Origin of the sequence: Micromonospora sp. NPDC005237 (genome assembly GCF_040607775.1) — a bacterium.
Lineage (GTDB): Bacteria > Actinomycetota > Actinomycetes > Mycobacteriales > Micromonosporaceae > Micromonospora.
In genome coordinates, this window is the sequence record NZ_JBEXHJ010000002.1 from 111,587 (window position 1) to 341,732 (window position 230,146).

The following is a 230,146-nucleotide window of genomic DNA, read 5'->3' on the forward strand; positions in this document are numbered from 1 at the left end:
CCGTCGCCTACGCCGCATGGCTCGCCATCGGTGAGTTCGGGCGACCGTACAACTTCTTCGACATGAAGATCTACCACGGTGCGGTGGTGTGGTGGGCGAGCGGTCATGAGCTCTACGAGTTCATCGCGCCCGGCACCACGCTCGGCTTCACCTACCCGCCGTTCGCCGGGCTCGTCATGCTGCCCATGGCGCAGCTGCCGATCGACGCGGCGGGGATGGTCAACGCCCTCGCCAGCATCGCGACGCTGACACTGGTGCTGGCCGGCCTGCTTCGCCCCATCGTGGACCGGTTGGCCTGGCCACTGTGGTTCACCGTGGCCCTGGCGGTGCCGCTCGCGCTCGCCATCGAGCCCAGCCGGGAGACGCTGGGCTACGGCCAGGTCAACCTCCTGCTGTTCGCACTGATCATGGCGGATCTGATCGGGCTGCGGTGGCGCTCGCGCCGAGGCACCCACTACGCCGCGACCGACGGCCCGTTGCTGCGCTTCCTCTACGGTGGCGCCTGGGCGGGTGCCGGCATCGGCCTGGCCACGGCGGTGAAGCTCACCCCGGCCTTGTTCATCGCCTACCTGCTGATCACCCGCCAGTGGCGGGTGGCGGCCACCGCGATCGGCACCACGATCGGCGTGACGATCGGGACCTTCGCGATCGTCGGCGACGAGTCGCGGACGTACTTCGGCAGCGTGCTCTGGCAGACCGAGCGGGTCGGCGCGGCCGACATGACGCCGAACCAGTCGCTCGCCGGCCTGCTGGCCCGGCTGTACGACTCGATCGAGACTCCCGGGCTGCTCTGGCTCGCCTTCTCGGTGCTGATCCTGGCGGTGGGTCTGTCCCGGGCGGCCAGCTCGCGCGCCGACGGTGACGAGCTGACCGCGTTCACGCTGGTCGGCCTGACCGCCAACGTGATCAGCCCGATCTCCTGGACGCACCACCTCATCTGGGTGATCCCGGCGATCATCGTGCTGGCCGACGCCGCCGTCCGTCGACGGGAGGCGAGCAGGGGTCTGGGGCAGCGCACCGGCCAGGGCGCCGCATTCGGTGGCCTGAGCGGGCTCAACGGTCTTCGCCCGCCGATCTGGTATCCCACGCTGACCGGGTTCCGGCACGGCGTCGCCGCCCTCGGCCTCTACCTGCTCTTCCTGATCTCGCCCATCTGGCCGTACGAGCACCAACTGCCGGAGGTGTCGCACTACCAGGACGGTCTGTTCGGGGCGCTGATGGAGAACTCGCTGGCCCTCGCGCTGATCGTGCTGGTCGCGGCACTGCCCTGGCGGCCCGGCGCCGAGCCGGCGTTCTACGGCGAACGGCTCGCCCGGGCCGTGCTGGTCAACGGCCGCCGCTGAGCGGTCAGGGACAGTTGACCCATTCCTCGGTGCCGTCGGCGAAGACCTGCCGTTTCCAGATCGGCAACCGGGCCTTGGCCTCGTCGACCAGCCGGGCGCAGGCCGCGAAGGCCGCGGCGCGGTGCGCGGTGCTCACCGCGGCGACCAGCGCCACGTCACCGATGGCCAGCGGCCCGACCCGGTGCGAGACGGCCACCGCGTAGACGTCGGGATCGGCGGCGATCTCGGCGGCCACCTCGCGCAGCACCTGCGCGGCGCTCGGGTGCCCCTCGTACTCCAGGCTGACCACCGGACGCCCGTGGTCGTGGTCGCGTACGACGCCCTGGAAGGAGACGACCGCGCCGGCCCGGCGGTCGGCCACCGCCGCCTCGTGCGCGGCGAGGTCGAGGGGCTGGTCGGTGACCTCGACGACGGTGATCGCCGGCGCGGTCACGACGCCCGCTCCCCGGGCAGCAGCGGCAACGGCACGATCGGCACCCGATCACCCTGCGCACCGTTGGTGCCCGGTCGGATGACGGCGAACCCGTCAGCGCCCGCGAGCCCGCGCAGCATCGCCGACCCGACGTGCCGCACCGGGTACGCCGTGCCGGCGGCCCGGTCCAGGCGAACCAGCGCGAGATGGGTGTGATCGCCGCGCCCGGGCACCGCCTCGGCCAGCGTGGCCTGGGGCAACACCGGCATCGAGCGACCCTGGAGCCCGGCGAGCAGCGGCGCGACCAGTGACACCAGCGCGACGATGGCGGACTGCGGGTTGCCCGGCAGGCCGGCGACGAACCGGACCCGCCCGTCGTGATCGGCCAGCCGGGCCAGCAGCATCGGGAAGCCGGGCCGGACCGCCACCGTGTTGACCACGTAGTCGGCGCCCAGCGCCTCCAGGGTCGGATGCAGGTGGTCGACCGGGCCGTGCATCGTGCCACCGGTGGTGCAGACCAGGTCGGCGCTGGTCAGCGCTGCGCGCACCGCCGCCACGTGCGCGGGCAGCGTGTCGGCGACCGGGCCCACCACGTCCGACGGGCGGACGTGGCAGCCGTACCGACGTAGCCACGCGGGCACCGCCGGGCCCAGCGCGTCGCGCACCCGGCCCGCCCCCGGCGGACCGGACGTGAGCAACTCGTCACCGAAGACCAGCAGCGCGGCGCGCGGCGCCCGCCGGACCCGCAGCGTGTCGTGCCCGCAGGAGGCGGCCAGGCCGATCACCGCCGGGTCGACCGGCGTGCCGACCGGCAGAAGCTCCTCATCGGCGTACGCCTCCTCGCCCGGCTGCCGCCACTCCGGCGTCGGCCGGGGCGTGCCGCTGACCAGGCCGCCCGTGACGGTGGACTCCTCGATGCGCAGCACGGCGGTGGCGCCCTCGGGCACCATGGCCCCGGTCGCGATCTCGACGGTCGTGCCGTCCTCGGCGAGTGGCGTGGGGGTGTTGCCGGCCAGCACCCGCCCGACGACGCGCCACGGCCCGGTGCCGCGCACCGCCCAGCCGTCCACGCTGGAGGTGGGGAACGCGGGCAGGTCGGTGCGGGTGGTCAGCGGCTCAGCCAGGGTCAGCCCGTCGGTGTCGACCAACGGCCGGGCGACGGCAGGCAGCGCGGCGGCCAGACCCACCGCGTACACCCGGGACCGCGCCTCCTCCCACCCTGCTGGCGGGGGCGCGGCGACCCGGCCCGCGGTTGGTGCGGTTTCCGTGCTCACCGACCGAGCCTATCGGGGCGGACCGACGCCCGCCGGGCCTGGGCGCGGACCGGCCGGTGGTCGCCGGCGCGGACCGATCAGTGGTCGCCGCCGCGAAGCTGGTCGACGGCGTGGCCGAGGATCGGCCCGAGCACGGCCAACCCGTCCCGGGCGCCGCCGGTCGAGCCGGGCAGGTTGACCACCAGCATCCGGCCGGCCACCCCGGCCAGGCCCCGGGACAGGACCGAGGTGGGCACCCGCTCGCGACTGTGCGACCGGATCGCCTCGGCGATGCCGGGGATCTCGTAGTCCAACAGAGCCCGGGTCACGTCCGGCGTCCGGTCGGACGGGGTGATCCCGGTGCCGCCGCTGGTCAGCACCACGTCGACACCGTCGCCGAGGGCGTCCCGCAGGGCGGCGCCGACCGGCTCGCCGTCGGGCACCACCACCGGCTCGTCGACCTGACAGCCCAACTCGCGTAGGCCGGCGACGAGCAGCGGGCCGCTGGTGTCGGCGTAGACGCCGGCCGCGGCCCGGTTGGACGCCACGATCACCCGGGCCTGGATCACGGCCGATCCTCCGGCCGGACCCACTCGCCGGTCTTGCCGCCCTCCTTGCGCAGCACCCGGACCGCCTCCACCGAGGCCGCCGGATCAACCGCCTTGACCATGTCGATCAGCGCCAGGCCGGCGACCGCGACCGCGGTGAGCGCCTCCATCTCGACTCCCGTCCGGTCCGCCGTGCGAGCGGTGGCGGTGATCTCCACGGTGTCCGCGGTCAGCCGCAGGTCGACGGTGACACCGTGCAGGGCGATCGGGTGGCAGAGCGGGATCAACTCCGGAGTGCGCTTGGCCCCCATGATGCCGGCGAGCCGACCGACCGCCAGCGCGTCACCCTTGGGCAACCCGTCGCGGTGCAGCAGGTCGACGACCTCGGGCGTGGTGCGCAAACGGCCCGCCGCGACGGCCACCCGGCCGGTCACCGGCTTGGCAGAGACATCGACCATGCGGGCCGCGCCGGCACGGTCGACGTGGCTGAGCTGCGCGGGTTCGGTCACGGCCGTGAGCCTATCGTCGCGGTACGACGCACCGGGGCTCGGAAGGGGCGGCGGCCCGGTATTCGCCGGGTGCGACAGCGCTCACCGGGCCGCGCCCCTCCCTCGCTGGACCCGCCGCCGAGGTCGCTGGGGGGACCTGGCGGCGGGCGCGTGTCGACGACCCGGTTCTGCCCACGGGCAGAACCTCCCCCGTTCGCCGATACGCTCCAGAAGCTACCGGGCCCGGCGATAAGAAATCGATAAGCGACGTTCGCGCAGGTCAGCACCCCGCATCGACGACACTGGCAGCCAGTTCGGCGAGGCGGCGCTCGACATCGAGGCGTTCCGGTACGCCCATCCGACGGAAGATCGCCAACGCCCGCTCCCAGTGCCGCCGGGCCTCGGCCGGGTCGACGGCCTTGAAATGCTCCGCGAGGCCCGCCAGTGCACGCCCCTGCTCGTGCGGGTGTGCGATCCGCGTCGCCAACCGCAGGGCCTCGCGGTGCATCTCGGCTGCCGCACGGTCCCGCCCGCGTGCCCGCAGCGTGCGGCCCAGTTCGTTCAACGCCGCGGCCTCGACATGCCGCTCGCCCGAACCGACCGCGAGGGTCCGAGCCAACTCATGCTCCTGCTTGGCCTCCGCCAAGCGACCAAGACCGCGGTAGGCGATGCCGAGGTCGAGGCGTACCTCTGCCTCGCCGTAGCGGTGGCCGGTGCGGTCGCGAAGCGCCAGCGAGGCCCTGAGGATCCTGATCGCCTGATGGAAATCTCCCATTCGGGTGCGTACCGATCCGATATGGCTGAGAGCGTTGAGCACGTGGAACTCGTTCGAGTTGGTTCGGGCCCAGGCCAGGTGACGCCGGTGAATCCATAACGCCTCTTCGTAACGGCCCAGTGACGTGAGGGCGATACCAACGTTCGGTAACGCGTTCGGCGCTCCTGCGTTGCCGTAGCCCCGGTAGTCACGCAGATGTTCCATACCGAGTGCCACCGCCTCGGTCAGATTGCCGCTCCAGTAGTGGACCGGGGCAAGATTGGCCTGGTAGCGAGCCGTGTTCAGCACGTCCCGGGATTCCTTGGAAAGCTCGACCGCGCGGGTCAGATGTTTCAGGGCTTCCCGGTTGTCGCCGGTCCGGACGTAAGCGGAGGCCAGGTAGTTCTGCATCAGCGCCGTCGACTCGGCGTTGCCCGTCGCCTCTGCCGCTGCCAGCCCCTGCTGGTGGGTCACGATGATGTCCTCGAAGTATCCGCGGATGTAGCAGAATCGCCACAGGGCACGAGCCAGCCGCCAGGCGTGCTCGTGGAAGCCCGCCTCATGTGCCGACGCCACCATCGTCACCAGGTCCGCCCGTTCGGCTTCCAACCACTCGGCGCTCGGCTCGCCAAGAGCCTCCAGCAATTCAGGCCGACCGAACGGGAGATGACTGACCTGGCTTTCGATGACAACGGGCTCGATAATCTCAGCAATCCGCAGTGCCGCTGCCAGGGTGAAGTCGAGCAGTTGGGCCAGGGCTGACCGGCGGTCCTGCGCCGAATCGACGTACAGGCATAGCTCGACGGAGTACTGGCGCATGAGGTCGTGCAATCCGTATTGCCTGGAGTTCAGATCCTCCACCAGGTGCCTGTCGGTGAGGTCGTCGAGAGCCGCGTGAGCTTCCGCCACCGCCAGCCCGGTCAGTGCCGCGACCGCCGTTGGGCTGAACCGGCTACCGGGGTACAGACCCAGAAAGCGAAAGACCCGCTTGGTCGACTCGGGGAGAGGTTCGTAGGAGGCGGCGAACGCACCGGTGACTGTGCTGTTCTCCCCGGCCAGATGAGGGAGAACCGACGCCGCGCCGGCCATCTGTGCCGCGAGATCCGCCAAGCGCCAACCACGTCGGTGCGCCAGCCGGGCGCCGGCCAGCCGAATCGCCAGAGGGAGATGGCCGCACCGCCGGACCACCTCGACCGCTGCTTCCGGCTCGGCGTCGACCCGTTCCCGCCCCACACTCGCAGCCAACAGGTCGACGCCCTCTCCAGACGACATGACCGGCAGGGACTGCGACGCGCCGAGGTCCGGGTGGGTGAGTCGGCGTCGAGACGTCACCAGCACGACGGCGGTGGGCTCGATCGGCAGAAGCGGCAGGATCTGGTCGCTGCTGGCGGCGTTGTCCAGAATGATCACCGACCTCCAGCGGGCCAGTTCGCGTCGCCAGAGTTCCGTCCTGTCGTCGAGGTCAACCGGCACCCGCTCAGGCGGCACCCCAAGCTGGCGAAGCAGGACGACAAGAGCCGACGCCGGTCCAATCAGGTCCTTCTCGCCATGCCCCCGCAGGTCGACGTACAAACGGGCATCCGGGTACCGATCGCTCAGCCGGCGGGCCAGGTGCACGGCAAGTGTTGTCTTGCCGCTGCCGGCCATTCCGTCGATGACGTGCACGGCCGGTACGCGATCCTCGACACGCCGCGTCTCCGCCAACAGCCTGGCCACGACGGCCTCCCGACCAACGAAGTCGGTGACCGAACGAGGCAGATGATCCACCGCTGCGACTGTGGGCATCTGCTTCGTCGTCGGGTCACCCGCCGGTCCTGGTGGGGACCCAGCAAGGCGCCCAGCCGTGCCTTTGCTCAGGCCGGTGACGACGGGTTCCCGGCTCGGCGCCTCGGTGAGGATCCTGCGCCGCAACTTTTCGAGGTTGGCCCCCGGGCGCACCCCCAGCTCCGTCATCAGATGCCTGCGAATCTCGTCATACGCGACAAGCGCCTCCGCGTTGTCACCGCGCTCGTGCAGGGCCCGCATGAGAAGGAGGTATGTCGGCTCTCGGAGCGGATGAAGGGCAGTCACCGCGCGCAGTGACGGAATTGCGAGATCATCCCGCCCGGATCGCAGATGAACCTCGGCGAGGAGTTCCACGGCCAGAAGACGCTCCTCCTCCGCAGCGACGGTTCGAGCCGTCAGGACGGGCCCAAGCGGGATGCCGGCGAGCATGGGACCCTGCCACCGCACCAAAGCGCGGCCCAGCAGTTCCGACGCACGCGACAGGTCGCCAGCGCCCAGAGCATCCCGGCCAGCGTAAAGCTCGTCCTGGAAGCGGAAGACGTCGATCACATCCGGCCGCAAGGCGAGGCGATAGCCGTTCCCCTGCCGCACGAGAGTCGCGTCCGCGAGCGCTAACGTCTCGAACTCCCGGCGAAGATTGGCCGCATAGGTCCGCACATTCGCCACAGCGGAACGCGGAGGACGGTCGGCCCACAGCTCGTCTATGAGGCCGGACAACGTCACCAACTGGCCTGGCTGGACCGCGAGCATCGCGAAGATTACCCGTTGTTTGGGCGTACCCAGGTGCAACTTGTGGTCGGCAAGCAGCACCTCCAGGCCACCCAGCAGGTTGATCTCCACCGGCCCTCCGAATTCGCGTCTATCGGTGTCTAGCTGATCACACTGGGGAAGGTTAACGGTGGTCAGAATGCACGCCAACCCCCCAACGAGACACCCCAACTCCACACCGACCAGGCGACGGAGAGCAGATTCTGTCCGACCGGATTGACCCTGAGCCCAAACTGACGGATGAGGCCAGGCGCACATCCTGGCCACACTAGGGAGGAGGCGACAACGCCGATAGCCTCTCAGCAGCGCGCAAGCTGCGGATCGCCAGTGCAGCACGACCGCGCTCCGCTCAGGTGGCATGGACAGACCGTCACAAAGGCCGCTGGCTTGGCTAATGTTGCGTATACCGACATTTATCGCTACTAAAACTGCCTAACTCCTCTTAGGCTCCCATCACGAGAACGGATCCGGAATACGGAAACGGCCGGACGAGTGGAGGGAGCATGCAATGCGCGGCAGCGACTGGTTCTGACATCGAAGTAGCACTGAGCGGTAAGCTCCTGTCGTCAACAGGTAACTGTGGGCGACGACAGGAGCTTCATGAGCCAGGTGTCACCGCAGAGTCCCCGGGCAGATCGGTCGCTTCTGCTGCTCGTCGGTCTCATCGTGGTCATGGCAATCGTTCCCACAGTCATCGCTGGGGCCAACGTGTTGACCCGTCGCCCCGTCTCGGTAGGCGACGGTGCGACATTCGTAGCGCTGACCTTCATGACTGCGCTTGGCACGATCGTCATGGCACCTATCCGAATTCGCTCGACCACACACGGCATCACCTGGGTCGAGACGGCGATCGTGATAGGGCTTGCCGTGGCACCACCCGCCTGGGTGGTACTGGCGACCGGGGCTGGCGTCGGTATCGCATCAGCCATCATGAAGCTGCCGATGATCAAGGCGGCCTTCGGAGTCAGCAAGAACATTTTGGTGGCTGGTGGAGCAGGCATCACCACTTTGGCCATCCCCTGGCAGTGGCCGCCGGCCGGCGTGGTCGAGCTGGCCACCTTGCTCGGGGCGATCTACCTGGTGGCGGCACTCCTCGACGACCTGCTGGCCATCCCGGTGATCGCGCTGGCCACCGGGACACCGGTCTCCCGTCAGTTCTTGAACAACCTTGACCTGCGGATCGCCGGCTTCGGCGTGCGATTCATCGTGGCTGTCTGCACGCTACTCATCCTCCGCGAGGACCCCCGACTGCTGCTTGCCGTCCCCCCACTGATGTTGAGCCTGCACCTGGCCTACTCCGCGCGCATCCGAGGTCGCACCGAGCAGCAGGCGTGGCAGCGGCTCGCCCGTACCACCGACGCGCTCAACGTGGTCGACCTGGACAACGTGCTCACCACAGCCGTCACCCAGGCCGCCGAGTTGTTCTCCGCCGACGAGGTCGAGATCGAGCTGCGCGACGGCGGCCGCACCGTTCGGGGCGGCACCGGCGGCATCACCTTCGACGGACCGACCGGCACGCCCACCGACGTGGACGGCACCGTCGTGCCCACCCCGCTGGAAGGCCACGACCGCTCCGTCGACGTCGGCGTCCTGCGCCTGCGCTTCCGTGGGCCGGTCCAGCTCTCCGAGCGGGAGCAGTACACCCTGCGTACCTTCGCCTCGGCGCTCTGCACGGCGGTCCGCAACGCCCAGGCGTACGCCGAGCTGGCCCGCGTCGCCGACGAGCACGCGTACGCCGCCACCCACGACGCGCTCACCGACCTCGCAAACCGGCGGCACCTCCTCGACCGGGGCACCGAGCATCTCAGTGCCCGGCACGCCGACGGGGTGACCGCACTGGTGTTGATCGACCTCAACCACTTCAAGGAGGTCAACGACACCCTCGGCCACGCCGCCGGTGACCAGGTGCTGGTCCAGGTCGCCGATCGGCTGCGCGGGGCCGCCCAGTCCAGCGATCTGGTGGCCCGCCTCGGCGGTGACGAGTTCGCCGTACTCCTGCGCGGGCTGCCGGCCCCCGCGGTGGCCGCGCACCGGGCCGAGACGCTGCTCGCCGCCCTGCACGAGCCGTTCGAGCTGGACGGCATGCGGATCAGCGTCGAGGCCAGCGGCGGGATCTCCGTCGCCCCGGCCAGCGGCGGCATGGCCGAGCTGCTGCGCCGCGCGGACGTCGCGATGTACCAGGCGAAACGGGCCGGGCAGCGGATCTCCACGTACGCCCCGACCCGGGACACCGCCGACCTGAGCCGCCTCACCCTCGGCGGCGACCTGCCCCGTGCCGTGGCCGACCACGAGTTCATCGTCAACTTCCAGCCGATCGTCGACCTGGGCACCGGCGAGGTGACCAGCGCGGAGGCCCTGGCCCGCTGGCACCACCCCACGCACGGGCTGATCGATCCGCTGCGCTTCCTGGAGGCGGTGGAGCGTTCGGGAATGCTGCCGGCCTTCGCCGAGGCGATCCTCGACCAGGCCCTGATCGCTGCGGCCAACTGGCGCGACGCCGGCTTCGACGTACCGGTCGCGGTCAACGTGTCGCCGCGCAGCCTGCTCGACGCACGCTTCCCGGGCTCGGTGCTGGCCCGGCTGCGTGCCCACGACCTTCCGCCCGATCGGCTGGTGCTGGAGCTGACCGAGACGTTGACCCTCAGCCAGCTCGACGTGGTCGACCGGGTGCTCAGCCGGCTACGCGACGAGGGCGTGCGGTTGGCGCTGGACGACTTCGGCACCGGCTACTCCTCGCTCTCTCTGCTGTCCCGGATCCCGGTGCACGAGCTGAAGATCGACCGCAGCTTCGTGACGACCATGGAGAGCTCGGCCGAGGCCGCCGCCGTCATCCGCTCCACCCTCGACCTGGGCCGCAGCCTCGACCTGGCGGTGGTCGCCGAGGGCGTGGAGAGCGAGCCGCAGCGACGCGCCCTCTGGGAGTTGGGCTGCGTGGCCGGCCAGGGCCACCTCTTCGCCCGGCCGATGCCCGCCGGCACCCTGCTCGCCGCGTTGCAGCGCGGGTCGGGTGGCCAACCCGGCACTCTGGCGCCACCGCTGCACGACACCGGCGCGGTGATCCGGCTGAGCCAGACCCGCCGCCAGGCCGGGCGCTCCCGCCCCGACCGCCTTCCCCACCTCCCCGCCTGAGCGGGGCACGAGCACGACACGGCGAGCAGAGGCGCCGCCGCCGGTGTGACCGAGGCCGGCCCGAGCCCCGCGGACAATCGGGTGAGCAGCGAGGTCTGCCAGACTGGCGCTCGTGATCGCCGACGCCCCGACCGCCCGCCGCCACCGCTGGCGGACGCTCGACACCGCCGCCGGTGGGCTCGCCCTCGACCTGGGCCTCTACGCCGTGTCGGCCGTCTTCGCGGCGATCACCGCGGTCACGTCGACCCTGCTGCCGCACCGGGCCTGGGGTGCGGTCGCCGCCGTCGGCTACCTGGTCGCGACGGTGGCGGTGATCGTTCAACTCCTCCTGCGCCGGCGCAACCCGGCGACCCGACCGGCCGGCCTTCCGGCCCGCTGGGCGGTGACCGGTTTCGCGTGGGCGAGCACCGCGCTGCTACCCGTGCTCTGGCAGAGCGTCGAGCGGGCCACCGGACGCACCGACCGCGCGCAGGAGGAGGTGCTGGTCGTCGAGCAGGCCGGCATCCGCCTGCTCGAGCACGGCACGCCGTACCTCGGCCGAGACGCCATCGCCGCCCTGCCGGCCGGTGAACAACTGCTCGGGTACACGCCGTACCAACCGGGCATGGCGTTGTTCGGCCTGCCCCGGGCACTCGCCGACACCTGGTGGACCGATGCCCGGGTGTGGTTCGCGGTGGGCACCGCGCTGGCGCTCGCCCTGGCCGTGGCCACCCTGCGCGCCGCGCGCGGCACCGTCGGCGGCCCTCTCGTCGGGGCGCACCGGTCCGATGCCGCGCTGCTGCGGGGCGTGCAGGCCGCCACCGTCCTGCCGATCTGCGCGCTCACCCTCGCCACCGGCGGTGACGACATGCCCGTACTCGCGCTCTGCCTGCTGGCCCTCGCACTCGCCGCCGCCGGTCGGCCCGGCCGGGCCGGCCTCGCGGTCGGGTTGGCGGGCGCGCTGAAGCTGTTCGCCTGGCCGATCGCCCTGGTCCTGATCGTCTGGGGTCTGAACCGGCGAGCCGGCGCCCGGGTCGCGGCCGGCGCGATCGGGTTACCCGTCGCCGCCCTGCTCCCGGCTCTGCTGGTCGACCGCGACGCGCTGACCGAGAACGTGCTGCGGTTCCCGCTCGGGCACGGCCTGGTCACCAGCCCGGCGCAGTCTCCGTTCCCCGGTCAGCTGATCGCCGCCACACTCCCCGGTGGCCGGCTGATCGCCGCCGCCCTGCTGGTCGCGGCAGGCGTGGCCATCGCCGTCCGACTCACGCGCCGCCCGCCGGGCACGGCCGCCGCCACCGCGCTGATCTGCGGGTACGGACTCCTCGCCGCGATCGCGCTGATGCCCTCCACCCGATTCGGGTACCTGCTGTACCCGCTGGCCCTGCTCACCTGGGCACCCGCCCTGCACAGCCCGGACGCCGCACCGACCACCCCGACGCCCGACCGCCTGCCCGGTCGGACCACATCGGTCTAACCGGCGGGCGAAACGCCGCCGCACGGCGTACACCTGAAGGCATGACCACGTACCGCGACCGCGCCGAGGCGGGCCGGGTGCTCGCCGAGCGGCTCACCGCCCTCGTCGGCGAACCGGACACGGTCGTCCTCGGCCTCGTCCGCGGCGGCGTACCGGTGGCCCGGGTCGTCGCCGAACGGCTCGGCGCCCCCCTCGACGTGCTGGTCGTCCGCAAGCTCGGCATGCCGTGGGCCAGGGAGGTCGCCTTCGGCGCGCTCGGCCCGGGCGGGGTGCAGGTGCTCAACGACGCGATCGCCAGCCGCCTCAGCAGCGATGACATCGCCGAGGTCAGCCAGCGCGAACAGGTCGAGTTGGAGCGCCGCGAGCGGCTCTACCGGGGTGGTCGCCCACCGCTGGACCTCACCGGGCGCGTCGCCGTGATCGTCGACGACGGTCTGGCCACCGGCGCCACCGCCCGCGCCGCCGTCGAGGTCGTCCGCCGACTCGGCGCGCGCCGGGTGGTGGTGGCCGTGCCGGTCGGCGCGCAGGAGGCGTACGAACTCCTGGCGGCCGAGGCCGACCAGGTCGTCTGCGCGCAGCGCCCGTCGGATTTCGGCGCGGTGAGCGTCTACTACGACGACTTCCACGAGGTCTCCGACGACGAGGTCACCGACGCGCTCACAGCAACCGCTTAGCTCGACCAGGTACCGTCGGGTGATGAATAGCCTCACCTGTCCCAAGTGTCACGGCGAAATGCGTCAATACGAGCGCAGTGGTGTCGTCATCGACCAGTGCGGGGAGTGCCGAGGCATCTTCCTCGACCGCGGCGAGTTGGAGAAGCTGTTCGAGGCAGAGGCCAACTGGAGCCGCCAGCAGGCCGGCGGCCCGCCGCCGCAGCCCGTCCAGCAGCCGGGCGGCTACCCGCCGCCGCACGCCCCGGCGCAGCACCAGCCCGGCTACGGCGCGGTCCCCCCGCCGCCGCCCCCGCCGCCCGTCCACGGCTACCCGCCGGCACCTGCCTACGGTCAGCAGCACCAGGGCTACCACGGGCACTACCGGCACAAGAAGCGCAAGGGCTTCCTCGACGAGATGTTCGGCTGAGCCCGACCGCGGAGTCATCCCAGGTGACATGCCTCTGAGTCGCGGCTGTGACTCAGAGGCACGTCACTCGTGGCCCAGCCACCCACGCCGTCGATGGTTGGCGGCCGAGGTGCGTCATGCGAGGCTGCATCGCATGACCGAGATCCGGCCGGACGAGGCTCTCGCCCAGGCGTACGACGGCATCACGGCGGTGGTCGACGGCCTGGACGACGCAGACCTGCAACGAGCAACCCGCTGCCAGGGCTGGCTCGTCGCGGACCTGCTGCTGCACGTCCTCGGAGACGCCCAGCGGGCACTCGTGGCCCTGGCCAGACCCGTCGACGGTCCCGCCGACGTGGACGACGTGTCCTACTGGCGCGGCTTCCCGGGCGGCGATGACCAGGCCGCCCGGCACGCCTGGTGGGTCCGCCGGTCAGCGTCCGCCTTCGACCGCCCGACCGGCATCGTCCGGCTGTGGGAAGAGACCGCCCCGGCGGCGGTCCGCGCCGCCGCGTCGGCAGACCCCGAGGGGTACGTGACCACACAGGGCCACGTGCTGCGCGTTCCGGATTTCCTCGCCACCCTGACCACCGAGGCCGTCGTGCACCACCTCGACCTGACGGCGGAGTTGCCGGACGCGCCACCACCCGGCCCACTTGCGGTACGCGTCGCGGTGGCGACGATGGATGGTCTGCTGAGCGACGACGCCGTCCGCCCCGCCGGGTGGGACGACCACGAGTTCCTGCTGAAGGCCACCGGCCGAGTCCCCCTGACCGACCGGGACCGGATGGAGCTGGGTGAGTCGGCGGGCTGGTTCCCCCTGCTCGGGTGACCCGATCCGGTACCGCTCAGCCGATGGCCATGTCGACGAAGCGGGACAGGTGCAGCTGGGCCGCGACCGTCACCGTGTCGGTCGGCCCATTCCGATGCTTAGCCACAATAAAATCCGCCTCCCCCGCCCGCGGCGACTCCTTGTCGTAGTAGTCGTCGCGATGCAGAAGGATGACAACGTCGGCATCCTGCTCAATTGAGCCAGATTCGCGCAAATCAGACAATTGGGGGCGCTTGTCGGTGCGCTGCTCGGGGCCACGGTTCAGCTGACTCACCGCGATGACCGGGCACTCGACCTCCTTGGCCAGCAGCTTCAGGCCACGGGAGAGGTCGGCGACCTCCTGCTGCCGGCTCTCGGTGCGCTTCGGCGAGGTCATCAGCTGGAGATAGTCGACGACGATCATCTTGAGGTCGTGTCGCTGCTTGAGCCGGCGGGCCTTCGCCCGGATCTCCATCAGGTTCATGCTCGGCGTGTCGTCGACGAAGAGCGGCGCCTCGCTGATCTCGCCCATGCACCGGGCCAGCTTGGTCCAGTCGTCGTCGGAAAGTTGCCCGCTGCGCAGCACGTGCAGCGGCACCCGCGCCTCGGCCGAGAGCAGTCGCATGACGATCTCGACCTTGCTCATTTCGAGCGAGAAGATGGCGGCCGCCTGGTTCGCACGAATAGCAGCATTTCGGGCAAAGTCCATACTTGCCGTAGATTTACCCAAACCAGGCCGGCCGGCAACGATGATCAACTGCCCGGCGTGCAGGCCGTTGAGTAGCCGGTCCAGGTCGGTGAAGCCGGTCGGCACACCGGTCATCATCCCGCCCTGCGCACCCACCGCCTCGATCTCGTCGAGCGTCGGCTGGAGCATGTCGGCCAGGACCGCGAAGTCCTCGCTGACCCGGCGTTCGGTGACGTCGTAGACGGCCTGCTGCGCGAGGTCCACGACGTCGTCGACGTCGCGGCTGCCGCCGCTGGCGGTGCCGTAGCCCAGTTGCACGATCTTGGTGCCGGCCTCGACCAACCGGCGCAGCACCGCCCGCTCGCTGACGATCCGCGCGTAGTAGGCGGCGTTGGCGGCGGTGGGCACGCTGGCGATGAGGGTGTGCAGGTAGGGCGCCCCGCCAACGCGGACGAGGTCGCCGGAGTCGGCGAGTGCCGCCGCAACGGTGATCGAGTCTGCCGGCTCACCCCGGCCGTAGATGTCCAGGATGATGTCGAAGATGGTGGCGTGCACCGGCCGGTAGAAGTCGTTGGTCTTGAGGATCTCGACGACGTCGGCGATGGCGTCCTTGGAGAGCAGCATGCCGCCGAGGACGCACTGCTCGGCCGCGACGTCCTGGGGCGGGGTCTTGTCGAACTGGCCGTCCCGCTGCACGGGCGGCTGGCCGCCGCCGGGCCGTGACTCCGCCCGCCTGTCGTCGGTGACCGACACGGGTCCCCCCTCCACTGCGTCGGATCCGGTCCCAGCTCTACCGCCGGGGTACGACAGTTCTCCTCCGACCAGGCCGGTCGATCGGGGGCCATCGCGCCGGCGGTCGAGGGCCAACCATACGGACCCCGAGGTCAGCGACTCAACAAGCCCGGTGGACGGGCCTCGGGACAACCTGTGGACACCGGTGCACAAGCATGTGCGCAGGGTGTGCACAGGCTGTGGACAACGGTTGGGGAATTCTCGGCCACAAGCCACTGAGCTGCTGAAACGCGGTCCCCAGCCTGTGGAGGAGAATATTTCGGTCGGTTCTGTGACACGATCTTCCCGTACTATCTCCAGCGAACGGCTACACCTGGACAGCGGATTACGCTTTCGGTTCAGAAGGGTCACACTCCGGCCGTGAGTTACCGGGACTGGGGACGCGGGGAGGGCAGCCCGCGCGAGCGCCCGCCGACCGCCTCGTGGGGTGGCCCCATGCTGCCCGCTCCGGTCGAGCCGTACGACGAGGACGCGCGCTATCGCACCTCCAGTCGGCGGCGCGCGCTCGACCGTGGGCAGGACGAACCGGTCGACGCCTACCTGCCGCGATGGGCGCTGGAGTCGGGAGTTCGGCACGCCGACGGCGGCGGCCGGCACGCCGCGCCCGACGAGGACGAGGACGCGCCCGAGGACGAGCCCGAGGTCGAGGTCGAGGTCGAGGTCGAGCGTCCGAGTTCCGGGGGCGGCTGGCGAAGCACCGAGACGACGGGTGCCCGACGGCGTGCCGTCGAGACGGGTTGGCGTGAGCGGCCGGCGATCGGCGCGGGCCCCGATTCGGACCACACCCGGGAGTGGACGCTCGACCGACCGCAGGATGGGGGGTACGCCGGCCGTCGGCGTGCCAACGCGGCAGAGGAGGAGCCGGTCTCCGGCGCGGTCCCGGACCGTCGTCCCCGCCGTGCGCCCGTCGGCCGGCCCCAGGTGATCTGGTCCGGTGGGGACCTGGAGTCCGACCCGGCCGACGGGACGTCTCGTCCGGAGCCGAGCCGGCCGACGCGGCGCAGCCGACGGGCGGCGGAGGAGTCCTGGACGCGTCCGGCGGTGGATCCGTGGGAACGCGGATCGGAGCGGGCGGCGGAGCCGGACCCGTCGTACGCGCCCGCGGTGGACCCGTGGGACGCGTCGGGTGTGCACGCCTGGCCGCCGGCCGGCCCGGACGGCGCCGACCTGAGCGAGCAGTGGTCGCAGGCGGAGAACATCGGTGGCTGGGAGCGGTCGGACCGCACCGGCCAGTGGGAACGCTCGGCGGTCGAGGACGACCAGTGGGACCGGACACTCCCACCCCGTTCCGACCGGTTCACGGCGGCCGAGGGATGGCCAAGCCGGGACAGCGGTTTCTGGTCCGGCACGCGGTTGTCCGGCGACGATCCGCGCTGGATGGATACGACGACGTCGGCACCCCGGTCGCCGGTGGTGGGTTACACGGCTCCGCGACCGCGCAGTGCTCCCGTACCCCCTGATGGCGCCCGGCGTCGGTCGGACCGGCCGCCGGTCGGCGCGGCGTCGGTCCGACGGCGGGTGGAGTCGGTGGCGACGGGCGGTTGGGCGCGTCGTCTGGAGGACGACCTGCTCGACCCGGATCCCGGTGGGTCCGTCCGGCCGCTGCTCTACACCGCCGCCTGCTACCTGGTGCCGGCAGTGCTGATCTTCCTGTGGTTGCTGACGCTGGACGGGCAGGCGCCGGCCGGGTGTGTCACCGACATCAGCGGGGGTGGCTGCGACTCCGCCCGGTCACGCGCGTTGGAGTCGCTGCTGGCCGGCTCGCCGCGTTTCGGGTTGGCGCTGGTGAGCAGTCTGGTGGTGGCGGCCCTGCTGCGGCGGGTCGGCACGACGTGGCGGTCGGCCACCATCGCGCTGGCCGCCGCGGTGGTCGGCGGTGGCCTCTCCACGGTGCTGATCAGCGCGGTGACCGGTCAACCGATCGGCTGACGGCGAGCCGGGCACGCCAGGGCATGCGCGAGGGCCCGCACCGATCGCTCGGTGCGGGCCCTCGTCGTGGTGCAGCTGGTCGTCAGCCCTGAACGACGTTCAGGTTGAACGACGCGGTGACCTCGGGGTGCAGCTTGATCTTCACCGGGTAGGTGCCGGTCGACTTGATGTGACCGGGCACCTCCAGCCGGCGGCGGTCGAGGACCGGGCCGCCGGCGCCCTTGACGGCGTCGACGATCTCGGCCGAGGTGACCGAGCCGAAGAGCCGACCGCCGTCGCCGGCGCGGGCCTTCAGGTTGACCTTGAGACCCTCGAGCTGACCCTTGACCTCGTTCGCGTGGTCGAGGTCGCGGATCTCGCGGGCCGAACGGGCCCGCTTGATGACCGTGACCTGCTTTTCCGCGCCCTTGGTCCAGGCGATCGCGAAGCCCTGCGGCAGCAGGTAGTTACGGCCGAAGCCGTCCTTGACCTCGACGATGTCGCCCGGGGCACCGAGGCCGGACACTTCCTGAGTCAGGATGATCTTCATATCGGTGCCTCCTCTCAGCGGGCCGTTGCGGTGTACGGCAGGAGCGCCATCTCGCGGGCGTTCTTGACCGCGCGGGCGATCTGCCGCTGCTGCTGCGAGGTCACGCCGGTGACCCGCCGAGCGCGGATCTTGCCGCGGTCGGAGATGAACTTGCGCAGCAGCGCCGTGTCCTTGTAATCGATATAGGTGATCCCGTCCTTGTCGAGCGGGTTCACCTTCTTCTTCGGCTTGCGAAGTGCCGCAGCCTTGGCCATTGACCTTGCTCCTGGTTTGCGATCGCGGGCGCTCGGCGCCATTAGAACGGAGGCTCCTCGTCGAAGTTGCCGCCCGAACCGGCACGCGCGGGAGAGGGTGCGGCCGAAGCCCAGGGGTCGTCGAAGTTGCCTCCGCCGCCACCCTGGCCACCACCGCCGCCACCACCGAAGCCGCCGCCACCGCCACCGGAGCGGGACATCTTCTGCACCTTCGCCGTGGCGTAGCGCAGCGACGGGCCGATCTCGTCGACCTCAAGCTCGATGACGGTGCGCTTCTCGCCCTCGCGGGTCTCGTAGGACCGCTGACGCAGCCGGCCCGAGACGATCACGCGGGCGCCCCGCTGCAGCGACTCGGCGACGTGCTCCGCCGCCTGACGCCACACGGTGCAAGCCAGGAAGAGCGGCTCGCCGTCCTTCCACTCATTGGTGGTCTTGTCCATGAAACGGGGCGTCGAAGCGACCCGGAACTTGGCGACCGCCGCACCGGACGGGGTGAACCGCAACTCGGGGTCATCGGTCAGGTTGCCGATGACCGTGATGGTGGTGTCTCCTGCCATGACCATCTCCTCGCGCACTCAGCGTCTCGTCGTACAGGCTCTCAGAGCCGTACGACAGAGTCGCGGAGGCTGATCCGGGCGAACCGGGTTGAATGCCGGACTGAATGCTTAGCGCATCTCCGGCCGGATGACCTTGGTGCGCAGCACGGACTCGTTCAGCCGGAGCTGACGGTCCAGCTCGGCCACGGCAGCAGGCGTAGCCTGCAGGTCGACGACGGCGTAGATGCCCTCGGCCTTTTTGTTGATCTCGAACGCGAGGCGCCTGCGGCCCCACACGTCCGTCTTCTCAACCGAGCCACCCGCGGTCCGAATCACGTTCAGGTACGTGTCGAGCGACGGGGCGACGGTGCGTTCCTCGAGGCTGGGGTCGAGGATCACCATGATCTCGTAATGACGCAAGACGTGCTCACCTCCTGTGGGCTAAGCGGCCACGGTCCTTCCGTGGCAGGAGGTCGTGCGTCGCTGCCCGCACGTGCCGGGGGAACCCGGCCGGACGCGGACAACCTGACCAGGATACCCGGTCCGGACGATCATGCCCGGGGTGGTCGGGCCAGTGCCCCGGGCGTGCTGACGGGGGCCCACCACCCGACCGTCACTGGTCGGTGGCGAGCCCCCGTCAACGAGGCCGCGGAGCGTCCCGTCCGCATTCCTTGGGTGGGACCTGGGGAGGAACGACCACACCGATGAGGTTGGACCGAAGACGCCCCGCGGAGCTTTATCGTGTTGTTATCTGACGATACAACGGCTCTCGTCCCTTGTCGGGGCAAAAGGCAGAATTTTCCGAGATTCTGCAACGGCGGAGATCTGGTACGTCGAGGGGTCGCCCCCGCGGTGCCGGGCCGCGCCGCGGGGATGACCTCGCTCTCGGGCCGACGAGCGACGACTGCCATGCGCGGCGGACCCGCCACGCGCAGCCCCGGGCCGTGCTCGCCGGGTTCCATCCCATCAACGATCGTCGAGCAGCCGGGGTGACGCGACGAGCGACGACACCGCGCCGGCCGTCGCCGCAGCCGTCGGGGTCGCGACGTAGGCTCGCTGCCATGCGTATCGGAGCCCACGTCGATTCGACCGACCCGCTGGCGGAGGCGGCCGCCCGGTCCGCCGACACCGTGCAGTTCTTCCTCTCCGACCCGCAGGGATGGAAGGCCCCCAAGCCGCGGGAGGACGCCGAGCGGCTGCGCGCGGCCGAGGTCGACCTCTACGTGCACGCGCCCTACGTCATCAACGTGGCGACCCTCAACAACCGCATCCGGATCCCCAGCCGCAAGCTGCTGCTCGGGCACGCGACCGCGGCGGCCGCGATCGGCGCCAAGGGCCTGATCGTCCACGGCGGGCACGTCAACGCCGGGGACGACCTGTCGGTCGGCTTCGACAACTGGCGCAAGACCTTCGCGTACGCGGCGGACTCTGGCGGCTTCGGCGTCCCGGTCCTCATCGAGAACACCGCCGGCGGCGACAACGCCTGCGCCCGCCGGCTGGACGCGCTGGCCCGGCTCTGGGACGCCATCGGCGACCACGAGGTTGGCTTCTGCCTCGACACGTGCCACGCGTACGCCGGTGGCGAGGAGTTGCTCGGCCTGGTCGACCGGGTGAAGGCGATCACCGGTCGGATCGATCTGGTGCACGCCAACAACTCCAAGGGCGCGTTCAACTCCGGCCAGGACCGGCACGACAACCTGGATGGCGGGACGATCGACCCGGAGCTGGTGGTGGCCGTGATCCGGGCCGCCGGGGCGCCGGTGGTCGTCGAGACCCCGGGCGGCGTGTCCGGTCAGGCGGCCGACATCGACTTCCTCCGCCAGCAGCTCGGGACGGAGCGCCCGGCCGCATGACCACCGGACAGCCCGGGAACCCCCGGCCCACTCCGACCGACGACGCCCCGAGCCGACCGGCGCCGACGCGCGCCGGGGACCCTCCCGCCCCGCCGGCTTCCGCCACCGCCACGTCCTCCACCGACGCGACCGCCAACACCGACGCGGACCGCCCGCCCCGCGCCGATGACACGCCATCCGGCACCGCTGGGGCCGAGGGCGCCACCGCCCCGAACGGCCGACCAGAGCGCGACGCCACGAAGAACTACATCGCCAAGGTCGGCGGCAGGAAACCCGCCGCGAAGCGCGGCAGCACGAAGGGCGCCGCGCTCAAGGACGTCGCAGTCAAGGACGCCGCGGTCAAGGACGTCGCAGTCAAGGACGCCGACGAGGCCGAGGGTACGAAGGCGGATGACGCCGACGGTCCGCGAAAGGCCGACGGCGACGCGAAGCCGGGCGACGCGAGGCCGGTCGAGGCCGAACGCTGGGAGGCGTTCGCCTCGGCGCCGGAGCCGCGGCCCAGCCGACTCAGCCGAGCCGCCCGCGCCGTCGGACGGTTCCTGATCCACGAGTGGACCCTGGCCACCCTCGGCGCGCTGGCGCTGGCCGTGCTGATGACCTGGCCGACGCTGCGCTACCCGCGCTACACGCTTCCGCAGGACCACTGGGACCCGAGCCTGCAAGCCTGGCAGATGGCGTGGTCCGGGCACATCCTGCTGGCCGACCCGGCGCGACTGTGGCAGTCCAACACGTTCTTCCCGGAGCTGTGGAGCTTCGCGTTCTCCGACACGCTGCTCGGCTACGCCCCGGCCGGGATGCTCGGCAGCGGCCCCGAGGACGCGGTGCTGCGCTACAACATCGTGTTCGTGCTGGCGCACGCGCTCGCCACGCTCGGGGCGTACGCCCTGGCCCGGCAGCTCGGTGCTGGTCGGATCGGCGCCGCCGTGGCCGGGGTCGGCTACACCTACGCGCCGTGGCTGCTGGCCCAGGCCGGGCACCTGCACGTGCTCTCCAACGGTGGCATCCCGCTGGCGCTCGCGATGCTCGCGCGGGGGCACGGCTGGTCGCTACGGCACGGCTACCGGCCGGAGCGGCGGCACGACGGCTGGGTGTACGCCGGCTGGCTGGTGGCGGCCTGGCAGGTCAGCCTCGGCTTCGGCATCGGCCTGCCGTTCGCGTACTTCCTGGCCGGCGCGGTGCTCGTCGTCGCGGTGCTGTTCGGAGTTCGCCGGCTGAAGTCCGGCCGGGCGCTGCCGTTCGGCCGCCGCCTCCTCGTGGCCGATGTGGTCGGTGGGGTGTTCTTCGCCGGGGTGGGCCTGCTGATGGCGTTCCCGTACTTCAAGGTGACCGAACTGCACCCGTACGCCGAGCGGACGATCCGCGACATCAGCATCTTCTCGCCGCCGGCGTCCGGCTTCGTGACCGCACCGGCCGAATCGCGGATCTGGGGTGGGTTGCACGAGGGCGCCCGCGCGGCGCTGCCGTGGCATCCGGAGATGACGCTGCTGCCGGGCTTCGTGCTCTACGCGCTGGCCGCCGGTGGGCTGTTCTTCTCGGTCTGGCGGCTACGGCACCGGTTGCTGCTGCTCGTCGGGGTGCTGGTGACGATGGCCTTCGCGATGGGCACCCGCTTCTTCGACGGCACGTTCACCTACGTGCCGCTCTTCGAGCACGCGCCGGGCTGGAACGCGCTGCGTACTCCCGGCCGGTTGATGCTGTGGACCACGTTGCTGCTCGCGTTGCTCGCGGCGGGCGCGGTCACCGCCCTCACCGACCGGGTCCGTGAGCTGGCGGCGCAGCGGATCCCGTCCTGGCCCGGGCCGTGGCTGCGGATGGCCACCCTGCTGCCGCTGCTGCTGGTCACACTCGAGGGCCTGAACGCCACCCCGCATCCGGTGGTGCCGGCCCAGCCGGCGGCGATGCGCGCGGCAGAGGGACCGCTGCTGGTGCTGCCCAGCAACCAGAGCATCGACCAGCACGTGATGCTCTGGTCGACCGACGGGTTCCCGGACGTGGTGAACGGCGGCAGCGGTTTCACGCCTCGGCAGCTCGACGACGTCCGTCGGGTGAGCCAGTCGTTCCCCGACCAGACGAGCGTCGACTACCTGCGGACGTTCGGCGTCCGCACGGTGGTGCTGCTCCGCAGCCAGGTGCCCGGTACGCCGTGGGAGATCACCATCGACGCGCCGGTCGAGTCGCTCGGCATCACCCGCCAGGACGTCGGCGACGCCGTCGTCTACCGACTCTGACGCCTCTCGCTACCTGCGGTTTGCCTGGCAGCACGTCCGCCCGCCGGACCAGTGCCATGGCGTGGTCACCCAGCGGCCTGCCGATGGCGTCAGTATCACGGCGGCGATCCATCGTTGGCAGCCAATGGGGTCGACGCACCCCGGGCCGCGCACCCGGATCGGTCGCAGCCACGCTCAGCGACGGCGCGTGACGGTCGGCCGATGTGACGGCGATGAGATAGCAATGACCACACATCCCACCCTGAGGGCTCCCTGATCCCCCGGTGCTATCCGCGCGTACTTCAGCCACCACGGCGCTTACGTTCCGGCCTCTCGCACGGCATCTGAAGACGAATGCGGCCTGCATCGAGTCCGAGAGGAGTCTGATGGCTCGTCGACGTTCCCGATCTCCGGCACTACTCATCGCCGCGGTGGCTTGTGCGGTGCTGCTTCCTCAGTCGGTGCACGGCGTGGCATTCGCAGCAGCCGCGCCGCTTGCTCCGGCACCTACGGCGGATACCCCGTCGTTTACGGTCGATCCGCAGCGTCGGGCTGATCTCCTGACCGAAGGCTATAAGGAGTCGCAGGACGTCGCGTGGACGACGTCGGGAGACGGCGACGGCTTCCATGTGCTCGCCGCGACCGCCAGCAGCGGTTACACGTGGCGGACCGTGGCCACTCTTGCAGAGCCGGGCTTCGATGCGGACCAGTGGATCGGCAACGCCTGCCTGACCGGTTCCGGTCGGCGGCTCGTTGTCGTCTACGCGCCGCGCACCTTCACCAACAAAGCTGATCTTTTCGATCGCGGCGGCTTCACGGCAACTGTCGACCTGGTGACCGGCTCGGTGCGCAAGCTGCCGGTGCAGTCATCGCTGGCCTACTTCAACCCGGGCTGCGGCGCGGACGAGACGGCGGTCCTCACGCAGCTGGGCGGCCAGCTACCGAACGACCAGGTCGACGGGCCCGCTCGTACGCGACTGTTCCGGCTCGATGCCGGCAAAGGCGAGCTCTCGCGACCGATCTTCGTCAACGCCGAGGTCACCTCTGCCCTACCGGTGGGGCGCACCATCGTGGCAGCCGGGGGTTCGCGCCTGGTGCAGGTGGGAGGCGGCGGCACACTGACGCCCGTCGCCGCCACCTCGGGAACCCCATTCCAGCTCAAGGCGGACGGCGGCGGCGGTGTCGTGTTCATGGACCGCACGGGTGACCGGGTACGGGTCCGGCGTGCCGTTCCTCAGTCGAAGAACGAACCGCGAACGCTCGCGGAAGGGCAACTGTCCAAGCTGAGCGTCACGCCTGGCGCTGGTGGCCGGGCCTTCATCACCGGTCAGGCGGACCGGACGCACGCACTACCGAAGAACGTGTCGAAGGTCGAGGTGGCAGCCGGATCCCAGCTGTCTTCGCACGGGCAGTTGGCGTTGACCGAGGTCCGCTGGGCCGGTCAGGCCGACCCACGGGTTGCGGTCCCGGACCCGACGTCGCCGCGGCAGGTGAAGATTCAGGCCACCGTGTTGACCAACGGCAAGAAGGTCGATTTCCAGGTGCGACCCGGCGACGCTTCGGACGCCCAAGCCGCCGAGGGCAGGCGCATTCATCCAAAACTCTCGTCGGCCGGCGGGGGTAGCCGGGCCTCGGCAGCCGCCGCAGGCTCCCCGACCAACCCCGTGGAGGCGGAAGCCTACTGCTCGGTCCCGCGCAACGATCCGCGCAACCAGGCATTGCAGCCCAAGCCGCGCCAGGTCGAGTGGGCAGTCGACCAGGCAATTACCAATTCGCTCTACGTGCAGCGGGAGGCCAACTGGAAGAACCTCGGCATGTCTGCGTACCGACCTCAGGATCTGTTCCCGCCGATCCCGTTGGTCGGCGGTGGCCGCGTTCCGGCCCAGGTCATGCTGGGCATCGCAGCGCAGGAGTCGAATCTCTGGCAGGCGTCCTTCCACGCTGTCCCGGGCGTCACCGCCAGTCCGTTGATCGGCAACTACTACGGCCGCGATATCTACAACGGCAAGGAGGAGGACGACTGGGACATCAGATGGGAAGAGTCAGACTGCGGGTACGGCGTCACACAGGTCACTGACGGTATGCGGTTGGCGGGCCGGGAGAAGGAAGGTGAGGTCGCCCTGCCCGCGTACAAGCAGCGTGCCATCGCTCTGGATTTCGCCGCGAACGTCGCCGCCGGGCTGCAGATTCTGCAGTCGAAGTGGAACGAGACCCGGACCGCCGGGTTGATCGTCAACAGCGGGGATCCCGGAGGGCTCGAGCACTGGTTCTTCGCTCTCTGGGCCTACAACAGTGGCTTCCACCCGGACCGGGGCGACGGATCCCCGTGGGGCGTCGGTTGGGCAAACAACCCGATCAACCCGAGATACCGGGCCGACCGCGCGCCCTTCCTGGAGTACACGTACGCCGACGCGGCGAATCCGCAGTTCTGGCCGTACCAGGAGAAGGTGCTCGGTTTCGCCGGACACCCGCCGGAGTTGCTGGAGGGCCCGGACCAGTTGGTCTCGGGTTTCCGGGCCGCGTGGTGGAACGACACTCGGCAGCGGATCACCGTCAAGCCGCCGATCGATCTGTTCTGCGACGACTCGAACTACTGCCACCCAGGGGAGTTGAACGTTCCGGATGACCCGGATGTGGTGGGCGAGGAAGCCGGCCCCTGCGCCCACAAGAACGCCGCCGGCCGCTTCGATCTCGTGTGTTGGTACAACCGGCCGGTGAAGTGGAAGGAGGGCTTCGAGGCCGGCAACGAGGTGCTCCGATTCGATCCCGGGTACGCCTACCAGGAGGATGCCACGAGCTACGCACCAAACTGCAGCCTGTCGGGCTTGCCGAGCGGTGCTCTTGTCATCGACAACGTCGTCGACGGCACACCGTCCGTCCGGCCGGGCTGCGGACGGCCCTGGACGAACGCCGGCACCTTCAATCTGGACTTCGCCGCAGACAGCACTGGTCACTACCCGTCCAAGGTCGATTTCCACCAGATCGGCGGGGGATTCGGAGGCCACTTCTGGTTCGCGCACACCCGGCGGCCCAGTGACCAGGGAGGCAAGTTTCGGGTGTCCGGAACGTGGTCGCTGAGCCAGCAGCTCCAGGGCTGGGCCCGGGTGATGGTGCACATGCCCGACCAGGGCGCGCACACCCGTCAGGCCGAGTACCAGGTAGACCTCGGCCAGGGCTTCGACAAGGGCAAGAAGCGAGTCCTACTGCAACGCACCCAGGAGCACCGCTGGGTGTCCCTGGGTGTCTTCAAGTTCGCCGGCACTCCCCGCGTCCGGCTGTCGACCGACACCCAGGACGGCACCGGGGTGGAGGACGTGGCGTGGGACGCGATCGCGGTGCAGAAGCTGAACGCGAAGCCGCGTCATCAGGTCGTGGCCCTCGGGGACTCGTACTCCTCCGGCGAGGGAGCGTCGGAGAACCGTGGTGCCGACTACTACCGCGAGACCGACTTCAAGCAACTCAACGGCGATGAGGTGCTGTTCCAGAATGACTGCCACCGCTCCAAGTACTCCTGGTCACGGCAGGCGGTGCTGTCGGACAACTCGGCATCGATCGGCAGCCGGGCCGACTCCTGGGATCCGCAGCTGGATTACCAGTTCCATGCCTGCTCGGGAGCCCGGACTCACAACCTCCTGCCCTTCAGTACCGTTCCGACCGGGCAGTCACCGCCGGCGAACGCGTTCAACAAGACGGGCAGCGGCTCGTACGGCGAGGTGTCCCAACTGGACAAGGGCTTCCTCGACGAGAACACCACTCTGGTCACCCTGTCCGTCGGGGGTAATGACTCCGAGTTCAGCAAGGTGATCCAGGAATGCATCTACGGGTCCGGCCTCCAACTCTGCCAGGACAGTACGTTGAAGGGCGATACCGAGCCGGCGAGCACGGCCACCAAAAAGCGCATCGAAGGGCCGGTCAAGGAATCAATCAAGATCGTGCTCAGAGAGATCCAAAAGAAGGCACCAGCAGCCAAAATCCTGCTGATGGGCTATCCCAAGCTGGTCGAAGGGTACTGCGTCCTCGGTATCGGCGCGGGCGAACTGCCCTGGCTCAACTCCACAGCCGAACTCCTCGCGACGAAGATGGAGGAGGCGGTCAACGAGGTCAAGGCCGAGGGGGTCCAGGTGTGGTTCGGCAATCCGATCCAGCGCTTCTCGGGCAAGGCAATCTGCGGTTCACCGGAGACGGTGAACGGTGTCATCAAGGACCTCACCGCAGGTGAAGAGGGACCGCTCAAGAGCCCGATACCGGACTCGTGGAACGTCTATGGGGCGTCGCAGCAGTCGTTCCACCCGAAGATCAGTGGCGCCGGTATCTACGCTGAGGTGATGAACGACGTCACGCGGGGAAAGATGGGGCTTTGACCAGACCTTCATCATCCGTGCCCGCGGGAAGGCTCTTCGGCTTTCTCGCGGGCACGGCCTTGGCCGCGTCGAGCCTCGGCTGCGGCGCCCCTGACCAGGAGCAGGAGGCCACGGATAAGGCCACGGCTGTGGTCCGCGAGAAGGCGGAACGGTCCCGGCAGGCGATGTCGAACGCGCTGGCTGACCCCTCCGCCCCGCGCCAGGAGGCGCTGCTCGGTGCGGTCGCCGAGTTGGTGGAGAGCGGGGAGCGCAATGGGTTCGTCTTCGGTCGCCGGTCTGAACCGGGTGATCGGATCTGGCTGGACGTAGCCTTTGACGGCACCGGCTACGCCGGAGGGCTCGCGCCCGCCGAGGTGACGGTGCGGCTCTGTGTACGGTTCAGCGGCGCCCGGAGTGCAAAGCCCGAGGTGACGATGTCAGACACCGATTGTGACACCGGCCTCGACCGGACACTCGGCCAGGCGGACACGACGGTCGGCCTACGGAAGTGATCGCTCCTCCGGTACGGCTCCGGTCAGGCGAGCAGGTGCTCACCGTCGGAATCGACGCCGTGCCATTCGCTCCCGGCGGCGGCACGTAACGGAGGTGCCGCATCCCAGCGCGGTACGGCACGCACAAGCCACAGCGTCAGACCCGCACGTCCCCCTCGGTGACCGTCGTCGGGGTGCTGGAGCGTAGGCGGAAGCGGTCGATCCAGCCGACGTCGGGTGCGCCGTCGAGCACGCCGCCGTCCGGGTCGTCGGCATAGGTGGCCCGTACCGCGTCCTGCTCGGGGTGCAGGATCTCCCGGATGACCAGGACGCAGAGGGTCACCACGGTCGCCAGTCGCAGCGTCGAGGCCAGCACGAACACGCCCTCCGGGAAGACCGGCCGGCTGGTCGCCGCGCCGAGCAGCTCACCGTAGAAGGCGACGAAGTAGCAGACCTCGGCGAGCTGCCAGGCCAGGAAGGCACCCCACTTCGGGCGGGCCAGCACCACCAGCGGCAGCATCCAGAGCACGAACTGCTGGGACCAGACCTTGCTGAAGATGAGGAACGCGGCGACCACCAGGAAGGCGAGCTGGGCGAGCCGCGGCCGGCGCGGCGCCCGCAGCGCCAGCACGGCCACGCCGAGGCAGGCCAGCCCGAACAGGGCGTACGAGATGGTGTTGAGCGCGGGGATGTTGGCGTTCAACCATTCGAACGGGCCCTGCTGGCCGGGGTCGTTGCCGACCTTGCCGTCGAGGTAGCGCCCGATGTACCAGAGCGTCCCCCAGTCGATCGGCCGGGTGGTGTTCAGCTCGAAGAACCGACCCCAGTTGTCGGGGTTGGCCCGGTAGGCGGGCAGGTTCACCAACACCACGGCCACCACCGCCGCGCCGAGCGCGGTGAGCGCGGCGCGGAGCCGGTTGGCCCGCAGCGCCAGGACGAGGATCGGCCCCAGCACGAACAGCGGCCAGAGTTTCGCCGCGCCGGCCAACCCGAGCAGCACGCCGGCGACCGCCGGTTGTCGCCGGGCCCAGGCCAACAGACCGAACGCCGCCAGTCCGATGGCGAGCAGGTCCCAGTTGACGGTGGCGGTGAGCACCAGCGCCGGGGCGAGCGCGAACAACGCGGCGTCCCAGGGTCGTCGGCGGCGCAACGCCAGGATCACCGCCACGGTGGCCACGGCGAGCGCACCGAGCACGAGCGCGTTGAGGTTGTAGAACCACTGACCCTGGTTGATGCTCGGGTCGCCGTCGCCGATGGCGTGCACCGGCAGACCCAGCGCCCCCATGAAGTAGCCGGTCAGCACCGGGTACTCCACCGGGTGGTCCCGGTAGGGCACCTTGCCCTCGTTGAGGCCCTCCGCGTAGTAGAGGGCGAGCACGTCCGTGTAGCAGAACCGGGTGTATTGGACGTTGTTCTGCCAGGCGCCGTCCTGGCACGGGGATTTCTGCACCCAGTGCAGCGCGAGCGTGAGGCAGGCAAGCGCCAGGACGATCCGGACGGCGGTCCAGAACCGGCGTTCCTGCCCGGCCGGCCGATCCAGGGCCGTCGCGTGGTCGCCCAGCGGACCGCCGATCGCGCCGGAGAGGCCGCGGACGAACCCATCGGAGCGGGACGGGTGGTCGGTGGTTCCGGCGTCGTCGATGCCGGGCGTCGACTGGGTGCTCATAGAGAGGCATCCTGCCGTACTCGCAGTAGTACGTCATGTGTCCCGAGCCGTCCATTCAGGTGGCAACCCAGCGCGATCAGGGCCCGAGACCCGCCGGCCGCCGCCCGCACCCTGACCTGCTCCCCGCGCTCGGACTGTCCGAGCTGTGATCGATTGATGAGACAGCCGGACAGACTTCGCGCCAATCGGGCCACAGCATCGACTCGTTTGAGCCCTGCGAGCCCGTCATCACGGTGAGGGGATCGGATTGAAGGGTTCGGTAAGAACCATGGGGTGGCTGGTCACCGCCGGCGTGGCCAGTGCAGCACTCGCCGTACTGCCAGTGTCAGCGGAGGCAGCGGGAAGTACCGACAAGCCGGGCAGGGCGTCACGGACGTCTGCGGCCGCGGACAAGCTGTTCTCGGCTGACACCCAGGGCGCGACGCCGGCACAACGCGCGCGGATGGCCGCCGAGGCGCCGCTGGCCGCAGCGGCGGTACGTATCCGCACTGCTGCCGAGGCGAGGCAATCAGGCTTCGCGGGAGTGGCGCTTCGGCAAGGAACAGTGACTGTCTATTGGAGGGGCAAAGTCCCGGCGGACGTGCGCCGCGTGCTTGATCAGGAGGGTGCGCGCGTTCCGGTGAAGGTAGAGCCCGCCCGCTACGCGGCCCACGAACTCGCTCGAGCTGCCGAGAAGATCAGGGCCAGCGGCAACCGGTCGATACGGTCTGTCGCCTACACCGTGCGGGGCGACGGTATTACGGCCACCCTGTCGAGCGGTGCCAAATCTTCTCTCCAGCTGCCGGACGTCGGCGTGCCGGTCACGGTGCGGCGCGAGCCGGATCTGCCCGCGCTCGGCGGGAGGACCGGAACATCAGATGGCCGCAGCACCTCTGCTGGAGTTGCTGCCGCCGCAGTCACCTGGCCCAGTCCGAGCCGCCAGGATGACACGACGCCGGCATGGGGAGGCGCACACATCATCAACTCGAGCACTAACCGCGGCAATGGCGGTTGGAGTGTTCGACTTGATTCCGGCGAGGTTGTCGATGCCGACACGAAATGGCACTGCACCTCAGGCGTCCCGATTCTGGACGACGCCACGAACACCGAACTGATGGTCGGCCCGGCGAGTTGTGGTACTCCCGGTCAGACCTACGTTGACCCCAGCGGGGACGTGGTGAACGAGACGGCGGGCGTCAACGCAGCCTGGCATAAGCCAATCCGCGGCGTCACCTTGACCAAGCCGAAGGGTGGTGCCGATCCGGCTGTTTATGACGGCACTGGCTGGACGCAGGACGGTTGGCAGATCGATGCCTGGGAGTCGCCGATCGCCGGCCAACAGGTTTGTGTTTCGGGCGCCGAAACCGGCACCTTCTGCGGGGTGGAGATGACCGAGTTCGTCGGCAGCAACACCGTATGGATTGAGAGTTACCAGGGAGACCTGGAGGAGACAAGGGGAGTGTCGGTAATCAAGGCCGACATCAACGAGCCCGGCACCCTGTGGCCTGATCGCCGCACGTACATCCTGAAAGATGGAAGCCCATGTAATGGTTTCCCGTTCTACAAGGATTTCGACTCGATCGGGTGCAGCTCCATCGCGTTCGGCGATGGAGACATGGGTGGAGCGGTCTACACCATACCCAGGGAAGGACCCGAGTCCGGAATTCTGATCAAGGGGATCATTGTGCGGATTCACAGTGGGCGTGACGAGAACCCATTCAACTACGACATGGTGGGTGTCGACAAGATTGCGGCTGCGTACCCCAACATGACCGAACTGACCGTCCGCAACGACCGACGATGAAGGAGACTGGCATGACAGTTGACCCCATCAGGAGGGGGACCTTCCTGCGGTTGGCGCTGATGACTGCGGGTGCGGTGGGCCTCACTCTGGTGCAGGTTCCGGCGGCACAGGCCCGACCGGAGACAGAACCGAAGGCCGGAGCCGGTGTGCCGGCCGAAGCGGTTTCCAGCGCCGATCGGGACAAGTTGCTGGGCGCATCGTGGCGCACTTCAACGGACCGGGCATGGACCACGGCGGGCGACGCCGAGGGCCTTCATGTGCTGGTGGCGGATGCCGCCGACGGCTATGCGTGGCGTACCGTTGCGACGCTGCGTGAGGGCGGCTTCGACACCGACCGGTGGATCGGCAATGCCTGCGTCACGTCGTCTGGGCGCCGCGCGGTCGTCGTCTATGCCCCACGCAGCTTCACCAACAAGACCGAGTTGAGCGGGCGGGGCGGTTTCACAGCTGTCGTCGATCTGCAGACCGGAAAAGTCACCAAACTTCCGGTCACGACAAGCCTCGCGTATTTCAATCCGGGCTGCGGTGCGGGTGAGTCGGCTGCACTGACGCAAGAGGGCGACGAAGGGTTGCCCGGCACCCAACTGCTGCGGCTTGACGCCGAACGCGGCACGCTGGGGTCTAAGGTCAAGATCAACGGCCAGTTCACCTCGGCGGTGTCGACGCGGGACGGCTTCGTCGGCGGACTGAGCGACAGGCTCGCCGCAGTCGACACTGCGGGCCGGGTGCGGATGGTGACGAAGAGCCGAGGCGTGCCGTTCGCGATCCGAGCAGACAAAGACGGCGGGCTCAACTTCCTGGAGGCGGATGGAACCGCCATGCGAGCACGTCGGCAGATCGACAGCAGGGTCACCACTCTCGCCGAGGGGCCGATCGGCACATTCGGCCTGGAGCGCGGCGACAGCGGTCGGGTATTCCTGACGGGCACTCCGAAGACGGTGAAACCGCTACCAGCGGCGGTGCGCCGACTGAGCGTGCCAGTTCAGGCAGAGATCTCCACAAACGGTGACCTGGCCTTCGAGCGGACGATGACGGCGGAGGAGAGCCTGCCCGGGTCGACAGTGTCAGTCGGCACCCGGGCACCTCTCCGGCTGGGTGCCCGCGTCATGAAGTCCGGCCGTGAGGTCGCCTTTCAGGTGAACCCTGTGGAGACGGCCCCCACGTCGGACAGTCCGGCCATCGGCGCGTCCCGACCGTCGTCGAGTGGCAGATCGATGGGGCCCAGCGCGGCCGATGACGTGCTGGAGCCGTACACGCCACAGGACCCGGACCCGTGGTGTTCGGTGCCGCGCAACGACATCGCCACACTCGCCTACCATCCGCGCCCTCGTCAGATCGAGTGGGCCGTCGACTACGGCATCTTCGGGGCGTTGACCCAGAGCCGTCCCGCCAACTACCGGGGCTTCGGCCTGCCGGCCTACTCGCCCCAGGGGATGTTCCCGCCCCGGGCGCTTGCCGGCGGCGGCCATGTTGCTGCCCAGGTCATGCTCGGCATCCTGGCTCAGGAATCCAACCTGTGGCAGGCGTCCCAGACGGAGTCCGGCGAGTATGGCAACCCGCTGATCGGCAACTACTACGGCCGCCGCTACTACGACTCCGACACCAGCGATGACTGGCGGATCCACTGGGACGAGGCCGACTGCGGCTACGGCGTCAGCCAGGTGACCGACGGTATGCGCAAGGCCGGAAAGGAGAAGCCGGGCGAGACCGCCAGACCGGCCACCCACCAGCGGGCAATTGCACTCGACTACGCGGCGAACATTTCCGCGGGCTTGCAGATCCTGCAGGACAAGTGGAACCAGACGTACAACGCAGGACTGAGGATCAACAACGCCGACCCGACCCGGATCGAGAACTGGTTCTTCGCTACCTGGGCGTACAACAGTGGTTTCTACCCGGACAAGGGTGATGGCTCACCCTGGGGAGTGGGTTGGGGGAACAACCCCATCAACCCGCGGTACGACCCGACGCGACACCCGTTCCTGGACGTGCGGAACCCGCTCGACCCAGATGACAACGTGCCGGTGTTCAGCGACGCGGCACATCCACAGGACTGGCCCTACCAGGAGAAGGTCATCGGGTGGGCTGCTCAGTCGATCGATACCGGCGACGACGGGGTTGGTTTTCGCACGGCGTACTGGAACGGCGAACCGATCGAGGCGCGGCTGCGGCGCTCTCAGGCTAAGCCACAGATCTGGATGTTCTGCGATTCCACCAACAATTGTGACCAGCTCCAGCGGGTGCAACCGAACGAGCCGGGTTTGGAGGGCGAGAAGCCGGGGCCCTGCCTACACAAGAACAGCGCTGGCCAGTATGACCTGAAGTGCTGGTACCACAAACCCGTGACCTGGAAGAGCGATTGCGAGGAGACTTGCGGTTACGAGGGCATTCGCTACGACGTACCGGACAACTACTCCGAGCCGGCAGATGGCACGCACAATCCGCCACGGTGCACGGCCAGTCAGCTGCCGTCTGGCGCGATCGTGGTCGACTACGTTCTGTCCGGAACCAGCATGCCGCGTTGCGGCGGCGTCGGACCACGCAATGACGGGTCGGTGAAATTCGAGTTCGGGAGTGGATGGCCGAACGAGTACACGGCGAAGATCGACCTTCACCAGGTGGACAACGGCTTTGGGGGTCATCACTGGTTCACCAGGGCACGCGGGTCGGTCAAGTTCCAGGTCATCGGAACGTGGCGACCGCCGGCGTCGTACTCCGGTTGGACCGGAATCTATGCCTACATCCCCATGACCGGGGCTCGCGTGAATGACGCGATCTACGAAGTCCAGACGGGCGACGGCCGGACCCGTCAGGTACGGGTGGACCAGGACTACCACAAGGGCGGCTGGGTGTGGCTCGGCAACTTCAGCCTCCGCTCCGGTGCCAGCGTGAGGCTCGACTCTTTCAAGTCAGCACCCACCGAGAAGACCATCGGGTTCGACGCCGTGGCGTTCGTTCCCGGCGGCGGCTCATAAGGTAAGTGCCGCATCGGGCTGCTGCGAAAGTGCAGCCCGATGCGGCACCCCGCACGGCGATGGAACGGCAGAATCAGTACTTGGACGTCCACCAGGTGGTGGGGCCCGCAGAGGCTTCCGCTCTCGCGAGAAGCCCGGCGTCGTTCACCATCTGGGTGTAGTAGGCGTCAGCGAAACCGCTGTACGACGTACGGACGCGACCGTCGGAGTAGTAGCTGCGGACGGTCGGGTAGTAGAAGTCCGACCCGACCCGAGCCCAGGCGGTGCGGCAGCGGGGACTGTAGCGCAGCTCGAGGTTGATGCCGCTGGTGTTCGACGCGACAGTCGTCGCATCGTCCGCGCAGTAGTGGTAGCACGACGTACATCCACTGTAGTAGATCTTGTAGGTGGCCGGGTTCTTCCCGTCGCACGTCGATCCGCAGCCGGCACTGGCCAGCTCCGCGGCCGGGATCATCGTGGCGGTGCTGGGGTCCAGATCCTGCGCCCTGACCGTGGTGGACGAGCTGTCAGTCGCCGACGGTGCCGACATCGCGGCTTGCGGGGCGACGACGGCACCCCCCAGGCAGATCAGCAGCGTGGCGCCCAGTCGGACGAGATTCCTCTTCAGCACGGCAGTACCTCCAATGTCGATGGAATGAGTGGAGGATCCAACCGTGGGCCATCAAGCCGTCACCAGCTCTCCACGGTTCGGCCGGATGGCTGTACGCAGGCAATCCATCCCCTCGGTACGGGGCTGTGGACCGCGCCGAGCCATTCGGGCATGAGGCCCATATCAGGCGTTCAGCTTCCACTCAGAAGATCTTGAGGGACGCTTGACGGACATCCAGGACCGACTATGCTGAGTCACAGCTTGCTACGGCAAAAGCACCGAACGCAACACGGGGGCTCAATTGGAAATCTCGTTTTTAGGGCCATTAACCGTTAAATCGGGCTTAATGGTTCTACCTCTAGGTGGGGACCGGAATCGCAGACTTCTCGCCGCTCTTCTGATCGATGCCAATCGACCGGTACCGATCGACCGGCTCATCGATGTCTTATGGGGCGAGCAGCCACCTAGCACCGCACGCCAGCAGGTTCAGAATCGGCTCGGCAAGCTTCGGCGCCTCTTCGGGCAGACGCATGACCCACAAATCAACCGGGTCGGGCGGGGCTATTCCCTTGAAGTGAGCGAGCATCAGGTCGACGGCCTCACGTTCCGCAAGCTCTGCGCCGAAGCCGAGTACGCTCAGCGACTCGGGCAATTCGATCGCGCGGCCAGCCACCTCAACGCGGCCCTCGGCCTCTGGCGGGGCTCCGCCTTGGAGGGCATCGATTCGCCCGCCTTGAGCGCAGACGCTCTCCGTTGGGAGGAATCCAGACTCAGGGCCATCGAGACGTTGGTGGAGCTGGAGTTCAGCTGCGGCCGACACAGCGCCGTCACCGCCGATCTGCGCACCTGGGTCCAGCGCTACCCCTACCACGAGGGTCTGCACTGCCGGCTCGCCGAGGCTCTGCATCTAAGGTCTCGCACGGGTGAAGCGCTGATGCTGCTACACCAGTTGAAGATGCGGCTCGCCACCGAGCTGGGCATCAATCCGGGCGCCTCGGTGCAGGAGATGCACCTTCGCCTGGTCGGCGCATCGCCGGATCCCGAGACGCCTCAGTCCAACCGAGCAGTTGAAGCGCTCCGCCGGGCATTGACTGAAACGACACAGTCTCTGAAGGTGCTCACCAACGCCTTGGAGTTCCTCAACAACTGAGTTGTACGCACATCCGCACTTGGAGGGGAGCGCACCGGTCGGCGCGTTCCCCTCCAAGTGGACATCTGCTCGACTCACCACCAACTGGTGCAGGTCCAGCCTTCACCCGGGCCGGTCGGGTCGAAACAGGCCTGCGCCTCCAGCCCTGCGTCATTGACCATGTTCGTGTATTCGGACGGGTAGAAGGCGCTCATCGACGTCCGCTGCGTGCCATTGGTGTAGCGGCTGACCACCTTGAAGATCACGTCGCTCGCGGCGGTCTTCGCCCAAGCCGTACGACAACGAGGGCTGTAGCGCAGGCTGACGCTGCCGGAGGAGTTCGAGACGCTGTACTGGGTGATCGCGTCGTCAGCGCACTTGTAGTAGCTCGAGCCGTTGTAGTAGATCTTGAAGTAGGGATCCTTCCCGTCGCACGACGATCCGCAGCCGCTCGTGGCGAGCGTCGCCGCGTCGATCCGGGTGCCCTGCCCCGCCGCGATCACCGCCTCGACGTCGGATACGGACGCGGGCTGGGCCGGCGCGGCCTGGGCCGGGGTGGGACCGGCGAGGAAGCTCAGGGCGAGAGCCGAGGCGAGGCCAGGGAGGAACAACAGTCGCTTCATGATTCTCCTGATCAGGTGAAGGGGACAACGGCAGCCTGGCATCCGCCATCATCGCGGCCCCATCGACCACTCATCAGTTCTGGATAGTCATCATCAACGTCCTACTCAGGACGGTGAGCAAAGCAAAACGCCGCCGCCGGCCGGACGAGTCGTCCGGCCGGCGGCGGCGTCATGCGTGGTGCGGGTCAGTCCCGTGTGGTCGGTGGCAGGCCGGGCAGCAGACCACCGCCGTTTCCGCCGTTCCCGGGGCCGCCAGGGCCGCCGGGGCCGTTGCCGCCGGGGTTGCCATCGGTACGTGGGCAGAACGGGTTGGTCAGCGGGTCACAGGGTGCCCCCGGCCCACCGGGCTGGCCGCCGGGCTGACCCGGAACGGTCGGCGGCGGCGGTGGCGGCGCCTCCTTGCCGTTGCCCTTCGTGACGTCGCCCTCGCCGGTGACGGTGGGCAGGGGAATCTCCTCTTGGCCCTTGAGCGCCGTGTTCATGTACTTCTCCCATATAGGACCGGGCAGCGTCGAGCCACCGATGTCCTTGCCATTGGCGAGACGGATCTGCGGCTTCTTCGGGTCCCGGCTACCCACCCAGACGGCTGTGGCAATCTGCGGGGTGTACCCGACCGTCCACGCGTGGGCGTTGTCCTTGTCGTCGTACTCCCAGGTGCCCGTCTTGGCGGCGGCCTGACGGCCGTCTTCGAGCGAGAGATGGTTGGGGGCGGGAATCTGCTTGAGGACGCCGGTCACCTCATCGGTGATTTTCTTGTCGATCCGCTGCTCCGGCTTGATGCGCTCGCTGCCGACGACCTTCCACTTACCGGTGTCCTTGTCCTGCTGCTCCACCTTGATGACGAAGTGCGCCTTGATGTACTTGCCGTCGTTGGCGAACGTCGCCATCGCGTTCGCGTGGTCGAACACGGTGAGCGGGTACTTGCCGAAACCGGTGTAGTTGTCGAACGGGTTCTTCTCCTTCTTCGACAGGTCGTAGGCCCGCGGTGGGTTGACGTCCCACATGGTGGTCACGCCGGCCTTCCGGGCCATGTCGACGACCTTGTCGGCGCCGATGGTGTCGGCGACCCAGTAGAAGGGCACGTTGTACGACTGGACCGTCGACTCTTCGAGGGTGCAGTACTTGCCGCACTTGAGGTTGGTCCGGCCGGCGTTACCGATCGGGTCCTTGGAACCCTCGGGCTTGTACGGCGTGGGGTCCCAGTGCGACTTGACGGAGATGCCGGCCTCGATCGCGGCGGCGAGGGTGTAGACCTTCATCGAGGAGCCCGGCGGGTGACCACCAGTCAGGTCGCCATTCTTGTCGGTGTTCATGCCGGCGTAGTCGAAGTCGGCACCGCTGTCACCGCCGTAGTAGGCGAGCACGCGGCCCTTCTTGGGGTCGATCGATACCACCGCCGCCATCAGGTTCTTGGGCTGGTCGTTGAGCTCCGAGCCCTTCTTCGACTGCATGGCGACGTTCTCGGCGGCCGTCTGGAGCTTCGGGTCGATGGTCGTGGTGATCCGGTAGCCGTCGTCCCGCAGCGCGTCGACACAGCTCGTCTTGCCCTCCGCGCCGCTGTCGGAGCAGAGGCCCATCGCGTCCATCTCCTGACGGACGTAGTTGATCACGTTGCCTCGGGGGGTGTCGACGCCGAAGCCGTTGCCGCCCTTCTTCGGTGGCAGCACCTTCGGGTATTCGATCGGGGTGGCGGGGTCTAGCCAGCCCTCCTTCTTCATCCCGTCGATCACGTAGTCCCACCGCGTCTTGGCGTCGGTCGGATTGACCGCCGGGTCGTAACCCCTGTGGGTGTCGGTCGCGACCGGCTGCTTGATCAGCGCGGCCAGGACCGCGCCCTCGGCGGGGGTCAGCTTGATCGCCGACTTGCCGAAGTACGTCTGTGCCGCCGCCTCGATGCCGTACGCGCCGCGTCCGAAGTAGATGACGTTCAGGTAGTGCTGCATGATCGTCGGCTTGTCGTACTTGTCGTTCAGCTTGGAGGCGAGGATGGCCTCCTTCACCTTCCGGCCGTACGTGTCGTCCTTGAGGTTCTCGAACGCGTTGCGGGCGTACTGCTGCGTGATCGTCGAGGCGCCCTGCTTGTCACCGTTGGAGACGTTGTTCCACGCGGCCCGGACGATGCCCTTGTAGTCGACGCCCGAGTGCCGGTAGAAGTTCCGGTCCTCGGCTGCCGCCACCGCGTGCTGCACGTGCTCCGGGATCTGGTTGATGGTGACGAAGGTGCGGTTCTCGCTGCCCAGCTTGGCGAGCGTGGTCCTGCCGTCCTTGGCGTACACGGTGGTGGACAGTGGCAGCGGCATCTCGTTGGGCATGACGACGTTCGTCGAGTAGTAGGTGAACCCGACCACGCCGACACCGGCGAGCATGATGAAGACGGCGAACCCGGCGATCAGCAGGTTCATCCGCTTGCGCTTCTTGGCCCGAGCCGCCCCGGCCGGGTCACCCGCGCCGCGACCGCCCCGGCCACCGCGACCCGGACCGTTCGGTCCGCCGGGGCCTCCGGGGCCGCCCGACCCGCCGGAGACCGGCGAGACACTCGCCCGGGCGACCGCCGCGCGGCCGCCCACCGACGCGGAGCCGACGCTGGCCCGGCCCGCCGAGGCGGCGCCGACGGCGGCGGCGCCGACCCGCGCCCGACCTGCGGGCGCGCCCGGCGCCGGGGACACCGGAACAGAGGCCCGGCCCGCGCCGGCACGGCCCGCGGCCACACCCGGCGCCGGCGACACGGGCACCGAGGCACGGCCGCTCCGGCCCGGCGTGGCCGAGCCCACCGATGCGGACCCGGCCGCGGCACCGCCGCGCGGCGGCACGGCAGCCGAACCGCCCACCAACGCGCGACCGCCCGCTGCCGGCGGTGTCACCGAGGCACGGCCGGGGGGCGCCGCAGGCTCCGAGGCGGACCAGCCGCCCGCGCGGGAGTCACCGCCGGGTCGGCGGTACGCGTCGTCCGCGCCCGGTCCGGGGTCGCCGTTCGGGCCCGGGTACTGGGCCCGCCCACGCGCAGAACTGGGATCGCCGTACGAGTTCATTCTTCACACCCTGCCGGTCGCGGTGGAGCGCGACTGCGCCGCCACCGGGTTGCCGTGAGTTGCTTCACCCGGGACGCCGGCACGGGGGTGCCGGCTCGCCAAGGTCATTGCTGTATCAATCGGGCCAATCGGACCAACGATTGGTCGGCCGTCCCGGGTCATGTCCACAGCCCCGGGGCCGGTCGAACCAACTGAGATCACCGTTGCGCCTCTCGCCTCCGCCGACCCGCGCCTTCGGCGCCCGCCGCGTTCTGTTCGCCAGCGCCAGCACCGTCGCCGTCACCCGTGAGACCGTCCCGGCCGAGCAGGTACTGCTCGACGAGATGGTTCCAGTCACAGCCGAGGCACACCTCCACCACGAAGACCTGGAACTCACGTAGCGTCATCGCCAGCACGGGCAACTCGGCCAGTGTGCGGGCCTGTCCGGCGGACTGCTTGAGTTCGTCCCCGTAAATGTAGTGGACGAGGGTCAGGTTCTCGCTGCGACAGATGGGGCAGCGGCGGTCGGTCGGTTCACCGTGAAACCGGGCAGCGTTCTTCAGGTACGGCGAGGCGTCGCAGACGTCGTACGTGCCGACCCGGCCGGCCAGGAGCTCACGCAGCACCGCTCGCTTCTGTAGCGAGTAGTCGACGACCTGGCGCTGCGTACGCATGCGGAGAAGGGTACGCGGTCCGGCCCGACGAGGCGACCACGGTCACGATCCGTGACGGCGGGACCCCGGAACCGGGTTTGCCCTGGCCCACGCGACCCGCTAACGTGCGATGTATCGGTCCGATACATCGCGGCGGTTACCGCTCCGCGCCGGAGGGTAAAGAGAGGGTGGCTCGTGCTCGAATTCGCCATCCTCGGCCTCCTGCAGGAGTCTCCGATGCACGGCTATGAGCTGCGCAAGGAGCTGACCGCCAAACTCGGCGCGATCCGGGCGGCGATCAGCTACGGCTCGCTCTACCCGACCCTGCGCAGGTTGCAGGCGGCGGGATGGATCACCGAAGCTGCCGAGACGCCCGCCACCGCCGAGGAGGTTCCCGCGCTGACCAGCCGACGAGGTCGGGTGGTCTACAAAATCACCGCGGAGGGCAAGGAACGCTTCGCCCAGCTGATCGCACAGGCTGGGCCCGAGACCTACGACGACACGGGTTTCGGTGTGCACTTCGCGTTCTTCGCCCGGACCGACCAGGCGACCCGCCTCCGCATTCTGGAGGGTCGCCGCCGCAAGATCGAGGAACGTCGCGAAGGGCTTCGCGACGTGCTGGGCCGGGCGGCCGAGCGCCTCGACGCTTACACCCTGGAACTGCAGCGCCACGGCCTGGACGCCTGTGAGCGTGAGGTCCGCTGGCTGGAGGAGCTCATCGCCAACGAGCGCTCCGGCCGAGCCCCGACAGTCCCGCACGGGACGGCCGGTGGCCGACGAGAAGACAACAGCCCGCCTCCACCTGGAGAGACCAGGAAAGAGCGGCCGTGACAGAAAAGAAGGAGGCAGACGCTATGGGCTCCGTCCGCGTCGCCATCGTCGGTGTGGGTAACTGCGCCTCGTCCCTGGTTCAGGGCGTCGAGTACTACCGGAACGCCGACCCGAACGACCGCGTCCCGGGTCTCATGCATGTCGCCTTCGGCGACTACCACGTCAACGCCGTGGAGTTCGTCGCGGCATTCGACGTGGACGCCAAGAAGGTGGGCATGGACCTCGCGGAGGCGATCGTCGCCAGCGAGAACAACACCATCAAGCTCTGCGACGTGCCGCCGACCGGCGTGTCCGTGCAGCGCGGTCCGACCTTCGACGGTCTGGGCCAGTACTACCGCGAGATCATCGAGGAGTCCGACGCCGCCCCCGTCGACGTGACGCAGGCGCTGCGCGACGCGCAGGTCGACGTCGTCGTCTGCTACCTCCCGGTCGGCTCCGAGCAGGCCGCCAAGTTCTACGCCCAGGCCGCGATCGACGCCGGCTGCGCGTTCGTCAACGCCCTGCCGGTCTTCATCGCCTCCGACCCGGAGTGGGCCCAGAAGTTCACCGACGCGGGCCTGCCGATCGTCGGTGACGACATCAAGAGCCAGGTCGGCGCCACCATCGTGCACCGCGCCCTCGCGAAGCTCTTCGAGGACCGCGGCGTCGAGCTGCTGCGCACGTACCAGCTCAACTTCGGCGGCAACATGGACTTCATGAACATGCTGGAGCGCACCCGCCTGGTCTCGAAGAAGATCTCGAAGACCCAGTCGGTCACCTCGCAGATCCCGCACGAGATGAGCAAGAGCGACGTGCACATCGGCCCGTCGGACCACGTGCCGTGGCTGGACGACCGCAAGTGGGCGTACATCCGCCTGGAGGGCCGCTCGTTCGGCGACACCCCGCTCAACGCGGAGCTCAAGCTCGAGGTGTGGGATTCTCCGAACTCGGCAGGCGTCATCATCGACGCGGTCCGCGCCGCGAAGATCGCCCTGGACCGGAAGATCGGCGGCCCGATCCTGTCGGCCTCGTCGTACTTCATGAAGTCCCCGCCGGTGCAGTACGCCGACCACGACGCCCACCAGGCCGTGGAGGAGTTCATCGCCGGCGAGGTCGAGCGCTGACCCGCTGAACCACGCACGAAAGAGGCCGGATCCAGATGGATCCGGCCTCTTTCCGTCGGTCGCTCAGTGGGTTCCGTGGTGCCCGGTCATCGCCGCCTCCGCTGCGGCACCGGAGGGCGCGGGCGCCGACCGACCAGCATTCGAATTACGGTCGTCGGCCCGTGGCCGCGTCTGCGTGGCCCCCGACGAGCCCCCCGCCCGGCCCCGGAGTAGATCCCGGGCGTACGCGCTGACGGCATCGCCGAGGCGAGCCTTCAACTGCACCTGGTGCTCCTGCAACGACAGGTCGTACTCGGCCCGCCGCATCCGGGCACGACGGTCGATATCGTCTTGTTCGGCGGCGTACTCCTCGACGGCCCGCCGTTCCTCGGTGCTCACCCGTTCCGCGAAGATCCGCTGGGACGCGGCGGACCGGATCTTGAACAGTTCGTCGTAACCGCTGGTGCCCCCGAAGAATTTCACCACTACCGGCAGACAGTCGACGGCTACGAAGAACAGCCGTATCGCCCATGTGGCGACGCCGAGCGCGAAGCTCTGGCCGGACAGCGTATGCAGCGCGTCAAGCCGTTCCAGGAAGCCGATCGGTCCCTGGTGGCTCCGCTCCTCCTCAACGCGGCCATCGATCTGCGCGTCCCGATCCTTCTCGAAGTCGCTGACCGCCGACCCGAGCCGGCCCTCGAGCACGGTGATCCTCTGACGTAGCGCTGCCAGCTCGGTGGTGTTCTGCGCGATGGGATGCGTACGGGCGAACTCCTCGGCGTCGGCGGTCCGTTGCCGGCACAGCGGGCCCTGACCCGGGCGCCCGGTGAAACCCACCCCACGGCCGCCGGCGCACTCCTTCACCGCGTTGTTCCGTAGCCGGTTGAGGTCGGCAGTGTCCTTGGTGACGACCTCCTGCAACTCCGTCGCCTCGGCGCGGAGCCCGCTCAATTCCCGTCGAACCGAGGCCGGGGTGGTCGCGAAAGTGAGTGTGTAGTCCGCACACTCCGGACTGACCGCGCCCTGTCCCTCGGCGATCGCCCGCTCCTCGCTGTTGCACTCCACGAGATTGGCGCGGAGCGCCGCGAGCTGATCACCACGCTCGTCCTTGATGTGCTGCACGATCGCGGTCTCGAAGATTCGCATGATGAGCGGCTCGGCGATGATGAACCCGAACGTCAAGGCAACGGTGAGCCGCATCACCAGAGAACCGACCCGACGAGCACCGCCCACCATGCTGGTGACCAGCAGGCGGTCCAGATTCAGCACGAACACCGCCCAGAGCAGGGCCGGAACAAGATGCACCGCAGAGACCACGCCCAGCGACTGGTTGATCGCGATCCACATCGAGAAGCCTGCGATCAGCGCGGTGCCGAGCACGACTCCGCCGAGCGCGGTGTGGCGGGCGCGCTCGTGCCAGATCTGTCGGAGCAGCGCCTCGTCCACACCGGCGAGGGCCCGCAACAGCCGGCCCGGGTCGACACGTCCACCCCGGCTCGCCGTACCGGCTGTCAATTCAGGCGGTGGGTTCGAGTTCTCAGGCAATGTCTTCCTCACTGGGAATTGGGTCCGGCTCTGTCGGGTCATCGGCGGCCACCGCCCGGCGGTGGCCGTCCCGCCCCGCGCCGAGTGGGATCGTCGGTCCGCCGTCGACCGCCCGAGGGATCTCGCTCCCACCCATACGGCGGCCGGCGACCTCGTCGAGCAGGCGCATCGGATCGACAGGCATCCGATCGAAGTAGCCGCGTTCGACCATCATCTGAAGCGTCTCGCCGAGCTGCCGACGGCGTTCGCGGTCGTCCTCGCGCATCCGTTCGGCCACTTGGCCGACGTTGACCTCGTTGCGGACGACGCCAAGCGCCTCGGCGTGGGCAGGCCCGGCAGCAAGGAGGTCCGCGTACCGGTTGACCTCGCTGTTCTCCCAGGCCACGTCGATGCGCCCGACTTCGTGTTCCCACTCCTTGTCGCGGACGCGCCGACGCTGGTTCCGCAGATCCGCCGAGGGATGCACGAGCACCGAGGAGAGTTCGATAGCCATTCCCCGGACTGTCGGCGGCACCAACATGCAGTACGCGGTGACCTGGGCGTCCACTAGGCGCCGCACCTCGTTGATGTCGTCGATCCGGTGGCCCTGCCCCAGGCTCTTGAGGTCCCGGTCCTGGGCCAGGTGGTTCGCGAGCACTGCGGAGAGGTCCATCAGGCCCGACTCAGCCACCACTTCGGGTGCCAGAACCTGACAGCGGAAAGTCACCGCGATGGTGAAGTCGTCCGCAGCGCTAACCGAGGGGATGGAGAACTCACATTTGATCATGGAGGCACGCCGCTGCACGATGCTGACCGCGACCGCGTCGACGACCACGTCGTCGCCGAGGTCGACGTGACGGTCGCCGTACAGCCGTTGACGGCCGTTAACCTTGAAGACATAGACCCCTCCGGGCGGCACCGGCGGAAGGTCGCCCGCGTTCCGCTTGGCCGGCAGGAACAAGCGCCGGGGCACCGGCGGTAGCGACTTCTCGGTCAATACGGGGTAAAACATGTCTGATGCGCCTTCCTGGGATGTCGTGAAGAGCGGTTCAGTGTGAGAGGGCACGCGCAGGGGTACCGGCGAGCGCGGCAAGCAGGGCGGTAACCACCGGCCGATGGGTGCCCGCATCGTCGAACGGGTGCCGAAGTGCCCACGCCAGATCACGCCGCAGCAGAACGCACTCCTCCGGAGTCAGCTCGTCGCGTATCGCGTCGCCCAGCCGACCCACGGCACCGCTCACCGCGGGCTCGTTCGCCGCAGCGTCCAACGTCGCGCGTAACGCGTCTATCCCCGCGCCCCGGTGCGGCAGGCTTCGCAGCACCTCGGCCCAGAGCGCGCCGACCGTCGACGTGACCTGAGGTCGTTCCCGGAGGAGGTACGCGACCATCGGCTCGTCCCGGTCCAGATGTCGAACCGTGAGAACCTCCAGCACCGACTCGATCGCATGTCCGCGCAGCCGAAGCTCCACAGCGCCGTGAAGGGTGTGCCGCAACCGGACGAGCAGGCGCTTCAGCAGCGCCTCGGCACCCTGAAGGTCGCCCTCCGTGGCGCAGAGGAGTAGACCGAGCGAACGTGCGGCAACCACACGCACCGGCTTGCCGCGCGTGGACAGGTGCCACAGCCAGCGCACCGCTTCGGTGGGGTAACGGATCCCGAGCGGACCACCGAGCGCCATGGCTGCGGTGACGGCGCAGTTCTGCCCCTTACCCTCGGACCAATCGAGGACGGTCCGAAGCGCCACCGGAGCGAGCACATCGTCACCGGCCATGAACGAGACGGTGGCGACGGCGGTGAAGCGCTCCGCAGCCCTACCCGCCGCCCATATCCGCAGCAGATCGCGTGCTTCACCGGCGGCGCTGCGATTGCGGGCAAGCAGGGTAACCCCCAGTGCGAGTTGCAGCCGGGTGTCGAGGTCTGGCACGGCTGCCAGTTCGTGCATCCAGACCCGCAGCGGCCGCCAGAGCCGGTAGTCACACTCGTACAGCTCCCGCAGGACGTGCTCGCGCATCGATGCGGCGACGAAGACGAGCCTGCGCTCGTCACCAAGGCCTATGTCGAGCGTCGTGCCCTCCCGCCGGGTGATGAGACCTCCGTCCCGATGCAGCCCGCGACGCCCTTGGAACCCGGATGGCGACGGAGCCTGCGCGGCAACGGCCGTCTCCGGCTGGAGTCCCTCCTCCCGGTCGACCTGCCGCAGCCTGGCGTGCAACTCCTCGAAGGTGCGTTCCGGCAACTCGTAGGCGAAAGCGAGAGCCGCCACGGTCAGCAGCTCCGCCCAGCTCGTCGTCTCGCCGAACCATTCCTCCACACGGCGCTGCGCGGTGCGCTCCGCCTCGTCGAGGGCGGCCTCCACACCGCGGGACAGCCGTTCCAGCAGCCGTACGACCTCGGCGGGGCGTCCGAGTTCGGTGACCCGCTGTCGGATCCGTTCCGCGTCCTCGGGTGATAGCGGCGAGACCGCTTCCTTGCCGAGATAGGCGTCGACGATGGCAGTTGGATCTGGGCTCTGCCACGTCACCACGTGGCCGGGCAGTTCCCGGCGGAGGGTAGGGCGCGGCTCCGAGGTGACCACGAGGAAAGCGCCAGCCTTCTTCAGGCGATGGCTCAGCCGTCCGACGTCGAACGCCTGGACCGCACCGTCCCGGCGTTCACCCAGCCAGTCGAGCACGACATAGCCCCGATCCGGCACATAGTCGTAGTCAGCGAGCTGGGCCAGCGTCATCGCCGGAGACAGACCCGTCATCTGCCCGGTAGTCATCGCCTGCAGCAGAGCAAACGCCGAGGCACGCCGGCCACTGCCCTCCTCGCCGGCCAGCACCAACAAATGGGAGGCGCTCAGTGTGTCCTGGGCGGTGTCGTACCCCGCCGGCGGCACGTAGTAGCGCAAGGCCTGGTCGACGTCGGCCGAGCGCAGTCGACCCACCAGGGCGGGAGTGGCCATCGTGCCGCCGGACACTCCAAAGGTCGCCTGGGCGGCATGGACCTGACCGTAGAACTTGTTGATGACTCGTGCGCCGTACCGCTGATCGCCAGCGTCGGACTCGTCGTCAGCGGGCAGCGGGGGCTCGGTAGGCGAGGTCCGTGCCGGTTCCGCTTCTCCAGTGGCGCCATGCTGCGCGGTGTCGTTCCCGGCCGGCACCGATCCATCGAGATCGGGACTGGAGGGGACCGCCGTCCTATCAGCCATGGACCCCGCCAGAAATGCCGAAGGTGCCGTGGGCGGCGTTAACCTCGCGGTTGAAGACGTTCGTCACCAGAGAAGCCGGTCCGCTCCGGGGTTCGGCGTCCTGTGGCGGAGTGCTGGAATGCGGCGTTGCGGAGGGCTGCTCCGAGGTGGCCGACGTCGTGGAGTTCGCGAGATCGAGGCGGTGCACGTCGACCCCGGGCACGCGGAGCCAGCCGACCCCCTGGTACTCCTTCTCGGCGATGTCCACCTGGCGGAAATCGTTTGCGCCGAGTGTCGTGTGGCCCTGCCGGATCACATCCGTGAAGACGACCTCCGACACCATCCAGGCAAGATTGGCAGAGGTCGCGAGCTTGAGCGCCCGCCGGAGCGGCGTCGCGTTCAACAACCGGCTGACCGCCACGACACCCTGGCCGGCGTAGCCGTTGTCCGCCGGGTAGGCCACGCCCACGTGCAATGCCATCCGCAGACGCAGGCGGTCCTCTTTGCGAGAACAATTGAAACGTGCCAGTTCGGCGTCGAGCTGGCGCGGGAACTCGTCGATCAGCCGGGGCTCGTCCGGGCCCAACGGAATGAGGGAGAGTTCCTCGTCCCCCACTCCCTGCCGGCGCCAGGTCGTCCGATCCAGGCCCGCCCTTGCCGCTGCGGTGTCCAGGATCTGGACGAGGGTCCGCTGCATGTCATATTGCGCGCGGTCGTCGCGCTGGCCGTAACCCTCGGCGTCCACCGATACGCAGAGTCGACGACCGAAATCCTCGTGATGCTGCAAGGTGCCAACCTCTCCCGTGAAGCGAGCGCATGAAATCTGCTCGCCCACTGTGGAGGAATTCAGCTGGCCGGATGCCTCACTAATGTGGTGTCCGGCTGTCGGCTCGGCGACATGACGATCCGGTGGAGACCGCGCCGGGTCGATCGAACGAAGCAAAATAGTAGTAGAGCCGATACTGCGTGCGACGCAACTGTGCCGGTCAACTCCAGAGCCGGCCGAATGCCACGCCCGCCTCCAACTCCAGCAGCGTTACCTTGCGCGGCAGGCCGCCGCCGAAGCCGACCAGCTTGCCGCCCGCGCCGACGATTCGGTGACACGGCACGATCACGGGGATCGGGTTGCGGTTGCAGGCCACCCCCACCGCCCGCGCCGCCCCGGGATCGCCGACCAGCCGCGCCACCTCGCCGTACGTCAGCGTCTCCCCGTACGGAATGCGGGTCATCTCGCGCCACACCGCCCGCTCGAACTCGGAGCCGCGCGGAGCCGAGACGGGGACCGTGAACGCCGTCAGCTCACCGGCGAAGTACGCCCGTAGCTCGGCCACGGCCTGCCGGGACAGCGGATCGCCCGGCTCCTCGGCGGCGCCCTCGACGCGACCGAAGTGCGCCCCGCACACACTTTCGTCGTCGGTGGCCACGGAGAATTCCCCGATCGGCGAGTCGAGCACAGTCCAGCTCATCCCGCCATTGTCCCCGACGCGAGGCCTCCTGGACCTTGCGCGGCGTCGATACCGTGCGGGTCGTGGCCACGGGGACGCTCATCTTTCTGATCATCGGTGGGGCGGGTGTCGGGGTGCTGGCGCTCGCTCTGCTCGGCAGCGAGCTGCTGCACTTCGGGCACGCCGACGTGGACGGGCCGATCTCCACCGAGACGGTCGCCGGGTTCGCCGGCGCGTTCGGGTTCGGCGGGGCGATCGTCAACGAGCTGCTCGGCGCGCGTACCCCCGCGCTGATCGCGGGTGCGGCGGCCGGCGGCCTGCTCGCGGCCGTGCCCACGGCGTGGTTGGCGTCGCGGCTCAGTCGGGCGGCGCGCAACATGCGCACCGACCCCACCCCCACCCGCGACGACCTGGTCGGCGCGCTCGGCCTGGTGGTGACCCCGGTGCCGGTGAACGGGTACGGCGAGGTGCGGGTACGCGTGGCCGGTCAGCCGGTCAAGCTCAACGCCCGCGCCGACCAGCCGATCCCGGTCGGCGCTCAGATCTTCGTCGTACAGGCGCTCAGCGAGACCAGCGTGCACGTCGAAACCTACTGATTTCCTCCTCGCAGACGGGACTTCCCCTCCATGCCCCTGTTGATAGCTGTCGGCGGCGCGGTTCTCCTCGCGCTCGTCCTGGTGTTCTTCGTTCTGTCCCGGATCAAGGTGGCCGGGCCGAACGAGGCGTTCATCGTCACCGGCCGCAAGGGCCGCACCACGCAGACCGCCGACGGTGCCCGGTCGACCGACAATTCCGGGCAGAAGGTGGTGCTGGGCGCCTCGGTCTTCGTGCTCCCGGTGGTGCAGAAGCTCCAGTCGCTCGACCTGTCCAGCCGGCGGATCGACGTCGGCATCCGGGGCGCGGTCAGCAAGCAGGGCATCCGCGCCGACCTGCACGGCGTGGCGATCGTCAAGGTCGGCGGCACCGAGGACGCGATCCGCGCGGCCGCCCAGCGGTTCCTGCACCAGCAGGACGAGATCGACAACTTCACCCGGGAGGTGCTGGCCGGCGCGCTGCGCTCGATCGTCGGCCGGCTCACCGTCGAGGAGGTCATCCGGGACCGGGCGGCGTTCGCCAGCGCGGTGGCCGAGGAGGCCGAGCACTCGATGACCAACCAGGGTCTGGTGCTCGACACCTTCCAACTCCAGGACATCCTCGCCGAGGGCTCGTACCTGCAGGATCTGGGGCGACCCGAGGCGGCCCGGGTGCTCAAGGACGCGGCGATCGCCGAGGCGCGGGCCCGGCAGCAGGCCGAGCAGGAGCGACTGCTCGCCGAGGAGGCCATCGCCGAGGCGAACCGGAACCTGGCCCTCAAGCAGGCCGGCATCCAGGCGGAGATCGACGCGGCGAAGGCCAAGTCGGCCGCGGCCGGGCCGCTCGCCCAGGCGGAGCGGGACCAGGCGATCCTCTCCGAGCAGCAGAAGGTGGCGGAGCGCAACGCCGAGCTCAAGCAGCGTCAGCTGGACACCGAGGTGCGCAAGCCGGCCGACGCCGCCCGGTACAAGGTGGAGCAGGAGGCCGAGGCGGCCCGCAACGCTGCGGTGCTGAGCGCCGACGCGCAGCGACAGGCGGTCATCGCCGCCGCGCAGGCCTCCGCCGAGCAGGCACGGCTCACCGGTGAGGGCGAGCGGGCCCGGCGGGCCGCGCTGGCCGAGGCGAACGCGATCGAGGGCGCCAAGGAGGGTGAGGCCGAGCAGCGGCGGCGCTCCGCGATCGCCGAGGCGGTCGAGCGGGAGGGCACGGCCGAGGCGGCGGCCATCCTGGCCCGAGGACAGGCCGAGGCCGACGCGATGGCCCGCAAGGCCGAGGCGTTCGCGGCGTACGGCGAGGCCGCGGTGCTGGACCTCCTGGTCAAGGTGCTGCCGCAGGTGGTCGAGGCGGCGAGCGCTCCGATCGGGGCGATCGACAAGATGACCGTCATCTCCACCGACGGCGCGTCGTCGCTGACGAAGTCGGTGGCCGGCAACGTCGCCCAGGGACTGCAGCTCGGCAGCGACCTGACCGGCATCGACCTGGCCGGCCTGCTGGCGCGGCTGGGCTCGGCGTCCACGCCCAGCGGCAACGGCACCCCCGCGGGCAAGAGCCCGTCCGTGGACGGAACGGCCGTCGAGACGCGCTAGTAGGTAACGCCGATCGGGGCGTCGCTCTCACTCCGGGAGCGACGCCCCGGCCGCGCCAGCCAACGTCAGGGGATCAGGCCTTCGGCGCGGGCCCAGCGCAGCAGCTCGGCCTCGGCGGCGTCGCGGTCCAGCGGGCCGTGCTCCAGGCGCTGTTCCTTGAGGTGCTTCCAGGCCCGCCCCACGACCGGCCCCGGCGGTACGCCGAGCAGCTCCATGATCGCGTTGCCGTCCAGGTCGGGGCGGACCCGGGCCAGGTCCTCCTCGGCGGCGATCCGGGCGATCCGGTCTTCCAACGCGTCGTAGTCGGCGGCGAGCTGGGCGGCCTTGCGCCGGTTGCGGGTGGTGCAGTCGGAGCGGGTCAGCTTCTGCAGCCGGGGCAGCAGGTCACCGGCGTCGGCGACGTAGCGGCGCACCGCCGAGTCGGTCCACTCGCCCCGCCCGTACCCGTAGAAACGCAGGTGCAGCGCGACAAGCGCGGTCACCTTCGCGGTGATCTCCTTGGGATAGCGCAGGGCCTTCATCCGGGCCTTGGTCAGCCGCGCGCCCACCACCTCGTGGTGGTGGAAGCTGACCCGGCCGTCGGGCCCGACGGACTTGGTCGCCGGCTTGCCCACGTCGTGCATGAGGGCGGCCATCCGCAGGATGAAGTCGCAGCCCTCCTCCTCGAAGGAGACCGCGTTCTCGACGACCGTCAGCGTGTGCTCGTAGACGTCCTTGTGCTGGGCGTGCTCGTCGATCTCCAGCTTCAGGCCGGTCAGCTCCGGCAGGAACCGCTCGGCCAGCCCGGTGTCGACCAGCAGCCGCAGCCCGGTGATCGGGTCGGCGCCGCAGAGCAGCTTGGTGAACTCGTCCCGCACCCGCTCGGCCGTGATCCGGTCCAGGTCGGCGGCCATCTCGGTCATCGCCGCGTGCACGTCCGGGTGCACGGCGAAGCGCAGTTGGGCGGCGAACCGGGCCGCCCGCAGCATCCGCAGGGGGTCGTCGCCGAACGACTCACGCGGGGTGCTCGGTGTACGGATGACCTTGGCTGAGAGATCGTCCAGCCCACCGTGCGGGTCGGTGAAGCGGTGCTCCGGGAGGCTGACGGCCATCGCGTTGATGGTGAAGTCACGCCGCTTCAGGTCCTCGTCGAGGCTGGTGCCGTACACCACCACCGGGTTGCGGCTGACCTGGTCGTACGACTCGGCGCGGAAGGTGGTGATCTCCAGTCGGAGGCCGTCGCGCTGAGCGCCGATGGTGCCGAACTCCCGGCCGGTCTCCCAGATCGACTCGGCCCAGCCCTTGATGATCCGCAGCGTCTCGTCGGGGTGGGCGTCGGTGCAGAAATCCAGGTCGTCGCCGAGCCGGCCGAGCAGGGCGTCCCGCACCGAACCGCCCACCAGGTGCAGCTCGTGACCAGCGCGGACGAAGCGGCGGCCCAACTCGTCGGCGACCGGAGAGACCCGGAGTAGTTCGGCGACGGCGTTGCGCTGCGCGGCGGTGAGTTCGCGGCGGTCGGCGGCGTGAGGAGCGGAGGCTTCGGACATGGGATCGCCAGCTTATCGGGCCGGGGTGTGATCCGATCCGCCGGGCGCGGGTATCGGGCAGGGGTTGACTATGGTCTGTGACGTGCGGGTCGGCGCCCGGCTCGACGTACCCCTGGGAGGCTGGAGATGAGCGGCGGGCTCTACCGCAGCGCGAACGCCGCGCAGGACGGCGGTGCGGGAGCCAACGTCCGCCCCTCCGACGGCGCCACGTTCATTTCGGCCGAGCCACTGAACCAGCCGGCCATGGAGTCGACCGCCCCACCGCAGGAGCAGGTGGGCGAGGCGAGCGCCGCGACCAACAGCGCGGTGATGGCGGTCGGCAGCCTGGTCAGCCGGGGTACGGGCTTCCTGCGCAACCTGGTCATCGCGGCGGCGCTCGGCGGCGCGCTGGTCGGTGACGCGTACACCACCGCGCAGATCCTGCCCGGGATGGTCTACGAGTTCCTGCTCGGCGGCGTGCTCACCAGCGTGTTGATTCCGGTGCTGGTGCGTCGCCGCAAGGTCGACGTCGACGGCGGCCAGGCGTACGCCCAACGGCTGCTCACCCTGGCGGTGCTCGCCCTCGGCGTCGCGGCGCTGCTCGCGGTCGCCTTCGCCTCGACGCTGACGTGGCTCTACGGCAGCGGCCCGGCGAGTGGCGATTATTCGCAGCTGGTCACGGGGCTGGCCCGTCTCATGCTGCCGATGATCTTCTTCTCCGGACTGAGCGCGCTGATCAGCGCGGTGCTCAACACCCGGGGGCACTTCGCCGCGCCGATGTGGGCGCCGATCCTGAACAACCTCGTGGTGATCGGGACGGCGGGTCTCTACATCGCCGTGTTCGGCGCGGAGATCGTCCGCCCGGAGGAGATGACCACCGGGCGGATCCTGCTGATCGGCGGCGGCACCCTTCTCGGCGTCGCGGTCCAGGCGGCGGGTCTGCTGCCGGCGCTGCGCAAGGTCGGCTTCCGCTGGAAGCTGCGCTTCGACTTCCGCGCGCTCGGCCTACGCGACCTGGGCCGACTCGGGGCGTGGATGATCTGCTACGTCGCCGTGAGCCAGGTCGGCCTCATCGTGCTGTTCAACCTGCTGAACCGGGCCGGCAAGGAGAACGCCGCCGGCCCGCTGATCTACAACAACGTCTTCCTGCTGCTGATGACCGCACACGGGATCATCGCCGTCTCGATCATCACCGCGCTGATGCCCCGGATGAGCGCCGCCGCCGCCGACGGCCGGTACGCCGACGTCGCCGCCGACCTGTCGCGCGGCACCCGCACGGTCACGGCGGTGCTCGCCCCGATCGCGGTCTGCTACGCCGTCCTCGCCACTCCGATCGCGTTCACGCTGTTCCGGTTCGGCGCGTTCAACGAAAACAACGCCACCGCCACCTCCGTCGTGCTGCTCGCCGCCGCGCTGGCGCTGGTTCCGTTCGCGGTGAGCCAGCTCTTCACCTTCGCCTTCTACGCCCTGCCGGACACCCGCACCCCCGCGCTGATCAACATTCCGGTGGTGGCGCTGCGGATCGGCGTGCAGATCGTGCTCTTCGTGGCGTTCTCCGCCAGCTTCGCCGGCGCCGGGATGATGATCGGCAACGCGGTCTCCTACCTGGCGGCGGCGGTCGGCTCCGCCTGGCTGCTGCGCCCCCGGGTCGGGCGCATCGGCCTCGGGGAGATCATGCGTACCGGCGGTCGGGTCCTGGTCGCGTCACTCGGCGCGGGGCTGGTCGGCCTGCTCGTGGTCAAGCTGTTGCCTGGCGACGACACGCCGACCCGTCTGGAGGCCATCGTCCAGCTCGTGATCGGTGGCGCGGTGATCGGTGGGACGTACCTCGGTCTCGCCATGGTGCTGCGGATCGGGGAGATCACCGAGGTGGTCGGCATGGTCCGCCGCCGCCTCGGTCGCTGACCGCAAGGATCCGGGCACCGAAAGTCGTAGCCACACGGAACGTGACCACGGATCACCAGGCTGGGGATGCACCTGTGGATAACTCCGCGATTCGCCGGTCAACAACCGGATCGACCTGTGGATAACCAACCGTACGGCTGAGCGTGGTCGCCCGATCGGCGGGAACAGGCGGTTGGCGAGGTCACCACGCCAGGCCCGGCCCCGGCGTCGGTCACTTGCGGTGAAGCCGTAGATTGGCTAGTACATGTGCCAGCAACGTGGCTGACAACGGTCGTAACCGGACGACTTCCCCGACTCCCGGCACCCCGCCGGGTACGGCAAGAAGATGACATGTCGGGGAGACGGGCAACCCGGGTAAGGTCGCTCTCGACGGGTACGGCAGGCGCCGACGCTGCGCGTCGACACCGGTTGGCCGGTTCCTTCGACGGCAGAGCGGGAAGCCACATGCCCAGCAGTGCGGGTCCATCGATCGACACGATCACCGAGGGAGGACGGGTGACCCAGGTCGGCGAGGGTCAGGAGGCGGACGAGAGCGCTCCTCCGGTCATGACCTTCGGTGCTCCCACGGCCGGTGAAATCCTCGCCGAACGTTACGAGCTGGTCGAGCACATCAACAACGACAGCGCGGGTCGGCTGGTATGGCGGGGAGTCGACGTCATCCTGCGCCGCCCCGTCGCGGTGGTGCTGCGCTACCCGGGTGGCAACTCCGCCACCGAGATGCTCCAGGCCGCTGTCGCGGCCAGCCGCGTCATCCACCCCAACCTGGTCGGCGTCTACGACGCGATCGACGAGGCCGAGCGGGCGTACGTGGTCCGTGAGTGGGTGGACGGGCAGTCGTTGCGCGACCTGGCCGCCGATGGTCCGCTGGACCCGGCGCGGGCCACCGCGATCGGCAACGCCGTCGCCAGCGCGCTCGCCGCGGTGCACGCCACCGGGATGGTGCACGGCAACGTCCACCCCGGCACCGTGATGATCAGCGACGAGGGTCGCGTGGTCCTGGCCGACGCACGCACCGACGGTGACGACAGCCAGGAGAGTGACATCCGGGCGGTCGGCGGCGTCCTCTACTTCGCACTGACCGGTCACTGGCCGCACGCCGAGGCGCCGCTGCGCGGCGCCACCGCCGGCCATGGTCGGGCCGCCATCCCGGACGCGGTCCGGGACGCCGGGGGCGCCCTCGCGGCGCCCCGCCAGGTTCGGGCCGGGGTGCCCGCGTACCTGGACGACCTGACCATGGATCTGCTCGACGCCGAGATCGCTCCGCCGTCGTCCGACGTGCTGGCGGCCGAGTTGGCCCGGCTGGACGTGCCCGCCGAGGAGGAGCACTACCTCGACAACGGCGGGCCGCTGCGGTTCGCCGCCGACACCGAGGACGAGCCGTCGCCGCTGGCCGCGGCCGGTGGTCGCAAGGTCGCCATCGGCATCGCCGGCCTGCTGGCGGTCGCCCTGGTCGGTCTGCTCATCGGCATCAGCGCGCTGGGCGGCGACGACAAGGACCCGCAGAACAGCGCCGGGGCCACGCCCACCGCCAGCGCTCCGGCCGGCGAGGCCACCCCGGCCGCCGCCACGGTCCGCAACCTCGGCGTGCAGGGCATCCGGATCATCGACCCGGACAGCAGCAAGCGCGACGAACTCGGCGGCGCCGACAAGATCATCGACGGCGACAACGACAAGGGTTGGGAGACCGACCGCTATCCGAACGCCACGTACGGGAACCTCAAGGCCGGCATGGGTGTCTGGCTGGACCTGGGCTCGCCGCACACGGTGAAGTCGGTGCAGGCCGTGCTCTCCGGTCGAGGCGCCACCGCGAAGCTGCTCGCCGGCACGTCCGGCTACCCGTCGACCTCCAACGGCGACAAGCAGATGGTGGCGAACTACAAGACCGAGATCGGTGTCCTGAAGGAGCACGACGGCACCACGATGACCTTCAACGGCTTCAACGCCGACGAGAAGTACCGCTACCTGCTGCTCTGGTTCACCGAGCTGCCGGCCATCGGCGACGAGGACGGCTTCCGGCTCGGCGTGCAGGAGATTACGGTCCAGGGTTCGTGATCCGGCCAGCACGACCCGGGCACCGCATCCGCTGGACGTGGTGATGGACGGGCGCGACGCGGCAACGGACCTCGAGCTGCTGCGCGCCCACGTCGCCGGTGACCGGGACGCCTTCGCGGTGCTTTTCCACCGGCACCGCGACCGGCTCTGGGCGGTGGCCCTGCGGACGCTCGGTGATCGCGAGGAGGCCGCCGACGCCCTCCAGGACGCCCTGCTGTCGGCACACCGGGCGGCCGGCCGATTCCGTGGCGACTCCGCCGTCACCACGTGGCTGCACCGCATCGTGGTGAACGCGTGCCTGGACCGGATCCGACGCCGGCAGGCACACCCCACCGTTCCACTGCCCGACGGCAACCGGTCCGGCGACGGATCGGGCACCGGCGGGGTCGAGCCGGCCGCGCCGGCACAGGACCATGACACGGCGCTGGTCGTCCGCGCCGCGCTCGCCGCGCTGCCGATCGAGCAGCGGGCCGCCCTGGTGCTGGTGGACGTGCAGGGCTACCCGGTGGCCGAGGTGGCCCGCATCCTCGGTGTCGCCGAGGGGACGGTGAAGAGCCGCTGTGCCCGGGGTCGGGCACGGTTGGCGGTGCTGCTCGGGCATCTGCGGCCGGCGACGCCATCGCAGCCGGTCCCGGCCGGCCGGAACGCGGACGTGCCCGGCGTCACGCCGGGGAACCCGCGCCCGGCCGAGGGCGTCGGATCGGGGTCGGTTCGGTACCGGCAGGGCACCAGCCAGGAGGACGCGTGACGAACGAGGGGTTCAGGGAGGTCGACACCGACCTGCTCGCTGACTACCTCGGCGGCGCGTTGGACGGCACACCACAGCAGGCCCAGATCGCCCGGCTGGTCGACGCGGACCCGGCCTGGGCCGAGGCGTACGCGCTGCTGGCTCCCGCGGTGACGCAGGTCCGCGCCGAGCTGGCCCGCTGGGCCGAGCCCTCCCCGGAGCTGCCCCCGGCCGTCGCCGAACGGATCGCCGCCGCGCTGGCCGCGGCCGACACCCCGACGGACGACGCCTCGGCCACCCTCACCGGCGCCACCGGGTCGCCCGAGCCGGGTGCTCCCGCGATGCCGGTCAGTGTCCCGGCACAGGGCGGGCGTCGCCCCGGCGGCCCGTCGCCGACCGAGTCGGGTCGCGGCAGAGCCACCGGCCCGGGTCGCCGGCAGCGCCGCTGGGCTCGGACCGCCGCTCCGGTGGCCGCCGCGGCGGTCGCCGTCGTCGCGGTCGGTCTGGGCCTGCACCAACTCTCGACGAACACCACGGACAGCGGTGCCATGGACCGTCCGGCCAGCGCACCCGATGTTGCGGCAGCGGCCGGGGCAGCCCGCACCTCCGGGCCGGCGTTGCACAGCGGAACCGACTACACCCCGCAGACCCTCGGCCAGACAGCGACCACACGGCCGTCGCCGCTGCTGGGGGAGAGCAGCGGCGGCCCCCGCGAGCAGCACGGGGTGGACGCCGAAGGGGGTCGACGGCCCGCCCCCGACGGGTCGGACCAGCTGGCTCGGCTGAGCGGCGAGGCGGCGTTGACCGACTGCCTGTCGGCAGTGGCGGCGGAGCACGGCTCGGCCCCGCTGGTCGTCGAAGTGATCGACTACGCGCGGTTCCAGGGCGAGCAGGCGCTGGTGATCCGGTTCACCGACGCGACCGGGGCCCGCTGGGCCTGGGTGAGCGGCCCCGAGTGTGGCGTACCCGGGTCCGGCTCGGACAGCCGGTATTCGGCGCGGGTAGGGTGAATCCGCGGTCGTCGGTGCGATGAACGTCCACGTGACCTGACCCACGCCGATACCCGGCTCGGGAATCCCCGCTTCGTACGATGACGTTCTGGAAGTCAGCTGCCGGCACCCCCCAGGCGTCGGCACTCGGATCAGCATCGGTGCGCGCGCCGACGCCGAACACACACAACTCGGGAGACGGCAGTGGACGAGGTCCGCAACCTGATCATCATCGGCTCCGGCCCGGCCGGTTACACGGCTGCGGTCTATGCGGCGCGCGCCAACCTGAAGCCGCTGATCATTGAGGGCGTGCAGTCCGGTGGCGCGCTGATGACCACGACCGAGGTGGAAAACTTCCCCGGCTTCGCCGACGGCATCCTCGGCCCCGAGCTGATGGACAACATGCGCAAGCAGGCCGAGCGGTTCGGCGCCGAGTTCCTCACCGACGACGTGACCCGGGTCGAGCTGGTCGACACCGGCGACTCCGGCGCCGGCGCGGTGAGCACCGTGTGGGTCGGCGAGACGGCCTACCGGGCCCGCTCGGTCATCCTCTCCACCGGTTCGGCCTGGCGTCCGCTGGGTGTGCCGGGTGAGCAGGAATACCTCGGTCACGGTGTCTCCTCGTGTGCCACCTGTGACGGCTTCTTCTTCCGCAACCAGCACATCGTCGTCGTCGGCGGTGGTGACTCGGCGATGGAGGAGGCCAGCTTCCTCACCCGCTTCGCCGACTCGGTGACCATCATCCACCGGCGCGACTCGTTCCGGGCCAGCAAGATCATGGCCGACCGGGCGCTGAGCAACGAGAAGATCAAGGTCGAGTGGAACAGCACCGTCGAAGAGGTCCTGGGCGCCGACGGCAAGGTCACCGGCGTACGGGTCCGCAACGTGCACACCGGCGAGACCAAGGTGCTGGACGTGACCGGTGTGTTCGTGGCCATCGGTCACGACCCGCGCAGTGAGCTCTTCCAGGGCCAGGTCGAGCTGGACGACGAGGGTTACGTGAAGGTCCAGGCCCCCAGCACCCGGACGAGCGTGCCCGGCGTCTTCGCCGCCGGTGACGTGGTCGACCACACCTACCGCCAGGCGATCACCGCGGCCGGCACCGGCTGCGCCGCCGCGCTCGACGCCGAGCGGTTCATCGCGACGCTCAGCTGAAACAGGAAACACATCCCGGAGGAGGGCAATAGTGGGAAATACCAAGGCGGTCACGGACGCGAGCTTCGTCGCTGACGTGCTGCAGGCCGACAAGCCGGTGCTGGTGGACTTCTGGGCCGAGTGGTGCGGGCCGTGCCGCAAGGTGTCGCCGCTGCTCGAGGAGATCGCGGGCGAGATGGGCGACCAGGTCACCATCGTCAAGCTCAACATCGACGAGAACCCGGAGACCGCCCGCGCCTACCGGGTCATGTCGGTACCGACCCTCACCGTCTTCAAGAACGGCCAGCCCGTGCAGTCGATCGCCGGCGCCAAGCCGAAGGGCGAGCTGGTCCGGCTCATCGAGTCAGCCCTCTGATCCGCAGAGACACCACCGAACCCCGTACCCGCCCGTCGGGTGCGGGGTTCGCTGTCTCCCGGCCGGCACGAACGGCGTTTTTCCAGGCCGAGCCACCTGGTCGCCCCGGAACGCATAACCTCAAGCCGGGGCCGCCCGGCCAGCCAGATTCGTGCAGAGGGGGTCGTGCGTGCGTCCGATCCGAGCCGGAGACCGGGGACCCGCGGTCACGGAGATCCGTACCATCCTCACCGGCCTCGACCTGCTCGCCGCCGCCGGTCCGCACACCGACGAGTTCGACCTGGACACGGAACGCGCGGTCCGGGCGTTCCAGCAGTCCCGTGGGCTCAGCGTGGACGGCCGGGTCGGCTCGGAGACCTGGGGGGCGTTGGACGCCGCCCGCTGGCGGCTCGGCGCCCGCACCCTCTATCACGCGATCCCCGAGCCGCTCACCGGCGAGGACGTCCGGTCGCTGCAGGAACGACTGCTGGAGATGGGGTACGACGTCGGCCGCGCCGACGCCATCTACGGCATCCGGACCTCCCGTGCGGTGGCGCAGTTCCAGCGCGAGGTCGGGCTCACCCCCGACGGCTCCTGCGGGCCGCACACCATGGACGCGCTGCGCCGGATCGGTCGCAAGGTCGTCGGCGGCCGCCCCCAGTGGCTTCGCGAGTCCGACGCGATCCGCCAGTCCGGGCCGGCGCTGGTCGGCAAGACGGTGGTCATCGACCCCGGCCACGGTGGCACCGACCCGGGCATGGTGGTGCCGGACGGGCCGCTGCGCTGGACGGAGGCGGATCTCGTACACGACCTGGCGAGCAGGCTGGAGGGGCGGCTCGCCGCGTCCGGGGTGCGGGTTCAGCTCACCCGCGGTCCCGCGCCCGACACGTGCCTGCCGGACACCGACCGGGCGCTGCTGGCGAATTCGCTCGGCGCCGACGTCTTCATCTCGCTGCACCTGGACGGGCACGCCAATCCGGACGCGGACGGGGTGGCGACGTACCACTACGGCACCGACAACGGGGTGACGTCGGCGACCGGTGAGCGGCTGGCCGGGTTGGTGCAGCGGGAGATCGTGGCGCGGACCGGGCTGCGGGACTGCCGTACGCACGCCAAGGCGTGGGACCTGCTGCGGCTGACGCGGATGCCTGCGGTCCGGGTCGAGGTCGGCTACCTCACCTCACCCGTGGACCGCGCCCGGCTCGTCGACCCCCGGTTTCGGGACCGGGTGGTGGAGGCGATCGTGGCCGCGGTGCAGCGGATGTACTACCCGATCGAACGGGACGTGCCGACCGGCTCCCTCGACGTCAGCGAGCTGCGGGCGGTGGTGACCGCCGGCACGGTGGTCGACTGACGGCGAGCGCGTCAGCCGCTGGTGGAGCGGGTGGCCGGGGCGGGCCGGACCGGCCGGAGCAGGGTCTCCGGGCTCATCGACCCGAGCAGCTTCTCCAGGGCGTACTCGACGTCGGACTTCCAGCTCAGCGCCGTGCGCAGCTCGAGGCGCAGCCGGGGAAACCGGGGATGCGGACGTACCGTCTTGAAGCCGACGGAGAGGAAGAAGTCGGCCGGTGCCACGCACCCGCCGGCCGGATCGTCCGCGTCACCGAACTTGGCGTCGCCGAACGCCTCGATCGCCTTGATCCCCCGCTTCGTCAGGTCCCGGGCGACGCCCTGCACCAACATGCGGCCCAACCCGCCGCCGGCGAACGCGGCGACCACGTTGGCGGTCATCAACAGGGCGGCGTCGGCGGAGACCGGCGACGTCGGGAAGGCCATCGAGCGGGGCACGTAGGCGGGCGGGGCGTACATCACGAAGCCCGCCGGCATGCCGTCGACGTACGCGAGCTTGCCGCAGGAGCCCCACTCCAGCAGGGTCTGGGAGACCCACGCCTCCTTCTCCAGGCCCGGGTCACCGGCGGCGCAGGCCCGGTCGGCCGAGACCGGATCCAGCTCCCAGTAGACGCACTGGCGGCAGGGGCGCGGAAGGTCCTCCAGCGTGTCGAGGGTCAGGCTGACCAGACGTCGCGACATATGGCGCATCCCCACAATAGGCTCGGTGGTGAGGCCGGCATGGAACGACAGCGCCGCCTTCCTGCCCCCGACGAGCGATCGTACGCCGCCGATCGACCGGACGGGAGGGGACGCGCAAATGCCCACCCCACCGGGGGACGGTCCGCCATGTGGTCGATCCGTCCCGGCGCGGAGGCAGGCTGGCCTGGGCGGACTAGGATCGACATTCGGTGTCCCGTCCGCCATGGTCAGGAGCGTGCGGGGTACCCGGGGCGGGAGCCACCCGAGCTGCGATCGAGGTGAGGTCATGACCGGCACGACACTCGACGACTACACCGACCGGTACGCCCGGCGGGTACGCGGGATGACCGCCTCCGAAATCCGAGCACTCTTCGCGGTGGCCAGTCGACCCGAGGTCGTCTCCCTCGCCGGTGGCGCCCCGTACATCGCCGCGCTGCCGCTCGACGCGGTCGGCGAGATGCTGGGTCGGCTCGGCTCCGAGCACGGTGTGACCACCCTGCAGTACGGCATCGGGCAGGGCACCCTGGAGCTGCGCGAGCGGATCTGCGAGGTGATGTCCCTCTCCGGGATCGACGCCGCGTGCGGCGCCTCGCCCGAGGACGTGGTGGTCACGGTGGGCGGGCAGCAGGCGCTCGACCTGGTGGCCCGGCTCTTCCTCGACCCCGGTGACGTGGTGCTCGCGGAGGGCCCGACGTACGTCGGCGCGCTCGGGGTGTTCCAGGCCGCCCAGGCGCAGGTGGTGCACGTGCCGATGGACGCCGACGGGCTGATCCCCGAGGCGTTGGAGACGGCCATCGCCGACCTCGCCCGTGCCGGTCGGCGGGTCAAGTTCCTCTACACCATCCCCACCTACCAGAACCCGACCGGCGTGACGCTCAGCGAGGAGCGCCGGGAACGCGTGCTCGACATCTGCGAGCGCGCCGGCCTGCTCGTGATTGAGGACGACCCGTACGGCCAGCTGGGTTTCGAGGGTGAGGCCCCGGCACCGCTGCGGGCCCGGCGGCGCGACGGTGTCTTCTACCTCAGCACCTTCTCCAAGACGTTCGCGCCCGGCCTGCGGGTCGGTTGGATCCTCGCGCCCCACGCGGTCCGCGACAAGCTGGTCATCGCGAGCGAGGCGCAGATCCTCTGCCCCAGCGGCTACGCGCAGGCCGCCGTGGCGACCTACCTCGGCACCATGCCGTGGCGGCAACAGCTCAAGGTCTACCGCGAGGTCTACCGCGAACGCCGCGACGCACTGCTCGACGCGCTGGCCGATCTGATGCCCGAGGGCACCAGCTGGACGACCCCGGCCGGTGGCCTCTTCGTCTGGGCCACCCTGCCGGACGGGCTCGATTCGAAGGCCATGATGCCGCGCGCCATCGCCGCCCGGGTCGCCTACGTGCCCGGCACCGGCTTCTACGCCGACGGCACGGGCACCGGCGCCATGCGACTGAACTTCAGCTTCCCGCCCCCGGAGCGGATCCGCGAAGGCGTCCGCCGACTGGCCGGCGTCATGGAGCAGGAGATCGCGACGCGCCGCGTCTTCGGCGCCGTGGGCGGTGCCGCCGGCCGGCGGGGCCGGCCCGGCTCCGACGTGCCGGGTCCCGACTTGGCATGATGCCGGCATGGGTACGACCGCTGCCGAGCGCTTCTCCGTGACCGATTCCGCCGTCGCGGCCGACCTGCGTGTGCTGGTGCTCGCCGGCGGGCTCTCCTACGAACGGGACGTGTCGTTGCGCTCCGGTCGTCGGGTGCTCGACGCTCTGCGTGCCGTGGGCGTCGAGGCCGAGCTGCGGGATGCCGACGTGGCACTCCTGCCCGCCCTCGCGGCCGACCCGCCGGACGCGGTCGTGATCGCCCTGCACGGCGCCACCGGGGAGGACGGCTCGCTGCGGGGAGTGCTGGACCTGTGCGGCATCCCGTACGTCGGCTGCGACGCCCGGGCCTCCCGGCTCGCCTGGGACAAGCCCTCCGCGAAGGCGGTCCTGCGCGAGGCGGGCATCCCCACGCCGGACTGGGTGGCCCTGCCGCACGACCGCTTCTCCGAACTGGGCGCGGTTGCCGTGCTGGACCGGATCGCCGACCGGCTCGGTCTTCCGCTCATGGTCAAGCCGACGCAGGGCGGCTCGGGTCTGGGCGCCGCGGTGGTCCGGGACGCCGCGTCACTTCCGGCCGCGATGGTCGGTTGCTTCGCGTACGACTCGACGGCACTGGTGGAGCGGTACGTGCCCGGCATGGACGTGGCGGTCTCCGTGATCGACCTCGGGGACGGCCCGCAGGCGCTGCCGCCGGTGGAGATCGTGCCGCGTAACGGCGTGTACGACTACGCCGCCCGCTATACCGCCGGTCGGACCACGTGGCACGCTCCGGCCCGGCTGGAGCCGGAGGTGGCCGCCTCGGTGGCCGAGGTCGCTCTCGCCGCGCACACCGCGCTCGGTCTGCGGGACCTGTCCCGGGTCGACGTGATCGTGGACGCCGCCGGCCAGCCGCACGTGTTGGAGGTCAACGTCTCGCCCGGCATGACGGAGACGTCGCTGCTGCCGCTGGCCGTCCAGGCCGCCGGCCTGGACTTCGGCCGCCTCCTCGGCTCGCTGGTGACCCGGGCCGCCGCCCGCCGCACGGCCTGACCCTGACCTCGACCCATCGCACTCCCGCCGGCCGTGCGGTCGGCGGGTGCCGCATCCGCGGACCTCTCGCCAACCCACGGCCGAACCGGCGGTCAGCGTGGCGCGCGTACGTCGGGTGGGATGCGCCCGTCGTCGGTGACGATGGTGGGGGCGCTGCGGGGGGACGGAATGACCGGGCCGCGTTGATCGCCTGTCGACTCGGGGGCGTCTTCGGGCGCCTTCGCGGATTCGGCCACGGCTTCGGGAGTCGAGCTGTCGGAGTGCGTCGACGCGGCAGCGTCCGCTGCCGTGGCGCCGGTTACCGTGGCGCCGGGGGACGCGGCCCCCGGGCTGGTGTCCAGGGCCGGGGTCTTCGGGCCGCCGTCCCCGTCAGCGCCAGGGTCGGGGGCGTCGGCGTCGCTCTCGACTGCTGGCTCCGGGATCTCCTCGGCCGCCTCGATGACCGACACGACCTCCTCCTGGGCGGCTGCGGCATGGGCAGCCGCCGCAGCGGACTGGGCCAGCAGGCTCGACGGCGCCTGCCACTGGATGCGGGGCGGCTCGGCGAGCGGCCGGCCACCGAACTCGGCGAGCCAGGCAGCGACGAGCGCCAGATTTTCCCGCCACTGCGCCTCGGAGATCGGCGGCAGGATCGAATCCCACAGGGACAGGAAGGTCCCTCGCAACTGAAGCCGGCCGTACGGTCGAGCCAGGAACCACATGTGCAGGTGGGCGGAGCCGTCGCCCCACCGGTTGACGTGCACCCGCGCCACGCCGTCCAGAGACCGGATGGCCCGCTCCAGACGTACGGTCATCACGCCCAGCTCGGCGGCGAGCAGATTCGGCAGGTCACCCAGGTCGAGGTGGGTCCGCGATTCCAGGATGAGCACCATCGGCAGGCCGGTCGGCCGGTCCATGGCGCGGACCCGCCACCGCTCTCCCACCCAGATGTAGGCGTCGTCCGGAGCGTTGCAGGCGGTGCATTCCCGGAGGCCCTCGCCCTTGCGTGGCGGTTCGACCGGGACCGGGTCGTCGAGCTGCTTCACGCGGAGGTCACCCTCGAAGGGAAACGAGGGCCACTGGGTGAAGTCCGGGACTGAGGGAGGGGTGTCGTGCACGACGCTGACCCTAACCGAGTCTGGCACCGCTGTCCCCTACCTGTTCGACCGGTCCCGACCCTCCCGATCAGCGTTCATCGTCGATCGCTGTTCCCGTCAGCGCTGACCGCCGGAGCGATATCCACAGGCTGCCGAGAACGCAAACACAGGCCGTCATCCACAGGCTGGCACCCGCTTTCACGCGGGGTTTCACGTGAAACGAGGGGTGCCTGTGGACAACGGGTGTGGATAACTTTTCGGCCCCTCAGTCGTTGCCGGCGTACCCCGTCGTCGCCGTGTTGGTACCGGGCGGCACCGAGGTCGCCTCGCCCGGAGGGTTGGGGCCTTGGCGGTGTGCCATGTGCCGGCGGGGCCGGTGCTTGCGTGGTCGCCGTTTCACGTGAAACGGGTGGCCCTGGCCGAATCCCGCGACGGAACGCCCTTCAGGGCAGACGAGTAGGTGCCCCGTGCGGCCCCTCAGTGAGCCGCTGCCGTCCCGAGGACGGAGAGGGGTGCCTCGGGTCGACCCGGCGCCCTGCGAGCGCCCTCGTCGCTCGTGTAGGTCATCCGCCGTCCGGTCCGCCCTCGCGGGTCTCGCGCGCCGTGGGCTGGTCGGTTCCGTGCTCTGCTCCAACTGACTCGGCGCTGTCCTCGCTGACTCTGCACGGGTCGACCCGCGCTGACTCTGCACGGCTGAAGCCGCACGGACATCGCGCGACCGTCGGCGCTCACTCCGCGCCACGCTCGCCAGCTTCGCGAGCGTGAGCCCACACTGACTTCGCGGTCGACCCACGCTGCGCTTCGCGCAGCCGGCGCTCGGCCTCTCGGGCCCGTCGACTCCCCAGGATCCGACAGCGCCCCGTCGAGGGACCGGCCGTCCCGGCCCAGATCTGGCACCGCGCCACCGAGGGCCGACCGTCCCGCCGCAGTTCTGGCGCCGCGCCGCCCAGGGGTCGACCATCTCGGTCTAGGTCTGGGCGCCGCGCCACCGAGGGCCGACCGTCCCGGCCTGGATCTGGCACCGCGCCGCCGAGGGGCCGACTATCGCGGCCCAGTCCTGGCACCGCGCCGCTGAGGCGTCGACCATCCCAGCCTAGGTACGGGCAGCGCGTCGCCGAGGGGTCGACCACTTCGACTTACCGAACTCTCGTGTGCCGCACCGAGATGGCACCGGTTCATGCGCTCGCCGCCAGGCACCTGCGGCCGAGCCGGCACCCGGGGCCGGGGGCTGGCCAGCCGAGAGCGAACAGGTTCTGACCGCTGAGCGCGTGGTGCCGTTTCACGTGAAACGAGGACGGATGCGGAACGGCCGCGCACCCCGAGGGGACGCGCGGCCGTAATGGGAGACGGGACGCTCAGTCCTCCGTCTCCTCCTCCTGCGGCACGCCGATGATGCCGACGATCCGCTCCAGGTCGTCCACCGTGGCGAACTCGATCGTGATCTTGCCCTTGCTCCGGCCGATGTCCACCTTCACCCGGGTGTCGAAGCGGTCCGACAGTCGATCGGCGAGATCCGACAGGGCGGGCGCGTGCGGCTTCGGTCGCCGCTTGGCGGCCTGGCCCTTCGCGGGGCCGTCGTTCAGGGTGAGAGCCACGATCTCCTCGGTCGCCCGCACCGACAGCCCTTCGGCCACGATGCGCAACGCCAACTGCTCCTGGGCCTCCGAGTCGTCGAGGCTCAACAGCGCGCGGGCGTGGCCGGCAGACAGGATGCCCGCGGCAACCCGGCGCTGCACCTGGGCCGGCAGGTTCAAGAGCCGGATCGTGTTGGAGATCTGCGGCCGGCTGCGGCCGATCCGGCGGGCCAACTCCTCGTGGGTGGCACCGAACTCCTCCAGCAACTGCTGGTACGCGGCGGCCTCTTCCAACGGGTTCAGGTTGGCCCGATGGATGTTCTCCAGCAGCGCGTCGCGGAGCATGGCGTCGTCGCGGGTGTCCCGGACGATCGCCGGGATGTTCTCCCGGCCCACCGCCTGGGCAGCCCGCCAACGGCGCTCGCCCATCACCAGCTCGTACTTCTCGTCGTCGAGCTGACGCACGACGATCGGCTGGAGGAAACCGACCTCCTGGATCGAGGTCTTCAGTTCCTCCAGCGCCTCCTCGTCGAAGACCTGGCGGGGCTGCTTCGGGTTCGGCACGATCGCGTCGACCGGGATCTCCGCGAACCGGGCACCCGGCACGGGACTGAGCGTGGGCTCGGGCTGGTGGACTGTCGACACGACGGGAGCCGTCGACTGGGTCCCGGCGGTCGCACCGTCGTCGACGTCAACGTGCCCGTTCTCCGGCTCGGCCGTCACGGTGCCGGCGGCACCCGGCACCGGCCCGGTCGGGATGAGCGCCCCCAGGCCCCGTCCCAGACCGCCCCGAGGACGGTTCTTCATGCCACGCCTCCCAGCGACTTGTCCCCACTACGCATTCCGACCCACCGGCTCCTTGACGCCCCGCTCGGCGATCTCCTGGGCGGCCTCGAAGTAACTCGTGGCGCCCCGCGAACCGGGATCGTAGGTCATCACCGACTGGCCGTAGCTGGGTGCCTCGGAGACCCGCACGTTGCGGGGGATGACCGCTTGGAGGACCTTGTCGCCGAAGTGGTTCCGGACGTCCTGCTCGACCGCGTCCGCGAGGCGGGTACGCCGGTCGTACATGGTGAGCAGGATGGTGGACACGTCGAGCTTCGGGTTGAGGTGTTGCCGCACCAGGTTGATGTTGTTGATCAGCTGGTTGAGCCCCTCCAGGGCGTAGTACTCGCACTGGATCGGGATCAGCACCTCCTGCGCGGCGACCAGAGCGTTGACCGTGAGCAGGCCGAGCGAGGGCGGGCAGTCGATGAAGACGTAGTCGAACTGGCCCGGGTAGGCGGCGATCGCACGGTCGAGGCGCGACTCCCGCGCCACCACCGACACCAGCTCGATCTCCGCGCCGGCGAGGTCGATCGTGGCCGGTACGCACCACAGGTTGGGGATGCCCTCAACCGCCTGCGCCACCTCGGAGAGCGGCACGCTGTTGATCAGACAGTCGTAGACGTCGGGGATGCCGGTGTGGTGCGGCACGTTGAGGCCGGTCGAGGCGTTGCCCTGCGGGTCGAGATCGACCACGAGCACCCGGTTGCCATGCAGGGCGAGTGCCACCGCGAGGTTGACCGTGGTCGTGGTCTTACCCACGCCGCCCTTCTGGTTGGCGACGCACATGACCCGGGTCCGGTCCGGTCGAGGCATGGTCACCTCGCCACTGGGATTCAGGATCTGCACGGCGCGCATCGCCTCCATAGCCAACGGTGGGTCATCCTCTTCGCGCGTCGGGGTTTCACGTGAAACGTACGTGGGATCGGCCGCGACCGCGGCCAGCGACTCGGTCGACGTGACCGGTACGTCCGGGACCACCGGCGCCGCATCGCGTGCCGCCGCTGCGGTCGGCTGGTGCGGCACTGCCGGCTCGAAGCGAACCGCCGCGGCCGTGTTCCGCCGGCCGAGCGGCTGTCGCACCTCGGCGGCGTTGACCGGTCGACTGGGTCCGTCGGATGCTCGACGACCAGCCGTCGGCTCGGGAGTCTCCAACCCGGCGAGGTGAACCGCCGGGTCGTCCCGCGATACCAGCGGATCGCTGTCCGCCGGAGGGGTGGACGCCCCGGTGGCACCGGGCGACCAGCTGGGGTAGTCGGTTTCACGTGAAACAGGGTCGCTGGTTGACCCGGTCACGCGTGGATCGTCGTACCTGCCGTCGTCATGCACCTGTCATCCCTGCCCGCTTCGGATGGTCGGTCCGCGCCCCGGTCAACTTGGCCACACCCGCGCTCGCACCCCGGAGCGTACGGCCCCTCGGGAGCGGTCGGAGTCCGCGACGTCCGTCGGCCGCTCCACATTATCGACGCGCGGTCAGCCTACGGCGGACGGGCGCGGCCGGTCCACGTCGGGTTCTCATTCGCTCGTCCATCCGTACCGGTACAACGAGGCAACCCTCCGACCGGACGCCCGATGGCGCGATGGTCAGCGGCGGCGAGCTCGCCCGCCGCGGGAGCGCTTACTGGCAGCCGGCCGGGCCGGACCGACCATCCGCTCACGGACGATCTCCACCACGGTCGTGGGCGGGTCGATCACCCCGACACCACAGAGGTGTACGGCGGCTTCCCCGCCACCGAGTCGCGCCACGACGTCGGCGTGCTCCTCGATCTCCGCAGCGGCGGACGATCCCTTGAGCGCCAGCAGCCGCCCACCCCGCGCGGCCAGTGGGAGGCACCAGGTCGCCAACCGGTCCAGCGGTGCGACCGCGCGGGCCGTCACCACGTCGCCGCTGATCGGTTCCCGGCCACTCGATCCGCTGGCGGCTTCGTCGGCGCGGCCGCGGAACACCCGTACCGACCTGGTCAGGCCGAGCCGCTCAACGACCTCGATCAGGAACGACGTCCGCCGAGCCAGCGGTTCGATCAGGGTGACCGTCAGGTCGGGGCGCGCGATGGCCAGCACCAGACCGGGCAGACCGGCGCCGGAGCCCACGTCGAGCACGCTCGCCCCGGTCGGAATGCGTTCGACCACCGCGGCGCAGTTGAGGAGATGACGGTCCCAGATCCGCGGCGCCTCGCGCGGGCCGATCAGACCGCGGACCACACCGTCGGTGGCCAGGATTTCGGCGTACGCGGCGGCCAGGTCGAGCCGGTCACCGAAGAGGGTCAGTGCGGCCGGGGCCAGCTCGGGCGGCAGCGCGACGTCCGACGGCGACGGTGTGCCGTCGGCCGAGGCGGCCGGTGGCGCCGAACCGTCGGCCGAGAGAGCCGAGGACGGGCCGGCGGCAGCCTCGTCGTACCCCGTCGGGTCGGTGTCGGCAGTGGCACGCCGGACAGCGGACGGCCCGGACGGCGTGCCGCCCGGGCCGGTCACGGCGTCAGCCGTGGTGTCGTCGTGGGTCACCCGGTCAGTCCGCCGGTCGCACGACGATGCGCCGGTTGGGCTCTACGCCCTCCGACTCGCTCTCCACGCCGGACATGGCGTTGACGACGTCGTGGACGCACTTGCGCTCGAACGCGGACATCGCCTCCAGGCGCACCGGCTCGCCGTACTCCTTGACCTTCTCGACGGCGTTCTTGGCGACGGCGGCGAGTTCCTTGCGGCGGTTCGCCCGGTAGCCGCCGACGTCGAGCAGCAGGCGGCTCGGCGTACCGGTCTGCCGGAAGACGGCGAGCCGGGTCAGCTCCTGGAGCGCCTCCAGGGTGGCGCCGCGCTGGCCGACCAGGTTCTGCAGTCGAGCACCGACCACCTCGACCACCGGACGGCCGCCAGCGACCAGCTCGTCGATGTCGCCGTCGTAGTCGAGGATGTCGAGCAGCCCCTCGACGTAGTCGGCCGCGATCTCGCTCTGCCGGAACAGGTCGGACTCGCCCACGGCCTTCTTCTCACGACCACCGGCGGCGGCCTCGGTGTCGTCGCCGTCGGCCTCGGTCTCGTCGTCCTCGGTGTCGTCGCCGTCCACCGCGAGCGTCGCGGTCTCCTCCTCGTCCAGGGACTGCTCGGCGCGGGGGATGCTGGTCTCGGTCACGGTCTCATCTCCGTACTCGCTCGGCCGGACCGTCGGGTCCGCTGGTTTCCCGGGGGCCGGCGGGAGGTCGCCGGTGCCCACGGGCACGTCTGTACGGGCAGTGTCGCCCGTGACCGCGTCGTGCGCGGTCGGTTCCGCCCGGCGCCGGCCGTACGGCGGCTGCGCGGTGCGGGGTCGGGCCGCCGCCGGTTGCCCGGCGACGCCCCTACGGGATTCAGCCCTGCCGCTTGGCCGGGCGGCTCTTCTTCGGGTTGGCCGGCTTGGCGCCCGGCTTCGGGCCCGCCACCTTCGGCGCGGTCGCCTTGACCGGGGCCGTGGGGGCGGCCTTGCCGCGCCCGAACAGGCCGCCCGACTTGGCGGGCTGCACCGGGTTGCGAGTGGCCGCGGGGGCGGTGGCCTTCTTGGCGGTCACCGGCGGCGGGAACTTCCGCAGCACCCACTGCTGCTGCCCGAGGGTGAAGAGGTTGTTCGTGACCCAGTAGATGATCACACCGATCGGGAAGATCGAGCCGGAGATCAACAGCGAGGCTGGGATGCCGTAGAGCATCAGCCGCTGGATCATCCGCTGCTGCGGGTCCTCAGCCCACCCGGTCTTGAGGATCATCTGACGGCTGGTCAGGTAGGTGGTCGCGATCATGACCAGGACCAGGATACCGGCGATGATCTTGACCGTGGTGCCGTTGGCGCCGAGACGGGCCAGCTCGTCGGCGCTGGAGCCGAACTTGCCGGCGATCGGGGCGGTGAACAGCTTGGCGTTCGACGCGCTGTCGAACTGTTCGACCGTCCAGCCGTAGAGGGTCTTGCTCTGCTTGGCCGGGTCGAGGCGGCGCAGCACGTGGAAGAGGCCGAGGAAGACGGGGATCTGGAGGAACATCGGAAGGCAGCCCATGAGCGGGTTGGCCTTTTCCTTCCGGTAGAGCTCCATCATTTCCTTCTGGAGCGTCTCCCGGTCACCCTTGTGCTTCTCCTGCAGCTCCTTGACCTTGGGCTGCAGTGCCTGCATCGCCCGCTGAGACTTGATCTGCTTGACGAAGACCGGGAACAGGATCACCCGGACGGAGACCACCAGGAAGACGATGGCCAGGATCCAGGCGAAGTTGGTGCCGATCACCGCGTCGATGGGCACCCCGATGGCGTCCCAGGCGGAGTGCCAGGTCAGCAGGATCCACGAAATCGCGTAGTAGATCCAGTCGAGACTCAATTCGGTGCTCCAGTCACATCGGCACGGCGGCGACCGCCCGGCTCCGGCACCGGGTCATGTCCACCAGGGTGGAAGGGGTGGCAGCGCAACAGCCGCCGGACCGCCAGCGCGGCTCCCCGGAGCGCGCCGTGCCGGGCCACCGCCTCCTGGGCGTACGCACTGCACGACGGGTAGAACCGACAGCGAGCCGGCAGTGCCGGACTTATCCACCGACGGTACGCGATGATGGGCGCGATCAGCACCCTGGCACCGGTTGACGTCGGGCGCGGGGCGGTCGGGTCGGTGCTCACCGGGACCGCCTCTCCCGGGGGGTGCGGGCAACCGCGATGGCGGAGTCCAGATCCGCGGCGAGCCGGGGATACGACGCCTCGGCCGCGGCGGGCAGCGCCCGGACGACAAGGGTGCTGCCGGCGGGCAGCGCGTCCAGCCGCTCCCGGACCAACGCCCGCAGTCGACGCCGGACCTTGTTGCGGACCACCGCGTTTCCGACGGCCTTGGATACGACGAAGCCGGCGCGGGCCGGAGCGGAGGGCTGCTCCGCAACGGTGTCCCGCGCCGGCTCCGGCGAGGTCGTTGTGCTGGTCCCGGTGGCCGACGGCATGGTCAGGTGGACCACGACCGCGCCTCGGCCGACGCGACGGCCACCGCGAACCGCTGCGGCGAAGTCAGTGCTACGCCGCAGTCGCTGTGCGGCGGCCAGCACGACTGCCCACGTCCCCCGGACCGGCCCGGTCGGCTCAGGCCGACAGGGTGGTGCGACCCTTGGCGCGGCGGCTCGAGAGGATGGCACGGCCGGCACGGGTGCGCATGCGCAGCCGGAAGCCGTGGGTCTTCGCGCGCCGGCGGTTGTTCGGCTGGTAGGTGCGCTTGCTCACGTCAGGCTCTCCGTTTTCGTACGCGCCCCGCGCGACGGGATCGCCGGGGTCGTGGGGTGGTCCAGGCCACCTCGACGGTGGCCACCGATCGGTGCTGCCCTGCGGAGCCGAACCTCGGCGGTGCGGGGATGCGACCGCGGACAGCAAGCACCCATCACCCTAGCAGAGGACGAGAGAGCAGCCGCTCCAGCCTACGCAGGGGTGCAATGACCGTCAAACACCCACAGCGGGGGACATCGGGACGCGCCCGGGACCGAAGGGGCGGTTTTCGCTGATGCCGACAAGGCCGCTGCCGCGTCGCCGGTTGATGGGGCAGGGACAACGCTGTTACCGTGCCCGATTGCGGTGAGCGTCGGAAGCTCCGGTCGTCGCGCGCAGGCAAGACCGGACACGCTGGTGAATCGTTCGGCACGGTGAACCCGCTTCAGCGCACGTCCAGGCAGGGGGCAGGTCCCACCCGCGCCCGGCGGGCGGCCACAATCGGTCGGTACACAGGCTGTGGATAACCTGTGGACGACCGCTGGTCAGCTGTCCGGGTGGGTGTTGTTCCACCCGCGCACGCGGCGGGCCCGGGACGGCCGGCTGGCAGACAGCGGCGGCCGGGAGCAGAGGCGAGGGGGTGGCACGACGGTGGCCGGTACGACCGACCTTGCCGCGGTGTGGTTGGCGGCGACCGACGAGCTCGCCGACGAGATCATCTCTGCCCAGCAACGTGCCTACCTCCGGCTGACCCGGCTCCGGGCGATCGTCGAGGACACCGCGCTGCTCTCCGTACCGGACGCGTTCACCCGGGACGTGATCGAGTCGCGGCTCCGCCCGGCGATCACCGAGGCGCTGACCCGCCGGCTCGGCCGGCCGATCCAGGTGGCCGTGACCGTGCGGGTGGCCGAGGACGCCACCGGGCGCCCTGCCGGCACCGTCTACCGCAGCACCCCCGAGCCGGGGCTGCTCGATGTCGAGGATCCGCCGTCCGCCCCGCTCGGCGACGAGTACACCGGGCGAGGTGTGGCCGATGAGGCCATCGGTGAGCAGGAGCGCCCACCCGCGAGCGCCGTACCGCCGGCGCCGGCGGGTCCGCCTCCCGCGTCGGCCGTCGACGGGCACCGGTCCGGCCTGATCCCCGCCAGCCGGGACGGGCAGGAGGCCCTCTTCAGCGCGGCCTTCGTGGAGCCGATGCGGTCGCCCCGACCGGCGCCCGAGCGGCGCGGGTACGACGAACAGGCGGCCCGCCTCGACCCGCCCGGCCCCGACACCCGGCCGTACGAGCCCCGCTACTCCGAGGGCGCCGCGTCCCCCCGGGACCAGCACGTGATCCGTTCGCTGCCCCGTGACGGTGCGACGGACAGCGGTCCGGGCCGCAGTGGGATGGAACACCGCGCGGGCGGCCGCGACGACCGCCGACTGCCCGGCACCGACACCGGCGGCAACCGGCTGAACCCGAAGTACATGTTCGAGACGTTCGTCATCGGCTCGTCCAACCGCTTCGCCCACGCCGCGAGCGTGGCGGTGGCGGAGTCACCGGCCAAGGCGTACAACCCGCTGTTCATCTACGGGCATTCCGGGCTGGGCAAGACGCACCTGCTGCACGCCATCGGGCACTACGCCACGACGCTCGGCAACGCCCGGTCGGTGCGGTACGTCTCGACCGAGGAGTTCACCAACGACTTCATCAACTCGCTGCGGGACGACAAGACCAGCGCGTTCCAGCGGCGCTACCGCGACGTCGACATCCTGTTGATCGACGACATCCAGTTCCTGGAGAACCGCGAGCGTACGCAGGAGGAGTTCTTCCACACCTTCAACACCCTGCACAACGCCAACAAGCAGATCGTGATCACCTCCGACCGGTCGCCGCGCCAGCTCGCCACCCTCGAGGACCGGATGCGAACCCGGTTCGAGTGGGGGCTGCTGGCCGACATCCAGCCACCAGACCTGGAGACCCGGATCGCGATCCTGCAGAAGAAGGCGGCGCAGGAGCGGATGTACGCCCCGCCGGACGTGTTGGAGTTCATCGCTTCCCGGGTGTCGAACTCGATCCGGGAGCTGGAGGGCGCGCTGATCCGGGTGACCGCGTTCGCGAGCCTGACCCGGTCGACCGTCGAGCTGTCGCTGGCCGAGGAGGTGCTTCGGGACTTCATGCCCGACGGCGCCGGCCCGGAGATCAACGCCGACCAGATCATGGCCTCGACCGCCGACTACTTCGGGGTGAGCCTGGAGGACCTGCGCGGCCAGTCGAGGTCGAGGGTGCTCGTCAACGCCCGCCAGGTGGCCATGTACCTGTGTCGGGAGCTGACCGAGTTGTCGCTGCCCCGGATCGGGCAGGCGTTCGGCGGCCGGGACCACACCACGGTCATGCACGCGGACCGCAAGATCCGCCAGCAAATGGCCGAGCGGCGTTCGCTCTACAACCAGATCGCCGAGCTGACCAACCGGATCAAGCAGAACACCTGAGGGGTACGTCGCACGACGCGGCGGACACGCCCGGCCGGAGATCCGGCCGGGCGTTCTTTTTTCGTTCCCGGCGGGGCCTCGGCTCGCCTCCCGGGCGGCTTCGGCTTGACCCTCGACATGGTGCAGACCACAGGATCGACGCCGTGTCCACCTTGATACTCACTCGTTGTCCACAGCTCGTTATCCACCGTCGGTGGATAACTACGGTCCGTCCTCCGCCAGTTACCCACAGGCTGTGGAGAAACCCTGTGTACGACGCTGTGGACGGCTGGGGACAACGACGAGGTTGTCCACCGATGATCGTCGACCTGTGTACGAGCTGTTGAAGGTTCTGGGGACAACAGCAATGGTGATCTTCTCGGTCGTCCACAGGCATGGGGAGAAAGTCGGTGGATTACCGGTGGACAACCGGTGGACAACGGTGGACAACCGGCCGTCGTCGCCGGGCTGTGGACAACCGAGGCAGTTGTACCCCCGGTTCTCCACAGCCAACTCACCGGTGGATAACCTGTCTGAGCTGCGCAGACCCGAGTTCTCCACAGTTTGCACAGGTGCGATGAAGACGATGGGTTATCTCTTCTAAGAGAACAAAAACCAATCATCACCGTTGGGCTTTCTGTGGATCGGGCCGAACGTTGCCGGACAGGCCGGTCAGCATCGACACGATCCACGGGGTCGGGCGCACAGCCGATGTCCCCGCGCCCTAAGGTGCGATGGGTACCCGCACGGTCGGGCGGGACGGTAGGCAGCGGTCGGCATGAGAGAGTTGTCGCTGACGTCGACGCGGAGGCATTGATGAAGTTCCGAGTGGAGCGCGACGCGCTCGCCGAGGCCGTGGCGTGGACCGCGAAGAGCCTGCCGAACCGGCCATCCGTACCGGTGCTCGCCGGGGTGATGCTCCGCGTCACCGACGGCAACCTGCGGGTCTCCGGTTTCGACTACGAGGTTTCCAGTCAGGTGACCGTCGAGGTGCAGGGTGACGCCGACGGCGCCGCGCTGGTCTCCGGCCGCCTGCTCGCCGAGATCACCAAGGCGCTGCCGGCCAAGCCGGTCGACATCGCCGCGGTCGGCGCCCACCTCGAGCTGGTCTGCGGCAGCGCCCGGTTCACCCTGCCCACCATGCCGGTGGAGGACTACCCCGCCCTGCCCGAGATGCCGCAGAGCGCCGGCACCGTCGACGCCGCGGCGTTCGCCACAGCGGTCTCCCAGGTGGCCATCGCCGCCGGCCGGGACGAGACGCTGCCGATGATGACCGGCGTCCGCGTCGAGCTCTCCGGCAACACGCTGTCGATGCTCGCCACCGACCGGTACCGGCTGGCCTTGCGCGAGATCCAGTGGCGGCCCGACGACCCTGAGGTCAGCATCAACGCCCTGGTCCCGGCCCGCACCCTGAACGACACCGCCAAGGCGCTCGGCCCGCTGGGCGGCGAGGTCACCCTCGCCCTCGCTCAGGGCGCGGCGGGCGAGGGCATGGTCGGCCTCGCCGGCGGCACCCGTCGCACCACCAGCCGGCTCCTCGACGGCGCCAACTACCCGCCGGTGCGCTCGCTCTTCCCGGCCACCCACAACGCCGAGGCCCGGGTGTCGGTCAGCACCCTGATCGAGGTCGTCAAGCGGGTCGCCCTGGTGGCCGAGCGCACCACCCCGGTGCTGCTCAGCTTCAGCGCCGACGGGCTGGTGGTCGAGGCCGGCGGCTCCGAGGAGGCACGGGCGAGCGAGGCGATGGAGGCCACCTTCACCGGTGACGCGCTGACCATCGGCTTCAACCCGCAGTACCTCATCGACGGCCTGGCGAACCTGGGCTCGCAGACCGCCGTGCTGTCGTTCGTCGACGCCTTCAAACCCGCGGTGATCTCACCCGCCGGCGAGGATGGCGAGGCCATTCCGGGGTATCGGTACCTCATCATGCCGATCCGCGTGTCTCGCTGATCGCGCCCAGCAACACCCAGATCCACGGAGGTAGGAACAAATGCAGCTCGGCCTGGTAGGACTCGGCCGGATGGGCGGCAACATGCGCGAGCGGTTGCGGGCTGCCGGCCACGAGGTGGTCGGGTTCGATCACAACCCGCAGCTGAGCGACGCGGCAAGCCTCGTCGAGCTGGCGCAGAAGCTGGAATCGCCGCGGGCGGTCTGGGTCATGGTGCCCGCCGGCGTCACCGACGCCACAATCGACGAACTCGCCGGGGTGCTCGGCGACGGCGACATCATCATCGACGGCGGCAACTCCCGCTTCAGCGACGACGCTCCCCGGGCCGAGCGGCTGAACGAGCGCGGCATCGGCTACGTGGACGTCGGCGTCTCCGGGGGCGTCTGGGGCCGGCAGAACGGCTACGGGCTGATGGTCGGCGGCGCCCAGGAGCACGTCGACCGGCTCATGCCGATCTTCCAAGCGCTCAAGCCGGAGGGTGAGTTCGGTTTCGTGCACGCCGGCCCCGTCGGCGCCGGGCACTACTCGAAGATGGTGCACAACGGCATCGAGTACGGCCTCATGCACGCCTACGCCGAGGGCTACGAGCTGTTGACCGCCTCCGAGCTGGTGACCAACGTCCCGGGCGTGTTCAAGTCCTGGCGCGAGGGCACCGTGGTCCGCTCCTGGCTGCTCGACCTGCTGGACCGGGCCCTCGACGAGGACCCGGAGCTGGCCGACCTGAGCGGCTACACCGAGGACACCGGCGAGGGTCGCTGGACCGTCGACGAGGCGGTCCGGCTCGCCGTCCCGCTGAACGTCATCACCGCCTCCCTGTTCGCCCGGTTCGCCTCCCGGCAGGACGACTCACCCGCCATGAAGGCCGTCGCCGCGCTGCGCCAGCAGTTCGGCGGCCACGCCGTCCACAAGCGCTGAGCGGTATCCACACCCTGTGTACGTCCAGCGGCTGGAACTGGTCGACTTCCGCTCGTACGAGCGGGTCGCCGTCGACCTCCAGCCGGGGGCGAACGTCCTGATCGGCGCCAACGGCGTCGGCAAGACCAACCTCGTCGAGGCGCTCGGCTACGTGGCGACCCTGGATTCGCACCGGGTCGCCACGGACGCGCCGCTGGTCCGGATGGGCGCCACCTCGGCGGTGATCCGCTGCGCGGTAATCCACGACGGCCGGGAACTCCTCGTTGAGCTGGAGATCGTGCCGGGCCGGGCCAACCGGGCGCGGCTGGGCCGCTCCCCGGCGCGCCGGGCGCGGGACGTGCTCGGCGCCCTGCGACTGGTGCTCTTCGCGCCGGAGGACCTGGAGCTGGTCCGCGGCGATCCGGCCGAGCGCCGTCGCTACCTGGACGACCTCCTCGTCAACCGGCAACCCCGCTATGCGGGAGTACGGGCCGACTACGAGCGGGTCGTCAAGCAGCGCAACGCTCTGCTGCGTACCGCGTACCTCGCCCGCAAGACCGGCGGCTCCCGGGGCGGCGACCTCGGCACCCTCGCCGTCTGGGACACCCACCTGGCCCAGCACGGCGCGGAGCTGCTCGCCGGGCGGCTGGAGCTGGTCGCCGCGCTCACCCCGCACGTCGCCAAGGCGTACGACGCGGTGGCCGCCGGGCGGGGTGCGGCCGGTATCGCCTACCGGCCGTCGATCGAGCTGGCCGAGCCGACCACCGACCGGGCCACGCTGGCCGAGGCGCTGACGACCGCGCTCGCCGCCTCCCGCACCGCCGAGATCGAACGGGGAACCACCCTCGTCGGCCCGCACCGCGACGAGCTGGCCCTGTCCCTCGGTCCGCTCCCCGCCAAGGGGTACGCCAGCCACGGCGAGTCCTGGTCCTTCGCGCTCGCCCTGCGGCTGGCCGGGTACGACCTGCTGCGCGCCGACGGTATCGAGCCGGTCCTGGTGCTCGACGACGTCTTCGCCGAGCTGGACACCGGGCGCCGGGAGCGGCTGGCGGAGCTGGTCGGCGGGGCGAGTCAGCTGCTGGTCACCTGCGCCGTGGACGACGACGTGCCGGCCGCGCTGCGCGGCACCCGCTACCAGGTCGGCGAGGGGACGGTACGACGTGTCGGATGAACCGGACGCCAGGCGGTCAGGCGCCAACCGCACCGGCAGCGGCCGGCAGGCCGGTGACGCCGCGAACGCGCGTACCGCACGGTCGGGAGCGACCGGAGACGGCGCCGGCGGTCCGGTCGTGGCCGGAAGCGGCGCGGCCGGTGTCGACGGCGGCGGGCCGGCGGACGGTGCGACCGGGCCGGAGCTGGCCCGGGCGGTGCTCGACGCGGCGCTGTCCCGCCGGCAGGCGGCGCGCACCCGGCGTACCCCCGGGAGCGGCGCGGACGGCGCCAGCGGCTCGGGACGGCGGCTGCGTGGCTACTCGGGCCCCGGCCCCGACCCGCGCGACCCGCAACCCCTCAGCGCCGTGCTGAACCGGTTGGTCAAGGCGCGCGGCTGGCAGCAGCCCGCCGCCGAGGCCACCGTGTTCGGCGCCTGGGAGCGGGTGGTCGGCGCCGAGGTCGCCCAGCACAGCCGGCCGGTCAAGCTGGAGAACGGCGAACTGACCGTGGAGGCGCGCTCGACGGCCTGGGCGACCCAACTGCGGCTGCTCGCCGGCTCGCTGCTCAAGCAGATCGCCCAGGAGGTCGGGCACAACGTGGTGCGCAAGCTGCACATCCACGGCCCGGCCGCGCCGTCCTGGCAGAAGGGGCCGCGCCGGGTGCGCGGTCGGGGGCCGCGCGACACGTACGGCTGAGCCCGGCCCTCTCAGCGCCGCCGGTCGGCTTCGCGGGCCGCCCGCTTGCGCTCGCGCTGCTCCTGGGTGTAGCGCTTGCGCTCGGCCAGGTCGCGTTTCCACGCCTCGCGGGCCTCGGCCGAGCCACCCTGCACGGCGCCCGCGACCCCGTCGGCCGGGCCGGCGAGGTTCCGGAACGTCCACCGCATCAGGCGACCACCCTCGCCCGGCGTCCTGTTCGCCGTGCCGTCCTCGCTCATCCGCAGTCCCTCCACGCGATCAGTTGCCACACCAATGATTGGCACACCAACGATCGCTACGATAGTCAGCATGCAGTCAGCGAGCAACCGATGAGCGGGCAGCCGGAGGGCGTCGATCCGTTGGCGCTGGAGCAACAGGTCTGCTTCGCCCTGTCGGTCGCCGCACGCAGCGTGGTGGCCGTCTACCGGCCGCTGCTGGAACCGATGGGGCTGACCCACCCGCAGTACCTGGTGATGCTGGCGCTGTGGCAGGACGCGCCGCTGTCCGGCCGCGACCTCAGCCGCCTGCTGCAGCTCGACCCGGGCACCCTGTCGCCCCTGCTCAGGCGGCTCGAAGCAGCCGGCTACCTGCGCCGGGAACGCGACGCCGCCGACGAGCGCAGCCTCGCCGTCACCCTCACCGCCACCGGTGCCGCGCTGCGCGCCCAGGCCGAGCGGATCCCGGCCGCGATCGTGCAACGCCTCGGGCTGCCCGTCGAGGACCTGCAGCACCTGCACGCGGTGCTCACGCAGGTGATCGCGGCGGCCAACCGGCCCGGCGGCGACCCGGCCGCCCCGCAGAGCGGGACGGCCGCTCAGGCGTCGGCGTAGACGGCGAAGCCGCGCTCGGCGCAGCGTCGGTAGAACGCCGCCAGCACGCCCAGCTCCGCACAGGTGAAGTTCCACTGCGGCGGATCACCGCGCTCGTCGCGCAGCGCGTCGAGTCGGGTCTCCAGCCAGCGCAGCTGCTGCTCGGCCAACCGGCCGTCGCCGAGCAGCGCCCGCAGCACCGTGCTCACCGAGTCGAAGGTGACCGTCTCGCCGTACTCCCGGTGGCCGGCCACGAACCGCTCGATGCCGCCGGCGATCCAGGCGCAGCCGTCCGGGTCGATCACCGGATCCTCGTCCTCGGCGGCGGCGTCTGTGGCATACAACACACCTTCGAGGCCGAGCAGAAGATCCACCAGCTCGGTGTACGCGGTCGCCCGGACGGTGCCGGTCTTCGCGATCAGCTCGGCCAGCGCCGCCGTCGGCGCGGAGATCCGTGGCAGGTCGACGATCTCGCCGAAGTCGACGAACTCGGCCGGCGCCACCGGATCGTAGAAGCGGCCGGTCCGCGGCCAGTGCACCGCGACGTTGTCCAGCCCCATCTGTCACCTCTTAGAGAGCACGTGTCGGGTCGATCGGGTCGATCGTCCCGGTTCCGGCCGGTAAAGATCAAGGCCGCTTCCGGGGCGCCGCAAACGTACGGCACGGACGGTCTGGCCGCGACCCCCGACCCGCCCGAGCGCGGGTCAACCCGTCCGGGGGCGGCGCGTCCGATCAAAGCCTGGCGTGTGGGGGGAGTCGAGGGTAATGGGGTTCTGCCGGCTACGGACATCTCAGCCGCCTCGTTGAGGGTGCCGAGTGGTGGTTCTGTCCTCCGCGCACAGTAGGATTGACAGTGAGACGAAGACCCGGTGCGGGGCGAGGGACGGGGCCGGTGGCCCCAGCATCATTCTCCACTCCGGGTTGAGCCGATCGCGATCCGCGGGCAACCGCGGCGACCGGCGCGTTCGACCCGCTGTCCGGAGGTCTCGGGCACCGGTCCACGCGTCGACGTCGCGTCCTGTCCGCCGAACCCGCGCCCGACGCGCCCTCCCGGCGCCGACGACGCGAGAAAGTGGCCGAGGGTGGCAGCGCAGGACAAGCAGGAGTACGGCGCAGAGTCGATCACCGTTCTCGAGGGGCTGGAGGCGGTTCGCAAGCGGCCCGGTATGTACATCGGGTCCACCGGCGAACGCGGTCTGCATCACCTCGTCTGGGAGGTCGTCGACAACGCGGTCGACGAGGCGCTGGCCGGATACTGCGACACCATCGACGTGGTGCTGCTCGCCGACGGCGGCGTCCGGGTCACCGACAACGGCCGAGGCTTCCCCGTCGACCTGCACCCGAAGCTGAAGAAGCCGGGTGTCGAGGTCGCGCTGACCATCCTGCACGCCGGCGGCAAGTTCGACGGCAAGGCGTACGCGGTCTCCGGCGGTCTGCACGGCGTGGGCGTCTCCGTCGTGAACGCGCTCTCCACGCGGATGTTCGTCGAGATCCACAAGTCCGGCTCCGTGTGGCGGCAGCACTACACCAACTCCAAGCCGAGCCCGCTGGAGAAGGGCGAGACCACCGACCGCACCGGTTCGGCGGTCTCCTTCTGGCCGGACCCCGACGTCTTCGAGACGGTCGACTTCGACTTCCAGACCATCTACCGGCGCCTGCAGGAGATGGCCTTCCTCAACCGCGCCCTGCGCATCCACCTGCTCGACGAGCGGGTGGCCGAGGAGGAGGACGGCCGGCAGCGCGAGGTCACCTTCTTCTACGAGGGCGGCATCGCCGACTTCGTCCGGCACCTTAACGCCTCCAAGAACCCGATCCACAAGACGGTGGTCGAGTTCGAGGCCGAGGAGGAGGGCATGTCGGTTGAGATCGCCATGCAGTGGAACGAGTCGTACGGCGAGTCGGTCTACACCTTCGCCAACACGATCAACACCCACGAGGGCGGCACTCACGAGGAGGGCTTCCGGTCCGCGCTGACCAGCGTGGTGAACCGGTACGGCACCGACAAGAAGCTGCTCAAGGGCGACGAGAAGCTCTCCGGCGAGGACATCCGGGAAGGGCTCGCGGCGATCATCTCGGTCAAGCTGGCCAACCCGCAGTTCGAGGGCCAGACCAAGACCAAGCTCGGCAACACCCCGGTGAAGAGCTTCGTGCAGCGGGTCTGCAACGACCGACTGGTCGACTGGTTCGACCGCAACCCGGCCGAAGCCAAGATGATCATCACGAAGGCGTCCCAGGCGGCCCGTGCCCGGATCGCCGCGCAGCAGGCGCGCAAGCTGGCCCGGCGCAAGTCGCTGTTGGAGTCCGGCTCGATGCCGGGCAAGCTGGCCGACTGCCAGTCGACCGACCCCCGCGAGTCCGAGGTGTTCATCGTCGAGGGTGACTCGGCCGGTGGCTCGGCCAAGCAGGGCCGCGACCCGCGGACCCAGGCGATCCTGCCGATCCGCGGCAAGATCCTCAACGTGGAGAAGGCCCGGATCGACCGGGTCCTGAAGAACAACGAGGTCCAGGCGCTGATCACCGCGCTGGGCACCGGCATCCACGACGACTTCGACATGGAGAAGCTGCGCTACCACAAGGTGGTGCTGATGGCCGACGCGGACGTCGACGGCCAGCACATCCAGACGCTGCTGCTCACCCTGCTGTTCCGCTTCATGCGTCCACTGGTCGAGCTGGGCCACGTCTACCTGGCCGCTCCGCCGCTCTACAAGATCAAGTGGAACAAGAAGGGCGACGACGCGCAGTACGCCTACTCCGACCGCGAGCGGGACGGGCTCATCGCGCTGCGTCAGCAGAAGAAGCCGAACGCCAAGCCGGACGACATCCAGCGCTTCAAGGGCCTCGGCGAGATGAACTATCCCGAGCTGTGGGAAACCACGATGAATCCGGCGACGCGTACCCTGCGTCAGGTCACGCTCGACGACGCCGCAACCGCGGACGAGTTGTTCAGCGTCCTGATGGGTGAGGACGTCGAGGCGCGCCGGTCGTTCATCCAGCGCAACGCCAAGGACGTGCGGTTCCTGGATATCTGACGGACCTCGGCGGGCCGGTCGGGCACCACCCGGCCGGTTCGCCGGTCCACAGAGTTATCCACAGCTTGGTCGGTATCCACAGCCGTTATCCACAGTACGAAAACGACTCTGAGTCTGATAAGGGTATACAGTGACCGATTCCCCCGAGTCCACACCGAACGAGCCCGAGGTTCCCGCCGAGGCACTCGCCGCCGTGGTCGCGCACGACCGGATCGAGCCGGTCGGGCTCGAGGTGGAGATGCAGCGCTCCTACCTCGACTACGCGATGAGCGTGATCGTCGGGCGCGCGCTGCCGGACGTCCGGGACGGGCTCAAGCCGGTCCACCGCAAGATCCTCTACGCGATGTTCGACTCCGGCTACCGGCCGGACCGCGGCTACGTGAAGTGCTCCCGGGTCGTCGGCGACGTGATGGGTCAGTTCCACCCGCACGGCGACTCGGCGATCTACGACGCGCTGGTCCGGATGGCGCAGCCCTGGTCGCTGCGCTACCCACTGGTCGACGGCAACGGCAACTTCGGCTCGCCGGGTAATGATCCGGCTGCGGCGATGCGTTACTGTATTTCGGGAAATGTCCGTATTCGTACTGCCGATGGTAGCGTGCGGATCGCGGACATGGTGGCGGACGCCGCGCCGTCCAGCGAAACCGACATCGACCTGAAGGTCCGCGACCGCAACGGCGACCTGGTCCGCGCCTCGAAGTTCTTCCACTCCGGCGAGCACCCCACCCTGCGGCTGCGGACCCGCGAGGGGTACGAGCTGACTGGCACCCACAACCACCCGGTGCTCTGCCTGGTGGACGTCGCCGGCGTGCCGACCCTGCTCTGGAAGCTGCTCGCCGAGATCTCCCCCGGCGACCGGGTGGTCCTCCAGCGCAGCGTGCCGGACGAGATCGGCTACCCGATGCTGGAGCACGTCGAGGCTGCTGTCCTCGCCGGTGCTTTCGTCAGCGAGGGCTGGGTCTCCCCGAACCGGGCCGGGTTCAACAACGTCGACCGGGAGTTCTTCGTCCGGGTTCTCGCGGCCTACGACCTTGCGGTGGGGGGTCCGCGTTACGCCAGCGAGCGGGTCATCGCCTCCGGCAGCACTCTGCACGAACTCGACGTGCAGGACCTCAGCGCGCTGCGGACGAGCCTTCTCGGCGACCTTGTGGGCGCTCGTAGCGCCGCGAAGTTCGTTCCCGAGTTCGTCTGGCAGGGGCCGGCCGCGGTCAAGCGGGCGTTCCTCCAGGCGCTGTTCGAGGGTGACGGCTCGTCGTCGCTGCTGCCGCGCAACACCATGCAGATCTCGTACTCGACCCGCAGCGAGCGCCTGGCGGCCGAGGTCCAGCAGCTGCTGCTGGAGTTCGGTGTGATCAGCCGGCAGACCCGCTACGACAATGGCGAGATCAAGGTCGTGATGACCAACCGTCGCGACGCCCGAATCTTCGCCGCGCACGTCGGGTTCCTCGGTCGGAAGCAGGCCAAGTTGGAGGCCGAGCTGGCCCAGGTGCCGGCGAGCAGCACGGCGCTCTCCAGCGACCACGTGCCGTTGGTCGCCGACTTCATCCGTGAGCACGGCGCGCAGCGCTGGACGGAGCGGGACTGGCTGCGCCGGCACAACGTGGACCGGGTCGAGCGGTGGGAACGCGACCGCGACGAGATCGCGTCCCGGATCACCAACTCCGAGGTGCTCGACGTGGTCGAGCCGTTGGTCGACGGGCGGTTCTACTACGCCGAGGTGGCGCAGATCACGGACGCCGGCGTGCAGCCGGTCTACAGCGTCCGGGTGGACACCGACGACCACTCGTTCGTCTCGGACGGGTTCGTCAGCCACAACACCGAGTGCAAGCTCGACCCCCTCGCGATGGAGATGCTGCGGGACATCGACGAGGACACCGTCGACCTGCAGGACAACTACGACGGCCGGGCCAAGGAGCCCACGATCCTGCCGTCGCGGATCCCCAACCTGCTGGTGAACGGCTCCGAGGGCATCGCGGTCGGCATGGCCACCAAGATCCCGCCGCACAACCTGCGGGAGATCGGCGCGGCGGTGCAGTGGTGCCTGGAGCACCCTGAGGAGGACGAGGAGACCACCCTCGAAGCCCTGCTCGGCATCGTCAAGGGCCCGGACTTCCCGACCCACGGCCTGATCGTCGGCACGACCGCCATCCAGGACGCGTACCGCACGGGTCGTGGTTCGATCCGGATGCGGGCCGTGGTGGAGGTCGAGGAGGACAAGCGGGGTCGGCCCTGCCTGGTCGTCAGCGAGCTGCCCTACCAGGTCAACCCGGACAACCTGGCCGAGCGGATCGCTGAGCTGATCAAGGAGGGCAAGCTCGCCGGCATCGCCGACATCCGCGACGAGTCCTCCGGGCGTACGGGCATGCGGATCGTGCTGGTGCTCAAGCGCGACGCGGTCGCCAAGGTGGTGCTGAACAACCTCTACAAGCACACCCAGCTCCAGGAGACCTTCGGCGCCAACATGCTGGCGCTGGTCGACGGGGTGCCGCGCACGCTCAACCTGGCCCAGTTCATCCGCTACTACGTCGAGCACCAGATCGACGTGATCCGCCGGCGGACCGCGTTCCGGCTGCGCAAGGCCGAGGAGCGGGCGCACATCCTGCGCGGTCTGGGCAAGGCACTGGACGCGCTGGACGAGGTGATCGCCCTGATCCGGCGCTCGCCGACCGTGGACGACGCCCGGCAGGGCCTGATCCGGCTGCTGGAGATCGACGAGATCCAGGCGACCGCGATCCTGGACATGCAGCTGCGCCGCCTCGCCGCCCTGGAGCGGCAGCGGATCGTCGACGACCTGGCCAAGCTCGAAATCGAGATCGCCGACCTCAAGGACATCCTCGCCAAGCCGGAGCGGCAGCGCCGGATCGTCTCGGAGGAGCTGGGCGAGATCGTCGCCAAGTGGGGCGACGAGCGGCGTACGCAGATCATTCCGTTCGACGGCGAGGTCTCGATGGAGGACCTCATCGCCCGGGAGGACGTGGTCGTCACGATCACCCGGACGGGGTACGCCAAGCGGACCAAGGTCGATCTGTACCGCTCGCAGCGGCGCGGCGGCAAGGGCGTCAGTGGCGCCACGCTGCGGCAGGACGACATAGTGAGCCACTTCTTCGTATGCTCGACGCACGACTGGATCCTGTTCTTCACGAACAAGGGTCGGGTGTACCGGGCCAAGGCGTACGAGTTGCCGGAGGCCAGTAGGGTAGCCAAGGGCCAACACGTGGCCAATCTGCTCGCCTTCCTACCTGACGAGCAGATCGCGCAGATCATCGAAATCCCGAACTACCAGGTAGCCCCCTATCTGGTACTGGCCACGAAGAACGGCCTGGTGAAGAAGACGCGGCTCGAGGAGTTCGACTCCAACCGTTCCGGCGGAATCATCGCGATCAACCTGCGCGATGAGGACGAGCTGGTCGGTGCTGCGCTGGTGGCGCCGGAGAACGACCTGCTACTGGTCTCCAAGAAGGCGCAGGCGATCCGGTTCAACGCCTCCGACGAGGCGCTGCGGCCGATGGGCCGGGCCACCTCGGGCGTGATCGGCATGCGCTTCACGGACGACGACGTCCTGCTCGCCATGGAGGTCGTTCGGGACGGTTTGGACGTCCTGGTGGCCACGAACGGGGGATACGCGAAACGTACCCCGATCGAGGAATACCCGGTGCAGGGCCGGGGAGGTAAGGGCGTGCTGACTGCGAAGATCACCGAACGGCGCGGTGGTCTGGTCGGTGCCGTGGTGATCGACCCAGACGACGAGTTGTTCGCGATCACCAGCAACGGTGGTGTCATCCGGACTCCGGTGAAGCCTGTACGCCGTACGCGTGACCGGAACACAATGGGGGTCAAGCTGATGGACCTCCCGGACGGCGTGACTATCGTGGCGATTGCTCGCAATGCCGACGAGCCTGACGAACAGGACTAGTTGAATGACGGAGACACAGGCGAAGTCGGGGAACACGGGGACCTCGGCCAACCCGGTCGACGAGGAGGCCGCCAAGGGCGGCACACCAGCGACCGGCCGCGCGGCCGTGGGCCGGGCCACGGTTCCCGCCGACGCGCCTGCCCCGAAATTCACCCGGGCTCCCGGCATGACACCTCCACCGGAGCAGCCCGGCGAGGACGGGGGATCGGGCGACGCCAAGGCCGAGACGTCGGCTGTCGAGGCACCGACGTCCGCCGGGGTGGCCCCCCCGGCGGCCGCCCCGACCCCGGCTCGGCCGACGACCACCCAGCCGATCAACACCCGGCCCGGTCAGGCGACATCGACCGGGGCCACCGGCACCCAGCCGCGGATCACGCCGGGCATGACCCAGCCCGACTCGGGGCGTACGGCCGCTGGCGGTCGCCCCGCGAGCGGTGGTGGCCTGCCGCCGGGGATCGGCAACGCGTCGGCCGTCGGGGCCGCTCGCGTCGGTGAGGCGGTACGCGCCGCGCGTACCTCGGTCAGCTCGGCGGCGTCCCGCGGACCGCGCCGGGCCCGGCTGAACCTCAAGCGGATCGACCCCTGGTCCGTGATGAAGTTCGCGTTCGCCGTCTCGGTGGTGCTGTTCATCGTCGTGGTGGTCGCCACGTCGGTGCTCTACCTGGCGCTGGACGCGATGGGCGTGTTCCAGAGCGTCAACGACAGCCTCAGCGACCTGGTCAACGCGGGCGGTGGGCAGAGCACCAACGGGTTCCAGATCACCGCCAAGGGTGTGATCCTCAGCTCGGCGCTGATCGGCCTGGTCAACGTGGTGCTGTTCACCGCGCTGGCCACGCTGGGAGCGTTCGTCTACAACGTCTGCGCCGACCTGGTCGGCGGGATCGAGCTGACGCTCGCCGAGCGGGACTGAGTGTGACCGGGGCGCCGGGGCACCGCGGAATGCGGTCGCTCCGGCGCCCCGTACTCGGTTAGGTTTTGCAGGCGGCGACGGCCCGGCTCGCAGGTTCGGACCCCGATTTGGGGCCGGCAGAGCGGATGGGTTAATCTTGCTCGTCGCAACGCGGGGCTATAGCTCAGTCGGTTAGAGCGCAGAGCTGATAACTCTGAGGTCGATGGTTCGATTCCATCTAGCCCCACCGCACATCGTCCGACGCTAGTCGAGCGCGAGGGGTCGCCCCATGTTCAAGAAGCTGCTGATCCTGGCCGGCGTCGTCGGCGTGGCTGCCGTCGTCTTCAACAAGGTCAAGGCCGCCAACGACGAGCGTGCCCTGTGGCACGAGGCGACCACCGCGCCCGACCTGCGCTGACGTCCGGCCCGCGGCGAGCGACGCACCGCCGCCGCAGCCGCTCACGGGGCCCTAGCTCAACTGGCAGAGCACTGCCTTTGCAAGGCAGGGGTTAGGGGTTCGAGTCCCCTGGGCTCCACCATCACTTCCCCCTCGGCCCCGCGCCCCGAGTCTCGTGGTCGTGGACCGAGCGGTGCTGATCGTTGACGCATGAGCGGCATGACACGCCGAGCGTCGAGCTGCTGCGCTGTCAACGATCTGAGCCGGCGACTCCCGCGTCACCGCGGAACGGACTCCTGACCAACCAGCATGACGTCGTTGAACGCCAACGCGCCCGGCCCGACGAAGTGTCGGACCGGGCGCGTCAGATCGAGCTACGCCACGAAGCGGGAGCGGCGTCGCCGTGCGAGCACGAAGCTCGCGCCACCGACGAGCAGGAGCGCACCGCCGATGCCGGCCACGGTCGCGGTGTCGGCACCGGTCAGCGGCAGTCCGCCGCCCTCGCCGCCGGCAGCGACCGGGCTCGTGGAGGTGGCCGCGGTCGGAGCGACGGTCGTCGTGGCGCTCGGAGTCGGAGTGGGCTGCGACGAGGCCGTCGTCGTCGGCGTCGGGGTGGGCTGCGACGCGCAGTCGAGCGCACGCGCGGCGTACAGGCCCTCGTTCAGGTAGGCCAGGTAGCCATCGGTGGTCGCGTCGTCGAGCGTCGTCTGCGCGGCCTTCTTCACCTTGGGGCCGGCGCCGGTCAACGTCTGGTCCACCTTGACCCGCAGATTCACCGACCAGACGGTCTGCACGTCCTTCTTGAGGAATGCGCGGAGATCGTCCGAGCTGCCATCGAGTTTCTTCTGAATGACGTCAGGCAGGGTGGGCAGGGACTCGGTGTTCGCGGCGTACAGGATCTGGGCCGTCAGCACCCGGAGCTGGGTGGTGGTGGCGGTGTCCAGGTCGATGGTGAAGAGCTCGCGGATGTCCTTGTACGTCTTGCGCTCGACCGTCTGGCAGGTTTCGTTGAGCCCGGGCGACCCGGTCTGCGCCACCGCCGGTGCCGCCGGAACCATAAAGGCCAGCGCTATTGCCACGCCGGCCGGGATCTTCCATCGCATGTGGATTTTTTTCCCCGTTGTAGATCAAAGACTGGGGATATTACCGTCGTCTGGGGATTGGCAAGGCCCCGGAAGGCTCGCTCACTGACCGCTTCGGCAATTGCCTGTCGGGTCGGGCAGCGCACTTGTCATGATCCGCGGATGGATGAGCAACCAACCCCCGTCACCGTGCACATCTACTGTCGGGTCGAGGTCGTCGTGACCGACCCCGCAGCGGTCACCGGCCACACGATCGCCGACCTGCGTGCGGCCGACATCGACTGGTCCGAAGAGGCGGACGATCTCGAGACGGCCGTCGAGGAACTACGGTCGGACCTCGCCACCTCCCTGGCAGCCGTGGTGGACATCAGCCAGCTCGGTGACGGCATACCGGGCGTGGAGTTTCGCGGTGGTCTGTGTTGGGCCGAACAGGGGCCGGCCCGGGACCCGTTCCGTGCCGAAGAGCGGTGACGGAGGGCGTCAGAAGCGGGAGCGCCGTCGGCGGTCCAACCGCTGAAAGCGCGGACCGGCCCAGAGCCAGAAGAGCGACGCCGTCAATCCAGTGGCCCCCATGGCGACGATCACGCCTCGGGGCAGCTCGGTGTTGACCGGCATCGGCATGCAGTTGGCCGGGGTGTAGTCGACTGTCAGTCGCTGGTACAGCGGGGGTAGCCGCCGCTCGGGGAACGACCGCTCGTAGATGCCGCAGGTGGTCGGCCCGTCGGCCGTGTCGACGCGTACCAGCACGTAGGGGCCTTGGGCGGTCTGGGCCGGTTCCACCGCGACCACCGTCGCCGGCATCAGCACGCCGGCCGGTGGGGGCGGCTCGCGGTCGTCGGTGACACCCATCAGTACCAGCAGGCTGCACGGCAGTAGCAGCGCCAGCGGTAGGGCCGGCCAGGCCTTCGGACGAGTTCCATTGGCCAAGAACGACGGCATGGCGTCAGGCTAGTCAGCGAGATCAATGAGGTTGCCCGGCCCACTGCCAATCCCACCCGCTCGCCGGATCCACCGTTCAGGAGGGCGGGGCGAGCGACGCGGTCTCGCCGCGCGCGAGGGTGCGTACCTGCTTGACCCAGCCCCGGCGGCGGGCCTCGTCGACGAAGTGCGCCAGCGGGGAGCGGAAGACAGCCGGAACTCGCGCCGCCCGCCGCGTTCCACGTCGATCATCGTGCCCATCACGTCGGGCAGCAGCCGGTCCAGCGCGCCGGGGCCGTGCTTGCCGGGCATCGAGGTCAGCCGCAGGGTCGTACCGTCGCGGTGCAGCTCTCGTGACGACCAGGTCGGCAGGCCCTCGGCGGCGTGGAAGCCCCAGCGGCGCAGCTTGCGTTCGGCGACGGGCGTGGTGACGATGGGCAGCTCCCGGTCCAGCTCCCGGCGGGCCACCCGGTCGAAGTGGTCGCCGTGCAGGTGGGACAGGACCACGGCGTCCAGGTGGGGAAGCTGGGCGATCCGCAGCGCAGGGTCCGTGCGTCGGCGCGACCACAGACCCTTTCCGAGGTACGCCCGCTGACCGCGGTGCAGGAAGTTCGGATCGGTCAGCAGGGTGAACCCGCCGATCCGCAGCACTGTCGTCGCGGTGCCGATGAACGTCACCTGTGGATGCTCGGCCATCGTGCCCACCTCCCCCGGCTCCGGTACCCCAGCCGGTCCCGCTCAAGCGTCAGCCGTCCGTGGCCGTCCCCTCGGTCCCGGGAGTGGGCTGCGCGAGGTCGGGTCGTGCCGACGGAAGGTGCTCCACCAGTCTGGTGAGCGCGCCGTTGGCGAAGGTGGCACCGAGCGCCGATCCGGCGCCGATGGTCCAGCCCACCGGGCCGAGCGGCGTGCACCCGAAGAACTGACTCAGCCCCGGCGTCTGCACCACCACGACCAGCACTCCCAGCGACGCCGCCGTGGACGCCAGCACGGCCGGGCTGGTGCCGCCGGCCAGGATGGTCTGGCCGAGCTGGGTGCCGACCAGGGAGATGAGGGCGACGGTTCCGGCCCGCTGCCGGCGGCCGGTGTACCGGGCCAACGTCCAGTCGGCGGTCGCGAGTGCAGCGATCCGTACAGCCAAGCGGTCACGCTGTCCTCTCGCCCAGCACACTCGTGCCAGCCACGCTTGACCGCAGGTTCCCATCCCTGGAGTCTGTGCCGGTGGGCGAGACCGGGGAGTGCGCGGTGACGGTCGACGACGGCGCGCGTCTCTGGACACTGAGTTCCGGACCCGCCGGTGGATCGCCCGTTGTCCTCTGCCATGGAGGGCCCGGGCTCTGGGACTACCTCGGCCCGATTCCAGCCATGTTGGATCCGGCCCATCATGTCCATCGGTACGACCAGCGAGGCTGCGGCCGCTCGACCGGACCGCATGACTACAGGCTCGACCGGGCACTCGCCGACCTCGATGCCCTACGTCGACACTGGGGTTATGACCGATGGACGGTCTTCGGCCACTCGTGGGGAGCCACTCTCGTCCTCGCATACGCCTGGACATATCCCGAACACGTGCAGGCGGTGATCTACTGCGGCGGGGTTGGGCCGGGGACGGCGTGGCGGGCGCCGTACCACGCAGAAGTCGCCAACCGCCTCACCGCCGGACAGCAGGAACGCCGTGATGAGCTGGAGCGCCGGAAGCGGAGCTGGGAGGAGGAAGTCGAGTTCCGCATGCTGTGCTGGCTACCGGACTATGCCGACCCGTCGAGGGCCGAGGTGTGGGCGAGGGCCGCTGCGTCGGCCCCCTTTGAGATCAACTGGCAGGCCAACCGAGCACTTGCGTCCGGCCTGCCCGACGTGACCACGCTCGCCGGGAAGGTGACCGCTCCGACTCTGATAATCCATGGTGAGCAAGACCCACGACCACTGGCCAACACCCGAAGACTCCTCGACATCCTCCCCGGTGCCACGCTCGCCACCATCCCCGAGGCGGGACATTTCCCGTGGCTCGAGGACCCCACAGCCGTCTCGACCCGACTGAATGCCTTCCTGTCGGCGCACGGATAGTGATCTTCGACCTTCAAACTGGCGCCCCAAGACCGTCAATCAAAAAGCCTGCCGAGCAGGGCAGACTGGCCGGCGGCGAGGACGTGTCCTTGCGCCAGAGGCAGCCAGTACAGCTCGAAGCGGATCGGCTTGTCGGTGCCATCGGCGTGTTCCTCAACGATCCACCGCTTCGGAACCTCGGCGTCCTCGACGGATAGCTGAAAGAAATGCCGCACATGAACCGCATCGACGTACGGACGCATGTCCCACTCTGCTGCCCCCAGGTACCGCTCGATGCGTAGTCCGTGCAGGCCGGTTTCCTCAGATGCCTCGCGCAGCACAGCCTGTTCAGGTAGCTCGCCATAACGAACGGTGCCCGCAGGAACCTGGAGGCCGGATTGATCGAACTGTCCGTCGTCGGCATGGACGAATACCAGCAGCCGATCCTCGCGGACGATGTAGGCCACAACCTTCTGCGGTCGCTTCACTGGCAGAGCCTTTCCCATGATCGCGCTCAAGCGGCGGCTGCGGCGATCGCCTCCGCCACGCACTCGTAGTCCTTTGCCTCCTGGCACCTCAACAGGCAATGTCCATGCGGATCGGCGTGGTGGGCTGGGCGCTCACCGCGTTGCACGTGTGCGGCGCGCGGCGACGTAGCGGCGCATCTTCTCCGCGGTTCCGCAGTCGTCCATGCTGCACCAGCGGCGACTGCGGTTCTTGCTCTCGTCGATGAAGATGAAGCGACAGCCTCCGCATCCTTTGATTCGGTCCAGCGCCCCCGCGGTGAGCAGTTGGACCGCCGCGTGCACAACGGGCCGTAGCGGCCGGGCAAGCGTCCGGTCCTCCCGCCAGGCCCACACGAACGTGCTCCCACGCTCAAGTTGTGCGTGGCCGAGCGCGTCTGCTTCGTCGTCCCGCAACTGGGCCAGCGCACGCGCGCTCGGACTCTTTCCGGCGGCCAGCGGTCGGAACACCTCGTCGAGGTTGTCGCGGGTTCGCAGCGTTCGCGCGAAGGCGGCGCGAGCGCCGTCTGGATCGTTGCGAGACAGCCGGTGCAACGCTGCCGTCTCGGTGTCGGTGAGGGCGCCCGCGTACGCGCCCCAGGCGACCAGCTCGGGATAGCCGGTGAGCACGTCGTCGTCCGAGGGTCCGCCGGGTGGACCGGTGCGGGTGTTGATGAAGTCCAGGGCGAGATTGCCGCCCACCAGGTGCATCCGCTTGACGCCCTCAACTGTTTCCATCAAAGCCCACTTTACCAGTTGACCCCGTGCTGGGGTACGCCTAGCCTGTTGCCGGCATAGGTCGTTTAGCCGGTAACGATGGGAGCGTTGGATGGGCCACAGGCGGGCAGTGGGAGCACTGATCGGCTTGTCCGGGGGGACGTTCCTCTACACCACCGCCGAGGCGCTGCCGATCGGGCTGCTGATCCCGATGGTCACGGACCTGGCCGTCACACCGTCGCAAGTGGGCATGCTCGTCACCGCGTACGGCGCGGTGGTCGTCGTCGCCTCGATCCCGTTGACGGTGCTGGCCAGGAAGGTCCCTCGCCAGCGACTACTGTCTGCGCTGCTGGCCGGCTTCGTCGTCAGCACTGCGGCCACCGTGTTCGCGAGCACGTTCCCGCTGCTGCTGGCGGCCAGGATGGCAACTGCGGCGACCCATGCCTTGTTCTGGGCGGTAGTGGTCCCGACCGCGGCCGGGCTGTTCCGACCCGGACTACGCGGGCGGGTGGTCGCGATCGTGTTCGCCGGAGGCAACGTCGCTCTGCTCCTGGGGGTGCCTGCGGGCACCTGGCTGGGCGAACGGGCCGGCTGGCGGATGTCGTTCCTGGCGGTGGCCGGCCTCGGCGCGATTGTGCTCGTCGCGGTGGCCACGCTGCTGCCCTCGACGCCGCCCGACCAGGGACATGCCGCCCGGGGTGCGACGCCCGACGTCTACCGCTTCTGGCTACTGGTCGCGGTGGCCGTCCTCACGACCGCCGGGGCCATCGCCGCCTACACCTATGTCGCCCTCTTCGTCACCGAGGTCAGCGGGTTCTCCGCCACGTCGGTCGGGGCCATCCTGCTGGCGCGCGGTGTCGCCAGCGTGCTTGGGATCCTCGCTGTCGGAGCGGTGGTGGACCGCAGCCCGTGGCTCGCGCTGGTCGTGACCGTCGCGCTGCAGTCGGTGGCACTGCTCGGGCTGTACGCGCTCGGCCACCGGCCGTCGGCTGCCGTCAGCCTGCTTGCTCTGGCCGGACTGGCGTTCGCGGCGTTCACCGCAGCGCTCGGTGGCGTGGTGCTGCAGGTGGCGCCCGGGCGCTCCGACCTCGCCGCCGCCACCGTCTCCGCCGCTGTCAACGTCGGCATCACCGGTGGCGCCCTGGTCGCCGGACTCGCGCTACCGAGCCACGGCGTGCACAGCACGGTGCTGATCGGAGCCCTGCTCGGCGTCGTCGCTCTGGTGATGGTCACCGGTGCCTTCACCTGGCGGCTCATGGTCCCGGCCGGCGACGGCGGGCCACGGACGAGATCCAGACTTGTGATGATCACTGGATGGTCGAACAACCAACGCCGGTAACCATGCACCTGTACTGCCGGGTCGAGGTGATCGTCACCGATCCCGCGACGGTCACCGCTCGCGCGGTGGCCGACCTGGCCGACATCGACTGGTCCACAGAGGAGGACGACCTGGAGACGGCAGCCGAGGAGCTGCGGACGGATCTTCCCAATTCATTGACGAGTGTGGTGGACATCGGCCGGCTCGTCGAGCACATCCCGGGGGTGGAGTTTCGCGGTGGTTTTTGCTGGGCGGAACAGGGACCGGCCCGCGACCCTTGCGCAAGGAGAGCTAGCCGCAGGTTGGCGGCTTGGCCGTGTCCCGTCGAGCGTTATGACTCTGAGGTATGAATATGACTCTGAGGTATAGCGCTCTCGGATGCAGGTGACGCCGCAGCGCCGGCGAGGTCGGGTCGGGCCGGCGGCAGGTGTTCCACCAGTTTGGTCAGCGCGCCGTTGGCGAAGGTGGCACCGAGCGCCGATCCGGCGCCGATGGTCCAGCCCACCGGGCCGAGCGGCGTGCAGCCGAAGAACTGGCTCACCCCCGGCGTCTGCACCACCACGACCAGCACTCCCAGCGACGCCGCCGTGGACGCCAGCACTGCCGGGCTGGTGCCGCCGGCCAGGATGGTCTGGCCGAGCTGGGTGCCGACGAGCGAGACGAGGGCGACCGTTCCGGCCCGCCGCTGGCGGCCGGTGTACCGCGCCAACGTCCAGCCGACGGTCGCGCCCAGCGTGGTGGACGCCGCACGGAGCCCGATCTCCCTGCTGAGGGTCTCACCGAGCGACGTGTCGGGGCCCTCCCGGAGCAGACCGTCGGTGCGGTCCGAGGCGGGTGGGCGGACCGCGATGGCCAGCGCCGGCGCCAGGTCGGTGAGCAGGTTGACCAGCAGCAGTTGCCGCCCGGTGAGGGCGGAACGGCCGGTCACCGCGGCGGTGAGCACGCTGAACGCGATCTCGCCGAGGTTGCCGCCGACGAGGATGCTCAGCGCGTGGCGGACCGACGACCACATCGCGCGACCCTCGACCAGGGTGGCGATGATGGTCTCCAACCGGTCGTCGGTGACCACCAGGTCGGCGGCGGCCCGGGCCGCCGGCGTGCCGCGTTGGCCGAGGGCGATGCCGACGTCGGCCAGCCGGATCGCCGGGGCGTCGTTGGCGCCGTCGCCGGTCATCGCCACGGTCCGCCCGCACTTCTGCAACGCCTGGATGATGCGCACCTTGTGCGCCGGGGTGCAGCGGGCCACCACGTCGGTGTTGGCCAGCCGCTCGGCGAGCGCCTCGTCGTCCAACTGGTCGAGTTCGGTGGCGGTGACCACCCGCTGCTCGTTGTGCTCGCTGATGGTGGCGGCGATCGCCTCGGCGGTGGCCGGGTGGTCGCCGGTGATCATGATGGTGTGCACCCCGGCCTGCCGGATCCGGCGTACCGCCGGGGCGGCGCTCTCCCGGACCCCGTCCGCGAGGGCCAGGAACCCCACGAAGGTCAGACCTCGGACGTCGGAGTCGGTGATGTGCGCGGCGTCCACCTCGCACTCCGCGACGGCCAGGATCCGGTGCCCCGCCCCGGCCCGGTCGGCCAGCAGACGGTGCAGTTCCGCGCGGCCGGCGTCGTCCAGCGGCTCCTGCCGGCCGTCGGCACGCCGCGTCGCGCAGCGCGGCAACACCGTCTCCGGGGCGCCCTTGACGCTCAGCAGCAGGCGGCCCTCGGTCTCGCCGATGCTCGCGTGGTAGCCGCGGGACGGTTCGAACGGCAGCCCGCCGGCCGCCCGCCAGCCGGCGGCGCCGGTCTGCTCCACCACCTGGGCCGTGGCGGCGCCCCGCCGGACGGCCCGATCGGTCTGCAACGCCAACTCCTCCGGCTTGGCCGCGGCGGGGGTGGCCCGCAGCGCCGTGGCGAGGGTCAGTCGGAGTCGGTCGTCGAGCCGGTCCACCGCGGCGTACCGGTCGCCGACGCCGTCGCCGACCCCGGCGAGCAGCAACTGGCCCTCGGTGAGGGTGCCGGTCTTGTCGAAGCAGAGCACGTCCACCCGGCCCAACGCCTCGATCGTGCGGGGGTTGCGGACCAACGCGCCGTGCTCGGCCAGCCGCCGCGCGGCGGCCAGCTGCGCGGCGCTGACCAGGAACGGCAGCCCCTCCGGCACCGACGCGACGGCGAGGTTCGCGGCGGTCGCCGCCGTTTCGGCCAGCGGTACGCCCCGTAGCAGCCCCGCCCCGGCCACGGCGATCGCCGAACCCGCGGCCAACGGAATGGCGGCGCTGGTCAACGAGCCGAGCCGGGCCTCCACCCCGCTGGTCGGGGGCGCCTGCCGGACCAGCGCCAGGCTGCGTCCGGACTCGGTGTCGACGCCGGTCGCCACCACCACGGCGGTTCCTTGGCCGGCGGCGACGGTGGTGCCCTCGTACAGCATCGAGTGCCGGTCGGCGATGGCCGCGGCGACGACCGCCCGGCTGCTCTTGGCGACCGGCAGCGACTCGCCGGTCAGCGACGACTCGTCCGCCTCCAGCCCCACCGATTCGAGCACCCGGCAGTCGGCCGGCACCGAGTCTCCCGATTCGAGGGTGATGACGTCTCCGCGGACGAGGTCTTCGGCCGCGACGATTCGCTCGACGCCGTCCCGGCGGACCCGGGCCGTCACCGCCGAACGCGACAGCAGCTCCGCCAGCGACCGTTCGGTGTTGCGTTCGTGCACCGCCCCGATCAGGGCCGACCCGCCGACGACGCTGCCCACCAGCGCGGCGTCGACAAGCGAGCCGAACGACGCGGAGAGCACCGCCCCGGCGGCCAGTACGGGGGTGAGCGGGTTGGACAGCTCGTCCAGGAACGCCCGCAGCAGGCCACCACCGGCGGGTGTGTCGCTGCCGCCCGCCCCCTGGCCGTCGTGTCGGCGCTGCGCCTCCGCGCTGGCCAGCCCGTCCGGCGTGGTGCCCAGCTGGTCGAGCACGGTCCGGACCGGCATCAGGTGCCAGGCGGTCGCCACCGGCACCGGCGTGTCCGACCGGTCGGGCAACCGGCTGGCCCGCCAGACCCCGTTCGCGAAGGCGAGGCCGGCCGCGCCGTTGACCGCGACGAGCGACTTGTGGGGCAGCTGGGTCGGTGGGGCGGTGAACGCGCCCAGCGCCCCGAGGCCGGTGCCCGCCATGGCGAGCCGGATGTTCTGCCGCGTCATCCGCCGGGCCGCCCCGGTCGCCTCGATGACCAGGGCCACCACTCGCAGGTCGGTGCCGACCAGCAGGTGCGCTCCCCACGGCGGCAGCTCGTCCGGAGCGGACATCCCGAGGCCGCAGTCGGACGCGCCGAGCGCCGCCCGGTCCCCGGAGACCAGCATCACGACCGCCCCGTCGCGCTGCAACGCACGTACCGTGTCGGCCAGGTGGTCCCCGCCGGGCAGCAGCGCGTCGGCGAAGCCGTACCGCTGCTCGTCGCCGCCGGCCACGATCAGCTTCAGGCCGGCGTGGCGGGCAGCGGCCGGCAGGCTGTCGACACCCGGCGCGGGTTCGGGTTCGACCCGCAGCAGCGCCGTGAGCCGACCCGAGTGGGTGAGCCCGAGCAGTTGCCCGCCGGCCGCGCGCAGCCGCTCGCCGTCCGGCACGTCGCCGGGATCGCCCGCCGGGAATTGGTCCAGGGGTGCCAGCCGCCAGCCGTCTAGCTCCGGTGAACCGGTCGGGTCGCTCGGGTCGAACAGCGCGAACGCCCGCTCCGCCACCTCGTCGACGTCCACCTCGGCCGCCGGAGCCAGGTCGGCGAGTACGCCCCGCTCCGATCCGAGCACCGCCGCGTCCAGCACCAGCGTGTCGATCCGGTCCAGCTCCCGCAGCACGCCACGGTCCATCGCGATCACCCCGCGCCGGGCGAGGATCCGGCCGAGCTGTGCCGCGTACCCCTCTCGCCCACTGCCCGGCGCCTTGGGCAGCGCGGACAGGCCCAGCGCGGCGGCTCGCTTGCGCCCGGCGATCGGTGTCGCCGCCGCGGCGGCAGCCACGCCGGCGGTCAACATACGGTTGATGTAGTGCTCGACCGGGCCGTCCGGTTTCGGGCGGGGACGGTCGACCGCGGGCCACCGCGCGGTGGCGCGCTCGGGGTCGCCGGTCAGCCGCGGCTCGGCCTTCTCCCACGCGGCGAGTTGGGCCCGCGCCTCCCCCCACTGCACCATCCGTTGGGCGCCGTCGAGCACTATCCCCGTCCACCGGCCGGTCAGACCCTGCACCACCGCCTCGGCCAGCGGAAAGATGACGTCGGCGCGCGGGTCGGAGCGCAGCCGCCTGCCGACGAAGGCGTGCAGCTTCGGTTGCAGGTCCGCAGCGGCCAGCAGGCCGGCGACCTCGCCGGGCAGCGGCGCGAACGGCAGGAGCCGGGTGGCCGCCGTGATGGTCAGGCCCAGTGCGTCCGAGGCGAGGGCGCCCAGGGTGCGCGGCGTACGCGGCCCCTCCTCCGGCGGATGCGGGGGCGGGATCTCCGGATCCGGTTCGTGGTCGCAGGTTCCCTCGATCCGCCCGATCGTGGCGATGAGGTCCCGCAGCCGCGGCTCGGGCGCCTGCACGGCCACCACCACCCGGCCGGACGGGGCGTTCACCCGGGCCCAGGCCACCCCGGGCAACCGCTCCAGCGCGGCCTCCACCTGCCGGGCCAACCGGTCGCCACCGTCCTGGCAGACGCCGTGCACCTCGATGTGGTGCCGGCCGGGGCGCGACCAGACCCGACGCCGGGTCAGCCCGACCGTCCGGGCCAGCCGGGTCGCCGCCGACCCGACGGTCCGGGACGCCTCCCCGACCAGGTGCGGCACGCCGATGGACGGCAGGAGGCGGCCGGCGGCGCGACCCGCCGCCGTCATCGAGGCGTACGGCCGGACGGACGCCGACCCGACTCCCCGTTGTCGCTTGTGCCGTCGGTCATCTCGCCCTCCCACCGCCTCACGTCCGGCGGCCTGGCTTCCCGACCTGGCGTCCGTTATGCCCCTCGGACCACCGGAACTTTGCGGGGCTGGCCGCGCATGGACGGGGTGGACGGTGGAATCCGACGACCATCACCGGACACGGGGAGGCCGGAATGAGCACGCTGACACGACACCTCAACGGTTCACACGAGAACGTTCGGATTTACAGCCGACGGGTGGAGCTGCCGATGGTGGGCGAGGTGGCGGTGCCACCACCGGACAAGATCGCCTACTACGCCGGGCTCGGTGTGCTGGCCGCGTTGCAGGTGATCGAATGGCCGCTCGCCCTGGTGATCACCGCCGGGCATCTCCTGGCGGACCAGCACTTCTCGGGACTGGTACGCGGCGTCGGGGAGGCGCTCCAGGAAGCCTGACGAGAGCCGGGTCACCCCCGGTTGACATGAATCCGGGTTGAGGTCGCAGGCTCGGTGCATGTCGAGCCGAACCGCCACCCCCGTTCCGGTCCCCGCCGGGTTGTTCGCCCCCCGGCTGCGGGCGATGACGGTGGGCAGCGTCGCGCTGGTGTCGCTGCTGGCGTTCGAGGCGTTGGCGGTCGGCACGGCCATGCCGACCGTCGCGCGCAGCCTGGACGGGCTGGCGCTGTACGGGATCGCGTTCGGTGGCCCGTTCGCCGCCGGTGTGGTGGCCATGGTCGTTTCCGGGATCTGGTGTGACGCACGGGGGCCCCGAGGACCGATGTGGCACGGCGTCGGCTGGTTCGTGGTCGGGCTGCTGGTCGCCGGGACCGCGCCGACGATGACCGCGTTGGTGGTCGGACGGGTCGTGCAGGGGTTCGGCTCGGGGTTGCTCTCGGTGGCGCTCTACGTGATCGTCGGGCAGGCGTACCCCGAGGAGTTGCATCGGCGCATCTTCGCCGCGTTCGCTGCGGCGTGGGTCGTACCGTCGCTGGTCGGGCCGGCGCTGGCCGGCCTGATTGTCGAGTACCTGGGCTGGCGGTGGGTCTTTCTCGTGGTGCCGGCGGTGGCCGTCCCGGCGGTGCTGCTGATTCATCCGGGCCTGCGGTCGCTCGACGGGACCGTGCCGAGCCGGCCACCGGCCGGCGCGATGGCCCGCATCGGCTGGGCCTGTGGGGCGGGCGTGAGCGCCGCACTGCTGCACATCGGGGGACAGCAGCGCGGCGTGACGGCCCTGGCGGTGATCGCGCTCGCCCTGGCCGGCCTGCTGGTCTGCGCTCCGCGCCTGCTGCCGCCCGGGTTCCTCCGGGCGGCCCGCGGACTGCCCACCGTGATCGGTCTGCGCGGTCTGGCGTCGGCGGCGTTCGTCGGCGCGGAGGTGGTCATCCCGCTGATGCTCTCCCGGGAGCGAGGGCTGTCGCCGACAGCCGCCGGGCTTGTACTCACGGTGGGCGCGTTGGCCTGGTCGGTGGGCTCCTGGGTGCAGGGCCGTTTTCCCGTGCCGGCCTCCCGGGCCAGCTTCCCCCGCGTCGGGTTGTGCTGCATCACGGCCGGCACCGCGACGGTGGCGTTGGCCGTCCGACCCGAGCTGCCGGTGGCCGTCGCCGTGCTGGGCTGGGCGGTGGCGGGGCTCGGTATGGGACTGCTGTACCCGTCGTTGTCGGTGCTCACCCTGGAGCTGTCCGCGCCCGGCGAGCAGGGGCGCAACAGCTCGTCGCTGCAACTGGGCGACTCGCTCTTCGCGGCGACCGTGCTGGCGCTCACCGGTGCCGTACTGGCTGCCGGGAGTGCGCCCGGCCCCGCCAGCTACGTGGTGACCCTGGTGGTGGCGGCCGGTCTGGCACTGGTCGGCGCGCTGCTGGCCGGCCGGGTGGTGATGGACGCAGACCACACGGCCGGGCGGGTGATCGGCTGAGGATTCGACGTGTCCGCACCGGGCGGGCGCGAGGATGGCAGGCGATGAACCTCCTGACCGTCCTGCCGCTGGCCGTGGTGATGGTCGCCGGGACGCAACTGGTCGTGGCGGTCTTCCTCGCCTCGTCCGACCGGCCCCGGGCCGCGTCGCTGGGCTTCCTCGCCGGCGCCGGCCTGGTGGTCGCCGTCGGGGTGACCGTGAGCTGGTTGTTGACCCGGTTGCTGGGCGGGTTGGCGACCGACGCCAGCGCGGCCGCCAGCAGGATCGATCGCGGTCCGGTCATCGACCTGGTGGTGCTCGCGCTGCTGGTGTGCCTGGCCCTGGTGGTCTGGCTGCGCCGCAACCGGTCCGGGCCGCCGCGTTGGTTGGGCAGCGTGAGCCACGCCGATCCGCGCTGGGCCGCACGGATGGGCGCCCTGCTCTTCGCGGTGACACCCGCCGACGACCTCACCATGGCGACGGTCGGCGCGACAGTGGCCCGACACAACCTCCCCTGGTGGCACCTGGTGCCGTTCGTGCTGCTCACCGTGCTCCTGCTCGCGGTGCCGCTGCTGGCGTTGGTGCTGCTCGGGCAGAAGGCGGCGCGGGTGTTGGCCCGGATGCGGGAGTGGGCCGAGGGGCACTCCTGGATCGTCAACGAGATCGTGATCGCGTTCTTCGCGCTCCTGACCGTGCTGGACCTGATCCGTTTTGGGTGAGGCAGCCGGTCACGTGTCCGGTCGCGGTGTCGTCATCAGCCCGACGGCGCGGTACGTGCCAGGGCGGAACAGGAGGAGACGATGAGGGTTCTGGTCACCGGGGCGGGTGGTCGACTGGGGAGCCACGTGCTGGCGCGGCTGCGCGACGACGGGATGAGCGTCCGGGCCAGCAGCCGCCGGCCGCGTACCGGCTCGGACGTCGAGTGGGTCGTGGCCGACCTGGCCACCGGCGACGGGCTGGCCGAGGCGGTGACCGGGGTGGACGCGGTGGTGCACCTGGCGTCCTCGCCCCGGGGGCGTACCCACCAGGTGGACGTGCTGGGCACCCGTCGGCTGGTGCTCGCCGCCGGCGCGGCCGGCGTCCAGCACCTGGTCTACATCTCGATCGTCGGGGTGGACCGGGTGCCGATCCCGTACTACCGGCACAAGCTGGCAGCCGAGCAGGTGGTCGCGGCCGGCCCGGTGCCGTGGTCGGTGCTGCGCGCCACCCAGTTCCCCGAGTTCCTCGACGATCTGCTGGCGACCAGCGCGCGGCTGGGCCCGGTGTTCGGCGACCGGGCGGTGCTCGCCCAGCCGGTCGATCCGGGTGAGGTGGCCGCCCGGCTCGCGGCCCGGGTGGCCGCCGGCCCGCTCGGGGGCACCGAGGAGTTCGGTGGGCCGCAGGTGCTCCGCTTCGACGAGGCGGTCCGTGCCTGGCGGGAGGCGCGCGGGTCACGCCGACCGCTGCTGCCGGTACGAATCCCCGGCCGCCTCGGGCGCGAACTGCGCGCCGGTGGGTTGGTCACCGAGGCGCTGCCTCGCGGTGTGCGTACCTGGGCCGACCACCTCGCGGACACGTACGGGGGAACCGCGCGGAGATGAGAGGGATACCGGTTCACGTTCGCCTTACGGTGACCTCATGTTCGTTGTCGTCACCACGGTGATCCTCTACGTTTTCGGTTTCGTCTTCCTCTACGGCGTGATCCGGCTGGGTGTCCGGCACGCGCTGGAAGACCTGGAGTTGCAGCGGGCCAAAGCCCGACGCGAGGAGGAACTGGCGGCCGCCCGCGACCGTTCCTTCCTACGCGACAACGCGTTCCTCGCCGGCAGTTGAGCCGCGACGTGGAGGTGGTGTCGCGAGACGGCTCGGGAGTCGGCGGGCGATCCGGCGGCGCGGGTGCGAGGATCGCACCCGTGATGGGAACGCTGAAGACCGAACCGGCCCGTGCCCGCCTCGATCTGCTCGCCGCGCCGGTGGCGGAGGCCATCGCCCAGTGGCCGGCCAACGCGCCGGTGGACGTCGACGACGTCCTGGTCGCGCCGATCGACGCCGATCTCGCCGACACGGCGGCGTTCTGCGAGGCGTACGAGGTGGGGCTGGACGTGTCGGCCAACTGCGTCGTGGTGGCCGGAAAGCGCGAGGGTGTGGTCCGCTACGCGGCCTGCATCGTGCTGGCCACCACCCGGGCCGACGTGAACGGCGTGGCCCGGCGGGCGCTGGACGTGCGCAAGGCGAGCTTCGCCCCGATGACCGACGCGGTCGAGTTGACCGGCATGGAGTACGGCGGCATCACCCCGATCGGGCTGCCGGCCCAGTGGCCGATCCTGGTGGACGCGCGGGTGATCGCCACCCCGCACGTGATCATCGGGTCCGGCGTACGGCACAGCAAGATCGCGCTGCCGGGGCCGGCGCTGGGCGCGCTGCCCGGCGCGCAGGTGGTCGAAGGGCTGGCCAGGCCGGCCTGACCAGGCACCGACATCGATACCGTTGCACGTGAAACATCACGTCGGTCGATGGCTATAGCCCTGCGGCCTCGCGCTGTTCGACCTCGGCCAGCGCCGCGAGGAGCGTCGAGGCCTCCTGTGCGCCGCTGACCGCGTACTTCCCGGCAAGCACGAAGGTCGGCACGCTGGTGATGCCCAGATCCCGGGCGGCGGCCAGTTCGGCGGCGATGTCGGCGGTCCGCTCGTCGGAGTCGAGGAACCGGCGTGCGTCGGCGGCGTCCAGGCCGATCCCACCAGCGACAGCGGCCAGCGCCTCCCGCGAGCCGACGTCGACGCCCTTGGTGAAGTGCGCCTGGTACAGGGCCTCCACCATCTCGGCCGCCCGGCCGTGCTCGGTGGCGTAGGCGACCAGTCGGTGGGCGTCGAAGGTGTTCGCGGCCACCGCACGGTCGTAGTCCAGCCGAAGCCCGTCACCCGCCGCGGCCTGGGTCACCCGCGCGACCATCTGCCGCGCGCGCTCCGGGCCGCCGAACTTGTCGGCCAGCGCGTCGATGACCGGGCGGGGTTCGGGCACCGGCGACGGGTCGAGCTGGAACGGTCGGTACCGGACGGTCACCTCGCCGTCGTAGCGGGCGATTGCCTCATCCAGTCGACGCTTGCCGAGGTAGCACCACGGGCAGACGACGTCCGCGTAGATCTCGATCTCCATGACCGGTGACAACTGCCTGCTCAGTCGAGTTGTTCCCGGACCTGCCGCTTGAGCCGGCCCAGGATCGCCGTGCCGCCGCGCACCCGCAGCGGGCTGATCGCCTGGGCCAGGCCCATCCGCTGGTAGAGGTCGTCCGGCACGGCCAGCACCTCCTCGGCGCTCGCGCCGGCCAGACCCTCGGCGAGGATCCCGGCGAACGCCCGGGTGGTGGGCGCCTCTGGCGGGCAGTCGAAGAGGGTCTCGACGGTCCCGTCCGGCGTCACCCGGGCGCGCAGGAAGAACGCGGTCTGGCACTCGGGCACCTGCTCCATGCCCTCGTGCCCGGCGGCGTCGGCGGGTAACGGCGAAATGACGTCGGCGTACTCCAGCAGCATCTCCAGCACCAGGTCGCGTGGCGCGGCGGCGAACTCGTCGACGATCTCGGCCAGTCGGGCCGGCATGTCAGCCATGTGTCGAGGCTACCGCTGGCGCCGACGGCTCACGTGGTCGGAGACTGTTCGCTGATCTCGCTCAACGCGCTGGTCGGGTCGAGCTGCATGGCCAGGTCACCGAGCGAGACGATCCCCACCAGCTTGCGGTCGCTGTCGCAGACCAGCACCCGGCGGATGCCCCGTTCCCGCATGAGCGCCGCAGCCTCACCCGCCGTGCAGTGCTGCTCGATCATGACCACCTCGCGGGTGACGATCGAGCCGATGGTGGTGGCCGCCGGTGAGCTGTTCTCGGCCACCGCCCGCACCACGATGTCCCGGTCGGTGAGCATGCCGGCGAGGGTGGCGCCGTCGGTGACCACCACGTCGCCGATGTCCGCCTCCTTCATCACCCTGGCCGCCTCGTCCAGGGTGGTCTCGGCCGACAGGTACACGACCTGTTTGGTCATCACATCGCTGACCCGGTAACCGGTCATGAAATCCTCCGAAGACGTATCACCCGATCCGACTGCACTACCCCGTGACGCGGTGGCTACACCAGGTTCGCACGCTCCCGGCGGGCCTCGTCAACGATCCGCTCCACCACACCGTCCACCGGCAGCTCCGCGCGCCCGTCGCCGGCCCGCTCGCGCAACTCCACGTACCCGTCGGCCAGTCGGCGGCCGACCACGACGGTGCGGGGGATGCCGATCAGCTCCGCGTCGGTGAACTTCACCCCGGCCGAGACGTGCGTCCGGTCGTCGACCAGCACCCGCAGGCCGGCGGCGGCCAGGCGCCCGCCGAGGTCCAGCGCCGCGTCGAGCTGCGGACCCTTGCCGGCGACCACCAGGTGTACGTCACACGGCGCGATTGCCGCCGGCCAGATGAGTCCCCGGTCGTCGTGGTGCTGCTCGGCGATGGCCGCGACCGCCCGGGAGATCCCGATGCCGTAGCAGCCCATGGTGGGCCGGACCGGCTTTCCGGCGGGCCCGAGCACGTCGACCGCGAACGCGTCGGTGTAGCGGCGACCGAGCTGGAAGATGTGCCCGATCTCGATGCCCCGCCGGATGGCCAGCTCGCCGTCGCCGCAGTCGGGGCACGGGTCGCCGGCGCGCACCTCGGCTGCCTCGACCGTGCCGTCGGGCGTGAAGTCCCGCCCGCAGACCACGCCCGTCGCGTGGCGACCCGGCTCGTTCGCCCCGGTCAGCCACGCGGAGCCGGTCACCACGCGAGGGTCGACCAGATAACGGATGCCCAGCTTGCCGAGCATCTGCGGACCGATGTAGCCGCGCACCAGCTCCGGATGCCCGGCCCATTCGTCGAAGACGGCCACCTGGGCGGGCTCCAGCGCGGCGGCGAGCCGCTTCAGGTCGACCTCCCGGTCACCGGGCAGCCCGATCACCAGGAGTTCGGCCCGCTCGGCGCCCGGCTGACGCACTGTCAACACGACGTTCTTCAGGGTGTCGGCGGCGGTCCAGTCGTCCCGGTCCCCGAGCCGGCGGGCGTTCGCCACCTCGACCAGGCTGGCGATCGTCGCGGTCTCGGGGGTGTCGTGCACCTGCGTCGCGGGTGCGGTGGCGAGGTCGCTGGCGGCGGGTGCCCGGGTGACGACGGCCTCGGTGTTGGCCGCGTAGCCGCACGCGGTGCAGCCGACGAAGGTGTCCTCGCCGACCGGGGTCGCGGCCAGGAACTCCTCCGACGCCGAGCCGCCCATCGCGCCGGACATCGCGTGCACCACCGTGTGCTCCAGGCCCAGCCGGTCGAAGATCCGCTGGTACGCCGCCCGGTGCCGCGCGTACGCGTCCCGCAGCCCCGCCTCGTCCAGGTCGAAGGAGTACGCGTCCTTCATCAGGAACTCCCGGCCGCGCAGCACACCGGCGCGGGGCCGCGCCTCGTCGCGGAACTTCGTCTGCACCTGGAACAGCGTCACCGGGAAATCCCGGTACGAGGTGAACAGGTCCTTGACCAGCAGCGCCGCCATCTCCTCGTGGGTGGGTGCCAGCAGGTGCTCGGCGCCGCGCCGGTCGGCGAGGGTGAAGAGGAGGTCGCCGTACTCCGTCCACCGGCCGCTCGTCCGGTACGGCTCGGCGGGCAGCAGCGCCGGGAAGTGCACCTCCTGGTCGCCGATCGCGACCAGCTCGGCACGTACCACCTCGGTGATCCGGTCCAGCACCAGCTTGCCCAGCGGCAGCCACGTGTAGCCGCCCGGTGCGGCGCGACGGATGTAACCGGCGCGCAGCAGCAGCCGATGGCTCGGCACCTCCGCGTCGGCCGGATCCTCGCGAAGGGTCCGCAGCAACAGGGTCGACATGCGTAGCAGCATTCGGGCAGCCTAAGACCGCCGGTCCCGGTGCGGCGATCCAATTCGGTCCCGGGTCACGTGTCGCCGGGAAGGCGGCCCTCGCAGCGGACGTCCGGGTCGGCCACCGGCCGCCGGGGCATCATCCAGTTGAGCGCGGTCTCCTCCACCGGCCAGCCCCGCACCGACACCAGGCTGTACGGAACCGCCGCCGGCTCGGGGCAGAGGACCTGCGACTCGACCCACCCGTTCGGCAGGAACCGCACGGTGGCGGTCCGGTCCAGCATGATCGTCGACGTGTCGGTAACCGTGATGAACGCGCCGAGCACCACCTCCGGGCCGCCGTTGGCCGTCGGCGGGCCGTCCCCACCGTCCAGGCCTGCCGTGCCGCCGTTCGTCGGAGCAGCCGACGCGCTCGAGGCCGGGCCGCCCGGGGCTGCCGAGGCCGTGACGTCCGGGGCCGGCGAGGCCGATTGCTTCGGGACCACCTCGACCGCGGCGGTGGGCAGCAGCGGCACCCGGAGGAAGACCGCGCCCATCACCACCGGGAGCACGGCGGCGACCGTGAACGCCAGACCGTGGGTCAGCGCCGGGGCGATCCAGCCGGGGATCGGGCCGGTGAGCAGCACGGTGGCGGCGGGCGGCACCGCCAGCAGCGCGGCCGTGGCCACCTCGCCATCCTGATACGCCGTCCAGATGGCCGGGCCCAGCACGGTGTACGCCAGGACCGCCGCGGCCAGCGGCAGGGCCACGCTGACCAGCAGGATCCGGGTCGGCTGGTCAGGATGCAGGTAGCGGGTGCGCAGCGCGAGCAGCCAGAGGCCGAGCATCAGCAGCGACGGCAGGAAGCGGAGCTGCCAGGTGAGGGCCCCCAGCGCGACCGCCGCGCTGATCACCCAACCGGGGGTACGTGCCGTCCCGGAGGCCAGTAGTGACCGTTCCGGGTCGAACCGGTCCGGAGCGCTGAGCCGGAGCAGTCGACCGAGGACGCCGAAGGTGAGCACGACCACGGGGAACGCCCACACCAGGGCGATCAGCAGCGCGCTGAGCAGGCCGAGCGGACTGACGTACTGGACCAGCAGCAGCATCGTGGACATGTCCTGTTGGCTGAGCTGCCACAGTCGCAGCACCAGGAGCAGGACGGGGAAGGTGGGAAGGAGGGTCAGCAGCCACTGCTGCGCCTGCCGCGCCCCCGCCATCCGGCGCGGGCGGACCGCCTTGGCGGAGCTGGTGGTGATCCGGGGTACGCCGGGGGCGGTAGCGCGATCCTCTCCCACGGCCACTGTCGCACCTCCACCTTCCTCGGATCGGGTTGCTGCTGTTCCGCGACCGGCTGCGGGAGGTTGTATCCCTGCTGCCAACGGAGGTTGGCGTTGTACGCGTTCTCCCAGGCCGAGTCGTTCTCGTCCTTGGCCGACTTGTAGAGCGCCAGGTCGACCAGGTCGAGCAGGGCCTGGTTGGGGCCGGTGTTGACGCCCCAGCGCTCCTGGGGCGACGAGCCGATGTCCCAGTGCCGCAGCGGTTTCACGTTCTTGAGGGTCACCGGGAAGTGTTGACCGTCGCCGTCCGGCTGGTCGCCGGTGACGAAGCCGGCGAGGATCGCCGCGTCGGTGGTGACGGCCTGCACCTTGCCGTCGTACAGCTCCTGGATGCACTCGCTGATCCTGTTTCGACCCACCGGCGAGGCGCCGGCCTCGGCGAGGCGCTGAATGGACGTCGAGGTGGTCAGCGAGCAGACCGTCAGCCCACGCAGATCCTCCAGGCTGCTCACCTGCTTCTGGTAGCTCTTCAACGTCACCACCGACTGCTCGGTGTTCAGGTACGCGGCCGAGAAGACGGCGCCCTCCTCCCTGCGCTTGTCGTTGATGCTGTACGAGGCGATGACCAGGTCGACGATGACGAACCCATCGGCGTCCTGGGCCTGTCGACGAGCCCGGTCCTCGCTCTCGATCGGCACGAAACGCACCTGGGAGTGGTCGAACCCGAGGTAGCTCGCGATCATGTAGGCGATGTCGACGTCGAAGCCCTTCCAGACGTTGTTCGGGAGGTGCTGCGAGATGCCCGGCTGGTCGTCCTTCACGCCGATGACGAGCTGCTGCTTGCCCTTGAGGCCGGCGTCTTCCAGCAGCTGGTCGCGGGTGGGCGGGCCCATCGCGAGGACGATCGGGACCAGGGCGGCGGCCAGGACGGCCAGCGCGACGACGAGCCCCACGAGCCGGATCTGACGGGTCCGTGCGGTGCGCGGCGATGTGGGCACCGCCGGGGCCGGCCCGGTGGGGCTCGGCTCACTTGCCTGACTCAACTAGGCCCTCCCCACTGCGCGGCCCGGTGACCGGCCTCCCATTGTGGGGCCTGGAAGCGAGTCAGGGCAGCCCGCCACCAGCCGGATAGCCGACTGCTCCACGTTGGCTCTAGACGAGTAATTCCCAACCCTGTTGGGGCGGTGGGCGCAGCCGGCGGCCGGCGGTGACCGTCGGTCACCTCCCTGAGGGCGGATGCGGTAGTCAGCGGTATACCTCAGAGTCATATTCATACCTCTGAGGTATACCGCTCAACAGCACATCGACACGGCGGGCAGCCACAGCGGATGGCCAGCGCCCTTCGCCGCAACCCCAGCCCCGTCTCGAGTTAGGCCTTAATCGTCTAGTGCCGGTCCGGTCTGTTGCCGGCCGAGCGGTACGCCTTGATTCGCTCTCTGGCCCAACCCAGTGCTCCGCATGTCTCGGTCCGACCGTGGCACCGCTCGCAGGAACCCAGGATCCAATGTCGGCGGATGATCTGCTTGGCCAGCATCGGCACCCATTCCGAACGGGGTAGTTCGCGCTCGATCACGGCACCTCCCGAGCTGGGCAGGTCCGGCCACCGATCCCTGATCAGGTAGCCGGACCGCTATCCATGCACCCCGTCAGTTGCCGACCGATAGGGGTGCTACTGGAAACCTGCCATGGCTAACCATTGCTAGTCAAGCACTCACCATGGGTGATTGAGTGGGAGGTGCCGACCGATAGGGGAACCTCCAGTGCCGCCGCAGTACGCCTACCAGCGCGTAGCCGAAGATTTGATCAAGCGGATCCAGTCCGGGGAGTTTCCGCCGGGCGCACGCCTGCCGAGCAGGGCCGAGCTGTGTGAGCAGTACGAGGTCTCCAGCTTCGTCGCGGACCGGGTCTTCCTCATCCTGAAGATGCAAGGCCTCACGGAGTCGCTGCCGGGTGCCGGCGTGTACGTAAAGGAGAGCGCACCAGGCCAGTGATGTCGGAGGCCCAACGTCGCGGGTGATCGACACGAGTTCACCGATGTCGCGGTATCAACTCGGCTCAGATGGCGCGATTTCCGTGAACTCGTGTCGATCATGGGCGCTGGTCGAGGAGACCGGTTCGTGTCGCATGACCTCCGCCACGTCGTCCGGTCGGGGCACCGTTGGCCGTGGCCCCGGTGACAGACTGGTCGCCGCAGGCAACGGGTGAGGGAGGCGCGGGGTGCGCTGGCGCAGTTTTGTCGCGGTCGGGGACAGCTTCACCGAGGGTATGGACGACGCGTACCCGGATGGCACCTACCGGGGTTGGGCGGATCTGGTGGCGACCCGTCTCGCCGCCGAGGCCGGCCCCGACTTCCGGTACGCGAACCTGGCCATTCGGGGCCGGCTCTTCCCCAGCGTGGTGGCCGAGCAGGTGCCCTCTGCGGTGGCCATGAAGCCCGATCTGATCAGCTTCGCGGCCGGCGGCAACGACGTGCTGCGGCGCACCTTCGACCCGGAAGCGCTGCTTTCCCGCTTCGACGAGGTCGTCCGGCAGTTGCGCTCGGGTGGCGCGGACGTGCTCCTCTTCCGATTCGCGGACGTGATGGCACGGCTGCCCGGTCAACGTCTCGTCGCTCCCCGGGTGGAGTTGCTCAACCAGGCGGTCGGTGAAACCGCCGAGCGGCACGGCGCCATCCTGGTCGACCTGTACGCCGACGACACGTTCCTCAACCCGATGCTCTGGAGCACCGACCGGCTGCACCTCTCCCCGGCGGGGCACCGGCGGGTTGCCGGTCAGGTGCTGAACGCGCTCGGGGTGGGCTGCGACGAGGAGTGGCTGATGGTCCCGCCGCACCCGGCGCCGTCGCCGTGGCTGGCCGCTCGCGCGGCCGACCTGCGCTGGGCCGGGCAGCACCTGGCCCCGTGGATCAGGCGGCGGCTCACCGGCCGCTCCTCCGGCGACACGGTGACCGCGAAGCGTCCGCTGCTCGGGCCGTTCGTCGACTGACCGTGCTCACCCTGCACACCGCGCCGCTGCTCCGGCGTACCGCCGACGGCGAACCGGTGCCGGGCCAGGCCGTGCTGGTCGGCGGCGACCGGGTCGAGGCCGTCGGTCCGCTGGCCGAGCTGAGCGAGACGTACGCGGGTGTGCGGGTCCGTCGCTGGCCGGGCATATTGGGGCCGGGGCTGCTGCACGACGGTCCACTGCCGGCGGCGCCCACCCCGCGCGAGCGGGTGCACGCGCTGCTGGGGCGCGGGGTGACAGCGGTGCTGGCCGAGCACCTGGCCGACCCGGCGCTGCGAGCCGCCGTCGACAGGAGTGACCTGCTGGTGCTGCCGGCAGCCGTGGTGCCGGAAGTGCTCCCGGGCGGGCGGGCCGACCTGGCGGTCCACGACGCCGACGGCACCTGCCTGGTGACCGTGGTCGCCGGTCGGATCGTCCACCGGCGCGCCTGAACGCTGCCAGCCGACAGGCGCACGGGTCACGGCGGTCCTCTGTGGAGGCACCGGCCGTATTGTGATCGCCCGATGTCCGCCGTGCCGGATAGCATCCGCTGCCCCCGTCGATCAGAAGGCGGGGACATCGGGGAAAGGTGGATGAGGGATGACCCTCATGCCTGGCATGACGATATCCGCAAGACCGCGGCGGGCCCTGCTGGCCACTGCGCTGTCCATGACGGTCGCCGCAGGTCTGCTCACCCTCACGGCCGCGCCAGCTGCGGCGTACGAGATGCGGTACGAGAAGAACAACTCCTGGGCCTACACGGACTCCCGCCAGCCCAAGACGATCAAGATTGACCAGGCCGGTGATGTGCCGGTCGGGTCCTGGCGGGACGACCGTGGGCGCACGCACACGGCCCGGGCCTACTTCACCTTCGACATCTCCCGCTACCGGGGAGCGGAGATCGAGTCGGCCGTCTTCTCCGCCAAGGAGACCTCGGTCGTCGACTGCACGAAGCGCCCGGGCGTCGAGCTGTGGCGTACCGGGTCGTACACCGCCCAGTCGAGCTGGGCCAAGCCGCCGGCCGCGCTGGCGAAGCTGTCCACGGCCACGTTGCCCGACGTCGCCGGCTGTCCCGCCCCCTACGTGGAGTGGAACGCCGTCGAAGGGCTGCGGCAGGCACTGGCCGAGGGTGCCTCGTCGCTCACCCTCTCGCTCCGGCTGCCGGCCGGGGTGGAGGCGGACCGGACGCTGGGCCGCCAGTACGCCAGCGCGGTTGGCCTCTCCATCGACTACAACTACCCGCCCGGCGTGCCCACCGAGCTGCAGAGCTCCGGTAAGCCGTGCACGACGGCGGAGCCGTACCAGTTCGAGCTCAGCACCGACCTGGGGCTCTCCGCGGTCTTGCACGACCAGAACGCCAGCAGCGGCGTCGCCGAGCAACTGACCGCCACATTCGCCCTGTGGCCGGTCGACGACCCGGCGGCCCGGATCGAGCGGACCGGAAACGGCTCGGACGGCAACCGGACGGGCGTCCTCTTCCCCCGCGACACCCTCACCCATGACCGGGTGTACGCCTGGCAGGTGCGGGCGGCGGACAGCCGGGCGAACGGTGAGTGGAGCAGCCTCTGCTACTTCCGTACCGACTTCCACGGCCCGGCGACCGCGCCGATCGTCTCCTCCACCGACTTCCCCGCCGACTTGAGCTGGCATCCGGCGCTGCCCGGCCAGTTCACCTTCGACGCCGGTGCGGCGGCGGACGCGATCGCCTTCCGGTACCGGCTCGACGGAGGAGTCGAGGCGACGGTGTCGGCGGACCGGCCGGGCGGCACGGCCACGGTCACCATTACCCCGAACGCCGGGCCCAGGAGCCTCACTGTGGTGAGCGTGGACGCGGCCGGGAACCGGTCGCCCGAGGCACGGTACGAGTTCCGGGCCAGCGACGTCGCACCGGTCGTCACCGGCAACCTGACGGAGATCGGGGCCCCGGCCACGTTCTCCGTCCAGCCGGGGATGCCGGGGGTTGTCCGCTACCGCTTCCAGTTGGACGGCGACCCGGAGCAGACGGTCGAGGCGGCGGCCGATGGCACGGCCTCCCTGACCGTTACCGACACCCGGGGCGGCAACCGCACCCTCTCGGTGACCAGCGTGACCGCCGACGGGGTGACCGCCACCGCGGTGCGCACCTTCCGCCTGAGCACCGCGCCGAAGGTCACCGCGACGGTCTACGCGCAGGGGGCCACCAGCGGCGGCCAGGGTGTGCCGGGAGTGTTCACCTTCACCCCGCGTCAGCCTGGCGTGGTCAGCTACCGCTACCGCTTCGGCACCCAGACCAGCACCGTCACCGCGGCGGCCGACGGATCCGCGTCGGTGACCTGGGCACCGACGAAGGCCGGCTTCACCTCGCTCACGGTCTGGAGCGTCAACCGCGACGGTGTCCAGTCGGAGTCGACGAGTTTCGTCTTCTTCGTGCGTGATCTGTTGCCGGTCATCCAGGGATTCCTCTATGACCCCGGCTACCCTGCCGGCGGCCCGGGTCAGGCCGGCGACTTCCTGATCAGCTCCGAGGTGTCCGGCAGCACCGAGTTCCGGTACCGCTTCGACGATGGCCCCGAGCAGGGGGTCGGAGCCGATGTCAACGGCAGCGCGCTTGTCAGCTGGACCCCGGACAATAGCGGTACGCACACCCTGGTGGTGCGCAGTGTGTTCGCGGACGGAACGGTGTCCATGGAGCGGACGTACTCCTTCCTGGTCGCCGACGCCCCGGCGGAGTAGTCGGACCTCGCGCGACGCTTGTCACACGGACCGGCCCACCATCCCCTGCGGGTGGTGGGCCGGTCGTGTTAGCGCGGTCCGGGGCGGTGTCGCGGCGTACCTTGGGGATCATGTCTGTGCCGAACGATCCTGATCCCCGCCTCCAGTCGTACGCCGACCCGCAGCGGCTGGTCACCACCGACTGGTTGGCCGAGCACCTGGGCGACGAGGGCCTCGTCGTGGTCGAGTCCGACGAGGACGTCCTGCTCTACGAATCCGGTCACATTCCCGGTGCCGTCAAGGTCGACTGGCACCTCGACCTGAACGACCAGGTCACCCGGGACTACCTCGACGCGACGAGCTTCGCCGAGATGTGTGCCGCGAAGGGCATCGGCCGGGGCGACACCGTGGTCTTCTACGGCGACAACTTCAACTGGTGGGCCGCGTACGCCCTCTGGGTGTTCTCGCTCTTCGGCCACGCCGACGTGCGCCTGCTCGACGGCGGCCGGCAGAAGTGGATCGCCGAGGGGCGCGAGGTGACCCGCGACAAGCCGGCCCGGCCCCGCGCCGACTACCCCGTGCCGCTGCGGGACGACGCGCCGCTGCGGGCGTTCCGTGAGCAGGTGATGGCGCACATCGCCGTGGGCCGGCCGCTGGTCGACGTCCGGTCCCCGGGCGAGTACACGGGCGAGATGCTGCACATGCCCGACTACCCGCAGGAGGGCGCGCTGCGCGGCGGGCACATCCCGGGCGCGGTCAGCAAGCCCTGGAAGTCGGCGGCGAACGAGGACGGCACGTTCAAGTCCGCCGACGAGCTGAAGGCCATCTACGCCGATCAGCTCGGGTTGAGCCCGGACGACGACGTGATCGCGTACTGCCGGATCGGTGAGCGGTCCAGCCACACCTGGTTCGTGCTGCGGCACCTGCTGGGCTACCCGCAGGTGCGCAACTACGACGGCTCGTGGACGGAGTGGGGCAACCTGGTCCGGGCGCCCGTGGTGAAGGGCGACCAGCCCGGCGGCATCGCCGCCTGACCGTTGCGCGGGAGTTGGCAGGCTGAGCGTTCGACGCATTCGACGGCCCTCAGCCGGCCAGCGCGTCACCCGACAGACGCATGGGGAGGGGAAAAAGGTTGGGTCAGGTCTGCGGCAGCCCGGTCAGGTAGCGCTGGAGGGTCGGCGCGACCCAGGAGACCAGCTCCTCCGGGTCGACGTCCACCATCGGTGGGAGCCGGACGACGTAGCGGGTGAAGGCGAGGCCCAGGATCTGGCTGGCCACCAGGCCGGCACGCCGGGCGGTCAGCGCCGGGTCGGTGCCGAACGTGGCCACGGCCGCGGTGAGCTGGTCGGCGAAGATGCCGCGCATCCGTTCGGCCGCGCCCGGGTTGGTGCTGGCGGCCCGCAGCAGCGCCACAAGCGTCTCGTCGCCCTCCCACCGGGCGAGGAAGTGCCGGACCAGCACCTCGCCGAGCTGCTCGGACGACACGGCGGCCAGGTCGGGCAGGCGGAGGTCGAACTCGGCCGCCGCCGCGAACAGACCCTCCTTGCTGCCGTAGTACCGCATGACCATCGACGGGTCGATCCGGGCGTCGGCGGCGATGGCCCGGATCGTGGCGCGCTCGTATCCGTCGGCGGCGAACCGCTCGCGGGCTGCTCGCAGGATCGCCGCGCGGGTGGCGTCCGATCGGCGGGGGTGGGTCGGGTGGGCGGGCGCGGTCATGTCAACGACCGTATGCCAACGGTTGTTGACACACAACGACCGCCGTCCTAGCGTTGCCAACAACCGTTTGCCAACACCCGTTGGCAACAGCCGTTCCGGAGGTGGCCATGCTGCCCACGAGCACCGACGTCCTGGTGGTGGGTGCCGGCCCCACCGGCCTCGCCACCGCACTGACGCTGGCCCGTCGCGGGATCGACGTGACAGTGCTGGACCAGCAGGCCGAACCGCCACAGACGTCCCGCGCGGCCGTCGTGCACGCGTACACCCTGGAGGTGCTGGACCGGATCGGCGTCGCGGCGCCACTGGTGGCCCAGGGGGTGCGTGCGCCGCGCTTCACGGTCCGCGACCGGGACCGGACGCTGCTGTCGGTTCCGTTCCACCGGTTGCCGTCCCGTTTCCCCTACGCCCTGCTGGTCTCCCAGGCGGTCACCGAGGCCGTGCTCGTCGGGCAGTTGGCCGACCTCGGCGTCCGGGCACGGCGGCCGTGCCGGCTGACCGACTTGAGCCCGACCGCCGACGGGGTGCTCGCGCGGGTCGACGGTGCGGACCTGCGCGCCCGGTACGTGGTCGGCGCGGACGGCCTGCACAGCACGGTCCGGCAGGCGGCCGGCATCGGCTTCGCCGGCCCCAGCGACGAGGAGTCCTTCGTGCTCGCCGACGTGCGGGTCGACAGCGCGCTGCCCCGCGACGAGGCCGCGCTGTTCCTCGCCCGCCCCGGGCCGCTGGTCTGGGCGCCACTGCCGGACGGCGTGGTCCGGTTGGTCGCCGCCGTGCCGACGGCACCGCCCGAGCCGGATCGGGCGTACCTCCAGGCGCTGCTCGACGAGCGCGGCCCGACCCGCCGACCCGACCGGGTGACCGAGGTGCTCTGGGGTTCCCGGTTCCGGGTGCACCACCGGATCGCCGACACCTTCCGGGCCGGGCCGGTGCTGCTGGCCGGGGACGCCGGGCACGTGCACAGCCCCGCCGGCGGGCAGGGCATGAACCTCGGCATCTGCGACGCGGTGGCCCTCGGCACCGCGCTGGCCGAGGTGCTCGCCGGCGGCCCGGAGACGCTGCTCGATGACTACACCGCGCGGCAGCGCCCGATGGCCGAGGACGTGATGAGCTTCGCCGCCGGGCTGACCCGGCTGGCCACCACCTCCCCGGCCCGCCGACCGGCCCGGGACGCGCTGCTGCGGCTGCTCGGCGCCGTACCCCCGGTCCGGCAGCGGATCGCGCTGCGCCTGTCCGGGCTGTCCCACTCCGAACGCGGCACCGGCTGAGGTGGACGACGTGCTCCTCAACGCGACGGCTGCCGCTCTGGCCGGGCTGCTGTCCCGCTGTCGGTGGGGACGGCGACCGGCGGCACCGAAGCGACCGGCCGCAGCGTTCGCCACGCCGCCAGCGTGACCAGCGCGAACGTGCCGGCCGCGGCACCCGCCACCGGCACCGTCCCGTACGCGGCGGCGGCCAGCCCGGCGAGCGCCGCGCCGACGGGTGCGGTGAGCAGCCCGACCATCCGCTGTGCGGCACCCACCCGACCGAGCAGCCCGCCCGGCACGTGCCGCTGCCCGTACGACGCCGACAGGCTGTTCCACACGACGGTGCCGGCGGCGAAGACGGCCAGCGCGATCCCGCCCGGCACCGGTTGCCGGGCCAGCGCGAACCCGACAAGCGCGACGGTCTGCACGGCGAGCACCGCCCGCAGCGCGGGCACCGTGCCGAGCCGGGCGGCGAGCCGGCCCGCCCCGAGCGCCCCGCCCACGCCGCCGAGAATGGCGCCCGCCGCGAACAGCCCGTATCCGGCCGCCGGCACGCGCAGCACGTCCAGCGCGTAGAGCACCAGCACCGCCATCAGACCGCTGATCGCCAGGTTGCTCGCGGCGGCCAGCAGGGTGACCCGCCACAGTGTCCGGTCGCCGCGCAGCCAGCGCATCCCCTCGGTGATCTCGCTCCACACCGACAGGCGTCCAACGGCCGGCCCGGTGACCACGGCGGGCGTCGGAGTGAGGGCCAGCACGAGCAGGGCCGCCACCGCGAAGGTGACGGCGTCCACGGCGAACGGCAGCGCGGGGGCGGTGGCGAAGAGGACACCGGCGGCCGGCGCACCGAGGAAGCCGCCGGCCACCGCGCTCCCCGCCTGGAGCCGTCCGTTCGCCCGGGGCAGCGCGGCCGGCGACACGACCGTGGGCAGCAGCGCGAACGAGGCCGAGTCGAAGAGGGTGCCCAACGCGGCGAGGAGGAACGCGGCCGCCAGCAGCGTCACGACGGCAGCCCGGTCGAGGACGACCGCCACGGCCAGCGCCGCCACCACCGCCGCGCGTACGCCGTCGATGCAGGCCATCGTCCGTCGGCGGTCCCAGCGGTCCGCGTACACGCCGCCGACCAGGCCGAAGAGCAGCGGCGGCAGCTGCCCGGCCACGGTGACCGCCGCGATGATCCGAGGATCACGGGTCAGCGTGGCGGCCAGCAGGGCCAGAGCCGGCGTGCGCAGCGCGTCCCCGAGCCGGGACGAGACGGCGGCGGTCCAGAGCAGCCGGAAGTCCCGGCCCAGAGCGGAGGAGGTCATGCCGCCGAACGTGCCCTCTCGACCGGGTCGAGGGTCAAGCCGCCGGGCGAAAGGGGGACGCGAGCCGTCGGTGATCATCGGTACGGTGGGCGCCGGCATCGGGACCGGGGAGAACTCAGGCGTGGACCACACTTTCCAGGTCGACCTGCGTGGCGTGGTCGACCTGCTCAGCCATCACCTCTACGGCAGCCCACGGGTCTACGTCCGTGAGCTGCTCCAGAACGCCGTGGACGCGATCACCGCCCGGCGTACGACCGAGCCGGACGCCCCGGCGCTGGTCCGCATCGAGCCGCCGGAGATCACCGGCGACGGCACCCTGCGGGTGTACGACACCGGCGTCGGCCTGACCGAGGCGCAGGTGCACGAGCTGTTGGCCACCATCGGCCGCAGCTCCAAACGCGACGAGCTGGGCTTCTCCCGGCACGAGTTCCTCGGCCAGTTCGGCATCGGCCTGCTCTCCTGCTTCCTGGTCGCCGACGAGATCCAGGTGCTCACCCGGCACGGCGACAACCCCACGGTCCGGTGGACCGGGTACGCCGACGGCCGCTACGCCGTGACCGTGGCCCCGCCGGAGGCCGCCCGCGTCGAGCCGGGCACCACTGTCACGCTGGTGCCCCGTCGCGACGCCGACCAGTGGTTCGCCACCCCGACCGTCACCGACCTGGCGCGGCTCTTCGGCTCGCTGCTGCCGGTCACCGTCCGGGTCGGCGACACGGTCACCACCACCGGCGAACCGCCGTGGTCGACCGCGCCGGGGGCGCCGCTCGACCGCGCGGCGTTGATCAGGTACGCCCGGGAGACGCTCGGCGTGGAGCCGTTCGACGTGCTGCCGCTGGCCGTGCCGGAGGCCGGGCTGACCGGTGTCGCCGTCATCCTGCCCACCCCGGTGAACCCGGCGGCCCGGGCCGGGCACCGCGTCTACCTCAAGCGGATGCTGCTCACCGAGAACGCCGACAGCCTGCTGCCGGACTGGGCGTTCTTCGCGCACTGCGTGGTCGACGCGACCGAGCTGCGCCCGACGGCCAGCCGCGAGGCCCTCTACGAGGACACCCTGCTCACCGCGACCCGGGAGGCGCTCGGCGACCAGGTACGCGGCTGGCTGGTCCGGCTGGCGCGACACGACCCGCACCGGCTGGCCGAGTTCCTCCAGGTGCACCACCTCGGCGTGAAGGCGCTGGCGCTGCACGACGACGAGATGCTCCGGCTGGTCGACAGGTGGTGGCCGATGGACACCAACGTCGGCACGCTCACGCTCGCCGAGTTCCGCGAACGCCACGGGGTGCTCCGCTACGCGGCCAGCCTCGACGAGTTCCGCCAACTCGCCGCCGTGGCCGCCGCACAGGACCTGGCGGTGGTGAACGCCGGCTACACGTACGACACCGAGCTGATCGAGCGGCTACCGGCGGTGGACCGGTCGGTGCTTATCGAACGGCTGGAGCCGAGCGACCTCACCACCCGGTTCGAGGCTCTCGACCCGCAGGTCGAACTGGCGCTGCGGCCGTTCCTCACCGCCGCGCAGCGGGCCGTCGAACGGTCCGGCTGCGAGGTGGTCATCCGGGCGTACGACCCGGTCTCGCTGCCCGCGCTCTACCTGGTCAGCCGCTCGGCGGCGTTCAACGACCAGCTCGCCGCCAGCCGCGACCGCGCCGACGAGCTGTGGGGCGGAGTGCTCGACGCGCTCGCCGCCACCGCCCCACCGGACCGCCCGCAACTGGTGCTCAACCACCGCAACCCGCTGGTCCGGCGGGTCACGATGCTTGGCGACCCGGAGCTGGTCGGCCTCGCCATCGAGGCGCTGTACGGGCAGGCGCTGCTGCTCGGCCACCATCCGATCCGCGCTGCCGACGCCGCGCTGCTGAACGATTCCTTCCTCGGCCTGCTCGGCCGGGCCGTGCCGGGACGGGAGTGACCATGAGCGACGAGGACCTGTGGCGGGTGCTGCGTGGCATCGCCGACATGCCGTACGGGGCGGGGCAGATCGCCGCGCTGGAGCAGTTGCTGCGCCGGGTCGACGCCGCCGACGACCGGCACCTCGCTTTCGTCACCCGGATGCAGGCCACCACCGGGTACGTCTACGGCGGTGAGCCGGCGAAGTCGTTCGTGACCTTCTCCTGGTGTCTGTCCGAGTTCGACCGCGACCCGCAGCCCTACCACCAGCGCCATCTGCACCAGTTGCTGTGGCACTTCAAGTACATGGTGTCCGGCCTGCTGAAGTTCCCCGAGGTGCCGCTGGACCGCACGTACGCGGTGCTCGACGACATGGAGCGGCGTTACCGGGCCGGTGGGCACAGCCTGCAGACCGTCCACAAGCACCGGTTCCGGGTCGCCGACCACGTGGGCGACGCCGAGGCCGCCGCGCACTGGTACCGGCTCTGGCAGACAACACCCCGCGACGAGCTGTCCGACTGTGCCGGCTGTGACCCGACGAGCCAGGTGGGCTACCTCGCCGACACCGGGCGGGACGCCGAGGCGGTGGCACTTGCCGAGCCGGTGCTCGCCGGCAGACTGACCTGCACCGAGCAGCCGCAGGCGATCCTCACGGCGCTCCTTCTGCCCTACCTGCGTACCGGTCGAGGTGAGTCGGCGCGCGACGCGCACCGGGAGGCGTACCGCAAGCTGCGCGGCAACCTCGCCGACCTGTGGGACATCGGCGACCACATCGAGTTCTGCACGCTGACCGGCAACGAGGCGCGGGCGGTCGAGCTGGTCGAGCGGCACCTGGACTGGCTGGACCGGCCGCCGTCGCCGGCCGCCGCCATGCACTTCGCGGCGACCGCCGCCGCCGCGCTGCGTCAGGCGGGTGCGGCGACGGTGTACCGCCGGGCCGCCGAGGGCCGGCCGGCCGCCGAGGTGCCCGCGCCGACGCTGGCCGACGAGCTGGCCGGGACCGCGACCGCGCTGGCCGCCCGCTTCGACGCCCGCAACGGCACCACGCACCAGTCGGAGTGGATCGCCCGCCGGCTCGCCGTCCGGCCCAGTGGCGAGCACCTGCCGCTCTCCGCGAGCGTCCGCCGCCGTCCGGCCGATCAAACCGTTGCGCTCGGTGCGGCCACGCCCGCGTCCGCCGACCGAGGTGGCCGGGATCGGGCCGAGGCGCCCGCCGTGACCCTGCCCGCCGACGCCGACGCGGACGAGTTGCTGACCCTCGCCGAGGAGAGCTGGGGCCGACACGACCGGGCCGCGTTCCAGGCGGCGCTGGCCGCGTGCGACGATCGGTTCGGCTCCGCCGACCTGCCGGCGCGTACGGTCGCGCACCGGCTGGCGCTGCGGGCCGCCGAGCGCGGCGACGAGGACGACATCGAGGGCGCGGTCGAGTTGAACCGGGCGGCGCTGGACCTGTACCGCTCGGCGGGCGAGGAGGTGCCCGCCCAGGTGGTCGCCGGGCGGCTCGGCGTGCTGCTGACCAGGGCCGACGAGCACGCCGAGGAGGGGCTCGCGCTGGTCCGGGAGGCCGCCGAGGTGCTGGACCGGCTCGGTGACGCCCGGCAGCGGGCCGCGGGGCACGACCGGCTGGCGTTGGCGCTGCTGCACCAGCAACGGTGGGCGGACGCCCTCGCGGCGCTGGACCGGGCACCGGCCGACGCGGGTGGCGACCTGCACCTGGCGGCTCGGATGGCGCTGCACCGGGCACACCTGCTGGAGCAGTCCGACCGCGTCGACGAGGCCCGCGCCGCCGCCGAGGAGGCTCGCGGCATTGGTCGTGAGCTGGGCATCGGTGAACTGCTCACGGCGGCCTGCCTGGCCTGGGCGCGGGCGGTCGACGACCCGGCGGAGGCGGTGGCCGCCTGCGACGAGGCGCTGCGGGTGGCGCCGGCGGACGCGGAGCTGCCCGTCCGGGTCGCCCGCGCGCGGGCACTGCTCTCCGCCGGCCGGGCCGCCGACGCGGTGGACGATTTCGTCGAGGCGGTGACGCTCTGCGTGGAGCGCGGCGCCGAGGGGGACGCGTTCCTGCGCTGGGAGCTGGCGAACGCGTACCGGATGGTGGGCCGGCTCGCCGAGGCGGCCGAGGTCGCCGAGGAGGCCGTGCTCGGCCTGGACCGGCTGGGCGCCCAGGCGGAGGCCGACCGCTGTCGGCACCTGCTAGCCGGCGTGTACGCCGGGCTCGGCGAGATCGATCCGGCGCTGGCCCTGCTGGAGCAGTTGTCCACCAACCTGGACGGCCCGGACAACCTCCCGCACCGGGCGCAGGTGCTGGAGGAGGCCGGCGGGATCCTCTACGACGCCGACCGGGACGTGGTTGCCGCCGAGCGGTTCGCCGCCGCCGCCACGGCGTACCGGCTCGCCGACCTGCCGTTGGACGAGCTGCGCGCCCGTCGGCGGGAGGCGTACGCCTGGTTCTGGTCCGACGACCGACCGGCGGCGGTCCGGACCATCGAGCTGGTGGACGGGTTGGCGGCCGCGTTGGCCGGGCAGCCGGAGCCGGAGCCGCCGGTGACGTACGAGCTGGCGATGGCGGCCGAGGCCGGTGCGCGGGTGTTGGTCGGGGAGGGGCGGCCGGACGAGGCGCTGAACCGGCTCGCCGGGGTGCCGGACCGGCTCCGGTCGATCGAGGCGTTCGGCGAGGCGGCCCAGGTCGAGATTCTCGTCGGTGAGCTGCTGCTGCGCCTGGACCGGCCGGCCGAGGCGGAGCCGCTGCTGCGCCGCGTACTCGGTGGGCTCCCGGCCGGCTCGCGGCCGGTCCGCCAGACGGCCTGGCTGCTGGCCCGCGCCCTGGACCTGCTGGATCGACCCACGGAGGCCGCCGCGCTGCGCGCGGAGCACGACCTCGACCCGGACGAGTAGACCTGTTCGCCGACCGGTCGGCCCCGCCCGAGCGGGGGCCGGCCGGTGGCGTGGCGCACGCAACCGACCGGTAACCGCCGCCCCACCGCGGTCAGCTCGCGGTCTACGCTTGCCCCGTGACGGTGGAACAGCAGGCACGGGGTGCGGCGGGTGCGGGCCGGCGCCGGTCCCGCAAGGACGAGATCCTGGAGATCGCGGTCGGTCTGTTCGCCGCCCGTGGCTATCACGGCGTGTCGATGGACGACATCGGTGCGGCAGCCGGGGTGACCGGCCCCGCGCTCTACCACCACTTCGCCGGCAAGGAGGCCATGCTGGCCGCCGCGCTGATCCCGGTCAGCGAGGGGCTGTTGGCCGGCGGCCGGGAACGCGCCGCCGGGCATCCGGACGACCCGCGCGGCGCGCTGGAGTCGCTGATCGACTTCCACGTCGAGTTCGCGCTGGCCAACCCGGCGGTGATCGCACTGCACCTGCACGAGCTGGACCGCCTGCCGGAGGAGCCGCGACGACGGATCCGCCGCCTGCAGCGGATGTACGTCGAGGAGTGGGTGACGGTGCTGACCGCGCTGCACCCGGGCATGCCCGACGGTGAGGCGCGGGTGCTGGCGCACGCCGCGTTCGGCCTGATGAACTCGACCCCGTTCCTGGGCGGCGAGGTGGACCGTCGGCGTCGCGCCGAGCTGCTGCGCGGCGCCACCCTGGCCGCGCTGCTCGCCTGAGCCCTGGCCGCCCTGCTCGCCTGAGCCCGGCCGCGCTGCTTGCCTGAGCCCCGGCTCGTCAGGAGTGGGCCGGTCGTGGTTCCCTGGCATCGTCCCACCATCCGGACGCCGGGAGGAAACATGATCGAGTCACTGCTGGTCGCCAATCGGGGCGAGATCGCCCGCCGGGTCATCCGGACCGCCAAGCGGCTCGGCATCCGCGCGATCGCGGTGTACTCGGAGGCCGACGCCGACCTGCCCTTCGTCGCCGAGGCGGACGAGGCCGTCCTCATCGGCCCGCCGAACCCGGCCCAGAGCTACCGCAACGTCGAGGCGATCCTCGCCGCCGCGAAGTCGACCGGCGCACAGGCCATCCACCCCGGCTACGGGTTCCTGTCGGAGAACGCCGAGTTCGCCCGTACCGTCGAGGCGAGCGGGCTGATCTGGGTCGGGCCCGGCGCGGACGCGATCACCGCGATGGGCGACAAGATCAATGCCCGGAACCTGATGGCGGCGGCCGGCGTCCCGGTCGCGCCCGGCACCACCGACCCGGCCGCCGACCTGGACGCGGCGGTCGCCGCCGCTGCGGAGATCGGCTACCCGGTGATGGTCAAGGCCGCCGCGGGTGGCGGGGGCATGGGCATGGGCGTGGCCGTCGACGAGGCCGCGCTGCGCACCGAGTACGACAAGGTGCGCGCGTTCGCCGAGCGGATGTTCGGCGACGGTTCGGTGTTGATCGAGCGGTACTTCCCCCGGGTGCGCCACGTGGAGGTGCAGATCCTCGGCCTGGCCGACGGTCGGGTGGTGGCGCTCGGCGAACGGGAGTGCTCGGTGCAGCGGCGCAACCAGAAGCTGGTCGAGGAGTCGCCGTCCCCGGCGGTCTCGCCGGAGCTGCGGCAGCGTTTCCTGGCCGCGGCGGTGCGCGCCGGTGAGGCCGTGGGTTACCGCAACGCGGGAACTGTCGAGTGTCTGCTCGACCCGACCACGAACGAGTTCTTCTTCCTGGAGATGAACACGCGGTTGCAGGTGGAGCACCCGGTGACCGAGTACGTCTACGGGATCGACCTGGTGGAGGAGCAGTTGCGGGTGGCGTCCGGGCTGGCGCCGACGTTCGACCCGGACGCGTTGACGCCGAGCGGGCACGCGGTCGAGATGCGGATCAACGCGGAGGATCCGAAGCGCTTCCTGCCCGGCCCCGGCGTGGTGAAGACCTGGGTGGAGCCCACTGGTGCGGGCGTCCGGGTGGATTCCGGCTACACCGGCGGCAACACGGTGACCCCGTTCTACGACAGCCTGATGGCCAAGCTGATCGTCAGCGGCGACACCCGCGAAGAGGCATTGGAGCGCGCGAAGGCGGCGGTGGCCGCCTTCCGGATCGAAGGCCCGAAGAACAACCTCCCGTTCTTCGCCGAGCTGCTGGAGAACGAGGAGTTCCTCAGCGGCGCGTACGACACCGGCATCGTCTCCCGCATGCGCTGACCCGCCGTCATCGTTGATCAAGAGGTTCGCGTCAGGATTCCGGTCCCGGATGACGCGAACCTCTTGATCGACACTGGGGGGTGGCATGCTGGGAGAACCCCAGCACAGCTCTGTCACAGTGAGGTGACCCCTTGGCTGAACTGCCAGATTTCGTGTCGATTCGTGAGGTCGGGCCGCGGGACGGGCTGCAGAATGAGGAGCCGATTCCCGCCGACGCGAAGGTGCGGCTGCTCGACGCGCTCTCCGGCACCGGCGTACGCCGGATCGAGGCGGTGTCGTTCGTGCACCCGTTGGCGATCCCGCAGATGGCCGACGCCGACGAGGTGTGGCAGCGGGCCACGAAGGCCGACGGGGTGCGCTACTCGGCGCTGGTGCCGAACACCCGGGGCGCGCAGCGGGCCCTGGCCGCCGGGTTCACCGAGATCGAGGTGGTGGTGTCGGCCAGCGACACGCACAACCGGCGCAACGTCAACCGCTCGACCGACGAGTCGTTGGACGACATCGCCGAGCTGATCGACCTCCTGCACGGGGCGTCCGCGCGGGTCGAGGTGATCGTGGCGACCAGCTTCGGGTGCCCGTACGAGGGGGACATCGACCCGTGGCGGGTCGCCGGCATCGTCGACCGCGTGGTCCGCGACGGCGCGGACCGGGTGGCGTTCGGCGACACGACCGGCATGGCCACTCCGCGTCGGGTCCGTGACCTGCTGACCGCGGTACGCGACCGCAACGCGCACGTGCCGGTGCTGCTGCACTTCCACAACACCCGGGGTACGGCGCTGGCCAACCTGCTGACCGCGCTGGAGCTGGGGGTGACCGAGTTCGACGCCAGCGTCGGCGGCCTGGGCGGCTGCCCGTACGCCCCGGGGGCCAGTGGCAACCTCGCCACCGAGGAGGCCGTGCACATGCTGCACGACATGGGCGTCGACACCGGCATCGACCTGGCTGCCCTGATCGAGGTGGCCGAGCTGGCCGAGGAGCTGCTCGGCAAGAAGCTTCCGTCCGGTGTGCTGCGGGCGGGCCCGCGTACCCGGCTGACGCCGATGCCGAGCTGAGGACGCGACGAAGGGGCCGGCGAACACGCCGGCCCCTTCGTTCGTGCCAGGTCGGTCAGCTCACCGGGGTGAGCACGCTCGGCCAGCTGTCCCGGAAGATGTCCGCGCTGCGGCCGGCGCTGCGCTCGGTGGCGCTGAGGGTGCCGGCGAAGAGGCTGCTCACCCGGTTCGCCTCGGCGGTGCTCGGGTACGGGTTGGTGCAGCTGGTGCCGGCGCTGCCGCCGGACATCAGGATCGCGCAGTTGCCGTTGTAGTTGTCCGGCAGGCCGAGGATGTGCCCGATCTCGTGGGTCATGATCCGCAGCGGGCTGTACTGCGCCGCCTGCTGGGTGTCGATGTAGACCCGGCCGTTGCCGAGGCTGGTCCGCACGGCGTAGGAGCCGCCGCCGGTGATCTGGTAGATCCGCAGGTTGGAGCCGCAGTTCGCGGTAAGCGTCAGGTTCGTGGTGGCGTTGTTCCAGATCGAGGCGGCCTGGTTGGCGGTGCCGGCGTAGGCGCCTGCCTGGCTGGTGTTGTAGCAGATGGTCATCGCGGCGGACGCGGGCGCGGGGTTGGCGACCGTGACGCCGAGCGTGGCAACTGCCGTCGCGACAAACGCGACGTAGAGCCGACCGAGTCGTGAGGTCATCGCTGACTCCTATCCGGGAGGGGGTGCCAGGAGCCTATCCACAGAGATTAATAGATTTCAATGTTTCGTTCAAAGAAGCGTCGGCCGGTCGTGGGTCGCCGGGAGGTGCGCGAATGCGATAGCCTAACGATCGTTCAGGTCAGTACGGGCGAGGGAGTCGGCGTGACGCTCGACGGTGAGGCGCTGGAGCAACTGCGCAAGCGGGCCCGGTCCGGCGGCGCGGACAAGTACCACGCGGCCAACGAGGCCAAGGGCAAGCTCTTCGCCCGCGAACGCGTCGCGCTGCTGGTCGACGAGGGTTCGTTCGTCGAGGACGGCCTCTACGCCAACGCGCTCGCCGACGGGCTGCCCGCCGACGGCGTGGTCACCGGCACCGCCACCATCGACGGGCGGCAGGTCTGCCTGATGGCCAACGACTCCACCGTCAAGGCCGGCAGTTGGGGCGCCCGGACCGTCGAGAAGATCATCCGGATCATCGAGCGGGCGTACGGCGCCGGCGTGCCGATGGTCTACCTGGTCGACTCCGCCGGCGCCCGGATCACCGACCAGGTCGACCTCTTCCCCGGCCGGCGTGGCGCCGGCAAGATCTTCTGGAACCAGGTCCGCGCCTCGGGTTCGATCCCGCAGGTCTGCGCGCTGTTCGGCCCGAGCGCCGCCGGTGGGGCGTACATTCCGGCGTTCTGCGACGTGGTCGCCATGGTCGACGGCAACGCGAGCATGTATCTCGGCTCCGACCGGATGGTCGAGATGGTCACCGGGGAGAAGACCACCCTGGAGGCGATGGGCGGGGCCAAGGTGCACACCGCCGAGTCCGGCGTCGGGCACTTCCTCTGCAAGACCGAGGCCGACGCGCTCGACGTGGTGAAGACCTACCTGTCGTACCTGCCCGCGAACTGGACCCAGGCGCCGCCGGCCGCGCCGGCGGTCGCCGCGCCCGCGAAGGCCGACCTGGCCGCGCTCGTGCCGGCCAGCGAGCGGCAGGCGTTCGACATGCGGCGGTACGTCAAGGGCCTGCTCGACGAGGGCTCCTTCTTCGAGATCCAGGCGCTGTGGGCCAAGGAGCTGACCATCGGGTTCGGCCGCCTCGACGGCCAGGTCGTCGGCGTGCTCGGCAACAACTCGATGTTCAAGGGCGGCGTGCTCTTCGTCGACTCGGCCGACAAGGCGACCCGGTTCGTGCAGCTCTGCGACGCGTTCAACGTGCCGCTGCTCTTCCTCAGTGACGTACCCGGCTTCATGGTCGGCAGCGCCGTGGAGAAGCAGGGCATCATCCGGCACGGCGCCAAGATGATCACCGCCATCTCCGAGGCGACCGTCCCGAAGATCTGCGTGGTGGTCCGCAAGGCGTACGGCGCCGGCCTGTACGCGATGGCCGGCCCCGGCTTCGAGCCGGACGCGACAATCGCGCTGCCCACCGCGAAGATCGCCGTGATGGGCGCCGAGGCCGCCGTGAACGCCGTCTACGCCAACAAGATCGCGGCGATCGAGGACGCGGACGAGCGGGCCGCCTTCGTGGCCGCCAAGCGGGCCGAGTACGAGCAGGACATCGACGTCGTCCGGCTCGCCAGCGAGCTGGTGGTGGACGCCATCGTCGAGCCGCACGACCTGCGTGGCGAGCTGGTCCGCCGCTTCGCCGCCGCGCGTACCAAGGACCGGCACTTCTCCCGGCGTCGACACGGCGTGACCCCGGTCTGACCCTCGCCCCACCCCCCACAGCGATCCGCCCGCGGCGTCACGAGCGCCGGGGCGGCCGTCCACACAGGAGGATGAGATGGACTTCCGGCTCACCGACGAACAAACGGCGCTGCGGGAGAGCGTGCGGGACTTCGCCCGCGAGGTGGTCGCCCCGGTCATCGCCGAGCACTACGAGCAGCACACCTTCCCGTACGAGGTGATCCGGCAGATGGGCAAGATGGGCCTGTTCGGCCTGCCCTTCGGCGAGGAGCACGGCGGGATGGGCGGCGACTACTTCGCGCTGTGTCTGGCCCTGGAGGAGCTGGCCCGGGTCGACTCCAGCGTCGCGATCACGCTGGAGGCGGCGGTCTCGCTCGGCGCGATGCCGATCTACCGCTTCGGCACCGAGGAGCAGAAGGCCACCTGGCTGCCGAAGCTGCTCAGCGGCGAGGCGCTGGCGGGCTTCGGGCTCACCGAGCCGGGCACCGGATCCGACGCCGCCGGCACCCAGACGCGCGCCGTGCTGGACGGCGACGAGTGGGTGATCAACGGGTCGAAGGCGTTCATCACCAACTCGGGGACCGACATCACGGCCCTGGTCACCGTCACCGCAGTGACCGGCACGAACGCGGACGGCTCCAAGGAGCTTTCGACGATCATCGTGCCCACCGGTACGCCCGGATTCACGGTGGCCCCCGGTTACTCCAAGGTCGGGTGGACCGCCTCGGACACCCACGAGTTGACCTTCGACGACTGTCGGGTGCCCGCGGCCAACCTCCTCGGTGCCCGCGGCCGAGGGTTCGCCCAGTTCCTGCGGATCCTCGACGAGGGCCGGATCGCGATCGCCGCACTGGCCGTCGGCCTCGCCCAGGGCTGCGTCGACGAGTCGATCAAGTACGCGCAGGAGCGGGAGGCGTTCGGCCGCCCGATCGGCGCCAACCAGGCCATCCAGTTCAAGATCGCCGACATGGAGCTGAAGGCGCACACCGCCCGGCTGGCCTACTACGACGCCGCCGCCCGGATGCTGGCCGGTGAGCCGTTCAAGCGACAGGCCGCCATCGCGAAGCTGCACGCGAGCACCATCGCGGTGGACAACGCCCGGGAGGCGACCCAGATCCACGGCGGGTACGGCTTCATGAACGAGTACCCGGTCGCCCGGTTCTGGCGGGACTCCAAGATCCTGGAAATCGGCGAGGGCACCAGCGAGGTGCAGCGCATGATCATCGCCCGCGACCTGGGTCTCTGAACCACCCACACCACACCTGGACGCGGCCCGGTCCCGCTCCGCCTCTCCCTGCCCGCCGCCGGCCGGCCGTCTGCCGTCGGCCGGCCGTTCGACGCCGGCTTGCTGTCTGACGCCGGCTTGCCGTCGTGGGCCGGCCAGCCGTTCGGCTGTCGGATTTTCGGCGAGCGGACGTCGGCAGACCGACGTTCGACTGCCGATGGTCGGAGTCGATCCGTACTCTTCGTGGCCATGACTCCGGAGCATGATCGGTCGCGGAGCCCGGCCGGTCGTAGCGGGCTGCCGGAACTGCTGCGTGCGCACCGGCGCGCGGCCGGCCTGACTCAGGCGGAGCTGGCGTCCCGTGCCGGGGTCGGCGTGCGGACGGTGCGGGACCTGGAGCGCGGCCGGTCGGTCCGGCCGCAGCGCACCACCGTCGAGTTGCTGGCCACGGCGTTGGAGTTGGCCGGCGCGACCCGGGCGGCGTTCCTGGCGACGGCCCGCGGCGCCGCCGGCGGTGAGTCGCCCCGGCCGGACGTCATCTCGGGCACGCTCGGGGTTGGCGCCGGTGTCACGTCCACAGCCGGAGCCGCCCGGGCCGCCGCTCGGGTGGCCCTCCCCCCACCGGTAGCCCTGATCGGCCGCGACCGCGACGTCACCGAGCTGGCCGGAATGCTGACCGCGGAACGCGGCCCCCGACTGGTGAGCCTGGTCGGGCTGGCCGGGGTCGGCAAGACCGCGCTCGCGCTCGCCGTTGCCCACGCAGCCGCCCGCGCACATCCGGGCGGTGTGGCCGGCGTGCTGGTCGGCGAGGGCTCGGACGGACCGGACGTGCTCGCCGCCACGATGACCGTCCTCGGCGCGGCCCGGCTGCCGGAACTCGTCGCCCGGCTCGCCGGCCGGCCGGCACTCCTGGTCATGGACGCGGTCGAGCGCGCACCCGGCCCGGTGGCCGAGACCCTGCACCGGTTGGGCATCGTGCTGCCGTCGTTGCGGGTGCTGGTCACCGGACGGCACCCGGTCGGGCTGCCCGGTGAACGGGTCTGGCCGGTAGCCCCGCTCGAGGTGCCGCCGCCGGACGCCGAGCACTCCGGGCCGGCCACGCTCGGCTCGTGGCCGGCGGTCGCGCTGTTCACCGCGCGGCTCGCCCAGGTCCGTCGGGAGCCGCCGACTCCGGACGAGCTGCCGGCGTTGGCCGCCCTGGTCCGTCGGCTGGGCGGCCTGCCGCTGGCCATCGAGCTGATGGCCGCCCGGGGCCGGTTGCTCGACCTCACCGAACTGCTCGATCGGTACGGCGATCGCGTGCTCGACCTGACCACCTCGACCGACCCGGCGGCCCGTAACCGCTGGGACGGGCCGGAGGCGGCCACCCGCCGCCCGTATGCCACCGATGCCACCCGGGCGGCGGTGGCGGTGACCCTGCGGGACGCGGTGGCGACCAGCTACCGACTGCTCGCGCCGGATGAGCGCGACGCGCTGCGGCGGCTTGCCATGTTCGGCAACCGGTGGTCGGTGGAGCTGGCCGAGGAGATGCTCGCCGACGAGGCCGACCGGGACGGTACGGTCGCCATCGATCCGGTCCCGCTGCTGGACCGCCTCGTCGAGCTCGGCCTGCTGAGCGTTCGCGGCACCGGGCCGTTCCGGTTTCGCCTGCTCGACGCGGTTCGTGACTTCGCCATCGAGCAGGCCGTGGGCAGTGGTGAGCTGACCTGCGTACGGCGTCGGCATGCGGAGGTGGTCGCCCGCCTCGTGGCGCGGACCGCCTCCGACCTGGCCGGCCCCCGGATGCTCGACGCGGTGCACCGGCTCGACGAGGTGAGCAGCGACATCAGCACGGCGCTGGCCCACGCGGCCACCGACGACCCGCTGACCGCGCTCCGTCTGGCGGCCTGCCTGCCCCGCTGGTGGCGCTTCCGGGGGCGCGATGTCGCCGGGCGGCAGTGGCTGCGGCGGTTGCTGGCCGACCCCCGAACCGCGGACGCGGACCCGATCCTTCGCGGCTGGGCCAGCCTCGGGGTGGCCCGGCTCGCCGCCGAGCACGGTGCCGAGGTCGACGAGTTGCCGACGGCGCGGGCCGCGTTGGAGGCGTTCCGACAGGCCGGCGACGTGACCGGCGAGCTGGAGGCGCGCAGCGTGCTCGGCGCGCTGCTGACCACCGTCGGCGGGCACGACGAGGCCCGGGAGCAGGCCGAGGCGGTGCTCCGGCTCGCCGCCCGCAACGGGCGGACCCGGGAGCTGGCGGTGGCGCAGAACAGCCTCGCCTGGCACGAGATCCGCATCGGTGACCTGGGCGCGGCACGCCGTCGGCTGGCTGCCGTGGACCGGCTCGCCGCCGAGGGCGGTGAGCAGCGGTTGCGGGTGTTGGCCTGGGCCAACCGGGCCGAGGTGTCCCGCCTGGAGGGCCGGTACGCCGATGCCGTCGACCAGGGCCGGCGCGCGGCGTCGGCACTGTTCGAGTTGGGTGACCCGGGGCATCGACGGCGGGTGCTCGGGACGGTCGGATTGGCGCTCGCGCAGGACGGGCGTGCCACGGAGGCGACCGAGGTGCTGACCGAACTGCGCGCGGGGGGCGCCGAGGCGACAGTTGTCGTGGCGGGCCAGCAGTGGGTGGAGCGGGTCGGACTCCCGCGACCGCGCTCGGACGACACGGTGTTGTCCTGGGGCGGGCCGGAGGCGGGTATCTGTGCGCTGATCGAGGGGAACCTGGCACTGCACCGGGGTGACCGGGAACTGGCGGCCGAGTGGTTCGCCGCCGCTGCCGAGGCCGGTCACGATCAGCGGGACGTGGTGGAGGCGCTGGTGGGCCTCGCCGCGAGCACGTCGGACCCGGCGGTTCTCGATCGTCTCGACCGGGTCTGCGAGGAGAGTGGCATCCGGTTGCTGCCGCAGGAGTCCGGGCTGCTCTATGCGCTGATGGCCGCGCGGGGCGGGTCCGTCGAGCGCTAGTTGGGCGCCCGTCGGTGGCCGGCCCGATGGAGAGTGGCGCGAGCGAAGAGCCCCCTTGGTGCTACCCCTCGCTGTTCGCCCGCGCCGTCACCCCCCGGTGATTCCCCGGTGGACGAAAGCCTGCCACCGCTGCCGGGGTGGAAGGTGCTCTTCAAGAGGTTTGTCCGGTCTGCAAGGTCAGTTCTGCCGGTCTTTCTGCCGGTGCTGCCGGCACCCGCCGCACGCCTCGGTCGACCGCTCGGTCGACCGCTCGGACGTCGCCCCGACACGGCTCGACCGCCGCCGGTGACCCGGGTGGCCGCCGTCGGTGAGGTCGGGCGGCCACGGTCGGTCAGGCCCGGGTGTCAGCGGTCAGGCCGGTCGCAGTCGTCGGCCACTTCCTGGTCGGTGCTGCCGGCGGTGGCACCGGGATGGACGGCGTTCCGCACTCGGCGCAGGCCGTCGAGCAGTGCCGCCAGAGCCTCGGGGTCGAGCTGGCCGGTGAACCACTGCTCGATGATCCGCAGATGGCCGGGCAGCGTCTCGTCGAGCCGCTGCATGCCGGCTGCGGTGACCACCGCGTACGAGCTGCGGCGATCGTTCGGGCAGGCTCGGCGGGTGAGCAGCCCGTCGCGTTCCATCCGGTCCACCACACGGGTCACCCCGCTGGTGGACAGTGACGTCTGCGCGGCGAGGTCGGTCATCCGCAGCTGGTTACCGGGTGAGCGGGCCAGTCGGGTGATCACCTCGAACTCGACCGTGGAGAGGTCGTGCTCCTCGAGTTGGGCGGCGAACCGGGCCGAGAGCCCGGCGTGGACCTCGTAGAGGAGGCCAACCGCGGTGATCCGGGGGTCGTCGAACACGTTGGTCACTCGTTAACCCTACCAGTCCTTGACAGAGGGAATGTTGTTGCGGTTATATTTGCTCAAGCAGTCGTTGGGCTACTAAACAATCTTCTGGAGGACACCAGCATGACCAGCAGCATCGATGCGGTTACCCGCGACTGGGACGGCCTCACCATCCCGACGGCCGGCACCTACGTGCTGGACGCGGCGCACAAGCGGGTCGGCTTCGTCGCCCGGCACATGATGGTGAGCAAGGTCCGCGGTGAGTTCAAGGAGGCGACCGCCACCATCACCGTCGCCGAAGACCCGCTGCAGTCCTCGGTCGTCGCCACCATCCAGGCTGCCAGCATCGACACCACCCAGGGCGACCGGGACGCGCACCTGCGCAGCCCCGAGTTCCTGGACGTCGAGAAGTACCCGACCCTGGAGTTCCGCAGCACCGGCGTCAAGTCCCGCCGCGGCAACGAGTTCGTGCTCACCGGTGAGCTGACCATCAAGGACGTCACCCGTCCGGTGGAGCTGGAGGTCGAGTTCGAGGGCGTGGGTCGCAGCCCGTTCGGCCAGGACATCTTCGGCTTCTCCGCGAGCACCGAGATCGACCGCGAGGAGTTCGGCCTGACCTGGAACGTCACCCTGGAGACCGGTGGCGTGCTGGTCGGCAAGAAGATCAAGATCGAGATCGAGGGCGAGGCCGTCCGCCAGGCCTGATCCCACGGATCACCGGTACGCCGGGCCCGCGCCGCACGTCGGCGCGGGCCCGGCGTCGTCCGTACCGAGGGCGTGTGAATTGTCACGACTTGTTGGCACCGCCACGGGGTCCGGCGCGGCAGCGACGGGGTAGAGATGGCGCCACGAGCGCATCCGCTCCGGCCAGCGTCGGATCACCGTCGTCGGCCTCTGGCCCTGGCCAGGCGAGCGCTCTTAACGTGGATGGTTCACAATGCGCTTTCCGGGACGGCAGGATCCCGACCGCGCCGGTTGTCGGGAGGACACATGGGCAGGGACGTCTCGCAGGGCGCCTTCACCCGGGAGGACCGCGTCCGCTACCGGCAGAAGGTCCGGCGGTGTCTGGACGTCTTCGCCCTGATGCTCGACGACTTCGGGTTCGACGCCGACCGGCCGATGACCGGCCTGGAGATCGAGCTGAACCTGGTCGACTCGCGGGCCGAGCCGGCGATGCGCAACGAGGAGATCCTCGCCGACATCGCCGATCCGCTGTTCCAGACCGAGCTGGGGCAGTTCAACCTGGAGTTGAACGCCGAACCCCGACTGATCGAGGGCGCCGGTCTCGCCGACTACGAACACGACCTGCGTAGCAGCCTCACCCGGGCCGACGAGCGCGCGGCCAAGTCCGACGCGAAGATCGTCCTGGTCGGCATCCTGCCCACCCTCACCGAGGGTCACCTGGTCGAGGACAATCTCTCCACCAACGAGCGCTACCGGGTGCTCAACGACCAGATCGTCGGCGCCCGGGGCGAGGCCATCGAACTCGACATCCGTGGCGTCGAGCAGTTGCAGACGCACACCGACTCGATCGCCCCCGAGGCGGCCTGCACGAGTCTCCAGTTCCACATCCAGGTCGCGCCGGACAGCTTCGCCGACTACTGGAACGCGTCCCAGGCCATCGCCGGTGTGCAGGTGGCGGTCGGAGCGAACTCGCCCTTCCTGTACGGCCGCCAACTCTGGGCCGAAACCCGTATCGCCCTGTTCAAGCAGGCCACCGACACCCGCCCGGAAGAACTCAAGGCTCAGGGCGTACGCCCCCGGGTCTGGTTCGGTGAGCGGTGGATCACCTCGATCTTCGACCTGTTCGAGGAGAACGTGCGGTACTTCCCGCCGCTGCTGCCGATCTGCGAGGACGAGGACCCGGTGGAGGTGCTGCACGCCGGCGGAGTGCCCCAACTGGGCGAGCTGCGGCTGCACAACGGCACCGTCTACCGCTGGAACCGCCCGGTCTACGACATCATGAACGGCCGCCCGCACCTGCGGGTGGAGAATCGCGTGTTGCCCGCCGGTCCGACTGTGGTGGACATGCTGGCCAACGCGGCCTTCTACTTCGGGCTGGTCCGTGGCCTGGCCGAGGCGGACCGGCCGATCTGGAGTCAGCTCACCTTCAGCTCGGCCGAGGAGAACTTCCACGCGGCGGCCCGACGTGGTCTGGACGCCGTGCTGCACTGGCCCCGGTTCGGTGACGTACCGGTCACCAAGCTGGTGCTGGAGCAGTTGCTGCCCGTCGCCGCGACCGGCCTGGACGGGTTCGGCGTCGACCCGGCGCAGCGGGACCGGCTGCTCGGCATCATCGAGCAACGCTGTCGTACCGGCCGCAACGGCGCCGTCTGGCAGACCGAGGCGGTCTGGGCGGCGGAGCGCCACCGGGGCATGGACCGCAGCGCCGCCCTGCACCACATGGTGCAGCGCTACGCGGAACTCCAGCGCTCCAACGAACCGGTCCACACCTGGCCCGTCGACTGAGCGCAACCCGCCGGCGGGGTCGGACCGGGAGTCAGTCGGTGGGGCGGGTGCTCCTCCGGGGCGGACGGGCACGCCGGGGTGCCGGGTCCTCGGTCGGCCCGGTGGTGGCGGGTTCGGCCAGAGCCGTGTCGTCCGGGGACGGCCGAGGCGTCGGTACCCGGGGTGCGGCGTTCGCGTCGCCCGACCGGGCCTCCGACCTGGTCACCGGCGACGTGGTCCTGCCGCGCCGAGGCGCCGTACCGGTCGAGGTGTCCGTCGCCGGCCCGTCGCCGTCCGGCCCAGCGCCGGTCGCCCGGCCGCCGGGAGTCGGTACGGTCGCGCCGGCCGAGGTGCTGCCGATCCGAGCGCCCGGGCGGGTGGTCGGATCGGGCTCCATCGGGGCGGTCGGTGCGGGCTGCGTGCCGGCGGCGGCTGACCGTCGGTGGGCAACGCGCCTGCGGCCGGCCCGCTCGGCGAGGACGGCGGCCAGCACCGAGCCGCCGACACCGGCGATCACCGCGTACGGGGCGATGAGCTGGGTGGAGAACTGTGCGGGCCCCAGCGTGACCCAGCGCGGCACCGTGGTCAGGTAGGCGAGCGCGACGAGCAGCGGACCGGCCGCGCCGGAGGCCGCCGCGCCGATCCGGTGCCCGTCCGACCGCGCGGCGCCCCGAGCGGCGAGCGCACCGATCAGGAGCGCGGGTACGAGCGCCAGCAGCGCGCCGGGCCAGTAGAGCTGGCCCCCGATCCAGTACCGCGCGTGGTCCGGGTCGAGCTGCCAGGTGCCGAGCTGAGCGCCGGTGAGCCCGCGCCCGACGCGTACCCCGTCGATGACCGAGACCACCGCGAGCAGCCAGAGCCAGGCGGCCGTCGCGGTGACGTTCAGCGCGGCGGTGCGGGAGCGCAGCGCCCAGAGCGCGACGAACACGCCGATCAGAATGCCCAGCACCGCGTGCAGGGCGGCGACCCGTTGCGGCGTGCCGCTGTCGGCACCCGCGGCGACCCGGGCCGGTACGGCGACCAGCAGCACGGTGACCAGTCCACCGAGCCCGGCGCCGAGCGCCAGCGACAGCCTGCGGAACAGGCCGCCGGGCTCGTCGGGCGGCGTGTCGGCCACCGGTGCCGATCGATCGACCGCCGAGGTCGACCGGGTCCGCGCCGCCTCGGCGCCCTCGACCCGGGCCGGCCGTCCCTCGTCGGGCGCCGCCGGCTGCGGCAGAGCCGTCTCGGTCGCCGGGGCGGGTGCCGTCGGCTCGGCGCCGGTGGCCGGCTGGTCAACCGCTGGGGGTACGGCACGCTGGTGCAGTCGCTGCGCGCAGACCGCGCCGAGCACTGTCGAGCTGGCGGCGAGCCAGCTGGCCCAGGCGAGGCCATCCGCCCAGGCCGTGTCGTTGGCCCCGGCGTCGGTGGGCGTCCAGGTGATGACGCCGAGCCCGTAGCCGAAGCCGAGCTGCGCGGCGCCCGCGCCGGCAGCGACCCCGATCGCCGTCACGATCGATACTCCCCAGCCCCGTCTGGCCATGCCGGGCAGCGTAACGTCCCGTCGTCGGTGCGGCGAGTCGTGGTGACCCGCCGGTATGGACCGTCGGCACAACGTGATGGGCGGCTAACGGTACGGTCGCCGGTGATGAGGCGGTGGGCGGTATGACGGACGCGAACACGGGTCGGCAGGATTCCGCCGGCGGCCAGGCCGGCGGCGGTGGAAGCCGGGCCAGCGTGCTGCTCGGTGGCGGGCTGGTCGCGGTGCTGCTGGCCGTGGTCGGTGCGACAGGTGGCTGGCTGCTGGCCGGCGACGATGGCGAATCTCCGGCGAACCCGCAGGCGGTGGCCACCACGGCCGGTACGCCGACCGGCCGGGCCACCTCGTCCCGGCCGACCACCGGCCGGACCACGCCGTCCGCCCCACGGACGACCGCCTCCACGACGAAGGGGACGGGGCTGACCGTGCCACCGGTGGTCGGCGCCGACTTCGTGCAGGCCCGCGAGATGCTGCGTAAGCAGCGGTTGGGCTGGCGTCTGGTCTTCGGCGGCGGCACCGGCCGCACGGTGGAGAGCGCCTCGCCGGCCGTGGGCACCGAGGTGGCCCGGGGCACCACCGTCCAGCTCCAGGTGGCCGGTCCGGCCCCCGCCGCCGAGGTGCCGGACGTGGTCGGCGACGACTGCGCCGAGGCGGCCGATGAGCTGGTCGAGGAGGGGCTCTACCCGCGTTACCGCAGTGGGCGCAGCGGGAAGGTCAGCCGGCAGGAGCCGGCCGAGGACGGCCCGGCCCGCTGGAACGACGAGGTGAGCATCTGGTGCGGGGCGGCGCCCCCGCCGAGCCAGCCGACCGTGAAGCCCACCCTCTGACCCGCACCGCTTTGCGGCGTCGACCCACCCGGCCTGGCCCGTCGGACACCAGTTGGCCCGACCGCGGCACGCGGTTCGCGGCACCGATACCGGCCGATGTCGACGTGGGCGGTTAGGTTGACGGTCGAGGGCCACGGCGCCCGCCCGGTTCGGGAAAGGACGTGCGATGAGCGACGACCGCCAGGAGCCGCCCGCCGGGGAGCCCGAGGACGACCGTACGCGCCCCCTGCCGCCCCCCGGCGGCAACCGGCCGCAGCCGCCGGACCGCACCGCGTCGCCGGACGAGACGATGCCGATCGACCGGGCTGTTTCGGTTGGTCGTGGTGGGTCGCCGGACGAGACGATGCCGATCGACCGGGCCGCCGCGGAGCCGTCGGGTGACCGGACGGCGCGGATGCCGGTGGAGCGGTCGACGCCGCCGCCGTGGTCCGGGCGGGCCGAGGTGCGCGCGCCCCGACCGGCCGAACCGACTGCGGACTGGTACGTCGAGGAGCAGGGTGGCCGGCGTTGGTGGCTGCCGATCCTCTGGGGCGTACTCGCTCTGCTGCTCGCCGGGCTGCTCGGGGCGGCTCTGTGGGTGGTGCTCAACGCCCGGGACGACGACCCCGACAACCCGGCGACGCCGTCTGTCCCGCCGGCCAGTGCCAGCGCCCCGCCGAGCAGCAGCGCCCCGACCTCGGCGGCGCCCAGCAGCGCGACGCCGAGCAGCCCGGCGGCGACCACCGAGGAAGCGCGGCTACCGGTGCCGCCGCTGACCGGCCTGCCGCAGGCCACCGCCGAGAGGCTGCTGGACCGGCTCGGCCTGAGCTACCGAGTGGTGTACCGCCCGTCCGAGCTGCCGCCGGGGACGGTGGTCAGCACCGATCCGGAGGCCGGCGCGACGGTGCGGACCGACGAGGAGGTGCTGCTGGTGATCTCCCAGGCTCGGCCCTCGACCGCAACCAGCCCGACCAGCCCGAGCCCGACGGTGACGACCACGCCGTGACCGATGTTCACCACATCCGGCGGCGGGTGCCGACGAGGCCGAGGCCGGCGAGCGAGATGGTGAGGCCGAAGATCCCGGACCAGAACAGCGAGCGGCGGACGTCCGTGGCGGTGTGCCCCGCCGGCGCGGCGTCGCTGAGTTCCTCCGGTCCGTCGGACTGACCGCCGGCGCCGGCCCCGGCGGCCGGGCCGGCCGGGTCGGACGCTCCGACGCGTCCGTCGGGGGCATCGGCGCTGATCCAGCCGGGTTCGTCGGCGGGCGGGTCGGCGTCGACCACGGTGATCTCCGGAGCCGGCACCGGAACGGCCAGCCGGGTGGACGACAACGCCGGGTCGCGGACCAGGACCACGATGGTGGTCACGGCGCCGAGGAGAGCGAGCAGTCCGAGAGCGTAGGTGATACGGGAGCGGTGGTGCCGCCGCACGGCGGGCTGATTGACCATGACCATCCCAGGCTCAGGGTCCTGGACGTGCGGTGGAACATGCCGGGGTGGGCGTACCGATTCTATGGCGACGGCACGCCTACCCGCGGCGGTTCGCGCTGGTCAGCCGACTCTGACCGGCGTACGGGCGACCGGTCGTCGGGTCCGTACGGTGTGCGGGCGGGGCTCCGGCGCGGCCTGCACCTGTCGCAGCCCTTCCCGCTGTACGAAGATCGACCGTCGGTTGACGGCATCGCCGGCGGCGTTGAGTTCGTAGCCGTCGAGCCAGAGCCAACCGTCGTAGGTCGGCCAGTCGAGCACCCGGATCACCCGGAACATGATCGGCCTGAGGAACTGGACACTCGCCGCGCGAGTCACGTGCAGAACGTCACCGGAGCGGGGAAGCACATGGGCTCCTGGGGAGGGAGAGCCGGCGTCGTGCCGGCGGGTGACTGGTCTGGGATGTCTCGGCCCGGTGACGGGATCGCGCCTCGTGGACCGGTTGGTGCGTGATGGTGGTCGGGCCGTACCCGCTGGTGGCGTGCCGCCACCCGACCATCACCTGACTGCTTCCGGGAACCGCGCCCACCGCCGCAGTCAGCTGGCTTGCAGCGGTGGGGTCATCACCCCGGCGCAGGTCTGAGTGGCGCCGGCCGGGCCCGCGCCCCGCCCGGCCATCCGGGGTCGGTGGGGTCACCACACCCGGAGAGCGGACGGAGACGCTGAGTGATCCGTGCCATACGGACAGACTGCATCAGCGACGTGCTTCATGCAAGTTGCACGTCGACTTTTGCCGATACGTGAGTCCGCCACGCAAAGCGGCGCTTGAAGCCATCCGCGTACGGACGGCACACTGAGGGCCGGTTTCGCCCGTCGCGGCCGGCCGATGACCGGCACCACCCCTCGTCGCGAACGCTCGCCGGTCGACGGTCGCGCCCCCGGTGAGCGGCAGCCAGTGGCGCGTCGACCGGAGGTAGCCCGAGAGTGGGGTCGAGCAACCAGCGGCGAGGACCAGAGACTCCGAGGCCGCGCAATGAGTGAGCGGCGCAGCCCGACGATCCGACGGCGGCGGCTCGGCGCCGAGCTGCGCCGGCAGCGGGAGTCGGCCGGGATCACCATCGAGGTTGTCGCCGAGCAGTTGGAGTGCTCGGCGTCCAAGATCTCCCGGATCGAGACGGGGCACACCACGGCCACCCCGCGCGACGTGCGGGACATGCTGAGGATCTACGGCGTCGTGGGTGCCGAGAGCGACGAACTCGTTCAGATCGCCCGGGAGGCGCGGCAGAAGGGCTGGTGGCACCCGTACAGCACGGTGCTGGTCGGGGCGTACGTCGGGCTGGAGGCGGCGGCGAGTTCGATCCGGGCGTACGAACAGCAGGTCGTTCCGGGCCTGTTGGAGACCGAGGAGTACGCCGGGGCGATGATCCGAGCCGCCCGTCCGGACTTCACCGCCGATCAGGTACACCAGAGGGTGCGTGTCCGTCTGGGCCGTCAGTCGTTGTTGACCCAGGACGATCCGGTCGATCTGTGGGTGGTGCTCGATGAGGCGGTGGTAAGTCGGCCGGTGGGCGGGGACGAGGTGATGCGCGGCCAACTCAGGCGGTTGGTCGAGGTGGCCGAGTTGCCGAACGTGACGCTCCAGATCCTCCCCTTCGAGGTGGGTGCGCACGCCGGCATGGACGGGACCTTCACGATCCTCAGTTTTCCCGAGCCCGGTGATCCGGATGTCGTGTACGCGGAGAACGCCACGGGTGGGCTTTTCCTTGAGAAGAGCGACGAACTGCAGAAGTACAGCTTCATCTTCGATCACATCCGCGCTGCGGCCATTCGTCCAGAGGAGTCCATCGCACACATCGCAAAACTGGCAGAGGAGCCGAGATGGCGACCAAGGGGTTCCCCGTGGACCTGACGCAGGCGACGTGGTTCAAGAGCTCGAAGAGCGGGCCGAACTGCGACAACTGTGTGGAGGTGGCGTACGTGACCGGGGCGGTCGGAGTGCGGGACTCGAAGGACAAGGCCGGCCCGGCCCTGGTCTTCGCTCCCGGCGACTGGCACGCCTTTGTCGCCGGCACCAGGGATGGTGTGTTGGGCTCGGTCTGACCGAGTGAGCAGTCGAGGTCCCCGTCCGGTCCCGACCGGGCGGGGACCCTCCGTGTCCCGGAGCGCCGCCGACCCGCAGCGAACGGCCGGGCCCGGTGAGGTTCCGCCGGGATTCCCGTCGCCACAGCGGGTCCGCCTCGTTGAACCGGTCGGTACGGCGCTGGTCGACGACCCGCCGCACCGACCCGCACCCGAGCGAGGCAGGCGAGACGGATGACGACGATCGGTTCAGAGAACCTCACCAACGGTCCGGGCAAGCCGGAGCGGTTCGGTGGCAAGTACCGCGGGGCGCGTCGGGACACCGTACTGACCGAGGTGGTCTCGACCGACCAGGAGCTGGACGGGCGGGAGGCGACGGCCCAGGAGGTGGCCGACGCGCCGCTCTCGCTGCCGTCGCTGGACCCGAACCCGCTGGTCGAGCCGTCGTTCCCGCCGACCGGCTGGCCGATGGAGCCGGCCGGTTCGCTGGCCGACCACCCGCTGCTGCGCGGCCTGCTGCTGGAATTGCCGCCGAAGGGCAGCATCCCGCCGCCGGGCTGGCTGGACCGCTGGTTCGAGGCGACCCGGGCGATCCTCGAGCTGCTATACGTGCAGGGGTCCGGCCGCTCGCGCTGACCGGGGCGCGGCGGGCTGAGCCCGCTCGGTGAGCCGGCTGTGCCGCAGCGCGTGCCGGACGCCGATCGCGGCCACCGCGAGTGCGCCGACGGTGATCGCCGGCCCGGTGACCCCGGGCTCGGCGCCGAGGTCCGCGCCGGCCGCCGCGATCACCGCCGGCACCGTCGCCAGGGCGGTCACCTGCAACGGCAACCCGATGAGCGGGTGCGCCGCGGCGGCGCGCAGCCCGTGCGGGGCGGGTGTCCCGGGTGCGGTGTCGAACGCGCCGGCCCCGGCCCGCAGGCGGCGGATCCGTCGTACGGAGCAGACGGCCACCACGAGCGCCGGGCCGGTGGCGAGGGTGAGCCCGGCGGCGGCCCGGTCGACCGGCGCGGTGCCGGCGCTGAGCAGCCCGCCGATGGACACGGCCGCGACCAGCGCCACGCCCGCCAGCGCGAGCGCCAGCAACCATCCGGTACGCCGATGCAGCGCACGCGCGTCGCGCAGCCGGGGCAGTCGGTCGGCCAGGACCCCGGCGGCCAGCCAGACGGCGGCGACCGGCAACACGATGGTCAGCTGACTCTCCATGTCGGAGACTCTTCCCCGTCCGGGAGCGCGGCGAATCCGGGCCGGACCCCCGTTGGCCCCGGAAGCCGGGCCCGTAGGGGACATCCCATCGACGTGATGGACGTTTCGACATGTTTATCTGCCCGGCCTCATCGATCTACTCTCGGCTCGATCGGCAAGTGTCGATCGATGTGGTACCGGTGGTCGCGTTTTTGCCGCCGGTCGGAGGGAGGTAGGGAGATGGGTCTTCCACGCAGGTCCGTACTGGTCGGGGTGACCGCCGCGACCGTACTGGCCGTCGGCACCCCGGCCCTGGCCGCCGAGCCCGTCGGCGTCGTCCGGGAGGCCGGTGGAGCCACCGCCGTGCCGGACAGCTACATCGTCGTCCTCAAGGACACCGCCGTGACCTCCAGCCGGGTCGGTGACACCGCGCAGCGGCTGACCGGCCGGCACGGCGGAAGGGTCGCCCGCACCTACGGCACGGCGCTGCGTGGCTTCGAGGTCACCGTCAGCCCGGGCGCGGCGGCACGGATCGCCGCCGACCCGGCCGTCGCGTACGTCGAGCAGAACCACACGGTGTCGATCTCCGGAACGCAGGCCAACCCGCCCTCCTGGGGCCTGGACCGCATCGACCAGCGCAACCTGCCACTGGACAGCTCCTACACCTACCCGAACACGGCGAGCAACGTGCACGCCTACATCATCGACACCGGCATCCGCTTCACCCACAACGACTTCGGCGGCCGGGCCACCTCCGGCTACGACGCCGTGGACGGCGGGTCGGCCGACGACTGCAACGGGCACGGCACGCACGTCGCCGGCACCGTCGGCGGATCCTCGTACGGGGTGGCCAAGGGCGTCCAACTGGTCGGCGTACGGGTGCTGAACTGCTCGGGCAGTGGCACCAACGCCGGTGTGATCGCCGGTGTCGACTGGGTCACCCAGAACGCGATCAAGCCGGCGGTGGCGAACATGAGCCTCGGCGGCGGCGCGAACAGCTCGCTGGACACCGCCGTCCGCAACTCGATCGCGTCCGGTGTCACGTACGGCCTCGCCGCCGGAAACGACAACGGCGCGAACGCCTGCAACACCTCGCCGGGGCGTACCGCGGAGGCGATCACGGTCGGCTCGACGACCAGCTCGGACGCCCGGTCGTCGTTCTCCAACATCGGCACCTGCCTGGACATCTTCGCGCCGGGATCGTCGATCACCTCGGCCTGGTACACGAGCAACACCGCGACCAACACGATCAGCGGCACCTCGATGGCCACACCCCACGTGGTCGGCGCGGCGGCGCTGGTAGCCAGCGCCAACCCGGGCTGGACCCCGGCGCAGGTACGCAACCAACTGGTGGCCAACGCGACCCCCAATGTGGTGACCAACGCCGGCTCGGGCTCCCCGAACCTGTTGCTCTACGTGGGTAGCGGCGGCACCACCCCGCCGCCGCCCACCGGCTGCACCGGCACCAACGGCACCGACGTGTCGATCCCGGACGCCGGCGCGGCGGTGACCAGCTCGATCACGATCGCCGGCTGTGGGCGCAACGCCTCGTCGGCCTCCACGGTGGCGGTGGACATCGTGCACACGTACCGCGGTGATCTGGTCATCGACCTGCTCGCCCCGGACGGCAGCGCGTACCGGCTGAAGAACAGCAGCACCTCGGACAGCGCCGACAACGTGAACACCACGTACACGGCCAACGTGTCCGGTGAGGCCGCCGACGGCACCTGGCGACTTCAGGTGCGCGACACCTACTCGGCCGACACCGGCTACATCAACAGCTGGACCCTGACCGTCTGACCTGTTCCCCAGGGACGAGGCCCCATCCGGACGATCCCGGTGGGGCCTCGTGTCGTACCCGATCGGGGGTCAGACCGCGAAGGTGGCCGGCCGCTCGGTGGCCGGGGCCGGCGGGCGGGCCTTCCACAGACCGGTCTTCTGACCGGCGAGCCGGGTCAGGTAGGCGGGGTTGAGGATCACGTAGCGGCGCCAGAGCCGTTTCGGCTCCAGACCGAGCCGCCAGAACCACTCCAGGCCGGCGCGCTGCATCCACGGCGGGGGCTGGCGCAGCAGCCCGGCGTGGTAGTCGAAGGCCGCGCCGACCGCCATCAGCGGCATGTCGAGCAGCGGGCGCATGGCGTACGTGAAGACCTCCTGGCGCGGGCAGCCGAGCCCGACCAGGACGAGCCGGGCGCCGCTGGACCGGATCCGGTCGGCGATCTCGGCGTCCTCGCCCGGCTGGACCGCGCGGAACTTCGACGGCTCCACACCGGCGATCTTCAGCGCGGGGAACATCCGCTCCAGCGCCGGGATCAGCTTGGCCAACGTCTCCTCGGTCGAGCCGTACAGGTAGACCGGCAGCCCCTCGTCGGCGAAGCGGGAGAGCACGTGCAGGGTCAGCGTCGGCCCGTAGACGCGGTCGGTGAGCCCGGCGTGGTGCAGCAGGTTGAGCGCCCAGCGCACCGGCTGTCCGTCCGGGGTGACCACGTCGAAGGAGTTGAGCCGGGCATTGTGCGCGGGATCCAGCACACCGGTCATCACGCCGTGCACGGCCAACGCGGTAAGCGCGAGTGGCCGCCGCTCGTGCGCCGCGGTCACCACGGCGTCGGTCGCCGTGGCGTAGTCGGTGGCGTCGACGAGGACGCCGAGCACGTTGCGCTTGGTCTTGGCCGTCATGACTGTGGCACCCACTTGTCCACGTTGGCCTCGTAGATCTCCCGCAGGATCATCGGCACGTCGTACGTGATCTTCCACTCCGGGTACTGCTCCTCGAACCGGGCCATGCTGCTCACGTACCACTGGTGGTCGCCGGTGCGGGCCTGCTCGACGTAGTTGATCTGCGCCTCGCGGCCGGTGATCTCCTGGGCGATCGCGAACGCCTCGATGTGCGAGGTGTTCGAGTGCCGGCCGCCGCCGAGGTTGTAGACCTCCGCGGAGCGGGGCGACCGGAAGAACGCCTCGAACGCGGTCAGCACGTCGTGGGAGTGGATCGCGTCGCGGACCATCTTGCCCTTGTAGCCGAACAGGTTGTACGTCCGGCCCTCCATCACGCAGCGCATCAGGTAGGCCAGGAACCCGTGCAGCTCGGCGGCCGAGTGGGCCGGGCCGGTCAGGGTGCCGCCCCGGAAGCAGGCGGTCTTCATGTCGAAGTAGCGGCCGTACTCCTGCACCATCACGTCCGCGGCGACCTTGGAGGCGCCGAAGACCGAGTGCAGTGAGTGGTCGATCGACATCTCCTCGGTGATGCCCTGGTACCAGCGGTGGTCCTCGGGCAGCTCGTACCGGGTCTCCAGCTCGATCAGCGGCAGGCTGTTGGGCCGGTCGCCGTAGACCTTGTTGGTCGAGCAGTGGATGAACGGCGCGTCGATCGCGTGGCGGCGGGTGTTCTCCAGGATGTTGAGCGTGCCGCCGGCGTTCACGTCGAAGTCCGTGTACGGCTCCTTGGCCGCCCAGTCGTGGCTCGGCTGCGCCGCGCTGTGGATCACCACGGCGATGTTCGAGCCGTACTTCTTGAACACCTGCTCCAGACCGTCGCGGTCCCGGATGTCCACCGCGAAGTGGGTGTAGGAGTTACCCAGGTCACGGCCGAGCCGTTCCAGGCTCCACGAGGTGGAGCCGTCCGCACCGAAGAAGTACCGACGCATGTCGTTGTCGATGCCGACGACGTCCAGACCGAGGCCGGCGAAGTGCCGGACCGCCTCGGAGCCGATCAGACCGCCCGACCCGGTCACCAACGCGACACTCACACGCCACTCCTGGTCCATCGGAGGCAGAAACCATCGGAGCATAGCGTGACGCCCGGCACGCCCCGATATGACGGAAGGGCCCCGCATTCCGCGGAGCCCTCGTCTTGTGGTGGGGATGGGGGGAGTTGAACCCCCACGCCCTTTCGGGCACACGGACCTGAACCGTGCGCGTCTGCCATTCCGCCACATCCCCGTGGCACGACCCGAGACACTGTAGCCGCCCCGGACCCGCTGTCTCCAACAGGCCCCGGGAATACTACGCTGTCCCAGACGCTCGCCACGAGCGGTTACCGTTCGTGGCGGACGAAAGATTAGCACGGCAGTCCCGGTCCTTCCGAACGGGCCGGGAGCAGCCGGCCGAGCGGCGTGTGAGCTGCGCGCGCGCCGGCCGGATACCATCATGTCCTCGGGACCCGAGGAGGAGCCGGTGAGCGTGCTGCAACGCTTCGAGAAGCGTCTGGAAGGCCTGGTCGAGGGGGCCTTCGCCAAGGTCTTCAAAGGGGTGGTCCACCCCGTGGAGATCCTCAACGCCATGCAGCGGGAGGCCGAGGCGCACAAGGCGATCCTGGCCGGTGGGCGCACGTTGGTGCCCAACCGCTACGTGATCGATCTCTCGCCGTTCGACCACAGTCGTCTGGCGCCGTACGCCGCCGCGCTGGCCCAGGAGCTGGCCCAGTCGCAGGCGGAGTTCATCGGCGAGCAGGCCTGGACGGTCTACGGCGACGTGATCGTCGAGATCGAGCGGGGCGAGGGCCTGGACACAGGAATGTTCCGGGTCACCGCCGAGGTCTACACCGGCGGCGAGGTCGCCCCCGTGTCGGCACCCGGCTACGACGCCGGCCCGCCCGCCTACCCCGCGTACGACCAGGGTGGCGGCTACGGCCCGCCGCCCGGGCACGGTGGCGGCCGCAACGTGCGGCTGGTCTCCGGTGACGGACGCACCTACCCGCTCCAGATGGGGTCGACGGTGATCGGTCGCGGCGACCAGGCGAACCTGCGCCTGCCCGACGTCGGCATCTCCCGGCGACACGCCCGGCTGGATTTCGATGGCGGCCAGGTTGTGCTGACCGATCTGGGCTCCACCAACGGCACCATGGTCAACGGGCAGCGGGTCTCCGCCGTCGCCCTCAACCCGGGTGACATGGTCCAGCTCGGCACCACGACGCTGACCTTCCGCGTGGACGGCTGAGCCGCCTTGCCGGCACTGGTCATCACCGTTGCCCGGTTCGGGTTCCTGATCCTGCTGTGGATCTTCGTGTTCACGGTGGTCGGCGTGATCCGTCGGGATCTCTTCGCGGGGGCACGGTCCGGTCGCCTGGTGGCGGCACCACGCGCGGTTGGCGCCTCGACGGGGCAGGCGGCCAAACCGGCGAAGGTGAAGCGGGGCAGGGCGGCCCACCAGTTGGTGGTCACCGCAGGTCAGCTGGCCGGCACCCGCATCACCCTCGGTGAAGCGCAGATCACCATCGGTCGGGCCGAGGACTCCACCCTGGTCATCACCGACGACTACGCCTCCGCGCGGCACGCGAGACTCGTGCCGCGCGAGGGCCAGTGGTTCGTCGAGGACCTCGGCTCGACTAACGGCACGTACCTAGATCGCGCTAAGGTCACCGGACCAACCCCCGTACCCCTCGGCGTGCCGATCCGGATCGGCCGCACTTCCCTCGAATTACGGCCATGACTCTGACCCTGCGCTATGCGGCCCACAGCGACCGCGGTCTGATCCGTGACGGCAATCAAGACTCCGTCTACGCCGGGCCGCGGCTACTCGCCGTTGCCGACGGCATGGGCGGCATGGCCGCCGGTGACGTCGCCAGCAACATCGTCATCGGTGCCATGGCGCCGCTCGACGAGGACGTCCCAGGGGACGCTCTCGTCGACGCGTTGCGTTCGGCCGTGGGCACCGCCAACCAACAGCTCCGCGACACGGTGGACGCCAACCCGCAGTTGGAGGGGATGGGCACCACGCTGACGGCGACCCTCTTCTCCGGCAGCAAGCTGGGGATGGTCCACATCGGCGACTCGCGGGCCTATCTGCTGCGCAATGGTGAGTTCTCGCAGATCACCAAGGACGACACGTACGTCCAGATGCTCGTCGACGAGGGCCGGATCAGCGCCGAGGAGGCGAGCAGTCACCCGCAGCGGTCACTGCTGACCCGAGCTCTCGACGGCCGGGACATCGACCCGGAGTACTCGGTGCGCCAGGTGCTGCCCGGCGACCGGTACCTCATCTGCAGCGACGGCCTCTCCGGCGTGGTGAGCGCCGAGACCATCGGCGAGACCCTGCGGGAGTACACCGACCCGCAGCAGTGCGTCGAGCGGCTGGTGCAGCTCGCGCTGCGCGGCGGCGGTCCGGACAACATCACGGTGATCATCGCCGACGCCACCGACCACGACATCGTCGAGGCCACCCCGATCGTCGGCGGCGCCGCCGCCCGGGACCGGGGCATGGCCACCTCCGCCGACGACTCGACCCCGGCCGCCCGGGCCTCGGCGCTCTCCGCGCCGCGCCCCGCGGCGCCCGAGGAGCCCAACGCGTCGGACGACGAGCCGGAGCGGCCGAAGCGCCGGCCGGTACGGACCGCCGCGATGGCGCTGGCCCTGCTGGTGATCGTCGGTGGTGCGGCCTTCGCCGGCTGGACGTACACCCAGCGGCAGTACTACGTGGGCGCCACCGAGGAGGGGCAGGTCGCCGTCTTCCGTGGCATCCAGGGGCAGATCGCCGGGATGGACCTGTCCACCGTGCACCGCACCAGCGGTACCCGGTTGGACGACCTCACGGTCGCCGCTCAGGACACGGTCAAGGTGGGCATCCGGGCCAAGAACGAGCCGGATGCCGAGCGCCAGCTCGCCGAGCTGACCAGCGACACCCCGACCAACCCCAACCTGAAGCCGATCTGCCCGCCCGACCCGGGCGCGGCGACCGGCACCCCGACGCCCACCCCGTCCCCGACCCCGCCCGCGACGTCCCCGACGCCGAACACCAGCCCAAGCCCCGGCGCGGCGGTGAACGGGGTCGTCAGCGCGAGCCCGACCAGCGCGGCCACCGCCGCCGGGACCGATCCGACCACCACACCCGACGCCACGCCCTCCGACTCGGCCACGCCGGCGCTCGACCCGGCCGGCTGCCGGTCTCCCGAGTGAGCGTCGGCTGAGATCCCAAGGACTCCACCCGTGACCGTAGCGGCCACACCGGCACCCTCGCCCGCCACCACGGGCGGGGGGTCCGGCGTACGCCTGGCCCGGTCCCGACGCAACGCCGAGCTGTCCCTGCTGCTGCTGGCGATGGTGCTGGTGGCCGCGTACATGGCGACCGTCGAGGCGAACCTTCTGGACACGGTCACCCCGGACTTCTGGATGCCCGCCGCCGCCCTCGGCGCGGTCTTCCTCGGCCTGCACCTGGTCATCCGGTTCCTCGCCCCGTTCGCCGACCCGGCCCTGCTGCCGGCGGTGGCCCTGCTCAACGGCCTCGGGGTGGGCTTCCTGCGCCGGATCGACCTGGGCGAGGCCGCCCCGGTCGACCGGGAGGATCTGGCCACCTTCGCCGGCATCGGCGGCCGGCAGCTCGCGTGGACGCTCGCCTCGGTGATCCTCGCCGCGGGCCTGCTCGCCATCATGCGCGACCACCGTTCGGTCTCCCGGTACGCGTACACCCTGGGGCTTGCCGGCATCGTGCTGGTGATGCTTCCGGCGGTGCTGCCGCGCAGCATCTCCGAGATCAACGGCGCCAAGCTGTGGATCCGGGTCGGCGGCTTCTCGCTTCAGCCGGGTGAGTTCGCCAAGCTGGCGCTGCTGGTCTTCTTCGCCTACTACCTGGTACGCAAGCGTGAGGTGCTGTCGCTGGCCAGCCGGCGGTTCCTCGGCATCGACTTCCCGCGTGGTCGGGACCTCGGCCCGGTGGTCGTGGTCTGGCTGATCAGCCTCCTGGTGTTGGTCTTCGAGAAGGACCTGGGCACCTCGCTGCTCTACTTCGGCATGTTCGTGGTGACGCTCTACATCGCCACCGAACGGGTCAGTTGGTTGCTGATCGGTCTGCTCCTCTTCTTCGGCGGCGCCTACCTCGCGTACGTCCTCGGGTCGACTGTCGGCGGGCCGTTCGCCAACTTCTACCTGCGGGCCGAGATCTGGCTGGATCCGTTCGCCGACCCGACCAACAAGGGCTACCAGCTCGTCCAGGGTCTGCTGGCCCTCGGTACGGGCGGGCTCTTCGGCGCCGGGCCGGGCGGCGGCCAGCCGGACATCCTGCCCGAGGTGCAGAACGACTTCATCTTCGCCGGCATCGGTGAGGAGATCGGCCTGTTCGGCCTCTCCGCGCTGCTCGTGGTCTACCTGCTGATCGTGGAGCGGGGCCTGCGCGCCGCGCTCGCGGTGCGCGACTCGTTCGGCAAGCTGCTCGCGGGCGGTCTCGCCTTCACCCTGGGCCTGCAGGTCTTCGTGATCGTCGGCGGCATCAGCAAGCTCATTCCGCTGACCGGCCAGACCACCCCGTTCCTGTCCGCCGGTGGTTCGTCGCTGATGGCGAACTGGCTGCTCATCGCGGTCCTGTTGCGGGTCTCCGATGGGGCCCGGCGACCGGTGACCGGCGGTGCCGGCAAGGCGGCCCGGCCCTCGGGCGGCCCGCCCGAGCAGTTGCATGGTGCTCCCACGGAGGTGATCAAGCCGTGAACGCACCCCTGCGCCGTGTCGGCATCGTCGTCATGGTCCTGTTCGGTCTGCTCTTCGCGAACCTCAACTGGATCCAGGCGTACAAGGCCGACGAGTACCGCACCAGTGACTACAACGGCCGGGTCCAGGTCGCGGACTACAAGCGCAAGCGCGGCAACATCGAGGCTGGCGGCACGGCGGTGGCCACCAGCAAGGAGACCACCGGCAAGCTGAAGTTCCAGCGCACCTACCCGGGTGGGGCCAAGTACGCGCACGTGCTCGGCTACAAGCCGGTCAACCTGGCCGACACCGGCATCGAGCAGGTGGAGAACGACTTCCTGGCCGGCACCAGCGACCAGTTGATCGGCGACCGGTTCAAGGACATGTTCACCGGCGACGAGACCGGTGGCGGCAACGTGCTCCTCACGCTCTCGAAGCGGGCGCAGGACGTGGCGTACGACCAGATGCGCAACAACCAGGTGGATGCGAAGCGCGGCGCGGCGATCGCCATCGACCCGCGGACCGGTGCGGTGCAGGCCCTGGTGTCCATGCCCAGCTTCGACCCGAACCCGCTGGTCAGCCACAACACGACCGAGGCCGCGGCGGAGATCAACAAGCTGGAGCAGAACCCGGACGGCCCGCTCAAGAACCGGGCCCTCTCCGAGACGCTGCCCCCGGGCTCCGCCTTCAAGATCGTGGTCGCCGCGGCGGCGCTGGAGAACGGCGTCACCAAGACGACCCCGATCCCGGCCGGCTCCAGCTACACCCCACCCACCTCGGGCAGCCCGATCCGCAACGCCGCCCCGTCGATCTGCCCCGAGCCGCAGGTCACCCTGCTGGAGGCGGTCACCGAGTCGTGCAACACCGGCTTCGCGCAGCTCGGCGTACGGCTCGGCGCCGACAAGGTCAAGGAGAAGGCCCGGCAGTTCGGCTTCGAGCAGGAGGACCTCACGGTCGGGCAGCTCGGCGAGGGCGGTCTGCGGACGGCGGCCAGCCGGACCGGCGACATGCTGAACCCGGACGGCAGCACCGACCCGGCCGCGTTGGCCCAGTCCTCGATCGGTCAGAACAACGTCCGGATGACGCCGCTGCAGGGCGCGATGATCGCCGGTTCGGTCGCCAACGGTGGCAGCCAGATGCGGCCGTACCTGGTCCGGCAACTCCTCGCCCCGGACCGGACCACCAGCTACTACACCGCGAAGCCGCGGGAGCTGCGTCAGCCGGTCAGCGGTCAGGTCGCCAGCGACCTGCGCGACATGATGGTCAGCGTGGTCCAGAAGGGCACCGGCCAGAAGGCGGCGATCAGCGGCTACACGGTCGGCGGCAAGACCGGCACCGCGCAGTCCGCCCCGGACCGGCCCGACCACGGCTGGTTCATCGGCTTCGCCCTGGACAAGAACGGCAACCCGGTCTCCGCGGTGTGTGTCGTGCTGGAGCAGGCCGGCAGCGGCGGCAGCGCCGAAGCGGCCCGGATCGGCGGCCAGATCATGCGGGCCGCCATCGCCGACCCCGGGGGCCGCTGACATGCTCAGCCCCGGCGTCCAGCTCGGCAACCGCTACCGCCTCGACGAGCGGATCGCCAGCGGCGGCATGGGTGACGTCTGGCGCGGCACCGACCAGGTGCTCGGCCGGACGGTCGCGGTCAAGAGCCTGCTCCCCGCGCTGCTCGACGACCCCGACTTCGCCGAGCGGTTCCGGGGCGAGGCGCGGACCATGGCGACCATCAACCATCCCGGCGTGGTGGACGTCTACGACTTCGGCAACGACCAGCAGATCGCCTTCCTGGTCATGGAGTACGTCGAGGGCGACGCCCTGTCGTCCACGCTGAGCCGGGTCGGTCGGCTCACCCCGGCCCGGACGATGGCACTCGTCGCGCAGGCCGCCGACGCGCTGCACGCCGCCCACGAAAAGGGCATCGTGCACCGCGACGTGAAGCCGGGCAACCTGCTGGTCCGTCCGAACGGCACGCTGGTGCTCACCGACTTCGGCATCGCTCGCTCCGACATCGTCGGCCAGCTCACCGCCGCCGGCTCGGTGCTCGGCACCGCCTCGTACATCTCCCCGGAGCAGGCCACCGGTCAGGTCGCCACCCCGGCGTCCGACGTGTACGCGCTCGGCGTGGTCGCCTACCAGTGCCTCGCCGGGCGGCGACCGTTCGAGGGCGACAACCCGCTCGACATCGCCATGCGGCACGTCCGGGAAACGCCCCGGCCGCTGCCGTCCGACATCCCGCCGCAGGTCCGGGCGGTGGTGGAACGGGCGCTGGCCAAGGATCCGGCCGCCCGCTGGCCGAGCGCCGCCGCGCTCGCCGGAGTCGCCCGCCAGCTCAAGGCCGCGCTGTCCCAGCAGGCCCGGGCCGGCGGTCACACCGGCCCGGTCTCCGGTGCGCCGTCCTCACCCGCCGCGCCCGGCCGGGCCCAGGTGCCGCAGTCGCAGCAGCTCCGCCCGCCGAACGCCCCGCACCGGCAGCCTCCCGTCGGGCAGCGCCCGACGACTGTCGCGCCGGCCCAGCAGCCCCGCCCCACAGCTGTCGCACCGGCCGTACCGCACGCGCGCCCGCCGGTCGCCCCGGCCGGCTACCCGCGCGGCGCCGCGGCGGTGCCGCCGGCACAGACCCGGCAGGAACAGCCACCGGCGTACGCCCGGCAGGCCGTCCCGGGGCTGCCGGCGCCCGAGCCGCGTCGGTCCCGGCCCGGGATGGTGCTCCTCGCCATCCTGCTGGCCTTACTGGTCCTGCTCTGCTCCGGCGTGATTTCCTACAACCTGCGGAAGCAGTCGCAGACCGGTGCGTCCGGGGCGTCGGCTTCACAGACCGTGACGTCCGGCGCGCTGCGGCTCGACGGACGCGACGATGCGACCCGGACGTCGTACCGTCGTGAGGTACGACTCCGGCCGGGTGACGGCGGGACGACGACGAGCGAAGGACGACAGACGCGATGACAGCGCAGGCCCGCCTGCTCGGTGGCAGGTACCAGGTCGGCGAGCTGCTCGGCTACGGCGGCATGGCCGAGGTGCACCGCGGTCGCGACCTCCGGCTCGGTCGGGACGTCGCGATCAAGATGCTCCGCACCGACCTCGCCCGGGACGCGACGTTCCAGATGCGGTTCCGCCGGGAGGCGCAGAACGCCGCATCGCTCAACCACCCGGCGATCGTGGCGGTCTACGACACCGGCGAGGAGACCGCGCCGACCGGCGAGACGCTGCCCTTCATCGTCATGGAGTTCGTCAACGGGCGGACGTTGAAGGAGGTCCTCGGGGCCGAGGGCCGGTTGCAGCCCCGCCGTGCGCTGGAGATCTGCGCCGACATGTGCGCGGCGCTGGAGTTCAGCCACCGGCACGGCATCATCCACCGGGACATCAAGCCGGGCAACGTCATGCTCACCCAGACCGGCCAGGTCAAGGTGATGGACTTCGGCATCGCCCGGGCGCTGGCCAGCGGCGCGACCACCATGACGCAGACCAGCGCGGTGATCGGCACGGCCCAGTACCTGTCGCCCGAGCAGGCGCGCGGTGAGGCCGTGGACGCCCGCTCCGACGTGTACGCGGCCGGCTGCGTCCTCTTCGAGCTGGTCTGTGGGCACCCGCCGTTCGTCGGGGACAGCCCGGTAAGCGTCGCGTACCAGCACGTGCGGGAGACTCCGCCGACCCCGAGCGACATCAACCCGGACGTCACCCCTGCGGTCGACGCGATCGTGCTCAAGGCCCTGTCGAAGAACCCGCTCAACCGCTACCAGAGCGCCGGCGAGATGCGGGCCGACCTGCTGCGCGCCGCCGCCGGCCGGCCGGTGCTGGCGACTCCGGTGCTGCGCGAGGCCGAGACGGTGGCGATGGCCCCGGCCGGTGGCGGTGGCGGCTACCCGCCCGCCGCCAGCGGCCCGCAGACCCGGCAGATCCCGGCCCGGGTCGGCGATCCGCGCCAGCGCAAGGCGTCCTCCTGGCTGATCGCCCTGTTCAGCGCGGTCGGCGTGCTGGCGGTGATCGCCCTGGTCGCCGCCCTGCTGTGGAATCAGCAGCAGGACAAGGACCTGAAGTCGGTGCCCACCCTCGCCGGCAAGGCCCAGGCTGCGGCGTTCACCGAGATCCAGAATTCGGGCTTCCTGCCGGTGGCGGGCGATCCGATCCTGGCCAACGACTGCACGAAGGGCACCGTCGCCAAGCAGGATCCCGCACCGGGTGTCCGGCTAAAGGAAAACAGCCGGGTGACCGTCCAGATCTGCGACGGCAAACCGGATGTCAAGATCCCCAGCGGGCTGGTCAACTCGCAGTTCGAGAACGTCAAGGACCAGCTCGAAGCTCAAGGGTTGGTGGTCGACGAGAAGCAGGTCGACAACCCGGCCCAGAAGGGCATCGTCGTCAAGGTCACCCCTCCGTCGGGGACCACTGTCGCCCAGGACAGCAAGGTCACCGTCGAGGTCTCCCGGGGCAACGTCGACAAGGTCCCCAACGTCGTCAACTCCACCAAGGACGATGCCGCCCAGGAGCTTCGCGCGGCGGGTTACGTCGTCAAGTTCCGCGACGGCGATGAGGTTGCGGCCGATCAGGCCGGACGCGTCCAGTCGCAGAGCCCGAAGGGCGGCACCGAGCTGGCCCAGGGCAGGACGGTGACCCTGGAGATCAGCATCCCGGAGAAGGTCGAGGAGACGCCCAGCCCGCCGGTGACGCCGACGCCGACGCCGAGCGGCACGCCGACCACGCCGGGCATCGGTGGTGGCTCCGGCCAGCCCATCTTCCCGCCGCCGGTCCGACTTCCCGAGGAGTAGCCGTCCGCGCCTGGGTGCGGAGCCTCCGGCCGGGCTCCGTCGTTGATCGTCCGAGGACGGGCCGGTGGCGTCGGCATCTGCTGCGCGGGGTTGCCCTGGGCGTGGTCGTGCTTGTCCTGAGCAGCGTCCCGTGGCTGTGGACGACGTTCGGAGCGCGCGGGCACACCTACGGCGAAGCGGACGCTCCCGCCGCCGACGTCGTGATCGTCCTGGGTACGGCGGTGACGGCTGACGGGCGGCAGCCGGGCGAACGGCTCGTCGGCCGCCTGGAGACCGCCGCCGAGCTGGTGCGTACCGGGCGGGCCCGGGTCGTGCTGGTCTCCGGTGACGGGGGTGGCACGTCCGGCGACGAGCCGACGGTGATGACCGCATATCTGACCGAGAAGCTCGGCGTGGATCCCCGGCGGGTGGTGGCGGACCCGTTCGGCCTGGACACGTACGACAGCTGCGCCCGCGCGAGAGACGTGTACGGCGTCCAGCGGGCTCTGGTCGTGACGCAGTCCTATCACCTGTCCCGGGCGGTCACGCTCTGTCGGCACCTCGGGCTCGATGTCGACGGGGTCACCGCTCGATGCGGTGGTTGCGGACCCGGCCTGCTCGTCCGCAAGGCCGTTCGCGACTACTTCGCCAGCGGCAAGGCGGCCTGGGACGCGTTCCGGGGCCGGCCGCCCGCGGTCCGGTCGTCGGTGAGCCCCGCCGTGCGGGACGCCCTGAGAAGCTGACCGGCCGGTGCCGGTCTACGCGGTGGCGAAGGCGGCGAGTCGCCGGGCGTCGACCTCGGCGGCCAGCGCGGGGGCGCGCTCCAGCGCCTCCGGGTGACCGCAACCGGCCAGCCAGTTGGCGAGCATCAGGTGACCGCCCTCGGTGAGCACCGACTCCGGGTGGAACTGCACGCCCTCGATGGGCAGCGTCCGGTGCCGCATCGCCATCACCACACCGGAGCCGGTCCAGCCGGTGACCTCCAGCTCGTCGGGCAGCGTCTCGGGGAGCACGGCGAGCGAGTGGTAGCGGGTGGCGGTGAAGGGGTCGGGTAGGCCGGCGAGCACGCCGACCGAGTGGTGCCGCACCTCGGAGGTCTTGCCGTGCAGCAACTCGGGGGCCCGGGTCACGGTCGCCCCGAACGCCTCGCCGATGGCCTGATGGCCGAGGCAGACGCCGAAGATCGGCAGCTCGCCCGCGTACTCCCGGATGACGTCCAGGCAGATGCCGGCCCGGTCGGGGCTGCCCGGTCCGGGTGAGAGCAGGATGCCGGCCGCGCCCACCCGGCCGACCTCGGCGACGTCGATCTCGTCGTTGCGGCGGACGTCGCAGTCCACGCCGAGCTGGCCCAGGTACTGCACCAGGTTGAAGACGAACGAGTCGTAGTTGTCGATCACCAGGACGCGCATGGTCACCTGCTCGGAGTGGACGGCGCGGGATTGTTCTGGTCGGTGTCGTACGGCAGCTCGTGCTCGTCACCGGCCGGAGTCTCCCCGGTCACCGCGTCTCCGCCGCCCGGCTCCCCCGGAACGCCGGAGTCCTGGGTGACCTGCACGTCGTCGAAGGGCAGCAGCGGCTCGGCCCACGGGAAGGCCACGTACCAGAGCAGGGCCACCGTGGCGGCCGCGAGCAGCACCGAACCGACCAGCTTGCCGGCCAGGCCGAACGGGAGCTTACGCCAGATGAAGGCGTACATCGGGTCAGCCTCCCAGCTCCGTCGGGCGGCCCGCCGACTTGGGCTGTGTCCGGTCCAGCTCGGCGTGGATGATCAGGCGCTGGTAGTTGTCGAACTTCGGATTGCAGGTGGTCAGCGTGAGCATCCGCTTGGTCGGCTTCTTGTTCGGTTCGCCGGGCACCGGGGCCACCACCTCGACCTGCGTGGGCTTCACGATGCGGGTCCGCGCCACCCGGTAGATGTACCAGTCGGTCTTGCCCTCGACCACGATCGCGTCGCCCTCGTCCAGCTCGTCCAACCGCCAGAAGGTGGCCCGGTTGCGGTGACCCGCCACGGAGAAGTTGCCGACCTGACCAGGCAGTGCGCTGGTCGGGTAGTGACCCGGGGCGTATCGGATGTCGGCCTGGGTGACCCCCTCGACCACCACCCAGTTCTTGTCGAGCTTGGGGATGTAGAGGCCCGCGATCGGCTTGCCGTGCACGGGTGGAGACGGCTTGACGCTCGGGGTGGCCGACGGGGCGACCGTGGGGTCGTCGTCGGGACCCCACGCCTGGGCGAGCTCGTTACTGAGGTCGTTCTGGTGGGCGTCGACGATGGCCGACTTGCCCCACACCTCGTAGCCGGCGAAGAGCAGCACGACCAGGCCGAAGGTGATCAGCACCTCGCCGGTGACCCGGATGCCGGTGCGTAGCCGGGAGCCGAACGACGGGCGGGTGAGCTCCGAGTAGACGCTCTTGTAACCCTCGCCGGTCTGGTGCGGCCGGAGTTGGACCACCTGCTCGCCCCGACGGGGTCGGGGAGGCTCGCCGGCGCTGTCGTCCGCGCCGGCCGGCTCATCCGGCGTCGACGTACGGGGGACGGCGCCCATCAGCGCCGTGGCGTCCATGGCCGGAGGCCGGGTTGCCGGACCGGACGGTACGGCGGGGATGAGGGCTGTGGCGTTCGGGTCGGCGGGGCGGCCCGGCCCGGCTGGAGAGACCGGGGCACCCGCCGCGCTGGTCGGGCGTGCGGGACCCGCGCCAACCTTCGGGATGAACGCGGTCGGCGCATCGCCGCCGGACTGGGTCGCGCCGCTCGGAGGAGTCGAGGCGCCGGACGGGCCGCCGGCGGTCGCCGGGCGGGTCGGCGCGGTGCCGGGGGCTGGGCCGCGCGCGTGGTCGTTGCCCGGGGCGGCCGGCCGGACCGGCCCCTGCGCGGGGGACGCGGTCGGTCGGCCGGGAGCGGCGGCGGGGGGCTGGCCGGACCCGCCGCGTGGAGACGAGCCGGGCGCTGCGGCACCCGGCCAGGGCGGCGGTGCCGCCGGGCTCGGGTGGTGTGGAGCGCGCTGCGGGTCCGGTCGGCCGGCGCTGGGCGGGGCAGGGTGCTCGGCGCGCGGGCCGGCGGCGCTCGGCGGCTCGGGAGCTTCCGCCGGACGCGGTGCCCGTGGCCGGCCGGGTAGCACGGGCTCGGGCCAGTTGCCGGTCCGAGCCCGGCCCGGCGTCGGCTCGGGCCGCTCCGGAGTCGGCTCGGGTCGGTCGACCTTGGGCAGGAAGGCGGTCGGGTCGTCGGCCTGGTCCCGGTGTCGCCCGTCGCGGCGTTCGTCCGGGCTGCTCACCTGGGCACCGTCGCCGAGCGCAGCGCGGTCGAGTCCTCGAAGGCCTTGATGGTCACCGTGGAGACGGACTCCTTGTAGCCGAGTTGATAGTCGTCGACTGCGTCCTTGAACAACCGGACTCCCTCAGAGCTGGCGAGGGCCTGCTGGAGGGCAGCGGGATCGCCGATTGCTACGATCTTGAACGGTGGGGAGTACACCCGCCCATGGAGCAGCAGGGTGTTACCGACGCAGCGTACCGCGCTGGTTGCGAGCACGCGGACGTTCATGATTGACATGGCCTCCGCTCCACCCGCCCAGAGTGCGTTGACCACGGCCTGTACGTCGCCCTGGTGCACGACCAGGTCGTCGTTGGTGGCGTCGGTGTGGGCCTCGTCGTCGTGTTGGGGCGCGTCGTTCAGCTCGACAGTCACGGCCGTGCCGGTGACGGCGGTGAACCCGGCCGCCTTGAGGCTGCCCTGGGCCCGGGCCTGCTGGGCCTTGATTGGGGCGTCCGAGCCGGCAAGTGTGTCGGTGCGTTGCTGGACCTCGTCGCGCAGGGTGGCAGCGCGGCGTTCGCTCGCCTCGACCTGCTGCTCGCGCTCCTCGATGAGCTGGTTGAGCTGGGGCCGCCGGTCCTCGCGTAGAGCGGTGCCGCCCGCCGTGGTCGCGGTGGTGGTGAAGAGCAGCCCCGCTGCGGCGGCGATCAGGGGCACCCCGATCGACCAGCCTGGTCGCCGTTGGCGTGGCCGCCGGGGCAGCAGCCCGGCGACGGCCCGTCGGAGGGCCTTTTGCCAGGAGGCGGCGCCGGATGTGTACTCCACCGAGCGTTCCTTCCGCGTGTCGGGGACCGGTTCGTGCCGGCCGGGCCGGTGATGCGAACAGTCCCGCCCTTTTCGGTCACTCCATGTACCTGCCTGACCCCATTCGTGGTCCAGGCGGCCGTTCGGGACTACGCTAGCTGTCGAACATTATTGGCCATGAACCGTCGCCTCCGCGTCCGGTTGTCAGGCCGGACGAGGTCGTCACCCCCTCTGGAGAGCGCCGTGCCCAAGTCTCAGGTCCGCAAGAAGAAGGTGTACACCCCGCCGACGGACGTCCGTCCGACGACGACGGCGGCGTCGCGCAAGCCTAGCCCGGTGTGGCTGCCGATCACCGCGGTCGCCCTGATCGTCGCGGGCATCGGCTGGCTGGTCGTCTACTACCTCTCCGAGCAGGAGTACCCGGTCGCCTCGTGGCAGTACTGGAACCTCGCGGTCGGCTTCGGCGCGATGGTCGCGTCGCTGGTGCTGCTCTCGCGCTGGCGCTGAGCCTCTCCCGCTGACGCTGGGCCTGGCCTGGGCGCCGCCGCGCCGAAGGATCCAGGTCACCCGCCACGCCCCTGCCCGGCGGGACCGGGCGGGGCACCCTATGGTGTCCGCAGGCAGCGTGGCCTACTGCGAGATGACTCACGTTACTGCTGGGTAACCTTGCGCGTAGGCTGCACTGCATGACCGAGCGGAGCGAGGTCATCGACCGGTCCGGTCGCAGGTGTGGCAGCGGCGCGACGCTGGCTTCGTCCTGCCCCGGTCCCGGTTGCTGAACCGCTCGACAGGCAGCAGACCGGGGAGGCCAACTCGATGGGCAGCGTCCAGATCGTCACCACGATCCTCGCGGCCGGCATCACCGCCGTGGCGGTGTGGCTGGCGGTGCGCGCGGTCATGAAGATGACGGCCGTCATCCGGCTGGGGCAACCCGCTCCGGAGCGGTTCACCGACAAGGGCGCCCGCACGAAGAAGATGCTGGTGGAGACCGCCGGCCACACCCGCATGCTCAAGTGGGGCGTGGTGGGTGCCGCGCACTGGTTCGTGATGGTCGGCTTCGTCGTGCTGTCACTGCTCGTGCTCGAGGCGTACTTCGAGGTGGTCACCCCGACCGGCGGGCTGCCGATCATCGGGCACTGGACGATCTTCGGCCTGGCCACCGAGGTCATCGGCGTGCTGGGCCTGGTCGGCATCCTGGTGCTGATGGCGATCCGGCTGCGCAACCGGCCCACCCGGCCGGGCGGTCGCTCCCGGTTCACCGGCTCGACCATGTGGCAGGGCTACTTCGTCGAGTGGATCGTGCTGCTGGTCCTGATCTTCGGGTTCGTGATCCGGGGCTTCAAGGTCGCCACCGACCACTTCGAGTACCCGGTCTGGGCCACCCCGGTCAGCCACGCCGTCGGCGCGGTGCTGCCCGACTGGCAGGACGGCGCCAGCGTCGCCGCGCTCATCAAGATCATTATCTCGATGACCTGGCTGATCGTCATCTCGCTGAACGTCACCATGGGCGTCGCCTGGCACCGGTTCCTGGCGTTCCCCAACATCTTCTTCAAGCGTGAGCCGGCCAAGCCGGCCGGCTCCGGCCTCGGCGCGCTGCGCCCGATGACGAGCCAGGGCAAGCCGCTCGACTTCGAGGAGGCCGACCCGGAGAAGGACCAGTTCGGCGTCGCCCAGGTCGAGCAGTTCACCTGGAAGGGCCTGCTGGACTTCAGCACCTGCACCGAGTGCGGCCGCTGCCAGTCGCAGTGCCCGGCCTGGAACACCGGCAAGCCGCTGTCGCCCAAGCTGCTCGTGCTGAGCCTGCGCGACCACGCGTACGCCAAGGCGCCCTACCTGCTGGCCGGTGGCGGCAAGGACCTGACCGGCGAGGAGAAGGCCACCCAGGCGCAGCTCGCGCACCTGGACGTGCTGGCCCTGGCCGAGGCCGACAAGCCGTTGATCGGCACCGCCGAGGAGGGCGGGGTCATCGATCCGGACGTGCTCTGGTCCTGCACCACCTGCGGCGCCTGCGTCGAGCAGTGCCCGGTGGACATCGAGCACGTCGACCACATCGTCGACATGCGCCGTTACCAGGTGCTGATCGAGTCGAGCTTCCCCTCCGAGGCCGGCGTGATGCTGCGCAACCTGGAGAACAAGGGCAACCCGTGGGGCGCCCCGCAGAACACCCGCGAAGACTGGACCAAGGGCCTGGACTTCGAGGTGCCCCGGGTCGGCGAGGTGGACGACTTCGAGTACCTGTTCTGGGTCGGCTGCGCCGGCGCGTTCGAGGACCGGGCCAAGAAGACCACCCGCGCCGTGGCCACCCTGCTCAACGAGGCAGGCGTGAAGTTCGCGATCCTCGGCGAGGGCGAGACCTGCTCCGGCGACCCGGCGCGACGGATCGGCAACGAGTTCGTCTTCCAGATGCTCGCCCAGCAGAACGTGGAGACGCTGAACGAGGCGTTCGAGGGCCGGGAGAAGGCCAAGCGCAAGATCGTGGCGACCTGCCCGCACTGCTTCAACACCCTGGGCAACGAGTACGGCCAGCTCGGCGGCGAGTTCGAGGTGGTCCACCACACCCAGCTGCTGGCCCACCTGGTGTCCACCGGCAAGCTGACGCCGGTGCAGCCCGTCGACGGCGGCGTGACCTACCACGACCCCTGCTACCTGGGTCGGCACAACCGGATCTTCGCGGCCCCTCGCGAGGTGCTCGGGGACGCCATCGAGGGCGAGATCACCGAGATGCCGCGCAACAGCGAGCGCTCCTTCTGCTGCGGCGCCGGCGGCGCCCGGATGTGGATGGAGGAGAAGATCGGCAAGCGGATCAACGTGGACCGGGTCGAGGAGGCCATGGCCACCGGGGCGAAGACCGTCGCCGTCGGCTGCCCGTTCTGCTCGACGATGCTCAACGACGGGGTCAACGGCAAGGGTGCCGGCGAACAGGTCGAGGTGATCGACGTGGCGAGCGTCCTGCTGCGCTCGGTGAAGCCGGAGCAGCCGCGGGGCGACAAGGAGTCCGCGCCGGTCGCCGGCTGAGGCGTACCGCGAAAATCATCGGACGGCGGCGGCGCCCACGGGGTGCCGCCGCCGCGCCCGACCGGGGCCCGGCCGTCGCGCACCCGGCGTGGCACAATCGCGGCCGAGGTGAGGCGACATCGACGGCCTGCTCTGGACCACGCTGCTGCCACTGGTCGGCTTCGTTGCGCTGACCGCCGGCAACGCGTTCTTCGTCGCGGCCGAATTCGCCCTGGTCACGGTGGACCGGGCGGAGATCGACCGCCGGGCCGCGGCCGGCGATCAGGCCGCGCTGAAGGTCCGCACCGCGCTGCGTGAGCTGTCCTTCCAGCTCTCCGGAGCGCAGCTCGGCATCACCATCACCGCGCTGCTCACCGGCTACCTGGCCGAGCCTGCCCTGGCCCGGATCTTCACCCCGCTGCTGCGCCCGGTGGCCGGGGAGAGCACCGAGCGTTTCACCCCGTTCCTGGCGCTGGCCCTGGCCACGCTCATCTCCATGCTCTTCGGCGAGCTGGTGCCCAAGAACGCCGCGCTGGCCCAACCGATGCCCGCCGCGCTGGCCACCGCCGGGCCGATGCACACCTTCTCCCGGACGTTCGGCTGGGTGATCCGGGGCCTGAACGGCTCGGCGAACCGGCTGGTCCGGGCGCTCGGCGTGGAGCCGCAGGAGGAGCTGGCCAGCGCCCGCTCACCGGAAGAGCTGGGCCTGCTGGCCGCCATCTCGGCCCGCGCGGGCGCGCTGCCCACGGACACGGCGATGCTGCTGCGCCGCACCATCCGGTTCGGCGACAAACGGGCGGCCGAGGCGATGACCCCGCGGGTCGACGTGGTCGCGCTGCGCGCCACCGCCACCGTGGCCGAGCTGCTCGAAGAGTCGCGGCGGACCGGACGGACCCGCTTCCCGGTGTACGAGGAGACCCTGGACCTGGTCACCGGTGTGGCCGGCGTGCCGGACGCGCTGGGCGTGCCGCTGGCCGCGCGGGCGTCGACCATGGTCGGGTCGGTGGCCCGGGAGCCGGTGTACGTGCCGGAGAGCCTGGACCTGGACGGCGTGCTGGCGGCGTTGAAGGCGGCCGGGGCTGACCTGGCCATCGTGGTCGACGAGTACGGCGGCACGGACGGCGTGGTGACGATCGAGGACCTGGTCGAGGAGCTGGTCGGGGAGATTGCCGACGAGTTCGACCCGGCCAGTGTGGACGACACCGGGCCGGTCGAGCTGACCGTGCCGGGCGGGGAGCGCACGGTGCTGGTCGACGGGGTGCTGCGCTCCGACGAGCTGGCCGAGCAGACGGGCTTCCGGCTGCCCGAGGGGCCGTACGAGACGCTGGCCGGCTTCCTGATGGCGCGACTGGGGCACATCCCGCTGGCCGGCGAGACCGTCGACGCGGACGGCTGGGAGTTCACCGTGGTGGAGGTAGAGCGGCACCGGATCGAGCAGGTCCGGGTGCTGCGCCCGGCGGAGCCGGACACCGATGACTGAGCTGCTGGTGACCGTGCTGCTGCTGCTCGGCAACGGGTTCTTCGTGGGCAGCGAGTTCGCGCTGATCGCGTCCCGGCGGACGGTGATCGAACCGTTGGCGGCCGGCTCGAAGCGGGCCCGCTGGGCGTTGTCGGCGATGAACCAGATCCCGCTGATGATCGCCGGCGCGCAGCTCGGCATCACGGTCTGCTCGCTGGGCCTCGGCGCGATCGCCGAGCCGGCGCTGGCTCATCTGCTGGAGTCGCCGTTCCACGCGGCCGGCCTGCCCGAGCGCGCGGTGCACCCGGTGGCGTTCGTGCTCGCGCTCGGCGTCGTCGTCTTCCTGCACACGGTGGTCGGCGAGATGGTGCCGAAGAACATCACGCTGGCCGGTCCGGAGGTCTCCGCCCTCTGGCTGGGCCCGGCCATGCTGGCCTTCTGCGTGGCCACCAAGCCGTTGCTGCTGGCGATGAAGTGGGCGGCCCGCCGGGTGCTGGCGTTCTGGCGGATCGAGGCGACCGAGGCCGTGAAGACGGTGTTCACCGCCGAGGAGTTGGCCGGGCTGGTGTCGCAGGCGCGTACGGAGGGGCTGCTCGACGCCGAGGAGCACGCCCGCATCACCGGGGCCCTGGCCCTGCACACCCGGACGGCGGCGGACGCGTTGCAGCCGTGGTCGACGGTGGTCACGGTGGCCGAGGACGTCTCCCCGGCGTCGCTGGAGGTGCTGGCGACCCGGACCGGCCGGTCCCGGTTCCCGGTGGTGCAGCGGTCCACCCGGCGCGTACTGGGCTTCGTGCACGTCAAGGACGTGCTCGGGTACGCCGGGCAGGGTCGTCGGGCGCCGGTGCCGGCGGAGGTCTACCGGCCGCTGGCGGTGGTGCCGCCGGAACGCACGCTGGCCGATCTGCTGCTGGCCATGCGCCGCGAACGGCGGCACATGGTGCTGGTCAGCGACGGTCGGCGTCCGCTCGGGGTGGTCACGCTCGACGATGTATTGACCGCAATCGTTGGTTAATTGACCAACACCCTTGGTGTGCAAGCGGTTGCGTGACAGTGATGGTGACTCGGCTCGCCTTGATTCCGGTCCAACGCTTCCCTAATGTGGGGCACCGACCGCTGTGGGTCGTCTGCCTCGGCCCTTCCCTCACGCGAGGCGCCCGGCGGTCGGTTGCAAAGGAGTCGGTGCCGGTGGCAACCATGCCCCCTCATCGTCACGCCCCGGGACTGTCCGCTCGGCCGGGCGGTCTACGCCGGGTCGCCCATCGTCTGCTTGTGCTGGTCGCCGCCGCTGCGGTCGGTGCCGGAATGCTCGCCGTGCCGGCGCAGGCCGAGCCCACGGTCGACGAGATCGAGGCGCAGATCGACAAGAAGTGGGAGCAGTTGGAGCCCACGATCGAGCAGTACAACAAGGTACGGGCGCAGCTCAAGGTCAACCGGAAGAAGTCGACCGACCTGCAGAAGAAGATCGAGCCGCTGGCCCTGCAGAGCGAGTTGGCGCTCAACCGGGTCGGTGACCTCGCGTCCCGCTACTACATGTCGGGCCCGTCGCAGGAGATCGGCGCGCTGCTGATCAGCGCCAAGCCGGACACCCTCACCGAGCAGCTCACCCTCCTCGACCGGCTGGCCGCGCAGGAGCGCAAGCAGGTCGAGGGCGTGCTGGCCGTGCGGGCCAAGTACGACAGCGAGAAGCAGAAGCTCGACGCGCTGATCGCCACCCAGACCAAGCAGCAGAACGAGCTGGCGGCCAAGAAGAAGCAGATCGACGCCGAGATCAAGAAGCTTGAGGCGTCGATGCCCAAGACCACGGTCAAGACCGTCGGCTGCCCGACCATCAACGGTGTGCTCGCCGTGGCCGCCCAGAAGGCGATCAAGACCGCCTGCCAGCAGGTCGGCGACCCGTACGTCTGGGGCGCCACCGGCCCGAACTCGTTCGACTGCTCGGGCCTGACCCAGTACGCGTACAAGTCGGCCGGGATCTCCCTCACCCACCACACGGGTGACCAGTGGAACGAGGGCAAGGCCGTGTCGCGTGCCGACGCCCGTCCCGGTGACCTGGTCTTCTTCTTCTCCGGCCTGAGCCATGTCGGGCTCTATCTGGGTAACAACCAGATGGTGCACGCGCCTCGTGCAGGCAAACCGGTGCAGGTGTCCAGCATCACCACCATGCCGATCGCCGGGTTCCGCCGACCCGGCTGATCCAGCGGACGCCACGAGGGCCCTCGGTCGGATGACCGGGGGCCCTCGTCGTATGTCGTTCGTCAGCGGGGAGCGCCCACCGGGGACGGCAGGAGCTGCACGTCGGCGAGGTCGACGTACATGATGCGGTGGCCGAACTGGATCTGCGCATACCGGTTCTTGCCCCGGATCACCGTCCAGTCGCCGGGCGAGGAGCCGTCGAACGTGCTGGCCCGGTAGTACTCGCCGGCCAGCACCGCGCCGACGGCGTAGCGCTGACCGGCGGCCAGCGTGTACTGCAGCGGTGAGATCGCCTGGTAGGGCACGCCGGCCGGGTAGGCCGCCTGCTCCGGGTAGGCCCGCCCGTACACGGGGATGGTGGCCCGGCCCGGCTTCGGAACGGCCACCACGCCGACGGTCCAGGTGGCGGTCGGCGCGGACGCCGGGTTGTGGAACCAGGCCCGTTGCCCGAGGTACCAGATGGCCGTCCAGTCGCCCTGCCGGCCGGCCAGCGCGTACGTCTGACCGGCGGAGGCCCGCGCCCCGTGGTCCGACACGTCCATCGTGTTCGGGGTGCCGTCCGGGCGGAGCGCGATGTCGTTGACCAGCGGCGCGTCCGCGGACGGCGCGGTGTGCAGCACCACCGACGAGGAGCCGCGCGGCGCGCAGGGTGTTCCAGGGGTGACGCACCCGGTGAACGCCGGTTGGTTGGTCGCGTAGTCGGGGTCGATCCGGACCAGCCCGGTGGCCGGGGTGCCGGTGTCCAGTCGCGGTGCGTGCAGCAGGTCGAAGTAGTGCGTCCAGTCCCAGTAGGGCCCCGGGTCCCAGTGCATCCCGCGCACGGTCGACGCGACGGTGCCGGGCACGTTGTCGTGGCCGATGATGTGCTGGCGGTCCAGCGGGATGCCGTACCGCAGCGCGAGGTGCCGGACGAGCTTCGCCGAGGTCCGGTACATCGCCTCGGTGTACCAGGTGCCCTGCGCGGCGAAGCCCTCGTGTTCCAGCCCGATCGACTTCGCGTTGACGTACCAGTTGCCGGCGTGCCAGGCGACGTCCTTGGTCTTGACGTGCTGGGCGATGTGCCCGTCCACCGAGCGCAGCGAGTAGTGCCAGCTCACGTAGGTCGGGTCCTGGACGAGTTTCAGGGTGGTCGCCCAACTCGCCTCGGTGTCGTGGATGACGATGTACTCGATCTTCTGCCGGGCGGGCCGGTCGGAGAGATCGTGGTTGCCGTAGTCGCCGTCGCCGAACGCCTCGTAGGGTGCCGGAATCCACTCACAGGAGACCGTACGCGGGCACTCCAGCCCGTCCGGGCGGGCGAGTCGTCGTAGGCCCAGCCGGTCCAGCCAGGAACGCTGGGGTTGGACCGCGCGGGCCGGCAACGTGACCCACTGGCCGTCGTCGGTCACGCGGGTCTCGCCGTCGCCGATGGTGGTGTAGACCTCGTCGGCGAAGGCCGCCGCGGCGTCGGCGCTGTCCGCGCCGGCGTAGCGGGCCACCGCGCCGTACCAGGTGGCGGGGTCGGTGCCGGCGCCGACCGGAGCGCCCACCTCCCGTTGGTACGCGGCCAGCAGCGCCGCCCCGCCCCGGATGTTGGTCGTCGCGTCGCTGCGCAGCGCCTCGGGGGCGGCGCCGGTCAGCGCGGCGGCGGCGTCGACGGTCTGCATCGCGGCGGTGGGCGGCGCGGGATCCGTGGCCGGCGCGGGTGCCAGGACGGCACGGGAGTCGTCGCCGCGCGGATCCTCGGTGCCGGCGTCGTGGTGGCCGCGCGCGGGTAGGGCGGCCACGTGGCGGGCATCGGTCAGGTGCATCGGTCCGTAGCCGCCGCTGGTGCTCGGGGTGCCGGCGTTGCTGTCCCAGCGGGACTCCAGGTAGGAGACGCCGAGCAGCACGGCGGTCGGCACGCCGTACTCGGTCGACGCGGCGGCGTACTGCTGCTGACGGTCGGCGGCCGGTGCGGCGGAGGCGGGGCCGGCGCTCAGCGGTACGGCGGCCGTGGCGATGACCACGGCGACCGCGAGCGATGCGCGCCGGCCGGCGGACAGGGTTGGACGTTCCATCGAACCCCCTAGATTTGACTGGTAACGGTGTGGTCACCTTCGCGCCGGTCGGGAGTCCGCGTCAATACCTTTCCATATATCAAACTGCATCGAAAGAAAGCTTCACGCACGCTCGGTGACCTCCTCCAATCGGTACGGAGTGTCACGGCCGCACGGGTTGCGGATCGGTAACGGCCGTCTCTACTCTGGTCATTTGTCGGCCCGGTAGCAGGTCTGCCCATCCCGGGCGGTAACGGACCGACACCGCCGAGTCGCTTGCGAGCGAGCCGGGGACCCAGGTTCCCCCGGGGTGAATCCGCAGCCAATGCGGTAGGGCGCCAACTTCCCGCCCGAACCCGTCAGCTAACCCGGTAGGCGGTCAGGAAGAAGGAGTACGGAACCCCGGTGGCCCTCCATGCCCCGCGGCCGTCGTCCGAACGGTCGGCCTCGGCCGACCCGACGTCGACAGTGCCGCGTCCACGCTGGTCCCGCTTCACCACCGCCCTCGCCGCAGTGGTCGGCGTAGCCGTCGTCCTGACGGGCAGCGCCACGGCGGCGCACGCGGATCCGTCCGTCGCCGAGATCGAGCGCCAGATCGACGCCGACTGGAACAAGCTCGAACCGGTCATCGAACGGCACAACGCCACCCGCGCGGACCTGGCCGTGAAGCGCAGGCAGGCCGACGCGCTCGCCGCCCGCATCGCGCCCCTGGAGCGCCAGGTCGACGCCGCGATGAACAAGGTCAGCGCGCTGGCCGTGCGCGCGTACATGGGCGAGAACCTGTCGACAGTGAACACGATGCTCGGCAGCCGGTCGCCCGGCGAGGTGGTCGGGCAACTCGAGATGCTCGACCGGTTCGCCCACAACCAGCAGGAGGACGTCCGTCAGGTCGCCGATCTCCGCGACGAGCTGGCCCGGCAGAAGGCGCCGCTCGACGAGATGGTGGCCCAGCTGACCCGTACCGAAGCGCAGCTGGCGGCGAAGAAGAAGCAGATCAACGACGAGATCGACCGGCTGCAGAAGCTGCGCCTCAAGGTGTACGGCAGCGGTGGCGGCGGTCCGCTGCGTCCGGCGCCCTGCCCGGCCAGCTACCCCGGCGGCGGCGCGGGCACGGCGGTCAAGTTCGCCTGTGCCCAGATCGGCAAGCCGTACGTGTGGGGTGCCGAGGGTCCGAACTCGTACGACTGTTCCGGGTTGATGCTCGCCGCGTGGGCGAAGGCCGGTGTGTCGCTGCCGCACAACGCCGCCGCGCAGAGCCGGGTGACCAAGAATGTCAGCAGGGGCGATCTGCGCCCCGGCGACCTGGTCTTCTACTACAGCGACATCCACCACGTCGGCATGTACGTCGGCAACGGCTGGGTGGTGCACGCCTCCCAGGCCGGTCAGCCGATCAAGATGAAGAAGGTCGACGACGGGCCGATCCACAGCTACGGCCGTCCCGGCTGACCAACGCGGGACGCAGCAGGGCCCGTCGCGATCTCGTCGCGGCGGGCCCTCGTCGTCCGCTATCTATCGCGTCGGCCAGGCACGCCAGTTCTGCCAGGAGCGGCTCGGCGTCGGCCCCCGCTGACCCTGGTAGCGCGAGCCGTAGACCACCGAGCCGTACGGGTGCTCGGCCGGCGAGGAGAGCCGGAAGATGCAGAGCTGGCCGATCTTCATGCCCGGCCAGAGGGTGATCGGGAGGTTCGCCACGTTGGACAGCTCCAGCGTCACGTGACCGGAGAAGCCCGGGTCGATGAACCCGGCGGTGGAGTGGGTGAGCAGGCCGAGGCGGCCCAGTGAGCTCTTTCCCTCCAGCCGGCCGGCGAGCTGGTCGCCGAGCGAGATCACCTCCAGCGTCGAGGCGAGCACGAACTCCCCCGGGTGCAGCACGAACGGCTCGCCGTCGGGCACCTCGACCACCGATGTCAGGTCGTCCTGCTGCATGGCCGGGTCGATGTGGGTGTAGAGATGGTTGTTGAACACCCGGAACAGCCGGTCGAGTCGTACGTCGATGCTGGACGGTTGGACCAGGGTGGGCTCGAACGGTTCCAGGCCCAGCGTGCCGGCCTTGATCTCGGAGACCAGGTCACGGTCGGAGAGCAGCATCGGACCACCATAGCCGCGTTGGCCGGACCGGCCGGATTCGGTGCCGGTGACCAGCGCGTCGAGGTCGCTGCTCGTACATTTGTTCGATAGAATGTCGGCATGGCTTCCTGGTCCGAATTCGCCGCCGACGAGCCCCGCCTCGCCGACGGGATCCGCGTTCTCCTGCAGCAGTACGGGCCGGGCTTCGGCTACCTGGCCACGGTCCGCGCCGACGGCGGGCCCCGGGTCCATCCGGTCTCCCCGGTCATCACCGACGAGGGTCTCTTCTGCTTCATCATCGACTCGCCGAAGCGCCGCGACCTCGAACGGGACGGCCGCTACGCGCTGCACTCGTTCCCTCCGGAGGAGAGCGACGACGAGGCGTACGTGGCGGGCCACGCCTGGCCGGTCACCGACCCGGTCCAGGTGGCCCGACTGGCGCAGAGCGCCCGGGCCGAGCCGCAGGTCGACTGGCGGCTGTTCGAGTTCACCGTCGACGTGGCGATGTTGACCCGTCGCGAGCAGCACGCCGCAGGCGTTCCGGGTGTCACCCCGAGCCGCCCGGCCGTGCGGGTCTGGCTGGACCCGCAAGCCCCGCCCGCACCGGCCGCGCCTCTCGCCGTACCGCAGACGCGCCCGACCCGCCGCAGCCGTGACGTCCAGTGCACGGCCGCCTGACCACGGCCCTGCTGTGCAAAAAAACGCCGGTGCCGGCTCCGTCGTGACGGAGCCGGCACCAGGTGTACGCGAGGAGAGCTACGCCGCGCGGTACGCGTTCCACGCGGTCAGCATGCGGCTCGCCTGCCCCGGGGTGAACTGGTACATGCACGAGTCGTAGGTGTAGTCCATGAAGTTGGTGATCGGGTCCAGGCCGGTCGCCGAGCAGGTGTTCCGCCCGGTCGGGCACTCGTACGCCGGCGACGCCTCGGCCGGGGTGTCGCTGACGCTGTCACCGGAGCCGCCGCAGCCACCCTGGAAGGTGTGGTAGAGGTTCAGCCAGTGACCGATCTCGTGGGTGCCGGTGTCGCCCTGGTTGTAGTTGGTGGCGGTGCCGCCCGGCAGGGACTCGTTCAGCACGACCACGCCGTCCATGGTGCTGAGGTTCTGCTGCGGGAAGGTCGCCCAGCCGAGCAGGCCGCCGCTCAGCTCGCCGAGGTAGATGTTGAGCGTGTTCTTGCCGCCCACCCGCAGCGACGACTTCATCGACCGCTCCGCCGACGAGCCGTTGACGATCGGGTACCAGGACGGGTTCGTCACCCGGTTGATCTTGTCGAGCCGGAAGGCGAAGGCGGTGGCAGCGCCGCCGGTCCCGCCCGCGTAGGCCTGGTTGAGCACGCTGATCTGCGAAGTGATCATCGAGTCCGGGATGTTGCCGCCGGCCCGGGTGCTGTTCTCCTGGATCACGTGCACCACCACCGGGATGGTGACGGTGGCCAGCGTCGTGGCGCCGGCGCCGGCCCGGAAGTTGGCACGCTCGCGCAACGCCGCCGCGAGGTCGGCGTCGCGTTCGCGGACCTGCTTCGCGGTCAGCTCGTTCGGGTCGTGCGTGGCCGCCGCGCCGGGCTTCACCCGAGCGTTGGCGTGGCTGTCGGCCGGCTCCGCGCAGGCGCCGCCCGGCGCCGCGGAGAAGGCCGAAGCAGCCGGAACGACACCCACCGCAGCGGTGCTGAGCAGCAGCGCGAGGGTCGTCGACGCGACACCGGCGGCACGCCGGGTCAGCAGGTTGGGACGGAGTCCCATGGGCCCACCTCTTTCTGGCGGCGTGACAGGGGGTGTGTCACGCCGTGGCTGAAACGTGTGGCAGACGTTACAACCCATCGACGCATTTGAGAACGCCCATGTCTTGCCGTCACGAAACTTTTTCCGAGGTGAAGGCGTCCCGCCGGCGCGTGGGGGTGGCTGGGTGCACCGGTTCGACGACTCGGGTACAGTGGTGCCGCCTGCGGGTGTAGTTCAATGGCAGAACATCAGCTTCCCAAGCTGACAGTGCGGGTTCGATTCCCGTCACCCGCTCCACGACCGAGGCGCTGACCAGGACGAGAGTCCCGGTCAGCGCCTTCGATGTTGCCGCGCGCGCACGTCCCTGGGCTGCCTCGCTCGTACCCGTTAGGGTCCGTCAGGAGGTGGTCGCGTGTTCACCGAGGCTTTTCCCATCGTGACGACGCCCGACCTGCCGCGGTTGATGGCGTTCTACCGGGACGTCGTCGGCTTCGAGCTGACCTATCGGTTCCCGGAGGACGGTGAGCCGGAGTTCGTAGCCCTGCGGCTGGGCAGCAGCGAGCTGGGCCTGGCCGCCGACCCGCATGCCGGCGACCCCACCCTCTCGCGCCGCTGGGAGTTGTGCGTGTACGCCGACGACTGCGACGCGGCCGTGCACGTTCTGCGCGCGGGTGGCGCGACGGTCACCGAGGAGCCGGTCGACCAGCCCTGGGGTGAGCGGTCCGCCAGGGTCACCGACCCGGACGGCAACCGGCTGCTGGTCCTCTCCCGCCTGGCTTAGGGCATGTGTCAAGGGCCCTTTGCCGGACCGCCGCCCGGACTCCGCCTCGGCCCGACCGAAGACTTCGGACTGGCCGCTGCCATCGCAGGTCGCAGATCTTGGACAGTTTCCGTTAGCAGCTAACGGAAACTGTCCAAGATCTGTGCGCCGACGGCTCCCGCCTGTAGTGGCGGTCACCGTCTCCAGAACAGGAGGTGGGTGACTCCACTGGGGCTGGGCACCGACTCCAGGTGGAAGCGGTCGAGCAGTTCGTCGGGGCTTTCCCACAGCCGCTCGCCCCGGTGCAGGTCGACGGGCGCGACGGCGATGTGCATCGTGTCGACCAGGTCGGCCTCGAGGAACTCGCGGATGACGGCCACCCCGCCACCGAGGCGTACGTCCCGACCGTCCGCTGCCTCCTTGGCCTGGGCCAGCGCCTCGGCGGGGCTGGCGTCGAGGAAGTGGAACGTGGTGTCGGACAGGGTGAACGACGGCCGTACGTGATGGGTGAGCACGAAGACCGGCGTGTGGAACGGCGGGTTGTCCCCCCACCAGCCCTGCCACTCGTGGTTCTCCCAGGGGCCACGCTGGGGGCCGAACTTGTTGCGACCCATGATCTCCGCGCCGATGTTGCACTCGGCGTCGCGGGTCAGGTAGTCGTCCAGGCCGCGCGTGCCGCCCGGCTCGGTGCGGTAGACGAAGCTGGCGGTGGCGGAACGCCAGGAAAACAGCGGGGTGGGGTCCGCGTGGCCGAAGGGCCGTTCCAGGCTCTGCCCCTCGCCGGTGCCGAACCCGTCCTGCGAAACGTTGAAGCACTGCACCCGCAACAGCTGTGGCATGAAAGCTCCTCGTCAGGTTGATGAAAGCGCGGGTCAGTTGGCGGTCGCCGTCGGGCCGCCGCCGCGGCCCCGGTCGTCGAGCACGAGCGGGGCGAGACCGCTCACCTCGTACCGGATGTGGGTGACCTGCGGGGTGGGGATGACCCGGGTCGGCGTCAGCTCGATGGCCTCCTTGTCGCCGAGGTCGAGGTCCGCGTCGAACAGCTGCAGGCCGGTGCCGAGCACGACAGGTACGACGTGCAGTTCCAACTCGTCGAGCAGGCCGGCCTTGAGCACCTGCCGGACCAGGCTGCCGCCTCCGGCCACGGCGACGTTCCGGCCACCGGCCACTGCGCGCGCCTGCTCGACGGCGCTGGCCACGCCGTCGGTGACGTAGGTGAAGCTGGTGCCGCCACCGCGCAGCAGGGTTTCGCGGGGTCGGTGCGTGACGACGAAGACCGGCGCGCGGAACGGCGGCTCCTCGCCCCAGGGCACCTCACCGCCGTCGGCCATCCGCCGGCCCATGACGTACGCGCCGGCCGCGTCGAACGTCTCGGCCATCACGTCGGAGTTGGCGTCCTGCTCGCCGCCGGCGAAGCCCTGCCGCTCGCGCCAGGCCATCGCGTCCGTCGCCCAGCGGGTGATCCGAAAGAAGCCGGCGCTCTCGGCCGAGTCGATCCAGTCGCCGTCGCCGTCGAACAGCGGGCCGGCGTAGAAGCCGTCCACCGACACCGACAGCTGTGCGGTCACCTTCGTCATGTCGCTTCGTCCCTCTCCTCGGGCGGCGCCCACCGGGTGCCTGCTCGCAACGAGGTCGGAGCCGATCAGGACGCCCCTACCACGGCCAACTGTGACGTGGGACACACAGGGGGAGGGTTATGGCCTGCGGTCGATGATCGCCGCCTCGATCCGCAGACCGATGCCGGTCAGGATGAGAAAGGCGGCCAGGATCTGCGGTTGGAGCCCGCCGGTGCTGGAGAGCAAAGTGAGCAGCGCCGTCATGAAGCCGGCAATCAGCGACACGGTGCCCAAGACTCGTACCGTGTCGGCCCGCCGTGACCGCTGGTCCACCACGGCCGAACCGTAGCGAAGGCCCAGCGTCCGCGATGCCCCGCCACGGGCGGGCGAGGCTCAAGTTTGCCCGTTGAGCCAGGTGCCCGAGGGCGCGTAGCCGATGCTGAAGCAGGGGCATCGGACGCGGCTAGGCTGGCGATCATGCGGATTGGCATCGTGATCCTCCCGGACCAGCGTTGGGCCCAGGCGCAGCGTCGCTGGCGGCAGGCCGACGAGTGGGGCTTCGACCACGCCTGGACGTACGACCACCTGGGCTGGCGGGATTTGGTCGACGGCCCGTGGTTCGACTCGATGACCACGCTGACCGCCGCCGCCACGGTGACGTCCCGGATCCGGCTGGGCACGCTCGTGGCGTCGCCGAACTTCCGGCACCCGGCCGCCTTCGCCCGGCAGATCACCACGGTGGACGACGTCTCGGACGGCCGGCTGCTGCTCGGCCTGGGCGCGGGTGGCATCGGCTTCGACTCGGCGGTGCTGGGCGGTGAGACGCTTCCGCCGCGCCAGCGGGTCGACCGGTTCGCCGAGTTCACCGAACTGCTGGACCTGGTCCTTCGGGAGGACGGCACCACCTGGCGTGGTGACTGGTTCGCCGCGGTGGACGCCCGCAACAACCCCGGCTGTGTCCAGCAGCCGCGGGTGCCGTTCGTCGTCGCCGCGAACGGCCCGCGATCGATGCGGCTGGTGGCCCGGTTCGGTCAGGGTTGGGTGACCACCGGCACCGACGCCGATGACGTGGAGGGCTGGTGGGGCACCGTGTCGGCCCTGTCGGCGCGGATGGACCGGACGCTGGACGAGGCCGGCCGCGACCCGGCGACGCTGGACCGCTACCTGTCGTTGGACGCCGCGCCGGTGTTCTCGCTCAGCAGCGCGCAGTTCTTCGCCGACCAGGTCGGTCGGGCCGCCGAACTCGGTTTCACCGACGTGGTGACGCACTGGCCGCGAGCGAGCAGTTGGTACGCCGGCGACGAGGCCGTCCTGGCCGACGTGGCGACGCGACTGCTGCCCGAGCTGCGCGGATAGCGCCGGCTCAGGTGCCCAGGTCTCCGGTGGCCACGCCGCCCTCGCCGCCGGAGACCAGTCGCAGGCGCAGGCAGACGATCGGGGTGTCGTCGTCGACGGGGGTGCCGAGCCGCGCCCAGTAGGCCGAGTGCCCGGCCCGCCACTCCTCGATCGAGCGATCACCCTCGCCTTCGGCGCGGGCGAACTCCCAGGGCACGTCGCCGAAGCGCACCACCTCGACGCCGGTGATCTCCACGACGCCGGCCAGCGCGTCGTCGTCGTCGACCAGCGCGAGCCGTTCGCCGACCTGCTCCAACTCCTCGCCCTCTTCCGCGTACTCGGCGAGCCGGCCGGCCGTCGCGGTCTTCACGCCGGCCAGCACCAGGGTGTTCAGGCTCGCCCGCAGCTCGCCGGGGGTGCCGAGGGTGAGCGTGCGCAGGTCACCGATCCGAGGCCACATCCTGCCGAGGCTAGGCCAGCGCGGCCGGCACCGCCGCCGCAATTCGTCCGGCGCTGCTCAGATCAGCTGCCCGGCGTAGCCCGCGGCGTCGAGCAGCCGCTGGTCACCGCTGGCCGCGTGGGCGTCGAGGACCGCGTCGGCGAGCTTGACCACATGCGCGTCGCCGTGTCGGGCCGCGCGAGCAAAGACCTCCGCCGGGGTCGCGACGGTCACCGACGGCGGGGCGATCCCGTCGGTCGGGGCGTACACCGAGGTCACGGCCGCCGTCGCGGCCCAGGCCGCGGCGAGGCTCGGCGCCCACAGCGCCCGGTCGAGAGCCGGCAGGGTACGCAGCACGGCGGTCGGCGCGGTGACCGCGTGCACCAGCATGACCGGCTCCGCGTGCCCGAAGCGCAGGTAGTCGAGGCCGGCACGGTGCACGAGCGTGACGAGCCCGCGCTCCGCCTCGGTCGGCGTCCGCGCGGGGCGCAGCGCCGCGAGCGCCGGTTCCCATCGGGGTACGCCCACCAGCCGACCCAGTCGATCCCGGATGCCCCCGGTCTGGTCGTCGATCCGGGGCACCCCGGCCAGCGCGGCGGCCACGTCCGGCCCGGCGGCGTCCGGGTGGGCCTCGGGTGGGTTCGACGTGACCGAGGCGAGCAGCCGCTCGGCGCCGGGCACCGGCTGCCAGCGGGCCGCCCAGTAGCCGAGGGCCTGACCCAGCTCGGTGAGCCGCTGCGGGTTCGCTTCGTGCAGGTGCAGGGCGCGTACGGCGTGCCCGACCCGGATAACCCCGTGCGTGGCGCCGGCGGCGATGCCGGGCAGCAGTCGGGGCCACCAGGTGCCGAGCACGTCCCGCCACGGCTGCTCGCGCAGGTGCCGGTCGAAGTACGCCAGCCAGTCACCGGCCCGCTTCGCGTCGCCCAGCGCCGCCCGCCAGTCGTCGATCGGGCGCAGCCCGCGGGGCAGCTCGTCGAGCCGGGTGAGGTAGTCGTCCAGCCAGCGGTGCACCCGTTGCTCGTGCCCGTGCCGGGCCAGCGCCTCGACGGCCATCGGGCCGTGGTTGGAGAGCCAGCCCTCGTATTCGGGTCCGGTGCGGTGCAGCCGGTCGTACGCCTCGTCGAGAATTCCGTCGCTCATGCGTCGATCGTCGAAGGTGAAGTGGGCTTCAGGTCAACCCGGCAGATCCGCGCCGGCGATCAGGCCGGTGATCCGCAGTGCGGTGGCAGTCTCGGGCGGGCAGTCGACGGCCACCACTGCGGTGCCGAGCACCTGCGCGCCGCGCTTGGCGCAGATGTCGTAGAGGGCGTGCAGTTGCGCGCCCGTGCGGACCCAGTCGTCCACGACCAGAACGCGGTCGTCGGGGCCGAGGTGCCGGTCCCGGACGGCCAGGTCGACCTGCCGGCCCCGGTAGTCCGGCGGGCTCTGCGCCCAGGTGAGCGGGCCGGCCGGCAACCTTCCGTCGCCGGGCTTGTGGGCGGCCACGAAGCCGACCCCGAGGGCGGTGGCGGCCAGTGGCCCGAGCAGCAGGCCGGTGACCGCCGGGGCGAGCACCACCGTCGGCCGGGCGGCCCGGTACGGCGCCACCAGGGCCGGTCCCAGTTCGGCCAGCACGGTGGGGTCGCGCCACCAACCGGAGATGTCGCTGACCAGGTGGCTGGCGTCCGGGCCGGGGTCGATCCACCGGAACAGGGCGGCCAGGCGTTCGGTCAGCTCAGCGGGCATCCGTCCATCGTGCGGCACGGGCGCTCGGCGCGTCCGCACCCGGGCCGGTCGACCCACCCCGGCTCGGATGATCGGCTACACGTACTATGCCAAATACGGGCAGATCCCCATGATCACGTTGACTTCGGAAGTGCTTCTCTCGTTACGGTCCGAGCCGGTTTGTTCAGTCGACGAAAGGACCGGGCCGGTGGCAGGCAGGCACTCCCGTACCCGCATCTTCTCCTCCCCGGCGGGCATCGCGGCCACCGCTGCGGTCGGCGTCGCTCTCGCCGTCGGGGGCACCGTCGGCGCCGTCCAGCTGACCTCGGGCTCCGGGCAGTCGGGTCAGGCGACTCTCGACCTCACCCCGACCACGGCCCCCGCCAGCCTCGCCCCCAGTTCCCCGACCGCGTCACCGAGCGCCAGCGCCTCGCCGAGCGTGACGGCCAGCCCGTCCGCCAGCCGGTCGCCGCAGGCCGCCTCCCGGGCTAAGGCCCGCACCGAGTCGCCGAAGCCGCGCCCGACCGCGAAGAAGACCACAGCGGCGGCGAAGGTGCTGGAGAGCGGCTCGTGTGGCGCCTCCTTCTACTCCGACGGGCAGCTCACCGCCAACGGCGAGTCGTTCAACCCGAACGAGTTGACCGCGGCGCACAAGACGCTGCCGTTCAACACCAAGGTCCGGGTGACCAACCCGAGCAGCGGCAAGTCGGTCGTCGTGCGCATCAACGACCGTGGCCCGTTCATCGACGGTCGCTGCCTGGACCTGTCCCGCGCCGCGTTCGCGACCATCGCCTCGACCGACGTGGGCGCGCTGACCGTCCGCTACGAGGTGCTGGGCTGAGCGCAGCCGGGGCCGCCGATCCGGCCGCCAGCCTGGGCCGGCCGGACAGAACATCCTCGGACGAGGGGCCAGGTTCATTCACCGGTTCACGTGGATCAGGCATGCTGTCCCTCGTACCCACGCGACTCCTCCAGTCGGGCCGTAGCCCGCTGAGCCCCGGATCCCGCGCCGGCCTCGGCGCGGCCCTCGCCCTGCTCGCGATCGTCTCGGGGCTGGAGTTGGCCGACGGCCGTCGGGCGCACTACGTCGCGCTTCTGGTGGCTGCCCCGGTCCTGGCCGCCGCCCTGGCGGCCTGGCGGGTGGTGCTGGGTGTGGGTGCCGTGGCGACCCTGATCGGGGTGGGCTTCGCCCTGTTCGACCCGAGGATGATGCTGGTGACCTCGGTCAACGTGGTCGGCGTCGCGGTCGCGAGCGGGCTGGCCGTGGCGGTGGCCTCGATACGCCAGCGGCAGGCGGAGCAGATCGCCGAGCTGACCAAGCTGGCCTCGGTGGCCCAGCAGGCGGTGCTGCGCCCGCTCGGGCCGCAGGTCGGCATGCTCTCGGTGGCCGGTCGCTACATCTCCTCCACCGCCACGGCCGAGATCGGCGGCGACCTGTACGAGGCGATCGACACCCCGTACGGCGTCCGCATGATCATCGGTGACGTGCGCGGCAAGGGCCTGGATGCGGTTCGGCTGGCCAGCATCGTCCTCGGCTCGTACCGGCACGTGGCCTACGAGCGGGCCGACCTGCGCGCCGTCGTCGCCGACCTGGATCGTGCGGTGGCCCGCAACGTCGGCGACGAGGACTTCGTGACCGCAGCGCTGGTCGAGGAGCGGGGTGGGACGCTCACGATCGTCAACTGCGGGCACCCGTCGCCGCTGCTGCTGCGCCGGGGCGCGGTGATCCCGCTGGAGCCGCCGGCGCCGGCGCCGCCCCTCGGGTTCATGCCGGTGGTGCGTCCCCGCGTGGAACGCCTGGAGCCCGGCGACCGCCTGCTCCTGTTCACCGACGGTCTCGGCGAGGCTCGGCGGGACGGCGAGTTCTTCCCCACCGCCGACCGGGCGTGGCGGCTGCTCGGGCACGGCACGGTCGCCGACGGGCTCGCGTCGCTGGAGACGGCCCTCGTCGAGTGGGTGCACGGGCACCTGGACGACGACATCGCCCTGGTCCTGATGGAGTACGTCGGTGCCCGCACGGGCGCGACGTCGGCCGTGCCGAGCTGGGAGGTCGGCGCCGCCGAGAGCTGAGCGGGGCGTCCGGCGCGGAACTGTGTAATCGCCGTCACTTACGTGATCGGCTTGTCGCTGCCTACCCGCGAGTAATACAGTCGGGGTTACTGATCGGTAACACCTGTCCGGAAGCGGGGCCAGCGAGCATGACCCACTACAAGAGCAACCTTCGGGACCTCGAGTTCAACCTGTTCGAGGTCTTCGGGGCGGACCGGGCGTTCGGCCAGGAGCCGTACTCGGACCTCGACACCGACACCGCCCGGAGCTTCCTCGCCGAGGTGGACCGCCTCGCCCGCGAGGACCTGGCCGCCAGCTACACGGACAGTGACCGCAACCCGCCCGTCTTCGACCCGGCCACGCACACCGCGCCGCTGCCGGAGTCGTTCAAGAAGTCCTACCAGGCGTTCATGGACTCCGAGTTCTGGCGGCTGGACCTGCCGCCCGCGCTGGGTGGCACCAACGCCCCGCGGGCCCTCTGGTGGGCCCTCGCCGAGCTGGTGCTCGGCTCGAACGCGCCGGTCTGGATGTACGCCTCCGGTCCGTCCTTCGCGCACGTGCTGCACGTCGAGGGCACCGAGCGGCAGAAGGCCTGGGCCAAGCTCTTCATCGACAAGCAGTGGGGCTCCACGATGGTGCTCACCGAGCCGGACGCCGGTTCGGACGTGGGCGCCGGCCGCACCCGCGCCATCCAGCAGCCGGACGGCACCTGGCACATCGAGGGCGTCAAGCGGTTCATCACCTCGGGTGAGCACGACCTGAGCGACAACATCGTCCACTACGTGCTGGCCCGCCCGGTGGGCGTGGAGGGCGTCGGCGGCCCCGGCACCAAGGGCCTGTCCCTCTTCGTGGTGCCCAAGTTCCACTTCGACGAGACCACCGGTGAGCTGGGCGAGCGCAACGGCGTCTACGCGACCAACGTCGAGCACAAGATGGGCCTGAAGGTCTCCAACACCTGCGAGGTGACCTTCGGCGAGCACGGCGTACCCGCCAAGGGCTGGCTGCTCGGCGACAAGCACGACGGCATCCGGCAGATGTTCATGATCATCGAGTACGCCCGGATGATGGTCGGCACCAAGGCGATCGCCACCCTCTCGACCGGCTACCTCAACGCCCTGGAGTACGCGAAGAACCGGGTGCAGGGCGCCGACCTGGTCCAGCAGGCGGACAAGACCGCCCCGCGGGTCACCATCACCCACCACCCGGACGTCCGCCGCTCGCTGCTGCTGCAGAAGTCGTACGCCGAGGGTCTGCGCGCCCTGGTTCTCTACACCGCCACCTGGCAGGACAAGGTCGCCATCGCCGAGGCGTCCGGCGACGAGAAGGCCATCAAGCTGGCCAAGCGGGTCAACGACCTGCTGCTGCCGCTGGTCAAGGGCGTCGGTTCGGAGCGGGCGTACGAGCTGCTCGGCCACGAGGCCCTGCAGACCTTCGGCGGCTCCGGCTTCCTGCAGGACTACCCCCTGGAGCAGTACGTCCGGGACGCCAAGATCGACACCCTGTACGAGGGCACCACGGCCATCCAGAGCCTGGACCTGATCTTCCGCAAGATCGTCCGGGACAACGGCAAGGCGCTGATGGCGGTCGCCGGCGAGATCCAGGAGTTCATCTCCTCCGAGGCGGGCAACGGCCAGCTCAAGGAGGAGCGGCAGGCGCTCGGCAAGGCGCTCGCCGAGATCCAGAACATCCTCGGCACGCTGACCGGCTGGCTGGGCGAGGCGCAGGGCGGCGACACCCGTGCGCTCTACAAGGTCGGCCTGAGCAGCCGGCGGTTCCTGCTGGCCATCGGCGACCTGGTCGTCGGCTGGCTGCTGCAGAAGCAGGCCGACGTCGCGCTCAAGGCGCTGGCCGGCGAGGTCTCCGCCACCGACAAGGCGTTCTACACCGGCAAGGTGGCCGCCGCCCGGTTCTTCGCCCGCGAGGTGCTGCCGCGCATCGGCGCCGACCGGCGGATCATCGAGGGCGCCGACCTCGACATCATGGACCTCCCGGAGGAGGCCTTCTGACCGTGCCACGGCACGCCTGAGCGGTTCCGGGTCGCACCACCCGGCGCTGACGTCGACGGCCGGTGGGGCAACCGCCCCGCCGGCCGTCGCTGGCTTCGCGGCCGAGACATTGGCTGAGCCTGGTCGGATAAGCCGGTGCCGTGGCGGGTAACCCGCCGTGACCACGAAAGGGAACGCCCAGAGCCACCGCACGGGGGAGTGCAGCGCACATGGGTGTAGGAAGCGGCATCTTTCTCATCGCGCTCGGCGCGATCATGACCTTCGCGATCAGGGCCAACGTCTGGTGGATAGACCTGCGCGCGGTCGGCTGGGTGTTCATCCTGGCCGGGCTGGCCGTGCTGCTGACCACCCTCTGGTTCTGGCAGGACCGGCGCAAGCGGGCCCGGACCCTCATCGTGGAGGAGAACCGGCTGTCCCATCCGACGGCGATGATGCCACCGCCGCCGGACCCCCCGCCGCCGACCGCTCCGCCGTCCTGACCCACGCCCGCCTGAGCACGTACGCCTGAGCCACCCGTCGCGCCCGACGGGTGGCTCAGCCGCGTGCGGTGTGCCGCTGCGCGACCGGCGCCCCGCCTCGGCCCCACTCCGTCCAGGCGGACACGCCGCGGTGCACCGCCAGCTCGGCGGTCCGTAAACCCTCCTCGTCCACCGTCTCCGGGTCGAGAAACGCGGACAGCAGCGAGACGCCCGGGTTGTGGGCGATCAGCAGCACGACCCGAGCCGCCGAGTCGGCGGTACGGACCAGCGCCAACAGCTCCTCGGGGTGGGCGTCGTACGCGCCGGGCTCGTAACGGACGGTCGGGCGGGGACCGGTCGGCCCTCCCTCCGGCGGCGAACCGGCCATCCCCATCGCCACCCCGTGCCAGGTCTGGCGGGTGCGCCGGGCGGTCGAGCAGATCACCACGTCGGGCAGCAGATCGTGGTGGGCCAGCCACGCGCCGGCCGCCGCCGCGTCGGCCTCCCCGCGGGCGCTGAGCGGGCGCTCGGCGTCGTCCGTACCCTCGCTGCCCTGCTCGGCCTTCGCGTGCCGGAGCAACACCAGTGTCCGCGTCTCGGCGTGGCTGTCCGTCATACCACCAGCTTGCCCGATTGGCGATCTTCCTGCCGGGGTAAGTCCAGGGATGCCGCACCCCTACCAACGGCCGCGGCGGACCGTACGCCAGGTTAGAGCCGAGGAGCGAGACATGGGCATTGGTGGCAGCATCTTCCTGATCGCGCTGGGCGCGATCTTCGCATTCGCCGTGGAGGCCGACCTGGGTTGGCTGAACCTGGCCGTGGTCGGTTGGGTGTTGATGCTCGCCGGTGTCGCCGGCCTGCTCGCCACCCTCTACTTCTGGAACAACCGCCGCCGCACCGTGGTCGCCGCCCCGGTCCGCGAGGAGCGCGTGGTGGCCGACCGGGTGGTGCCGGTCCAGGACGACCAGGTCATGCGGGAGTACCGCGAGGTGCGTCGGCCGGGTCGCCCCGTCTGATCCCTCGCTCGCACACTCCGGGGTCCCGCAGCGTGGCGGGGCCCCGGCTCGCGTGTGTGGGGGTCTGCCTCAGGCGAACAGTGCGAAGTAGATCGCGATGTGGTGGCACAGCGCCGCCAGCAGCGTGCACGCGTGGAAGAACTCGTGGTGGCCGAAGACGGTGGGCCACGGGTTGGGGCGGCGCAGCGCGTAGAACACCGCGCCGACGCTGTAGATGGCACCACCGACGATCAGCAGGACCAACGCCGTGACGCCGCCGCCGTGCAGGATGTCCGGCAGCATGGCGACCGCGACCCAGCCGAGCGCCAGGTAGAGCGGCGCGGAGACCCAGCGCGGCGCGTGCGGCCAGACCAGCTTCAGCGCCACACCACCCAGGGCCCCACCCCAGACCAGGGCCAGCATGATGGTGGCCTGCTGGGTCGAGAGCAGCATGACGCAGAGCGGGGTGTACGTGCCGGCGATGAACACGAAGATCATGCAGTGGTCCAGCCGGCGCATCACCTGGTAGCCGCGCTCCGACCACACCCGACGGTGGTACAGGGCGCTCGTGCCGAACAGCCCGCAGACCGTCAGGCTGTAGATGACACAGCTCACCAGGGGTGCCCAGCCCGGTCGGGTGGCGGCGATCGAGCAGAGCACGATCCCGCCGACCACGGCGACGAAGAAGGCGTACGTGTGCAGCCAGCCGCGCATCCGGGGCTTACCGATGTCGACCGGCTTCAGGCGAAGCGGGGCGGAGGTGGTCACGACATCAGGTTACGGCACCGTAGGTTACTTTCAAGTAGTCAGGCCGGTGACACCGAGCACCGTCACCGTTAACACCGGGTCGGCACGGCATCGGCGAGGATGAGCGGATGCGGATCCGACCCGCCGGTGCGCACGCCCTGCTGCTCGACTGCACCGCCCCGGCCGACATTCCCGAGGCGGCCCTGGTCGAAGCGTGGCGGGCCGAGTTGTGGCGCCGCCGCGAGCAGGGTGACCTGAACGCGGTCGAGATCGTGCCGGCGGCCCGCACCGTTCTGCTCGACGGCCTGCCCGACCCCACCGCCACCGCCGACCTGCTGTCCCGCTGGGCGCCGGCGGTCACCGCCGCGGCTGCTGCCACTGAGCGCGACGGCGTCGCGGCCGGCGCCACTGAGGACGACGGCGTCGCGGCCGGCGCCGGAGGCGGCGACACGACAATCGGCGGCGGCCACGGCGCGGAGGTCGTCGTTCCGGTCGAGTTCGACGGGCCGGACCTGCCGGTCGTCGCCGGCCACTGGGGCGTCGACGTGTCGGCCGTGCTGCGCCGCCTGACCAGCACCCGGTTCCGGGTGGCGTTCTGCGGGTTCGCCCCCGGTTTTCCCTACCTGACCGGGCTCCCCGCCGACCTGGCGCTGCCCCGGCTGCCCACTCCCCGCCCCCGGGTGCCGGCCGGCTCGGTCGCCCTCGCCGGCCCGTACGCCGGCATCTACCCCAGCGCGTCCCCCGGCGGCTGGCTGCTGGTCGGCCGGACCGACCTGCCCCTCTTCGACGTCGACGGCGACCCGCCCGCCCGGCTCGGTCCCGGCACCCGCGTCCGCATGGTGGCGACGACGTGACCCGGCCCGCCGAGATCGAGGTGCTCCGCGCGGGCGCCCTCACCACCGTGCAGGATCTGGGCCGGCCCGGCTGGGCGCACCTCGGCGTACCCCGCTCCGGCGCTCTCGACCCGACCGCCCTGCGGCTCGCCAACCGGCTGGTCGGCAACACCGAACAGGCCGCCGGCCTGGAAATCACCCTGACCGGCTGCACACTGCGGCTGACCCACGCCGCCACCGTGGCGCTCACCGGTGCCGAGGTGGCGGTCCGCGCCGGGGACCGGCCGGGCGACATTGGCCGCCCGCTCACCGTGCCGGCCGGGACCGTGCTGCGCGTCGGCCCCGCCCGTCGGGGCGTACGGAGCTGGCTCGCCGTGGCCGGCGGGATCGACGTGCCGCCGGTGCTCGGCAGCCGCGCCACCGACACCCTCGCCGGGCTCGGCCCGCCCGTGCTGCGCGACGGCGACCGGCTGCCGCTGGGCGTGCCGCCGGCCGAACCCGCGCCGGTGGACGTGACCATCGGCCCGGCACCCGCGCCCGAACTGCACCTGAGCGTGCGCCTCGGCCCCCGCGACGACTGGTTCACCCCGAGCGCGCTCGACCTGCTGTTCGGCACCCCGTACACCGTCAGCCCGGTCAGCAACCGGATCGGAGCGCGGCTCGCCGGCGCGGCCCTGCCCCGCGCGGTCGCCGGCGAACTGCCCAGCGAAGGCATCGTGCTCGGCGCGGTACAGGTGCCGGCGGACGGCCAACCCCTGATCTTCCTCGCCGACCATCCGACCACCGGCGGTTACCCGGTCATCGGGGTGGTCACCGACGTGACCCCGCTCGCGCAGGCCCGGCCAGGTACTACCGTCAGATTTCATGGACCTCAACGCTGACCTGGGCGAAGGATTCGGCATCTGGCGGCTCGGTGACGACGACGCGCTGCTGGGCCTGGTGACCTCCGCCAACGTGGCCTGTGGCTTCCATGGCGGTGACCCGTCCACCATGCGGCGGGTCTGCGAGGGCGCGGCGAAGCGCGGCGTCGCGGTGGGCGCGCAGGTCGGCTACCGGGACCTGGCCGGCTTCGGCCGGCGGCACATCGCGTACGACTTCGCCGAGCTGCGCGACGAGATCACCTACCAGTTGGGCGCGCTGGACGCCTTCTGCCGGCTGTTCGGCACCCGGGTCCGCTACCTCAAGCCGCACGGGGCGCTCTACCACGCGGCCGCCACCGACGAGTCCCAGGCGGCGGCGGTGGTCGCCGCCGTCGGCGGCCACGACCCCGAACTGCCCGTGCTCTGCCTACCCGGCTCGACGCTCGCCCAGCTCGCCGTCGGCGCGGGCCTACCCGTGGTCGCCGAGGCCTTCGCCGACCGCGGCTACCTGCCCAACGGGTCGCTGGTGCCGCGCGGCGCACCCGGCGCGCTGATCACCGATCCGGAGGAGGTGGCCACCCGGGCGGTACGGATGGCCACCGAACGGACCGTCGTCGCGGTGGACGGCACCGTGATCCCCTGCCCGGTGGAGTCGATCTGCGTACACGGGGACACACCGGGGGCGGTCTCCGCCACCGAGCTGGTCCGCGCCTCCCTGATCGACGCCGACGTCCCGCTCGCCCCGTTCGCCGCTTAGGCGTCCAGGCCGCGCAGGACCAGCGGAAGCCGGGACGCCGCGCCGTCGACCACCCGCACCGGGACGCCCCAGTCCTGCCGGGTCAGGTGGCAGGCCGCGTGCTCGACGTCCGCGTCGCAGGTCGCCGCCTGGGCGGTCACCTGGAGCACCCCGCCGGTCGCCTCGCTGTTGAGCACCAGCCGACGGGACAGCTCGGTGCCGGCGCCGGCGCCCTCCACCAGCAGCTCCGGTGGGGAGGCGGACACCACCAGCCGGGTCGACGGCCCGAACGTCTCGTCCAGCTTCTGCCCCGGCGCGGGCGTGAAGACGATGTCCAGGATGACCTCGCCCGCCGCCACGTCGGTCGGCTTCCGCTCGGTGCGGTGCCGGGGGCCGTCCACGGTGCTCGCACCGGCCGCCGACAACGCGCCGGGCGCCAGCCGGGTCAGGCGGTGCGCGGCGGACTCGACCACCAGCACCTCACCGGCCGGGGTGAGCACCAGGTCACTCGGCTCGGCCAGCCCGTCCGCGACCGTGGACACCTGGCCGGTGGCGGGGTCGAAGCGGCGCACCGCGCCGTTGTAGGTGTCCGCGATCAGCACCGAGCCGTCCGGCAGCGCGCACACCCCCAGCGGGTGCTGGAGCAGCGCCGACTCGGCCGGCCCGTCCACGTGCCCGAAGTCGAAGAGCCCCTGCCCGACGGCGGTGCCCAGCACCCCGTTCTCGACGTACCGGACGGAACTGGTCTCGCTGTCGGCGATCCAGAGCCGGGCGCCGTCGGCGGAGACGGAAAGCCCCGACGGCTGCGCCATCCACGCCTCGGCCAGCGGGCCGTCGCGCAGCGCCTCCACGGTGGTGCCCGCGTACATGCCGGCGGTCCGCTTGATCGGGTCGAACCACCAGAGCTGGTGGATGCCCGCCATCGCGATGATCAGCTTGTCGTCGTACCAGGCCAGGTCCCACGGTGAGGACAGGTCCACGGAGAGCGCGTCGTGCGCGTGGTCGTCGACCGAGGCACGCCACTGCCGGCCGCTGCCGGCCACGGTGACCACCTCGCCGGACTCCAGCCGTACGCCGCGCAGCAGGTGGTTGACGGTGTCGGCGACCACCAGGTCGTAGCCGGCCACCTCGGCGACGTGCGTGGGCAGCAGGCAGAGGCCCTGCGGCTCGGAGAAGGTCGCCGCCTCGGCCGGCCCGTCGGCCCGACCCCGCTCGCCCGAGCCGATGCGGCGAACCGGCGTCTCGCCGTCCGGAGCCACCTCGACCAGGGAGTGCCGGGCCGAGTCCGAGACCAGCAGGTTGCCGTCCGGCAGCAGCACCGCCTTGCCCGGGAAGCGCAGCGCGGTCTCCGGGGCGGGCGGCGGAACGTACGGACCGGTGCCCCGGTGCAGGGTGCCCTTCGCCTCGTGGGTGGCGATCAGCTCGTCGATCAGCCGGGCCAGCCCTTCGGCGTGGCCCTCGCCGGCCATGGTGGCCACCACGTAACCCTCCGGGTCGATCACCGACAGGGTCGGCCAGGCCCGGGCCGCGTACTGCTGCCACATGTCCAGCTCGGGGTCATCGAGTACGGGGTGGTGCACGCCGTACCGCTCGACGGCGGCGGCCAGCGCGTCGGCGTCCTTCTCGTGCTCGAACTTCGGCGAGTGCACGCCGATCACGACGAGCACGTCGCCGTACTTCTCCTCCAGCGGCCGCAGCTCGTCGAGCACGTGCAGGCAGTTGATGCAGCAGAAGGTCCAGAAATCAGCGAGGACGATCTTGCCGCGCAGATCCTGCAAGCTCAGGTCCTTGCCGCCGGTGTTGAGCCACTGCCGGCCCCGTAGTTCGGGTGCCCGTACGCGCGCTGTCGTTCCCATGCCTGTCAGCCTGCCACGCCTCGCGGGCCCGGCCGCCGTGACCCGGGCGACAGAGCTGTCAGCCAGGCGATCGGTGGCAGCTCAGCAAGGCGATGCTCGGCGTGTCTAGTTGCTCAGCCGCCATCGATCAAGGAAACGGGTCCCGACATCGACTGCCATCTGGATTTCGGGTCGGGTCGGCCGAGGAATCCGACAGGGCCTAGCCGCGGCCGCCCTCGTTGCGTTCCCGGCGCTTGGCTGCGTACGCGCGGACCTCGGAGGCGTCCCAGATGCGGCCGACGGTCAGTGTGGAGCCGATAACGTCCGATCTGGTCCGCCGCTCCCGCGGTTGGGCGAGCGAGCCGACACGGACCGACGCCCAGCCGGTCCGAGCGCCGTGTCTGCTGCGCTCTCCGGCGAATCGGACCAACGTGGGGTGGCGCCGGTGAACGCGCACTGGCCGCAGCGCCCGTCGTGGGACTGCGAGGCGTGTGGACAGCCGTACCCCTGTCCTGAGGCTCGGGCCATGTTCGCGGTCGGTGACCCCTGGGCGGCGGCGACCTACCTCGCGAGTCAGTTCGTGGCTGCCGTGAACGACCTTCCGACGGTGCCGGTGGTCGACCTGTACGCACGGTTCCTGCTATCCGTGCCCCTACGCGCGCGAAGAGGCGGTGGCGCAGGGCCGAGTGCCCGCCGAAGTCGCCGTCGAGGTGGCGGCCTACGTGACTCGTCATAATGCGACGACGAGCCTGCGCAGGCATCTGTTGACCACCCGAAGGCCAGACCGGGTGGGTCAGCGGCCGAGCGCGCCGACCTCGCTGATCTCGGTGGCGAGGGTTGGACAGACCCAGATCGCTCGGCCGGTGCGTACCACCGCCGTCAGAGGGTGACTCACCGGATGCTCGGGACAGGGTGGCCAATTGGTGGCGCGGCCCAGAGACCACAGCGCCTCAATCGCCCACTCCTGAACCTGGGCGGCGAGCGTGACGAGCTGGGTAACGGTCGGTTGGCCAAGGTCGACCGAGACTCCCTGGCCAGAACCATCGGCAGCGTAGAGAAAGGCGCTGGCGGTATGGGGGTCGTCTCGCCACGGTTCGTCACGAAGGTCGGGCTGCACCCCGCCGTGCGTCTCGAGATCGGACAGAATCAGCTCCAGCGCCGCCGCCAGTTCGCGTTCCACAAGCGGATTGTGCCCGAGTTTGAGTTTGGTGAAGCGGGCGGGAACGACGACGGCGGAGCCACGGTTGCCCGTGGCTCCGCCGTCGATGCGTTCTACTTGGTGGCCGGCTTGAGGCAGAGCACCCGGTTGGTGCCCTCGCCGGGCAGCACCACGTGGGGCTGAGCGGGGTCGGCGCACTTGTCCTTGGCGTCCACCTTGGAAACGATCGTGAACGCGCCCGCCTCGCCGCAGTCCACCGCCGAGGCGCCCTGGCCGGCCTGCTTCACGCAGGTGCCGACCGCCGGGTCGAAGGCCGGCGAGTCGTCCCCACCGCCGAACTTGCCGAGCAGCATCAGCAGGCCGAGCGGCACCGCCAGGATCAGCACGGCGGCGATCAACACCGCGGCCAGGACCCGACCGTTGCGCACCTTCGGCACCGGAGGCTCCGCCTTGGGCTCCTCCGCGTCCGGCTTGAACGAGTCGAACCGGCCCTGGTCCGATTCGGTGGCCTCCTGGCCCCAGGACGGCCCTGGCTGCTGGGGCGGCGGGAAGGCCGGGAACTGACCACCCGGCGCCTGCTCGATGGCCGGCGCACCGAAGCCCGGCGCGCCGTTCACCGCGGCGGTGCCGGCGGCCGGTGCCCCGAAGCGGTCGGCTGGGCGCTCACCGCCGGACTGCGGTCGAACGCCGTTCACCGGCCGGTTGTTGCCCGGCGCGTCGACGAAGGACGGCACACCGGGTGGGAACGCCGGCGGCGCGGCAGCGGCCGAGGGGGGCTCGCCGAACCCGTTGGGCGCCGACGACCGTTCCCGGTCGTCGAACTGCGGCTCGGACGGCGAGTCGTCGCCCCAACCGGGGAAGCCCTGCTGCCGATCCGGCCCGTTCTGCCAGTCCGGCGGGCCCTGGCGCTCCGGCGCCTGCTGCCAGTCCGGTGCGGCCGGGCGCTCAGGCGCCTGCTGCCAGTCGGGCATGGCCGGGCGACCAGCGTCCTGCTGCCAGTCGGGCGCGCCCTGGCGGCCGGCGTCCTGCTGCCAGTCAGGCATGCCCGGACGCTCGGGAGCCGGGTCGGCCTGGAACGCCTCCGGGGCTGCCTGCTCCGGCTCGTTGTCCGACTCGGGTCGGGCCGGGCGGCCGTACACCCGGGGTTGTGGCGTGGCGGCGCTGGTCGGCCGCATGGCCTGGTCGGCCGGGGGCATCACCCGGCTGGCCAGCGGCACCGAGGCGCTCGCCGACGCGCGGCTCGCCGCGCTGGCGGCCGACTCGGCGTCCGAGACCGGTACGACGGCGCGGCCCGCTCCCGACTCCGGGGAGGTGCGCGGAGCGGGCACCGCGGCGGCGCTCGCCGACGCCTCCTCGGCCCGGCCCCAGCCGGCCGGCTCGGCCTCGTACTGTGCCGCCGCTTCCGGGGCGTCCCGGTCGGCATACGCCGGCTGCTCGGGGATCGGGGGGTACTGCGTCGACGGCGCGTAGTCGGCCGGCGGGGCGGCGGCGAGGCTGGCGCCCGGCACGCGCTGCTCCTGCGGCGGTAGCGGCACCGCGTTGGCGGGTGAGATGCCGGGCGCGGGCGCCGGCTGGTAGGCCGGCGGCTCGTCGGCCCGGTCGGCGTCCCAGCCGCCTCGCGACTGGGCTTCCGCCTCGGCGCGGCCCCACACCTCGCCCGGCGCCCACGGCTGAACCTCCGCGACGCCGGGGTTGGCCTGCACCGGGTTGTCCGGGCCGGCGGCGGCCCAGCCGGGCGTCGCGTCGCTGCCGGGCACGCTGACGCTGGCCCGGGCGGCCGCAGGGCCGGCCTGCTCGGCCTGGGGCCAGGCGGTCGGTTCCGGACGCTCGGCCGGCTGGTCCTGGGGTGCGAGCACCCAGTCCGGCTGCTGCGGGCGGCCCTCGGCGGCACCCCAGGCGGCGGGCTGCGGGGCCTCTTCCTGCGCGGGCCAGTTCGCCGCCGGGACCTGGGCCGCGCCACGGGAGCCGGCCGACTCGGCCTGCCCCCAGCCGGGGGACGGCTGCTCGGCCTGCCCGGCGGGCTGGCCCCAGGTCTGCGGGGCCTGCTCGGCTGGCGTCCAGACGGGCTGGTCGTCCCGCGCGGCGGCGGCGCCGACGGCCCAGCCACCGGACCCGGACGGGTCGTCCTGCGGGCCGGCTGCGCCGGATCGGCCGGCGGGCTGCGCCGGATCGGCGTGCCACTCACCGGCGGGCGGGCTGGTCTGCCCCGACCCAGCCCATCCGCCGGAGCGGGACGGGTCGTCCTGGGCGGCGGGCCACGCGGCGGTGGCCGGGGGCACCTGCGCGGCGCCCCGGGCGGCCGGCTGGGCCGGTGCCCAGTCGGGCTGCTCCGGGGAACCGGCGGCCCAGGCGGGCGCGGCCGGCTCGGGCGGCGTCCAGCCCTGCTGCGGGGGAGTCCATGCGGCGGGCTGCCCCTGCTCCGGCGCGGCACCGCCGGTGGCCCACGCGGGCTGCGCCGGGTCGCTGGACTGCGGTGCGGCGGCGGCACCCCAGGCGGGGTTCGGCTGCTGCTCGGACTGGGTCGCCCAGGCCGGGGCGGACGGGTTCGGCCGCGCGGGTGGCGGGGGCGCCCAGCCCATTTCGGGGCCGGTGGCGTTGTAGCCGTTGTCCGGCTGCGCCGGGCGGTCGCCGTACGGCGCCGGTCCGCCGGCGCCCGGTGACACCTCGTCCGGCTCCTGGCCGGGGCGGTGCGGGCCCTCGGACGTCATGGGTGCGCCTCCTCCATCACATGTCGGCCGCCGGTGCCGATCGGTCTCCTCGGCATGGCTGCCGGCGTCACCGGCGTACCGCCGTGCCGGCTCCCCGCACCGTATCCGGTGGCCGCACGAGGCGTCCAAGGAGCACCGGTCGTCACTCCCCGTCGCCGGGTGGTGTCGAGCAGCTTCTATCGGCTCGGCGTCGGCCGGGCCGGCGGGCGGCGACCGAAGCCCACCGTACCGGGCGCTGCGGCAGCACGGAATCCCGGTGTCAGGTGCTGGCGCAACGCCGATGGCCCATCCGGTGAGCCGGATGGGCCATCGATCTGGAGGAGGTGAGGAATGTCGTGGAGCGTCAGCTCATGTGACGCTGGGCGATGACGAGGAGTTCCTCGCGAACGGCCGGCGAGTTGGCCGAGCGCAGCGCGTGCTCGATGGCACGGGCGCGGCGGTTGGCGTCGCGGTGGTTGCGGATTCGCTCGATCATGCTCATTTGGTGGGTCCTCCTGGCTATTCGGTTGTCGGCCCCTGATGCATCTATTCAACCGCAGAACTCGGCCAACTTCCATCGATTATTAGGTGAGCTGGGACACCTGCCTAACAATCAAAGGTCAAGGGGGCTTGTGGCCGACGGTTTCGTCGCTCAACGGACACGGCCGGTGTGCCGGGCGTTAACCCGTGGCACACCGGCCGTGGCTGGCGTTTCGGACCGGTCAGGTCCAGGCGAGCAGCGCCGCCTCGGGGTCGGCGAGGAAGTCGCCGATGTCGCGCAGGAACTTCGAGCCCAGCTCACCGTCGATGATCCGGTGGTCGAAACTCAGACCCAGCGTGGTGACCTGCCGCGCCTTGACCTTGCCCTTGTGCACCCACGGCATCTCCCGCACCGCGCCGAAGGCGAGGATCGCCGACTCGCCCGGCGGCAGGATCGGCGTGCCGGTGTCCACCCCGAACACCCCGACGTTGGTGATGGTCAGGGTGCCGCCGGACATGTCCGCGGGCGAGGTGCGGCCGGACTTCGCCGTCTGCACCAGGCCGTTCAGCGCGTCGGCCAACTCCCGCAGCGAGAGCCGGCCGGCGTCCTTCACGTTCGGCACGATCAGGCCGCGCTCGGTGGCCGCCGCGATGCCGAGGTTGACGTACTCCTTGACCACGATCTCGTCGCCGGCCCAGGTCGAGTTGACCATCGGGTGCCGCTTGACCGCCAGCAGCACGGCCTTCGCCACCAGCAGCAGCGGCGAGACTCGGACGTCGCGCCACTCCCGCCGGCCCCGCAGGCGCTCCAGCGCCTTCATCGCCCGGGTCACGTCGACGGTCAGGAACTCCGTCACGTGCGGAGCGGTGAACGCCGAGCGGGACATGTTCTCGGCGGTGAGCTTGCGGACGCCCTTGACCGGGATGCGCTGCTCACGGTCGGCGCCGAAGCTCGCGACGCTCGTCGCGGCCCGGGTGACCGCGACCGGCTCGGCCGCCGCCACGGAACCGCTCACCGCCTGCTGTACGTCCTCCCGGGTGATCGAGCCCAGCGGCCCCGACCCGGTCAGCGTGCTCAGGTCGACGCCGAGGTCCTTGGCGAGCTTGCGTACCGGCGGCTTGGCCAACACGAGCCCGCCCGGCACCGGACCGCCGTTCCCGTTGCGGACCGGCTCCGGCGTGACCGGCTGCGGTGCGACCGGTGCCGGCGCGACCGGCGCCTCGGCCTGCGCCGGTACGGCACCCTTGCGGGGCCGGCGCTTCGCGGCGGTGGTACGCGGGCCGTAGCCGACGAGCACCGCCGTCCGCCCGCCCGGGGCGGCACCGCCGATCAGGCCCGGCTCGATCATGCCCTCGGCCGGGGCCAGCTCCACGGCCGCCAGCGAGGCCGCCGACGGGGTGGGCAGGTCGCCGGTGGGCGTGGCCGTGGTCGACGCGGTGGTGTCCAGCGGGCCCGCGCCCGGGTCGGTGTCGATCGCGATGATCGGCGTACCGACCTCGACAGTGGTGCCCTCCGGGTGGTGGATCGCCTGCACCTGCCCGGCCCACTTCGCCGGGATCTCCACCGCCGCCTTGGCCGTCTCGACCTCGACGATCGGTTGGTTCAGCTCGATGGTGTCGCCGACCTTGACCAGCCAGGCCAGGATCTCGCCCTCGGTCAGCCCCTCGCCCAGGTCGGGCAGGTTGAACGTCTTGATCCGGGACATGCCGCTCACCAGCCGAAGGTGCGGTCGACGGCGTCGAGCACCCGGTCGAGGTCGGGCAGGTACTCCTCCTCCACCCGGGCGGCCGGGTAGGGGGTGTCGAAGCCCGTGACCCGCAGCACCGGCGACTCCAGGGAGTAGAAGCACTCCTCGGTGATCCGGGCGGCCAGCTCGGCGCCGAGGCCGATGTTGGACGGCGCCTCGTGCACCACGACCGCGCGGCCGGTGCGCTTCACCGACTCGTAGGCGGCGGCGAGGTCCAGCGGGGACAGCGAGCGCAGGTCGATGACCTCCAGCTCCCGGCCGTCCTCGGCGGCGGCCGTCGCGGCCTCCAGGCAGGTCCGCACCATCGGCCCGTACGCCAGCAGGGTCACGTCGGTGCCGGGCCGCACCACCCGTGCCGAGTGCAGGGGGTACGCGCCGGACAGCGGCGCGTCCAGGTCGACCTGGCCCTTCTCCCAGTACCGCCGCTTGGGCTCCAGGAAGACGATCGGGTCGTCCGAGGCGATGGCCTGCTGGATCATCACGTAGGCGTCCTGCGGGTTGGCGCAGGTCACCACCTTCAGGCCGGCGGTGTGGGCGAAGTACGCCTCCGGCGATTCGGAGTGGTGCTCGACCGCGCCGATGCCACCGCCGTACGGGATCCGGATGACCATGGGGATGCTGAGCCGGCCGCCCGAGCGGTAGTGCATCTTCGCCACCTGCGACACGATCTGGTCGTACGCGGGGTAGACGAAGCCGTCGAACTGGATCTCGCAGACCGGCCGGTAGCCACGGATGGCCAGGCCGACGGCGGTGCCGATGATGCCGGACTCGGCCAGCGGGGTGTCGATCACCCGCTGGTCGCCGAAGTCCTTCTGGAGCCCGTCGGTGATCCGGAAGACGCCGCCGAGCTTGCCGACGTCCTCGCCCATGATGATGACCTTGGGGTCGGTCTCCAGGGCGCGGCGCAGGCCGGTGTTGAGGGCCTTGCCGAGGGTGAGCGTCTCCGTGGCCATCAGTGGGCGCTCCCCTCGAACGACTCCATGTAGCGGTTGAACTGCGCACGCTGCTCGTCGAGCAGCGGCGACCCGTTGGGGTAGACGTGGTCGAACATCGTCACCGGCTCCGGGTCGGGCATGGTGAGCACCCGCTCGCGCAGGTGCACCGCCTCGCGGCGGGCCTGCTCGTCGACCTCGGCGAAGAAGGCCGCGTCGGCGATCTGCTGCTTCTCCAGGAAGGCCTTGACCCGGATGATCGGGTCCTTGGCCTGCCACGACTCCACCTCGCTGGCGATCCGGTAACGGGTCGGATCGTCGGAGGTGGTGTGCGCGCCCATCCGGTAGGTGTACGCCTCGATCAGGCTCGGGCCCTGCCCGTGCCGGGCGTTGTCCAGCGCCGTGCGGGTGACCGCGTACGACGCCAGCACGTCGTTGCCGTCCACCCGTACGCCGGGGAAACCGAAGCCGGCGGCCCGCTGGTAGAGCGGGACGCGGGTCTGCCGCTCCAGCGGCTCGGAGATCGCGTACTGGTTGTTCTGGCAGAAGAAGACCAGCGGCGCGTTGAACACGCTGGCCCAGACGAACGCCTCGTTCACGTCGCCCTGGCTGGTCGCCCCGTCGCCGAAGTAGGCGATCGCGGCCTCGCCGTCATCGGTGCCGACCTTGCCGTCCATGGTGATGCCCATGGCGTACCCGGTCGCGTGCAGGGTCTGCGCGCCGATGACGATCGTGTACATGTTGAACTTGAACTCGTTCGGGTCCCAGCCGCCCTGGTCGACGCCGCGGAACAGACCGAGCGGCATGATCGGGTCGATGCCCCGGCAGTAGAGGACGCCGTGCTCCCGGTAGGTCGGGAAGGCCATGTCCTGCGTCCGCAGCGCGCGCCCGGAGCCGACCTGGGCGGCCTCCTGGCCGAGCAGGCTGGCCCAGAGGCCCAGCTCGCCCTGCCGCTGGAGCGCGGTCGCCTCGGCGTCCAGCTTGCGGACCAGCACCAGGTCGCGGTAGAGCCCGCGGTACTCCTCGTCGGTGAAGTCGACACGGTACTCGGTGCCGTCCGGCCCGGTGGCGCTGTCGATCCGCTCGCCTTCGGGGGTGAGCAGCTGCACCAGCTCGGGGTCGCCGGTCGCGCCCTTCTTGGAGCGGGGAGCTGCCCGCCTGCTGCGGGTGGTGCCCCCGGGGTCGCCCTTTGCCATCGGTCTCTCCCTGTCGTGTCTGCGTCGGCACCGGGGGATCACCCGGCCACGCAACTCGTGCGCCTGCCCGGCTGCTGCCGGACCGGTTCCTGGCGGCCGCGCCTAGCCCCGGTGGGGGTTGCCGCGCGGCGTGAGCCGGGTTCTGGCCGAACCCGGTTCGGGAGCGCCGGCGCCGGGCCGCGCCTGCCGCGAGGGTGCGCGGAGGTCACGGCTGCGTTGCCGTCGTGCTCCATATTCGCAGAGCAGGTGAGCGCGCCCACAGTACGCCCGCCTTGCATTCCGACCGCCCACGGTTTGATGTCCTTTGTCGCCATCGTGCCGCGCTGCGTCCACCGGGCAATCCGGTGATGATTCGTCACCGTTCGGGCAGTGCCGCGTGTCGACACGCGGTGGATGTTGGCTGACGGAGGGTGACTGGGTGAGGCTGATTACCGCAGGAACATGCCGATCGGGTGATTAGCCGGATTCCCACCGGTGAACGCCCCCGGCGTGCCTCGGACGGCGACGACAAGGGGTGTGCGGTGGACGAGCCAGGTGACGGTCCCGGCACACCCATGCTCGGACGCCACCGGTCGCCAGGCGGCTACCGCCGGGTGATCGGGTCACACCGGGCACCCGGCGCGGGCGGGCCCTCCCGGGGTTACCTGCTCACCGTCGCACTGTTGGCCGGCACCGCGTCGATGCCGGTCCTCGCCGCGGTCAGCGCGGGCTCGGCCACCCCGGGCAGCAGCGCGCTACCTGACACCAGCACCCCGTTCATCCCGACCCCGTCGGTCGGGCCGGTGGTCATCCCGATGCCGGTGACCAGTCAGCCGCCGCCGCTCGCGTTGCCGGCACCGGGCACACCCAGCGCCGGCCCGACCGCGACCGCTGACTGGGTGCCCGCCGCTCCCTGGCGTCTCCCGGACGAGTCGTGGTCCGGCCCGACGGCCGACGACCGGCTGCCCGCCCGTCGGATGGTGCCCGCGCCACCGGCGCCGCGACCCACCCGGAGCGCCCCGCCGGCCGCACCGCCGCCCCCGCACCCGACCAGCCCGTCGCCGTCGCCGGCGCCGACCGGGTCACCGGACCCGGACCCGACCGAAACGCCCCCGCCGAGCCCGACGCCGACCGACTCGGCGACACCCACCGCGACCGGTTCGTCGACCGCCACCGCCGTCCCCACCAGCACCCTCCCCGCACCCGCCAGCACATCCCCGCCGTCGGCCACGCCCGGCCCGTCGGCCACCCCTGGCCCGTCGGCCACCCCTGGCCCGTCGACCATGCCCGGCCCGCCGACCACCCGGCCCGAGCCGACCACCCCACCGTCGCCGCGCGCGCCGACCTCCCGGATGCCGTCGTCGGTCACCGCGCGACCGCCGGTCACGCCGCCCACGTCGGCCGACCCGGCGACGCCAACCGGGCGTCCGTCGCCGGCCGGACCCACGCGTCCCACCCAGTCCCCGGCGGTACGGTGACGAGCAGACGTCGCCGAGACGGCGGTGGTCGGCGGTAGGCGCGTACCGGAGGGGGTGGCGTGGGCGGCGGTGTGGAACCCCGCCCGGTCGCCGCCCGGCCCGGTCCAGGGCTGCGGGTCGCCCGACTGGTCACCGAGCTGACCGCCCCGGCCGTGCTGGTGTCGCTGCTGATGGTCGCCGTGAGCTGGCACAGCACTCGGGGCAGTGCCCGCGGCCTGCTCTGGGGTCTGCTCGCGACGCTCTTCGTCACCGGCATCCCGTTCGCCTACATCGTCGGCGGGGTCCGCCGCGGTCGGCTCACCGACCACCACATCGGCCGTCGGGAGCAGCGCCGGGTGCCGCTGCTGGTCGGCCTCGGCTCGGTCGCCGCCGGGCTCGCCCTGCTCGTCGTCCTCGGCGCGCCCCGGCCGTTGCTGGCGTTGGCGGTGGCCGGGCTGGTCGGACTGGTGGTCGCCGTGTCGGTGAGCCACTGGTGGAAGATGTCGATCCACTCGGCGGTCTCCGCCGGCACCCTGGTCATCCTGGCGCTGACCTTCGGGCGCGGGTTCCTCGTCGCCGCGCCGCTGTTGGCCGTGGTCGGCTGGTCCCGCGTACGCCTGCGGGATCACACCGTCTCGCAGGTGCTCGCCGGCGGTGTGCTCGGCGCGCTGATCGCCGCGGTCGTCTTCGGTCTGCTGCGCTGAGCGACCGTCGCCGGGCGGGCGGCGTGGTGCCGCCCGCCCGGCGGCCGTCAGGCGCCGTCGTCGGCGAGGCGGTGCCGGTTCGCCTCGATCCAGGCGTCCAGCGCGGCCGGGTCGTCCGGGTCCACGCCGTCGGCCATCAGTTGCGCGACCGCGGCCGTGGCCGGGCTGCGCCGCTCGCCGGTGGAGTAGAGCCGGGCGAACTCCGGCACCATCTCCTCGATCGCCTCGTCGGTGCGTGTCGCGGCCGCCTCGGGCAGCCCGCGCTGGCGCGACGCGTACCGGGCCCAGGCGCGCAGCACCCGGGGCAGCATCGCCGCGTCGTCCATGTCCAGCACGGCGCGGCGGTGCACCCAGTCGAGCAGGAAGAGCCCGGCCACGGCCGGGCTCCAGCGCATCGGGTCGGCGTCCGGGAAACTCGCCGAGTGGTCCAGCAGCAGGCTCAGGCAGAAGTGCAGCGAGGCGAGTTCCGGGCCGTCGACGCTGTCGAGCCCGAACCGGGCGGCCTCCGGCGCCGCCAGGAACCGCCGGACCAGGTCGGTGCGCTCGGCGGCGGACAGCGGCTCGACCTCCGCCGGGCCGGTCGGGTCGGCTGCCGTGGGGAGTAGCGCCAGCCGGGCGCCGACCAGCGCGCGGTCGGTGGAGAGCGAACCCTCGCCGGGCAGCTCGGTCAGGTCGTCGGTGACCGAGAGGTGCCGGGCCACCTCGCCCCGCAGCCGGGACGGGTCCTCGGTGCGGAACCAGGTCAGCTCGTCGTCGGCGCACATCTGCCGGACCTGGTCCAGGATCCGCTCCGCCGGCCCGCCGACGAAGATGTCCTTGGTGATCCCGATGTTGTGGTCGACCAGGGCCACCAGGGCGTGCTCCGGGCCACCGGCCGCGTCGTCGTACGCGAAGGTGGCGAGGTAGGAGGTCTGGTCGCCGTACACGTCGCCGTACGCCCAGCTGCCGGTCAGGTGCACCCGGCCGAGCTGCCCGGACCAGGCGGGCGCCTGGCTGCCCGGACGCACCCGCTCGGTGCCCTCGGCGGTCGGGACGAGCGTGGCGAAGACCTGCCGGATGGTGGTCGCCGCCGCGATCCGGCGGCGGGCGGTGGCGGCGAGGAACCCGGTGACGAACTCCCGCACGGCGGTGTCGCGGTCGGTCTCCGCGATCGCGTAGACACTGCCCAGCAGCGCGCTGCCGAGCATCTCGGCGTCGAGGGCGGACTCCAGCTTGGTCACGTCGCGTGCGGCGTGCAGCACCGCGTCGTAAGGGGTCTGAGGCGTGGCCATGCTCCGACCCTACGCCGGTCGGGGCGTACCAAGCGGCGTCAGCGGCGGGCGGCGTCCCGCAGCGCGTCGCGTGCCTGCGCGTAGGAGGCCAGCACGATCCGCACCGGGGCGAGCACGTACTCCGCGCCGACGTCGGCGACCTTGGCCGTCAGGCGCTGCTCGGCGCGGGCGCGGGCCCGCCGGGCGGCCCAGCGCACCACCGGGCGGGTCACCGCCGCCACCAGCAGCCCGGCCAGCAGGCCGCCGAGCAGCAGCAGGGTGGGCAGCGGCACCTGGCCGACCATCGGGTTGTCCAGCGCGGGCAGGCCGAGCGCCCGCAGCGCGTAGCCGAGCACCAGCCAGCCCAACCCGACCACGGCGGCCAGGGTGACCAGCCACTGCACACCGCCGACGACCCGCCACCAGAGCGGTCGCCGGCCCAGGCCGAGGTCGGTGCCGGCGATCGTCCGGTCCAGCGCGTCCGGCAGGTCGCCCAGGCGGGACCGGGCGGCGGAGGTGACCGCCGCCGGCCAGGCGGCGGGCAGGTCGGCGGCAGCCCGGTCGGCCACCGCGCGGATCGCCAGGCCGAGCGCCGAGCGTTGGGTGGCGGTCGGATCGGGCACCGAGGTCGCCGCGACCAGGCTCTCGGCCGGGTCGGCTGCGCCGCCGGTCGGGCCGGGCAGGTGCAGCCGGCGCAGCGGGTCGGGTCGGAGCCGACGCCAGCCCCGCACCACCGGCCAGCCGGTGGCCGCGCCGGCCCGATGCCGGTACGCCTGCTCCACCGCCTCGGTCACCGCCGGCACACCGGCCGTGCCGGCCAGCGCCCGGTTCAGCGCGGCGACGGCCGTTCCGTCCGGGCCACCGGCCGGCCGGGCCGAGCCGACCAGCTCGTCCAGGCCGGCGACGACCGAGTCGACGTCGCCGGCCAACCGACGCAGGGCGGCCTGCCGCTCGGCGACCGTACGCTCCAGCGCGGTACGCAGCCCGACCATCCCGGCCGGGTCGATGGCGGTGGTGGCGAGCAGTGGCACGCCGGTCAGCCCGTCGGAGTCGAGCAGCCGGCGCAGGTCGTCCAGGACGCGGGGCAGCTCGGTCGGTGGCAGCCGGTCGGCCTGGTTGAGCACGACCAGGGTGACGTCGCGGTGCCGGTGGAACTCGCGCAGGTAGCTGTCGTGGATGACCCGGTCGGCGTACTTCTGCGGATCGACCACCCAGACCACCTGGTCGACCAGGCCGAGCAGCCGGTCCACCTCCAGCCGGTGGGACCGCTGCACCGAGTCGAAGTCGGGCAGGTCGAGCAGGATCAGCCCGTGCAGCGCCGTCTCGTCGTCCGCGTCGAGCGCGCTCTCCCGAACGAAGCGGTGCCGGGGCAGCACCCCGGTCCAGTCGAGCAGCCGGTTGGCGCCCTCCAGCGGCCCCCACACGCACGCGTGCGTCACGCCGGTGGTCGGCCGGCGAACCCCGACCGGGGAGAGTTCCAGCTGGGCCAGCGCGTTGAACAGGCTGGACTTGCCGCTGCCGGTGGCGCCGGCGAGGGCCACCACGGTGTGATCGCGGGACAGGGCGAGCCGGGTGCCGGCCCGTTCGACCAGGGTGTGCGCGGGCACCAACTCGGAGTCCGGCAGCAGGCCGTCGACGGCGGTCAGGAATCGGCGTACGGCCTCCAGGCGGGCGATCAGCGCGTCGGGGTCGACCCGCTGGTCGCCGCGGAACGCCTCGCGTACCCGGCCGGCGATGTTGGTCACCGCGAACCCTCCTCGTCGCCGACCGGCAGGGTGCCGTCGCCGGTGGCCAGGCCGCTGCGGTGCCGGGCCAGCTCGACCCGGCCGGCGGCCCGCCGCAGCGCGTCACCGGCCGCCTCGGCGGGTCGGGCTTCGGCGGTGCGGGTCAGGAAGCGGTCCGCCTCCGCGTCCAGCAGCGTCCGGACCCGCGCCACCAGGTCGACCCGGGCCTTCGCGGCGAGGGTACGCACCGCCTGGTCGCCGAAGATCGCCTGGAGGACAGCCTGCGCGGCGACCGTCGTACCGGCCCCGGTGGCCAACTCCAGCCCGGTGGGGATGAACGCGGTCGAGGCGAACACGGCGATCATCACGGCCAACCCGGTGGCGTTCACCGCGTACGCGGCGGTGCGGGCCACGAACCGCTTGTCGCCGCCCTCGACCCGGACCAGCTCCAGCACGCCGCGTTGCCAGTCCCGGACCATCCGTTCGGCGCGTTCGGGCAGGTCGTCGCTCGGGTGGGCGAGCCCCGGCTCGAGCAGGTCCGCTCCCGCCGGGTGTGCCTTCCACCCGGTGTACGCGGATTCGGCGGCCTCGGACGCGACGCCCCGCAGCAGGGTGACGAGCTGCGACTCGATGGCGTTGCGCAGCTCGGCGGCCGGCGCGGGCCGGCCGGTGACGGCGGCCACCACCCGGTCGCGGAGTCGCCCGATGCGGGCCTCCAGCGTGCGGAAGAACTCGCCGGTGCCGACGAACTCCTGCCAGCGGGCCAGCACCTCACCGCGGAGCAGTCGACCGTCCTGCAGACCCTGCTCGACGGTCCGCTCGGCACCCCGGTACGCGGCCCGGACCCGTTCGTCCAGCCCGTCGGCGGCGGTGACCTGCTCGTCGGCCGCGTCGGCCAGCTCCTCGACGGCGGGGTGCAGGGCGGCCAGCGCGCCGTCCAGGGTCTGCCGGACCACCGCCGCGCGGGCGTCGGCGTCGGCGGCCAGCCGGGCGAACCAGTCGGCCAGCGGCGCCGTGACCCCCTCGGGCAGCAGCCCCTGACCGTCGACCCAGGTCTCCGGGAGGACGAACAGCGGCGCCCGGCCCAGATCCTGCGCGGCGAGCATCTCGGCCAGGTGCGCGGCGATCTCGTCGCTGGCCTCGGCGGGCACCCGGTCGAGCACCATGGCGATCACGGCACCCCGGGCCCGCGCGCTGCGCAGCAGCTCCCACGGCACCGCGTCGGCGTACCGGGCGGCGGTGGTGACGAAGAGCCAGAGGTCGGCGGCGGCGAGCAGTTGGCTCGCGAGCGCCCGGTTGGCGTCGACGACGGAGTCGATGTCCGGTGCGTCGAGGAAGGCCAGACCCGGCGGCAGAGCGGGGGCGGTGACCAGGTGCAGGGAGCGTGGATCGTCGCTCGGCTCGGTGGTGCGGGTCAGCCCGGGCAGCAGGTCGCCCTGCCGGAACCAGGACGCGTCGGCCGGGTTGCAGACAAGCACCGGGGAGCGGGTGGTGGGCCGTAGCACACCGGCGGCGCTGACCCGGGCCTTGACCAGGCTGTTGACCAGGGTCGACTTGCCCGCGCCGGTGGAACCGCCGACCACCACGAGCAGCGGGGCGTCCAGTCGGGCGAGCCGGGGCAGCAGGTAGTCGTCGAGCTGGTCGGTGAGGGCGCTCGCGGTCTGCCGGGCGGCCTTGGCGGAGGGCAGGGCGAGCGGATAGCGGGTCGCGCCGATCGCGGCCTTCAGGCCCGACAGCGCGCCGGGGAGGCTGTCGTCCCCGGTGGTGGCGGGCGGCTCCTCCGCGGCGTCCGGCGGGCCGGTGCGGGCTGCGACGGCGGGCGCGCCGGAACGGGTGGCGGAATCGCCGTGCGTCGTCACCGCTAAAGCGTGCCCGACCGATGCAAGGGAAGACAACCGGACGGTAATAACGGCTGGGTTGCGTCGGGTCGGCTCAACTCAACTTGACGATTCGCCAGCGCGTGGCACTATTGAGTCCAGTTCACTCAACTTGTGGTGGGGTCCGCTGCGGGCGGTGCCCGCCGAGCAGTCGCGGGCGATGCCCGCCACCTGCACAACCTTACGAAGTGAGGAAGCGAAGATGGCACGTGCGGTCGGTATCGACCTCGGCACGACGAACTCCTGCGTCAGCGTTCTCGAGGGCGGTGAGCCCACCGTCATCGCCAACGCTGAGGGCTCGCGGACGACCCCGTCGATCGTCGCGTTCGCCCGCAACGGCGAGGTGCTCGTCGGTGAGGTCGCCAAGCGCCAGGCGGTGACCAACCCGGACCGGACGATCCGCTCGGTCAAGCGCGAGGTCGGCACGAACTGGTCCGTCGACATCGACGGCAAGAAGTACACCCCGCAGGAGATCTCGGCCCGGACGCTGATGAAGCTCAAGCGGGACGCCGAGGCGTACCTGGGCGAGCAGATCACCGACGCGGTGATCACCGTCCCGGCCTACTTCAACGACAGCCAGCGCCAGGCCACCAAGGAGGCCGGTGAGATCGCCGGCTTCAACGTGCTGCGGATCGTCAACGAGCCGACCGCGGCCGCCCTGGCGTACGGGCTGGACAAGGGCTCCAAGGAGCAGACCGTCCTGGTCTTCGACCTCGGCGGCGGCACCTTCGACGTGTCGCTGCTGGAGCTCGCCGAGGGCGTCATCGAGGTCAAGTCGACCAGCGGTGACAACCACCTCGGTGGCGACGACTGGGACCAGCGGATCATCGACCACCTGGTCAAGACGTTCCGCGGCGAGCACGGCATCGACCTCAGCCAGGACAAGATGGCCCTCCAGCGCCTCCGTGAGGCCGCCGAGAAGGCCAAGATCGAGCTGTCCGCCGCCACCACGACCAACATCAACCTGCCGTACATCACCGCCGGCGCGGCCGGCCCGCTGCACCTCGACGTGACGCTCAGCCGCGCCGAGTTCCAGCGGATGACGCAGGACCTGCTGGACCGCTGCAAGGGCCCGTTCGAGCAGGCCGTGAAGGACGCCGGGATCAAGATCTCCGACGTCGAGCACGTCATCCTCGTCGGTGGTTCGACCCGGATGCCCGCCGTGACCGACCTGGTCAAGCAGCTCACCGGCCGCGACCCCAACAAGGGCGTCAACCCGGACGAGGTCGTCGCCGTCGGCGCCGCCCTGCAGGCCGGTGTGCTCAAGGGTGAGGTCAAGGACGTCCTGCTGCTCGACGTGACCCCGCTGAGCCTGGGCATCGAGACCAAGGGCGGCATCTTCACCAAGCTCATCGAGCGCAACACCACCATCCCGACCAAGCGCTCCGAGGTCTTCACCACGGCGGACGACAACCAGCCGTCGGTGCTGATCCAGGTGTTCCAGGGTGAGCGGGAGATCGCGGCGTACAACAAGAAGCTCGGCACCTTCGAGCTGACCGGCCTCCCGCCGGCGCCGCGCGGCGTGCCGCAGATCGAGGTCGCCTTCGACATCGACGCCAACGGCATCGTCAACGTGCACGCCAAGGACCTGGGCACCGGCAAGGAACAGAAGATGACGATCACCGGCGGCTCCTCGCTGCCGAAGGACGACATCGAGCGGATGCGCCGGGACGCCGAGGAGCACGCGGAGGAGGACAAGCGCCGCCGCGACGACGCCGAGACCCGCAACGTGGCCGAGGCGCTCCAGTGGCAGACCGAGAAGTTCCTCGCCGAGAGCGGCGACAAGCTGCCCAGCGAGAACCGGGAGCAGCTCAACGAGGCGCTCGGTGAGCTCCGGGGTGCCCTGGGCGGTCAGGACATCGAGAAGATCAAGTCCGCCCACGAGAAGCTGGCGCAGGTCTCCCAGCAGGCCGGTTCGCTGCTCTACTCCCAGCAGGCCGAGCAGGGCCAGCAGCCGGGCGGCGAGGCCGGCCCGGGTGCGACCGGTGCGACCGGTCCGCAGGCCGGCGCCGCCGGTGGCGCCGACGACGTGGTCGACGCCGAGATCGTGGACGAGGACGGCAAGAAGTGACCATCGGCCTCCGACACGTATCCACGGCGAAGGGGATGAGGTAGCCGCATGACGCAGAAGCCACGAGCCGCCGACCCGGGCGACACCGGGTCGACGCCGGGTGGCTCCGCGCCCACGGAGCCGGCCACCGGCGACGGGGAGCGGGTCGTCATCCGCAACAACCGCAAGCTCACCGACACGTCGGAGCCGGCGGGCACCGCCACGGACGCGGGCAGCGACGTACCCGCCGAGGGCCTGGTCGAGGACGCCGAGATCGTGGTCGACGAGATCGAGGCCGAGGTCAACTCCACCGACGGGCCGGAGCCGTCCGGCCCGCCGGTGGTGGACGCCCCGGCGCAGCCGGTGGACGGCGGTGGCACGTCGCTCGGCGCCGAGCTGGAGGCGCTCCGGGCCGAGCTGGACGAACGGACCAGGGACCTGCAGCGGGTGTCGGCGGAGTACGCCAACTACCGCAAGCGGGTCGACCGGGACCGCAGCCTGGTCCAGGAGCAGGCGACCGGCTCGGTGCTGGCCGCGCTGCTGCCGATCCTCGACGACCTGGACCGGGCCCGGGAACACGGCGACCTGGTCGGGCCGTTCGGAACGGTGGCGGAACAGCTCACCACCGCGCTGGGCAAGTTCGGCCTGAACGCCTTCGGCGAGCAGGGCGAACCGTTCGACCCGACCCGGCACGAGGCGGTCGCGCACCAGACCTCGGCCGAGGTCAGCGAGCCGACCTGCGTGCAGGTCATGCGGCGCGGCTACCAGCTCGGTGAGCGGCTGCTGCGCCCCGCGCTGGTCGCGGTCGCGGATCCGGAATAGTGCGAGACAGTGACTGGGCCGTCCCGTCCCCCGCACAGCGGTGGACGGGACGGCCGGGCCACGACGGTCGGAAGGAGGTGGTGGACCGGTGAGTTCGAAGGACTGGCTCGAGAAGGACTTCTACGCCGTGCTCGGCGTGGACAAGGCCGCCTCCGCGGATGACATCAAGAAGGCGTACCGCAAGCTGGCCCGGGAATCGCACCCGGACCACAATCCGGGCGACCCGAAGGCCGAGGAGCGGTTCAAGGCCGTGTCCGAGGCGTACAACGTGTTGTCGGACGCCGGCCGTCGCCGGGAGTACGACGAGATGCGTTCGCTGTTCAGCTCGGGCGCGTTCCGGCGCAACGCCCGGGCGGGCGGCCAGCCGGGCGGCATGCCGTTCGACGTCTCCGACCTGTTCGGCGGTGGTGCCGCCGGTGGCGGTGACCGCCGCTTCGGCGGGGCCGGCTTCCAGGACCTGTTCAGCTCGATCTTCTCGGGCGGGCAGGCCGGTGGGCAGGCCGCTCCGCGTGGTCCCGCCCGCGGCCGGGACGTGGAGACCGAGGTGGCTCTGGACTTCGGCGACGCGGTGCGCGGGGTGACCCTGCCGCTGACGTTGCGCGCCCCCGGCGTCTGCGACACCTGCCACGGCAACGGCGCCAAGCCCGGCACCCAACCGCGTACCTGCCCGGTCTGCCACGGCGCCGGGGTCACGACCCGCAACCAGGGGTCGTTCAGCTTCTCCGAGCCGTGCGGCAACTGCCAGGGCGTCGGCACCGTGGTGGAGGAGAAGTGCCCGGAGTGCCACGGCAGCGGCGGGGTCACCAAGACCCGCACGATGAACGTGCGCTTCCCGGCCGGTGTGGCCGACGGCCAGCGCATCAGGCTGGCCGGGCGCGGTGAGCCCGGTGAGCGTGGTGGCCCGGCCGGCGACCTGTTCGTGCACGTCAAGGTCCGGCCGGACGAGCTGTTCGGGCGTACCGGAGACGACCTGACGTTGACCGTGCCGGTGACCTACGCGGAGGCCGTGCTCGGCACGGACCTGCGGGTGCCCACGCTCGACGGCGCGGTGACGCTGCGGGTACCGCCCGGCACGCCCAGCGGGCGGGTGCTGCGGGCCCGGGGCAAGGGTGTGGTCCGTCGCGACGGGCAGGCCGGTGACCTGCTGGTCACCCTGGATGTGGTGGTGCCGGCCCGTCTGTCGGACGAAGCGCGGGCGGCGCTGGAGGCGTTCGCCGAGCAGAGTCCGCCGGCGGCGCGGGAACATCTCGACGCCCGGGTGCGTCGGGTCGGATAGTCCGGTGGGATGGACGCGGAGGTGAGCGGGATGTCGGGCGAGTTCCTCGGTTCGGGTGACCCTGCCTACGAGGCCAAGGTGCTCATGATCTCGGTGGCGGCACGGATGGCGGGGATGCACCCGCAGACCCTGCGCCAGTACGACCGGCTGGGGCTGGTGCAGCCCGGCCGGGCTGCCGGCGGTGGCCGTCGATACAGCGTCCGGGACGTGGTGCTGCTGCGCGAGGTGCAGCGGCTCAGCCAGGACGACGGGATCAACCTGGCCGGCGTCAAGCGGATCATCGGGCTGGAGCGGTTGCTGGAGCAGGCGCAGCAGCGGGTCGCACGGCTGGAGGCGGAGCTGGACGCCGCGTACCGCCGGGTGGCCGAGCTGGAGTCACTGGCCCGTTTCCCGGGCCGGGATCTGGTGCCGACCAACCGCACGTCCACCGCGCTGGTGGTCTGGCGTCCCCGCCGTACACCCGACCGCTGACCCTGCTCCTCGGCCTGGCCCGCGCCGGATTTTCCGGCGCGGACCAGGCCGTTTCCGTTAGCCTGTCGATACGGGTCCTATCGCCTTAATTCGGGCCTATCGGCGCGGTTGGGGGAGCGATGACGGAGCAGGCGAAGAGCCTCGCTCAGCAGACGGAGGAGCGGTTGGAAAGTCTGGCCGACACCGTCCGCGAGAAGTTCGACAAGGTCACCGAGGCAACCTTTCGCGACCGGATCAAGGAGGGACGGTTCGCCGACCAGGACGACCACGGCGTCGACCCGGCCCGAGCCGAGACCGAGCGCAAGCAGGACTGATCCGGTGACCGACGTGCGGGCCGGGACCCACGGGGGGTCCCGGCCCGTTCGCCCTGCTTGCTTGCGGTTGTTGCCCGGCCTCAGCCGAGGCGGCGGTTTTCGCGGACCAGGCCGCCCTCGCACCAGTCCCGGTAGACGAAGAGGTCCGGCCGGGCCAGCAGGACGCGGCCGTTGTGCGCCCAGATCCTCATCAGCTCGTCGCCGTCGCGCTCGGCCTGCTCGACCAGCTTGCGGAAGCGGCGCTTGGGATGGGCACGAAAGTTCGTCCGGATGCCGTCCGCGGCGTAGATGTAGAGGCAGTGCAGCGCGAAGCGCCGCGCGGGGCAGGTCGCGTCCATCGCCAGCTCGAAGAGCGTCAGCACCAGGCGGTCGCCGGAGACCAGGAGGTCCCAGTCGGGTGGCATGGAGGACAACGGCACCGAATCGGGCTGGAACGCCCAAGCTCGCAACTCCGCCGGCGTCGGATCGACGGGGTTGGCAAAACCGTGGAACGTCGACTCCTGCACGCTCACCGGCCAACCTTCCGCTCTCGCCCGCGTCTGGCAACGCTGCCTGCGGACCGTGGCTGCTGGGGCGAAACGGTAACCCGCCGTCGAGTGCTGCGGTAGTACCCGCAGGGAGCAATTCGGCATCCGTCGGCCGGCCTGGCCCGAACGGCCGTTCGGGTGTCCTGGCCAGCGCCGCTGCCGCGCCGACAAGGGCACGGCAGCGGCGCTGAACGTCAGTCGTGGATCGGCACCGGCTCCCGCCGCTGGGCCGCCGCGCGGTTGCGCAACCACCGCTTGAACCACGGGAAGTCGGGCAGCCGGGCCAGGATCGGCCCGGTCACCACGGTGATCAGGACGTACGTCGCGGCGAGCGCGGCCAACCGCGGCTCGACGCTGCCGGCCGCGACCGCGAGCCCGGCGATGACGATCGAGAACTCACCCCGGGGTACGAGGGCCAGACCGGCCCGCCAGCGACCGGGTTCGGCGATGCCGACCCGGCGGGCCGCCAGGTAGCCGGTGAGCGTCTTCGTGCCCATGGTGACCACGGCCAGGGCGAGCGCCGGCAGCAGCACCGGCGGGATGTCCTGCGGGCTGGTGGTCAGGCCGAAGAAGACGAAGAACACCGCGGCGAACAGGTCCCGCAGTGGGGAGAGCAGCTCGGTGGCGTGGTGGGCCACCGGGCCGGAGAGGGCGATGCCGACCAGGAACGCGCCGACCGCCGCCGACACCTGCAGCTTCGCCGCGATGCCCGCGATCAGCAACGTCAGGCCGAGTACGCCGAGCAGCAGCGCCTCCGGGTCCTTCGCCGACAGGGCGGACGAGATCAGGTGGCCGTACCGGATGGCGACCACCAGAACGATCAGCACCGTACCCACCGCGACGGTGAGCGCGATCCCGCCGCCGACCAGGCCGCTGCCTAGCAGCACGGCGGTGACCAGGGGCAGGTAGAGCGCCATCGCCAGGTCCTCGATGACCAGCACCGAGAGGATCACCGGGGTCTCCCGGTTACCGAGCCGACCCAGGTCGGCGAGGACCTTGGCGATCACGCCCGACGAGGAGACCCAGGTGATGCCGCCGAGCACCAGGGCGGCCACCCAGTCCCAGCCGAGCAGCAGGGCGAAGATGGCGCCGGGCAGGGCGTTGAGCAGCCCGTCGATCAGGCCGGCCGGTGCTGCCGAGCGCAGGTTGCCGACGAGCTCGTTGGCCGAGTACTCGAGGCCGAGCATCACCAGCAGCAGGATCACGCCGATCTCGGCGCCGACCGCGAAGAATTCCTCACTGGCGTCCAGCGGCAGCAGCCCGCCGTGCCCGAACGCGAGCCCGGCGAGCAGGTAGAGGGGGATGGGAGAGAGGCCGATGCGTCGGCTGAGCCGGCCGAGGAGCCCGAGCAGCAGCAGGAGCGCGCCGACTTCGATGAGCAGCGTGGTGAGATCGTGCATCCGCCTCAGCCGTCCGGGTCACTGTCGGCGAGGATGGCGGACACGCCGTCGAGACCCTGACGGGTCCCGACGACGACCACCACGTCACCGGCCGCGAAGCGGAAGTGGGGCTCGGGCGACACGTTCACCGTGCCATCGCGCAGCACCGCCACGATCGAGGCGCTGGTGCGGGTGCGCGCCTTGGTGTCGCCGAGCATCCGGTTGACGTACCGCGAACCGGCCGGGATGGCGATCTGCTCGGTGAGCAGACCGGCAGCCTGCTCGCGCAGCCCGGAGAGCTGGCCGAGCATCAGCGACGCGCCGAGGATGTCGGCCAGCGCCTCCGCCTCGTCGTCGGTCAGCGGAATGTCCGCCTGGCAGGAGTCGGGATCGTCCGGGTCGTAGAGGACAAGATCACGGCGGCCATTGCGGTGGGAGACCACGCCCAGGCGGCGTCCGGACTCCGTCACCAGATCGTGGCGTACCCCGATCCCCGGTAAGGCGGTCTGCTCGACACGTACTCGCACCCGCCCAGGCTACCGCTAGGTGAACAGACGGCAGATCTTGGAAGCCACGTCCCCCGCCCAGCCATGATCAACACGAGATCGCCGATACCGCGGTATCCCAGGCGGCGGGACACCCCCAGATCAGCGATCTCGTGTCGATCTACCTCGGCTCGGCGACGTAAGTGCCCTTGCCCTGGTGTCCCTCGATCAGGCCCTCGGCCTGCAGGATCAGCAGGGCCGACCGGACGGGCTCGGCGGACACGCCGTAGTGCGCGGTCATCTCGCGCAGCGAGGGCAACTTGTCGCCGGGCGAGTATTCGCCAGAGCGGATCTTGTCGCGGATGTCCTGCGCGATGCGTTGACGGTCGGAAACTCGGGGCATGGGGCAACTCCTGGTAGGCCCCAAGATCCTCCCATGCGGTCGGCCGGTCGGCCAACACTTCGCGTGCTAAGCATTGTTACTGGTTGTCTTGCAATGCTTTGCATTGTATGTTGACCTCGCGGACGCTCGGGAGCGGAAAGCCTGGTAGGCAACCGGCCTCCTCGGCCGGGTCGTCCGTGTCGCCGCTGGCACGGCCGTGCGCTCCCCTCGGGTGACCGGCCGTGCCAGCGATCCGCTGCGAGAGAGGTTTGCCAGCCATGTCTGACCTGGTACGACACTGATGACCGGGCGGTTCGTCATTCATCTGCCGATCTCGGCGCCCGATCTGGCGCGCGCGAAGATGTTGGGTCGGACCGCCGGACGGTCGCTGGCCTTCCTCGCCCGGATCGACCTCGGCGGGATCACCGTCTCCACCGAGGACGATCAAGGGATTCGGCACTGGGTCTTCTGTGACCGGCGGCTGGACGGTGGTCGTCGCTGCGTGCTCCGGGCCGACCATGAGACGCCCTGCACCGCCCGCCTCCCCCGGCGGGCCGGCGGCTGACAGCGGGTTGATCGACTCGGTTTCGGCGATGTCGGGGTGTCCCGGTAGCCCGGATACCCCGATTTCCAGGAAGTCGAGTCGATCTACCGGCGCGGTCAGCGGAGGGTGGCGAAGAATTCGCGGATGTCGCCGACCAGGGCATCGGTGGCCTGGTGAGCGGCGTAGTGGCCGCCGACGTCGCCGCGTCCCGCGACGTCCGTCTCGTACGCCGTCCAGCGGACGATGTTCGCGTGGTCCCGTTCGGCGAAGCGGCGGATGGACTGAAAGTCGCCGGGGAACATGGCCAGCGCCGTCGGTGCCGTGGTCGGCTCGGACGGCTGCGGATCGGCGTGCGCGTCCTCCCAGTAGAAGCGGATCGCCGAGGCGGCCGTGCCGGTGAACCAGTAGAGCGCCACGTTGGCCAGGACGAAGTCGTCGTCGAGGCTCTCGTCGAAGAGTTGGGCGTTCCAGGCCAGCAGGCCGACGGGCGAGTCGGCCAGCCCGTACGCCAGGGTCTGCGGTTGCTGGCTGTGCACCTGGTTGAAGGAGAACTTGTTCTCGTAGAACCACTGGAGGTGCCCGAGCGCCGCCTGGTCCGCCTCGGACAGCCCGGCGAACTCGGCCGGGTCGCCGGACGGGAACGAGAAGAGTTGCGTGACGTGCACGCCGAGGACGTGCTCGGCGTCGATCCGGCCCAGCTCCGGCGCGACCACCGAGCCGGCGTCGTTGCCGACCGCGCCGTAGCTGTCGTACCCCAGTCGGTTCATCAGCTCGGCCCAGGCGCGGGCGGTGCGGAAGCGGTTCCAGCCGGCGCTGCGGGTGGGGCCGGAGAACCCGAAGCCGGGCAGCGACGGGATGACCAGGTGGAAGGCCGGCGCCGCCGGGTCGCTCGGCTCGGTGAGCGGGCCGATCACGTCCAGGTATTCCAGCACCGAGCCCGGCCAGCCGTGGGTGAGCACCAGGGCGGTGGCGTCCGGCCGGGACGACCGGACGTGCAGGAAGTGGATCTGTTCGCCGTCGATCTCCGTGACGAACTGCGGGTGGGCGTTCAGCCGGGCCTCGACGGCCCGCCAGTCGAACCCGTCCCGCCACCGGTCGGCGAGCGCGCGGACCCGGTCGCCGCTCATCCCGTACGCGTCGCCGACGCCGGGCAGCTCGGCGGGCCAGATCGTGCGGCCCAGGCGGGCGGCCAGGTCGTCGATGGCGCTCTGCGGGATCTCGACGCGGAACGGACGGATCGCGGTCATCTCGAACTCCTCCGGAACGGAATGTTTCGTTCTGCAATACAGTAGCAGACCGGAACGATCCGTTCCAGTGCTAGTCTCTGGTCCATGTCGACGACGTCTCCCAAGGCCCTGGCCGGCCGCCGCGCCCAGGCCGCCCGCAACGACGAGGTGATCCTCGAAGCCGCCCGCGCCGTCTTCCTCGACGACCCGAAGGCGCCGATCGCCGCCGTCGCGGACCGCGCGGGCGTCGGCATCAGCGCGCTCTATCGGCGGTACGCGGGCAAGGAGGCCCTGCTGCGCCAGCTCTGCCACGACGGGTTGCGCCGCTACATCGCCGTGGCCGAGGAGGCGCTCGCCGAGCCGGACGACTGGACCGCGTTCGCCGGGTTCCTGGCCGCGGTGGTCGACGCCGACGTGCACTCGCTCACCGTCCACCTGGCCGGCACCTTCACGCCGACCGAGGAGATGGGCCGGGACGCGCTGCGCGCCAGCGAGCTGGCCACCGCGCTCGTCGAACGGGCGCACGCCAGTGGGCGACTGCGCCCCGACGTGGTCGTACAGGACCTGGGGCTGGTGCTGGAGGCGTGCGCGGCGGTGCGCGTACCCGATGCGGAGCGGACCCGCCAGCTACGCCGCCGGCAGCTCGCGGTGCTGCTCGGCGGCCTGTCGACGACGCCGGACGCCGACCCGCTGCCCGGCCCGCCCCCGGCGGCCGGCGAGTTCGACTGGCGGTGGCGGCACCGGGAGTGATGGCCGTCACAGCGGTAAGGTTGAGCGGAATACGCTCAACTCTGGTTGTGTCCAACCCAGTGGACAACGCCGATCCGGGGGAGCCCATGAACACCGAGAAACTCACCACCAAGAGCCGCGAGGCCATCACCGGCGCCGTCGCGCTGGCCAACCAGCGTGGCCACGCCACCGTCGAGCCCTGGCACCTCCTGCTGTCCCTGCTGGACACCGACGGCTCGACCGCCGCCGGCCTGCTGCGCGCCGTCGGGGCCGACCCCGCCGAGCTGCGCCGGGCCGCCCAGCGGGCGGTCGACGCCCTGCCGGCCGCGCGGGGCTCCAGCCTCGCCGAGCCCACGCTGGCCCGGGAGTTCGTCAACGCCATCGGCGCCGCCGAGCAGATCGCGCGGCCGCTGGGCGACGAGTACACCTCCACCGAACACCTGCTCGCCGGTTTGGCCCGGGTGGGCGGCGCGGTGTCCGCCGCGCTGAAGTCGGCCGGCGCCACCGAGGAGGCCCTGGTCGCCGCCTTCCCGACCGTTCGGGGCGGAGACCGGCGGGTCACCACCGCCGACCCGGAGCAGACCTACCAGGCCCTCAGCAAGTACGGCGTCGACCTGACCGCCAGCGCTCGCGACGGCAAGATCGACCCGGTGATCGGCCGGGACTCGGAGATCCGCCGGGTCATCCAGGTGCTCTCCCGTCGTACGAAGAACAACCCGGTGCTGATCGGCGAGCCCGGCGTCGGCAAGACCGCGATCGTCGAGGGCCTCGCCCAGCGGATCGTGGCCGGCGACGTCCCCGAGTCGCTGCGCGACAAGAAACTGGTCTCGCTGGACCTCGGCGCGATGGTCGCCGGCGCCCAGTACCGGGGCCAGTTCGAGGAGCGGCTGAAGTCCGTCCTGGAGGAGATCAAGAACTCCAACGGGCAGGTCATCACGTTCCTCGACGAGCTGCACACCGTCGTCGGCGCCGGCAAGGGCGAGGGCTCGATGGACGCCGGCAACATGCTCAAGCCGATGCTGGCCCGCGGTGAGCTGCGGATGGTCGGTGCCACCACGCTGGACGAGTACCGCGAACACATCGAGAAGGACCCGGCGCTGGAGCGGCGCTTCCAGCCGGTGCTTGTCGGCGAGCCGACCATCGAAGACACCATCGGCATCCTGCGCGGGCTCAAGGAGCGCTACGAGGTGCACCACGGCGTCCGGATCACCGACGCCGCGCTGGTCGCCGCCGCGACGCTCTCCGACCGGTACATCACCGACCGGTTCCTGCCGGACAAGGCGATCGACCTGGTCGACGAGTCCGCGTCCCGGCTGCGGATGGAGATCGACTCCCGACCGGTCGAGGTGGACGAGATCGAGCGGGCGGTGCGCCGGCTGGAGATCGAGGAGATGGCGCTGGCCAAGGAGCCGGACGCCGCGTCCGCCGAGCGGTTGGCGCGGCTGCGCCAGGAGTTGGCCGACAAGCGCGAGCAGCTCACCGTGCTCTCCGAGCGCTGGCAGACCGAAAAGAGCCACATCACCAAGCTCTCCACCGCCAAGGAGGAGCTGGAGCGCCTGGGCGGCGAGGCCGAGCGGGCCGAGCGGGACGGGGAGCTGGAGCGTGCCGCCGAGCTGCGCTACGGCCGCATCCCCGCCCTCAAGGTCGAGCTGAAGCAGGCCGAGGAGGAGCTGGCCCAGCTCCAGGCCGACGGCGCGATGCTCAAGGAGGAGGTCGGCGCGGACGACATCGCCGCGGTGGTCGCCTCGTGGACCGGCATTCCGGCCGGCCGCCTGCTCGAAGGCGAGACGGCAAAGCTGCTGCGGATGGAGGAGTCGCTGGGCGGCCGGGTGGTCGGCCAGGCCGAGGCCGTGAGCGCGGTGTCCGACGCCGTACGCCGGGCACGGGCCGGTGTCGCCGACCCGGACCGCCCGACGGGCAGCTTCCTCTTCCTCGGCCCGACCGGTGTCGGCAAGACGGAGCTGGCCAAGGCGCTCGCCGAGTTCCTCTTCGACGACGAGCGGGCGATGGTCCGCATCGACATGAGCGAGTACGGCGAGAAGCACTCGGTGGCTCGCCTGGTCGGTGCCCCGCCCGGGTACGTCGGCTACGAGGAGGGCGGGCAGCTCACCGAGGCGGTGCGCCGGCGGCCGTACTCGGTGATCCTGCTGGACGAGGTGGAGAAGGCCCACCCGGACGTCTTCGACGTGCTGCTCCAGGTGCTCGACGACGGTCGACTCACCGATGGCCAGGGCCGCACGGTGGACTTCCGCAACGCGATCCTGATCCTCACCTCCAACCTCGGGTCGTCGGTGATCAGCGACCTGACACTGGCCGAGGAGCAGCGCCGGGAGGGCGTCCTGGCCGTGGTCCGGTCGCACTTCAAGCCGGAGTTCCTCAACCGGCTGGACGACATCGTGGTCTTCGCCGCGCTGCGCGGGGATGATCTGCGCTCCATCGTGGACATCCAGCTGGACCGGATGCGGCGGCGGTTGGCCGACCGGCGGCTCGGCCTGGAGATCACCGAGTCCGCGCGTCAGTGGCTGGCCGAGCACGGCTACGACCCGATCTACGGCGCCCGCCCGCTGCGCCGCCTGGTCCAGACCGCCATCGGCGACCAGTTGGCCAAGGCCCTGCTGAGCGGATCAATCCGAGACGGCAACACGGTAAAGGTAGACCTGAACGCTGGCGCCAACTCCCTCACGGTAACCCCGGCCTAACCCCGGCCTGACCGCGGTGATCAAGAGGTTTGCGTCATGGGGACGTCTTCTCATGACGCAAACCTCTTGATCAACAGGGTGAGAGGTGGGCGGGGAGGGAAAGGGTTGGGGCATGTTCGGGATGCGTAAGGCTTGGGAGCGGGACCTTGGTGCGGCCGTGGACGAGTTGGTCACCGCCGACACGCTTGCTTTCGGTGGGGTGGGGATCGCCGGTGCGACCTTGCCGGTGACCGAGGCGTACCAGCGCGTCGAGGCTGCGCTCGACGACCACCCCGAGGAGGTACGCCGGCAGCTCGACCGGCTGCTCGCCGAGGGTTCACCCGCCGGCCGGGCGTACGCGGCGACGCTGCTGGAGCGTGCCGATCCGGCGGCGGCCCGAGCGGCGTGGACGTCGCTGCGGGACGACCCCACCGAGTTCACCACCTTCGTCGGCTGCGTCATGGGGCGTTCCACCCTCGGCGACTACGCCACCCAGCGACTCGCGGCGGCGTGACCCGGCCGCCGCACCGGCCGGTCGCGCACCCGACACCGACCGCTGGCCGCCCCGGCACGGGAGAGCGGCCCGCATCCGGGTATCCACAATGACCACGGCCGGCGACACCCCGGCTGCCGTCGGTAGCTGAGCTTTCGGTCACGACGCGACTCAATTCGGTGCGCGAGGTTGTTACCGTCTGCGCCGACGTACCTGGGGAGGTGGTCGGGTGGACGGGTCGCTGGCGTACCTGATGGCGGCGGTGGTCGTACTCATCGTGCTCGTGCTCGTGTTCGTCGTGCGGGCCCGGCGGCGGGCCGCGGCCCGGCCCACCGGCGTGCCGCCGGCCGCCCGGCCCACCCTTGGCGGCGCCCACCGACTGGCGCCGGGTGATCGCGTGCGGATCGGCCAGCGGGAGTACGTCGTGAGCGGCACCATCCGCCTGGTCGAGGGGGACTGGAGCTGGGTGCAGCACCTCCTCGACGACGCCTCCGGCACGCCACACCGGCTCTCCGTCGAGGGCGACGGCGACCCCGAGTTCGAGTTGGTGCTCTGGACCGCCGAGCCCGGCGCGACCGTCACCCCCGGCGCCCCGACCATCGACCTCGGCGGGCTGCGCTACACCTGGGCCGAGACCGGGCAGGCCCGCTACACCGCCACCGGCGAGACCGGCCTGCCGCCGGCCGGGACGATGCGCTACCACGACTACCAGTCGGGCCCGAACGCCCGGCTCTCCTTCGAGGCGTACGGCGAAGAGGGCTGGCGGGTCGCCCGCGGCGACCTGCTCGACCCCGCCGACCTGGCGATCCGCCCCACCGACGACGGGCGCTGAGCGACCCGACGCGCCGCCGCATTCGGCGCGGCATGCCGGAGTGGCCGGTTGCCGATACGGTGTGGGCCCGATCTAGGGAAGGAGAATCGTGGTCGAATCCCAGAGCACGCCGGCCCGCCAGCGGCCATCCACCGTGACGATTTCCAGCTACCTGCTCTTCCTGTTCCTGGCGTGCCAGGTGATCAGTCTCATCCTCACCCTCTCCACCATCGGCAAGACCCGCGACGTGCTCCGCGACGCCTACTCGAGCAGTACCGCCGAGGGCGCGGACCAGGTGGCGAACTTCGTCTTCGCGTTCGCCCTCGGCGCCGGCATCCTCGTGCTCCTGCTCGCGGTCGTGCTGGCCGTGCTGGCCATCTTCAACAACCGGGGTAGCAACGGTTCGCGCATCACCACCTGGATCGTCGGCGGCATCATGGTCTGCTGCACGGGTGGCACCGTGCTCAACGGCGTGGGCGGCGGCTTCACCACCGGTGGGAACAGCGGCGGCGACATGCCGAGCAGCGAGGAGGTCCAGCGCCGTCTCGAGGAGGCGCTGCCGTCCTGGATCGCCCCGGTCACCATCACGCTCGGCGTGATCAGCCTGCTCGCGCTGCTGGCGGCGCTCATCCTGCTGGCACTGCCCAAGTCGAACGAGTTCTTCCGCAAGCCCGCCGCGGCCTGGGAGCCCCCGACCCCCGGCACCAGCTACCCGGGCTACCCGCAGGCGTCCGGCCAGCCCGGTTACCCGCAGGCTCCCGGCCAGCCGGGCTACCCGTCCAGCGGCGAGCCGAGTTACCCGTCGAGTGGTGAGCCGGGCTACCCGTCGACGCCGGGCCAGGCACCCGGGTGGGAGCAGCCGGGCACCCCGCCGTCCGCGCCGCCGTCGGGCCCGTCCGGCACCGACCGGCCGGACGACACGCCGCCTGCGGACCGCCCCGGACCGACCCCGCCGTCGACCAGTTGACCGCTGGATAAGCACGACGCCGACGATCCCTCCGAGTAGGTTGCAACCCGACGCCTACCGGAGGGATCCGTCGTGTCGTACCCCGAATCGGCACCGCCCCGCCGGCCCGCCGTGGTCCTGGCGGCCTCGGCCGTGCTGCTGGTGATGGCGGTGGGCGCGCTCGCGTACGCCGTCGTCGACCTGGCGGTGCTGGGCCGGACCGTGGACGCGTTCCGGGCTGCCGCTCGGGACACCTCGGCGAGCCCGCAGCAGATCGACGACGTGGTGACCCTGCTGCGGGCGTCGGCGGTGCTGACCGCGGTGGTGGCGGCCCTCTCCGTGCCCGTGCTCGCCGGCCTGGCCCTCGGGCTGCTGACGGGTCGGCGTGGCGCGCGGGTGGCCACCTGGGTGGTCTGTGGGCTCGGCCTGCTCGCGGGCTGCTGCAGCGTGGCGGTGCTCGTCGGCGAGCGGGCCGCGCCGCTGCGGCTGGGCGCCGACGAGCGGGCCACCGCCGAGCTGCTCGGCCTGATCTCGGACGCGTACCCGTCCTGGTGGATCCCGCTCAACGCCGGGCTTTCGGTCGGGCAGGCCCTCGGTTACCTTGTGGTAGCAACGCTGCTGACCCTGCCGGCGGCGAACGCCTGGTTCGGTCGACACCGCCCCACGTCACCCACCGCGCCGTCCGCCCCACCCGCGTTTCCGCCCGCACCGCACCAGCCCCCGCCGGCGTCCGCCGTGCCCCCGTACCCGCCCAGGTGAGGACCCGCCCGTGACGCTCGATCCCACGACCACCGAGCGACGGGCCCTGATCACCGGCGCCACCGCCGGCATCGGCGCGGCGTTCGCCCGACGCCTGGCGGCCGACGGCTGGCATCTGGTGCTGGTCGCCCGGGATGCTGACCGACTGGGCGAGATGGCCGCCGAGCTGGGCTCCCGGCACGGCCGTGCCGTGGAGACGTTGTCGGCGGACCTGTCCACCGACGACGGCTGCGCGACCGTCGAGCAGCGGCTGACGTCCGACAGCCCTGTCCACCTGCTCGTCAACAACGCCGGCATCAGCCTGAACAAGCCGTTCCTGCGCTCCACAGCGGAGGACGAGGCACGGCTGCTCCGGCTCAACGTGCACGCCGTCATGCGACTGACCCTGGCGGCGCTTCGGCCGATGACCGAACGGCGCGACGGGGCAGTGATAAATGTCTCTTCGGTTGCAGGGTTTGGCGCGGTGATGCCCGGATCGACCTACTCGGCCAGCAAGGCGTGGGTCACCAATTTCAGCGAGTCCGTCGGCCAGTCGGCACGCCCATTCGGTGTCCGGGTGATGGCTCTCTGCCCCGGCTACACCCGCACCGAATTCCACGAACGGGCCGGCATCAACATGTCGAAGACGCCGGAGTGGCTGTGGCTGCGAGCCGAGGATGTCGTCGACGAAGCCCTACGTGACCTGCGGAAAGGCAAGTTGGTAAGCATCCCCGCCTGGAAGTACAAGGTGGCGGTCGCCGGTCTGCGACACGCGCCGATCCGGCTGCTCCAGGCGGTCGCCCGCGACACCCGCAGCCGGATCGGTCGCGACGAGAACTGAGCCGTCGGTGCCCGCTCGCGCCGAAAGCTCCGTCGTCGGGCGTTGGCGCACCGCCTCCGGGTCGGTCGCTGAGCGTAGTCGAACATCGCCAACCGTCGGTTCCTCGCGGGGCTGATCAGGGAGGGCCGTGCACACGCCGTTCAGACTTGCGCAGTAACCTCTATCGCCATGGGGGACCACGACGACCTGCGTAAATTCATTACCGACCTGGCTGTGGTCCACGGACGGGTCGTGCTCTCCTCGGGGCGCGAGGCAGACTGGTACGTCGATCTCCGGCGTGTCACGCTCCATCACCAGGCCGCTCCGTTGGTCGGTCGGGCGCTGCTCGATCTCACCGCCGACTGGGAGTACGAGGCCGTCGGTGGGCTCACCCTGGGCGCGGACCCTGTCGCGCTCTCGATGCTGCACGCCGCCGCTCCGACCGGCCGCGCACTCGACGCCTTTGTGGTGCGGAAGGCGGGCAAGGCGCACGGTCTGCAGCGACGGATCGAGGGACCGGAGGTGGCCGGCCGCCGTGTGTTGGCGGTGGAGGACACGTCCACAACGGGCGGAAGTGTGTTGACCGCTGTCGAGGCGCTTCGTGAGGCCGGAGCCGAAGTCGTGGGCGTGGCGGTTATTGTTGATCGAGGCGCCGGCGACGCGGTGCGAGCCGCCGGATTGCCGTACAGGGCGGCCTATACGTTGGCTGACCTCGGCCTTGTGGCGTAAAAGTTTGCCGATTCGGATCTGCTGATATGCAGGCGGATCGATGCTGCTGGTGGAAGGATGGAATACGTGGGAACTGCGTTGGCCGAAATGACAATGCCTCAGATCTCGCCGCTTGCCGGTGAGCCGATCGAACGTGCCGATGCCGAGCGTCTCGCGGGGGTCCTCAAGGCCCTTGCGGATCCCGCCCGGTTGCGGCTGCTCAGCCTGATCCAGTCGGCCCCCGAGGGCGAGGCGTGCGTCTGTGACTTGACCGCGCCGCTCGGCCTCTCTCAGCCGACGGTCAGTCACCACCTGCGTATCCTCACCGAGGCCGGCTTGCTGGAGCGGGAGAAGCGCGGTGTCTGGGCGTACTACCGGCTGGTCCCGAGTGCGATCGCGACGATCGCCGACCTGCTGACCCCGCCGCGTAAGCGGGCCACCAAGAAGGCCCGCTGACATAGGCGCTGCGCACCGTCCCATGCCGGGGCGGTGTCCGGTGGCGAACCAGGGGTGGCGCCACCGGTAGGTGATACCTGCTCGTCCTCGGCCGCACCGCCGGAGGGCGGGCCTGACATGCCGACGGCCGACCCCCTCACCAGGGGGCCGGCCGTCGTCGTATCTCGGATCAGCGCTCCTGGCCGTGCCCCGGGTGCCGACGGTCGTGCGGGTGCTCGTCGTGGTCGAACTTCTCGCGTACCGCGTCGACCGCGCCCGCGGCGCTGGCCGCTGCGACCACCGCGACCGCCTCGCCGCGCTTGCGCGCCCGCCGGTCACGCAGGAACTCGAAGAAGATCGGCAGCACCGAGATCAGGATGATCAGGGCGACCACCGGCAGGATGTAGTGGTCGATCTTGTCGCCGATGGCCTTGTAGATCCGGTCGGCCAGCAGATAGCCGATCAGCAGGATGCCGTCCACCCAGAGCACCGCGCCGACGATGTTCCACATCAGGAACTGCCGAGCCGGCATGCCCAGCGCCCCGGCGACCGGGTTGAGGAACGTCCGCACGATCGGGATGAAGCGCGCCAGCACCACGGCCTTCGCCGGGCCGAACTTCTGGAAGTAGTACTCGGCCTTCTCGACGTACTCCTTCTTGAAGAGCCGCGAGTTGGGCCGCTCGAACATCCGCCGGCCGTACCGCGCGCCGAGCCAGTGCCCCAACTGGGCGCCGAGGATCGCGCAGATCGGCCCGCCGATCAGCAGACCGGCCAGCGAGAGCCGGGTGCCGTCACCGAAGATGGCGTCCGCCACCGGCGAGGCTGCCACGCCCGCGAGGAACAGCAGCGAGTCGCCGGGGAAGAAGAAGCCCACCAGCAGGCCGGTCTCGGCGAAGAGGATCACCCAGACGCCGACCAGCCCGAAGGTCTGCAACAGGTCCTTGGGATCGAGCGGGTTCAGGGCGACGCTCTCCGTGAGAGCACGGGTCTTCTCAGCTGTGTCCACGGCCACAAAGGGTACCGAAGCCCGGTGCCCGCACCGCGCCGGACCGGGCCCTACCACCCGCTGGCCGTAAACGACGGTGCCCCGCCGACCTGTGTGGTCGGCGGGGCACCGGTGGTGCGGGGTTGATCAGGCGACGAAGCGGGTCCGGCGGCGCTTGGCCACCAGGTAGCCGCCGACGCCCGCGGCGAGCAGCAGAGCGCCGATGCCGGCGATCAGGCCGGTCGACTGGCCGGTGATCGGCAGCGCGCCACCGTCATCCTCGCCGCCGCCCTGACCGCTGGCCGCGTTCACCAGGATCTTGGCGGTGTCGTTGGCCGGCTTCAGGTCCTCGTAGAAGCCGCCCTCGCACTCGCACGGCACGTTGACCTTGACCATGCCGGTGGCGTTGGCGATGACCTTGTCGATCCGGAACTTGAACTCGCCGGTCAGCTCCTCGCCGGCCGGGGCGAACGGACCGGGGTAGCAGCGGTAGGCGGCGGCACCCGGGGTGCCCGCCTCGTCCCACTCGGCGTCGTTGCCGGTCCGCGGTGCGCACTCGAACGGCACCTCGACGGCGGTGGTGCCCTTCGGGACCGTCACGTCGACGTAGGTCACGTCGGAGCCACTGCGGAAGTGGTCCAGCGTCGCCGGACCGTTGTTGCGGAAGCCGAGCGGGGCGGTCACCACCGCGCCCTTCTTGCCGGTGAGCGTGGCGCCGATGGCCTCCAGGTCAGCCCCGTTCTTGCCGGTGACCTGCACATTTACTGCGCCCCAGTTGTTGGACGGGTCGACGTCCGTCTGGAGGGCGCGGGCATTGCGCTTGCCGGGCATCGGGGCCAGTTCCAGGGTCTTGCCGGTGCCTTGGCGCGCTGCCGCGACGCCGGCCTCCCTGCGCGCACTGTTGAGTGCGTCAAGGTCTCCCGGGACCACCCACCGGACGTTGCTTTCCTGGCTCCCCGGTGCGTAGGTGTCCTTGGCGAGCTCGTAGTTGAAGGTCGCGGTCCTACCCTCGCCCGCCGGAATCTTCTCGTCGAATTCGCAGGCGAGCAGGTAGTCCTCTACATAGAAGCAGTTGTCGAACCGCTCCTTACTGCGGATGCCGTAGTCGGGGTCGAAGATCGCCACGACACCGTCGACAGTCGTCGTGCCGACGTTCTGGACCGAGAAGGGGGCCTTGAACGAGCCGCCCGGCGCCGCCTTCACCTCGACGTTGGGGCCAGCCGCGAGGTCCACGCCTTCGGCGATCCGGATCTGGGAGGTGGAGTCCGCAACCTCCTTGCCGCCAGCCCGGAGGCTGATCTTCAGCTCGCCGGTGTCCCCCGCGGCTGCCTTGTCGGTAGGGGCGATAACGACCCTCGACGGGAACCCGCCGAATTCCTCATCGACGACGAGCGGGGAATGTTCGATGCAGACCAACACCGCGTCGCCGTCGGCGGAACAGTCGTTGCCGGTGTCACCGGCCAAGGTGACCTTGCCGGCCAGCGAGCGGTAGTCGTAGCGGACGGTGACCTCGTTGAGCACGGCCGGCTCGGAGCCGAGCACGGTCGCTCCACGAACGACCCCGGCGGAGCCGGGGGCGACGGTGACGTTCTCGAAGAACATGTAGAACTCGGCCGCGGGCTCGGCGAGGGCCGGACTGGCGGAGGCGGCGACGAACGCGCCTGCGACGCCCAGGCCGGCGAGCCAGCGCCGGGTGGAGTGGGTGAGCATGAGGGGGATTCCTCCAAGTGGGGGATTCAGGTGCAGCCTGCGGATCTTAAGGAATCGCTAAGGTTCAGCGCCGCCCCTGATCACCGCCTGGTCGGCAAGACGAACCGAAAGGTTGATCACCGTCACCGCAACGTTCCACCGGCCCGCTCCCGTCATCTGAGGCAGGACCCCGGGAGGTGCAGTGACGTACGAGGAGTTCGCGGACACGCGACTTGCCCCGCTGCTGCGGTACGCGGTGATGCTCACCGGCGATCCGCACCAGGCGCAGGATCTGGTGCAGGAGACGATGGTCCGGGTCCAGCTGAACTGGCGGCGGGTCGTCCGCGCGGACTCACCCGAGCGGTACGTGCGCCGGATGCTCACCAACCAGTACGTCGACTGGAAGCGCGGCTCGTGGATGCGCCGGGTGCTGCTGCGCGGGGAGCCCGACGAGTCCCTGCCGGCGTCGGCCGACCACGCCCAGTCCGCCGTGGACCGGGACCAGATCTGGACCTGGCTGTCCCGGCTGCCACGCCGGCAGCGCGCCACCCTCGTGCTGCGCTACTACGAAGACCTACCCGACGCCGAGATCGCCGACATTCTCGGCTGCGCCGTCGGGACCGTACGTTCGTCCATCTCCCGGGCCCTGGCCACGCTCCGGGCCGAGTATGTGGAGGTTCGCTCATGATCGAGGATGACCTGCGGGCCGCCTTCGCCCGGCACGAGCCGCTGACCCCGCCGACCGGCCCGCTGCGCGCCGCCATCGACCGGCTGGCGATCGGCCGACGTCGGCGCCGACGCCGCTGGCAAGCCGGTGGCATCGCGCTGGCCCTGCTCGGGGTGCTGGGGCTCGGGGTGCCCCTGCTGACCCCGGAGCGCGCGGGGCCGCCGCCGACCGCCGAGCTGCTCGGTGAGTCGGGTCGGCCGACACCGACCGGCGCGCTGAACATTCTGCTGCTCGGCATCGACGGCGACGGCCGGACGGCGGCACGCGCGGACGCGGTCCTGTTGGTGCACATCCCGGCCGACCGCAGTCGCCCCTACCTGGTGTCGCTGCCACGTGACCTGGGGGTGCCGATTCCGGGCCAGGGGACCGACAAGCTGAACGCCGCGTTCCCGTTCGGCGCCGGGTTCACCCGCCCCGAGCTGACCAAGGGGTACGAACTGACTCGGCGTACGGTGGCCGAGCTGACCGGGGTCCGGGTGGACGCTGGCGTGGTGCTGACGTACCGCGCGGTGCGCTCGCTGACCGACGCCCTTGGCGGGGTGCCGGCCTGCCTGCCCGAGCGGGTGCGCTCCGTCCACACGAAGCGGGTCTTCCCGGCCGGCTGCCAACGTCTCGACGGCGCCGCGTCGGTCGACCTGCTCCGCCAGCGCTACGGTCTGCCCGAGGGGAGCCAGGACCGGGACCGCAACGCCCGGCTCTTCGCCGCCGGGCTGGTCCGCCAGACCACCGAGCAGGGCGTGCTCACCGATCCGGTACGCCTCGCCAAGCTGCTGACCACCGTCGGCCCGGACCTCGTCGTGTCACCCGACCGGGCCGCCATGCTGGACCTGCTGCGGCTCGCCTCCACGCTGCGATCGGTGGAGCCGGTCGGGATCGGCCTGCCGGTCGTCTGGCCGACCGGGAAGGACCGCTACCTGCGTACCGACCCGAGGCTCGCGCCGGAGTTCCTGACCGCGCTGCGGGAGGACCGGCTCGGCGACTGGACGGCCCGCCACCCGAAGCTGGTCGACGAAGCTCGTTGAGCCGTCAGCGGTAGTCGTCCTCGTCCCCGGTGACCACCCGGGCCTGCTCCATGGCGTCCCAGTCGTCGACCTCCATGCCGCGCTGCGGCTCGACGTCGACGTGGGCCGGGTCGACCACGGTGGCCTGCTCGACCGCGTCGGCCGGCTCCGCCTCGGGGTCGCGTTCGTCCGCGGCGAGGTGGTCGCCGGGGGTGAAGTCCTCATCGGGCTGACCCATGGTCCCTCCCGGGTTCTCGGGGCACGATTCTCACCACCGTACGGGCTGCGTCGGCGGCGCGCGCGGAAGCCGAGTCGGCGGAATCAACCCATGATGGCGCGAGCCGATGCCAGGATGGTGCCGTGGGCTTCCTCATCCGACTGGCGATCACCGCGGTCGCGTTGTGGGTGACCACGCTGATCGTGCCCGGCGTCGACGTGCACGGCCGTTCGGGTGGCAACACCGTGCTCACGCTGATCGTGGTGGCGCTCATCTTCGGCGTGATCAACGCGGTGCTCAAGCCGATCATCCGGGTGGTCGGCTGCGTGTTCTACCTGCTGACCCTGGGCCTGTTTGCGCTGGTGGTCAACGCGCTGCTCTTCCTGCTCACCGACCGGATCGCCCGCGGGCTCGACCTGCCGTTCCAGGTGGACGGCTTCTGGGCGGCGTTCTGGGGAGCGATCGTGATGACAGTGGTCACCTGGCTGATCAGCGTCATCGTGCCGGACCGTCTGGACACCCGGTGAGCGGCTGACACCCCCTCGGTTGGTCCTGCGCACCACACCTGCGGGATACTGCCGGGCGGAGGACAGCGCGGTCCGGCGCACAAGTGAACAACAGCGGCCAGCACGGCCGAGAGTGGTAAGTAAGGAGCGCATCACATGCCCATCGCTTCCCCCGAGGCCTACGCGGAGATGCTGGACCGCGCCAAGGCTGGCCGGTACGCGTACCCCGCGATCAACGTGACCTCCTCCCAGACGCTTAACGCGGCGCTCAAGGGCTTCGCCGACGCGGAGAGCGACGGCATCGTCCAGGTCTCCACCGGTGGTGCCGAGTACCTGTCCGGTCCCTCGATCAAGGACATGGTCACCGGCGCCGTGGCGTTCGCCGCGTACGCGCACGAGGTGGCCAAGAAGTACCCGGTCAACATCGCGCTGCACACCGACCACTGCCCGAAGGACAAGCTGGACAAGTTTGTCCGGCCGCTGATGGCCATCTCGCAGGAGCGGGTGAAGCGCGGCGAGCAGCCGCTGTACCAGTCGCACATGTGGGACGGGTCGGCCGTGCCGGTCGCCGAGAACCTGCAGATCGCCTCCCAGCTCCTCGACGAGGCCGCCAAGGGCAAGATCGTCCTCGAGATCGAGGTCGGTGTCGTCGGTGGCGAGGAGGACGGCGTCGAGAACGCCATCAACGACAAGCTCTACACCACAGTCGAGGACGGCCTGGCCATGGTCGAGGCGCTCGGCCTCGGCGAGAAGGGCCGCTACATGGCGGCGCTGACCTTCGGCAACGTGCACGGCGTCTACAAGCCGGGCAACGTCAAGCTCCGCCCGGAGATCCTGAACCAGATCCAGGAGGCGGTCGGCGCCAAGTACGGCAAGGACAAGCCGCTCAGCCTGGTCTTCCACGGCGGCTCGGGCTCCCTGCTGAGCGAGATCCGCGAGGCTCTGGACTACGGCGTGGTGAAGATGAACATCGACACCGACACGCAGTACGCCTTCACCCGGCCCGTCGCGGACCACATGCTACGCAACTACGACGGCGTGCTGAAGGTCGACGGCGAGGTCGGCAACAAGAAGCAGTACGACCCGCGTACCTGGGGCAAGGCCGCCGAGGCCGGCCTGGCCGCCCGGGTCGTCGAGGCGTGCGAGCACCTGCGCTCCACCGGCACCACGATGGCCAAGTAACGACGTTCCACCGACGGCCGGCTCTCCCTCGGGGAGCCGGCCGTCGTCGTCAGGTCGTCAACAGGCGGACGGCCTCGCGGACGTCGTCGGTGAGGTGGATCGTCGACGACAGGTCACCGAACGGGGAGGCGGCCAGCAGTGGGCGCAGCAGCGCCTCGACCGGCAGCTCACGAGTCCAGTAGTCGCGGTCCAGGAAGATGTACGCGCCGCTGGCGCCGTCGGTGCCGTAGTAGGTCTTGGTGGCCGCCTGGAACACCTCCTGCACCGTGCCCGCCCGTCCCGGCGCGAAGACGATGCCGCCCCGGGCGAGCCGCAGGATGGTGTCCTCCCGGATGGCGTTCGAGAAGTACTTCGCGATTCGCCCCGCGAACAGGTTCGCCGGCTCGTGCCCGTACAGCCAGGTCGGGATGGCCAGCCCTCCGGCCCGCGCCCACCCGGCGTCCCCGGCGCGCTGGCGGGGCACGCCCGCGTACCGCTGCCGGACCGTCAACGCCACGGCCGTGTACCGGTGGTGGTCGGTGAAGTCGGGCGCGGTGGCCAGCAGGTCGATCGCCGCGGTCAGGTCCGCCGCCGGCCGGTCCGCCAGGTACGCGCCGAGGTTCGCCGCCTCCATCACCCCGGGACCACCGCCGGTCACCACCAACCGGTCGGCCCGCGCCAGCTCCCACCCCAGCACGGCCGCCATCCGGTACGCCGCACTGCCGCGCCGCACCGCGTGACCGCCCATGATGCCCACCACCGACTGCGGCCCGTACCCGCCCAGCCAGGCGCGGGTGGCGTCGGCGAGCGCGTTGTCCACGCCATGGTCGTGCAGCCGCTGACCGAGCGCCTCCTTCACGTCCGGCAGCGCGCCCCCGTGCGCCCGGTAGTGCTCGTACACCCGGGTGTCGTACATCCCGGCGAACCCGCCCTCGGCGAACCCGGCGGCCAGGTCGTCCGGGGTGTAGAGGTGCGCCGGCTGGGTCGGGTACGGCAGCCCGGAGAACGGCGGCACCACGTTCGCGCCCCGCCGGACCAGGTCGGCGCCGACCTCCCGGGAGGCGAACCGGCAGCCGACGAAGAGGGTGCCGGTGACCTCGACGCCGGTCAGGTCGGGCACCGGGGCGAGGTCGAGGCGCAGGCCCTGCACGGTCAGCCCGGTCAGGCGGCCGGTGACCAGCTGCCGGTCGAACTCGTCCCGGGTCTGGATCTCGTCGGCGTGCAGGTGCGGCTCGATGACGTCCGTGGGAGGTGGGGTCGGCACCCGGCCATCCTGCCCCTTCGGTGGGGCCTGCCAAACCCCGGGCGGGGTGGAAGCGACAGGAGCCCGGTGGTCGTGGCCACCGGGCTCCTGCGTAACCGGGTCCTGGGGAGGCTCCGGACCATTAGTTGTAATGGAAAACACCTGGCGGCGGCATAGGCCGCAGGCGTGATGAACTCCTCAGCCGTTCAGCGGAACGTGTCGGCCGACCCGCTCGCGTGTCGCCCTGTCCAGCGGGTTGAATGGGGCGATGCAGAACCTTTTGCCGGAGCCACCGGCCACCCTCCTGCCCGCGAACGACGAGGCCGA

206 protein-coding genes, 4 tRNA genes, 1 pseudogene and 1 riboswitch (2 of these 212 cut by a window edge) are annotated in these 230,146 nt (G+C 71.2%); of the genes and pseudogenes, 118 read left to right on the forward strand and 93 right to left on the reverse strand.

The window, feature by feature from the left end; genetic code table 11:
* On the forward strand, positions 1-1,343 hold the 3' portion of the coding sequence (locus ABZT87_RS05450) for a glycosyltransferase 87 family protein (protein WP_355133842.1). 103 nt of this gene lie to the left of the window's left edge; 1,343 of the gene's 1,446 nt are visible here — the last part of the coding sequence; its start codon lies beyond the left edge, outside the window; its stop codon occupies positions 1,341-1,343.
* A gap of 4 nt (positions 1,344-1,347) precedes the next feature.
* Here ABZT87_RS05450 and ABZT87_RS05455 read toward each other — a convergent pair whose 3' ends face one another.
* From ABZT87_RS05455 to ABZT87_RS05475, 5 genes are all read right to left on the reverse strand, one after another.
* Positions 1,348-1,776, reverse strand: coding sequence for a molybdenum cofactor biosynthesis protein MoaE (locus tag ABZT87_RS05455; RefSeq protein ID WP_355063396.1), 429 nt, complete (start codon positions 1,774-1,776; stop codon positions 1,348-1,350).
* Positions 1,773-3,029, reverse strand: coding sequence for a molybdopterin molybdotransferase MoeA (locus tag ABZT87_RS05460; protein ID WP_355133844.1), 1,257 nt, complete (start codon positions 3,027-3,029; stop codon positions 1,773-1,775). The genes ABZT87_RS05455 and ABZT87_RS05460 overlap by 4 nt, the downstream gene beginning before the upstream one ends.
* 77 nt (positions 3,030-3,106) lie before the next feature.
* A complete protein-coding gene (locus ABZT87_RS05465) occupies positions 3,107-3,577 on the reverse strand; it encodes a MogA/MoaB family molybdenum cofactor biosynthesis protein (protein ID WP_355063392.1) in 471 nt (156 codons plus the stop codon).
* Entirely contained in the window at positions 3,574-4,065 is a 492-nt protein-coding gene (gene moaC / locus ABZT87_RS05470) for a cyclic pyranopterin monophosphate synthase MoaC (protein WP_354855775.1), read from the reverse strand. Before moaC ends, ABZT87_RS05465 begins: the two co-directional genes overlap by 4 nt.
* A 259-nt stretch (positions 4,066-4,324) precedes the next feature.
* Positions 4,325-7,423 (reverse strand): BTAD domain-containing putative transcriptional regulator, encoded by a 3,099-nt coding sequence (locus ABZT87_RS05475; protein WP_355133846.1) that lies wholly within the window; start codon positions 7,421-7,423, stop codon positions 4,325-4,327.
* A gap of 600 nt (positions 7,424-8,023) precedes the next feature.
* On the opposite strand from ABZT87_RS05475, the gene ABZT87_RS05480 reads away from it, so the two are divergent.
* The 5 genes from ABZT87_RS05480 to ABZT87_RS05500 all read left to right on the forward strand — a co-directional run bounded on the left by ABZT87_RS05480 (position 8,024) and on the right by ABZT87_RS05500 (position 13,824).
* Positions 8,024-10,480 (forward strand): bifunctional diguanylate cyclase/phosphodiesterase, encoded by a 2,457-nt coding sequence (locus ABZT87_RS05480; protein ID WP_354855773.1) that lies wholly within the window; start codon positions 8,024-8,026, stop codon positions 10,478-10,480.
* Between the two features lie 112 nt (positions 10,481-10,592).
* Positions 10,593-11,933 carry a glycosyltransferase 87 family protein gene (locus ABZT87_RS05485; protein WP_355133848.1) on the forward strand — a complete coding sequence of 447 codons (1,341 nt, stop codon included), beginning with the start codon at positions 10,593-10,595 and terminating at the stop codon, positions 11,931-11,933.
* Positions 11,934-11,974: 41 nt separating this feature from the next.
* Complete coding sequence (locus tag ABZT87_RS05490) at positions 11,975-12,607, forward strand: phosphoribosyltransferase family protein (protein WP_355063386.1); 633 nt, start codon at positions 11,975-11,977, stop codon at positions 12,605-12,607.
* Positions 12,608-12,629: 22 nt separating this feature from the next.
* Complete coding sequence (locus ABZT87_RS05495; protein WP_234582683.1) at positions 12,630-13,013, forward strand: zf-TFIIB domain-containing protein; 384 nt, start codon at positions 12,630-12,632, stop codon at positions 13,011-13,013.
* Between the two features lie 133 nt (positions 13,014-13,146).
* Positions 13,147-13,824: a maleylpyruvate isomerase N-terminal domain-containing protein gene (locus ABZT87_RS05500; protein WP_355133850.1), complete on the forward strand. Its 678-nt coding sequence runs from the start codon at positions 13,147-13,149 to the stop codon at positions 13,822-13,824.
* A gap of 16 nt (positions 13,825-13,840) precedes the next feature.
* Here ABZT87_RS05500 and dnaB read toward each other — a convergent pair whose 3' ends face one another.
* On the reverse strand, positions 13,841-15,244 hold the full coding sequence (gene dnaB, locus ABZT87_RS05505; RefSeq protein WP_355134582.1) for a replicative DNA helicase: 1,404 nt from the start codon (positions 15,242-15,244) through the stop codon (positions 13,841-13,843).
* A gap of 399 nt (positions 15,245-15,643) precedes the next feature.
* On the opposite strand from dnaB, the gene ABZT87_RS05510 reads away from it, so the two are divergent.
* Positions 15,644-17,212: a hypothetical protein gene (locus tag ABZT87_RS05510; RefSeq protein ID WP_355133852.1), complete on the forward strand. Its 1,569-nt coding sequence runs from the start codon at positions 15,644-15,646 to the stop codon at positions 17,210-17,212.
* 82 nt (positions 17,213-17,294) lie between these two features.
* Here ABZT87_RS05510 and rplI read toward each other — a convergent pair whose 3' ends face one another.
* The 4 genes from rplI to rpsF all read right to left on the reverse strand — a co-directional run bounded on the left by rplI (position 17,295) and on the right by rpsF (position 18,951).
* The gene (rplI, locus tag ABZT87_RS05515) at positions 17,295-17,741 is read right to left on the reverse strand and encodes a 50S ribosomal protein L9 (protein WP_007453817.1); all 447 of its coding nucleotides are present in this window, start codon (positions 17,739-17,741) and stop codon (positions 17,295-17,297) included.
* Between the two features lie 14 nt (positions 17,742-17,755).
* Positions 17,756-17,995: a 30S ribosomal protein S18 gene (gene rpsR, locus ABZT87_RS05520; protein WP_007073789.1), complete on the reverse strand. Its 240-nt coding sequence runs from the start codon at positions 17,993-17,995 to the stop codon at positions 17,756-17,758.
* Positions 17,996-18,036: 41 nt separating this feature from the next.
* Positions 18,037-18,570 carry a single-stranded DNA-binding protein gene (locus tag ABZT87_RS05525; protein ID WP_234582687.1) on the reverse strand — a complete coding sequence of 178 codons (534 nt, stop codon included), beginning with the start codon at positions 18,568-18,570 and terminating at the stop codon, positions 18,037-18,039.
* A gap of 90 nt (positions 18,571-18,660) precedes the next feature.
* A complete protein-coding gene (gene rpsF, locus ABZT87_RS05530) occupies positions 18,661-18,951 on the reverse strand; it encodes a 30S ribosomal protein S6 (RefSeq protein WP_007453836.1) in 291 nt (96 codons plus the stop codon).
* A gap of 641 nt (positions 18,952-19,592) precedes the next feature.
* Here rpsF and ABZT87_RS05535 point away from each other — a divergent pair.
* From ABZT87_RS05535 to ABZT87_RS05550, 4 genes are all read left to right on the forward strand, one after another.
* Complete coding sequence (locus ABZT87_RS05535; RefSeq protein WP_355133854.1) at positions 19,593-20,384, forward strand: deoxyribonuclease IV; 792 nt, start codon at positions 19,593-19,595, stop codon at positions 20,382-20,384.
* Positions 20,381-22,612 (forward strand): hypothetical protein, encoded by a 2,232-nt coding sequence (locus ABZT87_RS05540; RefSeq protein WP_355133856.1) that lies wholly within the window; start codon positions 20,381-20,383, stop codon positions 22,610-22,612. The genes ABZT87_RS05535 and ABZT87_RS05540 overlap by 4 nt, the downstream gene beginning before the upstream one ends.
* A gap of 449 nt (positions 22,613-23,061) precedes the next feature.
* Positions 23,062-26,952, forward strand: coding sequence for an SGNH/GDSL hydrolase family protein (locus tag ABZT87_RS05545; protein WP_355133858.1), 3,891 nt, complete (start codon positions 23,062-23,064; stop codon positions 26,950-26,952).
* A 17-nt stretch (positions 26,953-26,969) separates the two neighbouring features.
* Positions 26,970-27,443 (forward strand): hypothetical protein, encoded by a 474-nt coding sequence (locus tag ABZT87_RS05550; RefSeq protein ID WP_355133860.1) that lies wholly within the window; start codon positions 26,970-26,972, stop codon positions 27,441-27,443.
* Positions 27,444-27,579: 136 nt separating this feature from the next.
* Here ABZT87_RS05550 and ABZT87_RS05555 read toward each other — a convergent pair whose 3' ends face one another.
* Positions 27,580-29,088 (reverse strand): glycosyltransferase 87 family protein, encoded by a 1,509-nt coding sequence (locus ABZT87_RS05555; protein ID WP_355133862.1) that lies wholly within the window; start codon positions 29,086-29,088, stop codon positions 27,580-27,582.
* A 268-nt stretch (positions 29,089-29,356) separates the two neighbouring features.
* Here ABZT87_RS05555 and ABZT87_RS05560 point away from each other — a divergent pair, with 268 nt between their 5' ends.
* Together ABZT87_RS05560 and ABZT87_RS05565 are read left to right on the forward strand one after the other, a co-directional pair.
* Positions 29,357-30,871 (forward strand): hypothetical protein, encoded by a 1,515-nt coding sequence (locus tag ABZT87_RS05560; RefSeq protein ID WP_355133864.1) that lies wholly within the window; start codon positions 29,357-29,359, stop codon positions 30,869-30,871.
* 11 nt (positions 30,872-30,882) lie between these two features.
* Positions 30,883-33,846 (forward strand): hypothetical protein, encoded by a 2,964-nt coding sequence (locus ABZT87_RS05565; protein ID WP_355133866.1) that lies wholly within the window; start codon positions 30,883-30,885, stop codon positions 33,844-33,846.
* A 73-nt stretch (positions 33,847-33,919) separates the two neighbouring features.
* On the opposite strand, the gene ABZT87_RS05570 is transcribed toward ABZT87_RS05565, so the two are convergent.
* Entirely contained in the window at positions 33,920-34,456 is a 537-nt protein-coding gene (locus ABZT87_RS05570) for a DUF2690 domain-containing protein (protein ID WP_355133868.1), read from the reverse strand.
* Between the two features lie 553 nt (positions 34,457-35,009).
* Here ABZT87_RS05570 and ABZT87_RS05575 point away from each other — a divergent pair.
* A complete protein-coding gene (locus tag ABZT87_RS05575) occupies positions 35,010-35,585 on the forward strand; it encodes an AfsR/SARP family transcriptional regulator (protein ID WP_355133869.1) in 576 nt (191 codons plus the stop codon).
* Positions 35,586-35,659: 74 nt separating this feature from the next.
* On the opposite strand, the gene ABZT87_RS05580 is transcribed toward ABZT87_RS05575, so the two are convergent.
* From ABZT87_RS05580 to ABZT87_RS05590, 3 genes are all read right to left on the reverse strand, one after another.
* The gene (locus tag ABZT87_RS05580) at positions 35,660-36,187 is read right to left on the reverse strand and encodes a DUF2690 domain-containing protein (protein ID WP_354855757.1); all 528 of its coding nucleotides are present in this window, start codon (positions 36,185-36,187) and stop codon (positions 35,660-35,662) included.
* A 185-nt stretch (positions 36,188-36,372) separates the two neighbouring features.
* Positions 36,373-39,216 carry a transglycosylase domain-containing protein gene (locus tag ABZT87_RS05585; RefSeq protein ID WP_355133871.1) on the reverse strand — a complete coding sequence of 948 codons (2,844 nt, stop codon included), beginning with the start codon at positions 39,214-39,216 and terminating at the stop codon, positions 36,373-36,375.
* Positions 39,217-39,413: 197 nt separating this feature from the next.
* Positions 39,414-39,869, reverse strand: coding sequence for a DUF5318 domain-containing protein (locus ABZT87_RS05590; RefSeq protein WP_354862693.1), 456 nt, complete (start codon positions 39,867-39,869; stop codon positions 39,414-39,416).
* A 174-nt stretch (positions 39,870-40,043) separates the two neighbouring features.
* On the opposite strand from ABZT87_RS05590, the gene ABZT87_RS05595 reads away from it, so the two are divergent.
* Positions 40,044-40,679 carry a PadR family transcriptional regulator gene (locus ABZT87_RS05595; protein WP_354862695.1) on the forward strand — a complete coding sequence of 212 codons (636 nt, stop codon included), beginning with the start codon at positions 40,044-40,046 and terminating at the stop codon, positions 40,677-40,679.
* A 23-nt stretch (positions 40,680-40,702) separates the two neighbouring features.
* Positions 40,703-41,782 (forward strand): inositol-3-phosphate synthase, encoded by a 1,080-nt coding sequence (locus tag ABZT87_RS05600; protein WP_355133873.1) that lies wholly within the window; start codon positions 40,703-40,705, stop codon positions 41,780-41,782.
* A gap of 63 nt (positions 41,783-41,845) precedes the next feature.
* Here the strand turns inward: ABZT87_RS05600 and ABZT87_RS05605 are convergent, their stop codons facing one another.
* From ABZT87_RS05605 to ABZT87_RS05625, 5 genes are all read right to left on the reverse strand, one after another.
* Positions 41,846-43,207 (reverse strand): DUF4407 domain-containing protein, encoded by a 1,362-nt coding sequence (locus tag ABZT87_RS05605; RefSeq protein WP_355133875.1) that lies wholly within the window; start codon positions 43,205-43,207, stop codon positions 41,846-41,848.
* A 91-nt stretch (positions 43,208-43,298) separates the two neighbouring features.
* The gene (locus ABZT87_RS05610) at positions 43,299-44,297 is read right to left on the reverse strand and encodes a hypothetical protein (RefSeq protein WP_355133877.1); all 999 of its coding nucleotides are present in this window, start codon (positions 44,295-44,297) and stop codon (positions 43,299-43,301) included.
* A 37-nt stretch (positions 44,298-44,334) separates the two neighbouring features.
* Complete coding sequence (locus tag ABZT87_RS05615) at positions 44,335-46,425, reverse strand: hypothetical protein (RefSeq protein ID WP_355133879.1); 2,091 nt, start codon at positions 46,423-46,425, stop codon at positions 44,335-44,337.
* Positions 46,426-46,465: 40 nt separating this feature from the next.
* Entirely contained in the window at positions 46,466-47,239 is a 774-nt protein-coding gene (locus tag ABZT87_RS05620; RefSeq protein ID WP_355133881.1) for a hypothetical protein, read from the reverse strand.
* Positions 47,240-47,438: 199 nt separating this feature from the next.
* Positions 47,439-47,918, reverse strand: coding sequence for a methylated-DNA--[protein]-cysteine S-methyltransferase (locus ABZT87_RS05625; protein ID WP_355133883.1), 480 nt, complete (start codon positions 47,916-47,918; stop codon positions 47,439-47,441).
* Between the two features lie 53 nt (positions 47,919-47,971).
* Here ABZT87_RS05625 and ABZT87_RS05630 point away from each other — a divergent pair, with 53 nt between their 5' ends.
* Both ABZT87_RS05630 and ABZT87_RS05635 read left to right on the forward strand, forming a co-directional pair.
* Positions 47,972-48,493 carry a hypothetical protein gene (locus tag ABZT87_RS05630; protein ID WP_344354343.1) on the forward strand — a complete coding sequence of 174 codons (522 nt, stop codon included), beginning with the start codon at positions 47,972-47,974 and terminating at the stop codon, positions 48,491-48,493.
* A 30-nt stretch (positions 48,494-48,523) separates the two neighbouring features.
* Positions 48,524-50,056 carry an SPFH domain-containing protein gene (locus ABZT87_RS05635; protein WP_354862700.1) on the forward strand — a complete coding sequence of 511 codons (1,533 nt, stop codon included), beginning with the start codon at positions 48,524-48,526 and terminating at the stop codon, positions 50,054-50,056.
* Between the two features lie 65 nt (positions 50,057-50,121).
* Here ABZT87_RS05635 and ABZT87_RS05640 read toward each other — a convergent pair whose 3' ends face one another.
* The gene (locus tag ABZT87_RS05640; protein ID WP_355133885.1) at positions 50,122-51,582 is read right to left on the reverse strand and encodes a CCA tRNA nucleotidyltransferase; all 1,461 of its coding nucleotides are present in this window, start codon (positions 51,580-51,582) and stop codon (positions 50,122-50,124) included.
* A 126-nt stretch (positions 51,583-51,708) separates the two neighbouring features.
* On the opposite strand from ABZT87_RS05640, the gene murJ reads away from it, so the two are divergent.
* The 7 genes from murJ (at position 51,709) to ABZT87_RS05675 (ending at position 60,077) form a co-directional block, all read left to right on the forward strand.
* Positions 51,709-53,466: a murein biosynthesis integral membrane protein MurJ gene (gene murJ / locus ABZT87_RS05645; protein ID WP_355133887.1), complete on the forward strand. Its 1,758-nt coding sequence runs from the start codon at positions 51,709-51,711 to the stop codon at positions 53,464-53,466.
* Between the two features lie 444 nt (positions 53,467-53,910).
* Complete coding sequence (locus ABZT87_RS05650; protein ID WP_355133889.1) at positions 53,911-55,518, forward strand: protein kinase family protein; 1,608 nt, start codon at positions 53,911-53,913, stop codon at positions 55,516-55,518.
* Between the two features lie 43 nt (positions 55,519-55,561).
* Positions 55,562-56,266, forward strand: a complete 705-nt coding sequence (gene sigM, locus ABZT87_RS05655) for an RNA polymerase sigma factor SigM (RefSeq protein ID WP_355133891.1) — start codon at positions 55,562-55,564, stop codon at positions 56,264-56,266.
* Positions 56,263-57,255 carry a hypothetical protein gene (locus ABZT87_RS05660; RefSeq protein WP_355133893.1) on the forward strand — a complete coding sequence of 331 codons (993 nt, stop codon included), beginning with the start codon at positions 56,263-56,265 and terminating at the stop codon, positions 57,253-57,255. Before sigM ends, ABZT87_RS05660 begins: the two co-directional genes overlap by 4 nt.
* 183 nt (positions 57,256-57,438) lie before the next feature.
* On the forward strand, positions 57,439-58,389 hold the full coding sequence (gene trxB, locus ABZT87_RS05665) for a thioredoxin-disulfide reductase (protein WP_354854819.1): 951 nt from the start codon (positions 57,439-57,441) through the stop codon (positions 58,387-58,389).
* A gap of 31 nt (positions 58,390-58,420) precedes the next feature.
* On the forward strand, positions 58,421-58,744 hold the full coding sequence (gene trxA / locus ABZT87_RS05670) for a thioredoxin (RefSeq protein WP_007453873.1): 324 nt from the start codon (positions 58,421-58,423) through the stop codon (positions 58,742-58,744).
* A gap of 169 nt (positions 58,745-58,913) precedes the next feature.
* Positions 58,914-60,077 (forward strand): N-acetylmuramoyl-L-alanine amidase, encoded by a 1,164-nt coding sequence (locus ABZT87_RS05675; RefSeq protein ID WP_354854821.1) that lies wholly within the window; start codon positions 58,914-58,916, stop codon positions 60,075-60,077.
* 11 nt (positions 60,078-60,088) lie between these two features.
* Here the strand turns inward: ABZT87_RS05675 and ABZT87_RS05680 are convergent, their stop codons facing one another.
* On the reverse strand, positions 60,089-60,754 hold the full coding sequence (locus ABZT87_RS05680) for a GNAT family N-acetyltransferase (RefSeq protein WP_234588686.1): 666 nt from the start codon (positions 60,752-60,754) through the stop codon (positions 60,089-60,091).
* Between the two features lie 286 nt (positions 60,755-61,040).
* On the opposite strand from ABZT87_RS05680, the gene ABZT87_RS05685 reads away from it, so the two are divergent.
* Both ABZT87_RS05685 and ABZT87_RS05690 read left to right on the forward strand, forming a co-directional pair.
* Positions 61,041-62,354 carry a PLP-dependent aminotransferase family protein gene (locus ABZT87_RS05685; RefSeq protein WP_355063350.1) on the forward strand — a complete coding sequence of 438 codons (1,314 nt, stop codon included), beginning with the start codon at positions 61,041-61,043 and terminating at the stop codon, positions 62,352-62,354.
* A gap of 7 nt (positions 62,355-62,361) precedes the next feature.
* Entirely contained in the window at positions 62,362-63,363 is a 1,002-nt protein-coding gene (locus ABZT87_RS05690) for a D-alanine--D-alanine ligase (protein ID WP_354854826.1), read from the forward strand.
* Between the two features lie 92 nt (positions 63,364-63,455).
* On the opposite strand, the gene ABZT87_RS05695 is transcribed toward ABZT87_RS05690, so the two are convergent.
* The 9 genes from ABZT87_RS05695 to rpmH all read right to left on the reverse strand — a co-directional run bounded on the left by ABZT87_RS05695 (position 63,456) and on the right by rpmH (position 72,041).
* Positions 63,456-64,460, reverse strand: a complete 1,005-nt coding sequence (locus ABZT87_RS05695; protein WP_355133895.1) for a hypothetical protein — start codon at positions 64,458-64,460, stop codon at positions 63,456-63,458.
* Positions 64,461-65,794: 1,334 nt separating this feature from the next.
* The gene (locus ABZT87_RS05700; RefSeq protein WP_355133897.1) at positions 65,795-66,820 is read right to left on the reverse strand and encodes a ParB/RepB/Spo0J family partition protein; all 1,026 of its coding nucleotides are present in this window, start codon (positions 66,818-66,820) and stop codon (positions 65,795-65,797) included.
* A gap of 27 nt (positions 66,821-66,847) precedes the next feature.
* Positions 66,848-68,167 (reverse strand): ParA family protein, encoded by a 1,320-nt coding sequence (locus ABZT87_RS05705; RefSeq protein ID WP_354854831.1) that lies wholly within the window; start codon positions 68,165-68,167, stop codon positions 66,848-66,850.
* A gap of 255 nt (positions 68,168-68,422) precedes the next feature.
* Complete coding sequence (rsmG, locus tag ABZT87_RS05710) at positions 68,423-69,133, reverse strand: 16S rRNA (guanine(527)-N(7))-methyltransferase RsmG (protein WP_355134584.1); 711 nt, start codon at positions 69,131-69,133, stop codon at positions 68,423-68,425.
* Positions 69,134-69,344: 211 nt separating this feature from the next.
* On the reverse strand, positions 69,345-69,965 hold the full coding sequence (locus ABZT87_RS05715; protein ID WP_355063344.1) for a R3H domain-containing nucleic acid-binding protein: 621 nt from the start codon (positions 69,963-69,965) through the stop codon (positions 69,345-69,347).
* 214 nt (positions 69,966-70,179) lie between these two features.
* Positions 70,180-71,166, reverse strand: coding sequence for a membrane protein insertase YidC (yidC, locus tag ABZT87_RS05720; RefSeq protein ID WP_354854835.1), 987 nt, complete (start codon positions 71,164-71,166; stop codon positions 70,180-70,182).
* Positions 71,163-71,456, reverse strand: a complete 294-nt coding sequence (gene yidD / locus ABZT87_RS05725) for a membrane protein insertion efficiency factor YidD (protein ID WP_354854837.1) — start codon at positions 71,454-71,456, stop codon at positions 71,163-71,165. Before yidD ends, yidC begins: the two co-directional genes overlap by 4 nt.
* Positions 71,453-71,869 (reverse strand): ribonuclease P protein component, encoded by a 417-nt coding sequence (gene rnpA, locus ABZT87_RS05730; RefSeq protein WP_354854839.1) that lies wholly within the window; start codon positions 71,867-71,869, stop codon positions 71,453-71,455. Before rnpA ends, yidD begins: the two co-directional genes overlap by 4 nt.
* Before the next feature lie 34 nt (positions 71,870-71,903).
* Positions 71,904-72,041, reverse strand: coding sequence for a 50S ribosomal protein L34 (gene rpmH, locus ABZT87_RS05735; protein ID WP_007453904.1), 138 nt, complete (start codon positions 72,039-72,041; stop codon positions 71,904-71,906).
* A gap of 630 nt (positions 72,042-72,671) precedes the next feature.
* On the opposite strand from rpmH, the gene dnaA reads away from it, so the two are divergent.
* The 5 genes from dnaA to ABZT87_RS05760 all read left to right on the forward strand — a co-directional run bounded on the left by dnaA (position 72,672) and on the right by ABZT87_RS05760 (position 79,160).
* A complete protein-coding gene (dnaA, locus tag ABZT87_RS05740) occupies positions 72,672-74,492 on the forward strand; it encodes a chromosomal replication initiator protein DnaA (protein ID WP_355133899.1) in 1,821 nt (606 codons plus the stop codon).
* Between the two features lie 795 nt (positions 74,493-75,287).
* Positions 75,288-76,421, forward strand: a complete 1,134-nt coding sequence (dnaN, locus tag ABZT87_RS05745; RefSeq protein ID WP_355133901.1) for a DNA polymerase III subunit beta — start codon at positions 75,288-75,290, stop codon at positions 76,419-76,421.
* Between the two features lie 40 nt (positions 76,422-76,461).
* A complete protein-coding gene (gnd, locus tag ABZT87_RS05750) occupies positions 76,462-77,334 on the forward strand; it encodes a phosphogluconate dehydrogenase (NAD(+)-dependent, decarboxylating) (RefSeq protein WP_355133903.1) in 873 nt (290 codons plus the stop codon).
* 16 nt (positions 77,335-77,350) lie between these two features.
* Positions 77,351-78,484, forward strand: a complete 1,134-nt coding sequence (recF, locus tag ABZT87_RS05755) for a DNA replication/repair protein RecF (protein ID WP_355133905.1) — start codon at positions 77,351-77,353, stop codon at positions 78,482-78,484.
* 118 nt (positions 78,485-78,602) lie between these two features.
* Positions 78,603-79,160, forward strand: a complete 558-nt coding sequence (locus tag ABZT87_RS05760) for a DciA family protein (protein ID WP_355134586.1) — start codon at positions 78,603-78,605, stop codon at positions 79,158-79,160.
* Positions 79,161-79,171: 11 nt separating this feature from the next.
* On the opposite strand, the gene ABZT87_RS05765 is transcribed toward ABZT87_RS05760, so the two are convergent.
* Positions 79,172-79,399, reverse strand: coding sequence for a hypothetical protein (locus tag ABZT87_RS05765; RefSeq protein ID WP_354854848.1), 228 nt, complete (start codon positions 79,397-79,399; stop codon positions 79,172-79,174).
* Between the two features lie 90 nt (positions 79,400-79,489).
* Here ABZT87_RS05765 and ABZT87_RS05770 point away from each other — a divergent pair, with 90 nt between their 5' ends.
* On the forward strand, positions 79,490-79,990 hold the full coding sequence (locus tag ABZT87_RS05770) for a MarR family transcriptional regulator (RefSeq protein WP_355133907.1): 501 nt from the start codon (positions 79,490-79,492) through the stop codon (positions 79,988-79,990).
* Here ABZT87_RS05770 and ABZT87_RS05775 read toward each other — a convergent pair.
* Positions 79,975-80,529 carry a hypothetical protein gene (locus ABZT87_RS05775; RefSeq protein WP_234584449.1) on the reverse strand — a complete coding sequence of 185 codons (555 nt, stop codon included), beginning with the start codon at positions 80,527-80,529 and terminating at the stop codon, positions 79,975-79,977. The genes ABZT87_RS05770 and ABZT87_RS05775 overlap by 16 nt on opposite strands.
* Before the next feature lie 522 nt (positions 80,530-81,051).
* On the opposite strand from ABZT87_RS05775, the gene gyrB reads away from it, so the two are divergent.
* The 6 genes from gyrB (at position 81,052) to ABZT87_RS05805 (ending at position 88,339) form a co-directional block, all read left to right on the forward strand.
* Positions 81,052-82,998, forward strand: coding sequence for a DNA topoisomerase (ATP-hydrolyzing) subunit B (gene gyrB / locus ABZT87_RS05780; protein WP_355133909.1), 1,947 nt, complete (start codon positions 81,052-81,054; stop codon positions 82,996-82,998).
* Between the two features lie 130 nt (positions 82,999-83,128).
* Positions 83,129-86,911: an intein-containing DNA gyrase subunit A gene (gene gyrA, locus ABZT87_RS05785; RefSeq protein WP_355133911.1), complete on the forward strand. Its 3,783-nt coding sequence runs from the start codon at positions 83,129-83,131 to the stop codon at positions 86,909-86,911.
* A 4-nt stretch (positions 86,912-86,915) separates the two neighbouring features.
* Positions 86,916-87,821, forward strand: a complete 906-nt coding sequence (locus ABZT87_RS05790; protein ID WP_355133913.1) for a DUF3566 domain-containing protein — start codon at positions 86,916-86,918, stop codon at positions 87,819-87,821.
* Between the two features lie 152 nt (positions 87,822-87,973).
* Positions 87,974-88,047, forward strand: a tRNA-Ile gene (locus tag ABZT87_RS05795).
* A gap of 42 nt (positions 88,048-88,089) precedes the next feature.
* Positions 88,090-88,218: a DLW-39 family protein gene (locus tag ABZT87_RS05800; RefSeq protein ID WP_007453934.1), complete on the forward strand. Its 129-nt coding sequence runs from the start codon at positions 88,090-88,092 to the stop codon at positions 88,216-88,218.
* 45 nt (positions 88,219-88,263) lie between these two features.
* A tRNA-Ala gene (locus tag ABZT87_RS05805) sits at positions 88,264-88,339 on the forward strand.
* A 232-nt stretch (positions 88,340-88,571) separates the two neighbouring features.
* Here ABZT87_RS05805 and ABZT87_RS05810 read toward each other — a convergent pair.
* Positions 88,572-89,300 (reverse strand): LPXTG cell wall anchor domain-containing protein, encoded by a 729-nt coding sequence (locus ABZT87_RS05810; RefSeq protein WP_355063329.1) that lies wholly within the window; start codon positions 89,298-89,300, stop codon positions 88,572-88,574.
* Positions 89,301-89,441: 141 nt separating this feature from the next.
* On the opposite strand from ABZT87_RS05810, the gene ABZT87_RS05815 reads away from it, so the two are divergent.
* On the forward strand, positions 89,442-89,750 hold the full coding sequence (locus ABZT87_RS05815) for a hypothetical protein (RefSeq protein ID WP_355133915.1): 309 nt from the start codon (positions 89,442-89,444) through the stop codon (positions 89,748-89,750).
* A 9-nt stretch (positions 89,751-89,759) separates the two neighbouring features.
* Here ABZT87_RS05815 and ABZT87_RS05820 read toward each other — a convergent pair whose 3' ends face one another.
* The 3 genes and pseudogenes from ABZT87_RS05820 to ABZT87_RS05830 form a co-directional block, all read right to left on the reverse strand.
* Positions 89,760-90,218 (reverse strand): hypothetical protein, encoded by a 459-nt coding sequence (locus ABZT87_RS05820; RefSeq protein WP_355133917.1) that lies wholly within the window; start codon positions 90,216-90,218, stop codon positions 89,760-89,762.
* A 9-nt stretch (positions 90,219-90,227) separates the two neighbouring features.
* On the reverse strand, positions 90,228-90,893 hold the full coding sequence (locus ABZT87_RS05825; RefSeq protein WP_355133919.1) for an MBL fold metallo-hydrolase: 666 nt from the start codon (positions 90,891-90,893) through the stop codon (positions 90,228-90,230).
* 49 nt (positions 90,894-90,942) lie between these two features.
* Positions 90,943-91,311 (reverse strand): annotated as a pseudogene (locus tag ABZT87_RS05830) (cation transporting ATPase C-terminal domain-containing protein); the annotation flags it as partial.
* Between the two features lie 128 nt (positions 91,312-91,439).
* Here ABZT87_RS05830 and ABZT87_RS05835 point away from each other — a divergent pair.
* On the forward strand, positions 91,440-92,258 hold the full coding sequence (locus ABZT87_RS05835) for an alpha/beta fold hydrolase (protein WP_355133921.1): 819 nt from the start codon (positions 91,440-91,442) through the stop codon (positions 92,256-92,258).
* Between the two features lie 35 nt (positions 92,259-92,293).
* Here ABZT87_RS05835 and ABZT87_RS05840 read toward each other — a convergent pair whose 3' ends face one another.
* Positions 92,294-92,725 (reverse strand): NUDIX domain-containing protein, encoded by a 432-nt coding sequence (locus tag ABZT87_RS05840; protein WP_355133923.1) that lies wholly within the window; start codon positions 92,723-92,725, stop codon positions 92,294-92,296.
* Positions 92,726-92,857: 132 nt separating this feature from the next.
* Positions 92,858-93,478, reverse strand: coding sequence for an ABATE domain-containing protein (locus ABZT87_RS05845; RefSeq protein ID WP_355133925.1), 621 nt, complete (start codon positions 93,476-93,478; stop codon positions 92,858-92,860).
* A gap of 127 nt (positions 93,479-93,605) precedes the next feature.
* Here ABZT87_RS05845 and ABZT87_RS05850 point away from each other — a divergent pair, with 127 nt between their 5' ends.
* Positions 93,606-94,796, forward strand: a complete 1,191-nt coding sequence (locus ABZT87_RS05850) for an MFS transporter (RefSeq protein WP_355133927.1) — start codon at positions 93,606-93,608, stop codon at positions 94,794-94,796.
* Complete coding sequence (locus ABZT87_RS05855; RefSeq protein ID WP_355133929.1) at positions 94,772-95,125, forward strand: hypothetical protein; 354 nt, start codon at positions 94,772-94,774, stop codon at positions 95,123-95,125. The genes ABZT87_RS05850 and ABZT87_RS05855 overlap by 25 nt, the downstream gene beginning before the upstream one ends.
* Here ABZT87_RS05855 and ABZT87_RS05860 read toward each other — a convergent pair.
* Positions 95,107-99,603 (reverse strand): HAD-IC family P-type ATPase, encoded by a 4,497-nt coding sequence (locus tag ABZT87_RS05860; RefSeq protein ID WP_355133931.1) that lies wholly within the window; start codon positions 99,601-99,603, stop codon positions 95,107-95,109. The two genes, ABZT87_RS05855 and ABZT87_RS05860, sit on opposite strands and share 19 nt — an antisense overlap.
* Before the next feature lie 215 nt (positions 99,604-99,818).
* Here ABZT87_RS05860 and ABZT87_RS05865 point away from each other — a divergent pair, with 215 nt between their 5' ends.
* From ABZT87_RS05865 to ABZT87_RS05890, 6 genes are all read left to right on the forward strand, one after another.
* Positions 99,819-100,079, forward strand: a complete 261-nt coding sequence (locus ABZT87_RS05865) for a hypothetical protein (protein WP_355133933.1) — start codon at positions 99,819-99,821, stop codon at positions 100,077-100,079.
* Positions 100,080-100,137: 58 nt separating this feature from the next.
* Positions 100,138-101,535, forward strand: coding sequence for an MFS transporter (locus tag ABZT87_RS05870; protein ID WP_355133935.1), 1,398 nt, complete (start codon positions 100,138-100,140; stop codon positions 101,533-101,535).
* Positions 101,536-101,579: 44 nt separating this feature from the next.
* Entirely contained in the window at positions 101,580-102,233 is a 654-nt protein-coding gene (locus tag ABZT87_RS05875; protein ID WP_355133937.1) for a GAP family protein, read from the forward strand.
* Positions 102,234-102,314: 81 nt separating this feature from the next.
* The gene (locus ABZT87_RS05880) at positions 102,315-103,094 is read left to right on the forward strand and encodes an NAD(P)H-binding protein (RefSeq protein WP_355133939.1); all 780 of its coding nucleotides are present in this window, start codon (positions 102,315-102,317) and stop codon (positions 103,092-103,094) included.
* Between the two features lie 37 nt (positions 103,095-103,131).
* On the forward strand, positions 103,132-103,326 hold the full coding sequence (locus ABZT87_RS05885) for a hypothetical protein (protein ID WP_355133941.1): 195 nt from the start codon (positions 103,132-103,134) through the stop codon (positions 103,324-103,326).
* An 83-nt stretch (positions 103,327-103,409) separates the two neighbouring features.
* Positions 103,410-103,958 carry a YbaK/EbsC family protein gene (locus ABZT87_RS05890; RefSeq protein ID WP_354855012.1) on the forward strand — a complete coding sequence of 183 codons (549 nt, stop codon included), beginning with the start codon at positions 103,410-103,412 and terminating at the stop codon, positions 103,956-103,958.
* Between the two features lie 52 nt (positions 103,959-104,010).
* Here ABZT87_RS05890 and ABZT87_RS05895 read toward each other — a convergent pair whose 3' ends face one another.
* The 6 genes from ABZT87_RS05895 to ABZT87_RS05920 are packed head-to-tail and all read right to left on the reverse strand — an operon-like array spanning position 104,011 to position 109,654.
* Positions 104,011-104,646 (reverse strand): DsbA family oxidoreductase, encoded by a 636-nt coding sequence (locus tag ABZT87_RS05895; protein WP_355133943.1) that lies wholly within the window; start codon positions 104,644-104,646, stop codon positions 104,011-104,013.
* 20 nt (positions 104,647-104,666) lie between these two features.
* Entirely contained in the window at positions 104,667-105,095 is a 429-nt protein-coding gene (locus ABZT87_RS05900) for a SufE family protein (RefSeq protein ID WP_355133945.1), read from the reverse strand.
* Positions 105,096-105,124: 29 nt separating this feature from the next.
* Positions 105,125-105,550, reverse strand: coding sequence for a CBS domain-containing protein (locus ABZT87_RS05905; RefSeq protein ID WP_355133947.1), 426 nt, complete (start codon positions 105,548-105,550; stop codon positions 105,125-105,127).
* Positions 105,551-105,606: 56 nt separating this feature from the next.
* Positions 105,607-107,376, reverse strand: coding sequence for a proline--tRNA ligase (locus ABZT87_RS05910; RefSeq protein ID WP_355133949.1), 1,770 nt, complete (start codon positions 107,374-107,376; stop codon positions 105,607-105,609).
* Positions 107,377-107,429: 53 nt separating this feature from the next.
* Positions 107,430-108,629: a hypothetical protein gene (locus ABZT87_RS05915; protein WP_355133951.1), complete on the reverse strand. Its 1,200-nt coding sequence runs from the start codon at positions 108,627-108,629 to the stop codon at positions 107,430-107,432.
* Positions 108,515-109,654 carry a transporter substrate-binding domain-containing protein gene (locus ABZT87_RS05920; RefSeq protein ID WP_355133953.1) on the reverse strand — a complete coding sequence of 380 codons (1,140 nt, stop codon included), beginning with the start codon at positions 109,652-109,654 and terminating at the stop codon, positions 108,515-108,517. The genes ABZT87_RS05915 and ABZT87_RS05920 overlap by 115 nt, the downstream gene beginning before the upstream one ends.
* Positions 109,655-110,371: 717 nt before the next feature.
* Here ABZT87_RS05920 and ABZT87_RS05925 point away from each other — a divergent pair.
* The 5 genes from ABZT87_RS05925 (at position 110,372) to ABZT87_RS05945 (ending at position 115,318) form a co-directional block, all read left to right on the forward strand.
* Positions 110,372-110,602 (forward strand): winged helix-turn-helix domain-containing protein, encoded by a 231-nt coding sequence (locus ABZT87_RS05925; RefSeq protein WP_355133955.1) that lies wholly within the window; start codon positions 110,372-110,374, stop codon positions 110,600-110,602.
* A 226-nt stretch (positions 110,603-110,828) separates the two neighbouring features.
* On the forward strand, positions 110,829-111,596 hold the full coding sequence (locus ABZT87_RS05930) for an SGNH/GDSL hydrolase family protein (RefSeq protein WP_355133957.1): 768 nt from the start codon (positions 110,829-110,831) through the stop codon (positions 111,594-111,596).
* A 2-nt stretch (positions 111,597-111,598) separates the two neighbouring features.
* A complete protein-coding gene (locus ABZT87_RS05935) occupies positions 111,599-112,045 on the forward strand; it encodes a hypothetical protein (protein ID WP_355133959.1) in 447 nt (148 codons plus the stop codon).
* Positions 112,046-112,211: 166 nt separating this feature from the next.
* Positions 112,212-114,305, forward strand: a complete 2,094-nt coding sequence (locus tag ABZT87_RS05940; RefSeq protein WP_355133961.1) for a hypothetical protein — start codon at positions 112,212-112,214, stop codon at positions 114,303-114,305.
* Positions 114,306-114,415: 110 nt separating this feature from the next.
* Positions 114,416-115,318, forward strand: a complete 903-nt coding sequence (locus ABZT87_RS05945; protein WP_234584475.1) for a sulfurtransferase — start codon at positions 114,416-114,418, stop codon at positions 115,316-115,318.
* 103 nt (positions 115,319-115,421) lie between these two features.
* Here ABZT87_RS05945 and ABZT87_RS05950 read toward each other — a convergent pair whose 3' ends face one another.
* Positions 115,422-116,003, reverse strand: coding sequence for a TetR family transcriptional regulator (locus ABZT87_RS05950; protein WP_354854890.1), 582 nt, complete (start codon positions 116,001-116,003; stop codon positions 115,422-115,424).
* Positions 116,004-116,110: 107 nt separating this feature from the next.
* Between ABZT87_RS05950 and ABZT87_RS05955 the strand changes: the two genes are divergently transcribed.
* Positions 116,111-117,268 carry an FAD-dependent oxidoreductase gene (locus tag ABZT87_RS05955; protein ID WP_355133963.1) on the forward strand — a complete coding sequence of 386 codons (1,158 nt, stop codon included), beginning with the start codon at positions 116,111-116,113 and terminating at the stop codon, positions 117,266-117,268.
* Positions 117,269-117,285: 17 nt separating this feature from the next.
* Here ABZT87_RS05955 and ABZT87_RS05960 read toward each other — a convergent pair whose 3' ends face one another.
* On the reverse strand, positions 117,286-118,554 hold the full coding sequence (locus ABZT87_RS05960; protein WP_355133965.1) for an MFS transporter: 1,269 nt from the start codon (positions 118,552-118,554) through the stop codon (positions 117,286-117,288).
* 121 nt (positions 118,555-118,675) lie between these two features.
* Here ABZT87_RS05960 and ABZT87_RS05965 point away from each other — a divergent pair, with 121 nt between their 5' ends.
* From ABZT87_RS05965 to ABZT87_RS05985, 5 genes are all read left to right on the forward strand, one after another.
* The gene (locus ABZT87_RS05965) at positions 118,676-120,463 is read left to right on the forward strand and encodes an HSP90 family protein (protein WP_354854896.1); all 1,788 of its coding nucleotides are present in this window, start codon (positions 118,676-118,678) and stop codon (positions 120,461-120,463) included.
* Between the two features lie 2 nt (positions 120,464-120,465).
* On the forward strand, positions 120,466-123,336 hold the full coding sequence (locus ABZT87_RS05970) for a hypothetical protein (RefSeq protein ID WP_355133967.1): 2,871 nt from the start codon (positions 120,466-120,468) through the stop codon (positions 123,334-123,336).
* Positions 123,337-123,452: 116 nt separating this feature from the next.
* A complete protein-coding gene (locus tag ABZT87_RS05975) occupies positions 123,453-124,052 on the forward strand; it encodes a TetR/AcrR family transcriptional regulator (protein ID WP_355133969.1) in 600 nt (199 codons plus the stop codon).
* Between the two features lie 120 nt (positions 124,053-124,172).
* Positions 124,173-125,510: a biotin carboxylase N-terminal domain-containing protein gene (locus ABZT87_RS05980; protein WP_355133971.1), complete on the forward strand. Its 1,338-nt coding sequence runs from the start codon at positions 124,173-124,175 to the stop codon at positions 125,508-125,510.
* Positions 125,511-125,641: 131 nt separating this feature from the next.
* Positions 125,642-126,562, forward strand: a complete 921-nt coding sequence (locus tag ABZT87_RS05985) for a hydroxymethylglutaryl-CoA lyase (protein WP_355133973.1) — start codon at positions 125,642-125,644, stop codon at positions 126,560-126,562.
* A gap of 55 nt (positions 126,563-126,617) precedes the next feature.
* Here ABZT87_RS05985 and ABZT87_RS05990 read toward each other — a convergent pair whose 3' ends face one another.
* Positions 126,618-127,190, reverse strand: a complete 573-nt coding sequence (locus ABZT87_RS05990) for a snapalysin family zinc-dependent metalloprotease (protein ID WP_355133975.1) — start codon at positions 127,188-127,190, stop codon at positions 126,618-126,620.
* 162 nt (positions 127,191-127,352) lie between these two features.
* On the opposite strand from ABZT87_RS05990, the gene ABZT87_RS05995 reads away from it, so the two are divergent.
* The 3 genes from ABZT87_RS05995 to ABZT87_RS06005 all read left to right on the forward strand — a co-directional run bounded on the left by ABZT87_RS05995 (position 127,353) and on the right by ABZT87_RS06005 (position 133,032).
* Positions 127,353-128,885, forward strand: coding sequence for an acyl-CoA carboxylase subunit beta (locus ABZT87_RS05995; RefSeq protein ID WP_354854908.1), 1,533 nt, complete (start codon positions 127,353-127,355; stop codon positions 128,883-128,885).
* 76 nt (positions 128,886-128,961) lie between these two features.
* The gene (locus tag ABZT87_RS06000) at positions 128,962-130,110 is read left to right on the forward strand and encodes an acyl-CoA dehydrogenase family protein (RefSeq protein ID WP_354854910.1); all 1,149 of its coding nucleotides are present in this window, start codon (positions 128,962-128,964) and stop codon (positions 130,108-130,110) included.
* Positions 130,111-130,338: 228 nt separating this feature from the next.
* Complete coding sequence (locus tag ABZT87_RS06005) at positions 130,339-133,032, forward strand: helix-turn-helix domain-containing protein (protein WP_355133977.1); 2,694 nt, start codon at positions 130,339-130,341, stop codon at positions 133,030-133,032.
* Positions 133,033-133,376: 344 nt separating this feature from the next.
* Here ABZT87_RS06005 and ABZT87_RS06010 read toward each other — a convergent pair whose 3' ends face one another.
* Positions 133,377-133,883, reverse strand: a complete 507-nt coding sequence (locus ABZT87_RS06010) for a MarR family transcriptional regulator (protein WP_355133979.1) — start codon at positions 133,881-133,883, stop codon at positions 133,377-133,379.
* Positions 133,884-133,982: 99 nt separating this feature from the next.
* Between ABZT87_RS06010 and ABZT87_RS06015 the strand changes: the two genes are divergently transcribed.
* Together ABZT87_RS06015 and ABZT87_RS06020 are read left to right on the forward strand one after the other, a co-directional pair.
* Complete coding sequence (locus tag ABZT87_RS06015) at positions 133,983-134,564, forward strand: YceI family protein (RefSeq protein WP_355133981.1); 582 nt, start codon at positions 133,983-133,985, stop codon at positions 134,562-134,564.
* Positions 134,565-134,849: 285 nt separating this feature from the next.
* Positions 134,850-136,328, forward strand: a complete 1,479-nt coding sequence (locus ABZT87_RS06020; RefSeq protein WP_354854917.1) for a glutamate--cysteine ligase — start codon at positions 134,850-134,852, stop codon at positions 136,326-136,328.
* 31 nt (positions 136,329-136,359) lie between these two features.
* On the opposite strand, the gene ABZT87_RS06025 is transcribed toward ABZT87_RS06020, so the two are convergent.
* Entirely contained in the window at positions 136,360-137,829 is a 1,470-nt protein-coding gene (locus ABZT87_RS06025) for a hypothetical protein (RefSeq protein WP_355133983.1), read from the reverse strand.
* Between the two features lie 122 nt (positions 137,830-137,951).
* Here ABZT87_RS06025 and ABZT87_RS06030 point away from each other — a divergent pair, with 122 nt between their 5' ends.
* Both ABZT87_RS06030 and ABZT87_RS06035 read left to right on the forward strand, forming a co-directional pair.
* Positions 137,952-138,653, forward strand: coding sequence for a PASTA domain-containing protein (locus ABZT87_RS06030; protein WP_355063284.1), 702 nt, complete (start codon positions 137,952-137,954; stop codon positions 138,651-138,653).
* A 166-nt stretch (positions 138,654-138,819) separates the two neighbouring features.
* A complete protein-coding gene (locus ABZT87_RS06035) occupies positions 138,820-139,638 on the forward strand; it encodes a PASTA domain-containing protein (RefSeq protein WP_354854923.1) in 819 nt (272 codons plus the stop codon).
* A gap of 7 nt (positions 139,639-139,645) precedes the next feature.
* Here ABZT87_RS06035 and ABZT87_RS06040 read toward each other — a convergent pair whose 3' ends face one another.
* Complete coding sequence (locus ABZT87_RS06040; protein ID WP_355133985.1) at positions 139,646-140,086, reverse strand: hypothetical protein; 441 nt, start codon at positions 140,084-140,086, stop codon at positions 139,646-139,648.
* 96 nt (positions 140,087-140,182) lie between these two features.
* On the reverse strand, positions 140,183-140,467 hold the full coding sequence (locus tag ABZT87_RS06045) for a hypothetical protein (protein WP_354854927.1): 285 nt from the start codon (positions 140,465-140,467) through the stop codon (positions 140,183-140,185).
* A gap of 625 nt (positions 140,468-141,092) precedes the next feature.
* On the opposite strand from ABZT87_RS06045, the gene ABZT87_RS06050 reads away from it, so the two are divergent.
* From ABZT87_RS06050 to ABZT87_RS06060, 3 genes are all read left to right on the forward strand, one after another.
* Positions 141,093-141,968: a helix-turn-helix transcriptional regulator gene (locus ABZT87_RS06050; protein ID WP_354854929.1), complete on the forward strand. Its 876-nt coding sequence runs from the start codon at positions 141,093-141,095 to the stop codon at positions 141,966-141,968.
* A complete protein-coding gene (locus ABZT87_RS06055) occupies positions 141,938-142,159 on the forward strand; it encodes a DUF397 domain-containing protein (protein WP_007454112.1) in 222 nt (73 codons plus the stop codon). Before ABZT87_RS06050 ends, ABZT87_RS06055 begins: the two co-directional genes overlap by 31 nt.
* A gap of 213 nt (positions 142,160-142,372) precedes the next feature.
* The gene (locus ABZT87_RS06060) at positions 142,373-142,774 is read left to right on the forward strand and encodes a hypothetical protein (RefSeq protein WP_354854931.1); all 402 of its coding nucleotides are present in this window, start codon (positions 142,373-142,375) and stop codon (positions 142,772-142,774) included.
* Here ABZT87_RS06060 and ABZT87_RS06065 read toward each other — a convergent pair.
* Entirely contained in the window at positions 142,742-143,341 is a 600-nt protein-coding gene (locus ABZT87_RS06065; protein WP_355133987.1) for a hypothetical protein, read from the reverse strand. The two genes, ABZT87_RS06060 and ABZT87_RS06065, sit on opposite strands and share 33 nt — an antisense overlap.
* Positions 143,342-143,560: 219 nt before the next feature.
* On the opposite strand from ABZT87_RS06065, the gene ABZT87_RS06070 reads away from it, so the two are divergent.
* A complete protein-coding gene (locus tag ABZT87_RS06070) occupies positions 143,561-145,120 on the forward strand; it encodes a S8 family serine peptidase (protein WP_355133989.1) in 1,560 nt (519 codons plus the stop codon).
* Between the two features lie 69 nt (positions 145,121-145,189).
* Here the strand turns inward: ABZT87_RS06070 and ABZT87_RS06075 are convergent, their stop codons facing one another.
* The 3 genes from ABZT87_RS06075 to ABZT87_RS06085 form a co-directional block, all read right to left on the reverse strand.
* Positions 145,190-145,996, reverse strand: coding sequence for a WecB/TagA/CpsF family glycosyltransferase (locus tag ABZT87_RS06075; protein WP_354854937.1), 807 nt, complete (start codon positions 145,994-145,996; stop codon positions 145,190-145,192).
* Entirely contained in the window at positions 145,993-147,108 is a 1,116-nt protein-coding gene (locus tag ABZT87_RS06080) for an NAD-dependent epimerase/dehydratase family protein (protein WP_354854938.1), read from the reverse strand. The genes ABZT87_RS06075 and ABZT87_RS06080 overlap by 4 nt, the downstream gene beginning before the upstream one ends.
* Positions 147,109-147,173: 65 nt before the next feature.
* Positions 147,174-147,259, reverse strand: a tRNA-Leu gene (locus ABZT87_RS06085).
* A gap of 207 nt (positions 147,260-147,466) precedes the next feature.
* Here ABZT87_RS06085 and ABZT87_RS06090 point away from each other — a divergent pair.
* The 8 genes from ABZT87_RS06090 to ABZT87_RS06125 all read left to right on the forward strand — a co-directional run bounded on the left by ABZT87_RS06090 (position 147,467) and on the right by ABZT87_RS06125 (position 157,192).
* A complete protein-coding gene (locus ABZT87_RS06090) occupies positions 147,467-148,255 on the forward strand; it encodes a DUF3662 and FHA domain-containing protein (protein WP_007454122.1) in 789 nt (262 codons plus the stop codon).
* Between the two features lie 6 nt (positions 148,256-148,261).
* Entirely contained in the window at positions 148,262-148,747 is a 486-nt protein-coding gene (locus ABZT87_RS06095; RefSeq protein WP_007454124.1) for an FHA domain-containing protein, read from the forward strand.
* Positions 148,744-150,210: a protein phosphatase 2C domain-containing protein gene (locus ABZT87_RS06100; protein ID WP_355133991.1), complete on the forward strand. Its 1,467-nt coding sequence runs from the start codon at positions 148,744-148,746 to the stop codon at positions 150,208-150,210. The genes ABZT87_RS06095 and ABZT87_RS06100 overlap by 4 nt, the downstream gene beginning before the upstream one ends.
* A gap of 30 nt (positions 150,211-150,240) precedes the next feature.
* Complete coding sequence (locus tag ABZT87_RS06105) at positions 150,241-151,731, forward strand: FtsW/RodA/SpoVE family cell cycle protein (RefSeq protein ID WP_355133993.1); 1,491 nt, start codon at positions 150,241-150,243, stop codon at positions 151,729-151,731.
* The gene (locus tag ABZT87_RS06110; protein WP_355133995.1) at positions 151,728-153,233 is read left to right on the forward strand and encodes a penicillin-binding protein 2; all 1,506 of its coding nucleotides are present in this window, start codon (positions 151,728-151,730) and stop codon (positions 153,231-153,233) included. The genes ABZT87_RS06105 and ABZT87_RS06110 overlap by 4 nt, the downstream gene beginning before the upstream one ends.
* Position 153,234: 1 nt before the next feature.
* Entirely contained in the window at positions 153,235-154,650 is a 1,416-nt protein-coding gene (locus ABZT87_RS06115) for a protein kinase (RefSeq protein WP_354854947.1), read from the forward strand.
* Complete coding sequence (gene pknB, locus ABZT87_RS06120; protein WP_355133997.1) at positions 154,647-156,470, forward strand: Stk1 family PASTA domain-containing Ser/Thr kinase; 1,824 nt, start codon at positions 154,647-154,649, stop codon at positions 156,468-156,470. The genes ABZT87_RS06115 and pknB overlap by 4 nt, the downstream gene beginning before the upstream one ends.
* A gap of 101 nt (positions 156,471-156,571) precedes the next feature.
* Positions 156,572-157,192, forward strand: a complete 621-nt coding sequence (locus ABZT87_RS06125) for an ElyC/SanA/YdcF family protein (RefSeq protein ID WP_355133999.1) — start codon at positions 156,572-156,574, stop codon at positions 157,190-157,192.
* Between the two features lie 15 nt (positions 157,193-157,207).
* Here ABZT87_RS06125 and ABZT87_RS06130 read toward each other — a convergent pair whose 3' ends face one another.
* The 4 genes from ABZT87_RS06130 to ABZT87_RS06145 are packed head-to-tail and all read right to left on the reverse strand — an operon-like array spanning position 157,208 to position 160,518.
* Positions 157,208-157,858 (reverse strand): aminodeoxychorismate/anthranilate synthase component II, encoded by a 651-nt coding sequence (locus tag ABZT87_RS06130; RefSeq protein ID WP_355134001.1) that lies wholly within the window; start codon positions 157,856-157,858, stop codon positions 157,208-157,210.
* 2 nt (positions 157,859-157,860) lie between these two features.
* Positions 157,861-158,145 (reverse strand): hypothetical protein, encoded by a 285-nt coding sequence (locus ABZT87_RS06135; RefSeq protein ID WP_354854954.1) that lies wholly within the window; start codon positions 158,143-158,145, stop codon positions 157,861-157,863.
* A 4-nt stretch (positions 158,146-158,149) separates the two neighbouring features.
* Positions 158,150-159,718, reverse strand: a complete 1,569-nt coding sequence (locus tag ABZT87_RS06140) for a class E sortase (RefSeq protein ID WP_355134003.1) — start codon at positions 159,716-159,718, stop codon at positions 158,150-158,152.
* A complete protein-coding gene (locus tag ABZT87_RS06145) occupies positions 159,715-160,518 on the reverse strand; it encodes a DUF881 domain-containing protein (RefSeq protein WP_354854958.1) in 804 nt (267 codons plus the stop codon). Before ABZT87_RS06145 ends, ABZT87_RS06140 begins: the two co-directional genes overlap by 4 nt.
* A 222-nt stretch (positions 160,519-160,740) precedes the next feature.
* On the opposite strand from ABZT87_RS06145, the gene ABZT87_RS06150 reads away from it, so the two are divergent.
* The 5 genes from ABZT87_RS06150 (at position 160,741) to ABZT87_RS06170 (ending at position 167,146) form a co-directional block, all read left to right on the forward strand.
* Entirely contained in the window at positions 160,741-161,004 is a 264-nt protein-coding gene (locus ABZT87_RS06150) for a cell division protein CrgA (RefSeq protein ID WP_007454145.1), read from the forward strand.
* 309 nt (positions 161,005-161,313) lie between these two features.
* A complete protein-coding gene (locus tag ABZT87_RS06155) occupies positions 161,314-163,512 on the forward strand; it encodes a (Fe-S)-binding protein (protein WP_355063266.1) in 2,199 nt (732 codons plus the stop codon).
* Between the two features lie 145 nt (positions 163,513-163,657).
* Positions 163,658-164,971 carry a hemolysin family protein gene (locus tag ABZT87_RS06160; RefSeq protein ID WP_355063521.1) on the forward strand — a complete coding sequence of 438 codons (1,314 nt, stop codon included), beginning with the start codon at positions 163,658-163,660 and terminating at the stop codon, positions 164,969-164,971.
* Positions 164,964-165,965: a hemolysin family protein gene (locus ABZT87_RS06165; protein ID WP_354854962.1), complete on the forward strand. Its 1,002-nt coding sequence runs from the start codon at positions 164,964-164,966 to the stop codon at positions 165,963-165,965. Before ABZT87_RS06160 ends, ABZT87_RS06165 begins: the two co-directional genes overlap by 8 nt.
* 167 nt (positions 165,966-166,132) lie before the next feature.
* A complete protein-coding gene (locus tag ABZT87_RS06170; protein WP_354854964.1) occupies positions 166,133-167,146 on the forward strand; it encodes an NlpC/P60 family protein in 1,014 nt (337 codons plus the stop codon).
* 62 nt (positions 167,147-167,208) lie between these two features.
* Here ABZT87_RS06170 and ABZT87_RS06175 read toward each other — a convergent pair whose 3' ends face one another.
* Positions 167,209-169,185 carry an N-acetylmuramoyl-L-alanine amidase gene (locus tag ABZT87_RS06175; RefSeq protein WP_355134004.1) on the reverse strand — a complete coding sequence of 659 codons (1,977 nt, stop codon included), beginning with the start codon at positions 169,183-169,185 and terminating at the stop codon, positions 167,209-167,211.
* Positions 169,186-169,419: 234 nt separating this feature from the next.
* Positions 169,420-169,556, forward strand: a riboswitch (cyclic di-AMP (ydaO/yuaA leader).
* Positions 169,557-169,569: 13 nt separating this feature from the next.
* On the opposite strand from ABZT87_RS06175, the gene ABZT87_RS06180 reads away from it, so the two are divergent.
* Positions 169,570-170,610: an NlpC/P60 family protein gene (locus ABZT87_RS06180; RefSeq protein WP_355134006.1), complete on the forward strand. Its 1,041-nt coding sequence runs from the start codon at positions 169,570-169,572 to the stop codon at positions 170,608-170,610.
* A gap of 63 nt (positions 170,611-170,673) precedes the next feature.
* Here the strand turns inward: ABZT87_RS06180 and dcd are convergent, their stop codons facing one another.
* Positions 170,674-171,252: a dCTP deaminase gene (gene dcd / locus ABZT87_RS06185; protein WP_266247661.1), complete on the reverse strand. Its 579-nt coding sequence runs from the start codon at positions 171,250-171,252 to the stop codon at positions 170,674-170,676.
* A 99-nt stretch (positions 171,253-171,351) separates the two neighbouring features.
* Between dcd and ABZT87_RS06190 the strand changes: the two genes are divergently transcribed.
* Positions 171,352-171,909, forward strand: coding sequence for a pyridoxamine 5'-phosphate oxidase family protein (locus ABZT87_RS06190; RefSeq protein ID WP_355134008.1), 558 nt, complete (start codon positions 171,352-171,354; stop codon positions 171,907-171,909).
* Between the two features lie 78 nt (positions 171,910-171,987).
* Here the strand turns inward: ABZT87_RS06190 and ABZT87_RS06195 are convergent, their stop codons facing one another.
* Positions 171,988-172,971, reverse strand: a complete 984-nt coding sequence (locus tag ABZT87_RS06195) for a zinc metalloprotease (protein WP_354854971.1) — start codon at positions 172,969-172,971, stop codon at positions 171,988-171,990.
* Between the two features lie 202 nt (positions 172,972-173,173).
* Here ABZT87_RS06195 and ABZT87_RS06200 point away from each other — a divergent pair.
* Positions 173,174-173,247, forward strand: a tRNA-Gly gene (locus ABZT87_RS06200).
* A gap of 115 nt (positions 173,248-173,362) precedes the next feature.
* Positions 173,363-173,731: a VOC family protein gene (locus ABZT87_RS06205; protein ID WP_355134010.1), complete on the forward strand. Its 369-nt coding sequence runs from the start codon at positions 173,363-173,365 to the stop codon at positions 173,729-173,731.
* A 173-nt stretch (positions 173,732-173,904) separates the two neighbouring features.
* Here the strand turns inward: ABZT87_RS06205 and ABZT87_RS06210 are convergent, their stop codons facing one another.
* The 3 genes from ABZT87_RS06210 to ABZT87_RS06220 all read right to left on the reverse strand — a co-directional run bounded on the left by ABZT87_RS06210 (position 173,905) and on the right by ABZT87_RS06220 (position 175,602).
* Entirely contained in the window at positions 173,905-174,549 is a 645-nt protein-coding gene (locus tag ABZT87_RS06210; protein WP_355134012.1) for a dihydrofolate reductase family protein, read from the reverse strand.
* Between the two features lie 33 nt (positions 174,550-174,582).
* Positions 174,583-175,287 carry a dihydrofolate reductase family protein gene (locus ABZT87_RS06215; RefSeq protein ID WP_355134014.1) on the reverse strand — a complete coding sequence of 235 codons (705 nt, stop codon included), beginning with the start codon at positions 175,285-175,287 and terminating at the stop codon, positions 174,583-174,585.
* A gap of 117 nt (positions 175,288-175,404) precedes the next feature.
* Positions 175,405-175,602, reverse strand: a complete 198-nt coding sequence (locus ABZT87_RS06220) for a hypothetical protein (protein WP_354854979.1) — start codon at positions 175,600-175,602, stop codon at positions 175,405-175,407.
* A 141-nt stretch (positions 175,603-175,743) separates the two neighbouring features.
* Here ABZT87_RS06220 and ABZT87_RS06225 point away from each other — a divergent pair, with 141 nt between their 5' ends.
* A complete protein-coding gene (locus ABZT87_RS06225; protein ID WP_355134016.1) occupies positions 175,744-176,622 on the forward strand; it encodes an LLM class flavin-dependent oxidoreductase in 879 nt (292 codons plus the stop codon).
* A 7-nt stretch (positions 176,623-176,629) separates the two neighbouring features.
* Here the strand turns inward: ABZT87_RS06225 and ABZT87_RS06230 are convergent, their stop codons facing one another.
* Genes ABZT87_RS06230 through ABZT87_RS06240 form a run of 3 tightly spaced genes read right to left on the reverse strand, consistent with a single transcriptional unit; the run spans position 176,630 to position 178,765 of the window.
* Positions 176,630-177,061 (reverse strand): ASCH domain-containing protein, encoded by a 432-nt coding sequence (locus ABZT87_RS06230; protein WP_354854983.1) that lies wholly within the window; start codon positions 177,059-177,061, stop codon positions 176,630-176,632.
* 57 nt (positions 177,062-177,118) lie between these two features.
* Positions 177,119-178,180, reverse strand: coding sequence for a hypothetical protein (locus ABZT87_RS06235; protein WP_355134018.1), 1,062 nt, complete (start codon positions 178,178-178,180; stop codon positions 177,119-177,121).
* A gap of 33 nt (positions 178,181-178,213) precedes the next feature.
* Complete coding sequence (locus ABZT87_RS06240; protein ID WP_354854987.1) at positions 178,214-178,765, reverse strand: phosphoribosyltransferase family protein; 552 nt, start codon at positions 178,763-178,765, stop codon at positions 178,214-178,216.
* Between the two features lie 187 nt (positions 178,766-178,952).
* Here ABZT87_RS06240 and ABZT87_RS06245 point away from each other — a divergent pair, with 187 nt between their 5' ends.
* From ABZT87_RS06245 to ABZT87_RS06260, 4 genes are all read left to right on the forward strand, one after another.
* Positions 178,953-179,585 (forward strand): septal ring lytic transglycosylase RlpA family protein, encoded by a 633-nt coding sequence (locus ABZT87_RS06245; RefSeq protein WP_355063244.1) that lies wholly within the window; start codon positions 178,953-178,955, stop codon positions 179,583-179,585.
* Positions 179,586-179,686: 101 nt separating this feature from the next.
* Positions 179,687-180,814 carry a PP2C family protein-serine/threonine phosphatase gene (locus ABZT87_RS06250; RefSeq protein ID WP_354854989.1) on the forward strand — a complete coding sequence of 376 codons (1,128 nt, stop codon included), beginning with the start codon at positions 179,687-179,689 and terminating at the stop codon, positions 180,812-180,814.
* A gap of 128 nt (positions 180,815-180,942) precedes the next feature.
* Complete coding sequence (locus tag ABZT87_RS06255) at positions 180,943-182,799, forward strand: acyl-CoA dehydrogenase (protein WP_354854990.1); 1,857 nt, start codon at positions 180,943-180,945, stop codon at positions 182,797-182,799.
* Between the two features lie 209 nt (positions 182,800-183,008).
* Complete coding sequence (locus ABZT87_RS06260; RefSeq protein ID WP_007454197.1) at positions 183,009-183,278, forward strand: DUF6458 family protein; 270 nt, start codon at positions 183,009-183,011, stop codon at positions 183,276-183,278.
* Positions 183,279-183,333: 55 nt separating this feature from the next.
* On the opposite strand, the gene ABZT87_RS06265 is transcribed toward ABZT87_RS06260, so the two are convergent.
* A complete protein-coding gene (locus ABZT87_RS06265) occupies positions 183,334-183,873 on the reverse strand; it encodes a histidine phosphatase family protein (protein ID WP_355063240.1) in 540 nt (179 codons plus the stop codon).
* Between the two features lie 112 nt (positions 183,874-183,985).
* Between ABZT87_RS06265 and ABZT87_RS06270 the strand changes: the two genes are divergently transcribed.
* A complete protein-coding gene (locus ABZT87_RS06270) occupies positions 183,986-184,273 on the forward strand; it encodes a DUF6458 family protein (RefSeq protein ID WP_354854992.1) in 288 nt (95 codons plus the stop codon).
* Positions 184,274-184,342: 69 nt separating this feature from the next.
* Here ABZT87_RS06270 and ABZT87_RS06275 read toward each other — a convergent pair whose 3' ends face one another.
* Positions 184,343-185,020, reverse strand: coding sequence for a hemolysin III family protein (locus ABZT87_RS06275; RefSeq protein ID WP_354854993.1), 678 nt, complete (start codon positions 185,018-185,020; stop codon positions 184,343-184,345).
* A gap of 107 nt (positions 185,021-185,127) precedes the next feature.
* On the opposite strand from ABZT87_RS06275, the gene ABZT87_RS06280 reads away from it, so the two are divergent.
* From ABZT87_RS06280 to ABZT87_RS06290, 3 genes are read left to right on the forward strand one after another with little or no spacing between them, the layout of a single operon-like run.
* Positions 185,128-185,853 carry an allophanate hydrolase subunit 1 gene (locus tag ABZT87_RS06280; protein WP_354854994.1) on the forward strand — a complete coding sequence of 242 codons (726 nt, stop codon included), beginning with the start codon at positions 185,128-185,130 and terminating at the stop codon, positions 185,851-185,853.
* Positions 185,850-186,713, forward strand: a complete 864-nt coding sequence (locus ABZT87_RS06285) for a biotin-dependent carboxyltransferase family protein (RefSeq protein ID WP_355134020.1) — start codon at positions 185,850-185,852, stop codon at positions 186,711-186,713. Before ABZT87_RS06280 ends, ABZT87_RS06285 begins: the two co-directional genes overlap by 4 nt.
* On the forward strand, positions 186,697-187,449 hold the full coding sequence (locus tag ABZT87_RS06290; protein ID WP_354854996.1) for a 5-oxoprolinase subunit PxpA: 753 nt from the start codon (positions 186,697-186,699) through the stop codon (positions 187,447-187,449). The genes ABZT87_RS06285 and ABZT87_RS06290 overlap by 17 nt, the downstream gene beginning before the upstream one ends.
* Here ABZT87_RS06290 and ABZT87_RS06295 read toward each other — a convergent pair.
* The 9 genes from ABZT87_RS06295 to ABZT87_RS06335 all read right to left on the reverse strand — a co-directional run bounded on the left by ABZT87_RS06295 (position 187,446) and on the right by ABZT87_RS06335 (position 198,831).
* A complete protein-coding gene (locus ABZT87_RS06295) occupies positions 187,446-189,284 on the reverse strand; it encodes an NHL domain-containing thioredoxin family protein (RefSeq protein ID WP_355134022.1) in 1,839 nt (612 codons plus the stop codon). The genes ABZT87_RS06290 and ABZT87_RS06295 overlap by 4 nt on opposite strands.
* A 772-nt stretch (positions 189,285-190,056) precedes the next feature.
* Positions 190,057-190,443 carry a hypothetical protein gene (locus ABZT87_RS06300; RefSeq protein WP_355063232.1) on the reverse strand — a complete coding sequence of 129 codons (387 nt, stop codon included), beginning with the start codon at positions 190,441-190,443 and terminating at the stop codon, positions 190,057-190,059.
* Between the two features lie 92 nt (positions 190,444-190,535).
* The gene (locus tag ABZT87_RS06305; RefSeq protein WP_355134024.1) at positions 190,536-193,130 is read right to left on the reverse strand and encodes a hypothetical protein; all 2,595 of its coding nucleotides are present in this window, start codon (positions 193,128-193,130) and stop codon (positions 190,536-190,538) included.
* 343 nt (positions 193,131-193,473) lie between these two features.
* Positions 193,474-193,611 carry a hypothetical protein gene (locus ABZT87_RS06310; RefSeq protein ID WP_007454215.1) on the reverse strand — a complete coding sequence of 46 codons (138 nt, stop codon included), beginning with the start codon at positions 193,609-193,611 and terminating at the stop codon, positions 193,474-193,476.
* Between the two features lie 220 nt (positions 193,612-193,831).
* The gene (locus tag ABZT87_RS06315; protein ID WP_355134588.1) at positions 193,832-195,295 is read right to left on the reverse strand and encodes a dihydrolipoamide acetyltransferase family protein; all 1,464 of its coding nucleotides are present in this window, start codon (positions 195,293-195,295) and stop codon (positions 193,832-193,834) included.
* 5 nt (positions 195,296-195,300) lie between these two features.
* Positions 195,301-196,290, reverse strand: a complete 990-nt coding sequence (locus ABZT87_RS06320) for an alpha-ketoacid dehydrogenase subunit beta (RefSeq protein WP_354863001.1) — start codon at positions 196,288-196,290, stop codon at positions 195,301-195,303.
* A complete protein-coding gene (gene pdhA / locus ABZT87_RS06325; protein WP_355064592.1) occupies positions 196,290-197,465 on the reverse strand; it encodes a pyruvate dehydrogenase (acetyl-transferring) E1 component subunit alpha in 1,176 nt (391 codons plus the stop codon). Before pdhA ends, ABZT87_RS06320 begins: the two co-directional genes overlap by 1 nt.
* A 640-nt stretch (positions 197,466-198,105) precedes the next feature.
* Entirely contained in the window at positions 198,106-198,255 is a 150-nt protein-coding gene (locus ABZT87_RS06330; protein ID WP_354863004.1) for a hypothetical protein, read from the reverse strand.
* Between the two features lie 18 nt (positions 198,256-198,273).
* Positions 198,274-198,831, reverse strand: coding sequence for a hypothetical protein (locus tag ABZT87_RS06335; RefSeq protein ID WP_355134026.1), 558 nt, complete (start codon positions 198,829-198,831; stop codon positions 198,274-198,276).
* A 150-nt stretch (positions 198,832-198,981) separates the two neighbouring features.
* Here ABZT87_RS06335 and ABZT87_RS06340 point away from each other — a divergent pair, with 150 nt between their 5' ends.
* Positions 198,982-199,605 carry a phosphatase PAP2 family protein gene (locus ABZT87_RS06340; protein ID WP_355134028.1) on the forward strand — a complete coding sequence of 208 codons (624 nt, stop codon included), beginning with the start codon at positions 198,982-198,984 and terminating at the stop codon, positions 199,603-199,605.
* A gap of 47 nt (positions 199,606-199,652) precedes the next feature.
* Here ABZT87_RS06340 and ABZT87_RS06345 read toward each other — a convergent pair whose 3' ends face one another.
* From ABZT87_RS06345 to ABZT87_RS06355, 3 genes are read right to left on the reverse strand one after another with little or no spacing between them, the layout of a single operon-like run.
* A complete protein-coding gene (locus ABZT87_RS06345) occupies positions 199,653-200,876 on the reverse strand; it encodes a hypothetical protein (protein WP_354860191.1) in 1,224 nt (407 codons plus the stop codon).
* A gap of 38 nt (positions 200,877-200,914) precedes the next feature.
* Entirely contained in the window at positions 200,915-202,600 is a 1,686-nt protein-coding gene (locus tag ABZT87_RS06350) for a GTPase (protein ID WP_355064596.1), read from the reverse strand.
* Entirely contained in the window at positions 202,597-204,438 is a 1,842-nt protein-coding gene (locus ABZT87_RS06355) for an ABC transporter (RefSeq protein WP_355064598.1), read from the reverse strand. Before ABZT87_RS06355 ends, ABZT87_RS06350 begins: the two co-directional genes overlap by 4 nt.
* Positions 204,439-204,658: 220 nt before the next feature.
* On the opposite strand from ABZT87_RS06355, the gene dnaK reads away from it, so the two are divergent.
* The 5 genes from dnaK to ABZT87_RS06380 all read left to right on the forward strand — a co-directional run bounded on the left by dnaK (position 204,659) and on the right by ABZT87_RS06380 (position 209,389).
* Positions 204,659-206,527 carry a molecular chaperone DnaK gene (gene dnaK, locus ABZT87_RS06360; RefSeq protein WP_355134030.1) on the forward strand — a complete coding sequence of 623 codons (1,869 nt, stop codon included), beginning with the start codon at positions 204,659-204,661 and terminating at the stop codon, positions 206,525-206,527.
* Between the two features lie 48 nt (positions 206,528-206,575).
* Positions 206,576-207,328, forward strand: a complete 753-nt coding sequence (grpE, locus tag ABZT87_RS06365) for a nucleotide exchange factor GrpE (RefSeq protein WP_354860203.1) — start codon at positions 206,576-206,578, stop codon at positions 207,326-207,328.
* An 88-nt stretch (positions 207,329-207,416) separates the two neighbouring features.
* The gene (dnaJ, locus tag ABZT87_RS06370; RefSeq protein ID WP_354860205.1) at positions 207,417-208,604 is read left to right on the forward strand and encodes a molecular chaperone DnaJ; all 1,188 of its coding nucleotides are present in this window, start codon (positions 207,417-207,419) and stop codon (positions 208,602-208,604) included.
* A 30-nt stretch (positions 208,605-208,634) separates the two neighbouring features.
* Positions 208,635-209,075: a helix-turn-helix transcriptional regulator gene (locus ABZT87_RS06375; protein WP_030332087.1), complete on the forward strand. Its 441-nt coding sequence runs from the start codon at positions 208,635-208,637 to the stop codon at positions 209,073-209,075.
* Between the two features lie 119 nt (positions 209,076-209,194).
* Complete coding sequence (locus ABZT87_RS06380; protein WP_354860207.1) at positions 209,195-209,389, forward strand: hypothetical protein; 195 nt, start codon at positions 209,195-209,197, stop codon at positions 209,387-209,389.
* Positions 209,390-209,469: 80 nt separating this feature from the next.
* On the opposite strand, the gene ABZT87_RS06385 is transcribed toward ABZT87_RS06380, so the two are convergent.
* From ABZT87_RS06385 to ABZT87_RS06400, 4 genes are all read right to left on the reverse strand, one after another.
* On the reverse strand, positions 209,470-209,901 hold the full coding sequence (locus ABZT87_RS06385) for a hypothetical protein (RefSeq protein WP_354860209.1): 432 nt from the start codon (positions 209,899-209,901) through the stop codon (positions 209,470-209,472).
* A 209-nt stretch (positions 209,902-210,110) separates the two neighbouring features.
* A complete protein-coding gene (locus ABZT87_RS06390; protein ID WP_354860212.1) occupies positions 210,111-211,316 on the reverse strand; it encodes a cation:proton antiporter in 1,206 nt (401 codons plus the stop codon).
* Positions 211,317-211,321: 5 nt separating this feature from the next.
* Positions 211,322-211,822, reverse strand: coding sequence for a TrkA C-terminal domain-containing protein (locus ABZT87_RS06395; RefSeq protein WP_355134032.1), 501 nt, complete (start codon positions 211,820-211,822; stop codon positions 211,322-211,324).
* A gap of 139 nt (positions 211,823-211,961) precedes the next feature.
* Positions 211,962-212,183 carry a winged helix-turn-helix domain-containing protein gene (locus ABZT87_RS06400; protein WP_355134034.1) on the reverse strand — a complete coding sequence of 74 codons (222 nt, stop codon included), beginning with the start codon at positions 212,181-212,183 and terminating at the stop codon, positions 211,962-211,964.
* Positions 212,184-212,463: 280 nt separating this feature from the next.
* On the opposite strand from ABZT87_RS06400, the gene ABZT87_RS06405 reads away from it, so the two are divergent.
* Positions 212,464-212,727, forward strand: a complete 264-nt coding sequence (locus tag ABZT87_RS06405) for a hypothetical protein (protein WP_355134036.1) — start codon at positions 212,464-212,466, stop codon at positions 212,725-212,727.
* Between the two features lie 95 nt (positions 212,728-212,822).
* Here the strand turns inward: ABZT87_RS06405 and ABZT87_RS06410 are convergent, their stop codons facing one another.
* Positions 212,823-213,953, reverse strand: coding sequence for an epoxide hydrolase (locus ABZT87_RS06410; RefSeq protein ID WP_355134038.1), 1,131 nt, complete (start codon positions 213,951-213,953; stop codon positions 212,823-212,825).
* 84 nt (positions 213,954-214,037) lie between these two features.
* On the opposite strand from ABZT87_RS06410, the gene ABZT87_RS06415 reads away from it, so the two are divergent.
* The 9 genes from ABZT87_RS06415 (at position 214,038) to ABZT87_RS06455 (ending at position 222,311) form a co-directional block, all read left to right on the forward strand.
* Positions 214,038-214,682 carry a helix-turn-helix domain-containing protein gene (locus ABZT87_RS06415; protein ID WP_355134040.1) on the forward strand — a complete coding sequence of 215 codons (645 nt, stop codon included), beginning with the start codon at positions 214,038-214,040 and terminating at the stop codon, positions 214,680-214,682.
* A gap of 86 nt (positions 214,683-214,768) precedes the next feature.
* Complete coding sequence (clpB, locus tag ABZT87_RS06420; RefSeq protein WP_355134590.1) at positions 214,769-217,360, forward strand: ATP-dependent chaperone ClpB; 2,592 nt, start codon at positions 214,769-214,771, stop codon at positions 217,358-217,360.
* A 112-nt stretch (positions 217,361-217,472) separates the two neighbouring features.
* Positions 217,473-217,853, forward strand: a complete 381-nt coding sequence (locus ABZT87_RS06425; RefSeq protein WP_354860222.1) for a hypothetical protein — start codon at positions 217,473-217,475, stop codon at positions 217,851-217,853.
* Between the two features lie 208 nt (positions 217,854-218,061).
* Positions 218,062-218,664: a DUF4178 domain-containing protein gene (locus tag ABZT87_RS06430; protein WP_355134042.1), complete on the forward strand. Its 603-nt coding sequence runs from the start codon at positions 218,062-218,064 to the stop codon at positions 218,662-218,664.
* Between the two features lie 88 nt (positions 218,665-218,752).
* Positions 218,753-219,610 (forward strand): hypothetical protein, encoded by an 858-nt coding sequence (locus ABZT87_RS06435; RefSeq protein WP_355134044.1) that lies wholly within the window; start codon positions 218,753-218,755, stop codon positions 219,608-219,610.
* A gap of 72 nt (positions 219,611-219,682) precedes the next feature.
* Entirely contained in the window at positions 219,683-220,348 is a 666-nt protein-coding gene (locus tag ABZT87_RS06440; RefSeq protein ID WP_355134046.1) for a hypothetical protein, read from the forward strand.
* Positions 220,349-220,358: 10 nt separating this feature from the next.
* Positions 220,359-221,168 carry an SDR family oxidoreductase gene (locus ABZT87_RS06445; protein WP_354860233.1) on the forward strand — a complete coding sequence of 270 codons (810 nt, stop codon included), beginning with the start codon at positions 220,359-220,361 and terminating at the stop codon, positions 221,166-221,168.
* A gap of 168 nt (positions 221,169-221,336) precedes the next feature.
* Complete coding sequence (pyrE, locus tag ABZT87_RS06450; RefSeq protein ID WP_007454251.1) at positions 221,337-221,876, forward strand: orotate phosphoribosyltransferase; 540 nt, start codon at positions 221,337-221,339, stop codon at positions 221,874-221,876.
* Between the two features lie 57 nt (positions 221,877-221,933).
* Positions 221,934-222,311, forward strand: a complete 378-nt coding sequence (locus ABZT87_RS06455; protein ID WP_007454255.1) for a metalloregulator ArsR/SmtB family transcription factor — start codon at positions 221,934-221,936, stop codon at positions 222,309-222,311.
* Positions 222,312-222,480: 169 nt separating this feature from the next.
* On the opposite strand, the gene ABZT87_RS06460 is transcribed toward ABZT87_RS06455, so the two are convergent.
* Positions 222,481-223,302 (reverse strand): DedA family protein, encoded by an 822-nt coding sequence (locus ABZT87_RS06460; RefSeq protein ID WP_354860239.1) that lies wholly within the window; start codon positions 223,300-223,302, stop codon positions 222,481-222,483.
* Between the two features lie 120 nt (positions 223,303-223,422).
* The gene (locus tag ABZT87_RS06465) at positions 223,423-224,985 is read right to left on the reverse strand and encodes an LPXTG cell wall anchor domain-containing protein (protein WP_355134048.1); all 1,563 of its coding nucleotides are present in this window, start codon (positions 224,983-224,985) and stop codon (positions 223,423-223,425) included.
* A gap of 181 nt (positions 224,986-225,166) precedes the next feature.
* Here ABZT87_RS06465 and ABZT87_RS06470 point away from each other — a divergent pair, with 181 nt between their 5' ends.
* Both ABZT87_RS06470 and ABZT87_RS06475 read left to right on the forward strand, forming a co-directional pair.
* Positions 225,167-225,652, forward strand: coding sequence for a SigE family RNA polymerase sigma factor (locus ABZT87_RS06470; RefSeq protein ID WP_354860244.1), 486 nt, complete (start codon positions 225,167-225,169; stop codon positions 225,650-225,652).
* On the forward strand, positions 225,649-226,713 hold the full coding sequence (locus ABZT87_RS06475) for an LCP family protein (RefSeq protein ID WP_355134050.1): 1,065 nt from the start codon (positions 225,649-225,651) through the stop codon (positions 226,711-226,713). The genes ABZT87_RS06470 and ABZT87_RS06475 overlap by 4 nt, the downstream gene beginning before the upstream one ends.
* Positions 226,714-226,717: 4 nt before the next feature.
* Here ABZT87_RS06475 and ABZT87_RS06480 read toward each other — a convergent pair whose 3' ends face one another.
* Complete coding sequence (locus ABZT87_RS06480) at positions 226,718-226,930, reverse strand: hypothetical protein (RefSeq protein WP_234583131.1); 213 nt, start codon at positions 226,928-226,930, stop codon at positions 226,718-226,720.
* A 122-nt stretch (positions 226,931-227,052) separates the two neighbouring features.
* On the opposite strand from ABZT87_RS06480, the gene ABZT87_RS06485 reads away from it, so the two are divergent.
* Positions 227,053-227,436, forward strand: coding sequence for a phage holin family protein (locus ABZT87_RS06485; RefSeq protein ID WP_354860252.1), 384 nt, complete (start codon positions 227,053-227,055; stop codon positions 227,434-227,436).
* A 135-nt stretch (positions 227,437-227,571) separates the two neighbouring features.
* Positions 227,572-228,597 carry a class II fructose-bisphosphate aldolase gene (fbaA, locus tag ABZT87_RS06490; protein WP_355134053.1) on the forward strand — a complete coding sequence of 342 codons (1,026 nt, stop codon included), beginning with the start codon at positions 227,572-227,574 and terminating at the stop codon, positions 228,595-228,597.
* A 49-nt stretch (positions 228,598-228,646) separates the two neighbouring features.
* Here fbaA and ABZT87_RS06495 read toward each other — a convergent pair whose 3' ends face one another.
* The gene (locus tag ABZT87_RS06495) at positions 228,647-229,840 is read right to left on the reverse strand and encodes a hypothetical protein (protein ID WP_355134055.1); all 1,194 of its coding nucleotides are present in this window, start codon (positions 229,838-229,840) and stop codon (positions 228,647-228,649) included.
* A 247-nt stretch (positions 229,841-230,087) separates the two neighbouring features.
* Between ABZT87_RS06495 and ABZT87_RS06500 the strand changes: the two genes are divergently transcribed.
* Positions 230,088-230,146, forward strand: the beginning of a protein-coding gene (locus ABZT87_RS06500) for a DUF3151 domain-containing protein (protein ID WP_354860259.1). It continues 370 nt past the right edge of the window; the window shows 59 of its 429 coding nt (coding positions 1-59); its start codon is at positions 230,088-230,090; its stop codon lies beyond the right edge, outside the window.

Coding starts and splice junctions, on each gene's coding strand:
- ABZT87_RS06050 (WP_354854929.1), top strand. CDS start 141,093: ATGAGTGAGCGGCGCAGCCCGACGATCCGACGGCGGCGGCTCGGCGCC.
- ABZT87_RS06290 (WP_354854996.1), top strand. CDS start 186,697: ATGGACCTCAACGCTGACCTGGGCGAAGGATTCGGCATCTGGCGGCTC.
- ABZT87_RS06410 (WP_355134038.1), bottom strand. CDS start 213,953: ATGACCGCGATCCGTCCGTTCCGCGTCGAGATCCCGCAGAGCGCCATC.
- ABZT87_RS05765 (WP_354854848.1), bottom strand. CDS start 79,399: ATGAGCGAGGACGGCACGGCGAACAGGACGCCGGGCGAGGGTGGTCGC.
- ABZT87_RS05770 (WP_355133907.1), top strand. CDS start 79,490: ATGAGCGGGCAGCCGGAGGGCGTCGATCCGTTGGCGCTGGAGCAACAG.
- ABZT87_RS05635 (WP_354862700.1), top strand. CDS start 48,524: ATGCCCCTGTTGATAGCTGTCGGCGGCGCGGTTCTCCTCGCGCTCGTC.
- ABZT87_RS06135 (WP_354854954.1), bottom strand. CDS start 158,145: ATGTACGCCTTCATCTGGCGTAAGCTCCCGTTCGGCCTGGCCGGCAAG.
- pyrE (WP_007454251.1), top strand. CDS start 221,337: ATGGGGGACCACGACGACCTGCGTAAATTCATTACCGACCTGGCTGTG.
- ABZT87_RS05825 (WP_355133919.1), bottom strand. CDS start 90,893: ATGGCCGAGCATCCACAGGTGACGTTCATCGGCACCGCGACGACAGTG.
- ABZT87_RS06210 (WP_355134012.1), bottom strand. CDS start 174,549: ATGCCACAGCTGTTGCGGGTGCAGTGCTTCAACGTTTCGCAGGACGGG.
- gnd (WP_355133903.1), top strand. CDS start 76,462: ATGCAGCTCGGCCTGGTAGGACTCGGCCGGATGGGCGGCAACATGCGC.
- ABZT87_RS06080 (WP_354854938.1), bottom strand. CDS start 147,108: ATGCTCCGATGGTTTCTGCCTCCGATGGACCAGGAGTGGCGTGTGAGT.
- ABZT87_RS05680 (WP_234588686.1), bottom strand. CDS start 60,754: ATGTCGCGACGTCTGGTCAGCCTGACCCTCGACACGCTGGAGGACCTT.
- ABZT87_RS05480 (WP_354855773.1), top strand. CDS start 8,024: ATGGCAATCGTTCCCACAGTCATCGCTGGGGCCAACGTGTTGACCCGT.
- ABZT87_RS05955 (WP_355133963.1), top strand. CDS start 116,111: ATGCTGCCCACGAGCACCGACGTCCTGGTGGTGGGTGCCGGCCCCACC.
- ABZT87_RS05905 (WP_355133947.1), bottom strand. CDS start 105,550: ATGACCGGTTACCGGGTCAGCGATGTGATGACCAAACAGGTCGTGTAC.
- ABZT87_RS05875 (WP_355133937.1), top strand. CDS start 101,580: ATGAACCTCCTGACCGTCCTGCCGCTGGCCGTGGTGATGGTCGCCGGG.
- ABZT87_RS06255 (WP_354854990.1), top strand. CDS start 180,943: ATGACCCACTACAAGAGCAACCTTCGGGACCTCGAGTTCAACCTGTTC.
- ABZT87_RS05815 (WP_355133915.1), top strand. CDS start 89,442: ATGGATGAGCAACCAACCCCCGTCACCGTGCACATCTACTGTCGGGTC.
- ABZT87_RS06390 (WP_354860212.1), bottom strand. CDS start 211,316: ATGCACGATCTCACCACGCTGCTCATCGAAGTCGGCGCGCTCCTGCTG.
- ABZT87_RS06115 (WP_354854947.1), top strand. CDS start 153,235: ATGCTCAGCCCCGGCGTCCAGCTCGGCAACCGCTACCGCCTCGACGAG.
- ABZT87_RS06075 (WP_354854937.1), bottom strand. CDS start 145,996: ATGACGGCCAAGACCAAGCGCAACGTGCTCGGCGTCCTCGTCGACGCC.
- ABZT87_RS06345 (WP_354860191.1), bottom strand. CDS start 200,876: ATGGCCACGCCTCAGACCCCTTACGACGCGGTGCTGCACGCCGCACGC.
- ABZT87_RS06190 (WP_355134008.1), top strand. CDS start 171,352: ATGGCTTCCTGGTCCGAATTCGCCGCCGACGAGCCCCGCCTCGCCGAC.
- grpE (WP_354860203.1), top strand. CDS start 206,576: ATGACGCAGAAGCCACGAGCCGCCGACCCGGGCGACACCGGGTCGACG.
- ABZT87_RS05490 (WP_355063386.1), top strand. CDS start 11,975: ATGACCACGTACCGCGACCGCGCCGAGGCGGGCCGGGTGCTCGCCGAG.
- ABZT87_RS05800 (WP_007453934.1), top strand. CDS start 88,090: ATGTTCAAGAAGCTGCTGATCCTGGCCGGCGTCGTCGGCGTGGCTGCC.
- ABZT87_RS06100 (WP_355133991.1), top strand. CDS start 148,744: ATGACTCTGACCCTGCGCTATGCGGCCCACAGCGACCGCGGTCTGATC.
- ABZT87_RS05535 (WP_355133854.1), top strand. CDS start 19,593: ATGCGTATCGGAGCCCACGTCGATTCGACCGACCCGCTGGCGGAGGCG.
- ABZT87_RS06060 (WP_354854931.1), top strand. CDS start 142,373: ATGACGACGATCGGTTCAGAGAACCTCACCAACGGTCCGGGCAAGCCG.
- ABZT87_RS06090 (WP_007454122.1), top strand. CDS start 147,467: ATGTCCTCGGGACCCGAGGAGGAGCCGGTGAGCGTGCTGCAACGCTTC.
- ABZT87_RS05790 (WP_355133913.1), top strand. CDS start 86,916: ATGACGGAGACACAGGCGAAGTCGGGGAACACGGGGACCTCGGCCAAC.
- ABZT87_RS05880 (WP_355133939.1), top strand. CDS start 102,315: ATGAGGGTTCTGGTCACCGGGGCGGGTGGTCGACTGGGGAGCCACGTG.
- ABZT87_RS06025 (WP_355133983.1), bottom strand. CDS start 137,829: ATGGCCAGACGGGGCTGGGGAGTATCGATCGTGACGGCGATCGGGGTC.
- ABZT87_RS05690 (WP_354854826.1), top strand. CDS start 62,362: ATGGGTACGACCGCTGCCGAGCGCTTCTCCGTGACCGATTCCGCCGTC.
- ABZT87_RS05855 (WP_355133929.1), top strand. CDS start 94,772: ATGGTCGAACAACCAACGCCGGTAACCATGCACCTGTACTGCCGGGTC.
- ABZT87_RS06375 (WP_030332087.1), top strand. CDS start 208,635: ATGTCGGGCGAGTTCCTCGGTTCGGGTGACCCTGCCTACGAGGCCAAG.
- pknB (WP_355133997.1), top strand. CDS start 154,647: ATGACAGCGCAGGCCCGCCTGCTCGGTGGCAGGTACCAGGTCGGCGAG.
- ABZT87_RS05960 (WP_355133965.1), bottom strand. CDS start 118,554: ATGACCTCCTCCGCTCTGGGCCGGGACTTCCGGCTGCTCTGGACCGCC.
- ABZT87_RS06295 (WP_355134022.1), bottom strand. CDS start 189,284: ATGGGAACGACAGCGCGCGTACGGGCACCCGAACTACGGGGCCGGCAG.
- rplI (WP_007453817.1), bottom strand. CDS start 17,741: ATGAAGATCATCCTGACTCAGGAAGTGTCCGGCCTCGGTGCCCCGGGC.
- ABZT87_RS05980 (WP_355133971.1), top strand. CDS start 124,173: ATGATCGAGTCACTGCTGGTCGCCAATCGGGGCGAGATCGCCCGCCGG.
- ABZT87_RS05810 (WP_355063329.1), bottom strand. CDS start 89,300: ATGCGATGGAAGATCCCGGCCGGCGTGGCAATAGCGCTGGCCTTTATG.
- ABZT87_RS05775 (WP_234584449.1), bottom strand. CDS start 80,529: ATGGGGCTGGACAACGTCGCGGTGCACTGGCCGCGGACCGGCCGCTTC.
- ABZT87_RS05685 (WP_355063350.1), top strand. CDS start 61,041: ATGACCGGCACGACACTCGACGACTACACCGACCGGTACGCCCGGCGG.
- ABZT87_RS06305 (WP_355134024.1), bottom strand. CDS start 193,130: ATGACGTCCGAGGGCCCGCACCGCCCCGGCCAGGAGCCGGACGAGGTG.
- ABZT87_RS05950 (WP_354854890.1), bottom strand. CDS start 116,003: ATGACCGCGCCCGCCCACCCGACCCACCCCCGCCGATCGGACGCCACC.
- ABZT87_RS06175 (WP_355134004.1), bottom strand. CDS start 169,185: ATGGAACGTCCAACCCTGTCCGCCGGCCGGCGCGCATCGCTCGCGGTC.
- ABZT87_RS06020 (WP_354854917.1), top strand. CDS start 134,850: ATGGGCAGGGACGTCTCGCAGGGCGCCTTCACCCGGGAGGACCGCGTC.
- ABZT87_RS05990 (WP_355133975.1), bottom strand. CDS start 127,190: ATGACCTCACGACTCGGTCGGCTCTACGTCGCGTTTGTCGCGACGGCA.
- ABZT87_RS05860 (WP_355133931.1), bottom strand. CDS start 99,603: ATGACGGCGGCGGGTCGCGCCGCCGGCCGCCTCCTGCCGTCCATCGGC.
- ABZT87_RS06320 (WP_354863001.1), bottom strand. CDS start 196,290: ATGGCCACGGAGACGCTCACCCTCGGCAAGGCCCTCAACACCGGCCTG.
- ABZT87_RS06405 (WP_355134036.1), top strand. CDS start 212,464: ATGACCGGGCGGTTCGTCATTCATCTGCCGATCTCGGCGCCCGATCTG.
- dcd (WP_266247661.1), bottom strand. CDS start 171,252: ATGCTGCTCTCCGACCGTGACCTGGTCTCCGAGATCAAGGCCGGCACG.
- ABZT87_RS06155 (WP_355063266.1), top strand. CDS start 161,314: ATGGGCAGCGTCCAGATCGTCACCACGATCCTCGCGGCCGGCATCACC.
- ABZT87_RS05625 (WP_355133883.1), bottom strand. CDS start 47,918: ATGAGCTGGACTGTGCTCGACTCGCCGATCGGGGAATTCTCCGTGGCC.
- ABZT87_RS05585 (WP_355133871.1), bottom strand. CDS start 39,216: ATGAACTCGTACGGCGATCCCAGTTCTGCGCGTGGGCGGGCCCAGTAC.
- ABZT87_RS05580 (WP_354855757.1), bottom strand. CDS start 36,187: ATGAAGCGACTGTTGTTCCTCCCTGGCCTCGCCTCGGCTCTCGCCCTG.
- ABZT87_RS05940 (WP_355133961.1), top strand. CDS start 112,212: ATGACGATATCCGCAAGACCGCGGCGGGCCCTGCTGGCCACTGCGCTG.
- ABZT87_RS06040 (WP_355133985.1), bottom strand. CDS start 140,086: ATGGTCATGGTCAATCAGCCCGCCGTGCGGCGGCACCACCGCTCCCGT.
- ABZT87_RS05610 (WP_355133877.1), bottom strand. CDS start 44,297: ATGTTTTACCCCGTATTGACCGAGAAGTCGCTACCGCCGGTGCCCCGG.
- ABZT87_RS06475 (WP_355134050.1), top strand. CDS start 225,649: ATGATCGAGGATGACCTGCGGGCCGCCTTCGCCCGGCACGAGCCGCTG.
- ABZT87_RS06230 (WP_354854983.1), bottom strand. CDS start 177,061: ATGTGGCCTCGGATCGGTGACCTGCGCACGCTCACCCTCGGCACCCCC.
- ABZT87_RS06130 (WP_355134001.1), bottom strand. CDS start 157,858: ATGCGCGTCCTGGTGATCGACAACTACGACTCGTTCGTCTTCAACCTG.
- ABZT87_RS05640 (WP_355133885.1), bottom strand. CDS start 51,582: ATGTCCGAAGCCTCCGCTCCTCACGCCGCCGACCGCCGCGAACTCACC.
- ABZT87_RS06250 (WP_354854989.1), top strand. CDS start 179,687: ATGCTGTCCCTCGTACCCACGCGACTCCTCCAGTCGGGCCGTAGCCCG.
- ABZT87_RS06265 (WP_355063240.1), bottom strand. CDS start 183,873: ATGACGGACAGCCACGCCGAGACGCGGACACTGGTGTTGCTCCGGCAC.
- ABZT87_RS06195 (WP_354854971.1), bottom strand. CDS start 172,971: ATGGGACTCCGTCCCAACCTGCTGACCCGGCGTGCCGCCGGTGTCGCG.
- ABZT87_RS06070 (WP_355133989.1), top strand. CDS start 143,561: ATGGGTCTTCCACGCAGGTCCGTACTGGTCGGGGTGACCGCCGCGACC.
- ABZT87_RS05500 (WP_355133850.1), top strand. CDS start 13,147: ATGACCGAGATCCGGCCGGACGAGGCTCTCGCCCAGGCGTACGACGGC.
- ABZT87_RS06310 (WP_007454215.1), bottom strand. CDS start 193,611: ATGAGCATGATCGAGCGAATCCGCAACCACCGCGACGCCAACCGCCGC.
- ABZT87_RS06380 (WP_354860207.1), top strand. CDS start 209,195: ATGACGGAGCAGGCGAAGAGCCTCGCTCAGCAGACGGAGGAGCGGTTG.
- ABZT87_RS06280 (WP_354854994.1), top strand. CDS start 185,128: ATGCGGATCCGACCCGCCGGTGCGCACGCCCTGCTGCTCGACTGCACC.
- murJ (WP_355133887.1), top strand. CDS start 51,709: ATGAGCGGCGGGCTCTACCGCAGCGCGAACGCCGCGCAGGACGGCGGT.
- ABZT87_RS05900 (WP_355133945.1), bottom strand. CDS start 105,095: ATGGCTGACATGCCGGCCCGACTGGCCGAGATCGTCGACGAGTTCGCC.
- ABZT87_RS05895 (WP_355133943.1), bottom strand. CDS start 104,646: ATGGAGATCGAGATCTACGCGGACGTCGTCTGCCCGTGGTGCTACCTC.
- ABZT87_RS06270 (WP_354854992.1), top strand. CDS start 183,986: ATGGGCATTGGTGGCAGCATCTTCCTGATCGCGCTGGGCGCGATCTTC.
- ABZT87_RS06055 (WP_007454112.1), top strand. CDS start 141,938: ATGGCGACCAAGGGGTTCCCCGTGGACCTGACGCAGGCGACGTGGTTC.
- ABZT87_RS06465 (WP_355134048.1), bottom strand. CDS start 224,985: ATGCTCACCCACTCCACCCGGCGCTGGCTCGCCGGCCTGGGCGTCGCA.
- ABZT87_RS06165 (WP_354854962.1), top strand. CDS start 164,964: ATGACTGAGCTGCTGGTGACCGTGCTGCTGCTGCTCGGCAACGGGTTC.
- ABZT87_RS05885 (WP_355133941.1), top strand. CDS start 103,132: ATGTTCGTTGTCGTCACCACGGTGATCCTCTACGTTTTCGGTTTCGTC.
- ABZT87_RS06240 (WP_354854987.1), bottom strand. CDS start 178,765: ATGCCCGCTGAGCTGACCGAACGCCTGGCCGCCCTGTTCCGGTGGATC.
- ABZT87_RS05600 (WP_355133873.1), top strand. CDS start 40,703: ATGGGCTCCGTCCGCGTCGCCATCGTCGGTGTGGGTAACTGCGCCTCG.
- ABZT87_RS05700 (WP_355133897.1), bottom strand. CDS start 66,820: ATGAAGAACCGTCCTCGGGGCGGTCTGGGACGGGGCCTGGGGGCGCTC.
- ABZT87_RS05540 (WP_355133856.1), top strand. CDS start 20,381: ATGACCACCGGACAGCCCGGGAACCCCCGGCCCACTCCGACCGACGAC.
- fbaA (WP_355134053.1), top strand. CDS start 227,572: ATGCCCATCGCTTCCCCCGAGGCCTACGCGGAGATGCTGGACCGCGCC.
- ABZT87_RS05910 (WP_355133949.1), bottom strand. CDS start 107,376: ATGCTGCTACGCATGTCGACCCTGTTGCTGCGGACCCTTCGCGAGGAT.
- ABZT87_RS06065 (WP_355133987.1), bottom strand. CDS start 143,341: ATGGAGAGTCAGCTGACCATCGTGTTGCCGGTCGCCGCCGTCTGGCTG.
- ABZT87_RS06030 (WP_355063284.1), top strand. CDS start 137,952: ATGACGGACGCGAACACGGGTCGGCAGGATTCCGCCGGCGGCCAGGCC.
- ABZT87_RS06015 (WP_355133981.1), top strand. CDS start 133,983: ATGACCAGCAGCATCGATGCGGTTACCCGCGACTGGGACGGCCTCACC.
- ABZT87_RS05560 (WP_355133864.1), top strand. CDS start 29,357: ATGGGGTGGCTGGTCACCGCCGGCGTGGCCAGTGCAGCACTCGCCGTA.
- pdhA (WP_355064592.1), bottom strand. CDS start 197,465: ATGGCAAAGGGCGACCCCGGGGGCACCACCCGCAGCAGGCGGGCAGCT.
- ABZT87_RS05650 (WP_355133889.1), top strand. CDS start 53,911: ATGCCCAGCAGTGCGGGTCCATCGATCGACACGATCACCGAGGGAGGA.
- ABZT87_RS06425 (WP_354860222.1), top strand. CDS start 217,473: ATGTTCGGGATGCGTAAGGCTTGGGAGCGGGACCTTGGTGCGGCCGTG.
- ABZT87_RS06000 (WP_354854910.1), top strand. CDS start 128,962: ATGGACTTCCGGCTCACCGACGAACAAACGGCGCTGCGGGAGAGCGTG.
- ABZT87_RS06035 (WP_354854923.1), top strand. CDS start 138,820: ATGAGCGACGACCGCCAGGAGCCGCCCGCCGGGGAGCCCGAGGACGAC.
- ABZT87_RS06315 (WP_355134588.1), bottom strand. CDS start 195,295: ATGTCCCGGATCAAGACGTTCAACCTGCCCGACCTGGGCGAGGGGCTG.
- dnaN (WP_355133901.1), top strand. CDS start 75,288: ATGAAGTTCCGAGTGGAGCGCGACGCGCTCGCCGAGGCCGTGGCGTGG.
- ABZT87_RS06330 (WP_354863004.1), bottom strand. CDS start 198,255: ATGACCACCGGCCCGACCGACGGGGTCGGGATGAACGGGGTGCTGGTG.
- clpB (WP_355134590.1), top strand. CDS start 214,769: ATGAACACCGAGAAACTCACCACCAAGAGCCGCGAGGCCATCACCGGC.
- sigM (WP_355133891.1), top strand. CDS start 55,562: ATGGACGGGCGCGACGCGGCAACGGACCTCGAGCTGCTGCGCGCCCAC.
- rpsR (WP_007073789.1), bottom strand. CDS start 17,995: ATGGCCAAGGCTGCGGCACTTCGCAAGCCGAAGAAGAAGGTGAACCCG.
- ABZT87_RS05865 (WP_355133933.1), top strand. CDS start 99,819: ATGAGCACGCTGACACGACACCTCAACGGTTCACACGAGAACGTTCGG.
- ABZT87_RS05970 (WP_355133967.1), top strand. CDS start 120,466: ATGAGCGACGAGGACCTGTGGCGGGTGCTGCGTGGCATCGCCGACATG.
- ABZT87_RS05945 (WP_234584475.1), top strand. CDS start 114,416: ATGTCTGTGCCGAACGATCCTGATCCCCGCCTCCAGTCGTACGCCGAC.
- ABZT87_RS05890 (WP_354855012.1), top strand. CDS start 103,410: ATGGGAACGCTGAAGACCGAACCGGCCCGTGCCCGCCTCGATCTGCTC.
- ABZT87_RS05565 (WP_355133866.1), top strand. CDS start 30,883: ATGACAGTTGACCCCATCAGGAGGGGGACCTTCCTGCGGTTGGCGCTG.
- ABZT87_RS06215 (WP_355134014.1), bottom strand. CDS start 175,287: ATGACGAAGGTGACCGCACAGCTGTCGGTGTCGGTGGACGGCTTCTAC.
- ABZT87_RS06455 (WP_007454255.1), top strand. CDS start 221,934: ATGGAATACGTGGGAACTGCGTTGGCCGAAATGACAATGCCTCAGATC.
- ABZT87_RS06235 (WP_355134018.1), bottom strand. CDS start 178,180: ATGAGCGACGGAATTCTCGACGAGGCGTACGACCGGCTGCACCGCACC.
- ABZT87_RS05820 (WP_355133917.1), bottom strand. CDS start 90,218: ATGCCGTCGTTCTTGGCCAATGGAACTCGTCCGAAGGCCTGGCCGGCC.
- ABZT87_RS05845 (WP_355133925.1), bottom strand. CDS start 93,478: ATGGAAACAGTTGAGGGCGTCAAGCGGATGCACCTGGTGGGCGGCAAT.
- ABZT87_RS06005 (WP_355133977.1), top strand. CDS start 130,339: ATGACTCCGGAGCATGATCGGTCGCGGAGCCCGGCCGGTCGTAGCGGG.
- dnaK (WP_355134030.1), top strand. CDS start 204,659: ATGGCACGTGCGGTCGGTATCGACCTCGGCACGACGAACTCCTGCGTC.
- ABZT87_RS06260 (WP_007454197.1), top strand. CDS start 183,009: ATGGGTGTAGGAAGCGGCATCTTTCTCATCGCGCTCGGCGCGATCATG.
- ABZT87_RS05870 (WP_355133935.1), top strand. CDS start 100,138: ATGTCGAGCCGAACCGCCACCCCCGTTCCGGTCCCCGCCGGGTTGTTC.
- ABZT87_RS06480 (WP_234583131.1), bottom strand. CDS start 226,930: ATGGGTCAGCCCGATGAGGACTTCACCCCCGGCGACCACCTCGCCGCG.
- ABZT87_RS06415 (WP_355134040.1), top strand. CDS start 214,038: ATGTCGACGACGTCTCCCAAGGCCCTGGCCGGCCGCCGCGCCCAGGCC.
- ABZT87_RS06225 (WP_355134016.1), top strand. CDS start 175,744: ATGCGGATTGGCATCGTGATCCTCCCGGACCAGCGTTGGGCCCAGGCG.
- ABZT87_RS06400 (WP_355134034.1), bottom strand. CDS start 212,183: ATGCCCCGAGTTTCCGACCGTCAACGCATCGCGCAGGACATCCGCGAC.
- ABZT87_RS05590 (WP_354862693.1), bottom strand. CDS start 39,869: ATGCGTACGCAGCGCCAGGTCGTCGACTACTCGCTACAGAAGCGAGCG.
- ABZT87_RS05555 (WP_355133862.1), bottom strand. CDS start 29,088: ATGAGCACCCAGTCGACGCCCGGCATCGACGACGCCGGAACCACCGAC.
- ABZT87_RS05495 (WP_234582683.1), top strand. CDS start 12,630: ATGAATAGCCTCACCTGTCCCAAGTGTCACGGCGAAATGCGTCAATAC.